The following is a 195,007-nucleotide window of genomic DNA, read 5'->3' as shown; positions in this document are numbered from 1 at the left end:
GGAACGAATTCTTCGGGTTGTGCTTCGACAACACCTTCGTGATCGCCGCCGTCAACGTCGTCTTCCCGTGATCAATGTGTCCGATCGTTCCCACATTCACATGCGGCTTCGACCGGTCAAACTTCTCCTTCGCCATCTCGTCCCCTCTCGCTCGTTCTGCTGAACTCGGTTATTCCTTAGGACTGGGTCGTCACAGCCCACACTTTTTTTACAACGGCCGCTTATTTACCTTGATTCCGGCCGATAATCTCGTCACTGACCGACCGGGGAGCTTCCTCGTACCGGGCGAAGTGCATCGAGTAATTTGCCCGCCCCTGGGTTGAAGAACGCATATGCGTCGCATATCCAAACATCTCGCTCAGCGGAACGTTCGCCTTGATGACCTGCGATCCGGCGCGGTGCTCCATGCCTTCGATGCGTCCGCGGCGCGAATTCAGATCGCCAATGATCGTTCCCATGAACTCTTCCGGCACGACAACTTCCACTGACATCACCGGCTCGAGCAATACGGGATTAGCCTTGCGAGCAGCCTCCTTGAAGGCCATCGATCCGGCAATCTTAAACGCCATTTCGTTGGAGTCGACATCGTGATAGCTACCGTCAAACAACGTCGCCTTTACGTCAACAACTTCGTATCCGGCAAGCACGCCGCCCTGGAGCGCCTCGCGAATTCCCTGCTCCGTCGGCTTGATATATTCCTTCGGAACCACGCCGCCCTTGATATCGTTGACGAACTCGAATCCCTTGCCCGGCTCGTTTGGCTCCAGGCGAATCTTGACGTGCCCGTAGTTACCCGAACCACCCGTCTGGCGAATGTATTTTCCTTCCGCCTCGGATGCCTTGCGAATCGTTTCGCGATAGGCGACCTGCGGCTTACCGACGTTAGCCTCCACCTTGTATTCGCGCATCATACGATCCACGATGATCTCAAGGTGCAACTCGCCCATACCGCTGATAATCGTCTGCCCCGAATCCCGGTCTGTATGAACCCGGAAGGTGGGATCTTCCTGCGCGAGCTTCGCCAGCGCCATACCCATCTTTTCCTGGTCGGTCTTGGTCTTCGGCTCTACCGCGACATCAATAACCGGCTCTGGGAAGGTGATCGATTCGAGTACGATCGGCGCCTTATCGGTGCAGATCGTGTCACCCGTGACCATATTCTTCAGGCCGACGCAGGCGCAGATGTCACCCGCCAGAATCTCCGTGATCTCTTCCCGCTTATTCGCGTGCATCTTCAGCAGACGACCGATGCGCTCGGTCTTTCCGGTGCGCGGATTTAATACCGAATCGCCCGTCTTTAACTGGCCGGAGTAGACGCGGATAAAGATCAACTGACCCACGAACGGGTCCGTCATAATCTTGAAGCCCAGCGCGCAGAACGGTTCGCTATCGTCCGAGTGACGCACAATCACTTCTTCCATGTTGCTGGGATTGTGTCCCTGCATAGGAGGAATGTCGAGCGGGCTAGGCAGATAGTCGACAACCGCATCGAGCAGCGTCTGCACACCCTTGTTCTTAAAGGACGAGCCACAAAGCACCGGAAACAGCTTCATGCCGATCGTCGCCCTGCGGAGCGCAGCCTTCAGCTCCTCGGCCGTCGGCGTTTCTCCCTCGAGAAACTTGTGCAGCATCTCGTCGTCATTCTCTGCGACAGACTCGACCAGCTGCATACGGAAGGCCTCAGCCTTCTTCAGAAGTGAATCCGGAATAGGCTCGATATCGTACTTCGCGCCCATCGTCTCGTCGTGCCAGAGAATCGCCTTCATCTCCAACAGATCAACAACGCCCTTGAAGCCGGCCTCCTGACCAATCGGAATCTGAATCGCAACCGGGCGAGCGCTCAGGCGCTTGCGGATGGTGTCGACAGCATGCTCAAAGTCGGCGCCCATCTTGTCCATCTTGTTAATGAAGCAGATGCGGGGCACGCCGTACTTATCGGCCTGACGCCAGACAGTCTCCGACTGCGGCTCTACGCCGTGAACAGCATCAAAGCAGGCAACCGCGCCGTCCAGCACACGCAGGGAGCGCTCCACCTCGGCGGTGAAGTCAACGTGGCCAGGAGTGTCGATGATATTGATGCGAATGTCGCGCCAGGTGCAGGTAGTTGCGGCAGAGGTAATGGTGATGCCGCGCTCCTGCTCCTGCTCCATCCAATCCATCGTCGCCGTACCCTCGTGCACCTCTCCAATACGGTGCGTAATGCCCGTATAAAAGAGAATGCGCTCGGTCGTCGTCGTCTTTCCGGCGTCGATGTGCGCCATGATTCCGATATTCCGGCAACGATTTAACGGTACTTGACGAGCCACTTGTATCTCTCACTCTTGCAGGTCCACGCCTGCGGTTTGCTTGCAGATTTCATTCAGCCCGTCCACTGCCAGACAGGCGCTTCATTCAGACCAGGCCGGCCGCTAGACCAGCCCGGGGAATTACCAGCGATAGTGCGCGAAGGCCTTGTTTGCTTCGGCCATGCGATGAACATCTTCCTTCTTCTTCATCGCCGCGCCACGGCCATTGGCGGCATCGAGCAACTCATTGCTGAGCTTTTCGATCATGCCCTTCTCGCCGCGAGCCCGGCCGTAGTTCACCAGCCAGCGAATCGCGAGTGAAGTGCGGCGATCGGGATTCACCTCGATCGGCACCTGATAGTTAGCGCCGCCCACACGCCGCGTCTTAACCTCCAGCAGCGGCTTGCAGTTTTCCACGGCCTTCTTGAAGAGCTTCAGCGCTTCGTCCCCACCGCGCTGCTCCAGATTCGTCATCGCGGTATAGAAGATGGTCTGCGCCGTCGACTTCTTTCCGCCCCACATCATGGAGTTGACGAACTTCGTCACCAGCGTCGAGTTATAAACGGGGTCAGCTGCAACCTCGCGCTTCGCGATATGTCCTTTTCTCGGCATAGTTCCTTAACCTTTTATTCCGGCGAGCCTACTTCGCTCCGCCCTTTGCGCGCTTGGCGCCATACTTGGAACGGCTCTGCTTGCGGTTGGCAACGCCCACAGAATCCAGCGTGCCGCGAACCACGTGATAGCGAACGCCCGGGAGATCCTTCACACGGCCGCCGCGGATCAGCACAATCGAGTGCTCCTGCAGGTTGTGGCCGATGCCGGGAATGTACGTCGTGACTTCAATGCCGTTCGTCAGGCGAACACGCGCCACCTTACGCAGTGCCGAGTTCGGCTTCTTGGGCGTCTGGGTATACACGCGCGTGCAAACCCCGCGCCGCTGCGGCGAACCCTGCAGCGCCGGACTGGCCGTCTTATACCGCGGTGCGGTACGGCCCTTTCTGACAAGCTGACTAAATGTAGGCAAACCTGACTCCTTACGCCTTCTACAGCAAATCCTGAATTCAACCGACGCGATTTCGCAGACCGGCAACATTGTGCGAGGCAGCGGCCAGATGCAGCCCGCTGTAGCTCGCGCAAAGCCCCATTATTCTGCTTCGCGTCTGCCCTGCTTCCCTACCAGACGAGACCCACGACGGTGACCGCGCGTCTCCATGGCAATTCCGCCCTCAGATTTCCTGAGAGCCTGCCCGTAGAGCCAGCTCCGTTTCGTGTTTCCGGCCCGCATAGCCTTCCCAGGTGGAAGGTGTCGCAGGCACCGATGCGATATGCCGCAGTATCTATCCGGCCAGCGCCTAGCCCGAAAACTCCCGGGAAACGGCCGACCTCTGCGGATCAATTGCGGCGCCTGCCTAAGCACACTACTGCAGGCGCTTATTCGCGGAACCTTTTTACAATAGCAAGAGCAGTGGCCAGCGTCAATCGAAACAGGCCTGATTTTGGCAAATTTGGCCAAAAATATCTTGCTATTCCTCCGTCATGCCTATGGGACAGCTTTTCACCCTCGAGCCAGCGAAGCCCAAAGTGCTAGCATCCCTGCCATGAAGTTTGCGAATCCCCTCGCCCGCTGCTGGGTCGGTGTTCTATCTCCTTTCCTTCTTCTGTTCCCGGTTTCGCTTCCCGCACAGGCTGCAGACTCGGCCGACGGCCCACGGAGAGCCGACGCGGAAATCGGCGCGCTGGTTGGCCAACTGGAAAGGGTCCGGAATTTTCATCAGGCAGCGATCTCTCCCGATGGGGGAAAGATTGCCTGGGTAGTCGATGCTCCGGCGGGAGGAGTGAAGATTCAACTCGCCAATGCAGACAATCCCTCCTCCGCCCGCAGGATCACCGCGGCGACGAAATCCGGCATCTGCAATGAGGGCGACATCGCCTGGTCGCCGGATGGGAAGCAGTTTGCCTTCCTCTCCAACTGCAACAGCCCAGGCCAGTTCCAAATCTTTGTCGATAGCACCAGCCCAGGCCAGACTCCGCGCCAGATTGGGCAGTTGCATGGCGCCGTCCAGGGACTCCAATGGTCGCCCGATGGCAAACAACTAGGGTTCCTCTACGTGGAAGGAGCGACCCGCCAGGCCGGACCGCTCGACGCCATGAATCTTCCCTCAGGAGTTATTGGAGAAGATGGCCTTGAGATTCAACGAGTTGCGGCGATAGTAGACGCCACGGGGCAGCAGCGATTCCTGACGCCCGCAAACCTTTACATCTACGAATTTGCATGGTCGCCGGATTCGAATCAGCTCGCATATGTGGCCGCTGCGCCGCCGGGCGAGAACAACTGGTGGGTTGCGCAACTCTATGTACAGGGAATCGCCCAAATAAACGAGTCAACAAACGCGAGCCCAACTGGAGCGGGGCCAACTGGAGCGGGGTCAGCCAGCGGGACCGCTGAGATGCCCCACTCCATTCTTGACCCAAATCAGGCGGAGTCTCCCCTCCACGGCCTTCAGATTGCGGTCCCGCGATGGTCACCCGACGGCAAATACATTGCATGGATCGGCGGGTTGATGAGTGATATGGGCTCCACCGGTGGCGACATCTACCTGATGCCCTCAAGCGGAGGAGTCCCGCGAAAGCTCGCTCTTCCGGGACATGCCAACGCCTCTGCCTCCTGGATCTCCTGGAAGGATCAGGAGACTCTCGGCATTTCGCTGATCGAGGGCGGGCAGAGCGCCTTTGCTTATTTGCAAGGCGTCACGGGACAGGACGTCACCCGGCAGCAGGGCCAGGCCACTGGCATCCAGTTTCGCCTTGCCGGGACTGCGGAGGATGGCCTCCTTGAAGGCAGCCAGTCCTTTGCGCGCACTGGCGAAGCAGCCCAGATCCGCAGCTCATGGACACAGCCGCCGGAAGTATTTCTCGGCAGGTTCGGAGGCGAATTCCGCCAGATCACCCATGTCAATGACGGTCTCAAGCCGAGTTGGGGCAAGGCCGAGTCCATCACCTGGACCAGCGACGCGCCCACGGGAAGATTTGAGGTTCAGGGTTGGCTGCTGTACCCCGCCAACTATGATCCGGCAAAGAAATATCCCATGATCGTCTCGGTGCATGGGGGACCGGCTGCGGCCAGCCTGCCGCATTGGCCCGGTCTTGGTTTCAACGCCAGTATCTTTTCCGCTCGCGGCTACTTCGTTTTCTTCCCGAACCCGCGCGGCAGCTTTGGACAGGGCGAAGCCTTCACCATGGCCAATCGCAAGGACTTCGGCTATGGAGACCTGCACGATATCCTCTCCGGGGTAGACGCAATTCTTGCGCGCTATCCGGTCGACGGCGCACGCATCGGCATCACCGGCTGGAGCTATGGAGGCTTCATGACCATGTTTGCCGTCACCCAGACCCAGCGCTTCCGCGCCGCGGTCGCTGGAGCCGGCATCTCCGACTGGCAGAGCTACTACGGCGAAAACTCCATCGACCAGTGGATGCTCCCCTACTTTGGCGCCTCCGTTTATAACGATCCCGCCGTCTATGCCAGGAGCTCCGCAATCACCTTCATTCGCCAGGCAAGAACGCCTACCCTGGTGGTCGTCGGCGACCGTGACGGTGAGTGCCCCGCCCCGCAGTCCTTCGAATTCTGGCACGCGCTGCGAGCACAGAATGTGCCCACACAGCTGGTTGTTTATCCTAACGAGGGCCACCGCTTCGTCTCCCCGGAACACCGCCGGGATGTGCTGGAACGGGCAATCGAGTGGTTCGATCGCTACATGCCGGCGCAACCCTAGGACCAGAAATCGGACTGCGCCTGTGGCAAATGCGCGCCGCGGCGTGCGATCTGCATTTGCCGAAGCCTCCCCCACCTTTTACACTCAATCTCTGAGCATTCACTTGGGCCGGTCTTCGCTCCTGCGGGGACCATTCGGGTTCTCGCTACTTTTGCGGTATGACCGCCGGTTGCAGCATGGCTGCTCTGGCGGGGAGGTTTCATGCGTCGTTTTTTGATCCTGATTTGTCTGTTGTTTCTCGCTCTGCCTGCAGGCATCAACCTCGTGGGCTGCAGCACCAATAAGAATGCGCAGTTCTGCAACGGCCTCGGTTATGGCCCCAAGCGGACCGCCGTAGCGACGATCAACCTCGACCCCAAGGTCACAGGGATCTCCCTTGCGTATGGGCAAACCGCGCAGCTTGCCACGCCCACGGCCTTTAGCTGCTCCCCCGCGGAACCGGTCTCAGTCAGCCTCTTTGAATATGGCAGCACAAATCTCAAGCTGGTGGACGTCTCCCCCACTGGCGCGGTGTGCGGCGGCACCTGGAACCGTGATAGCCCGGGCGGAATCACGAACTTCACCATCTGCACTCCGCCAGCAGGTGGGTACACGCTGGACCCCAAGGATCCTAACTATGTTGGCGGTGGTGTAGCTTACCTGACGGCCAGCGCGGGCGGGGCTACCAGCAATACTGTTGCCGTATATGTGCATCCGCCGGTCTCCAGTATCTCTATCCCGACGCAGACCGCTTGCGTCTCCCAGAACCACACGCTGCCCGATCCGCTCAGCAAGGGCACGGTCGTCAAGGATCAGTCCGGCAATGTCATCGATCCCAAGTTCGTCGGCAACCTGACCTTTTCTGCAGTGAACCCGTCCATCGTTTCCATAGACACGACCGGCGTGGCCACTGCGCAGAGCCCTGGATCCACCGCGATTACGGCTACCCTTTCGCAGACCTCCAGTGCAGCGGGATATTTCTTTACCTGCCCTCCGGCTAGCATCACGCTGACCTATGCCGATGGCTCCACCAGCAAGACTGTGCAGCAGGGTTCTCCGCAGCCTCTTACGGCCGTCGTCAAGGACGTGAATAACGTCACCCTGACTGGCGTCGCGCTGCAATATACCTCGACACTTCCGACACAGGTAGCGGTCGACAGCAATGGTGTGGTGAACTCCATCTTCCCGGGCAGCGCGGCGGTAACTGCGATATGCCAACCCGGAGCCTGCAACCCCTCCCCGATTAATGAGATCGGCGTGCTGGGCAACGGCAAGCCCATTGTCAGCAACTCGGTCCAGGTAACGGCTCCGGGATTGAGCAGCAATTACCTTTGGATCAGCAGCACGGCTACGCAGAGTTTCGTTCCCGTCGATCTCACCACTGGAACGGTTGGCGCACCGATCAAGCTCCCGTATTTCCCGAACTCCATGGTGCTGAACCAATCGGGCAGCAGCCTTTACTTCGGCAGCTACCGCGAGCTGATGATCTACTCCACGCCTCTGAATGTGCTTACCAAGGAAGACATCAGCGTGCCGGGAGTCGTCCTGGCCGTAGCTCCGGACAACTCCGAGGTGGTCATCAACGACCAGTTGCGCCAGGTAATCTACCTCTACAATCCCTCCACCGGCAGCTACACCAGCTTTGGAGGAGTCGCAATCTCAGCCGCCTACACTCCGGACAGCAAGACCGTCTACATTGCCGGTTCTCAGAATCTTTACGTGCATAGCGCGTTTACCGGCTGGAGCACGTATGACATCTCGGGCAATGAGTCCCTCAGCAGCGCATGCATGTCGGGAAATAATCTCAACAGCGTCTATACGCCGCCCAGCATGCCATCCTCGCCCTACAATCCATTCTGCGGCCCCGGCCTGGCTGTCACCATACCCAGCGTTGGAGCCTTCATCAGCGGATCGCAGACGACAGCTCACGCATTCTGCCCGGACAACTCCAGCAATCCGTACTACCCCACCGCAGCAAGCGTCGCAGCCGCCACGGATAAGGTTGGCTCCACCAATGACGGCCAGCACATCATTGGCGCAACCGCCAATCCACCGCAGCTCTCGGATATCAGCGTGACCATTCCTACGGGTGCATGCCCCGCAAACAACGGGCTCACAATTCCCACGACGCTGAACCAGGCGGCGATCCCGGGCATCTCTCCCACCGCCATCCACCAGGTAGTGACCGATCCCAACTCGTCGATGGCCTTCATCACCTACAGCACCGCATCCCAAACACCCGGCGGCCTGCTGCCCTACTATCAGGTTCCCTCGCCTGGAACATTGGGGCCGCTGGGGAGCATTCCTCTCGTGGGCAATGCGACCGCCCCGCTTGTCGGTATCTTCAGTCCAGATAACAGCCTGTTCTTTACCGGCACATCGGGCGACAACCTGGTCCACTACATCGACACGAAGACGTTAACCGATATCAAGCAGATCGATCCCAAGCTGCTCGACGGGAACGGCAAGCCGGTACCCGCGGAGTTCCTCGCCGTGAGACCTCGAGCCACAACGTAAGATCGAGAGTTTCGAAACCGCTACAGTTACAGAAAAAGCCCGCCGAAATGGCGGGCTTTTTCTTGTGCTCCTATCCACGATTCTCCCTATCCTCGATCCGCGGGGAGAGTTGCTTTCGGCATCTTTTCGGTGCCTTGGCTCGGTCGCCGTGCGATGGAACAGCCCAGCAGTTGGGCCACGCACAATCCTGCCGCGAATTCTCTCCACAGATTCACATCCCTGTAATCCACCGGAGAGGCCCGTCCTGCAATCAGCAGTGCCCGGCAAAATGGTAAAGTCAAGGGATGATCAAGGGAATTACCATCGTGCGCCCCGCCAGCACACATGCCAGCTTTGACCGGCTGGCCAGCTTCTTTTCGTTGCTGGGCTTTGAGCCCGGCAAGGGCTGGGAAAATGACTCGAGCCGAAGCGCTCCGTTTCTTGCCCCGATCGGCAATCTGGAGTTTGTAGATGGGACGCTTCCCGCGACTGCGGAGATCCTCATCGAAGTTACCAGCATCGATTCGGTCCACGCCCTTGCAGCCAAATGGCTCGCGCAGGCCGGGGATGACGAAGGCTCCCGCATCACGCCAGTTACGGCAACACACTGGAAATCGCGCATGTTTACCGTGGAACCGGTTCCCGGCGTGCCTTTTGCCTTCTGGGAATGGGAGGACGTGCTGCACGGCAAGCCGGTGGCAGTCGAAGGCGATCTATCGGCAGCAGGCATGCGTTTCGCGATCGTCGTGGCTCGCTGGAACGCGGTTATCACGGATCGCCTGCTTCAGGGCGCACTCGATGGCCTCCTCCGCAGCGGAGCGCAGAAAACCGACATAGAGATCGTTCGCGTACCCGGCGCCTGGGAGATTCCCTCGGCCGCCCGTGCGCTTGCAGAGGCGAAGCAGACCGATGCCGTCATCACCCTTGGCTGCCTGATTCGCGGAGAAACTGCGCACTATGAGGCCATCTACAATGAAGTTTCTCGCGGAATCGGCCAATCGCAGCAGGAAACCGGTATCCCCCACGCCTTTGGTGTGCTCACTTGCGAAACGCTGGAGCAGGCCCTGAACCGGGCCGGAATCAAGGCCGGCAACAAGGGCTTTGAAGCCGCCATGGCCGCCATCGAGATGGTCTCGCTGCATCGCAAACTGGCAGCAAAGGCAGGCCAATGACCACTACTGGCTCCCGACGCAAATCCCGCGAACTCGCCATGCAGATGCTCTTCCAGGCGGACATCGGCAAACAGACGCCCGATGAGGTCCGCGAGACCTTCTGGCAGGCGCGCGAAGAGATTGAGAGCGATACTCGCGGCTTTGCGGAAGACATCTTCCGCGTGGCCTCCTCGCGAGAGGAGGAGATCGACCAGCTCATCGAAAGCCACTCCGCAAACTGGCGCCTGGCTCGCATGCCTGCGGTCGATCGCAACGTGCTGCGTAGCGCCGTGGCGGAGATGCTCGGATTCCCAGGAACACCCGCCCCCATCATCATCAACGAGGCACTGGAGATCGCGCGCCGCTATTCTGCACCCGAATCCATCCAGTTCCTCAACGGAGTGCTCGATGCCATTGCCCGTGACCGGCTGAAGTCGTAGACTCAGCCGAATCGCTTCCGGCGGGCAATTTCGCTCCACAGCGGGATTACGCTCAAAATTACCGGAGCCGCGGGGATCTATGTCCTTTGAGAACCTCCAACTTGAGCTGCAACCACCTCTGGCAATCGTCACCCTCAACCGTCCGCGCGTGCTCAACGCTCTCAACCGGCAGACCCTCGATGAACTCGAAGCCGCGTTTCGGGAGCTCACCAGCGATGACACAATTCGCGTCATCCTGCTCACGGGTGCGGGAGAGAAGGCCTTTGCCGCCGGTGCGGATATTTCAGAGCTGGCCAATCTCTTGGCGGAAGAAGGTCAGTGGCTTGCGGCCCGCGGCCACGCGATACTCAATCAAATAGAGCATTGCGGGAAACCCGTCATAGCCTGCGTCAACGGGTTTGCGCTGGGCGGTGGATGCGAACTCGCGATGGCCTGCAGCCTGCGGCTGGCCGCCGATACGGCGCACCTGGGACAGCCGGAACTGAAGCTTGGCCTCATCCCGGGCTACGGCGGTACGCAAAGGCTTCCTCGCCTGGTGGGCAAGGGAGCGGCGCTTAAGATACTGCTCACTGGCGCAACCGTTTCCGCAAACGAGGCTCTCCGCATCGGTCTGATCGACGAAGTTGTTCCTGCGGCGGAGCTGCTGCCGCGCGGCAGGGCACTCGCCAATACCATGGCCCAGATGGCTCCTCTGGCAGTCCGCGCATGCCTCGACGTCGTGCATCGTGGATACGATCTACCGCTCGACGAGGCGCTCGCGATTGAAGCCTCGGGGTTCGGCTACTGCTGCGGAACCGAAGACAAAGCGGAAGGAACCAGGGCATTTCTGGAAAAACGCGCACCAGTATGGAAGGGGCTATAACGCCTCCTGCGCAGCGCATCGTGCAAGCAGGCTCTTCCCTTGATATGCTTGCTCTCGTGTTCCCGATACGATTTACCCTGTCTCCTTGGCCCTGCCGCGTTTCCCCTGCCCGTGCAACGATTCTGGCGTGTCTGCTGTCGCTGACGATAGCCGGATGCTCGAAAACCGGAGGGCATGTCTCCGTCCCGTCTCTGACCCAACCGGAATCGCCGGAAGCGGTGCAGGCGCGTGCCGCACGGGACACGGCCCGCCAGGAACTGGATCAGATTCCCCCGCCTTCCAAGAGCCTTTACCTCGCGGTGCGCAGCCAGGAAGGCTGGACCAATCCGTTTTTGACGGTGGATAAGGACATCCTGACGCTACGGATCATCCTGCCCGATGCCAACCCCAGCCCCATGGGCCAGGGCGGGCTGTTACGCCCCTCCAGCGCCCGCAAACAGACGGTACAGATTCGCCTTACAGAGTTGCCCAAGGCTCTCACAGCCCTGCCTCCCGAGGCGTGGCCCTATGGACGCGTGATCGCGGTCGCGGAAGCCCCCACAACGGACAAGGCCGTGCGCCCGGAGATTCGACGCAAGATGGAAGCGACCATCCAGGTGCTCAATGATCTCGGAATCGTGGTCGATGAGTGGTCCGGACCCGGCGGCGGATTTCTGCGGTAAAACGCCTCGAATCAGGCCGCTTGCCTCAACCGGCCTGATTGCGAGGGCCACTGGCGGGCCCTCGCAATGCGCTCTCAATACCCATCCACCGCAACGTTATGAAGCGGTTCTCCCTTGATATATCGCGCCACCTGCTCGCCAGCAAGCCGCATCGGCCGCTCGAGAAATCGAGGACTGGCTCCGCCAATATGGGGAGTGAGCAACAGGTTGGGAGCCTTCCATAACGGATGCCCCAGCGGAAGCGGCTCGGGATCGGTCACATCCACGGCAGCGCGAATCTTCCCGGCATTCAGCGCCGCAACCAGCGCATCGGTCACCACCACCGGGCCGCGGGCCGCGTTTACCAGCAATGCACCCTGCTTCATCAGCGCAAGCTCTTCGCTGCCAATCAGACCAGTCGTCTCCTGGGTCAGCGGCACAATCAGCACCACCACGTCGGCGGAGGGCAAAAGCTCGCGCAGGCGGGAGACAGGTTCCACCCCTTCGCGGCCATGACGCGCTACCCGCACGATCTCCACCTCGAAGGGCTGGAGACGCGCTTCAATCGACCGCCCAATGGAGCCGTAGCCCACAATCATCACTCTCATGCCGGCAAGCTCCTCCTCCTGCACCGGCGGATAGAAGGCCTGCTGGAGCTGGTGGATCTGATGAAAATGCTGATCTGCCTCGCTTCGACGTCTCCAGTCTCCGGAGCGCTGGATGTCGTCATAAAACGGAAGATACTTCAGCATCGCCAGGATTGCCGTCACTGCCCACTCCGACGTTGGCACATTGTGAGCGCCCTGCGCGTCGCAGAGCGTAATGCCTGGAGGCAGCATCTTCAAAAGCACGTCCACACCAGCCCACATCGCCTGCACGACCTTGACTCCGACGAGCTGCGGATACATGGCCTTTACTTCTTTAGGAAAGAGAGGAGGAATCCAGAAGTCCACGTGCGTTCCAGCTTCGGGTACTGGCGGAAGGCGCACAATCTCCGCCTCACTCGGGAAAAACTTCAACCACTGAGAATCGAATACCTCAGGCACACCAACGCGAACCATGGTTCTCTCCCCAAAATAAAGAATGCTTTCTTCTGACGATACTAATTCCTGCTGGAACTACACTGCAGCAATTCCGGCGGACTTCTGTTGGCGCATCTCGTAGGCGCTCCTGATAGAAGAGCCCCAAGCAGGATTTGCAAGGCCCGAACTGTACAATGAAGATAGTGAGAATCTTTTTTCCCTTCCCGCTGCTCCCCTTTGCACTTCTTGTTCTTGCCTCGGTATCGCCGGCAAATGCCTGGGCTCAATCCGAGACTGAAGTGGTCGCATTGACCCTACCCGACGAACCCACGCCGCAAGCATCTTCCTCCCAAACGCCGCAAAGCGAAGCCGAGAAGCGGCAGCGGGAGCGCGAACAGTCGGAAAAGGACGTGAAGGCAGCGGTGCACCAGAGACTTCTTGGTGTGATCCCAAACTACAACACCTATAACGGAGAGAACGCCGCTCCACTGAGCGCAGGACAAAAGTATCGGCTGGCATTCAAGAGTTCGGTAAACCCGTTTCAATTCGTGGTCGCTGGTCTGTCAGCCGGCTTCGCCCAGGCCACCGATGATTTTGATGGATATGGCCAGGGAACCGAAGGTTACGCCAAACGCTACGGTGCTGCTTACGCGGACAGCTTCGACGGCACCATCATCGGAAACGCGGTCTTTCCTGCGCTCCTCCATCAGGACCCGCGCTACTTCCGCCTCGGCAAGGGCAGCGCGATGAAGAGGGTACTGTACTCGATTGAAACTACCGTGAGATGCAAGAGCGACAGCGGCAAATGGCAGGCGAACTACTCGAATGTGCTGGGAAACCTTGTCGCGGGAGGCATCTCGAATCTCTACTATCCCTCTGCGGACCGCGGTTTCGGGCTCACCGTCGAGCGCGCACTCGTTGTAACGGCAGAGGGCAGCCTGGGCTCTCTCTTCGTGGAGTTCATGCCAGACATCCAAAATCGCTGGCGCAGGCACAAAGCCAGATCGACTGCGCAAGAATCAACGACACAACCCTGAGGCCTCCACTTTGATCTCCCGGCTGGAACAGCGATAATGGAACTTAACCCTTATTTCATTCCTGATTTCAACCTATGACATCGTTGACCGCGGGTGAGATACTTCGCACTTCTCAGTCCTGGTTCGACAGACTCTTGACGTCCGGAAGGCGAACGCTTCTCGTCCAGGGAGCCAAGACAGGACTCGCTGCCGGGCTCTGCTACTGGCTCTCGCTTCGATTCGGGCTGCATGAAGGCTATTGGTCCGCCATCAGCGCCATCATCGTTCTGCAGTCCAATGTCGGCTCCACGGTCACCGCATCGCGGGATCGCTTTATCGGGACAGCCATAGGAGCGGTGCTTGGCTTTCTCGCCTCCCCATGGCAACGGCACCCTGCAGCTTACGCTGTTACGATCCTGATCGCACTGCTCGCATGCGGCCTTCTGAACCTGAAGAACAGCTCCCGGCTCGCCGCCGTCACCATCACCATCGTCATGCTGGTAGAGCGCAACGGGTCGCATTGGACGATCGCTCTCAATCGCGTGATCGAGGTCATTATTGGAATTTTTGTAGCCCTCGCCGTATCGGTATTTGTGCTTCCCCGGCGAGCGCGACAGCACCTGCAAACGGGGCTGAAACGGGAATTCGAGGCGCAGGCCATATTGTTTGAAGCCACCCTTCGCGGGTTCGGCGGCACGCTGCCCGAAGATCTGCAACTCAAGAGAGAGACGGTCTCATCGCTACGGCTCTCGAACGAGCAACTGCTACGCGCCGCGCGCAATGAGCCTGCCAGCGGGCCGGCCTCTATCGAAGGACTCTCACTCCTCTCCGAGTTCGGACGATCCATCTTTGACGCGCTGCTCGCGCTCGAGGTCGCTGTACGAGAGAGCTGCCACGATCAATATGGAGCGCGGCTGGAGCCGGAACTGCACCATCTGATCCTTGGCATCAATCAAAGCTTCAAGCTGCTCGCGGAATGTGTTGGATTGTGGCGTTTCGATCTGCGCCGCACTGGCCTGGATCTGGAACGAGATGTCTTAGCTCTGCAGGCAAAGGTTCTTGAAATACGCCACACCAGCATCACTTTTCCATTGGATGAGGTATTGCGTGCGTACGCGGTACAACTGAACTTGAAGCACATCGCCCAGCTGCTGCGAGCAGCGCGGCATGATGCGCAGGATGCAACCGGCGGTCAGGACCGCTAGATTCTCCGCATGCGGGAGGTGTACGAAGGCACTACTTGACGAATTCCCGCAATGCCTCTAACCCTGATTCGATAGTTTCCAGCGGAACCGAAAAGCCGAAGCGCACATGTCCTTCGCCCTGACCTCCGAAGACGACGCCCGGAATGGTCGAGACATGCGCCTTCTCCAGCAGGATGCTCGCGGCTTTGTGGCTGTCCTTGTTGATCCTGGCGACAGACGGAAAAGCATAGAACGCACCCGCCGGAATGGGGCACTCCAAACCAAGTTGATTCAGGCCGCTCACCAGCAAATCGCGCCTGCTGCGATACTCTTCGCGCCTTGCGGCTAGCTGGCTTTCCGGAATTTGCAACGCCTCCAGCGCAGCCCACTGAGATGGAGTGGAAACTCCATTCGTCGAATAAAGCACCAACTTGCGCAGGCCGGTCATCAGGGGTTCAGTGGCCACTGCGTATCCCACCCTCCAGCCCGTCATGGCGTAGGTCTTGGAAAATGTAAAGGTCGAAATCGTCCTCTGCGCCATCCCAGGCAGCGATCCTATTGAAAAGTGCTCCCCGTCATACACCAGATCTTCATATGCCTCATCGGCAATCACGACCAGGTTGCGGCTGCGGGCAAAGGCCGCTACCTCCTCTGCCTCGGCGCGAGTGAAGACCACACCCGATGGATTCTGCGGTGTGTTGTAGTAAATGGCTCGCGTGTGTGGAGTGGAGAACTGCTCCAGTGTTGCTCTCAGCCCATTGCGCCGCGCTGTTGCCGTCGGAACCAGAAGCGCCCGCGCCTGCGCCAGCGTCACCATGTCGCGTATCGGCGTCCAGAACGGCGAGAAGACCAAAACATCATCTCCAGGATCCAGCACCGCCTGAAACGCGATATACAGCGCATGCGCGCCGCCGGTGGTCAGGATGACATTCTCCGCCTGCACATCCATGCCATTCCTGCTCCGCAACTTGAGCGCGAGCGCCTCACGCAGCGGGGCTACGCCAGAGGATGGCGCATACCTCGTCCGGTTCTCAACCAGCGCTCGGACCATTCCATATTTCACCAGCTCGGGAGTCTCAAAGAACGGCTCACCGCCGTGGAACGCATGGACGGTCTTACCCTGCTCCCGCAGTTCCATCACCTTGTTGCGCACAACGACAATTTCAGAGAAGCCTACTTCATCCAGCCGCTTTGCCAGTCGAATCGGTTCCTTGGGCATTTCGATCTCCGGCCCCAACGATAGAGACTCCCTGCCGGGAAATACAACTCCTAAACGCAACTCTGTCGATTGCGGCAAGGCTGCTCATGGGTGGTATCCTTGCCCGGATGCGCCGTGAAGTCCTGTGGTATCTGATTGCCGTTGCCTGGTGGGTGGACTCCGCTCTCGCCTGGCGCCATCACCATCAACGTCCGGCTGTCCTCGCCTTCATCTTTGCCTGCTGCTTCTTCATGGTCGGCTTTGCGTTGCGACGGAGGGCGCGCTTCTGCAGGTAATATCAGGTCTTCAGAACTCCGGTATAGATCGCCATGCCGGCCACGGCGTCTACGCCGATCGCATCCAGTGCATCGATCTCAGACTGTTCGCGAATGCCGCCCGCCGCAATCAACTGACGCTTCGTCTTCGCGCGCAACTCCACCGCGATGTCGTAAGGAAAGCCCTGCATCGTGCCTTCCTTATCGATGTGTGTATACAGGAAAGCGCCGCAATACGGCTCCAATGCGGAGATCGCATCGGCAGCCGTCAGTTCTACGCTCTCTGTCCATCCTTTCACTGCCACGCGGCCTTGCTTGGTGTCCACTCCGGCAACCACATGCTCCCCGCCGACTGCGTTTGCCAGGGATTCCGCAAAGTCCACATTCACCAGTGGAGCGTCCTCTGCCGAACCCGCGGATCGAAAGAGCGCCGACCCGACAATCACCCGTTTAGCCCCTGCTGCCAGCACGTTGCGCGCTTTATCGATGCTCGAGATGCCGCCACCCACCTGGCACGGCAACTCGTGAGCGATGCGTTCAATCAATGCCCGGTTCTCACCCTTTCGCATGGCCGCATCGAGATCGATGAGCTGCACCAGCGGATACGCGCGGAACCGCTCAATCCAATAACCGAAATCGTCGAACGCAAGCTTCAGCTTTTCGCCATGAACCAGTTGGACAATCCTGCCACCCATCAAATCGATTGAAGGAATCAGCATGGGAGCCTCACAGGAATCCCTTCCATCGCAAGCTCCTGCTTCAGCGCTCTCGCATCCGAAACTCCAAAGTGGAAGATGCTTGCGGCCAACGCAGCATGTGCCTTGCCTCTGCGGAATACGTCCGCGAAGTGTTGCGCCGTCCCCGCCCCGCCGGATGCAATCACGGGAATCTGAAGCGCCTCGCTGACACACGCCGTAAGCTCGCAGTCAAAGCCGGCCCGCGTGCCATCGGCATCCATCGAAGTCAGCAGTATTTCACCTGCACCGCGCTGTTCGGCCTCACGTGCCCAATCGAGCAGCTTGCGACCAGTCGATTTGCGGCCACCATGCACAAATACCTGCGCCTCGGTGACCGGGTCCGCGGCCGCGGGATCTCGACGCGCATCAATTGCCACGATCACAGCCTGCGCTCCAAAACTTCGTCCGATTTCGTCGATAAGCTCGGGCCGGGCCAAAGCCGCCGAGTTAATGCTTACCTTGTCCGCACCTGCGTCAAACACCGCCGCGGCGTCGTCCGCACTGCGAATGCCTCCGCCAACGGAAAACGGAATGAAAAGCTCTTTTGCCGTTCGCCGTACCGTCTCCAGCAAGGTGCCGCGTCCTTCATGCGTCGCGGTTATGTCGAGCAACACAATTTCGTCCGCACCTTCGCGTGCATGACGGGCGGCCAACGCAGCAGGATCACCCGCGTCGACCAGATCCACAAACTGCACGCCCTTGACGACGCGTCCGTCGCGGACGTCAAGGCATGCAATCACTCTCTTCGTCAGCATCTCTTCACAGCTCCACAAAGTTCTTTAAGATCCGCATTCCTGCGGTGCCGGACTTCTCAGGATGGAATTGCACGCCCATCACATTGTCCCGCTCTACTGCCCCGGTGAAGGGCTCTCCGTACTCTGTAACGGCCACGGTATCTTTTATGACAGGCGCCCGGTACGAATGCGTGTAGTAGACGAACTCTCCCTCATTTATCTGCGCCATCAACCGCGATCCCGGACGAACGCTGATCGAGTTCCATCCCACATGCGGAACCTTCGCACCGGCGGGAAAGCGTTCGCACATTCCGCTGAAGATGCCCAGGCCCTTGTCATCAGGAGCTTCGGTGCTGCCTTCAAAGAGCCACTGCAACCCGACGCAGATTCCGAGGAACGGAACTCCGCGCGCGATGCTGTCTCGCACGGCCTCACTCAGTCCCTGCTCCTGCAGCAGCCTGGTCGCTGCAAAATGCCCTACCCCCGGCAGGATGACCTTACTTGCCTTGCGCACCTCGTCGGGATCCGCCGTCACGGTTGCCCCAGCATGGAGCGCGCTCAGCGCCTTCATCACGGAGGTTAGATTCCCGGCTCTGTAATCGATCACTGCGATCATTGCAAAATCTCCCAACTCCTGAATCCACCAGGCACTAAAGCAGCCCCTTCGTGCTGGGAAGCATTTCGCCCAATTGCTTATCTCGCGAACATGCAGCCCGTAGGGCGCGAGCAAAGGCTTTGAACAAGGCTTCAATCTTGTGATGGCTGGAGCGGCCATACATCACCTTCACGTGGACATTGGCGCGTGCGCCACGAGCAAAACCCTCGAAGAAATCCTCGACAAGCTCGCTCTGCAGATCCCCGACAAGCCGGGCCTTGACCTTTGTCTTCACCGAGCAGGCGACCCGCCCGCTCAAATCAACGGCAGCAATGCCCAGCGTCTCATCCATAGGCATCAGAAAATATCCTGCGCGCAGGATTCCCTTCTTGTCACCGATGGCCTTGTCAAAGGCCTCACCGAGCGCGATCCCCACGTCTTCCACGGTATGGTGCTGATCCACGTCAAGGTCGCCATCACATTTCAGATCAAGGTCAAACGCGCCATGCCGCGTCATTAATTCCAGCATGTGATCAAAAAAACGGATGCCGGTCGCTACGTTGTACTTTCCCGAACCCTCTACCGTCAGTTGCAGGGAAATCTTCGTCTCGTTCGTCTTGCGTTCAATCGACGCAGTTCTCTTCGCCTGCTTCGCGGACTTTGCTGATGCTCGCGGTGCCATTCCTGATCCTCTCTCTTGCCGCAATCTCTTTGCTACTTCGACCACTGGATCTCTTCCAGGCTTGCACGAAAAGCGCCGATGGCCTGCCGCATCTGTTCTCGCGTTCCCACCGTCACACGCACACAGCCATCGCAGCCAGGATCCGCGGACCTGTCGCGCACGAGCACGCCTCGCCTATGCATTGCGGCCACAAAGTCCTTATGCTTCACTCCGATGCGAGTCAGCACGAAGTTGGCCTGGCTCGGCCACCAATGCACTCCCAGTTCATTCAGCCCGCGCTTGAACTCTTCCCGTGCTCCACAGACCTCTTCCACATACCACTCAAGATAGGCCGTGTCCTCCAAGGCAGGAGGTAAACACGCTAGAGCCACCGAGTTCACGCTATAGGGTGAAATCACCCTTCGGATCCACTGCATGTTCTCCCGCGTTCCCGCCAGCAGTCCCAACCGCAGACCCGCGAGGCCATACGCTTTTGAGAACGTTCTCGCCAGCATCAGATTTGGCACTGTACCGATTAAATCGGCAACCGTCTCACCAAAAAAGTGGAAGTAGGCTTCATCCACCAAAACAATGGCGTGCGGCGCTCTTGCAGCAATGGCAAGAATCTCTTCCCGCGACACCGTTGTTCCTGTAGGACTGTTCGGGTTGGCGATAGCAATTATTTTGGTTGATGGAGTAATCGCCGCAAGCAGCCGCTCTGCGGGGAATGCAAAATCCTCCCCTGCCTGCACAGTTACCGCCCGTCCATCCGTGCCAGAGGCATACACCTCATACATGGTGTACGTGGGAACAGGCAGCAACATCTCGTCTCCAGCGTCCATGTATGTCCCGCAGAGAACGTGAATTGCCTCGTCCACGCCGTTGGTCAACACTACCTGCTCCTGCTTCAGACCAAGATGAGTAGCGGCCGCGGCCTCTACCGTCTCGCGTTCGGGGTACTTCGTCAGGTCGCTGGCGGCAATCCGTTCCAGCAGCTTTAGAACCGCAGGCGAGCACGCAACCGTGTTTTCGTTGAAGTCCAGCCGCAAGGAGTCACGCCCACCAAGCGGCGGATGATACTCCTTCATAAGCCGTACCGCTCGCCGAGGTGACGGCCCGGTCATCGTTTCCCTATCAACCACGAACGCCTCGCGCGCGGATAGCTTCCGCATGCCCTTTCAGACCCTCCGCCTCTGCCAAGGCAATGGCAGCAGGTCCCAACTCGCGCAATCCGTCGCGCGTATACCGCTGAACGGTTATCACCTTGAGGAAATCCAGCACACTCAATCCTCCTCGAACTCGCGCCATCGTACCCGTTGGCAAAGTGTGATTTGGACCCGAAACGTAATCTCCCATCGGCTGCGGAGAATACCGTCCGACAAATACGGAGCCTGCATTCCGCACCCATTTCAAATCAGAGTCCGAATCGATAGTGAGATGTTCAGGAGCCAAACGGTTCGTGATCTCGCGGGCCACTTCAACCGTTGGCGCAAGCAGCACAAATCCATTCTTGCGCAAAGACTGACGCGCAATCGAATTCGCTTTCGCCCGCTTGCTCACTTCGTCAATTACATTTTTGGCAAGTGGGTCCGCAGTTGTTACAAATAGGGCGAGCGCCTCCGGGTCATGCTCGGCCTGGGCAACCATATCGGAGGCAATCGCGGCGGCATTCCCCTTTTCGCTGGTTACAACAATTTCTGTCGGGCCGGCCAACATATCGATGCTGCAATCGAAGGCCACCAGCTTCTTCGCGGCCGTCACATAAAGATTTCCCGGACCTACAATCTTGTCGACGCGAGGAAGGCTCTCGGTTCCGTAGGCAAGAGCAGCAACTGCCTGTGCTCCCCCAATCCGATAGAAGTGCTCCACGCCCAGCATCCATGCTGCTGCCAGCGTTTCCCGCGCAGGACGCGGAGAGACTACGACGATCCGCGACACGCCCGCTACCTGTGCCGGAATCACCGTCATCAAAAGCGTGGATGGAAGCGGATAGCGGCCGCTCGGCACGTAGCAGCCAGCCGCCTCCACCGCGCGAACCGTCTGCCCTGTCATCAGTCCGGAAGCGGGCGAAAAGCTCCAGTCAACCGGCATCTGCCGCTTTGCAAAGGCGCGGATGTTAGCCGCTGCAACCTCAAGCGCCTGTTTTAGTGCATCCGGGGTTTCCTCCCACCCCTTTTGCATCTCTTCCCGGGAGATTCGTAACTGTAACTGTTTCGAGGCTCCATCGAACTTCACCGCATAACGCCGCAGTGCGGCATCTCCACCGCTGCGAACATCGGCGACAATCTTGCGAACGGCGGGCAGCACCGATTCGCTCGCTGCCACCCGCCGACCTTCAAGTTCCTTCAGCAGCCGCTCAGCTCCGCGGCTGCCCACCTTGACCAGCTTCATAGTTCCTTCCGTTACAGCACAACTTTGTTCAGTGGGAACTCTACAATCCCGGTCGCGTTGGCAGCCTTCAGCCGGGGAATGACATCGCGCACGCTTCCCTCTTCGAGGATGGTGTTCACTGCCACCCAGTCGGGATTGCTTAGAGTGGAAATGGTTGGCGAATTCAACGCAGGAAGAATCGACAGTATCTGGGGAAGGTTCTTTGTCTCAACATTCAGCATCAGCCCAACCTGACCCTGCGCGGCAATAGCTCCGTTGAGCATCAGTGCGAGGCTATCGATCTTCTCCTTCTTCCACGGATCCTTGTACGCGCTGCGATTCGCGATCAGGCGCGTTTCGCTTTCCAGAACCGTATCAATAATGCGCAGTCGATTGGCCTTGAGCGAACTGCCAGTCTCCGTCACCTCTACGATCGCGTCTGCAAGGGTTGGCGGCTTTACTTCCGTCGCTCCCCAGCTGAACTCGACTCGAACGGGCACGCCCTTTGCCGCAAAGTATCGCTTGGTTACCTCTACAAGTTCCGTGGCGATGATCTTGTCGGCAAGATCCTCTGCTTTCTGATACGGCGAGTCTTCCGGCACCGCAAGCACCCAGCGCACCTTGCGGCGGCTCTGCTTGGCATAGGTGAGGCTGGTTACGCTCTGCACGTCGAGACCACTCTCCACCACCCAGTCAATGCCCGTAAGGCCCGCGTCAAGCGCACCGTGATCGACGTAGCGCGCCATCTCCTGCGCGCGGATCAACATGCATTCGATCTCAGAATCGTCGATGGAGGGAAAGTAGGAACGGCCGTTAGAGTAGATATTCCAGCCCGCTTGCTGGAAGAGTGCAATCGTCGCATCCTGCAGGCTGCCTTTGGGGATTCCCAGGCGAAGTTTGTTTGCCATTACGAATTCTCCTTTGCCGATGCTGCCGTGGATACTGCAAGCGGACGTGTGAAGCAACTCACGGTACCTTCGTGGCAAACCAACCCATCGCCCTCAACCTCTACCAGAAAGAGCAAGGTGTCCTGATCGCAATCCGTCGAGGCCTGGACCACACGCAGACGGTTGCCGCTGGTTTCGCCCTTCATCCACAGTTTCTGGCGCGTTCGGCTCCAGAAAGTTACATAGCCGGTCTCCAGCGTTTTGTTGTAGCTGGTCTCGTTCAGGAAGCCAACCATCAGTACTTCCTTCGTTTTCGCATCCTGCACGATTCCGGGGACGAGGCCATCCATCTTGCCGAAATCGATCTTCTCTTCGATATTGCTCATCGCACATCCTATTCTGGTTAGTTAGCTCACATGGTCTGCGCCGCGCATCGCCGGAGAAACAAAAAGCCCGCCGGCGTGGTTCGCGTCGGCGGGCTTTCTTTGATCCCTTGGTCTGGCTGGTTTTTACAAGCCAGAGGAGTCCGCCGACACGTTCGTCACGTGATGATGGTGGGCATGACGATGGTGTGTGCGGATCTGCATATCTATATAAAACCTAACTCTCCCACGGTTCGCTGTCAACTTTTTCTCTCGCGCCACCTGGAGGAACTAAACTGGAGGAAATTCCCATCCCCTACAGGAGCCGCATCCCGAAATGCATGAGCCTCCCCGCCACCTTCCGAGATTCGTATTTTCGCGAACCGTGTACGCCACCGCTCTGGCATTTGCTTTTCTGGCGCTTGCTTTTTTATCGCCTGCTGGGGAACAAGAACTCGCTGCGCAAAGCATCAACGATCAGCCCCCTGCGCGCATTGTCCGTCCACCCGCGCCGCAAGTAGACATTAACCGCGCCACAATTGCTCAGTTGACCCGTGTCCATGGCATCACGCCGAGCTACGCACAAAGAATCATCAACGGCCGCCCCTATGCCAACAAGGGCCAATTGAAGACGAAGGCCATCCTTCCTCCACAGGTGTATGACGCGGTGAAGGACCGTCTTATCGCGCACCATATCCACTGAGATTTTCGTGCAGGACTCGCCAAATCAGATGAGCTGCTTCGTAAGTGCGCCAAAATTCGATGGGTTGCGTACAATTGCCAGTTAACAATACAGGGATCTACACAGGATCCACAGAGACTGCAATTCTCGTGTGCTTCCAATTGCCATTGCGCGCGGGAGCAGTCGAGTCGTACCACCCGTAGCATGGAGCCTTCGATGAAGCCAGAATTCACCCGCCGCCAGTTTCTCCGGTCCTCCGCCGTTGCCGCCGCAGCCGCAACCACCATCGGCACACATGCAGTCCCGCTCGCGGCACAAACGCCAGTCGACCAGGGTGAAAGCGGCAAAGATCCGGTTCGCTTTGCGATCATCGGCGTCGGCATGCAGGGGTCCGGGCTCCTCACACACTCGGTTGCATTGCCGGGTACGCGATGCATTGCCGCCTGCGACCTTTATGATGAGCGCCATACCCTTGCCCGCGAGATTGCCGGCCCCGAGATCCGAACCACACGCCAATATCACGAATTGCTGGACGACAAGAACATCGAATGCCTGATCGTTGCGGTTCCAGATCACTGGCATAAGACACTCGTGGTGGACGCAGTCAAGGCCGGCAAGGATGTCTACTGCGAAAAGCCTATGTCGCATAGCATTGCCGATGGAGCATCCATGGTTGCTGCCGCGCATAGCTCCGGGCGCATCGTTCAGGTTGGTTCGCAGCGCGTCAGCTCGGCTCTTTTTGGCAAGGCTCGGGAACTCTTCAGCAGCGGAGCGATCGGCGATCTCATCTCCGTCGATCTCTCTCTGGGCGCAACAGCCCCAGCGGCGCGTGGGAGTATCCGCCTCCTCCCGGGCTCTCTTCCGCAAACCTCGATTGGGATACATGGCTGGGGAGCGCGCCGAAAAGGCCCTTTGATCCCGACATCTTTGCACGCTGGCGTTGCTGGCGGGAGTATGGCACAGGTGTCGCCGGAGATCTCATGGTGCATCTGCTCAGCGGCATGCAGTACATCACCGGCATCAATCAGATTCCCGATGAAGCCTCTGCCATGGGAGCCACCGCGCGCTGGAAGGATGGCCGCAATATGCCGGACCTGCACATGTCACTCTTCCGCTATGGAACGGTACTGGTGTCGGTACGGCTCACGCTCGGCACCGATACGCCGGAGACAACGCGCATCCTGGGATCGCGCGGGATCATCGAGATCGTCAATGGTGTTCTCACCTGCACGCCCCAGCGCGGCATCGACACCTCGCCCAGCTACTACACCAGCAGCTATCCGCTTGCCATGCGCAAGGCGTATGAGCAGCAGTGGCATGCCGAAAATGACACTATCCTGGCCGAAGCGCCACTCAACCTGGCCACAACGTATCACGGAGCGGCGCACGACGACGTTACGCCCCATCTCCGGAATTTCTTCTCCTCAGTAAGAAGCCGGAAGCCCGTAGTTGAGGATGCGCTTTTTGGACACCATGCGGCAGCAGCCTGCCACATGGCTAACCTCTCTTACTTCCATGGCAAGCCCATCTCCAAGGCCGAGGCGCTGAAAGGCATCCCGGCGTAAAAGCGCCCTAAACTCACTGTGCGCCGGAACGCAGCTTCCACACGATCTGGCGCAGCATCCCCAGCCACACCTCCGGATCCTGCGATCGCATATCCATGCGCCGAACCAGCCGCCGCACTCTTTCTTCAACATCGACGGGGACCGAGCCGCCTATATACCCGCTGCTGTCGAGCGCCTCCAGCAGCACGCCCGTCACCCGTTCCACTTCATCCACCGAGGCGTACTTCTCCAGTGCCTCAGTTTGTTCTGCCGCGATCCTGCACCCGCGCGCGATCTCATACAGACACACCGCAACCGCCTGCCCCAGGTTCATGGAGAGATGCTCCTGGCGAGTTGGAATATGCATCAACCAATGGCAGTGGCTGAGGTCTTTGCTGGAGAGTCCTGTCTTCTCCGATCCAAACAGCAGCGCAACCCGGCCCGAGCGCATCCGCTCACGAATGAGGGGAGCCCCTTCCTCCAGGTCACGCAGCGGATGCTGGAGTTCGCGCTTCCCTGCTGCGGTGGTGCCCACTACCAGAGTGCAATCGGCAACTGCCTCGGCTACACTCTTGAACTGCTCCGCCTCCGCCATTACCGCGGATGCGCCCACCGCCGAGCGCGCCTCGCGAAAGGACGGATCATAAGGGTTCACGACTCGCAGGCGCAGAAATCCGAAATTACTCATGGCACGTGCAGCCGCACCCATGTTCAATGGATTGCGCGTCGCCACCAGAACCACTAGAAGTTGATCGAATTCATCCAAGACAGACAAGATTCTACGACAGCGAGGAGTGATTAAGGCACCCATAAGGAGAACCCGGAACGAAAAGCCTGCATCATACGGATGGGCAAGTGCCAGAGATACTGGTTGGTCCCTGTCGTTGGCGGCCTATCTTCGCTCGCATTTCTATGTGAACTTAGGCTGCGCGATCTTACCTGCACAACCGCAACTACCAGAAAGAGGATGCTCATGCAGAAACAAGATAGGAACCATAAGAAAGCTACATCGCTATGTCTCGCCATCGCCTCGTTGTCACTGCTTATGCCCGTAGCCGCAAAAGCGGCGAATAACTCAAAAGAAGTGGAGCGGGTCAAGGAATCGGGCGTGGTGATGAAAGAACTGGTCAACGCCGACAACAGTATTCCGCTGGATATCCTGCGCAAAGCAGAGTGTGTCATCATCCTGCCGTCCGTCAAGAAAGCGGCATTCATCGTCGGTGGTTCCTATGGTCGAGGGGTAATGACCTGTCGTAGTGGAGCGAACTTTACAGGAAGATGGAGCGCTCCCAGCATGATGCAATCTATGGGCGGAAGCTTGGGATTCCAGATCGGCGGTCAGGCCACAGACTTTGTCATCCTCGTCATGAACGATAAAGGAGCGAAGGCGCTTCAGACTGGCAAGGTGAAGCTGGGCGGAGATGCCAGCATTGCTGCCGGCCCGGTCGGCCGTACTGCCGAAGCGTCCACCAATCTCGTCATGAATGCCGAGATGCTCTCCTACTCGCGCGCACAGGGTGTCTTCGCCGGTGTCTCGCTCTCGGGTTCATCGCTCGGTCCGGACGATGAAGCCAACGAGGCTCTCTATGGAAAGAAGGTAAGCGCCACCGATATCGTCGCGAGACATGCAGTGCCGACTCCAGCCTCTGCCCGGTTGCTGCTTGCAACCCTGACCGCAAAGGCTCCCCGCAATACCTCCGAAAGCAAGTAGATAACCGCTCAGCTACTCCGCGGAGCCACGGCCACTCGCCGGGCTCCGCATGCAGCGCCAGTCCCTACTGCCCAGATAGAGGCTCAGGCTTCCTTGCCAAGCTCCAACACAAAGTATTGTGTGTCCTCTGTGCCGGGATTCCGAACAGAGTGTTCTTCATTGGAGTGGACATAGGCCGCCGATCCGGGACCGATGACGGTGGTCTTGCCTTGAATGGTCAACTCCAGTGTTCCCTTTGAAAGAAGAAACATCTCTTCGTGGACATGGTGATGGTGCGGATGCGGAGAGCTTCCGGGGCCCAGCGTAGTCTCGTGCACCTCAATATGCGCTCCGGAATAGGTTTCTCCCTCAAGAATCTTGCGGAAGCTATTAGAGCCGCTCTTCCGAACGGGCAATGTATCAAAAGGAGCAATCGTTGTACCCAATTGCTGTTGTGCGAATGCAAGAGCCGAAGAGCCAGCCAGCAAAGGCACCAGTTGGCAGATGTTACGACGTGATAGAAGCAAGAGCTACCTCCCAATCGAAACAGTGACCGGCCCATTCTGAGCGGCGGGAAGCAGAGTGAATCTGCTTCCCGCCGCAACCGGTTTACGAATTATTCTTCCTTCACAGCTTGTAGGCGGAGCGAACCAGATCGTAGGTCAGCTGATGCGCAACCTGATGAGCTTCGTCTTCGTCCAGGCGGTGTTCTGCAACCAGACGTGCAAGATAGGCACAATCGATACGCCGCGCCACATCGTGCCGCCCGGGAATAGAGAGAAACGCCCGGGTGTCATCGTTGAAGCCCACCGTGTTATAAAAGCCCGCCGTCTCCGTGGTGTACTCACGGAAGCGCATCATGCCTTCAGGACTGTCATTGAACCACCACGGCGGCCCGAGACGCAGGCATGGATAGTGCCCCGCCAGCGGCGCGAGTTCGCGGCTGTAGGTGGATTCATCCAGGGTGAAGAGAATGATCGTGAGTCCAGCCTCGTTGCCGAAGCGGTTCAGCAACGGCCGGAGAGCATGAACATAGTCCATCGCTACGGGTATGTCTGCTCCTACGTCACGCCCATACCGCTCGTACAACTTTGTGTTGTGATTGCGGAAGCTTCCCGGATGGATCTGCATCACCAATCCGTCTTCGAGGCTCATGCGCGCCATTTCCGTGAGCATCTGCGCACGGAACAGCTCCTTTTCTTCAGCGGACGGCGCCCCGGCGAGCACTGTATGGAACAGCGCCGCTGCAGACGCGGAATCCAGATCCGCGGTTGCAGCCGTCGGGTGTCCGTGGTCCGTCGCCGTGCATCCCAACGCCTTGAAGTTCGCGCGAACCTGCTGCAATGCTTTCAAATAGCCTGGCCAGGTGGCGGTATCTTCGCCCGTCTGTTTCCCCAGTTTGGCAACGTTCTCGCGGAACCCTTCCATGTCCGGATCAATAACAGAGTCAGGACGAAGAGTGGGCAGGATTCTGGTCTTGAGATTCAGAGTGCGAATCTTCTTATGATACTCCAACAAGTCAAGAGCAGAATCCGTGGTGGTAATAACCTCGAGGTGAAACCGCTCGAGCAGGGCGCGGGGGCGGAATTCCGGGGTATTCAACTTCTCCGCGAGTGCATCGTAATAGGCATCGGCATTCTCAGAGGAGAGACGCTCCTTCATGCCGAACAATTCCTGGAAGGCATAGTCCATCCACAGACGCGTCGGTGTGCCCCGAAACAAATAATAATGTTTTGCGAAAATCCTCCACACATCTCTGGGATTGGCAGTGGAGTGTGCTCCCACACCGAGGTCATCGAGCGAGATACCCTGGCTGTAAAGCATGCGGAACACATAATGATCTGGCACAATAAAGAGCCGCGCCGGGTCCGGAAATGGCTCATCCTCTGCAAACCAGCGAGGATTGGTATGACCGTGAGGGCTGACGATCGGTAGATTGCGAATTTCGGCGTAGAGTCGGCGCGCAATACTCCGCGTGTCCGGATCTGACGGAAAGAGCCTGTCATTATTGAGAATTGTCATCCCGCCATCTCCTGCTGCTGGTTCCATAAGAGGGCGCTCAAATGCTGCGTCTGCACTGTTTCGAGCAAGCCAGCGTTTTGAGCAACTGTATGGCCCATTCCGATGCCTATGCCGGTATTCTTTGTCGCTTCCAACTTCACACTCCTGATTTTGGTTCCAATTACGTTACGTGGAAACCCGGCGGATGCACGCAGCATAAGCCGCATTCCATGCGCCCCTATCAGTTATTAAAACACCGGCTTGGCAGAGAGTGCTTCATCGAGTGTGATCCGGCGCTTTTGGCGATAGGCCATATTCGCCATATGCGCAGCAACAGCAGAGTTGTAACCGATTTCCATGGGCGCATTGGTCTTCTGGTTCCTTGAACGAATGCACTCCATCCAGTTCGCCATATGATCACGCCCTGGCGTCTGCCCTGTTATGTTGGTTCCATCCGGGCGATTCATCTTTTCCGGAAAATAGTTGATCCCGGAGGCGTATTTACCGGTAACCATATCCGTCGCACCGCTTATATGTTCGATCGTGCCGTCGGTGCCAAGGATGCGTTCTCCCAGCCCAAAGTGGCTGTTATTAAAGCTGGATTGCCACAGAATCACGGTCTCGGGATACTCCAGGGTTACTGCGATGGTGTCCGGGACTTCTCGCCCATCCTTCTCGGAGAAAACCCCACCGGCCATGGTTGCCGCCAGTGGCTCCTTCAGATCCAGCGCCGTCATGATCCATGCAATCTGGTGGACCATGTTCTCCGTCACGTTACCGCCGGAAAACTCCCAGAACAAACGCCAGTTGATGAACTTATTCGCATCGAACGTGGACTTTGGCCTGCCATACAGGAAAAGATCCCAGTTCACATGCTGCGGATTGCAGTCGCTGGGGATCGGCCTCACCCATTGCCCATGGCCATGCCGGGTATTGCGGCTCATCCACGATTCCACCATCGTGACCTTGCCCACGATCCCGTCCTGTACCCACTTTCTGGCATCCGCCAGGTCGCCATCGCTCTCGTGCTGCAAGCCGATTTGCACGACCTGCTTCGAGCTTTGCGCCGCCTTCCGGCACGCTACTGCTTCGGGGATGTCATAGGTCATCGTCTTTTCGCAATAGACGTCTTTCCCTGCGGAGAGCGCGTCCAGCATGCACAGCGCATGCTGGTTCAACGATGTTGCGACAATCACAGCATCGATATCCTTGCGTTCCAGCAGGCGGCGGTGATCGTCATAGACCTCGACGCCGGGGTAAAGTTTTTTTGCCTCGTCTCTGCGCCCGGAATAAAGATCAGCTACTGCGACACATTCCACATCCGGTTGACGGACAGCCTCTTTCAGGTCGTGCATGCCCCGATCCCCAGCACCGATCAGGCCAATTCGAATTCGGTTATTCGCGCCCAACGCGCGAGCTGAAGGATAAGCAGCAAACACAGCCGCACCCGCGGCCATATGCCCAACAAATTCTCGTCTGTTCATTCCACTCTCCCCTATCTGATATGGCTCACTGCGCTATGCGAGCATTCCTGCAGACTGCAGGGCTATCTTCATACCAGCCCAACTCTGCCGTGTGGATTCCTCGCCTGTACCGCCGCCATGCCAATGGGTCTCGAGACTAATCGCATGGTTATAGCCCATCTGCTTGAGCGCGCGAAACTGCCCCTTCCAATCAATTACGCCCTTGCCGACCGGCGCCCATTCATACCCACCACCGGGCTTCATCACCGTATCCTTGCAGTGACAGTGACCGATGCGATTCTTCGGCAGCAGATTCCAGCCATTCGGAAATGGAGTTTCCCCAAGTGCCGCCGCGTTCCCTGGATCCCAGTTCAACATCAGATGCGGCGAAGGAACGGCGGCCAAGACCTTCGCGGCTTCCGCGCCTGTCGCTGTATTGCAGGCCATCTCGTTTTCCAGAACAAAGATGAGCCCCTGCTTACCGCACTTCTCCGCCGCCTCCTGCAGCTTGGCGTTGATCGCCTTGCGATGAGGGGCTGGATCTTCCAGTCTCCAGAAGTCGAATCCCCTGATCCTGTCAGTCTGAAAGGCCTTGGCCGCTGCAATACTCTGCTCCAACACCTCATCCTGCCCCTTAAAGGTGACGTCCGGGCTGAACTTATCGTGCTTGGGACTGAACTTCGATTGCGGTGCATCCGGCCAGTCCGTCTTAAAGAGAGGGCTTCCAATATCGGTCACTCGCAATTCGTACTTTGCCAGGATGCGACGCGCTTCTGCAATTTCGTTGGCGTCCAACGCAAGGACATTCTTCTTCCACAGCCCCCGCAGTTCAACCCAGCTCATACCGAACTCCCGAGCAGCTATAGAGCACGCATGATCAAAATCCTGGGAGATTTCGTCCGTGATGACTGCTAAACGAAACTGCGACTTCAGGCGTTGAGCCTGAGATGCACCAGAGGCAGAATCCATAGCCCGCAAAGAAGCGGGTATCCCCGCGGCAGCAGCCGCAACGCCGGCACCGATGAGAAAATTACGGCGCGTAAAATCTGACATCTTAACTCTCCTCTGCAGCCCTGTCCGCTGCACTGTTTATGAATCGGGATACCCGCTCCCCATATACACGGCCGCGTAGCAACGCTTATAGCCAGGTCTCCGATGTTTTGAGAAACACTGGCTATAAGCAAATCGCCGCAACCTGTTAGAAGCTCAGCTTACCAGCCAGTTGAACCCCACGGTTTCCGCTGGCTCCGCCACTCGACCCTGTGATATGACCGAAGTCTGAGTTTGTGACGTTGCTGCTCGGATTGCCAAACTGCGGAGTATTCGTCAGGCTGAATGTCTCCGCGCGTAGCTCCAGATTGGCCCGCTCCGTCAGAGCAAAACGCCGGGCAGCCGAAGCATCAAGATTGAACATCCCTGGGCCTACAAATGCATTATTCCCGGTGTTTCCATAGGCCGCAGTCGTCGGCTGGCTGAATACAGAGGGATCAAACCACGCACTCGTCTTACCGATGCCCTTCAGTTTGCGGAAAGGTCCGTTAATGTTGGCTACCTGCGTATTGCTTGGCGCATTCAGGCTGGCGCTGCTGGCTGTGATCGTGAAGGGAGTTCCCGTCTCGAGAGAGAGAACACCACTCATCTGCCATCCTCCAGCTATAAAGCCAGCGACTCCGTGATTCAACCAACGCTTATTCTTTCCAAATGGAAAGTCATAGATGAAGCTCTGTACGAAGGTCTGCGTCCGGTCATTGCCGAGGCGTGAATAGTTGCGGGAGAAGTCAATATAGAACGCAGTGCCGCCGACTCCACTTCCAGAGGACGTAACATAACCAAGCGCCTTCTGGTAGGTATAAGAGGTGGTCGACGAAAGCCCGTTGTCATAATGATGATCTAGTTTTACCTGGAGAGAGTTGTAGTTTGAGCTAGCCCTTTTATATATGTAGTTGGTTGCCGCAGTCCTTCCAAATAACTTATATAGCGGCTCTCCTGCTACGCCAGCACCAGCCACAAATCCAGCGTTCATGTTGTAGCCTTGCGCCTGTCCTACCCCAACGTTGGCAACATACGCGACGTCGAGCACGAACTTATAAGGCAAGCTCCGCTGCACAGCAGCATTCCACGATTGGATATATGGCTCTTTCCAGTGACGTTCCACGACGTTGTACACCTGCGACGGCGGGTTGGTGATGATGCCATTCGCTGGAATCGTAGCAATTAACGGAGCAGGAAAACCCACAGACATCGAGGCCGGGGTGCCATCCGGCTTCAGCGCTTGTGTATAACTGCTCAACGACTGGAACGCATTGTTCTGCTTGAGCGGGAAGTTGACCGCGTAGTTGTTGAGATTGTCAGGGAAGGGTTCGTAGCTGATGCCATACCCTGCCCGCAGCACGGTCTGATCGTCCACGCGATAGGCGATACCGAAGCGCGGCGCAAAGTTGGTGTAGCGAGTATCGAGCCCCAGGTTCGCCGGATTCTTCCCGATACCTGCAATGATCAGAGAGTTTGTTGTTGGATCGTAGTTTGAGTAGTCACCCGAGTGGCGCGCCGTGGGAGGCACATAAAGTTCCCACCGAATCCCATAAGTCAGCGTCAACTTTGGGCTAGCCTGCCAAGTGTCCTGCGCGTAAGTGAAGAATTGGGACTCTCTCCAGGACGCATCCTTCACGCCCACGTCGCGACCTACCTGATTGGGAATATCTAACAAGAAGCTGGCAAAGTCATTCGCTATACCTGTTTTTGGACCACCCTTCAACGCTGTTTGACCATCGCTAAAGGTAAAGACGCCTCTCGGTCCGAATACCTGCCCCTGGAATAAGTCATCGCGGATACGGCGTATATCGACTCCAAGCTTCACGCTGTGGTTTGCCGCAACGATTGTCCAGTTATTGACGACGTCCATGTTGGTTTCGCCACGCACCCAGGGATACGAGCTACCTGTTCCAACGATGGGGTTGGAGTAGCCGTTGATGGTGATGTTGGCAAGCCCACTCGTAAAGTTATCTACGTTCACCCCGGGGATACCTACCGCTGCGGACGCTTTCGTCCCATAGTCGACAGGATTGGCAACGTTTTTATAGTGGTTCGCTCCCAGACGAATTTCCGTGAGTAGCTTCGGCGAGAAGAGGTGAGTGTAGTTAATCGCAGTGTTGTATGCGCTCTGCACTCCGTGCGCATTGGAACCTCCGTTGGCAGGACCGCCAGCCATGCCAAAGATCGAGCCCTGAACCTGATTCACCCTCTGATAGCTGTAGCGATAAGAAAGGTGGTCATTGCCGCGAAGGTTATCATCCGCCTTCACGTCGAAGGAGTTTGCCTCACGGGTGTAGTGCGTGACCCCGGTGTAGTTACTGGTAAGTCCGGCTCCAGGTACGTTTGGGAGCGGAATCAACGCCAGAATATTTTTGGCAATCGGGCTGATCCTGGAGGGGTCCATGACATTCGACTGCCCCTGGTAACTAAACTGCGTACGTTTCGTTGGATCGCCATTCCCGCTTGCCGGATCATAGACTGGGGTACCAGCCGTGAAGTTTCCATTTCGGAAGTCGGCAGTTGGAACAGTCAGCGTATTGAACTGCCCCTGGTGATCGGTGACGCGCAGGAAGTCGCCAAAGATAAACAGCTTGTTGCGGATGATCGGACCCCCGATATTTCCGCCAAAGTAGTTATATGTAGTTGCCGGATTTTTCCCCTTCTGGAAATAGCTTTCTGCTGCCAAAGCGCTAATACGGTTAAATTCATAGGCTGCGCCATGGAAGGTATTTGTGCCGGATTTAAGAATGACATCGGTCACCGCTCCACCGGCACGACCGAATTCAGCCTGGTAGTTACTAGTGGAAACGTTGGCCGTCTGAATCGCTTCGCTCGGCGGAATGATGACCTGCAACAAACCAGACCGCTCGTTATCGTCGATACCTTCAATTTCTGTATTGTTGGCCAGACGCGATTGGCCGTTCACTTCCGTCGAAAGCGAAGATGCCGCATTGAAGAAGGAGGAATGCGTAAAGTGAGGGCGAGTGGCGCCAGGTACCAGGGCAATCATCCCTTGAAAGTTACGATTGGTCCCTAACGGCAGGCTCTCTGTCTGCTGGGAATCGATATCGACACTAACATCCGCGCGGTCGGTCTTGAGCGCGGGTGGTTGTTCCGTCACGGTGACGCTCTCCGTCACCGAGCCAGGCATCAGGGTAAGGTCAATGCGAACTGTACTGTTCACCACGACACTTACACCCTCGTTCACCGCACGCTTAAAGCCTTTCTGCGTCGCGGAGACCTGATATGTCCCTGGCTGGATCGCCTCAAAGTCGTAGTTACCGCTGGCGTTTGTCTGGGAGGTCTTACTGATCCCAGTGCTCGTTTCGGTGATCGTCACTGTTGCGCCGGCGATCGCAGCGTTTGTCTGGTCGGTAACGGTGCCCAGAAGATTTGCATTTACGGCCTGCCCAAACGCGAGTCCGGCAGGAAGTAGCAAGGCAGCCGTCAATAGACGGAGAATGCCCTTCACAACTTGCGCCATACTTCCTCCAAAATGTTAAGCATTGCTTTATTCAACCGCTTTAATCGTGGCGCCCATTCTTATCGCTGCCATACAGAATTGTCAACTGATATTTGCTTATCTTAAGGACAAGAGGTTTAGCTCGACGCAAAGCATGTATCCGTTGCACAATCCAAAGTACCTTGCTAGAACCGGATGATTCCGGTCGAGCGCATGCGTCTATCCAGCAGCCCCATGCGTCTTGAATGGAACAGCCATCGGATTGAGGAACCATATTGAAGAAGGCCCCCAGTACGCCAAAGGCACCCATTAGTCAAAAGGCCCTCGCTGCCTATTTGCAACTCTCGCCCAGCACGGTCTCTCTTGTTCTGAACAATGCCCCGCTGGCCGCTGCTATACCGGAACAGACAAGACTCCGAGTACTTGAAGCGGCAAAGCGCTTTGACTACCGGCCTGATCTCTATGCGAAGTATCTCTACTCCAAGCGGAGCTATACGGTGGCCGTACTGCTTCCCGAAGTCGGGCAGGGATTTTCTGCCGCTATCCTTGGCGGAATCGATGACGCTCTCGTCCGCGAGAAATTCTTCTACTTCGTGGCCAACCATCACTCTGACGAAGAGTTGATTCGCGAGTATCCCCGTCAGCTAACGCAGCGCGGCGTAGAAGGATTCATCGTGATCAACACGCCGATCCATCACCCGCTTGGCCGCCCAACCGTCTCCATTGGAAATCAGCCACTCGTCGATGGCATGGCGAGGATCATGCTGGACAATCGTCGCGGAGGATGGCTTGCCGCGGAGCATCTGATCGAGTCAGGGCACAGACAAATTGCCGTCATCAAGGGGCATGCCTGGCGACCAGCAAGCAGCGAGCGATGGCGAGGGATTTCATCCGCCGCAAAATCGCGAGGTATCACGATCGATCCACGCCTCGTCAAGCAATTGCCGTCCAAAGGAAAAGCTCACGAACCATCGACCGCGGAGGAGGGTTATTTCTGCACGCGAGAGCTACTCAATAAGAAGGTGCACTTCACGGCTCTTATTGCGTTCAACGACTTTTCGGCGATAGGCGCTATTCGCGCCTTTCACGAAGCCGGCGTCCGAGTACCCCAGGATGTTTCCGTCGTTGGCTTTGACGATATCCAGGGAGCTGCCTATCAGATTCCGGGACTCACAACCCTGCGGCAGCCGCTGAGCCACATGGGAGAATTAGCGGGCTCGCGCCTGTTGAAGATGATCTCTGGTGAGGATACGGATGCGCCAGACATGATGGTCGAGCCTGAGCTCATCATTCGTGAATCCACTCGTCCGCTCGTCCCTCCAAGGGACCTGACAATACGGAAAATGATGAATTCTCACTCGTCACTTTAAGCAGGCGTGGGCGCAAACCAGCCTAACCCAGGCTGGTTTGTTTTCACGTGGCGCCACGCTCACCGCAGACTGGCAGGCGGAGGATTCACTTTCGATAATGCAGCGAACACTTCATCCGGCAGCTTCAATCCCGCCGCAGCAACGTTTTCTTCAAGGTGCGCCACGGAGGATGTCCCCGGAATTGGCAGCATCACCTTGGAGCGGCGCAGCAGCCACACCAACGCCACCTGCATCGGACTTGCATCCAGCATCACTGCCGCCTGCTCCAATGTTTCGTTTGCCTGCCGATTTTGCCCCAGAGGAGCCCAGGGAATGAATGCAATTCCATTCTGCTCACAGTGGTTCAACAGGTAGTCCCACTCCCGGTCAGCAAAGCTGTAGCGATTCTGCACCGAGACTATGGGCACAATCTTCCGCGCGCGCTCCAGATGCTCCACCGTCACATTCGACAGCGCCACATGGCGAATCTTTCCCTCCTCACGCAGTTTAGCCAGTGTCTCAATTGACGCCTCAAAAGATACCGCTGGATCGGGTACATGGAGTTGGTAGACCTCGATTCGCTCGAGGTGCAGCCTCTTGAGGCTTCCTGCCACAGCAGCTTTCAGATGCTCCGGGCTGGCATTGTGAACCCACTGTCCTGGCCCGACACGCTCCCATCCGCCCTTCGTAGCAATCACCAGGCCTGCCGGATACGGGGCCAGTGCCTCGGCAATCAGTTCTTCTGAAACGTAGGGCCCATAGGAATCCGCTGTGTCTATGAAATTGACGCCGAGCTCTACCACGCGCCGCAGCGTGGCCAATGCTGCATTGCGATCTGCCGGAGGCCCCCAAACACCTTTGCCCGTGATCCGCATGGCGCCGTATCCCAAGCGGTTCACGGTAAGATCTCCAAGTTGGATCGTCCCTGCGGCTGCAGCTGAGATGTGTTGTGCGATTTTGCTCATGCGTAAATCTCCTCGTCGTAAATTTCCTTATGAATAGGATGGCGGAAGAGCATGAAGGAGGGCAAATCTTCTTGCAACGTGCCTGCGTATAGATGAGGCAGAAGCGCCTCTCCAGCCAACAGCCGGGCAGATTCGACAATTGTGCGCCGCCTTCTAGAATGTTCTGAGGAGGCTATTATGCTCGCCAGCTTTTCTGTAGTTCCCATGGGTGTAGGAGAAGGGGTCAAAGAAATCATCGCCGAAGTCCTGGCTATTGTTGACAGCTCCGGCCTGTCCTACGAACTGGGCCCCATGCACACTGTCATTGAAGGCGAACCCGAACAGGTGCTTGACGTGATCCTGCGTTGCCATCGACGCGTGCTCGAGCTTGCTCCACGCGTGCTCACCAATATTACGATGGACGACAGAAAACACGCGATCGGACGCCTCCGCGGAAAAGTCAAAGAGGTGGAAGAGATCCTTGGAAAACCGCTCTCCCGCCCCTGAAGACGTACCGGTGCAGAGACACAGCACACTTCCGCGAAGCAGGCGGGACCAATACCGCCATGCAGTCAGAGAATCTGCTTGTGCTGCGAACCGACGAGCTTACCGCGCAAACATAATCTCCACAGGAATGCCTTCTACCGAGTTCGCAAACCGCAGCTTGAGTATTCCGTTTGCATAGCTGTATTGATCGTGAGCTTGCAACTTGCCGCCAATCTGTACACGTTTTGGCGCTCTGGGTGTAGAGATACTTACGACAGCATTCGTGTCTGCGATTCCATCTGCTGTGAATGTTAGCTTCCCTGCACTTCGCTGCTCATCGCGGACTCTGCAAGCAGCGGCAATTACTCGTGGCTTGGAGTCATGCTTGCTGGCATCCAGATCGATGAGCAGGCTGCGGACATTGGGACCTACCGTCACGCTTGTCAACACTGGCTGCTCGGCATCGAAGAGATTGATGAAGTGCCCGCGCATGATGTAAGGCTTGGCATTCGGTACGGATTCATCAAGCCCTGCAGCGATAACATAGGGGCCGCGACGAAGTATCAGGGCGCTCGATTCCTTCCACGGAAGATTTACTGCGGCTGCCGCCTGGCGCGCCAGTTGCCGCAGTGAGTCGCCACCATCCTGCGCTCGAGTGAAGGCCGCTGGCGAATGACGCTCCGACACAACTACACCGCGGCCGACCCGATGAAGCCCCGACGCATCCGGGTCAAGCCCCAGAGTCACAAAAAGATGCTGCCGCGGTGATTTATACGAGTTAGGCGATGAATTCCACCATTCACGAACTGCATTGTAAGGATCGTCATCCTCGTCGACTACGACGAGTGCGCCGCCTTCGCGCACCCATGTTGCCAATGCTGCATGAAATTCTGACGATGGAGGCTTCTGGCCCTCGTAAGTAAGAAACAGCAACTTATAGCGGGAAAGAAATCCTGGTGCATTCGCACTCTCAATCTGCACCGGCTCAACTGGTACTCCATATTTGACCAATGGCATTGCCAGCCCATAGAAGGAGCCTAGCTGCTTGTCGGATGGAGTCGGCGCTGCCCGCTCAAACATCATGGTGTCGGAGACCAGCACTCCCATCTTCTCAGTACCTGCACTCTCCCAGTGCACATTGGACTGCTTCATGTCTCCGAGTGCGCTGATGACACTCTGAAGCTCTGTCTCGTAGGATTTCGGGATGCCCACCTTTTCGGCTGCTTGTCCGTTTGCAACTCCAGCGGCACTCTTTGCCTGATGCTTCCCGTTAAAGATGCGTTCAGGCCACGGCATGATTTCGTAGTGCCACACTTCGGGCTGCATCAGGGATGCAGTGAGCGTGCTCTCCCAGTTGATTCGATAATCCTCCCAGTCATGATTGGGGTTGTCCTCGATCGGATCATTGAGATACCACACACGGCGTCCGGAAGCACGGACAAGATTCTGCATCGCGCCATATTCAAGAAAAGCTGTTTCAAAGGTGCGCTCTTTCAACTTTCCTTGATAGTAATTCGGCTCACGAGCCGTCCCCGTCCACACCTGCGCAATGTAGCCATCGGCGCCAACATTAATCAAAGAAGATTCAGGACTAACAATGGACCAACTGGCGTAGTTGATTAGAGAGTGAGTCGGCACATAACAGCGGATGGTGCGGTCATGTTCTTTCCCATAATTTTTGGCGAACGTAAAGACCTGCTCCAAAGCCCTGCGATAAAGAAAGTACTTCAGCTTGGAGGCACGATATTGCGCGTCCGGAGAAGAGTCGGGGGAGCGCCACTCTTCCTTGTAATAATCCTTCCACTCACGCTTGAAGTTCTCTTCCCAGCCGCCTCGCGCCCAGAACTCAGGCTCCTCCAGATATACGGCGTTGGCACCGGCATCTAGCGCCCGCTTGACCCCTACGGTCAAGTACCGGCCATAGCTCTCACCCGGCGAAATGTAAGGAACCGTGACGCCATGCTGAATCAGCTTTCCGTTGCTTTGCTTCTGTGCCTGATCCCAGTGATCCATCCCGTCGAACTTACCGTTCAAGTAGTCCTGATACTCTCCCCATGCAACACCCGTCATTACCTGAAGCTTATAACCGTGCTCTCGCCAGGTATTCAGATTGATTTCCAATGAGGGGCCGATTCCATAGACCATTACGACGTCGCTGTTCAGATTGGTGCGAGGTGACCAGGGAGCATGCGTCTGAAAGCTCAACCGCTCATCGTCGATTCTCTCCTTTGTCGCAGCCACATTCTGAGCAGTCGATATGTTTGCAAGTGCCAGGGACAACACCGCCAAGCCGAGTACAAGTTTCGTCGTCTTCAAACCAACCCTTCCTTTCGCTAGCCGATATCCCGGCATTATTGGCCACCTGCCGTCCGACAGGCACAGTTAGGAACACAGCGGACGCCTTTAGCCGCGAGGGGTCGCCGTCATGGAAAAGACCAGCCTTGCTCCTTCCACGATTGCTCGATGCGAAATGCTGCTTTCGACATGAGCCTTGCCGTTCACGCTAAGACGATTGCTGTAGACATTGCCGGGCCTGCTGTTGATAGCTTCGATAATTGTCTGCTTTCCATTGCGCAGATGGATTGTTGCACGATCGAACAGAGGTGCCCCTAGAATGTACTGCGGCTTCCCTGGACAAACAGGGTAGAAACCGAGAGCACTCAGAACGTACCAGGCTCCCATGGATCCGGTATCTTCGTCTCCCGGAAAGTTATCTGGAGTGTATAGCGTGTCGAGAACTCGCCGCACCCAATACTGCGTGCGATCTTTTCGCCCAGCGACGGCAAACAGGTAGAGCACGTGATGTACAGGCTGATTGCTATGTGCATACTGTCCGAAATCGACCGCTGCCATTTCAGACATTTCGTGAATTTCCGCCCCGTAAGCGCCCACATCAAAGCGTGGAGGAAGTCGCAGCATCTCTTCCAGGTATCCGACGAATGCTTCCTTTCCCCCCATGACCTCAATCAACCCGTTGGTATCGTGTGGTACGGAAAACCGATGCTGCCATGCGCTGCCCTCCACGTATGGACTTCCCCATGCAATCGGATTGAATGGCTCCAGCCATGCTCCATCAGAGTCTTTCCCACGCATGAACCGGGTCTTGGGGTCGAATACATTGCGCCAGTTTCGCGAGCGATTCTCGAACGTCGCTGCATCTGCCTCATGCCCCGCTGCCCGTGCAACCTGCGCAATGCAGAAGTCTCCATAAGCCGAATCCAATGTTTCAACTGTTGCTTGCGATATATGATCCGCAGGGATGTAACCTGACTTCAAATAGTATTCGACGCCGCGCCGCCCATAGCCCATATCCGGGTTCCCAGGCTGCAAGGCGTGTTTTTTTAATGCGAGATAAGCAGCCTCAATGTCATATCCAGCTATGCCCTTGGCGGCTGCGTCTCCAAACGCCGCGTCGATAAGGCTTCCCGTCATGCACGCACGATAGCCGGGGCAGGGAAATTGCGGCAACCAGCCGCCCTCCTTTGCAGCATTAACCCATGCCTGGAGGATATCTCCTAAGCGTCCGGGATTCAGGATCGACATCATGGGATACCATGCGCGATAGACATCCCAGTAGCCATGATCTGCATACATAACGCCAGGCACAACTTTGCCGGTATACGGGCTGTAATGTATGGGGTTTCCGGAAGCATCCGGCTCATGGAAGATACGGGGAAACAGAAAAGCTCGATAAAGGCCCGAGTAGAACACACGCCGTTGCGACTCGGTTCCACCTTCCACTCGAACGCAGCCTAACTCCTTCTCCCATGTATCGGCTGCCGAGTCGCGCAGATCCTCAAAGGTTCTGTCGCCCAGCTCGACTGTATAGTTCCGAAGAGCCTGCTCTGCGGATATGAAGGAGCTTGCGATCTTAAAATGCACAGGGCGCCCAGCCTCTGCCTGAAAGCGAATAATACCGACTCGCCGCTTGGGCAGAGCTTTCACGTCAAATTCTGTGATGGGTCGGTCGATCTTCAAGAGGTAGTGAGTCGCGAATCCCTCGGGCACGCCTCCGCTGTTGGCCCGCGTTAAGCCTGCAACAATACCGCTTGCTCGCTCCACTCGAATTTCAGCATCATCTCCAGGCAGGTCCATCATCAGACCGGCGGGGCCCGATTCTCTAAATGTCGCACGCAGGATTGCACCGCGTTCTGTAGGGACAAACTCTATTCGGCACCCATATCTTAGTAAGTCGAGGTGTAGAACATTGGGCTTGATGACGCGATTATCTACCCTATAGGAAGACGCGCGTGCCGCAGGTATTGCAGATGGGTCACCGCTGAAAGGTAGAAAGGTGGCATAACCATAATCGCTGAGCCATGGACTAAGTTGATGTGTGCATCGAATGCCCTCTACCCTGTTGTCCGAGGTTTGAAAGAACCACGGCTCGCCGACCGACTTCGACTGCAGCGTCCAATGCGCCATCCCGAACGGCATCGCCACAATGGGCAAAGTATTTCCCCTGGAGAACAACCTGCTCGAGTTTGTTCCCTGAAGGACATTCACCAGGTCTACGAGTTTTCCGGTTGAGGTTGGATTGCCCTTAGCGTACTTTTCTTCGCTGGTATTCCCGCCGTCTAACCTTACTCTTGCCGGTTCTGCGCTTGCCGAAAGAATATCTCCGGCTATCGCAACCGTAGCCGCTCCTTTGCCTGCAACCTTAAGAAAGTCACGCCTGCTGGTTGTCTTCGAGTGGGCTTCCACGAAATATTTCCTTCTTTCTCTGCTCGTTTGGCAGATACGACACCACATTCATGTTCAGTGAAGAGTTAATCCCCGACGTCCTCGAGAGCAATACAAAACACCGCGAGAGACCACAGCGACAGTGCTTTGCAAATGGCCGCTGTGCTGCTCACCTCAGATATAAAGGCAGCAGCACAGGAGGCCAATTACCAAACCACAGCCGTTGTGCACGGCATTTTAAAAAATGAACTTCAATGCGAATTGCACTGAACGAGGCGAGTTACCCTGCGGATTGCCGATCTCGCCGAAGTTGGAATCATCGACGTTGGTATCCGGTCCGCCGTGATAGCGCCTATTGGGGAAGCTGAACGCCGACGCACGGAACTCGAACAGCTTACTCTCCGTAACGTTGATGTTCTTCATCAGGCTAATATCATCCTGCATGCCCCAGTGTCCGCGGAGTTGTGAGATATACCGTGGTGTATCGCCATAAGTTCCATACCGTATGCCGTTCGGAAGCTGAATCTTAGGGGCACGACGGAAGGCTGCTGTGTTGAGATATTTAGAGTGCTGGCTAAATCTGTTGTATAGAGGGTTCTTAAGGTTGCTGTGCGGACCGTACCCTGGCGCCCAGCTAGCACGCGAATTGCTGCTTGCACCGGCCATCCAGTCAAGTCCACCACCTATCTGCATCGGGGTGCCGGAGTTAAACCGCTCGATACCGGATACCTTCCAGCCTCCTACAACTAAGTTCAAGGGGCGGGGAATGCTTCCTAAGAATCTAGCTCCTCTTCCGAAGGGAAGATCGTAGACGTAGCTCCAACTGAGAACGTGAGTCTGGTCGTCCCTGTCAATGGACTTCTCCGCTGCCAGGTTGTAGTTATTCTGTGCAGCGCCGTCGCCACGGTTTGCGTCCTCGCCGTCCGTGTTTCCAATCAACTTGGAGAACGTGTATGCAAAGAGTGTCTGAAATCCATTGTTGTATCGATGCTCAAAGCTGGTTTCCAGAGCACTCCATCGCGAATGTCCGCCTGCTGCGCCACCAGCATTGATGTTTACGTCTGTGTACTGCGGATAAGGGCGCAGCGCCTGATTGAACCGATAGTTACTCGGAATCCAGGACGGTACGATTCCCAGCGCTTGAACTGCTGGATCGGTAACTGACTTGGATAAGAGGTCGTTTCCATACTGATATAGATACTTAGGATCAAGCTGATTCACATTTGGCTTCTTGTAGAGCAGCTTGATTCCGGCATTGCCATGGTAGCTGGTGCGGAATACGGAGTTCTTTCCAACGCCCTGCTCTATGGTGAGGTCCCATGTGCCGAAGTATGGAGTACGGCCAGCCTTATGCTGATACCAGAACACTCCCTGGCCAATCAAGATGCCTGGATCGATGTGCGGTGGCCTTTGCGTAGCCAATTGGGACTGGTAGAAGGGCGTCAGGAATCCGCCCGACGAGGTAGTGTCCACAATGGTGCTCACACCTGTAGCGAGCTCGTTGCCAGGCGCCCAATAACGACCGGCAAAGCCCATGTTGCCGTTGTCCGCATTTCCATCTTCGCGAACGGGCTGATAGAAGATGCCGCCTCCGCCGCGGACAACAGTTGAAGGTGTTGCTTGATAGGCGAAGCCAACCCTCGGCCCCCACGCATTCAGCCTGGTCTCCCCAAAGTGGTCGATGCCGCTCCTCCCCGCACCATGACCTGCGAAGACGATCGCGCCCAACCTGCCTCCAGCAGCGGGATTGGGAACGGTTGGATCGAAGTTACTGTTGTTCCGGTGGCGCTCCCCCTTAGGTATGGGGAGATCGTATCGGAGACCGATGTTAAGGGTAAGCCTACGAGTTACTTTCCAATCGTCCTGCGCGAACCATGCATAATATGGTGCAGAGAAAGCCTGGTCGGCACCCCAGTTAAATCCGGAACTGCTGGAGAGACCTAGCAGGAATGCGGCATAGTTCGATCCCTGGTTGGTAGTAGAGAACGCACCGGTAGATCCAGGCAGAGATCCGGAGTAGTTATAGGAAGTATTCGAAGTGGCAGATCCACTAAAGCCGATCGTTCCATTGCAGGAGATGCAGTCTATCCTTCGATATAGCCAGTGATAATAGTTGAATCCCATTTTTACCGAGTGGTTGCCATGGCTCCAGATCAGGGTGTCGTACAAGCTCTCGGATCTCTGGCGCGAATCGGTTAGCACCTCGTTCCCCCACTGCACGAACTCGGTTCCATATTGACTCATTTGGCCATGCTGGATGCCCTGACGTGACGCGGTTCCCGGGAACTGGACGGAGTCCCGCAAGCTGTCCGTTACACTGGATAGCCCCGGACCACCCTCAAAAATGTGGCGCTGGTCGAGCCCGAAGGTGAAGTGATTGATCAGATGTTCGGTAAAGATATGGTCTTCATTGATTCGGTAATAGCGAATCAGGCTATCCGAACCAAAGCCGCTGCTGGGGACACCCGCGACCGGCCCGATCACGGGATAGGGCGGATTGAAAGATCGGCCGAAAGAGAATCCGACCCGGTCCTTCAGATCGATATTGTAGTCGCCTTTGATCGAGAAGACATTTGATTTGTTACGGGTTTGAGCAACGGCTCGATAGTTGTTATCTCTGTCATTGCTGGTAGCTAGTTCCGGAGCCGGAAGCAGGCTCTGTAACTTATTCACAATCTGGCTTGAGATCCTGTTAGGACAGATTACGTTGTAGACGCCATTACACTGCATCGGCTGACGTTTTGTGTCATCAGTGATGAGGTTCCCCTGTGCATTGAACGGATCGAAAAGAGGGATCATGTTGCCGTTGCGATCTTTGTAGTTTCGAAAGTCACCCGAGCGAATGGCCGCCGTGGGAACCGTCACCAGGTTTGTTGGTTGAGGGTTCACCCAGTAGGCGTATTCGTATGCGCTGAAGAAGAACAGCTTGTCCTTGATAATTGGGCCGCCCAGGCTGTAGCCAGGATTATTCTGACGTTTTGCGCCCTTCTTCCGGGGAACCCAGGAGCTGGTATTTGCGTCGAAGTACTCGTTACGGAAGAAGTCGAAGACAGTTCCATGAAATTGGTTGGTACCCGACTTCAGCCCAAAGTTGACAATGCCGTTGGACAGGCGGCCGAACTCAGCAGAATAAGAAGAACTCTGGACTTTGAACTCCTGAATGGCCTCTACGCTGACACCATTCATGCCTTCATCGTTACGACGCTGGCTCATGGATTCAGCGCCATCGAGGAGAATGCTGGTTCCCTGGATCAAGCCGCCAGCGATGCGCGTACTTCCGCCCGGCGTAGCGACACCTGGGGTGAGTGCGATGAACGAGTAGGTGCTGCGCGAACCGCCACCGATGCTGAGTGGAAGGTCCATGATCAGCTTGTTGTTCATCACCTTGCCGAGGTCCATGCCCTCGCCAGAGAGAAGCGGCGGCGCATCGTTGACAATAACGGTCTCCGCAGCCGAGCCAACTGTCATACCGACATTCAGCTGCACTACTGTGTTGATACTGACCACCACATCCGTGGATTTCCACGTGCGAAACCCAGGGCTCTCCACGGTTACCGAGTAGGAACCAACAGGTAGGAAGGATAGGCTATAGTCGCCTCCCGCTCCTGACTGGGTAGTCTGTATGCGGCCAGTGCCGTTGTCTTTCAGCGTGATGCTTGCATTTGCAATCGCCAGGCCGGAAGAATCCGTCACCGTCCCAGTGATGCCGCCACGATCGCCTTGAGCGTAGGCCATGACTCCTGTAAACAGGAGCAATATACACAGAACTTTATAAATTCCTTCTATTACTCTTTTTGGCACGATTTTACGCCTCCAGTTTAGAGCCCTCAGAAGCAGACCGGCGACACGTTACCCGATGAAGATTCTCACCCCTGCGGATGGATCCTCTTTTGCGCTGCTTTGCTAACCTTCAAAGCACGCACGGGACACACGATTTCTCCGTCGTCCACTTGGTGATTAGCGAGTACTGTCTTCGGAAAAATGCGGTTTGTATAGTGAAGTAACGGTAAACCGCACAGGGGTAGGCTACTTTGAAGTCAAAACTCAAGCAGGCCAATATGCTCAAGCTCAACCTTCTCTGCATTTTTTTGCGTAAACCTTAACCTTTTTACAGTAAAATCCGTTGAACTCAGAATGACGGTACTCTGGCAGCGCGTAATCCTGACAGCATGTGGGAAAATGCCGGTGGAAAGAGAGAAGCTCAGCCTAGTTGCTAGTGGCGAGGGAGAATCTGTCTGGATGGATTTGCTAATCTCGCTCACAATAGGGACTGGCGATTCCTGAAATTTGCCGCTACTCCGTGCACTTAATATTAGTTGGATGTAGCTGATAGTATGTCCTTCGCGCCCAGAAAAGCACTAAAGGCTTAAGATATCCATTCCAGCGGCGCCCTCAGTCATCGCGCGGTTACAGATAGCTATGCTTATGTCTCCCCCACATTCGAATACAGAAATCGGCGGAGTTGATACTCCTTTGACCGCAAAGGAGAAGCTTGAGTTGGTGGATCGGGTCGTCAACAGCCCAATTTTTTCCAGATCTCCAGCGATGCGGGCCTTCCTTCTATACATCACCAAACATGCCATTGCAGAAAGATCGGAGCGGATCAAGGAGCAGAGCATCGGGTCAGAAGTGCTGGGCCGCAGGCCAAATTACGATCCAGCTGAAGACAATATCGTACGCGTGCGTGCCCATGAACTCAGGCAGCGCCTCGAAAAGTACTTTGCCACCGACGGAATCGATGAGCCCTTTATCATTACAGTACCCAAGGGGAGCTACATCCCTGAGTTTCACGCGCGCGCAGCGGCAGATTCATTGGTGGCTCCAGCTCCGATCGCAGAACCCGCAACTCCGGCCGTAGAGGTCAAGGCTGCTGAGCCGAAGCCTGAAAGACGGCTCCCCAGGTGGCTCTGGGTAACCGCGCCCGTGCTCGCCATTGTCGCTATAGCTGCCATTGCCCTACTCAGCAGGTCGGCATCCCAAGCTAAGAGGGTGATAGATGGCCCGGTGCAGAACGCCGCAATTCAAGACTTCTGGGGACAATTCTTCGCACATCCGGAGGAAGATCTGCGTGTCGTAACCGCTGACACAGGTTTTGCCCTATGGCAGGACCTTAGCGGGAAGGATTTGAACCTTGGAGATTACTTAAGCCGCAAGTATCTGGAGCTGCCGGATGACAAGATACGTGAAGTGGCGGTTCGTCGTGCCACAAGTCCGGCGGACCTGGCCATTAGTCTGCAGCTGGCAGGCTTGGCACGGGATTTCGGTGGCCGCATCAACGAGCAGTACGCAAGAGACCTTGTCGCCCGAACCTTCCAAAAGGGCAACATCGTGGTTATCGGGAGCCACCGCTCCAATCCGTGGATCGAGATCTTCGAGCCGCACCTCAATTTTGTAGTCGAACGGGATGCCACCACCGGCGCTCCTTTCTTCCGCAACAAATCGCCTCTCCCTACGGAGGCGCCTACTTACATGATTCCTGCAATGCTGGACGCCAATGGAGCGGAGCAGAAGGAGATTGAAAGTTACGGAGTGGTGTCGCTGCTCAAGGGATGCAATGGCCATGATCTGGTCGTTCTTTTGGAGGGGCTAAATATGGAGGCAACCGAGGCCGCCGGCGAAGTTGTCACAAATCCGCAGCGTCTCGGCACGATGCTTCGCAGCATCGGCCACCAGCCCGGAAAGGCTGTCGCGCCATTTGAAGCACTCATTAAGTTGACATCCATGCCCGGAGGCTACGCTAACTCTCAGGTAATCGCCTACCGGGTGGGAACCAGTGCGTCGTGTGGTACCCGGTAGATCGCAGCCGCATGCGATCCGCAGCCACTGGAGCGGCGTTGCTGGATCACAACTTCTCTTGTGCTTCGACTACGGCCAGCGCCGCCAGGTTCACAATGTCCGATACGGAAGAATCTCTTTGAAGGACATGAACTGGCCGCGCAAGCCCCATCAAGATAGGCCCTAGGAGCTGTGCTCCGCCCATAGAAGCAAGCAGTTTGTAAGCGATGTTCGCAGCATCCAGGCTCGGAAAGATAAGGACATTCGCACCGCCGTGCAGCGTACTGAAGGGATATGTCTCTTCAATCCGCTCCGGCCGCACCGCAGTGTCTGCCTGCATTTCCCCATCGACCATAAGTTGCGGCGACCTGCTGCGGATAATCTCAACCGCTCGGCGCACTCGTTCGGAAGACTCATGGCGGCTGCTTCCAAAGTTGGAGAACGACAGCAGGGCAACCCGAGGCTCAACATCGAAGTGCCGTGCCGTTTCCGCTGCAGAAATTGCGATTTCGGCCAGATCCTCAGCAGAAGGTTCGATGTTCACGGTGCAATCCGCAAAAAAGTAAAGCTTGCCGCGAGGCGTGATGACCAGGTACAGTCCGGCTGCTCTTCGCACATCTTGCCGCAGAGGAACAATCTGTAACAATGGCCGTATCGTATCTGGATAATGCGTGGTTAGACCTGTAATCAGAGCGTCCGCGTCTCCGAGTTGCACCATGAGCGCGCCTAGAATATTGCGATTCTTGACCAGCCCTTCCGCTTCCGTTCGGGTGACCCCTTTACGCTCTCGCAATCGATACAGCTCGTCCATGTAAAGCGGAAGCCGCGGATGAGATTCAGCGTCGACAATCTCTACCGCCGCGAGGTCAAGGTGAAGCCCAGTTGCATACTCGCGAATCTTTTGCGCGTTTCCGAGAAGAACGGGCCTTGCAATCTCCGCGTCGATGAGCGCGCGGCAAGCACGCAGCACGGTCGGGCTCTCGCCCTCTGGAAACACGATGCGACAGGGCCTCACCCGCGCTTTTTGAATCAGAACTCTGGTGACGCCCGGATAGCCACCTAGACGCTCTTCCAGGTCTTGGCGATACTCCTCGAGGTCGAGCGTGACCTGCGCAACTCCCGACTGCATTGCGGCGGCAACTACGGCGCCCGCAACGCGAACCACTACCCGGGGATCGAAGGGCTTTGGAATGATGTAGTGCGGGCCAAACTTGACATCCTTCAACCCATAAATTCTGCATACGGATTCGGGAACATCCTGCTTCGCCAGGCTTGCCAGCGTGCGAGTTGCCGCAAGCATCATCTCTTCGTTGATTCCGGTTGCCCGGGCATCGAGGGCTCCGCGGAAGATTCCCGGGAAGCCAAGCACATTGTTTACTTGATTAGGAAAGTCCGATCTCCCCGTAGCAACAATGGCGTCAGGCCTTGCCGCAATCGCCGCGGTATAAGAGATCTCCGGATCGGGGTTTGCCAAGGCAAAGACCAGTGGTCTCGATGCCATTGGCCGCAGCATCTCCGCAGTTACACAATCCGCAGTCGAAAGGCCGACGAATACATCGGCATCTACCAGGGCTTCAGAAAGCGTGCGGAGATTTGTCTGCCGCACAAAGCGCGCCTTGTATGGATTGAGCCCCTCCTGACGCCCCTCATAGAGCACGCCCTTGGAGTCGCACATCAAGATATTCTCGCGGAGCGCACCGAGGCGGATGAAGTGCTCCGCACACGCAATCGCTCCTGCGCCCGCGCCGTTGACAACGATTCGTGCGTGGCTTATTTCCTTGCCCGCGACTTCGAGGCCATTCACCAGGGCTGCACCGGAGATGATCGCTGTTCCATGCTGATCATCGTGAAATACAGGAATCTTCAGGGTCTGGCGTAGCTCCTTCTCAATAATGAAGCACTCCGGAGCTTTGATGTCCTCCAGGTTGATCCCACCGAATGTCGGCTCCAGCATCTGGCAGGCGCGAATGACATCCTGAGGATCATTGGCAGCCAACTCAAGATCAAAGACATCGATATCCGCGAAACGCTTGAAGAGGATCGCCTTCCCCTCCATTACCGGCTTCCCTGCGGATGGCCCGATGTTTCCCAGCCCCAGGACAGCAGTTCCGTTCGTCACAACAGCAACCAGATTCGACTTCGCCGTGTACTTATATACGAGATCCGGCTCGCGATGAATTGCCAGGCAAGGAGCCGCCACCCCCGGAGTATATGCCAGACTCAGATCCCGCTGCGTCAGGCAGGGTTTTGTCGCAATGACTGATATTTTTCCGGGTGGGCGAGTCGAGTGGTACTCCAGTGCATCTTCATCGCGGACCATTGGGTTCGGCCTCCACGCTGGCATAGTCTTCTACCAGCGAGACTGACCAGTGTAGCGCAACCAAGGATTCATTCAGGATCGCATGCGAGAATCGATCATTTGCTGGCAAGCAATGAGTCACTTCACTGCGGAGGAGAAGCAGCGAAAGTCGCCTGAATAAACAACAAATCGGCGACCTCGAAGAAAGCCAATCAATGTAAGCCCGAGTTCACGGGCGAGCTTAACGGCCAGGCTGGAGGGAGCCGATACCGAGGCGAGTACCGGAATTCCCGCAGTCAGAACCTTCTGAATAATTTCAAAGCCTCCTCGTCCGCTGACCAGCATGACATATCGCGAAAGTGGCAAACGTCCTTCCAGAAGAGCCCAGCCGATAATCTTGTCGACAGCGTTGTGGCGGCCAATATCTTCCCGCAGGGCTAGGAGTTCTCCGTTGGCATCGAAGAGCGCAGCGGCGTGCAATCCTCCCGTTCTGCCAAAAACAGCCTGCTCTGATCGCAGCCGCTCCGGAAGCTGATAGAGGATTTCAGCATCGACGCGAAAGGCAGGATCCGGAGGCTGCAATCCGCGTACCCGTATGGCGTTGATGGATGCCTTGCCGCAAATGCCACAGCCCGAAGCTGCAAAGAAACGTCGCTGCATGTCGCTTGCGAGATGGGAGCCATCCTTCACCTCAACCTTGACTACGTTGCTCTTGCTGCCCGTCTCTGATGCAATCGCGCGCAGACCGGCGATCTGCTCTCTCGATTGGATAAGTCCTTCGGTCCATAGGAAGCCTGCTGCAAGTTCGAGATCGTGGCCAGGAGTCCGCATGGTGACAGTAAACGGAGTGCCCCCGATACGAATCTCAAGCGGTTCCTCCGCTGCAAGGTAGTCCTGAAGCGAGTGGGCAACTCCCTCTTGCCACTCGATTACCTGCGTCAGTTCGACACTTCTCGCTGGAGTACGCACCCGCATCCCTTCTGCAGCTTCCATTGACGTTGAGGCACCATGCAAAGCCTGTCAACAAAGAGAGCCGCTGTTGCTTCCGCTTCTCTGCCTGGAGTCCCTACTGCGATGGCTCCGGCGACACTTCAATTGCATCGATGAGTGCGTAGTTTATGACAGGTGTAAAGGAGAGTTCGATCTTCCCCTGTGCGGTCGCCTGGAGATTGTCAAAGGTTTTCACTATGGGGGCTAATCCAGCCTCGCCCACAAGGTCGAAATTCTTAAGCAAAGAAACGCCATTGCACCAGACGTCAAAGACCCTGCTACGAGGACCCATTGGTGAACTGCTCTGCTTGCCAAACCAGTGCTCTTGAAAGTAGAGCCGTACTCGATACTTCTCAAGAGGAACGACAGGCAGGATATAACGAAAATGGCCGATACGCTGGTAAGCATAGATACCGGTTCCATCGCTCTTGCCGAACTTTGAAACTCTGCCGCGCCGGCCACCGATGAAATAACGGTCCGAGTACCAGATATGGCCTTCGGGGTCTGTATAGGGTTTCGAGCTGGCAACGATGCGGATAGGCAGCATAGCCTCGGTTGGCGTGGGTATTATTTCTACGGCCTTTAGCAGAGAAATTTCGCTGATGTAGTCGAGGTGGATGCTGTCATCGTTCTCCGGATGCACACCTCGGAAGACCTTTGTTGTCGCGGTTCCATTTCCTTCAGCATCGTCCACAACATCGAGAGTGATACCGTCGCTCCCATTGAGGAAGAAGACAGCGCGATTCGTTGCCTCCGGTAAAGTCGAATTTTCCGCGAAGAGCAGGTGCACCTCATACGTCCCGGGATCGACGGGAAAGACGCAGTGAACCGTGCCGCGCACCCCGCCCAGAAAAATATATGGGTCTTCCGTGCCCATAATATTTTGAGCAGATTCGGCAATGCTGTCGCCCCCGATGCAGTAGTTTCCGGGTGCCCACGTGTTGCCGGAGTGATCGACGTAGGGCTCACGGCCATTTCCCAGCAAGGCGCGGACTGTCCTTCCAGAAACGCTTTTCGCTGCCCCCTTTGAACTTGCGATGCTCGCCCACTGCGCCCGCCGATGACCTGCCACCAACAACACAACGCCCGCGAGGACGATGGCAGCGAGTCCCACCAGTCCAGGAATCAGCCATCTGCTGCGGCGCGCTAACTCCTGCGGAACGGCTTGGTAGTCCGCATCGGCAAGAGGTACAGCCTCCACGCTATCTGTTGGCTGGGTGATCTCAAGAGCGTTACTGTTCTGATGGAGAAAAGATGGGGCATATTGTCCGGGAGGGATCAGGACACAAACTGGGCGTTCCGCTCCGGGCCCCTGATAGATCTCCTGAAGGCGCTTTCGCAACAGGTGAGCCGTCACGCGGACGATCGTATCCACTTGCGGATCGAAGTCACTGCGCCTGCCGAGCGCCTCGATAGCGACAGTATGTTCGGTAATCTGATCAGCCTTACCGTCGAAATGCTTCTGGCAGAGGAAGGCGAGCATGTGCGCCAGGTTGTGGGACCGCCCCAGGACGCCTGAGGTCAGGAGCCAGTTGACTTCCTCGCGTTCGAGATCGATTCCATTGAGAACCGTCGACATCGCTCATCAAACTCCAAATCGATGGATGAGCGATTCTACACGACTAGGCTAACGATGATCCTTATCTTTCTGCGAACCCCGAAATGAGTCCCTTCCCTGCACTCATGACCGGCTGCACGTTAAAGAACAAAGATTAACGAAGATTAACGTCACCACACGTCGCCCGCGAATCCGCGGAGAACCTTTGATTCTTCCGGACTTACGTGCGCCTTGCCCCATTCACAGTCCGGCTCGCATTTTTACGTGCAAATTCACATGACAATTCTTGAAAGGCATTGCTAGGTTCCTCGCGTTCCACCACGAGTCTAACTGCCACTCTGCATCTGGTGACTCCAGGTGTCAGACAGTGGTTTCCCACGATGGAAATCTGGAAGTACTTTGGGAGGAAATACGCATGAATAGCGGTAAAGTTAGCAAGCTGGCAAGCTTGATGCTCTTGGTAATTTTGCTGATCGTTGCAGCCACAGCAAACGCCCAGGACATCTTTGGTGTGATTTCGGGTAGCGTAACCGATTCCACAGGTGCTCTGGTTGTAGGGGCCAAGGTGACGATCAGAAACGAGGAGACCAAACAGGGTAGAGTCGTCCTAAGTAATAGCATCGGCTTTTACACGGCGCCGCAACTTGCGGTAGGGCGCTACAGTGTGACGGCGGAGAAGCAGGGATTCAAGACCTACACCGTCGCCGGCACGGACCTGAACGCTGGCGCGCATGCAACCGTGGACCTTTCTCTTCCAGTAGGGTCAACCAGCGAATCCGTGATCGTCTCGACAACCGGCGAAACGATCAACACAGCCAGCGCAGAGATCGCAAGGACGGTCGACTCGCAGCAGGTGCAAACGCTGGCGTTGAACGAGCGTAATTTTGTGCAACTGACAACGATCGTTCCCGGAGCGGCAACCGTATCCTTTGACCAGACCGCTATGACCACAGGCATGTCCACCACCGCTGCAGCCATCAATGGCATGCGCACCGATCAGAACCTCTTCACGGTGGACGGCGGTTACAACATGGACTCAGGTTCGAACTCCTCACAGTTGAACAATGTGGGCATCGACTTCGTCCAGGAAGTGACGGTGCAGACATCGAACTTCTCTGCTGAATATGGCCGTAACGCAGCCTCCTCTGTGAACGTGGTTACCAAGAGCGGTACCAACCAATTTCACGGCGGAGTATTCGAGTTCGTGCGCAACCAGATCTTCGATGCCGCCAATCCTGGGTCCAAGCTCAACATCACGCCGACCACGAAGCTTAATACTATTAAGCCGCCATTGCGGTACAACGACTTTGGATGGGATTTAGGCGGGCCAATCTGGCATGATAAGGTCTTCTTCTTCGTCGGAGAGGAGTGGAAACGGCTTCGCCTCGCAGCCACGGCGCAGAACCTGACCGTGCCAACGAGCAGGGAGCTCTCCGGCGATTTCAGCGATACCCCCGCAATCACTCTGGTCAAGCCTCCGAATGCACCTTTGGGTTGCACCATCGTCGCCAATGTCCTTAGTCCCGCCTGCATCACGGCAGATGGCAAGGCCATCGCGAATGTCTATACCCTTATGGAGAAGCAGGCGGCAGCCTTCAACGACACGCCGAGCGCCAACAACGCCACCTTCCAGCCGAACAACCCACAGAATTGGCGCGAGGACATCATCCGCATCGACTATCACCCCGCACCGAAGCACAGCATATACTTCCGCTATCTTCATGACGACCTGAAGCTGATCGACGCATTCGGCACCTTTACGCCGGGCGGTCTTCCCACCACACCAACCACTCGTATCCGGCCTGGATACAGCTTTCAGCTTGGCCACATCTGGATGACCTCGCCCAAGCTCATTAACGAGGCAAAGTTCAATGTCTCGTGGAATAAGCAACGCATTCCTCCGGAGGGTGACACGTGGAAGCGCTCGACCTACGCGTTTGCCTTTCCGTTGCCATTCCCGAACGCAGGCAGCTATCCGCAGGGCATTCCCCACGTAACGTTCACCGGAGTCTCCGGAGCTCCGATCACTGGACTGGCGCAGTTCTCGGGCCCTTACTTCTCGCTCCTGGCGCCGACAACCGACATCTCGCCATCCGACACGCTCACTGCACTTGTTGGCCAGCACACTCTCAAATTCGGTGTGCTCTTCGCGCGCAATCGCAAGGATCAGAACTCGCGGCCAAACTCTTATAACGGAGCAATCAACTTCCAGGCCGGCGGCAACCCGAACTCAACCGGCAATCCTGTCGCCGATGCCTTGATGGGGAACTTCCAAACCTTCTCGCAGCAATCAGCCGATCCTGTTGGCCATTTCCGCTTCAACAACCTCTCGCTCTTCGCAATGGACAACTGGAAGGTGACAACAAAGCTCAGTCTCGAACTCGGCCTGCGCTTTGAATACACAACGCCCACCTACACGCAGGGAAACAACATGGCGAACTTCGATCCCGCCGCGTACTCCGCCTCAACGGCACCTACATCCATCAGCAGCAAAAATGTTCCCAGCGGACCAAATCTGAACAACGGCTATGTAGTCGATGGCCTAGTGCGCCCAGGCAATGTTCCGTCCGATCAGTATCGCCGCGTTCCTGGTGCAACGAGCAGCTTCGTGAATGCAGTGCCCGCTACTGCACCCCGCGGCTTCTTCGATACTGAGGCCCTCTTCGGACCGCGCATCGGCGTTGCCTACACAGTGGATTCCAAAACTGTGCTTCGCGCTGGCTTTGGGTTGTTCTTTGACAAGCCGGAGGGCAACATCATCTTCGGTCAACCGGGTGTCGTTCCGTTTCTGCAGTCTGTCACATACCAGAACGGCAACCTCGCCAACCCCACTGGAGGCGGCTCAACCGTCCCAACAATCTTCGGGATGAGTGCCGTCGATCCGAAACTACGCGTAGCGCGGAACGGGCAATACAGCCTTAGCGTTCAGAACCAGGCGGCCTATGGACTTCTGTTCCAGCTCGCCTACGTCGGCAACGCGTCGCGCCACATGGTACGCCAGCCGAATATCAACGCGCCGTCTTTTGCTGAGGTAGCCGCGCACCCGGGATTGGCAGCCAATCAGATCCGCCAATACTTCGGATACACCGACATCACCCAGTACCGGAGTGACGGCACTTCGAATTACAACGCGCTGCAACTTTCCGCAGTCAAGCGCCGGGGCAATTTGATGCTGACGCTCAATTACACCTGGTCGAAGGCCCTGGCTACAAACTCAGTCTATACAGACAACGCGGAGCCAGAGTGTCCGTTCAGCTGTGTAACCGCCGATGGAAAAACTCTATCCTGGAGACAGTTCCTATACGGCACACCCACCTTCGACCGCAGAAACATCTTCACGGCAACCTACACCTACACACTTCCGGTATTCAAGAGCCGTCACGATGTGCTGGGGCAGGCATTAGGGGGATGGTCCATCAGCGGCATCACCCGCGCCCAAAGCGGCCAACCACTCACCATCTCGGCAACGCAGTCCATCGGTCCGAGCTCCACTCCGGGGAGCGCCGCCTACAGCAGGCGCGCCAACTTCAATCCCGGCGCACACATTCGCTCCGGCTACCAATGTCCTACCGGCAAGATCTGCTGGTTCAATCCGGCAAACTCCGGCTCGACAGCGGCTTTCGTACTCCCCTCCAATAGCGCCCCCGGGAACGCCCCGATCGGCAACGTCATCGGCCCAGCCTACTTCGGAACAGATCTCTCGCTACGCAAGACATTCGGCATGCCGCGGGAGATGGGTTTGCTGATCCAGGCCGATGCCTTCAACGTATTCAATCGAACAAACTGGGGAAATCCCGGAACCTCGGTCAACAGCGGACTCGGACTGATCACGAGTTCCAATCCGCCGAGGCAACTGCAGTTCGGAGCCAAGTTCAACTTCTGACGCGGCTCTCCTGGAAGGCGATGGGCCTCGTACCCATCGCCTTTCCGCTTTAGTCCTTACATCATGCGCCGTGCCTTGACTTCGATCGCCTTTTGACCTGCCGGTCTTGGTACAAAAATATCCTGCCACACCAGGCCGCATTGCCTCACCATCTGGATCGGGTATTCGAGGCGTCCCAGGTTCGCGTCGGCATTGTTCGTTCCGAAGGAGAACTTCGCTCCGGCAGCTTTGGCTGCGGAGATAAACGCCGCACTCGGAATTTTGTAACGATTGTTGATCTCAATTGCCACATCGTTCTTCACCGCCGCCGTAATCACCCGGTTCATCCGCTCGGGCGTCCAGAGCGCATCGTACTCTGCGGAGATCTGGTGCGGCAGAAAGGTGGCATTCGCGTAGATGTCGATTGGCTCATGCATCACTCCCTCAATGCGCTTCACATACATCTCCATGAACGCCTGCTTGTCGGTGAGGTCACCGGCTTCTTCCTTAATCCAGATACGCCTGCGCTTCCCGTTATCATCGGTGAAGGTCATCGCATCCGTGAAGACATAGTCGAAGCGGGCAGCAGACTCCGGCGAGACGAGCGTCATCCATTCCCGCCCTTCACCCTGCAGAGCCACATAGCATGGCTGCCCCTTCATGCTCGCGAGATAATCGCGCACGCTGTCGTCGCTATGCACAGGGAAACCTAAACCGCAGTTCACCGCGATGCCATAGTTGATGCCCAGGCGACGAGAGTTGGCGAGCGCCTGCTCGATCGTCAACCCTCCCTTCAAATGCACGTGATAATCCACCACCGGATAATTCTCCGTGCCGAGACGGATCACCTGGCGATAGAGTTCGTCTACTTCAGGCTGTTCCATGGAGATCTGCGCGATGTTGTCAGGCAGCGGACGAACCCGGATGCTCTTAAAGTAGGTCGTGCTGCCTGGGTCGTGGCCCTGCAGCGCAAACGTGCCGTGATGCAGGACGCGCTGAAAGTTCAGATCGGCGCGAAACGGTGACTCTGGCTCAACGTAGTCCACCACAAGCATGTCGTTCAGGCGAATCTGCACTTGCTTGCCGCGCACCAGTACGTGCAGACGAAACCATTCATTGTCGTTGACGAACTGCTTGTAGACGTTGCGCACGCCGTAGAGAGAGCCTGTCTTCTTTCGCTCGCTGTGCCCGCTGCCCTCTCGATCCGTGTTGCACAACTGCACTTCAAAACCAGCCGCAGGCCAGCCCGATGGCTGATACGCAGTGTGAAAGTAAACGCCGGAGTTCGCGCCGGGCCCTGACATCGCCTCTACGCTTAGCTCAAAGTTTTTGAAGTCGGCATGGCTCACGGGTCCCACATAGAACAGGTGAGACCGGCCGCCGCGAGCGACAATCCGCCCATCTGCGACGGTGAAGGTGTCCGCGTGTTCGTTGGCTTTCCACCCCGCAAGCGATTTGCCATCAAACAGCGGAATCCACCCTTCGGACTCATCCAGGAACGCAGAAGCAGCTACTGGTGCAGCCAACAGAATAGCCATCAAATCGCGGCGCGTAAGGATTGACAAGGAAGCCCCCAGGTAGAGTTGGAATCGGACCAGCCAGTATAGGTCAGCGCGCTCTTTTAGTTCAGCCTTCCTGCGCTGTGTGCAACGCCGCGTAAAAAAGAAGGGAGCCTGCCCCAATCGACGAAGCCGTCGAAGTGGCAGGCTCCCCTGTTGATCTAGCAGCCCTCTTTATTAGCAGGCCCTAAAACGTTAGCAGGCCCTAAAACGTGAACTTGGCCGCGAGTTGAATTCCGCGCGGGCCTCCCCCTCCGAGAAAGGGATTGCCGATACCCACATCGCCGGTCGCAGTAATTGCATAGGAACCGGAGCTGACCTGCCGGTTGCCATTCGCGGTAAAGCCGTTGGGTGCAGCATCCGCTATAAAGTTCGGCAACTGCGGAGCGGTAAAGTTGGGATGGTTCACCACGTTGAATATTTCTGCGCGCAACTGCAGGACCAAGCTCTTTGCCAGGTGGGTAGATTTATAAAGAGCCAGATCCCAGTTCGTGTAAGGCAGGCCACGCAGCGAATTGCGGCCCAGGTTTCCGAAGTGGCGAGTACCCGGCACGCAGTCCTGTTCCGTGCCCTGCGAATTCCCAGCTAGAGCGACGCTGGTGGCAGCACAGGGAATGGCGAACGAACTGAGATCGAGAAATTTTGCTGGATTGTGGGAATAGCGAACCCGCCCAACGACATCGGGCCGGTCGAAGCCCTCGCCACTGCCGCTGAAGTCGCCTTCAAAGTTGTAGTTCAGGTTGAAGGGCTGCCCCGTCTGCCTTGTCAACGTGCTGTCCAGGCCCCAGCCATTCTTCAAAGACGCGAACTCCCCTCCTGAATCGGGCAATGTATAGCTCAGAATCCAGGTCGTGCGGTTGCGGACGTCGAAGTTGGAGTTGCCATATTCGGCGCGTGTCCTTGTGCTGTCATTGGGCTGTGCAGCGTTGGGGATGAAGTCCTCACCGTCGCTGGCGGTATCGATGGAGTGCGACCACACATAGTTCAGGATCGAAGTAATGCCATGCCAGTTGCTAACGCGCAGGCTCGCCTGCAGGGCGTTGTAATTCGACGTGGCCTTCGTCTCTTCCTGATTCACATAGAAAGCGCCATAGGGATTGTTCGCGTAGACACGGCTTGCCGAGTTATAGGCCGGAATGCACCCCGGACCACCGGTGACCGCGCCGCCCGTGGCACAAGACCCCGAAATGGTATTTCCCATGGCGTCCTGGTAGGAATAGCTCGCGGTCTGCGCATATGCCAGATCTGTCTGCGTGATAACTGCCTGGCCCGGCTGATTGATGTCGCGGAAGTGCAGCAGATGGCGTCCAAGCGAGCCGACGTAGCCCACCTGGAACATGGCTTTAGGAGTAATCTGCTGCTCGATGTTCAGGTTGTAGTTCTGCATGTAAGGCGTGCTCAAATGGCGGTCCACGCCGAAGATGTCTCCGGCAGGGGCGCCTCCGGGGGTATTGAACACCGGCTGTCCCGCGACAATCGTGCCGCCCACTGCGCTGACCGAGTAAATGGGTGCCGGGCCAATCGGATTGTAAGCAGGACCGGGATCGAAGCTGCTGTTGAATGGCAGGTGAGCCAGGAAGATGTCCTGCGAAAACGAGTCAAAGAATACGCCGTAGCCGGTGCGTAGAACCGTCTTGCCGCCACCGGTGACGTCCCACGCAATGCTGACTCGCGGGCTGAAGTTCTTGTAGCTCGGCTCGTAAAGATTCTTGAGGCTGGGCGACCCCAGCATGCTGAGAGTTAGCGTGCCCCCCACCGGATCGAAGCTGGTGATGTTACTCATCAGGTTGTTCTTCTCGCCGATGACACCGTAGTAGTCCCAGCGCACCCCAAAGTTAACCGTTACATGGGGAGTTGCTCGATAGGCATCCTGCGCATAGAAGCCGTGACTATTCTGAAGACCGTGGCGCTTGGAGTAGCCCGACGCCTGGTTGCCGCCGCTCACATTGCCTGCCAGGAAATCATCCAGCGAAGCGAAGGTGAGCTTTCCGCGGAAGTCGGTATCCAAAACCTGCTGGATCGTCGTACGACGAAACTCATAGCCGAACTTCAGATCGTGCTTGCTGCGATTCCACGAGAAGTTATCGAATGCCTGCCAGTTCGAGTCCACGCGGGAACGCGGATCGGCTTTGCTGGCTCCCAATGAGGAGAAGCCTGCAACCACCATCACCGGCAGCCCGGCGTTCGCCGCCCCGGTGCCAGTATTCAATCCAATGGAACTGGGTGCAAACGATTTATCCTGCGGGAAAAATCCCTCGGCAAAGCGATTCCACCCCATGCGAACCTCGTTCACCTTATTGGGGGTAAGCACGGTGACATCGGAGATCGAAACAAGCTGCACGCGCGTGGGGGTAAATGTGTTGAAACCAGGCAGAACACCTCCGCCGGAGAGCGCCAGCGGAAAGCTCTGCGTGCTATCGCCAAAATAGTAGCGGCCGCTCAGCAGATTGGAATGCGGCAGGTTCTGATCAATTTTGGCGATGACGCTGTGAATATTGTTGCTCGACGGCGCCACAATGGCTCCGTTCGCATTCGGCTGGGGCCAGGGCGTGCGCTTCAGCAGCGCTTGGATCACCGGGTTCGTGGCAGTTGCAAGCCGGGCAGGATCCGGCACGGAAGCAACGCTGACGGTACCGACCCCTTCGCGTTGTCCCTCATAGTCGACAAAGAAGAATGTTTTGTTTGGAACAATAGGACCGCCGAGCGAGCCGCCGAACTGGTTGTTGCGGAAGGGCGCCTGCGTATTGCCCTTCTCATTGAAGTAGTTGCGCGCATCCAGCACGTTGTTGCGGAAGTACTCCAGCGCCGTTCCGTGGAACTGGTTGATGCCGCTCTTGGTAACAATATTGATGACCGCGCCAGCGCTGCGTCCATATTCCGGCTGAAAGTTCGACATGACATTCAGCTCCTGCACCGCGTCAACCGGCAGGATGGTGGCGGGTGTACCAAAAACGCCCGGCTGGTTCAGCGCGGATTCGTTGCGGAAGCCGTCGTTCATGTCCGTGCCGTCGAGCAGGAAGTTGTTCGCGCGGCCACGGGCGCCATTCATCGAAAAGCTGCCATAGGAGCCGGGCGAATCGCTGATCTCGTCGGGCGATCCGGAGACGCCTGGCGTGAGGTAGATGAGCTTGCCATAGTCACGGCCATTGATGGGAAGGTTCTTGATTTCCTTCGTCGTCAGCGTGGCTCCCAATGTATCCGAAACCGCTTCCACCTGCGGCAATGCATCCGCGGAGATCTCGACCGTCTCGCTCACTGCGCCCGGGTGAAGTGCGGCATCCACCCGCGACTGAGCAGCAACATTCACGCTGACGGACTTCGCGACAAAGGTAGCAAAGCCTTGTTGTTCAACAGTTACGTTGTAAGTGCCGTTGGGTAGCTCAGGAACGGAGTAGGTTCCATCGGAACTGGAGAGGACCTGTCGATCGATCCCGTTCTCGGAGCTATGTACCGTGACCTTCGCGCCTGGGACGGGCGCACCTGTGGTATCGGTCACCGTCCCTAGAATCGTGCCTCGAAATGTTTGCGCAGAAAGGCTCGCCACACACAGCAAGCTAAAGAGGATTGCACTCCATACCTTCGTCATATCTTCCTCAACTGGTCTCTCGAAATTGTTGGTCGAAGCAGCGCTGCTTCTGCTCCCTGGCTGGGCGGTCTTTTCTAACTCATTTTTGGAAATATGAGCCTGTAGCTGCCTGAACTCGACTACACCCGCAAAGAATGCGTTACAAGAGCTCTGAATGTCCACGGAAATGAGTGGCCGCACCGCAAGGCTATGATTCAGCCGTAGATATTCAATTTTAGGCGATATGGTCGCTTGAGTGAAAAAGAAGTCTCCCAATAAACTTCTTCTATGCGCCGGATAACTAAAATGATATGAGATTTCGGTGAATTCTGAGCCAACTGCTACCAGTATTCGATCGCAAGAATGCGAGATGGCCCCGGATGCCCTTCAATCACCTGGGTCTGCACAACGGCCTCCATATTCACCGTCTTCCAGTCGCGGGGCGCATTCTGAAAAAGCGCCTTGAGGAAGCCCGGATCGGACAGAACCTCGCCCGCTGCCTCGGTCCCTTCGCTGGAGAGCCCAGCGGCCAGCACCACCGGTTGATCCAGTGTGGTGTCGTGATATCTGGCAATTATGGCGAAATCGGATGACTGCGAGGAGGGGGGCTGCTTCAGCAATACCGACCAGTTCCTGGCCGCAGGATTCTTGTGATCCACGATATACATCGCATTATTGTCCATCCCGAATCCATACCGCAGAGACTGCGTCAGCCGCAGTGCCCAATCGTTATCCAGGGCCCCCACCAGCACTACCGGCCCCTCGCGCAGCTCTGGAAAGCTTGCTTTTGACGCTAAAAGCAGCCGAAAAGGCTTATGCCGGCCTTCCAGAACGCCTCCCACGCGGATCAGCGTGGCCACGTTCGCTGTCCCCAAACGACCTGACCGGCGAATAGAGTCATATACGGTTGCGGGGGAAGGCGAATTCTGGAGCGCCTGATCCACCGAATCCGGCGAGCCAACGCAGAGCGTCACAAGGGAGGGAGAACGGGAGATAGGGGACCAGAACTGGTCCGCCACCGACGGTCGAAACCAGAAATGCCATCCCAGGCCAAGCCCCACGGCTGCCACCACGAGAGCCGCGACAGCATAAGGCCAGAAGCGGGTTCGAGATACAGCCATCCCTCGCTTCGTGTCCGCTGCCTCCGGCATGAGGATCGCGGACGGAGCAGACGCGGATTCAGTTGGAGCAGGCGGAGCCTGGGCCGGACGGAAGTAGGGCACATAGGAACCGGGATTCAACCCGATCATCAACTCATTCTTGTGCTGAGGTTGTTGATAATACAGGGCAATTCGCTTCCGGACCTCCGCCGCGCTCAGGCGAACTACCGGATCCTGATTTGTGTCATAATCGGCAGCACGATGAAAGACCTCGATACCGAGAAGCCGTTCTTTCAGTGCGTCTTCCTGCCCCGCCAGTGTCTGCTCCACCACAAAACGAAGCAGGTTCGGGTAGCGTTTGCTGATCAGGAAATGCGAACTACTGAGCAACTTCTTTAACTGGTCGCGAACCTGCTGCCGTTCGACGTCAGTCGTGGGCCGCCATGCATCATTTTCATAATCCTCAGATGACATGGTGCTTATCTTCCTCTATGCAAGATGGTATCAATGGGCGTAACAAGGCACTTGATACGTGCATCAAGAACACATTTCCCTTCAGCGATTTTACGCCGCGAGGCCCCAATACGTCTCCGGGTACTGCTCCCGGACTACCGTAGCAATCTTGTGAGTTGTTTTTTCATGGGCCTATTGTTGGCGCCGGATTAAAAGAACCGAATGCTTGGGCATGCGACCCCCGGAACCACAATTGAAGGAGAACCAAGAAATGAATGCCAGATTCACCCCCGCTGGGGGCGTGCCTGATATGCAATCTTCAGGGACACCTATTTATAGGACCGCCCGCCAGTTTCACCTCAAAACGTACTCTTCCCTGCTCCTGGCAAGCCTCCTGTTGACGGTTTGCCTGAACGCACAAACGACGACGCAGGACTCCTCCTCGTCCCAGGATTCGTCATCCCAGAGTTCCTCCTCGTCCTCCTCCCTGCCGGATGAGCCTGTCGCCGCCAATTCCACTCAAGCCGCAGCCGCCCCGCAGCCCGCGAAGGAGCCCACTCCGGCGGAGATGGGCGCGATATACCGGGGACAGATCCTGATGCAGCCGCCGGATTCCCAACGATTGTTCGGACCTTGGAATAATGTGCGCAACGCGATGCAGCGCCATGGTTTTGGCATTTACGCGATTAGCCAGACGGTATTCATCTACAACACGCTCAGCGCGCCGGTGCCGTATAACCAGATCCACTACCCCGGCCAGCGCCCTTTTATCCAATCTTCGAGCTATCCCGGCCTGACGTATGACATGCGCGCGTTTGGGCTTAAGAACGCGCAGTTCGCGATGATCGCCGCCATTCAGAAGATGAGTTGGAACCCTGCCGGACCTGAGGCAGTGGGCTTTGGCGGAATCTCCTATTATCAGTCGGTCTGGAAGAACCGTCTGGAGTTCAAAGGCGGCTATCTCGACGAAGCCGATGAGTTTATCCAATTGAAGGTCGGGGGACTTGCCAACAACGGCGCGCTCGGCGTCTATGCCGTGCTGCCTTATGAAGTCGGTCTGGCAAACCTGCCCCAGCAAGCGCCGGCGTTTAATGTCCGGGCCAACCTGCCCCACCATTTTTACGCGAAGGTCGGCTTCCAGAGGAGCTTCTCCAACAAGGGCGGAGTCGGCGAGCAGGCAAGGGACAAGCTTCAGCTCCGTTTTGCGCCAAAAGGCGACGGGCTGCTCTCCATCTTTGAGGGCGATTATCAGCAATCGACCTATAAGAATCCGATGAAGACCTGGGTTCGTGCCGGCTTCATGTACAACACAACGAAATACACCAACTTTAAGACGGGCCGGACGGACACTACGAATTATGGAACGTATCTGATCGCTGACCGCCAGTTCACCCATACGAGCGCCACCAACGAGCGCCGGGGACTCTATGCTGGCTTCTCCGCGATGTATGTCCCGCCGTCGGTCAACAAGTACACGCAGTACTATGAATTTCGCCTGTACGACAACGGGCCTATCAGCAAGAGGCCGAGCGATTTTGCCTCTCTTGTCTTCTCGCACACAGACAATAGCGAGTTCTATACGCGCACTCAGGTGGCACAGGGGAAGAGAGTCTGGAATAGTGCCTGGTCGGCAACAGGGACATACACGACCAAGCTGTATCGTGGAGCGTACTGGGTCAATGCTCTCGGCTACACCCAGGGCCCTTCAATCACTCCGCGTACACGGAACGCTCTGGAGTACAACACGATGCTGATGCTGTTCTTTTAGGGGGGAACCCGGCGCGTCCATCCGTAACGATAGAAGTGCCGTTGCGTTTTATTGGCGATTTAGACACAACCCGCCCCAGCGACGGTTAAACAGGTGTATCGGGAGCACCCCCTGGCAAGGCCAGACCATGGCACGTAGCCTCGAGGCATAGAGCGCCCCGGTACACCGGCTCCAAGGAGAGCAAAACGATGGATGACACGGCACTCAACCAGCAGACCGACGAGGATTTAACTCCCGGCATACCCCAAGGTCGCGTGCGCTGGACCGTCTGCGCCATGCTGTTTGCCGCCACGTCGATCAACTACATGGATCGCCAGGTCATCTCGATCCTCAAGCCCACCCTGGAACACACCATCGGCATGACCGAGGTGGACTATGGCTACGTTGTAGATGCCTTTCAGATTGCGTATGCGCTCGGCCTCCTGGCTGCAGGACGGTTCGTCGATAAGGTCGGCACGCGCATCGGCTACATGATCATCATGGCCATCTGGAGTCTCTCGGCCATGGGTCATGCGCTGGCCAACTCTGTGCTCGAGTTCGGTATCGCGCGGTTCTTTCTTGGAATAGGCGAAGCCGGCAACTTTCCCGCAGCCATCAAGACTGTTGCCGAGTGGTTCCCGCGCAGTGAACGTTCCCTGGCGACGGGCATCTTCAACTCCGGTGCGAATCTTGGAGCGATTCTGGCTCCGGTCATTGTGCCCTGGGTGACCATACGCTATGGCTGGCATGCGGCCTTCCTGATCACCGGCTGCTTCAGCGCACTCTGGATTCTGTGGTGGTTTAAGACCTATCACAAGCCCGCCGATCATCCCACGCTGAGCGGCCATGAGTTGCGCTACATCTATAAAGAAGCAGCATCCGACATGGGCCCATCCGTGCCGTGGGGTAAATTGCTCGGCTACCGCCAGACCTGGGCATTTTCCGCCGCCAAGTTTCTAACAGATCCCATCTGGTGGTTCTACCTCTTCTGGATGCCCTCGTATTTCAGCGCCAAGTTTCACCTGGACCTTTCGCATATCGGGCTGCCGCTCATCATCATCTACAACGCCTCGGCTATTGGCAGTATCGGTGGAGGCTGGCTGCCTGCGCCCTTCCGCCGTCTTGGACTCTCGGTCTCGAACGCGCGGCTGTCGGCTATGTTCATTTGCGCCGCGGTGGTCGTCCCCATCTTTGCGGCCACCTATGTCAAATCGGAGTGGTCTGCTATCGCGCTGCTCAGTGTGGCTGCCGCCGCGCACCAGGGTTGGTCGGCCAATCTTCTCACCACAACATCGGATATGTTTCCGCGCAGTGCGGTGGGTTCGGTCACGGGTATCGGCAGCATGGCAGGATCGGCTGGCGGCGCTCTCTTTGCTACCTATGCAGGCCACATCCTGCAGCTCACACACAGCTATTCCAGCCTCTTTGCCATGGCGGCAGGGGCATACCTGCTGGCCCTGCTCATCATGGTCCTGCTCGCCCCCGGATTGAAGAAAGTGGTGTTCGCTCAATGAGCCTATGCAGGTACGGTTCGCGCGGCACTCCGGGCACGCCTGCATCCTCGCCAACCCGGAACTGGGGCTGTAGCCACATTCCACAAACATTAAAGGGATAGAAAGAATGATTCTGATTTTGATGGGTGTGAGCGGCATTGGCAAGACGACCATCGGCAAGCTGCTCTCCGCAAGTACCGGCTGGGCATTCGAAGACGCCGACGATTATCACTCGAAGGCGAACCGCGAGAAAATGGCCGCCGGTATCCCTCTTACGGATGCCGACCGCCTGCCCTGGCTCGCCACTCTGCACGATCGCATGGCGAAATATTTTGAAGAGGACAGGAGCGCCATCTTCGCCTGCTCGGCTCTCAAGAAGGCGTACCGCGAACGGCTCGTCGATGGCTTCGGAGCAAACGAGTACCGCCTGATCGATCTTTATGCACCCGCCGACGTGGTAAGAGAGCGGATCCAGTCACGCCATCATGCTTACATGAACCCCAAGCTGCTCGACAGCCAGATGGAGACGCTCGAAAAGCCTTCCTCAGCCTGGTCGATCTCTGTTGCCGGAAGTCCGGAACAGGCCGTCGACGAGATCCTTGCAAAGCTGCAGGCTTCTGGCCTGCTCACAAACAGAACGGAGAAAGAAATCATGAACCAGCTCTTTGACCTGACAGGCAAAATTGCAGTTGTAACTGGAGGCACCTCCGGAATCGGACGCGCCCTGAGTCTTGGCCTCGCCGAAGCGGGCGCCGATGTTGTCGCCACGGCGCGCCGTCAGCAACAGGTCGACGATACCGCAAAGGAGATCGAAGCACGCGGACGCAAAACTCTGCGCCTTACTTCGGATGTTTGCGACCGCGCCTCGCTCGAAAAATTACAGGCGGCCACGCTTGAAAAATTCGGCAAGGTCGACATCCTCATCAACTGCGCAGGAGTCATCAAGCGCACGCCCACGCTGACCGTTTCGGAAGAAGAGTGGAGCAATATTCTCAATACCAACCTTACCGGCACGCTGCACGCCTGCCAGGTCTTCGGCAAGCCTATGCTCGATCGCGGCTACGGACGCATCATCAACATCGCCTCGCTGAACAGCTTTGTTGCTCTCACCGAAGTGGCCGCCTATGCAGCCAGTAAAGCAGGTGTGGCCTCGCTCACCCGATCTCTGGCCGTCGAGTGGTCGAAGAAGGGCGTGACGGTGAATGCCATCGCTCCCGGCGTCTTCCGTACCGATCTGAACGCAGAACTCCTCGACAGCACGCCCCGCGGCCAGGAACTGCTGATGCGGACACCCATGGGCCGCTTCGGCAAAACCGTAGAGCTGATCGGCGCCGCCGTCTATCTTGCCTCTGAGGCCTCATCCTTCGTCACCGGTCAGGTTCTGGTTGTCGATGGCGGCTTTCTGGCCAGTGGCGTCAACCAGTAAACTCCCCTCTAACTATTTGGCTCCAACACATCAGGACACACAACAGACTTAAGAAAGGAAGAAGAACATGAATAGAAAGCTGAATGTCGGGTTCCTGGCGAGTGGAGCCATGGCAGCTCTCGGAACTGCGCTGTGTTTGGCAGTGCCCGCAGACGCGCAATCTTCATCGATAGCGCCCAAAACGATGCCGCGCGTCGGCACAATCGATCCGCGCTTCCAGTCATACAACATCGAGATGGTCGAAGTTACCGGCGGGCGCTTCTGGCGGCCGTATGCCAGCAAAGCAGAAGTGAAGCAGGGCGCGAACCAGCCCACCGGCATGGATCCCTCGCTCTATGAATACCGTCAGCCGATCAATCTCTACAATGCCCGCCTGCGCAAACTGGCCGCAGCACTGGGACCCGTCTATGTGCGCGTCAGCGGCACCTGGGCAAACACTACCTTCTTTCAGAACTCGGATGATCCGGCGCCAGCAACCCCGCCCGCGGGCTTCAAAGCCGTGCTCACCCGGCAGGAGTGGAAGGGCGTAGTCGATTTTGCCAATGCTGTGAATGCGAAGATCGTCACCTCGGTTGCGATCAGCCCAGGCACCCGCAACGCTGAAGGAGTGTGGACTCCGGACCAGGCGCAACAGGTCTTTGCCTATACCAAATCCGTTGGCGGCAGCATTGCCGCAGCCGAATTCATGAACGAGCCGACCATGCCGGAGATGGGCGGAGCACCGAAGGGTTATGATGCCGCAGCGTTTGGCCGCGATATCGTCGCATTTCGCGCCTTCGCAAAGCAGGACGCTCCCGGCATGCTGGTTCTTGGCCCTGGCGGAGTCGGCGAGGGATCGCCGATCCAGTCGACCTTCAAGAACATCATGAAGACCGAAGATATTCTCTCGGTGACCGGCCCGGCCTTCGATGGCTTTTCTTACCACACCTATGGCGCAGTTTCCAGCCGCTGCGCAAGCGCCGGCCTGTCGGCAACAACCACCGCCGAGGCGGCGCTCTCCGAGGAGTGGCTCTCGCGCGGGGATCAGAGCGAACAGTTTTACGGAGCTCTCCGCGACCGCTTTGAGCCGGGAAAGCCCATGTGGCTCACGGAAACTGCACAAGCTGCCTGCGGTGGCGACCGCTGGGCTTCAACCTTCCTGGATAGCTTCCGCTATCTCAACCAACTGGGTGACTTGGCCAAGCGCGGCGTCCAGGTGCACATGCACAACACGCTGGCCGCCAGCGACTACGGTCTGCTAGATGAGAAGACCTACGAGCCGCGCCCTAACTACTGGGCTGCTCTGCTGTGGAGCAAGTTCATGGGAGCCACGGTGCTCGATCCCGGAGCCTCTCCTGCGTCCAGCCTGCATCTCTACGCACAATGCCTGCCGAATCACCCTGGCGGCGTGACCCTTCTCGCCATCAATGCCGACGCGAAGGAAGCACACTCGATCAACGTTCCTGCGGCATCCGAGCGTTACACCCTCACCGCCAAGGAGTTGAGAACCCGGCAGGTAGAATTGAACGGAAGTGAGCTGAAGCTGGGCGCAGACGATGCTTTGCCTGAACTGAAGAGTGTTGCTACGCGCTCTGGTAAAGTTACGTTTGCACCTGCAAGCATTACATTTCTCACCTTGCCGCAGGCGCACAATGCGAGCTGCCAGCAGTAACGGGAGACGCAGTTTGAAGCGGCTGTCGCAAGCAGGCTTTTAAAAACATGTGGCGGAACGCCAAGACGTTCCGCCACCTTCCAATCACCTCGCCGTGCAAGAATCCCCACCTGCACAGCCTTTATTTGCAGTCATCATTCCTTAGGAAATTCTGGAGATTTTATGACGCCAGCATCATGCGATATCGGGTTGATCGGGCTCGCAGTTATGGGACAGAACCTTGTCCTGAACATGAACGATCATGGCTTTAAGGTTGCTGTATTTAACCGCACCGTGTCTAAGGTCGACGACTTCCTGGCCAACGAGGCAAAGGGGACCAACGTCGTCGGCGCGCACTCTATCGAGGAGCTGGCCGGCCTGCTCAAGCGGCCGCGCCGCGTCATGCTGATGGTTAAGGCAGGCGACACCGTCGATCAGATGATCGACCAGTTGCTGCCACACCTGGAAGCGGGCGACATCATCATCGACGGCGGCAACTCGCTCTATGCCGATTCCAGCCGCCGCACCAGGGATCTTGCCGCTAAAGGCATCCTGTTCATCGGCACCGGCGTCTCCGGCGGTGAGGAAGGCGCACGCCGCGGCCCCTCCATCATGCCCGGCGGCAATCCGGCCGCGTGGCCGCATGTGAAGGAGATCTTCCAGTCGATCGCCGCTAAGGTCGAGGATGGATCGCCCTGCTGCGACTGGGTAGGCGAGGATGGCGCCGGCCACTACGTCAAGATGGTGCACAACGGAATCGAATATGGCGATATGCAGTTGATCTGCGAAGCCTACGATCTGCTCCACCGTGGCCTGGGACTGACCGCCGACGAACTGCATGAGGTCTTTGACGAATGGAACAAGGGCGAGCTGGACAGCTACCTCATCGAAATCTCCAGCCAGATCTTTACCAACAAGGATGCAGACGGAAAGCCGCTCGTCGATAAGATTCTGGACACCGCCGGCCAGAAAGGCACCGGCAAGTGGACGGCAATCAGCGCGCTGGATATGGGGCAGCCGCTAACTTTGATCGGTGAGTCGGTCTTTGCGCGCTATCTGTCGGCGCTCAAAGAGGAGCGAGTCACGGCCTCGAAGATTCTTCAGGGACCGGAAGCGAAGGCCGTGTCCAGCAGCGATCGGACCGCATTCATCGAAGACGTCCGGCGGGCGCTCTATTGCTCCAAGATGATCTCCTACGCTCAGGGCTACATGCTGCTGCGTGCGGCAGCCAAACAAAATGGCTGGAATCTGAACATGGGCGGCATTGCGCTCATGTGGCGCGGCGGATGCATCATTCGCAGCCGCTTCCTGGGCAAGATCAAGGAGGCTTTCGACAAGAACCCCGCGCTCGAGAATCTGCTGCTCGACAGCTTCTTCTCCGGAGCTCTGAACCAGTACCAGGCATCGTGGCGCAAGGCGCTGGTTCATGCCATCGAGTTGGGCGTGCCCACCCCGGCGTTCTCTACCGCGCTGGCGTTCTTCGACGGCTTTAGAACCGAGCGGCTACCCGCCAACCTGCTGCAGGCACAGCGCGACTACTTCGGCGCACATACCTATGAGCGCACCGATCAACCGCGCGGCCAATTCTTCCACACCAATTGGACTGGCCACGGAGGCCGCGTATCGTCCTCAACCTATAACGCCTGATGAAGTGAGCTGCGCCAGTGCGGCCTCATCTCCGCGCTGAGCGCAGCTTCCGTCAACAACTCCACTCTTGTCTATATATTTGTCATCCTGAACCCAGCTCCTTCACCCTTCACTCTGTTTTGTCATCCTGAGCCCCACTCCTGTCATCCTTCACTCCCTCTTTGTCATCCTGAGCGAAGCGAAGGACCTGCTTTTCCCACCGGAGCAAAACGCTAGCTCCCGCAGCACCCGCCTCCTTCACTCCGTTTTGTCATCCTGCCCCACCCCGCACTCCGTTTTGTCATCCTGAGCCCTCTTGTCATCCTTCACTCCCTCTTGTCATCCTTCACTCCCTCTTGTCATCCTGAGCGAAGCGAAGGACCTGCTTCTCCATCCCCGCAGCGAAAGACCCGCTCCCGCAGACTCAATCCGGCTGTATAAGACACGCCATCTTGAAGCCTCCACATCTCCGCCAACATCTAAAATCACATCAATGAAGAATCTCGAAAACGAGACGCTGCTGGACAATCCAATCTGGAATTCCCTTGTCACAGGTCACGCTCCCATCGCCGTGGGCGCGGATGTGGGGCGCGGCCTTGCGCGCCGCTATCCCGCGGATATTGGCCCCCTCTCCGCATTTCGAGAGCCAACGCCAGAAGCCTATGCGGATCTCGCCGCTGTTGTGCCAGCAGGCGATGTCGCAGTTCTCTTTCTTGAGGATCCCGCCGAGATTCCCGCAGGCTGGCAGTCGCTTGCCGGAGGAGTGCTCGTTCAGATGGTCTGCCCTGCGGTTCCAGATCGGCGGCCTCTTGCCGACAGGATCGTCTCGCTGGGGCCGGCGGATTTTCCCGAGATGGTAGCACTCACTGCCGCCACAGAGCCGGGTCCATTCCGCGACCACACGGCCACGCTTGGAGGCTTCCTCGGAATCCGCGTCGATGGCCGCCTGGCTGCAATGGCCGGCCAGCGATTGTCACCCACTGGATTTGCGGAAGTGAGCGCCGTTTGCACACATCCTGACTTCCGCAGCCGCGGCTATGCTGAGGCGCTGGTCGCCACCGTTGCCCGCAACATCCATGCCGAGGGGCGCATACCGTTCCTGACCTCATACGAGGCCAATGCGGGAGCGATCCGCGTCTATCAACAGGTAGGCTTCGTCCTTCGCCGCACGTTCCACCTGGCCGTTCTCAAGCCACCCGCAGCCGGATGAAGCTGCTATCACAACGACGGGCAGTTTACGTCAAAGCCGCATCTTCGATTTCAGTCCGCTCCTCATCTGTCTGATGTTCCGCAGCCAGCTCACGTACGCGTAACGATTTCTCATACCACTGGAAGCGCGATACGTGCCCTCGCTTGACCCGGGCCACGTTCGGGCCGGCGGTGGAGTCTATTCCGGCTTCGTGTTCGATGAAGCCGGAGAAATGCCCGAAGGCGCCCCTTCTCGGCGGAAAATATCAGTACCTGTCATCGTCCTTGCCCGAGCCGCTCACATCGACGATCGGGCGGAAGCGATGCACCGGCGGAGGCATCACCGAGTCCTTGCCCTTGACGCTCTTCCAGATAATTTCATTCAGAGCATGCATCGGAGCGCGGTCCACTCCGGAGAAATCCATCCTGCTGCTTTGTTTGGCACCTGCAGAGTCTTTCGTGTTCTTCTCATTGGTGTCGACGAGCGGAGCGATTCGATTGAAGGGCTTCATCACCGGCATCGTTCCGAACGAAGCGAACAGCGGCATAGCCGCCGCATCGTACTGGCTCATCGGTGGCAGCCCAAGCAACAGCTCCATCGATCGCAGCATCGAGGACGTTGTGTACAGCGTGCTATCCACGATGCCGCGCTTCACATATGGGCTGAGAACAAGCCCTACCGTACGGCGCGCATCTATATGGTCCGCTCCATCCTGCGCGTCGTCTTCAATGATGAAGATCGCTGTATTCGGCCAGTAGCGGCTGTGCGTCACAGTATCGACGAGCTGCCCGATGGCATAGTCGTTATCCGCCACCATCGCCGTCGGGGTATTCCAGCCAGGTCGTGTCCCAACTGTATGGTCTTCCAGCATCCGCATCACAATCAGGTTTGGCAAGCGCTTTCCAGCGTCTGAGCTATCGTAGTTATTCGCCCACTCGTCAAACTCGCGAAGAAAAATCTTCACCTTCTCCCCATCCCGCACGGCGATGTCGCCCGCGAACTCCTTCGTGTAATGGCCATAGAGACCATCCATCCCTGGCGCGGGAGTCGCTTCCCATACCGATCCATTCTTGGCAGAGGTCGTCATCTCTTCATAGATGTGGTATGTCAGTCCCTTGCGCCGCGCCAGATCCCATATGAAGCCTCCGGAAGGAATCTCCGCGTGGGTAAGGTATTCACCTTTAGTGATCCCAGCATAGCGAGCCGGCCACTGCTTCTCATTAAAGTCCGTGGCATAGGCCGCGGTTGACCAGAAATGCCCATCCTGACTCACTTCGCCATCGCAGTAAAGATTGTCGAGAACGACATACTCCTTCGCCAGCGCATGCTGGTTCGGCGTGACCTTTTCTCCAAAGATCGCCAGCCGCGGATCACCGTTGCTACCCGGTATATCGCCGAAGACCTGGTCGTAGCTACGGTTCTCCTTGATGATGTAAATGATGTGCTTAATGGGACTCGGCTCCCCTACGCTCTGTGGAAGAATGCTCGGCTCCAGCGGCTTCTTTGTCTCCGCAAGCAACGAGTCCTTATACGGAGTGTTCTTCGCCACCTGCCGCGTCCAGCCCTGAAGCTTCTCCTTTAATCCGACGACCGAAAGCATCTCGATGCTGCCTGTCTGGACCGTGTGCACACTTCCTCTGCCTTGCGAAAAAATTCCCGACGCAAAAGGAGAAATGGATGAACCAGGGGCAGCCTCTGAGAAGGGAATATCTCTCTCTGTGAGGGGACTATGCGGCCCCAATGGATCTGGATGCCCCTCTTCTCCCTTGGTATTGCCGATGTACAGCGTGCCGTTATGATCTGCTAGCGCAAGCGCCGAAGGATACCATCCTGTAGGAATAAAACCGACGATAGTGCTGTGTGTTCGGTTATCGATGCTCGCCACAGCAATCGAATTGTTATCGGCGTTCGCGATGTACAGCAGATGATGTGTATTGTCGATTGCAAGTGCGTTCGGCGTCGAGCCTTCCGGAGCGAGCGGGGTCATTGTCGTCGAAAGGCGCTCCGTCACCTGTAGCGTATGCGTGTCGATCACCCACACCGTGTTGTCGTTGGAGCAGGCAATAAAAAGCCTTCCATCCGCGGAGAGTTTCAAATCATTTGGGTTCATCCCGACATGCAGTGTACGCAGAACCTTGTTGTTGTTCGTATCGATAATACTGATCGATTCGCTCGACCAGTTCGAGACAAAGAGCCGTCTCCCATCGGCGCTCAGAAGCACCTGGTAAGGCGATACCTCCACCGGAATGCGAGTAACAATCTTGTGTGTCTCCGCATCAAAAACCACAACATTGCTCGGATTTTCGCCGGTTCCCCTGTTGGCTGCATAGAGCCAATGTTTCCCCGGGAGATACGCAACGCCGGACCAGGAGACCTCCTTCGGATCGATTGTCTCAACCAATCTTCCCGTCGGCTCATTGCTCAGCAATCCATTCGCATAAGAGAACAAATAGATAGGCGCAACCGGATCGCTCTTGCTCTTGCTGCCGGAGGCATTCCCGCCAGAGACAAAGAGCGTATGACCATCCGAAGACCATGCCATTCCCAACCATGCTGAGGTCAGCTTGATGTGTTGCAGTTGCTTATGCGTTATGGCGTCGAAGACATCGAGTCCATGCGGTAAAAAGCCGGAGTTAAGAGAGACGACGATCTTTCCGTCGGGCGAGACGGTGAGATTCGTAATGAGGTCTCCGACTGTGGCAATGACCTTACCGGCCGGCGTGATGCGCCAACCGTTGGGAAGGTCGGCACCGTCCGCGAAGTGCCGCGGGAGCCGCATTGTCTGTTCGCCGAGCGGATGATCCTTCACAGAAGTAGAGGGTTCGGCTGTTTGCGCCAGGCTCGGACGGTTCGCGCCAATGGCCGACACCGCAAGGAGCGCGGCAGCTACACCGAGCGGGGAAATTCTGTGACGTATCGGCATTGGTGAAACTCTCCGTTCGCTCTCTTTACTCTCTGCGTGAGCTAAAAAGTTCAGTGTTTTATTGAAAGGCCACGTGCGCGGAGCGCCAGACTCAGCGCTCGACGCGCGTGGCCGGAGTTAGAAGGTTAGGTGCGCCTCAACCTGCACAGTACGTGGAGTGAAGTTCTGACGCGTGGCCGCCTGTGTGCTCAGAATGCGTCCGAAATTTGCGTTGTTGATATCAGTCACAGGATCGCCGAGTCCGGCACGGTTGAGGGCGTTGGCCGCGACGACACGCAGCGAAAAGCTGCGGGTCTCGCCAAAGCTGAATGCTTTCTGGAGTCCCATGTTCTCGTATGCATAACCGGGCCCCTGGATTCCCGGAAGAACCGAGGGGACGTTGCCTGTCGTCAGGGCCACCTTGTTGTTTGAGGTATATGGGACATGAGTGAACGCAGCCGGATTGAGATAGACCGGGCCCCGGTTGTGAACCGTATCGATGAAGCCCTTCTGGTTGAGTCGGACGGCCTGGCCTGTGAAGTTGGGCCGGGTGGTCGCGAAAATGCCGTTGCTTACGAAGCTGTCCGTGATGGTGAGGGTGTCGCCCGACTGGTAGATGCCATTGCCGGAGAGCTTCCAGCCACCAGCGATCCAGTCGAGCGGGCCGTGTACGTTCAGCAGCTTACCCTTCCCGATCGGCAAATCATAGATAGCCGTGAGCTTGAACATCTGCGGGACGTGGATGAAGGACGCCTCAGCCTTGGCGGCCTGCTTGTTGGACACATCCTGCAATCCGCCGTTGGTATTGGTCAGGGTCTTCGACCAGGAGTACGTTGCGAAGATGGAGAGTCCGGAGTTCACCCGCTTCGTAAGCGTCACCTGCATCGCATCGTAACGGGACCAGCCGGCGCCAGGATCAAACAAGGAGACACCGCCTCCCGCAAACTGCGGATAGGGCGCAAGAGCTTGGCGCACCGTCCCGGCGAAAGTCGGATAGGGCTTGGGAATCTCCGGGTGAATCTTGATGTTGTCCAACAACGCATCACCATAGGTTTGCAGAGCGCTGAGAGGGAGCTGGTTCATCTGCGTCAGCGCGGCCTGACGGATTCTGCGGGCCACGTTGCCAACGTAATTGATTTGGGCGATGACGCCTCGGCCCATGTCCACCTGGATTCCCATCGTATAGCTCGCGTAGGTCAGGGGCTTCGAGCCGGCTGGATTATTCACCGTGACACTCTGCAGGTTTAGCTGTGCCGGGTTGTAGTTCGGCAAGGACGTTGTAGGAGCCGGATACGGGTCACTGAGCTTCGCCACCGCCATGCCGGCGTACGGCTGCGGGTTGTGCGTTGCGTCAACCGCGATCGACGCAGAGTAGCCCGTAGTAGGCGGTAGTGTTTGGCCCTGGAAAGGCTCAGCGCTATAGACCGGCGCCTGAGAGTTGATGCCAAAGCCCCCGCGGAAGACGATTCGTGGATCAGGGTTGTACGCGAACCCGACGCGAGGAAGGAAGACCCGCCAGTCGGGATTCTCAAAGCTTTTCTTGCCAAGCTGGCTGGCGAAGACGAGGGCTCCCGGCAGACCGGCGGCTGCGGGGTTGGGAATGGTCAGGTCAACGCCACTCCATTGCCCATTGGTCTCGTATAGCTTGCCGATGAATTCCCAGCGAAGGCCGAGATTCAAGGTGAAGTTTCGGGCTGCCTTCCAGTCGTCCTGAAAGTAGACTCCGGCTTGGCGGCGGCGGTAGTGCTGCGTACCAGCGTATACGGTACTGGACAGGGAGTTCACCTGCCCGAGCAGCAGACTGGCGAATGAATTACCCGCGTAGCTGGCGGTCGAGGTACCGTCGTCGGTCATCGCGCTGCTGAATTGGTAGGTGCCCGGAGCATTGCCGTTGGTCCAGTTGCTCAGGTAGAAGCGGCCTTCAAAGCCCCCCTGCATCTGATGAGCTCCACGGCTAACGTACACCTGATCAATCACCATGAAGTCAGAGTTGGAGCGTAGTTGGCCCTGGTACGAGCCGGCAACACCCAGCGTCTTCGTTCCTCCGCCGAGAGAAGTGCTACCCGTAAAATCGAACGTGGGGAAGCCCATTCCGCTGAAGTTCGGTATACCGAGCTGAGAGGCCCAGTTCCGCTGATCCACGCTGTTGAACGAGATGGGAATGCGGAAGTAGCCGGCACCAACGTGGTTCGAGATCGTCGGAGAGAGCGTCCAGTAGTGGTTCACGCGAGTGATCTGCGTATGGAAGGCCTGATTGTAGGCCACGTCGAGGATGTTTTTGTCGCTGGGCAGAGACCAATATGTTCCGCCGTTAATATTGCTGCGCTGGTTGTCGTCGAACAGAATGGAGAGCCTCTGATTCGCCGTCAGAACCTGATCGAACTTGATCGTGTAGAACTTCTGCACTAGCAGCGGGAGCGTCTTGGCCAAGGTGGGAATGTTGCCCACAACCTGACTGCTCAGGTAATTCTTGGGCCAGTTCAGCTTCAGCAGGTTTGCTGCCACAGGATCGAAGCGGGACGGACTGATCTTGTTGCCAGGGAAGGGATCGCGGACGAAGCCATTGCCTGTGGACTTTAGCCCGGTTACCGTGTCAATCTGCCCAGTCTTGAGGATGCGAGTCGTTGCTGGGTCGTAGATCTGCCCGAAGACGACTGGGCGGCCCAGGATGTCCTGGGTGACGGTCGTGCCCGAGCGCGAGTCGAGGGTCAATGCCGGACTCAGCCACGCCGAGAAGTCCCCGCCCAGCATCGCCTGGGTGGGAAGAGTAGCATTCGCTCCGCCGTACCCAAGGTTCTTAATCTGGTCCCGCTCAAAGTCGAAGAAAAAGAAACTCTTGTTTCTGCCGCCGTATATTTTGGGAGTATACACGGGGCCGCCCACTGTGCCGCCGTAGGTCGTGAACCGGTCCTGCGCACGCTCGCGACCTGCCTGCTTTGCGGCGTAGCTGTTCGCATTCATGTCCTCGTTTTGCAGAATGGCGATAAGCGAGCCGTGGATCTGGTTGGTACCTGACTTGACGGCGAGGTTGGTCACTGCTGTACCGCCGCCGTTGTATTGCGCATTCATGACCCCAACCTGCAGGTTGAGCTCGCGAACGGCATCGACACTGATGCCCTCCTCGGCAGTGTCCATCGTGCCCAGCGGCACTCCTTCCAAATAGATCTCGTTCGACCTCGTCTGCCCACCGTTGATCGAACCGGTGAATGAGACCCCGGTCGCGCCGGGCAAGTTGTTATAGAGGAATTGAGAGACGTCGCGCTCACCATCTGAGGTAGCGATGAGCGGCCAGTCTTCCATCTCCTTCTTGCCGATGATGTAGTCAATCTGCGGTGAACCCGTTTCGAGAAGTTGCGCGTCACTCGACACTGTTACGGTGTCCGAGGTGGATGCAATGTCAAGGTTCAGGTTCACCGTGATCAGTTGCCCTACGTAAGAAGTGATGTCCTTGACGACCGCCTTGTTATAGCCCTCATGAGTGGCCGAGACATCATAGACGCCGGGAGGCAGCGAGGGGATGGTGTAGACTCCAGCCTCGGTGGCTTTAGCCGTGTAGATGACGCCGGTCTCATGGTTGGCCGCCACAACGTGCGCATTGCCCACACCGCTGCCGGATCGGTCCGTGACCATGCCGGTAAGCCCTGCATTCGAACCCTGCTGCGCAAACCCTGCCATATGGAAGATAACCAGCAGAAGAAGAGCAAGCAGGGAAACAAATCGTCCCCGCCTGTTTCTCAATTGTGGTGTTGGTGACGCTTCCCGAATAACCGAATGAGAGCTTCGAAGAAACCGCTTTACCGACAATACATCCTCCCCTGGAATTTCGCGTGTATAGAACCCGGCAATCGGGAGTGATCGCCGGTCTTGCTTGATTGAAGCTGAGTACCGAGACATCTTCGCCCGTAAAGCTGCCACCCGTGAGGTGGTTCACAGGAGGTTACATACGTAAAACCTTTGTAAGCAGGCTTTGTTAACGAAAAAGAAACAGTTCATCGTTTCGACATACTTCATTGCTATGGTTGGGGAGAGTTGGATTCATGCCATTTTTGGAACAGAGAGAAGAACTTCAGGATCTCCCATCGGCTACGATCTCCGATCCTCGCTGGGCGGCAGCAGAACGGATCATTGCGAGCCGAAACTTCGCGAAGTCAGGGCGATTGAGTGCGTTTCTTATCTACATCGTCCGAAGTACGATTGAGAATCGAACCGAAGAGATCACCGAACAGCAGATTGGAACTCATGTATTTGGACGGGCACCCGGCTACAACGCTGCGGAAGATAACATCGTGCGCACAACTGCCCGGCAGCTTCGCCAGCGCCTCGCTCTCTACTATCAGGAGGAAGGAACAACTGACGATCTCCGCATCGAGGTGCCCCGCGGAGGATATCTGCCGACCTTCGTCCAGACCCGCGAGTCCCACTCACAGGATTTGGAGATCGCCCCCCTGCGCCCTCCGTACCCGCTCTCTCAGGAGGGCACAGTCTCCCACAGCATCCCCTCCAGCGCTCTTTTCCCTGAAAAGAAGATCCGGCGAGCTTGGCTTTACTGCGCACTCATCATCATGGGAGCCGCGCTTGTCCTTGCTCTCCAGTCTCTTCTATCCTTCAGGCATCTCCACTCATCCGCCACCGATCCCCTATGGCGTGAGATGTTCTCCCCCGGACAGACCGTCCTCTTCGTCCCTGGCGACGCCGGCCTAAACATTTTCAACAATCAGGCTCACTCCACTCACGAGGTCCATCTCTCCGACTACATCGGCGGCAGATATCTTTACTCCCCTAAGGCACAGTCCCCGGAATTCGCCGGAGCCCCTCTCGCCAGCCGCCGTTATATCGCCATGACGGACCTGCAGCTTACAGACCGCCTTGCGGAGGTCCCTCGTTTTCGTCGCGAGAACTACCAGATCAAGTTTCCCCGCGGCCTCCGGCCCGAGGACTTTCGCAATGCAAACGTCATTCTCTCCGGAGCCCCGGTCTACAACCCATGGGATGAGCTGTTCGACGTCCGCCTGAACTTTCACGTTCACTATAGCGGCGAGGGGCAAAGCTCCATGTACATCGAAAACCGCAAGCCTCTCTCTGGGGAGCTCTCCGTTTACACCACCGACTCGCAAAAGGTTTTCGGCTACATCGCTGTTACGGACAACCTGGATAGCAATGGCAAGGTGCTTCTCATCGAGGGGACCTCTCAAGTCGGAGTCGAGGCGACCGTCGCCTTTCTCTTCAACGACACGAAGATGGCTCCCATCATCGCCAAGGCAAGAAGAAGCGATGGAAGCCTGTCCAACTTCGAGGTTCTGTTGAACGCGACCTCCTTCACCAACAGCGTCATCGGACAGACCGACGTCATCGCCACGCGCTTTGATTCGCGCCCGTAGCCACCCACTCACGGTCGTCCGAAAATCGATAGGCCAGCCCGCAATTGTCCTCGAAGAAAATTGATTGTAGAGGGGTTTCTGCTGGCAACAATGGAATCTGAATCCGTGACTTCCACCGGTAGGAGCAGTTTGCTGCCCGCGCGATATGGATACCCGGATGCTGGTTCAGTCTCCAGTTCCTCGTTTCACCGCAACGGCTCCGTTCCTTCGTTGAGGATGTCCAAGTATCGACGGTAGACGAAAAGGCGATGCCGCTCGCGGCCAGTGGTCTCTTCGAGGATGCCGAGGTCGATCATGTGGCCTAGCGACTTCGCAACCGTCGGAGCGGAGATACCAATCCGCTTCGCCGTCGATGGAATCGCGATGATTGGGTTTCGCTGCATGTGCTGGAACACGCGCAGTACGGAGGCGGCGGGCCTGCCGAGCGTCTCGATCTTTTTCTGATCGCGGTTGAAAAGATTCAGAATTTCGCGCGCCGCGTTGGCTGCCTGGTCGGCGGTGTCGCGCACGCCAGTCAGGAAGAAATCAAGCCAGGCTTCCCAATCGCCCTTGGTTCGTACGCGGTCGAGCAATTCATAGTACCCCGCACGATTGGTTTTGAAATAAAGGCTAAGGTAGAGGATCGGCTCCCGTAGCGCACTCTCTGCGCAAAGCAGGAACGTAATGAGCAGCCGCCCAAGCCGTCCGTTGCCGTCCAGAAACGGGTGAATTGTCTCAAATTGCACATGCACCAGGCCCGCTCGAATCAGCAAGGGCAAGCCCGTGTGCTCGTCATGCAGGAATAGCTCCAATTGGCTGAGGCACTCATTCAGAAGTTCCGGAGGAGGCGGTACGAAGACCGCATTCCCTGGGCGGCTGCCGCCAATCCAATTTTGGCTGCGGCGAAACTCGCCCGGCTGCTTGCCGCTGCCTCTTCCTTTGGAGAGCAGAATCTCGTGAATCTCCCGAATCAGCCTAAGACTCAACGGAAAGCCCGAACGCATTCGCTCCAGACCGTGATTCATGGCCGCGACATAGTTCGAGACCTCCTGCACATCCTCTACGGGCACTCCCGGCGCCTCATCGTTCTCGTAAAGCAGGAGATCAGAAAGCGAAGACTGCGTGCCTTCGATCTGAGAGGAGAGCACGGCCTCCTTGCGAACATATGTATAAAGGAGCAGCGATAGGTCGGGAAGGAGCGAGGCCAGACCGTCGAGCCGGCCGATGGCCTGATTGCCCTGTTCCAGCAGGATCTGAAACCGCGCCAGATCCACCGGCGGCACAGGCGGCAACGGTGGAGGCATGAAAGCTCGAACAGTCTCGCCCTCAAACTGCTTAACGATATAGCGGCCTGGTCGGGCGGACGGATCGGTCTCTGACACGGTATCCTTTCGTTGATTTTCGAGTAACGAAAGAATAGCCCATCATCCTTTTGCTGGCAAACGTGAAACTAAGACAACGGAAGAACAGGACGTTCTTTGTCGAAGTGGCTTAACTGATTTGTTTTGAATGAGAAAGAATGGTCGGGGAGAGAGGATTTGAACCTCCGACCCCCTGGTCCCGAACCAGGTGCTCTACCAGGCTGAGCCACTCCCCGAACCTTGTTGACAGGAACCCCAGACGAAGGCGCCCTGGTAGATGCCTTCTGCATGCCTGCGGGCTACACCTGAGTGTATCAGAAAGCCTCCACGTCTTACCGCCCGGCCAGCACCAATTCGGCTTCTCTCCCCCATCTCGGCGGAAAAGGCGGTACAAACATAGCGTGGCCACCTTGCCAGACATCCTCTATCCCAAACTTTTACGCACCTTCCAGCTCCACAACCCCATATGTATAGAGCCTCGCGCGCCCCCCTTCTCTCAACCCGCAGCCTTTCTGTGGATAGAATCTCCGTATGACGCCGCGTGAAGAACTCAACCTGGATGGGCTCCGCGTCATCGATGGCGCTATGGCAACGGAGCTGGAGCGCCGGGGCTGCGATCTGTCCAGCGGAATATGGTCGGCACGCGTGCTGGAAGACTCGCCCGCCTCTATTGAGGAGGTCCACCGCAGCTATCTTCAGGCCGGAGCCGACTGCCTGCTCACCGCCAGCTACCAAGTCTCCATTGAGGGATATGCCGAACAGGGGCTGCCACCCGAGGCAGCCGCAGCCGCCTTGCGCCGCTCCGTCTCCGTGGCGGAGTCCGCTCGCACCTGGTATCGATCCCTTTCTCCACGCCACGTCTGGATCGGCGCCTCTCTCGGTCCCTACGGAGCCATCCTCCACAATGGCGCAGAGTATCACGGCAACTACGCCATCTCCTTCGACCAGCTCGTCCAGTTCCATGCGCAGCGCATCGCGATCCTTGCCGGGACCAACGCCGATTTCCTCGCGTTTGAGACCATCCCATCCCTCGACGAAGCCGGAGCCATTCTTATCGCGCTCGAGAGTCATCCTGGTGTCGCCGCCTGGCTAAGCTTCACCTGCACGGACCAGGCCCACATCGCCCACGGTGAGCGGCTCAGCGACTGCGGCAGGCTGCTCGATGGACACCCCCAGGTTGTCGCCATTGGGATCAACTGCACCGCACCGGCCCTCATCCTTCCTCTCCTCGGAGAGCTGCGGCCAGCCACCAGGAAACCGATTGTGGTCTACCCCAACTCCGGCGAGATCTGGGATGCCAGCCATCGAGCGTGGCGGGGAAGCTCGGACCCTGGCGATTTTGCCGCCCAGGCAGCCGCCTGGTACGCTGCCGGGGCGCAAGCCGTCGGCGGCTGCTGCCGCACCACTCCAGAGCATATCCACCACATTCGTCAGACCTTGCCAGCCTCTCTCGGATAACACTTCCTCTGCCGCCTGCGTCTTACCGCGCACGAGCGCCAGCTGGCATGCGACAATAAACTTTTAACCATCATGAAACCTGATTCCTCAGCTTTGGTCCCTGAGTCCACCTCAGTGACCCCTGAACTTCTTGCCCAGCACGGCATCACGCCGGAGGAGTATCAGCGCATCCTCTCTGCACTGGGCCGCACCCCAAGCCTGACCGAACTCGGCATTTACAGCGTCATGTGGAGCGAGCATTGCTCCTACAAGTCCTCGCGGGTTCACCTCAAGCGGCTCCCCACCAGGAGCGACCGCGTTGTTCAGGGACCAGGGGAAAACGCCGGAATCATCGATGTCGGAGATGGCTGGGCCTGCGCCTTCAAGATTGAGTCGCACAACCATCCCTCCTATATCGAGCCGTTCCAGGGAGCGACCACCGGAGTCGGCGGCATCCTTCGCGACATCTTTACCATGGGCGCACGACCGCTGGCCGTGATGGATTCGCTCCGCTTCGGCCCACTCTCCCGCGAGAAGAACGACGACACTCCCGACGAACTCATCCGCAAGGATCACTCCATCGTCGAAGGAGTGGTCAGCGGTGTCGCCTCCTACGGCAATTGCTTCGGCGTGCCTAACCTCGGCGGCGAAACCAAGTTTGAAAGCTGCTACGCCGGCAATCCGCTGGTCAATGCCTTCGCTCTCGGCATGGTGCGGCGCGAGGAGATCTTCTACGGCAAGGCCAGCGGCATTGGCAATCCGGTCATCTACGTCGGCGCCAAGACAGGCCGCGACGGCATCCATGGCGCCACCATGGCCAGCGAAGAGTTCAAGGAAGGCTCGGAACAGAAGCGCCCGAATGTGCAGGTCGGCGATCCATTTATGGAGAAGCTGCTGCTGGAAGCCTGCCTTGAGGCCATGCAGACCGGCGCAATCGTCGGCATCCAGGATATGGGCGCTGCCGGCCTCACCTGCTCCACCTGCGAGATGGGCGCACGCGGAGGCGTCGGCGTCGACGTCGAGCTTGATCTTGTACCCCAGCGCGCCACCGGCATGACCGCCTATGAAATCATGCTGAGCGAGAGCCAGGAGCGCATGCTGCTGGTTGCTGAAAAGGGCCGCGAGCAGGAGGTTCTCAGCGTCTTTGAGAAGTGGGGACTCGATGGCGTGATTGTCGGCGAGGTGATTGGCGAGAATCGCCTTCGCATCCGCCATCACGGCGCTCTGGTTGCCGATATTCCGAACACCTCGCTCACCGACGATGCCCCGCTCTATCACCGCCCCGTCGGTACCTGGAAGGCTCCCGTTCCGCTCGATCCTCCAGCCTCGGTTCTCGCGGAGATCAACAAGCCCCGCGACTACGCAGCCGATCTGAAGACCCTGCTCGCCTCGGCCAACATCTGCTCCAAGCGCTGGGTGCATGAGCAGTACGACTCCATGGTGCAGACCAACACGGTGGAGGGTCCCGGGCAGGAAGCCGGAGTCATGCGCATCAAGGGAACCAGGCGCGCACTGGCCATGGCACTCGACGGCAACGGCCGCTGGGCATATCTGGATCCGCGGCTCGGCGCGATGCACGCAGTCGCCGAGAGTTCCCGCAAAGTGGCCTGCACAGGATCTGTGCCCGTCGCTGCTACAAACTGCCTGAACTTCGGAAACCCCGAGAAGCCGGAGATCATGGCGCAGCTCTCCGCCGCCATCGACGGCATCAGCGAAGCATGTATTGCGCTCGGTACGCCGATCACCGGCGGAAACGTGAGCCTCTATAACGAGACCCGCGGCGAAGGCATCTATCCCACGCCCGTGCTCGGAGTCGTTGGAATCATCGAGGACGTATCGAAGGCCATGCCGGCAGACTTTCTACAAGCTGGCGATGCGGTGCTGCTGCTCTCCGCGCCCGCTGCTCCCAAAACGAATCTGCTGCGCGAGTTCGGCTCCTCCGAGTACGCCAAGACCATCATCGGCGCGCTATGGGGAACTCCGCCGTCTCTCGATCTTACCCACGAAGCGGCACTCCAGAAGTGCCTCATCGCTCTGGCTGAAGAGAGTGTCCTCCACTCCGCCCGCGATATTTCCGAAGGTGGAATTGCCGTGGCCCTGGCTGAAGCATGCTTTGGAAAGAATGTGGGAGCCATGATCACGCTCACCGAACCCGGCGAGGCAACTCCGCTCTGCACTCTCTTCGAAGAGGGAGCGACCCGGGTCATCGTGACTTGCGCAACAAATGACGTAGAGAAGGTACGAGCAATCGCCGCCAAATCCGGCTGTGCCATAACTTCCCTTGGCGTAACCGCGGCTCGCAAACTGGAGATTCGCTGGAACGGCCAGGTTGCCGTGTCGGAAGCGGTCGCCGATCTCCGCCAGCTCTGGGCTGGCGCGCTCGAATCCATGCTGTACACAACGCCCAGGGAGCTGAAACTCCCGATGCAATGCTGAGGAGCTGATACCGACGATGATCGAGTCTGCCATCGACAAGTTCGCCGACGAGCAAGAGAATCCGTCGGATCTGCACTTCGATAAGCTGCGCGAAGAGTGCGGCGTTGTCGCCATCCATGGCCACCCGGACGCCGCCCGCCAGGCTTACCTCGCATTGTATGCACTGCAACATCGTGGGCAGGAGTCTGCGGGAATTGCCACCGCCGACTACACCAATCTCTCCAACATCAAGGGCATGGGACTTGTCGCCGAAATCTTCACGGAAGATGTGCTGGCCAAGCTTCCTGGTGAAATGGCCATCGGCCACACGCGCTACTCCACCACCGGCGATTCGGCTCTGCTGAATGCCCAGCCAATTCGCGTTGACTCCACCAAGGGCCTGATTGCCATCGCGCACAATGGCAACCTGGTGAATCTTGGAAAGGTCCGCACCCGCCTGGAGCGGGAGGGCGCCTTCTTCCAGACCACCAGCGACTCAGAAATTATCGTGCAGCTCATCGCGCACTCCGCGGAAGATACCCTCGTAGACGCAATTGCCGACTCCTTAAGGCAAGTGGATGGAGCCTTCTCCATCGTCATGATGACGCGCGACCGGATCTTCGCCGCCCGCGATCCGTATGGCTTCCGCCCGCTCTCCATGGGGCGCATCAGCAATCCTGAAGGCCCGGATACGATCGTCTTTGCCTCGGAGACCTGCGCGCTCGATCTGCTGCGTGCCCAGTATGAGCGCGAGGTCAAACCCGGCGAGCTCATCATGGTGACCCGCGATGGAATTACCTCGCGGCAATACTCCACCGGCACTCCGCAGGCCAGTTGCATCTTTGAGCACGTTTACTTCGCACGCCCGGATAGCCGCATCTTCGGCCGCTGGGTGCAGGACAGCCGCGAAGAGATGGGGCGTCAGCTCTCACGCGAATCCGGCGTACCTGCCGATCTCGTCGTCCCCGTCCCTGACTCCGGCGTCACCGCCGCCATTGGATACGCAGCCGAAAGCGGCATTCCCTTCCGCTTCGGGCTCATCCGTAATCACTATGTGGGGCGTACGTTCATTGAACCGGAGCAGCGCGTCCGCGACTTCGGCGTCAAGCTTAAGCTCAACCCGGTTCGCAATCTGCTCGAAGGCAAGCGCATCATCCTCGTCGATGACTCCATCATTCGCGGGACGACCAGCCGCAAGATCGTGCGCATGGTCCGCGCCGCGGGAGCAAAAGAGGTTCACCTGCGCATCAGTTGCCCTCCCACCATCTCGCCATGCTTCTATGGCGTGGACACGCCCAGCAAGAAGGACCTGATCGCTGCCAATAACACCGTTGAGGAGATTCGGCAGTTTATTGAGGCGGATTCCCTGGCCTACCTCTCGCTCGAAGGGCTGGAGCACGCCTGCAACGGCGGCGAAGGCAATCACTACTGCACGGCATGCTACACCGGCGTCTATCCCACGCAATGGGTCGATGTAGACGAGATTCAACCGGCGACAGCAGGAGCAGATCCAATTCCCGCAGGCCGCAAGTAATCCCGGTCCCGTGGTGGACTGAAGCCAGATCCACCACGCTTCCCTGACATAGAAGCGCTGCGGCTCACTTCCTTCCAACCCCGCTCGCTGCTCCCACTGCACAACCTTCGCTGCACCCTGCGCTTCCCATATAGTCGGGGAGAAACTACATGGCAACTACAAAGAAGCGGAGTTCTGCGAAGAGCACGAAGAAGAAGTCATCTACCGCCAAGAAGTCATCCACCGCGAAGAAAGCCTCCACCAAAAAGAAAGCTTCCACTACGAAGAAAGCTTCCACGAAAAAGAAAGCCTCTACCAGGAAGTATGGCCCTAAAGCCTCTGCCAGCGTCGAACGTGAGATGAAGGCCATGAAGCAAGGCAAGCTGAAGTCAGGCCGTAGCGGAAAGAAGGTGACAAGTCGCAAACAGGCTATCGCCATCGGCCTGTCGGAGGCGCGCCGCGCCGGGGCAAAGGTCCCCTCTAAAAAATCCAAATAGCGCCGCAGATGATTCAGGCGCCCACCTGGCGAGCGCCCTGAATCCTCCGAACAGCTCAGCTATTGCCGGAAGGCGTATTGGACGAACTGGTCGTCCCTGGTGCTGCGGGTTTTGCGCTACTCGCATCACTCGCGGCAGAAGAGGACGGCGTTGCCGCAGGGCTCGGAGAGGAAGTGTGTGATTCGTTCCTCGTCTTGCTGTGGTAGTCCGTCTCGTAAAAGCCCGATCCCTTGAAGCGTATAGCGGGAGCGGAGATGAGCCGCTCCACCTCGCCCTTGCATACCGGACAAACCTTCACATAGGGCGCACTGAAGGATTGAATCTTCTCGAATTGGTGACCGCAACTCTTGCAGCGGTATTCATAAAGCGGCAACGTGAAACTCCTGGCGACCAGATATTGGTCTACTTCTATTGTAGCCGGGCGCGCATTATGCGTCGCCCAGCCGTACAAAGCGCGCCTCTGTGATTGCGTCCACCGCCAGCAACGCATCCAGCAACGCCTGCGTTACCGGTCCATCCACCTGCACCACCGCAAGCGCGATCACCGGCTTGCCATCGGCAGATTTCTCGGAGCGGCCCAGAGCAAAGTTCGCGATATTCACCTTGTGCTCGCCCAGAATCGTTCCGATTCTTCCGATTACGCCGGGCACGTCGCGATTTCGCATATAGATCAGCGTGCCTTCGAGTGGGGCCTCAACATCGATGCCGTCGCAGGAAAGCAGGCGCGGATACTTGCCGTGCAGCACCGTGGCGCTCGCCTTCGATTCACCGCTCCGCGCATGCAATTCGATCGTCAACACCGAACCCGCGCCACCGGAGACAGCCTCTTCCTTCTCCTCGTGAATCCGGATGCCGCGCTCCTCCGCCACGCTCGCCGCATTAATGCGATTCACCGACTCGGAATGCCCCAGCACGCCCTTGATTGCGCTGTTGCGGACCAGCTCCGTCTTGGCATCCGCCAACCTGCCTGTATAGGTCAAGTGGATGCTCTCCAGGTTGCCGGCGACCGACTCGGCGAGGAACTGGCCCAGCCGCTCCGCCACGTTCATGTAAGGAGCAAGCTGCTGATACTCCTCGTGGGTGAGCGACGTCATGTTCACCGCGTTCTGCACCACACCAAACTTGAGATACTCCCGCACCTGCAGCGCGATCTGCACCCCGACCGCCTCCTGCGCCTCCGCCGTGGAACCGGCGACGTGCGGCGTCAGAATAACGTTGTCCAGCGCGAAGAAAGGCGAATCCTTCAGCGGTTCCTTCGTGAAGACATCCAGAGCTGCGCCTGCCACATGGCCGCTCTTCAGTGCCTCGGCCAGATCGGCTTCCACCACCAGCTCGCCGCGCGCGCAGTTGATGATCCGCACGCCCTTCTTCATCGTGGCCAGCGTCTTCTGATTGATAATGCCGGTTGTCTGCGGCGTCAGCCCGACATGGAGCGTCAGGTAGTCCACCTCGCGAAACATCTCTTCAGCCGTCGCCAGGCGGATTCCATTTTCCCGCGCAATCGCAGCCGACACGTAAGGATCGTGGCCGATGATCTCCATGCCAAACACGCGAGCCCGCCGCGCTACTTCCAGACCGATCCGGCCCAGCCCGAGAATGCCCAGCTTCTTGCCGCGAAGCTCCACGCCCTGCAACGACTTCTTTTCCCACTTGCCGGCGTGCATGCTCGAGTTCGCCTGCGGCAGCTTGCGTCCCAGCGCCAGCATCAGGCCAATCGTCAACTCCGCCACAGCAACCGCATTCGCGCCCGGAGTGTTCATCACAATGATGCCGCGCCGGGTGGCCGCTTCGGCATCGATATTGTCTACTCCCACGCCCGCGCGTCCAATCACGCGAAGCTTGGGTGCGGCTGCCATCAGCGCATCATCCACCTGCACCGCCGAACGAACAACCAGCGCATCGGCGTCGGCGATCTCCGCCGCCAGTCCGTTCTGAATCTGATCGTGAGTCACAACCTGCCAGCCAGCTTCAGCGGCGAACACGTCCACCGTTGCGGATGAAACCTTTTCCGCCAGAACAATCTTCATTTGTCTCCCTATGCTTTCTTAGCTGCGTCTGATGACCAAAACAAGAACCGCGGACGAACTGCCTGTTGCTGAAGCTGCGGACAGCTTTTCGCCGTCCGCAGCTTCAACCATGGCTACTTGCGCGAGGCGTACACCTTCTGCGCGGCAACAAGCGCCTTGCCAAATTCAAATCCCGGCAGTTTGAGAGGATCGACAGCCACCTGTTCCAATGCCCCGACGAGCGAGATGGTGTCCATGTAGTCGAAGAATCCGAGATGCGCAATGCGGAAGATCTTGCCCTTCATCTCGCCCTGTCCATTGGTGATGACCGCGGCAAAACGGCTCTTCAACTCCTTGATGATCGAGCCCGAATCGACGCCCTCCGGCGGCAGCACCGCGGTTACAGCCGCGGCTGGAGAGCTGGGGGCAAACAGCTTCAACCCCATCGCTTCCACTGCCGCGCGCGTCATCGCTGCGCATGTCTCCGCATTCTCCACCAGCAGGATGCGTCCCTTCTCCAGATCGCCGCCACCTTGCGCGGCAATCCAGTCAAACGACGCGCCCAGCGCGGCAATCAACGCCACCGCGGGAGTGTAGGCGGATTCGCCCTTCTGCGCGTTCTTCCGCTCCTTGCGCAGATCGAAGTAATAGCGCGGATTCCGCGAGGAGTCCATCGCCTTCCAGGCACGGTCGCTCACGCTCAGATACGACAGCCCCGGCGGAATCATCACTGCTTTTTGCGAGCCGCCAATCAGCACATCGACGCCCCAGGCATCCACATCGAAGTGCGTAGTGCCCAGCCCGGTGATAGCATCCACCACCAGCAGCGCCTCGCTCTTTGCGTCCTTCAGCAGCTCCGCGACGCCCTGCACCGGATGCCTCACGGCGGTAGAGGTCTCCGTCGCCTGCATGTATACGGCACGCGTATCGGGCTTCAGAGCCTTGCGAACCTCGTCCAGCGAAAAGGTCTCTCCATAAGGAGCCTTCACCACATCGACGACGCAGCCGAATGCCTTCGTCAGATCGCTCCAGCGCTCGCCAAACTTACCTGCGGAGAGCACCAGCACGCGATCGCCCGGCGACGTCAGATTGGAAACTGAGGCCTCCATTGCGCCCGTACCCGAGGCCGAAAGAAGCAGCACATCGTTCTTTGTCCCGACGAAAACCTTCAACTGTTCAAGCACCCTCTGATACAGGGTGCGAAACTCTGGCGTGCGATGGTGAATATCGGCCGCTGCCATAGCGAACTGTGCAGCAGGAAGCAGAGGGGTCGGACCAGGCGTAAACAGACGGGTCTTACGAATCATAGATGTCGTTTTCCTTTGATTCATTGTACTAAGAGCCAGTTCTGAACCCGGGATTCTATAATTAGAAGTTTGCGCCGGTACCCGGCGAAATTCGGGTCACGCGCAGCGTCAAGCATAAAAATTAAAGTGTTTCGACAGGAGATCTCCGGTGAGCCTCGCGGAAAGAGTCAAGAAAGATATGGTCGCCTCAATGAAGGCCCACGACGCAGAACGCACCTCCACCCTGCGCATGGTGATGACGGCACTCAAGAACAAGGAAATCGACAAGCGCAGCGAGCTCTCCGAGGCAGAAGAGATGCAGACCCTGACCACCATGGTCAAACAGCGTCATGATTCCATCGAGCAATTTACCAAGGGCAACCGCCCCGCGCTTGCTCAAAAGGAAGCAGCCGAGATCGTCGTCATTGAGGCCTACATGCCCAAGGTCGCCGGGGAGAGCGAGATTCGCGATACTGTCTCCGCCGTCATCGCCGAGCTCACTGCCTCTGGCGCAAAACCCGGCCCCCGTGAGATGGGAACCGTCATCAAATCCGTTCAGGCGAAGATCCAGGGCTCTGGACTCCGCGCCGATGGCCGCCAGGTAAGCGACATCGTCAAAGCCGAGCTCGCCAAATAATCAGCGCCCGCGAAAAACAAGAATTGGTGCGAGGCGCTGTATAGCGCCTCGGCCCAGCCCCGGCCTACTCCCGCTCAATCTTCACAAACACTCCATCCGGCAGTTCGCCTTCCACCAGATGCACGACGCCGCCCTTCACAAATCCGCGGATCGCCTTCACCGGAGGCTTGGCAGCCGATCTGCCCTCGGAGCCCAAGCGCACCACCGGGATTTGATATCCCGCTGCGCTCGCGCCCGTAGAGGCTCGCCCCTGCCCTCGTTCCGGTCCCTGCTCCGATCCCCGCTCCGATCTATGTTCCGCAGCAGGCGCAGCAGCGCTCGCAGGTTTGCCCATTCCCCGGTCCATCGCCAGATTCGCCAGCCGGTCCGCCTGCTTATTCTTGTCCCGCAGCACATGCTGAATCTGGAAGCTTTTGAGTCGCCCGATGCGGCGTTTCGCCTCTTCGTAAAGCGGCCGCAGCTCCGGACTATTTACGCGATACTGCCCTTTAATCTGCTTCACCATCAGCTCTGAGTCGGAGATTACCCGCAACCTCTCGTGTCCTGCGTCCAGCGCGAACTCGAGCGCCGCCAGCAGCCCCGAATACTCCGCGTAATTATTCGTCTTCCGGCCCAGGAACTCGCTCAGTTCTCCGACAACGGTGCCCTTCTCATCCTGCAGGTAGACCCCGAACCCCGCCGGTCCTGGATTGCCGCGCGAGCCTCCGTCGCAATACGCGATCGTCCAACCCGCCTGCTCACGCTTCTCCGCTTTGGGAGAGTCGAAATTCAATTGATCCATAATTCCAGTCTACCGAACCAAAATAGCGGTCGCGGTGCTACATTTGGAAACGTTACCGTTCAACTCGACGTGGGATAGGACGAATGATCACAAGAAGAACATTTCTCGGTGCTGTTTCCGCTGTTTCCGCCGCCGGACTGGCAAGCTCGCACGGCCTGGACAAACTCGCTTCCGCCGTAGCCCGCTCCTCCTCCGCCCCTGACCTGACCAAATACGTCAAGCTCGCAATCGGCACCGGGGGACATGGACACACGTATCCCGGCGCTACCGTGCCCTTCGGCATGGTGCAGCTCAGTCCGGATACGTTCAACGAGGGCTGGGACCACTGCTCCGGCTACCACTACTCGGACACCTCCATCATGGGATTCAGCCATACCCATCTGAGCGGCACCGGTGCCGCCGATCTGCTGGACTTTCTGCTCATGCCCGGCACTGGCCCGGTCAAAACCGTTCCGGGCAGCCTGGAGCATCCCGAGGAGGGCTACCGCTCCCGCTTCTCCCACGCCGACGAGATCGCCGAGCCCGGCTATTACTCCGTCCTGCTCAAGGACTACGGCATCCGCGCCGAACTCAGTGCCACCGAACGCGCCGGAATTCATAAGTACACCTTTCCCAAGAGCGACTCCAGCCACTTCATCCTTGACCTGACTCACCTGAATGGCGGCAACCCAAAGTCCATTCTCTGGTCGAATGTGAAGTTCGTTGGCAACGACACCATCACCGGCGGACGCAGCACCGCGCTCTGGGCCGCTGGACGCGAAATCTACTTCGCCATGAAGTTCTCCCGGCCCTTCGCCTCCTCTGAGATCGTGGCCGACGATCAAAAGCTCGATCCCTCAGTGCGCCAGAGCGACAGCAAATCGCTCAAGTGCCTCGTCCACTTCCAAACCGCAGAGGGCGAAGTCATCTACGTCAAGACGGGAATCTCCGGCGTGAGCGCGGAAGCCGCAATGAAGAACCTCGATGCCGAAATCCCCGGCTGGGACTTCGCCAAGGTCAAGGCCCAGGCCCACTCCGCCTGGCAGCAGGAACTCTCCGCCATCACGGTTGAGTCCGCCAGCCAGAAGCACAAGGAAATCTTCTATACCGGCCTCTATCACGCCCTCGTCTCCCCTACCCTCTTCGATGACGTCGATGGCCACTACCGCGGCATGGACGGCAAGGTCCATCAACTGGAGCCGGGTCTGCACAACTACAGCACCTTTTCCCTCTGGGATACTTACCGGGCGACCCATCCCCTCTACACCCTCGCACAGGGCAAGCGCGTCCCCGATCTGGTCAACTGCCTCATCCGCATGGCGGACGAAAGCCCGGCAGGCATGCCTGTCTGGCCGCTGCATGCCAGGGAGACCGCCTGCATGACCGGCTACCACTCCGTCGTGGTGATGGCTGAGGCCCACGCCAAGGGCTTCCGCGGGATTGAGTTTGACAAGGCCTATTCCCTGGTCAGAAAGCGCGCCCTGGAAGAGGACTACCAGGGCCTCGCAGCCTTCCGCAAAGAGGGCTACATCGCCTGCGACAAGGAGCCGGAATCAACCAGCAAGACGATGGACTACGCCTATGACAGTTGGGCCGCAGCCCATCTCGCCCGCGCCGCCGGAGCCCATGAGGACGCTGCGCAACTGCTGGCAGGCGCCGGGAATTACCGTAATCTCTACGACAAGACAACGACCTTCATCCGCCCCAAACTTGCCAATGGCGAGTGGGCCGAGCCCTTCAGCCCGATCGAGATCGGCCACTCGAAGCAGTGGCGCGATTACACGGAGTCGAATCCCTGGGTAACGACGTTCTCCGCGCAGCACGACCCCAAGGGCCTGGGCCAGTTGTTCGGCGGCCGCGAGGCTCTCGTTGCCAAGCTCGACGCGCTCTTCAGCGCCCCCTCGGACCTGCCGCCCGATGCGCCGCCCGATATCGCCGGCCTCGTCGGGCAATATGCGCACGGAAACGAGCCCGGCCATCATATCGCCTACCTCTATGCCTGCGCCGGCGCACCCTATAAGACCCAGGAGCGCGTCCGCAGCCTGCTCGAAACCATGTACGACAACCAGCCGGATGGATTGGCAGGAAACGAAGATTGCGGCCAGATGTCGGCCTGGTACATCATCAGCGCCCTCGGCTTTTACGCCGTCGATCCGGTCAGCGCCAACTACGTCTTCGGCTCGCCGCTTTTTGACCGTGCAGCTATCCGGCTGGCCAACGGCAAGGAGCTCGTCCTGGAGACAAAGCGCAAGTCCCCCGAGGACAAATACATCCAATCCGTAACCTTCAACGGGAAGCCCCACACCAAAGTCTGGTTCAGCCATGCCGACGTCGCCAATGGCGGAACCTTCGTCTTTACCATGGGCAGCGAACCCAACAAGGCCTTCGGTGCCGACGAGAGCGCCGCACCGCCCTCCATGACCGCATAACCCCTTCAAAATCGACCGAACCGGCAGTATCCACGACAGGCGGCCCTTCAAGAGCCGCCTGTTTCCTTTTGAATCCGCGAATTCCCGCTCACAAAACCCTGCCCTCCATCGTCTAAACCAGTGCCGCTGCCACCGGCAGCGCTGGATTTGGCAAGGATGGAGCGTGATGATGCCTGCTGACGCCCTGACCCTTCGTTCCCCTTCGAACTGTGCTTCGGGACAAAACTGGACATCCGCGCGGAGGGTACAATCCTCCTCAAGCATGGTGAAGGACGAACGGGCTCGAGCTAGTGAGATGGAACTGATTCGTGAAGCCCAACAGGGCTCGCGAGCAGCGTTCGACACGCTGGTGCGCCAATACGATGCCCAGGTGTTACGCCTTGCGCTGCATCTTACGGGCTCCGAACACGACGCCGAGGATATCCACCAGGAAGCTTTTCTCAAGGCCTATCGCTATCTGGGGAACTTCCGCTTTGAGTGCTCGTTTTATACCTGGCTCTACCGGATCGTCACCAATCTCTGCCTGGACCATCTTCGCCGCCGCAAATCCCGCCGCGAAGAGCAATCGATACTGGTGGATTCGTCCGGCGAGGAGATCGACCTGCTGAGCAATGTGTCCGACGAGCGTCCGGGAGCCAACCCCGCCCGCGAACTGGACCGCAAGCTCCTTGCCCAGAAAATCAAGGCGGCTTTGGACACACTAACCCCGCGCGAACGCATGGTTTTTGAGTTGAAGCACTACCAGGGCCTGAAGTTGAGGACCATCGGAGAGATGCTGCACACCACGGAAGAGACGGCGAAAAACACCCTCTTCCGTGCGACCAGAAAGTTAAGGACGCATCTGACGGAACTACGTTGAGCGGAAGTACGTTGAGGCCAAAGGAAACATCATGAAGTGCGAACTGGCACAAGAAAAAATAGCGCTTGCCGTCTACGGGGAACTGCCGGACGAAGCCAGCCCGGAACTCGATCGACATCTTGCCATCTGCGACGCCTGCCGCCGCGAACTGGAGGCCGTACAGGCACTCCATCAGGCCATGTACCTCTATCCCGTAACGGAGCCCTCCGCCAACCTGCTGGCGCGGACGCGGCTCCGGCTGGAAGACGCCCTCGATACTCTTCCCCGGCAGAGCTGGATGGTTCGCCTGGCACAGAACATGCTTGCCGGAGCAGGCCGTCTGCGTACTGCCCCCGTTGCCGCATCTGTCCTCCTGCTGCTCGGCATTGGCGGCGGAGCTTTTGGCGGATATCACCTGGCGGAGAAACGGGCGGCGGCCAACGCCGCCATTGTTGCCGCTTCCAATGAGGACTTAAGCTCCGCGCAGATTGCCAACGTCAGCAGCATCGTGCGCGAGCCCGATTCGGAGACAGTGGAGGTCAGCTACGACCGCGTCGTGCCCGTCAAGATGCGCGGCTCGCTCGACGACCCCTTTATCCGGAGTCTGCTGCTGGCCGCCGCGCAGGCCAATGGCGATAACGAGATCCGCAGCAATAGCGTCGGGCTGCTCGCCGCCGAGTGCCGCGCCGGCCACCAGTGCAACGGAGGCCCCGTTCGCGACGCCCTGATGGTCTCCGCTCGCTACGATCGCTCTCCGGCGGTACGCCGTAAAGCGCTTGCCGGGCTGGAGCCCTTCATCGCGGAAGACATGCGCGTACGCGATGCCGTCCTGGAGATACTGATGAGCGACGGTGACCCGGCGGTTCGCACCCAGGCCATCAGCGTTCTGCAACCGGTCGAGGCCGACAGCAGCGTGCGCCAGGTGCTCCACACGGTTGCGGTTGAGGACCAGAATCCACACATTCGTAATGCTTCGCAACAGGTGTTGAGCCAGTTGCCCGAAATACAATGACGCCGGCGAGGTCTGTACGTCCGGAAAACGTCAGAGGAAGAAATGCAGTCAGGAGTCGTGCGATGAATCCTTTCTTGACGCGAGTTTCGTTCGTCATTCTTGGTTCGTTCTGCCTTGGTTCTCTCAGTCTCGCAGCGCCCGCGGCCTATGCCGCCATGGGAGAAGGCCAATTTTTCCTGCCCATGCAGGATTCGCCTGCCTATCTGGCGCGCCCCTCGCAGGGCTACCTTGGCGTCGACATTCGCGACATCGACAGTGACCGCGCCGGTGCCCTCAAATTGAAGGAGGCCAAAGGCGCGGAAATCGTCACCGTCGACCACGACGCACCAGCCGGCAAATCCGGCCTCAGAGTCCACGACGTCATCCTCGAAATGAATGGCCAGGCCGTCGAAGGCGTCGAGCAGCTCCGCCGCTTGTTACGCGAAACTCCCTCCGGAAGAACCGTTACCTTCGTCGTCAGCCGCAACGGTGTGCTCACCAACGTGAGCGTACAGCTTGCCGATCGCGCCACCGTCGAGCAGGAGGCATGGAACAACCACATCAGCGTCCCGGAGCCGCCTCCCGCCATGGGCTTCAACTCCTCCACTGCAGGCTCGCCCCACGGCCTCATGGGAGGCTGGTCCCTCGGCAAGGGCAGCGCCCTCTACGTGGGAGCCATAATGGATCCCGTCGCCCCCCAGCTCGCCAACTACATCGGCGTACAGGAGGGGATGGGTCTGCTGGTCAAGAGCGTGGATAGCAAGAGCCCCGCCGCCACCGCCGGGCTGAAACAAAACGATGTCGTCCTGAAGATCAACCAGGACACGTTGAGCACCCGTGCCGACTGGGAGCGCGAACTGCGCGAGAACTACGGCAAGAGCGTCCAGCTCACCATCGTCCGCGACCGCAAGCAGCAGGTCCTGACCATGCAGGCCGGCTCCCCCAAGAACCAGAAAAAGAAGAGTGAGCTGGACTGGCCCGGCTTCGCACCCTCCAAAGCCGAGATCGATGCCCTCGTAGCCAGTGCGAAGCAGGAAATGCCCAACATAGATTCCAGGGCTCTGGCGGAAGAGGTCCGCAAATCCCTGAGTGGCGTGAACCCCGACGCCATCCGACAGCAGATGGAGGAGATGCGCCAGCAGATGCCCGAACTCTTCACTCCGCAGCAGATGGATCAGCTTCGCCGCGAAATGGACCGCCTGCGGCAGGAACTCCCCGCGCAGCCGATGGACTGAAGTCCATCCTGAGCTCTCTCCCGGCGCAATCCCAGCCGGATGCGCCAGATACCGCTTCGCCGCCGATCTCCTACCATTCGTCGCCTGCCCCTCGCAGTCTGCGTCCTGGCTGTGATTCAATACAATGAGATATGTCCGTTGCTCGCAAAAAGACCCTTTCCCGCAGCCTGAAGGGCGCCTGGCGCAAGACTCGCGAGCTGGCGCTGGTGGGTCACGCCCTGCTCTCGACCCGGCATGCCGTTATGGCGCAGATCGTTCCCATGCGCTTCTGCAACCTCTCCTGCGCCTACTGCAATGAGTACGATAAGGTCTCCGATCCGGTACCGGTCGACGAGATGCTGCGCCGCATCGACCACCTTGCGCGTCTCGGCACCAGCATCATCACCATCTCCGGCGGCGAGCCGCTGACGCATCCCGACCTCGATCAGATCATCGCCCGCATCCGCCACCACGGCCGCATGGCAGGAATGATCACCAACGGCTATCTGCTCAACCCCGAGCGCATCCAGCGCCTCAACCGCGCCGGGCTCGACCACATGCAGATCTCCATCGACAACGTGGAGCCGGACGAAATCTCCAAGAAGAGCCTCAAGGTCCTCGACAAAAAACTGCAGTTTCTGGCGGAGCACGCTGACTTCCACGTGAACATCAACTCCGTCGTCGGCGGCGGCATCAAGAACCCCCAGGATGCACTCACCGTCAGCCACCGCGCCCTTGAGCTAGGTTTTACCTCGACCATCGGCATCATTCACGACGGCAGTGGCCAGTTGAAGCCGCTCCAGGATGAAGAGCGCCGCGTCTATTTTGAAGTTCGCGGCCTCAAGAAGAAGAACTACTCCCGTTTCAACAAGTTCCAGCTCGCCATTGCCGACGGCAAGCCCAATGATTGGCGCTGCCGCGCCGGATCGCGCTACATCTATGTCTGCGAAGACGGCCTCGTCCACTACTGCTCCCAGCAGCGCGGCTGGCCTGGAATTCCGCTGGCGAAATACACCCGTCAGCACCTCAATCACGAGTTCCTGACAGAAAAATCGTGCTCGCCGAACTGCACCATCTCCTGCGTACACCAGATCTCCTACATCGATCACTGGCGTGCCCCGCAGCATACCCGCGTCAATCCCCCCTCTCAGCACGAGGAGAAGTCTCCGCTGGTCCAGATTCACTAAAGCAGCCGTAAATAGGAAAAGCCGCGATTCGCTCGCGGCTTCACTATTTGGATTACTTGAAATTCTGCGGGGAGCTACTTCTTCGTCGATGCCTTCACGACCCGGTTTTTCGCCGGAGCCGCTGGACTCTTGGTCTCCGCCAATGCCTTGTCGATCATCTCGTAGAGCTTGCTGCGGTCCACCACCTCGACAAACGGCACGCCATTCGTTTTGTTGGTTACCACCCAGATCGTCGGCGTGTGCTCGATGCCTATCCTTTGCCCGAGGGCGTAGTCGGCCTTGACCGCATCCGACAACTTCTTCTGCGGATCGACGACAAAGGGCAACTGGATCTGGTGCTGCGCGGCAAACTTCTCCGTGAACGACCTCAGATCTCCCGGAGTGTGGATCGAGGGCTGCGAGGCATAAACGGCTGCCCGATATTCATCGCCCGTCTTTTTGCCCTTGGTGTCGAACCAGCGGGCATTCACCGCCGCGTCAAAGCTCCACGCGTGAAAGGGCAGCGGGAAGTCGTGGATCAGCAGCGGAATCTTGTACTTCTCCGCCGCCTCCGTCAGCAACGGATAGGCGCGCGAGCAATCCGGACACTCCAGATCCTCGAACACGTAAAGCGCCACGCGTGCCCCGGCGGGCGGCCGGAGCGCCGACTTGTCCCCCACCGGCGTGGGGTTTGAAAACTGGGCAAAGCCCGTCGTGGCCAGCAGGAAGAACACGGCCATCACGGGCAGACTGACAAGGGCATAGCGACGTACTCGTGCAAACAAGGACATGATGATTAGACTCGCGTATCGCGAAATTGTATCCGGACGTGCGTTTGGCGGATCCCTTTCAGCCTATCGCAATCCTGCCCGTCTTGCCATGCGGCTTTCCCCGGGCGAACCTTCCGGAGGCTTTTCTCCCAAGGCGCAGCTTTCAGTTGAGCAGGGCTCGGGACTACCGAAAATCAGCCCCGGTCCTTCGCCGCCCCGCCCTTCTCATCCAGTTCGCGTGCCTCGCGCCGCTGTGCCATCCACCGCTTCCAGCGATAATCGGCATAGAACGAGCCCACTGTTACCAGGCCAAAGACGATTCCCAGCAGCAGCATCTATTCGCGGACCTTTTCCGCCAGGATTCCATCCTTGAGGAACATGTGCCGGATGCCGCGAATTGCCTGCCTCGTGCGCTCTTCGTTTTCAATCAGCGAAAAGCGAACATGTTCATCGCCGTACTCCCCGAACCCCACGCCGGGGCTGACGGCGACCTTGGCATCGGTCAGCAGCTTCTTGGAGAACTCCAGCGATTTCAGACCGAGGTACGGCTCGGGAATCTTACCCCACACAAACATGGTGGCCTTGGGTAGCGCCACCTGCCAGCCGGCCTTGTTCAGCCCTTGCACCAGCACGTCGCGCCGCGAACGATAGTTTTCGACGATCTCGCGCACACAATCCTGCGGACCCTCCAGGGCCAGAATTGAAGCCACCTGGATGGGCGTAAAGGTGCCGTAGTCGAAGTAACTCTTGATGCGCGAGAGCGCGTTGACCAGCGTCTTGCTCCCCACCATGAAGCCAACCCGCCATCCCGGCATGTTGTAGCTCTTGGAGAGCGTGAAGAACTCCACCGCTATCTCTTTCGCGCCCGGCACTTCCATGATCGAGGGAGCCCGGTAGCCATCGAAGACGAGATCCGCGTAAGCGAGATCATGCACCAGCCAGATCTTAAACTCGCGGCAAAGCTCCACCAGCCGCGTAAAGAACGGCAGATCGACACATTGCGTCGTCGGGTTGGAGGGGAAGTTGACGATCAGCAGCTTGGGCCGCGGCGTCATGCGCGGAATCGTGCTCTCCAACTCCGCGAGAAAATCCTCTGTATTGTGGACCGGGATGCTCAGCACATCCGCCCCGGCAATCACCGGGCCGTAGATGTGGATGGGGTAGCTGGGATTCGGCACCAGCACCGTGTCTCCGGTGTTCAGCATCGCCAGGCAAAGGTGCGCGATCCCTTCCTTGGAGCCGATGGTGACGATCGCCTCCGATTCCGGATCGATATCGACCGCGTAGCGCGTCTTGTACCAGTTGGAGATAGCCTTCCGCAGGCGGGGAATCCCCTTCGACAGCGAGTAGCGATGCGTCGTCTGACGGCGCGCCGCTTCAATCATTTTGTCGACGATGTGTTGCGGCGTGGCGCCATCGGGATTGCCCATGCCGAAGTCGATGATGTCTTCGCCTGCCTTGCGGGCATTGGCCTTCAGCTCACCCGTGATGTTGAAGACATAAGGGGGCAGCCGCTTGATTCTTGAAAACTCTTCCATGGAAATCCATCTTAGTCGCTGCGCCGGGGAAGAGTCTGCATTTTCCCGGGAAATGTATGGACCCGACGCGAATTTTCATCCTGCGCGCAACGGCTCCGCTCCTCCGCCACTAGCTTTGTCATCCTGAGCCGAAGCGGCTCTGCTAGCCACACTAGCTTGTCATCCTGAGCGAAGCGAAGGACCTGCTTCTTCATTCCCGCAACAGCTCTGATCCCCACACTAGCTTTGTCATCCTGAGCGAAGCGAAGGACCTGCTTCTTCATTTCAGCGGATTGTTTATCGCCCAAGGTAAACCTTGTACTGCGTATCAACGATGCCAAGGTTCCGCGCCAGCCCCAACTTGGCCTGGTTGTAGCGGTACAGGCTATCCACCAGTTGCGATTGCGCATTCGCGAGGGTGCTCTGCGCCTCCACCACCGGAAGATTGTCGTCAATGCCCGCCTGATAGCGATCCGTCACCTGTTCCAGCGTCTTTGTGGCGAGGCCGATATTGCTCTGCGCCACGCGCACCAGGTCCTGGGAAGACTGCACGTCCAGCAGACTGTCGCGAAGCTGCGCGTCGATCTTCGACCGCATATCCGCCAGTTGCGACATCGCGCTGCCCAGTTGTGCCTCCGCCACTGCCCGGTCTCCGCGCAGCTTGCCCTCCTCAAAGAGAGGAAGATTCAGCGACCCAACGGCGGCAAAGGTTCCGTGATACAGCCCACCCGTGATGCCCGTAACACCGTAATTTCCGCCGAAGCTGAGCGTCGGCAGCCGCTCATACCTGGCAGCGTTGCGATGGAGCTGCGCCGCCTTCACCTGCGACTGCATGGAGAGGTAGTCCTGCCGGCTGCGATACGCCTGCTGCTGTGCCTCTTCCACCGTGATGGTTGCCAAATCTTGGTAGGGAGCCGCGTCGCTCAGGGCAATCTTCTGCTCGGCAGGAAGCCCGATCTCGCGATTCAGCGCGATCTTGGCCTTTTCAAAGCTGTTCTCTGCTGCAATGACGGTCTGCTGCTGGCTCTGGTAGATCACTCGGGCGCGCAGCTCGTCCAGATTGGCGACCACTCCGGCCTTGTGTTGCTCCACTGCCTGGTTCAGCAGCACTTCATCGGTGCGCAACAGGGCCCGGGCATACTCCACCCGGGACGCCGCCGCGACGGCCTGGAGATAGGTCGTGCCTACCGCCAGAACCACCAGCCCGCGCGAGGATTGCGTGTCGAACCGCGCCGCCTCCTCATTGGCGCGGGCGGAGCGATAACTGGCGATCTGCGATGCGTCGAACAGGGTCTGCGAATAATTAGCCTGGGCGGATGTCACGTCCACAACCACCACCATAGGGATGGCGCCGGGCGAAAGGCTGTGGACCAGCCCGGGCCGGAAGCCCTGGGCGGCAAGATTGTACTGGTGAACCCCGGTACTCGCCTCGCCGGTGACCGTAGGCAGCATCGGCGCCAGCGCCTCAAGCTTTTGTGCGTGGGCAATTCCTTCATCCTGCTGCGTTAAGGTCAGTGCCAGATTCTTCTCCAACGCCATGCGGATCGCATCGTCGAGCGATATCGGCATCACATCCGGCCTGGCTGCCGTAGTGGTCACGCTGCCAAAGTAGGGATTCTGGGCCGAAGATTGGTTCTGGTTCTGTGCGGCTCCCAATGATGCTGCAAACAGAGCGGTTAACGCCAGGAACGCCGCACCTGCGACTCCCCCCAGGACTGTCATCCTGGTTCCGTTGGTAACCATGCATTTTTCGTTACTTTGCAAATCCAACCGTCTCCCTGTGCCCATTGTCTCAGCCGTTTAGATCGCAAAACTGGTTATATGGGTGCCAAAAATCGTTCTCCACCGAAGCACTGGTAAGCGAGGGGCGCTCTGGGCCACTTCTTTTCTCCCTGTAACCTCAACACGCTCTCAGTATTGTGTTGATTTGCTGTATACCAACTTGTGCAAATTTGGCAACAAATGACGAATAAAGTACATCGTACCAACCAAGCGCGGCCAAGTATGCAGCGCGCAGGAAGCGCAATTCTGGGACCCTGGGAATCCAACGGAGGCGTAACCGACCGCAGTGATCATAAAACACACAACCCGAGCTTTGCTGGTAACAAGCAGCTTCCGCCAGGGCCACGAGATACGCAAAATTTTGCGTAGTAACCGGCAGAGTGTGGCGCTGGAGGTGGCTCCATCCCAACGGATTCTGCTGGACTGCCTTCACAAAAACCGGTCCAACCTCCTTCTTGTCGACCAGAACAGCGTTCCTGATCTAACGGCGCTGGACGTCATCGCAATGGGGCAGCGTCAATCCCCCCCGATTCCGGTGATCCTGCTTGGGGCCAGGAGCGAAGACCAGGTGCTGCTGGCGCTGCAATCTGGTGCAATCGATGCTTTACGTGAATCCGAAATGCAGAGATTGCCGGTGGCGATGAAACATGCGCTCCACAAGAACCCGCTGGTTGAAAACCAGCCGGAAAGACTGGGGGGTAAAGGTCTTGAATCCCCTCGGCCGGTGGATGCCATGCGCGAGAGCCAGAAGATGGCGACCATCGGAAGACTGACCGCCTCCATTGCTCACGAGATCAACAACCCGCTGGAGTCGATCACCAATCTTCTCTTCCTCATGGCCGACGATCCCATGCTCTCCGGCAGTACGCGGAATTATCTGCAGATGGCGCAACACGAACTGGCACGCGTGACCCAGATCAGCACCCAGACGCTCAACTTCTATCGCGAAGCGCCTGCCCCGATCGCCACAGACCTCTCCCGCCTGCTCGATGAGGTACTCGTTCTGTATGCGCGGCGCATCGAGGAAAAGCATCTGGCCGTGATCAAAGAGTATGAGGTCATCGAGCCGGTTACCGTGCTCCCCGGTGAGATGCGGCAGGTATTTTCTAACCTGATTTCAAATGCCATTGAAGCCAGCAGCGCCGGTGGACAGCTCCGTCTGCGCATCCGCGCAACCCGCCATGTGGCCGACGGAGAAGTGCGCGGCATTCGCATCTCCGTTGCCGATAGCGGCAGCGGCATCCCGGCGCAGGTTCGCAACCGACTGGGAGAGCCCTTCTTTACCACCAAGGGGGAGCGCGGTACGGGCCTGGGATTGTGGGTCACGCAGTCCATCCTGCAGCGCTATGGCGGGAACCTGCAGCTTCACTCCAGCGTGTCGCCGAGGCAGCATGGCACCGTCTTTACCGTCTTTCTGCCAACCAATCTGCGGCCAACCATCCTGCCCAGCACGCGGGCGGCAGTTGCGCTGGAAGAGCCCGCAGCCGCGGTCGACGAAACCACCGCCGCGAGCGCCCCGAACTCCGGCGCAGCCTAGTCAACTCGCCGAATCCACTCCTGTGGAGGCCGTTCCCTGGAGGAAACGGCCTCCGCCGAAGTGACTCGCCACGCTATATCCAGGACCGCTACTCCTCCTCTTCATCCACGGGCTTCTTCGCCGTCGCCAGGATCTTATCCGCGACCAGCTGGGGCACGATGTCGTAGTGGTCCATCTCCATGCGGAAGCTGCCGCGGCCCTGGGTCATCGAGGTCAGCGCTGTTCCGTAGCTAAGCATCTCCGCCATGGGAACCTCGGCCTTGACTATGGTGCTGCTGCCCCGGCTGTCCATGCCCTGCACGCGGCCGCGCCGCCCGTTCAAATCGCCCATCAACGCCCCGGCAAACTCCTCCGGTGCTTCGATTTCTACCCGCATGATCGGCTCCAGCAATGCAGGTCTGGCCTGCTCCATGCACTTGCGAAACGCAATGCGACCCGCCATTTTGAAGGACATTTCGTTCGAATCTACTTCGTGATAGCTGCCGTCGAAGACCGTTACCTTGAAGTCGACCACCGGATATCCCGCCAGATAGCCGCGAGCCGCCGACTCGACAATGCCCTTCTCCACCGCAGGTACGAATTGCCGAGGGATCGCACCCCCGAAGATTTCGTTGGCAAACTCAAAGCCCGCTCCGCGTGGCAGTGGCTCCAGGCGAATCTTGCAGTCGCCAAACTGGCCGTGGCCTCCGGTCTGCTTCTTGTGGCGGCCCTGTGCCTCCACCTTGGCGCGCACCGTCTCCCGATACGGAATCTTGGGCGCCTTCAGCATCACCTCGGTGTGATATCGCTTGCGCAGCTTGGAGACGATTGATTCGATATGCGGCTGGCCTGCCCCGGCTACAAGAAACTCATTCGTCTGCGGATCGCGGAAGAAGCGGACCATCAGGTCTTCTTCCATCAGCTTGTGCAACGCCGGGGCCAGCTTATCTTCATCGGCCCGGCTCTTCGGCTCAATGGCATAGGTCATGGCCGGCTCCGGCATCTTCAGCGGTTCGATCAGGACATCGTGCCCCTTCTCGCCCAGGGTGTCGCCGGTGAGCGTGACGCGCAGCTTCGCAACGGCGCCCAGATCCCCGGCGTGCAGCTCGGCCACCTCGATCGCCTTGCGCCCCTGCATAATCGAGAGGTGCGCCAGCCGCTCCGGCTCCTTGCGCGTGTAGTTCAAAACGCTGGCTTCATTCTTCACCGTGCCGGAGTACACCTTGAAAAAGGTGATGCGGCCAGCGAAGGGATCCGTCATGGTCTTATACACATAGAGGGTCAGCGGCTCCTTGTCATCGACCCGGCGCAGCACGACCTCCGGCTGCGCATCGCTGCCGCCGCCACCGTTGGCCGCCACCGCCTGCAGCACAGACCGCGCCTCTACCGGCTCGCGCTCCACCGGCGAAGGGGCATATACCTTTAGAAAATCCAGCAGATGATCCGTGCCCACGTTGCGCAGCGCGCTGGCATAGAGAACCGGAAAGATGCGGTCTTCGCGGATCGCCTCATGCAGAGCCGTGATCAGATGCTGCTCCGGGATCGTGCCCTGGGCGAAAAACTCCTCCATCAGCTCATCCTTGCCCTCGGCCACCAGCTCCACCAGCGCCTCGTGCGCCTCTTTGGCGGCCACATTCAGCGGGCCGGGAATCTCCCCGATCTTGCCCCGGCCATCCCCGTCGGGTGTGTAGAAAAACGCATTCATCGTCACCAGGTCGATCACTCCGTGGAAGCCCTGCTGATCCACAATCGGCAACTGGATCGGCACCACCTGCCGCCCCCAGCGCTCCTGCATCGCCGCCAGCATCTCTTCGCGCGCCGTGCTGTTATCCGCCTTCGGATGGTCCATCTGGTTAATCACGATCATGCGCGGCAGCTTGAACTCATCGGCAAACTTCCACACACGGTCGGTCACCGTCTCCGGGCCGGACTGGGCATTGATCACCACCAGGGCAGACTCCACCGGCATCATCGCGGCACGGGCCTCATGGGTAAACATGTGGAAGCCCGGAGTATCGATAAAATTGAGCTTCACCCCGGCCCACTCCGCAAAGGCAACGGCATTGGCCATCGTGGTGCGGCGAGCCACTTCCTCTTCGTCATAGGCGGTAACAGCCGAACCATCCTCCACACGCCCCAGCTTGTCGGTCATTTTTGCGGCATGCAACAGAGCGGAAATCAAAGTGGTCTTTCCGCTGTGTGCATGCCCAACTACAGCTACGTTGCGGATCTCACTTCCCATGTAGGTTTTCATCGATACATCCTCCCTGGTTCCTGAAATTGCCAGTCATTGAATTGCCAAATCATTGAAATTCCGCGGATGGCGGCCGCAGGCAGGCCTGCCTGTGCGCGACGGGTGCGCGCGCACGAGGGATCGGCCTGCAAAGAGTTATCTGAGGAAATTGCTAGAGCTACGGGTGAGGCACAGGAATAGTTCTGTTGCGGCGGGCGCCGCCACACTGACATTACAGTCAGGTAAATGCCGAATCTGCCTTGCTCGCCCATCCAGGCACCAGCAAATGGCGCTTAAGGCCGTCGATTGCAGACGTTCCGCGGCCTTGCGTCTGTAGGAAACCTCGGATGCTATCACACCGATCCGTAAGCCTCAATGTGACAGCCAATACGACACCGGGAGCATGCGATTCTGCGTGTGGCGCCCACAACTTAGCGAGGATTGAGTTCCTTCCAGCCGGGCAGCCGTCCTCGCCCCGTGAAGAGCAGGGAGCGGGGCTTGCGCGTTTTTCCCCGGCGGCGGCTTACCGCCGTCCTTCGCGCCTCTGCGCCACCACCAGCCCGCGAGGCGTGGGCAGCAGCACCACCGAAACCAGCCCTTCAGCCTCCAGCTTCAGCGCGGCATCGCGGACAATCTTCAGGTGCGAGCTGGCGTCGTGCATCAGGATGATCCCCTGCGGATTGATTTGCGGCAGGAAGCGCTTCACCTCCTGCTCGCGGATCGGCATGTCGCTGTCGCTGAAGAACAGATCGATTGTGCCGTCGACCTTCATCTCCAGGCTGGACTCGTTGCGCAGTTCGATCCACTGCCCCAGCCCCGACGCGGCAATCTTCTCCCTGGCCTGGGCGAAGACCACCGGATCAAACTCGCAGCTGATAATCCGGCCAAAGCCGTTCTGCTTGAGGCCTTCGGCGATCCACAGCGTGCTCACGCCCAGGAAGGAGCCCGTCTCCACCACCAGTTCCGGCTTGGTCGTTGTCACCAGGGTCCGCAGAAACTCCAGCACCTCAACCTCGGCGGTCATGGAGTCGTACATGCTCCAGCGCTCCGGGTGAGGGCACTCGGGAGTCGCCCGGTGATACTCCGGCAGCAGTGCACCCTTGGCGCGCTCCGCCTGCCGCATCACCTTGTGTTCCTGCTTCAGCTTCTTCCCGAACAGCCCCATGTATGCCCTTCTTTCCGCATGATTCTTCTGTGTGCTTTGCCAGTCGATTATATGGAATGTCCGGCATTGGTCCGCCAACCCGCTAACGCGATGAAGATGGTCACCGCCTGCATCGCCACGATGAACCCTACACACGCCGGCCACCCGCCCAGACGCCAGAAGAAGCTCGGCACCACTCCGGCGGCCGTTCCGCCAACGTAGTAGCAGGAGAGATACAGCCCCGCCGCCGACACCCGCCCGCCCTCCGGCGCTGCTTCCCGCAGAAAGCTGGTTGCCGAGGCCTGCGAAATGAAGACGCCGGTCGAACAGAGAGCCAGCCCCGCAATCACCACAGGCAGCGACGGCACCAGCGTAATGGCCACCCCGACCATCGAGATTGCAACTGCCGTGACGATCCCTCTCCGCAGCCCGACCCGGGTAATGACGTAGCCGGCTGCCGGCGTCACAAACAGGCCCACCAGGTACACCACGAACAGATAACTGAGTGCCGCGGTAGAAAGCAGGAACGGCGGATCTGCCAGATAGAACGTGATGTAGGTGAAGACTCCGACCAGCGAGAACAGCACGTTGAACCCGACCGCGTACGTGGCCAGCAGCCGCGGATTCCTTAGGTGTTGCAGCATCGGCGCCAACTGCGACCGGAGCGAGGGCTCCTCCTCGATCACCACACGGCGCTCCCGCGGCAGCCATCGGGCTACCGCAACCGCGCCCAGCAGCGTCACTGCGCCCAGCACGACAAACGAGTACTTCCAGCCGAACCAGTCTGCGGTAAGGCCGGAAAGCATACGCCCGATGAAGCCGCCAAGCGCCGTGCCGCTGACGTACACGCTCATCACCAGCGCAACGTTCCTGCGATCCCACTCCTCCGTCACATACGCGATGGTGATTGCGAAGATGCCCGGAGCCAGCAGCCCCTGCATGAATCGCCAAAAGATGAACACGTTCAGGCTGGAAGCCGTTGCCGCCAGAAAGGTCGGCACCGCAACCGCAGCGATCGACGCAACGATGACCCGCTTGCGGCTCAGCCTCTCCGCGAAGATGCCAAACAGAGGTGCCGACATGGCCACGCCCAGCGTGGAGGCCGATACAGTGAGCCCCACGGCAGCCTTGCTCGCGTGGAAGATGCGCGAGAAGAGCGGCAGCAGCGGCTGGGTGGCATACAGATCCAGAAACGCACAGACGCCGCAAAGAAACACCGCCGCCACGCCCGTAAGCGGGCCCAGCCCCGGCGTGCTTTCCGCACTGGACGGCCGCTCCGGCTCGATATCTGGGGTTGTTGCGGAGGTCTCGGTCACTCTCCAGCATAAACGAGTGCGAGTGCTTCTTGCGGCAGCCGGAGGACTCCCGCTGCCCGTTCTCGAAGCTGTATCTCCAAAGCTGTATAACTGAAATTCACAGCATGGCGAAGCCCACCCTGAGAAGCGCTCCATGAAAGATGGGAAACGAAGCAACGGAGCCGCCGCGTTCCGCTCCCGCGACTTTCGCCGTTACCAGATGGCGCGCGTCATGGCCATTCTGGGAGCGGAGGCCCAGTCCGTCGCCGTCGCCTGGCAGGTTTACCAGATCACCCACCGTGCGCTGGACCTTGGCTACACCGGGCTGGCTCTCTTTCTCCCCGGCCTCCTGTTCATCCTGCCCGCCGGACACGCCGCCGACCGCTACGACCGGCGGGCGGTCATCCTCGTCTGCTACTCGCTGCAGGCCTTCTGCACCCTGGCTCTCTTCTGGTTTGCCTGGCAGCGGATGCACAACGTTCTCCTCATCTATGCAGTGCTCTTTCTTATCGGTACGGGAAGAGCCTTCAGCGGGCCGGCAAGTGCCGCGCTGGTGCCGCACCTGGTGCCGCCGGAGCACTTCATCAACGCCGTCGCCTGGGGCGCCACCATCTTTCAGATCGCCAACATCACCGGCCCGGCGCTCGGCGGCCTGATCTTCACTCTTCCCGTCCATGGCCGCTTCGGCGGAGCGGCGCTGGTCTTCCTCTTCACCCTCGGCACCCTGCTATGGTTTGTGGCGCTGGTCGCCTCGCTACACGTGCGGCCTGGCAGGATGGAGCACCGCGCCGTCTCCGCGGAAGTACTGCTTGCGGGCTTCCGCTACGTGGCCGGCAACAAGATCCTCCTGGGATCCATCTCGCTCGACCTCTTTGTGGTGCTGCTCGGCGGAGCCGTCGCCCTTATGCCCATCTATGCAAAAGAGATCCTGTTCACCGGGCCTACCGGATTGGGCATGCTGCGCGCCGCCCCTGCTGCCGGAGCACTGCTCGTCTCCCTGGTCGTCCTGTGGCGGCCTATCGAGCGCCGGGCAGGAGCGAAGATGTTCCTCTGTGTCGCCATCTACAGCGTGGCGACCATCGTCTTCGGACTGTCGCGCAGCCTCAGCCTCTCGCTCACGGCGCTGATGATCGTGGGAGCATCGGACATGATCAGCGTCGTCATCCGCTCCTCCCTACTGCAACTGGCCACTCCGCCCTCCATGCGGGGACGCGTCGGCGCGGTGAACTCGCTCTTCATCGGCGCCTCGAATGAGCTGGGAGAATTTGAGAGCGGCCTCACCGCTCACTGGTTCGGAACCGTGCCCGCCGTAGTCGTTGGCGGCGTCGGCTCTCTGCTGATCGCCGGCCTGTGGAGTTTCCTCTTCCCTTCGCTCCGCAGGACCGACGAGCTCACACCGGAGGCACTGATCTCCCGCAGCAGCGCAGAGGACGCTGCCTCCTGACCGCGCGGGTCCAACCGGCTGTAAAAATACGTCCATCACTTTCGTGCATAATCAGAGTTATGCCGCCTCTTTGGAAACCTGAAAGTTGGCCGCAGCGCCTTGCTGAACTGGAAGCCCGCTCGGGGGACCTGAAGGAAGCACCGCTGCGGCGGGATGTCCGTTCACTAGGAATGCTGCTGGGAGAAGTACTGCGCGAGCAGGCAGGTGCCGCTCTTTTTCAGGAAGAGGAGGAGGTCCGCCAGATCGCGATCCGGCGGCGCGAAGCGCAGAACCAGGACCGATGTGCCGAGGCGGCTTCGCTGCTGGACTCGGCGCTGGCGAAGGTGCACGCGCTCTCGGTGGACGAAGCCTACACGCTGACGCGGGCCTTTGCGTTCTACTTCGAGCTGATCAACCTGGCAGAGACGAATCATCGCAAGCGCCGCCGCACATCCCTGCAATTGACGGAGGAGGCGAATACGCAGCGCGGCTCCTTCCGCGGAACTCTGCGCGAGATGAAGCAGGTTGGCATTACCGCCGAGGAAGCGCTGGACTGGCTGAGCCGCATCCGGGTGGTCCCGGTCTTTACTGCGCATCCCACCGAGGTCGCGCGCCGTTCGGTCATGTTCAAGCGCCGCCGCATTGGGGAGTTCCTCGAACGTCTGGACCGGATTCCGGTGCCGGATGAAGAGCTGGAGCGGCTGCAGGATTCCATCACGGCGGAGATTACGGCGCTATGGCAGACCGACGAAGTGCGCAGCCGGCGACCCACCGTGTATGACGAAATCAAGATGGGGCTGGACTTCTACGACATCTCCATCTTTGCCACGCTGCCGGGCCTGTACCAGGAGATGGCCGACGCTCTGCACAGCGAATATGGCCTGGATCTCGATATTTCGCAGCTTCCGGTGCTGCTTTCGTTCGGCTCGTGGATTGGCGGCGACCGCGACGGCAATCCTTTTGTAAAGCCGCAGATTACACGGGATGCAATCCGGCTGGCGCGGGGCCATCTGCTGACGCACTACCAGCAGCAGATCCAGTTGACGATCGATCTGTTGACCAGTTCGGCGCAGCAGCTTCCGGTAAGCGACGAGTTGAGCAACCGGCTGGAGAGCTACGTTGCCCGCCTGCAGAGCGCGGAAAGCCAGGTGTTCAGCGAGCGGTACGAGTTTGAATACTACCGCCGTTACTTGATCTGCCTGCGGGCGCGACTGGAGCAGACCCTGGCGGAGCGCGAGACGGAGAGCTCTCCCTCGCAACTGCCGGTGACGGAATTCACCATCTCGCAGTCGAAGGAGTTGCCGCTGGGGGCGTTGCCTCCTTACGGCTCCGCGTCGGAGTTTCTTGACGATCTCCTGATCCTGCGCCGAAGCCTCGAAGAGAATCGCGGGCTGCGCCTGGCGCAAACCCTGGTGGATCCCCTGATCCTGCTGGTGCGAACCTTCGGCCTGCATCTGCACACCCTGGACATTCGGCAGCACGCCAACGTGCATCGCGCGGCGCTGCGCGAAACCTCCTTGTGGAGCGACAGTGCGAGCCACGATACGGCCATTCCGGTGCCGCTTACCCCGCAGACCGCCGATGTGCTGGATACCGTCCGCGCCATTGCGGAGATCAAGAAGGGCCGTACTCCGGAGGCGATTCGCAATTACATCATCAGCGGCGCCACCAGTGTGGAGGACATCCTCGCGGTGTTGTGGCTGGCGCGGCTTGGCGGGGTCACCGTCGAGGGCAGCGAGCGGGATCCCGGGCTGATGCCCGTCCCCCTCTTTGAGTCGATCGAGGATCTGCGCAACGCTCCGGCGATCTGCCGCACCCTGTGGAACCTGCCGGAGTACCGGCAACTGCTGGCATCGTGGGGCAATACGCAGGAGGTCATGCTCGGCTATTCGGATTCCAACAAAGATGGCGGCATGATCGCGAGCACGTGGGAGATATTTCGCGCGCACCGGGCGCTGCATGAGGTGGCGCGGGAGTGCGGCATAACGCTGCGCCTCTTCCATGGGCGCGGAGGCACGGTGGGACGCGGCGGCGGTCCGACGCACCGCTCGATCTACGCCCAGCCCATCGGGGGATTCGACGGCCAGATCCGCATCACCGAGCAGGGCGAGGTACTGAACTGGAAGTATGCCGACGTGGTGCTGGCCGAGCGCAACCTGGAGCTGATGATTGCCGCATCGCTGGATGCGCTGGCGCGGCCCAATGTGCGCGATCCCCAGGGGCACCAGACAGGCGTGCTGACGCTTGACTGGGAGGCTGCATTCGACGAGCTTTCAGCAACATCGTTCAAGCACTATCGCACATCGGTGGTCGAGGATCCCGAAGTGCTGCTGTACTTTGAGCAGGCTACCCCGGTGGCGGAGCTGGAACATGCCAAGATCGGCTCCCGCCCCGCACGGCGCAAAGGGGGAATCGAATTCTCCAACCTGCGTGCGATTCCCTGGGTCTTTGGGTGGACGCAGAGCCGCCTGCTGGTTCCCGCATGGTTCGGCGTGGGCTATGCGCTCGAAGAGTTCTGCCGCAGACCGGGCGGCCTGGAGCTGCTGCAGGAGATGGCGCAGGAGTTCCCCCTTTTCATCGATCTGATCCGCAACGTGGAGATGGCGGTGGCCAAGGCGGATATGGGCATCGCGAGGCTGTATGCGTCGCTGGCTCCGGATGAGGCGATGCGCGAACGGGTCTTCGCCAAGATGGAGGGAGAGTTCCAACGCACGCTGCGGATGCTGCTGGCAGTTACCAAGCAGACGAAGCTGCTGGAGACGAACCCCGTGCTGTCCCGGTCCATCAAGCTGCGCAATCCTTATGTGGACCCGATGCACCTGATCCAGGTTGATCTGCTGCGGCGCAAGCGCGCAGGAGACTCAACGGACGCGATCCATCGCGCGCTGGCAGGAACTATCAACGGAATCTCTGCCGGACTGCGGAATACCGGGTAGAGCGGAACGAATCTAACTAATACGAAGCGAACAGGGAATCTGTCCCCGGTCTGCTTTCTGCCACCCACTCTTCGCAAGGAGCGTGAAGAGTGGGTGGCCCAATCCCCATCCCCGTACTGGGGATCGTTATCCCGCAAGCGCCTACTGCACCTCTCCGATATAGACACCGAACGGCGGCAGTTGAATCGCCGAAAGAGATGCGGGATCACTAGAGCCGGGAGTCTTCATCAGAGTCTTCGCGGATTTGCCTCCCAGGCCGACACCGGTCAGGTTGATGGAGATCTTCTGCGCCGCAGCAGTAAAGTTGCAGGCGACGACGACGGCAGGTTTGCCGGGCGCCTGCCGCAGCCATGCAAGCACATTGTTGTCCGTGGTATTGAGCGCCACGTAGTTGCCATCGCGCAGCGAAGGCTGCGTGCGACGCAACGCAATCAGCTCCTTATACCAGTTGAGCAGCGAGTTGAAGTTGGGTATCTCGTCCTTGACGTTGACGGTTTTGTAGTCCGCCGGAATAGGGAGCCAGGGCGTGCCGGTTGTGAAGCCGGCGTTGGCGGAGTCGTCCCACTGCATGGGAGTGCGCTCGCCGTCGCGGCCCTTCTCCTTGGGCCAGCCGGTAATGCCGATGGGGTCTTTGACGTCTTCCTTGCGGGCCGGCGGGGTGGTCTTCATGCCGATCTCGTCTCCGTAATACATAAGCGGGACGCCGCGGGTGGTGAAGAGAACGGTGGAGAGGACGCGCTGGATGTCCTCATTGTGGACGCCGTCGCCATAGCGGGCATCCATGCGCGGGTTGTCGTGATTGTCAAAGACGATCATCGGCAGATTTCCGTTCAGGCCCGTCTGTGACTCGAGGATCTTCTGGCGGAAGGTCGCTACGTCCAGCTTGTTGATCATGCCGATCTGCGTATCCATCGGGAGCTGCAGTTCGTCGTTTTTGGGGCCGTACATCTTGGCCAGCTCGGCGATATTGGGCATATAGGTTTCGCCCACGAGCACGCGGTCACCGGGGAAGGTGTCGGTAACGGTGCGCAGGCCCATGAGAACCTCGTGCAGCTTGGGAAGGTTGTTGGTCCGGCTATGGACGAGCTGCGGATCGCCATACGCATTGAGGATGGGCTTGCCATCCTTATCCTTCACCACCTCCTCGTCGGTAAGATCGGGATCTTCAAACAAGGTATCCACGGCATCGAGGCGGAACCCGGCGACTCCGCGCCTGAGCCAGAAGCGGGCCGCGTCGAACATCGCCGTCTTGACCTTGGGATTGTTCCAGTTCAGGTCAGGCTGCTGAATATAGAACTTGTGGTAGTAGTACTGCCCGGTCTTGGGATCGAACTGCCAGGCAGAGTGGCCGAAGCCGGACTCCCAGTTATTGGGCGGCTGATTGGGCCCCTTGCCATCCTTCCAGACATACCAGTCGCGCTTGGGATTCGTCTTCGAGCTCTCCGACTGAAGGAACCACGGGTGTTTGTCGGAGGTATGGTTCATCACGAAGTCCATCAGGACATGGATATTGCGCTTCTTCGCCTCGGCGATAAGCTTGTCAAAATCCGCCATGGTGCCGTACCGGGGATCGATGGCCACGTAGTTGGAGATGTCGTAGCCAAAGTCCACCAGCGGCGAGGGATAGATAGGCGTAAGCCAGATGGCGTCGATGCCGAGTGTCTTCAGGTAGTCGAGCCTCTGGGTGATGCCTTTCAGATCTCCGCGGCCATCCCCATTCGTATCCTGATAGCTGATCGGGTAAATCTCATAAAAGACTGCGTGTTTCCACCACGGCTCCGCGGCGGTGGTGGCAGCCTGAACCGCAGGCGCCTTGCCGGACTTCTGCGCCTGGGACCAGGCCGGCTGTAGAGCCAGGCTGGAGAGGAGCAACACTAGAGTTGCGACGATACCTGTTCGTTTGCCTGCTGCGATCATGTTTGTCCTCGTAATGCTTGGGAGTGCTTGGATTCACGGTTGAACTTAATCCATCTCAGCCGGAAGGGGAAAAATATCACAACCGGGGATGGCTCGTGGGGCTGGGGCGCTAATGTCCGAAATCAAGTCCAAAGTGAGGCTCGGATCGTGTGCCGGTGATCTTTACGGGGAGGACAGTGCCCGCCCCGTCCTTGGCAAAGAAGGGGTCGACGGGCTTGAGCAGCAGGCTCTTCCATCCGGTGGTCATATGGGAAAGCCTGGCATCAAGACGCGCCTTTCCATGGAAGTCGAAATCATTTCCGTCGAGGCTGTAGACGCCATCCAGATTTACCTGCAAACCCGGAACGTTGTACTGCAGCGCATCCAGCATAAGCCGATCGTTCCGCAGGGTGAAGTTGCCCTTCATGCGCGAAAAGACGTCATCCGGATTGGGTTCCGCCGCTTCTTTCGGCTTTCCCTGTCCGCGCAGGCTTAAGGAATCAATCTTGTTCTGAGTTGCAGGATTGGTGAAGTGCGCCCTCTCGATGGAAAACCGGCCATGCAATCGCAGTTTCCGGTGCACAGGAATATCGCCGGAAGGCAGCTCCAGCGCGGTCGTAAGCTGCGCGGCTCCGGTCATCACCGGCGGATCGGTACGCACGCCCAGGCGCAGGAGGTCTTCGACGCGAGCCTTATCGACGATGACGTGGAGGTGGATATCGTGCCCGCTGCGATCCTCTGCACGCACGATGCGCCCTCTGGCGATCAGGTGCGAGTGCGCCAGGGTTGCATCCACGGGATCGAGCAGCGTGTCTCCATTGGTGCCATCCACAATCGCGTGAAACGTAGTCTGGAGCGGCACGGGATGCCCACTGATCGAGACGCTGAAATCCGGTGTCTCCGTCGAGCCGTCAACCGTGATCTGGTTGAGAGTGCCGGAGTATTGCCCCTGCGAAGAGAGCATGCCGCCGATGCCTTTGATGGTGCTCAGGTCTGCATGGCTGAATTCGTAACTGCCACGGACGTTTGAATCCCCGGGGCTGTCGGCGTTGAAGGGACCGAAGTAGCCGCTCGATGCGATATCTCCTACCGGCTTGGGGTTAACCAGCGTTGTCTGGAACTTCATAGGCTGGCCCTGCGCGATGGTGTGGAGGACGAGCTGGCTGATATCGAACTCGAGTGGCAGCTTGCCCGGATTGCTTGTTCCCAGCGTCAGATGGGCCTCCGTTATATCCATTTCATGGACGTAAATGGATATCTTCTCTTGCGCATGGGTGATCTCCGGCATCTTGCTTCTCTGATCTTTCGGCGGAAGATTGAGCTCCATTCCTTCCACTTGCACCAGTTCGACGTGCATGGGCGTGCGCAACAGCTCCTTCCACGAGGTATGAAAGGAAAAGCGCCGGATGGCGAAGAGCGGCTTCTCCCACGCAATCGCGCGGGGATAGAGCTTGAGGTTCGAGCCTTGTACCAGCAGGCCGTCTCGCACCTCGCCATGAAACTCCCCCAGCTCGACCTTGCTGTTGAAGCGGGCGGAGAGCGACTCGATTACCCTGGCACGAAGGATCGGTTCCGCGTGGCGCCTGAGAATAAGAACTCCCGTCACAGCCGCCGCAAGGAGCAGGACAAAGACAGCCAACAGCAGCCAGAGAAGGGGGTGACGTGTTTGGGCAGGAGCATTCATCTTCGGCGGCCGTTTGCGAGGTGCCTCCAGGGAAAGCTGCTGGTTTAGATGATCTGTGGACTGGTATTGTTGGATCGCGTATGTGGCATCCAGGGTACACAGCGAGACGCCTCGCGCCTTCGCGGCGCAGGATTGCACAAGATAGAATTGCCGAGCGGCGGGAACCATGGACGGGATAGACCAACACGATATAGACGAACGCGATATAGACGAACACGGCACCAGAACAAAGCTCGTCGTTGGCCTGGGCGAACTGCTCTGGGACATGCTGCCGGAGGGCAGGCAGCTTGGGGGAGCCCCGGCGAATTTTGCGGTGATGTCCGCGCGGCTGGGCAACCGCGCTGCCGTGTTGAGCCGCATCGGCCGCGATCCCCTCGGGCGGGATGCGATCGACACGTTGAAGAGCTTTCCCATTGATCTGAGCCACGTGCAGGTGGACGAACACCACCGCACGGGAACGGTCTCCGTCACGCTGACCAATGGCCAGCCCAGCTACGTAATCGAGCAGCCCGCGGCGTGGGACTTTCTGGAATTCTCGGCAGACTGGCAGCAGATAGCCTCGCGCACGGATGCGGTCTGCTTTGGAACGCTGGCGCAGCGGGGACGGGACTCGCAGCAGACGATTCAGGATTTTCTGGCGGCAACTTCGCCGGAGTGCGTGCGCGTCTTCGATGTAAATCTGCGCGAGCCGTTTTACTCGCCCGAGGTGGTGGAGGAATCCATGGAGTTCGCCACCATTCTGAAGATGAATGACGGCGAAGTGGCAGAGGTGCTGCGACTGCTGGATCTCGAGGACAATGCAGGCAACGATGGGGACGACTCCGGCGATGGCCTGGTGGGCGATGCATCGGGCGGCTCGCTCGCCTCGGATTACCTGACCGCGGCGGCAACTCTGCTGCTCTCCGAGTTTCCGCTGCAGTTGGTCTGCATCACGCGTGGCGCCCGGGGCAGCATACTTCGAACGCGCGAGGCGACGCACCTGCATCCCGGTTTAGCAACGACGGTCGCGGACACCATAGGCGCCGGAGATGCGTTTACAGCGGCGTTGACGCGTTACTACCTGGAAGGCGCGCCCTTGCCGGTACTGAATGAAGCGGGCAATCGCTGGGGTGCATGGGTAGCCTCGCAGCCCGGGGCCATGCCTCCGCTGAGCGAAGCAACCGCTGCCGCGCTGGAGGCGCAGATCGCGCGGGCTGCAGGCTAGGGCCGTTGCGCTCCGGAAGCGGCGCGGTGTATGTTCAGCCACATGACAGACATGGATAGCTTTGAGACGCGGCGCGAGTATGGTCAGTCGCGCCGCAAGCAGCTTCCCCGGCAGAGCCACGGACGCTGGGATCCGAAGCAGCGCCAGCACTCGGCGCTGAGCCTGCTGGAGCAGTCGATGCGCGGGCGGGTGCCTTCGCTGGTGACGCTGAAATACGAGCGGATGGCTGCCTCGCCATTCGGATTCTTTCGCGGTGCAGTGCCGATCATGGCAGCCGATCTTGCGCAACTGCCGGATACCGGCATCCTGACCCAGCTCTGCGGCGATGCGCATGTACGCAACCTGGGAGCTTACGCAGGGCCCGACGGGCGGCTGGTCTTCGACATCAACGATTTTGACGAAACGATCCGCGGCCCCTTTGAGTGGGACATCAAGCGGCTGGCGACCAGCCTGGTGTTGGCCGGGCGAGAGGCCGGCAACAAGAACCATGATTGCAGCGATGCCGTCTCCGCATTCATTCGCACCTACTGCAAAGCCGTGCGGGGATTCGCCAACATGCCGGTAATCGATCTGGCCCGCTACCAGGTGCACCGCCTGCAGCGCATCGCTCCGGTGTCGCAGGCACTGCTGAAGGCGGAGCGTTCCACGGCTCTGCACACGCTGGAGACGCTGACGGAACCAGCGAAGCCGAAGCGGAATGAATCGCCCCACCGCATCTTCAAGGAACAGAAGCCGCTGCTGACGCGGGTGAGGCCTTCTCAGGCACGAGCCGTACTGGCCTCGTTGAAGCTCTATGAAGAAAGCCTTCAGCCGGATCGGCGGCACTTTGTGCATCAATATCGTCCGCGCGATGTTGCTTTCAAGGTGGTGGGAACGGGCAGCGTCGGCACGCGAGACTACTGCGTTTATTTTGAAGGAAACGGCAGCGGCGATCCCCTGTTTCTGCAGATCAAGGAAGAGCTGCCCTCGGCGTATGAGCCCTATCTGAAGGAGACAGGGGTTGCCCGGCACCAGGGACGCCGGGTTGCGGAAGGGCAGCGAGCCATGCAGTTTCAATCCGATATCTTTCTCGGCTGGACCACCCTGGCGGATCGCGACTACGTGGTACGCCAGTTGAACGACCATAAAGCCTCCATCGCCGTGGAGGATTTGAAAGGCCAGGCGCTGGTGGAGTATGCAGAGATCTGCGGGGAGTTGCTGGCACGAGGTCACTCGCGCGCCGGGGAGCCACAGGTCCTGTCAGGCTACCTGGGAAACGGCCGGAGCTTTGAGAAAGCCATCATGGAGTTTGCCGAGGCATACGCGGACCAGACGGAGCGCGATCGGGAGGAGCTGTTGAAGTCGAAGCATGCGCCACGGGCTACTGCGAAGGCGAAGGCGACAGCGGAGAAATAGCCCCCTCACCAGCTAGAATAGAAGCATGCTTCAGCTTTCTGGCGCGGGGAAACGATTCGGCCCACGGCTGCTGTTTGAGAACGCCAACTGGCTGATTACGCCGGATGAGCGGACGGCGCTGGTGGGCGCGAACGGTACCGGCAAATCCACAATCATGAAGGTGCTGGCGGATCTCGATTCGCTGGACTACGGCAGCGTGCAGCGGACTCGCGGCATGACCATCGGCTATCTGCCGCAGGATGGACTGGCGCTCACCGGACGCACCGTCTTTGAAGAATGCCTGTCGGTATTTGATGAGCTGCGCGGCATCGAGCAGGAGCTGGAGGATCTGTCGGTTTCTCTGGCGGACCTGGAGCACGACAGCGCAGCCTATCACGCCGCCGCCGAGCGCTTCTCCATGCTGGAGTCGCGCTTCCGCGCGCACGACGGCTACGCGCTGGATGCCCAGGTAGGCTCAGTGCTGACGGGCCTGGGCTTCAGCAAGGAAGACTGGGCACGCCGGACAGAGGAGTTCTCCGGCGGATGGCAGATGCGCATCGCACTGGCCAAGCTGCTGCTGCAGAGGCCGAATCTGCTGCTGCTGGATGAGCCCACCAACCATCTCGACCTGGAATCGCGCAACTGGCTCGAAGGATATCTGCGAACCTATCCCAACGGCTTCATCCTCATCTCGCACGACCGCTACTTTCTGGATGTGACGGTAAACAAGATCGTAGAGATCTGGAATAAGGGGCTGCACTCCTACTCCGGCAACTACGAAAAGTACCTGACGCAGAAGGCCGAGCGGCGGGCAAAGCTGGAGGCGGCATACAAGAATCAGCGCGACCAGATTGAGCACCTTGAGGCCTTCATCAACCGCTTCCGCGCGCAGGCCACGAAGGCGAAGCAGGTGCAGAGCCGCATCAAGGAACTGGAGAAGATTGAGCGCATCGAGATTCCCGAGGAGGAGAAGGCGATCCACTTCACTTTTCCGCAGCCTCCGCCATCGGGGCGCACTGTGGTGGAAGTCTCAGCGCTGTCGAAGAACTACGATGCCAAGCAGGTATTGCACGACGTCAACTTCACCATCGACCGGGGCGACCGCATCGCACTGGTAGGCGCGAACGGCGCGGGCAAATCGACGCTGATCCGCCTGCTGACAGGGGTCGAGCCGCCGACAGCGGGAACGCTGAAGCTGGGGCACAACGTGCTGGCGGAGTATTTCGCGCAGGATCAGTACAAGGTGCTGGACCCTGAGGCGCGCATGCTGGACGACATCAGCCGGACGGCTCCAAAGGTCACCGAGACAGAACTGCGAAGCCTGCTGGGATGCTTCCTCTTCTCCGGAGACGATGTGTTCAAGCCGCTCGGCGTCCTGTCGGGCGGAGAGCGAAATCGCTATGCGCTGGCACGAATCCTGGTTAGTCCGGCGAACTTCCTGCTGCTGGATGAGCCGACGAATCACCTGGATCTTCGCGCCAAGGATGTACTGCTGGAGGCGGTCAACAGCTTTACGGGGACGGTGATCTTCGTCTCCCACGACCGCTATTTCATTGATGGTCTTGCGACGCGGGTCTTCGAGGTGGAGGGCGGTCACGTCCACGTGTATCCCGGCAACTATGAGGACTACCTCTACCGCAAGGAGAGCGGTGCTGCGCTGGTGGGCGCACTGCCTTCCTCCACGCATGCGAGCGGCAATGCGAAGCCTGCCCCCGCCGCAGTGGCCGAGCCTGAGACTGCAGAGAAGGAAAAGAGCAAACGCCTGAACCCTATCAAGCTGAAGCAGATGCAGGAGCGATACGCATGGATCGAAGAGGAGATTCCGCGCGTGGAAGCTTCGATTGCCGATACCGAGCAGGCGCTGGGCGTGTTTGTGAGCATGGAAGAGACGCAGCGGTTGACCAGGGAGCTTGAAGACCTGCGCGCACGCAACGAGGCACTCACCGCAGAGTGGGAAGAGCTGATGGTGGTGCTGGAAGAGCAATCGACGGCGTAATCCTCTCGCTCTCGACGGGTGAGTTACGGCACGCCCAACGCGGCCTGAACGCGCCCTACGCAATTGTCCGGCGCCGCAGCTAAGCCATCACGACTTCCTTCGGCTTGCGCACCGTCTCATACGCCGCGTAGACACCTTCAAACACCGCATCCCAGGATGCGCTCAAGGCCTGCGTCCGCGCATCGCGACGCATCTGCGCATACTTCTCCGGATCGCACAGGACGCTGGCCACTGCTGCGGAAAACTCCTCGTCCGAGGCAATCAGCCCGGACTTGCCATCCTGAACGATGTAGCGCGGGCCGCCATCCGGCGTCACAATTGCGGGAACGCCCGAGGCCAGCGCCTCCAGCACAACGTTTCCGAACGTGTCGGTGTGGGAGGGAAATACGAAGAGATCCATGTTCGCGTAAGCCTGCGCCAGCGCTGCGCCGCGCAATACGCCGGTAAACTCGGCATTCGGCAGGTTCTCGCGGAGCCAGCCCTCCTCCGCTCCCTGCCCCACAATCAAGAACCGGAAGCGCGTCAGCCCCTGCTTCAGCAGATCTGCCCGCAACGTGGCCAGCAGGGCGACGTTCTTCTCCACGGAAAGGCGGCCCACATAGCCCAGCACTACCTCCTCATCGATTGCTTGCCGGCTGCGGCTCTGGGGAGAAAACAGATTCGTGTCCACGCCACGCTGCATCAGGTAGCAGGACCGATGTGTGGCCTTTTCCAGCAGATCGCAGAGCTCGCGATTGGGCGCGAAGAGGATCCGCGCCAGGCGGTAGAAACGAGCAGCAGCAGCCAGCGTCACCGCTTCGATGGTCTTCGCGGTTCTCTCAGCGCTTTCCTGCGGCAGCAGCCGCAGAAACCACCCCGAACGCCGCGCCGCGTATTCGTGCACATTGGTGTGCCACGAGGCCACCAGAGGCACATCGAGATGATGCGCCAGCGCAGCCCCAAGCATGCCCACCTCGCTCGGCCCGGTGATGTGCAGAATGTCCGGACGAAAGCCCCGAAGCGTGCGAATGATGTCCGGCAAGTGGCGCACGAATGCAGGATCGAAGCGAAGATCCTTATCCAGGGCAAAGGACAGAAAACCCCGCGGCAGCTCCAGGGTGGAAACCTGACCATCCTCAAAGAAGGGCTGCGCCCGGTCCCCCGCACGCACGCAAAGGAAGGGAAGATCCCTGCGTTTGGCAAAGGCTTCAAACTGGCGGCTGGTATGCGCTACCCCGTTGATCTCGTGAAAGGAGTCGGGGAAATAGGCCACCCGCGGCTGATCGATTTCCATATCAAAAGTTTAGCCGTGCGTGCCATCCCCGTACAGGCGCTTTCCCTGGTTCCGCCGCCAGTCCGCAGATCTTCGCCTCCCGCTGCCTCGAAACGATCGCACACCGGTTCTCTCTAGAACGCTTCCTGTTCGCCAAGCGCAAAGCGCAGTTGCCGTGACTCCGCCCAGGCGAGACGAAGACTGCTGCTCACCGGCTTGCTGCCCATCATCCTCACCGCTTCCAGCGCATAGCGCATCGCCCAGGGAGCTTTGTCGTTGTTCCACAGCTCGCACAGCGGCCGAATCACTCCATTCCGGTCCGGATGATAAACACGTTCATCCCATCTCCGCGAACCCTGTGGAAAGTCCGGGTAGTGACGGATCGCGTCCAGTGTCGATTGCAGAATGCGGTGCTTCCAGGGCTCGGCATATTGGGGCATAAAGAGCACGTGGCTCCGGCCCTCGTAGCGCACCTCGTGCACAAATTCGGTAAAGCTGGTCGCCTGCGAAAGATTGATGTTGGCATTGGGCTCAACCCCGTGCCGGTCGCCGCCGGAGATGAGCAGCTTGTTCCACCGCTTCGCCATCCGTTTTACCGAGCGATTCTCTTCCCAGTTCCGCAGCCCATTCAACTCCAGCGCATGCATGAACTCGCCATTCCGCCGCATGAACTCTTCGACGCGAACGGCGTGCTTCTCTTCGCCGATCAGGTATAGATCCCACAGGGGATGATTGAAGATCACCAGCACATTCGGCAGGGCATGCAGCTCCGCCAGCAACTCCGTCAGCCGGTCATCGTTGGGCTTCGCGGTGAACTCCTCGAAGATCTTCATCCACTCCGCCCCCGACTCGCTGGGCAGGTTGTGAATCCCGAGATGGAAGGCCTGATCCGAGCCAAACGGGGCCGTCCACTCCACCGATACCGGAATGTGGCGCGCGCTGGCTACCGTGCGCAGCAGCATCGGCGCGTTGATCGTGTCGTGATCCGTAATGGAAACCAGCGGCGCAAGATTCAGGTTTTGAATCTGACGTCCTTCCAGCTCAAATGCCAGGCGCGGGGTCAACGGAGGCGTCCAATAGCTGCGCGCATAGTCGAGAGGAAGCTTTTGTTTTTCCCGGCAATAGCGCTCGCTGCGCGCCAGCACGGGACGAATCCAGGGGTACTGGTTGCCGAGGTTGGCGAGAAAATCCAGCGTTTCCTTCGATTGGTTGGTATGGCTATGGAGAGAAACACCAGAGACGAAACCACGCGCGGCCTGATTATCGTCCCAAAGATACGAAATCTTCGATTCGAGCATCTAAGTGTCCTCCTTGCATCCCAATTCCGATGGCAGTATCAACGCGATGCCATGAACACCGGATTACGGACACAAGAAAGGAACTTCAATTCCGACGCGAACATAGAAAGATACCGGGAAGACCAAAATCGTTCGCTTCAGCAATGCAAAATATTTACCGCTTCTTCATACACGCACTCATCCACAGTGCGCTTTACATGCTCGTCTTAGTAATCTCAGGACCAAGAAATTCTTCTTCAGTCCAGCCGGAGAGCACCTCTTCCTCCGCGCTTTGCCGGGCGCGCAACGCCTCCGGCTCCAGATGATTCCGCGTCAGGCCCTCTTTCAATATGGCGAATGCGTCTTCCGGCGTATCGACCATCTGAAAGAGTTCACGATCCTTCGGCGAGATCGCGCCCTTGTCCACCAGAACATCCAGATTCAACACCTGGTTCCAATAGGACGAGCCGTAGATCACCACCGTCATCTTCTTGGCCAGCTTGTTGGTCTGCGACAGCGTCAGCAGCTCAAACATCTCGTCCAGCGTGCCGAAGCCGCCGGGGAAGACCACCAGCGCCTTGCTCATGTAGGCAAACCAATACTTACGCATGAAGAAGTAATGGAATTCGAAGTTCAGCGATGGAGTGATGTAAGGATTCGGCTCCTGCTCAAATGGCAGACGAATATTTAACCCGATTGTCTTTCCGCCTGCCTCGTATGCCCCGCGATTGGCCGCTTCCATAATGCCGGGGCCGCCGCCGGAGGTCACCACAAAGCGCCGGCGGCGATAGTTCAAGGACATCGACCACTTGGTCAGCATGTAAGCGAGACGGCGCGCATCTTCGTAGTAGCGGGCCATCTCTACCGCAGCCTCGGCCCGGCGTAAACTCAGCTCGGTTGCCGTTCCCTGCTCCAGTTCTGGAAGCCGCGCCGGCTGCTCCTCCGATGGCGCGGCCTGTGCTGACCCGGTATTCTCCAGCACTTCGAGCGTGTGATTCGCCTCATCCATTCCGCGAAAACGTGCCGACCCGAAGAAAACCACGGTGTCCTGGATGCGCTCGCGGCGAAAACGCGCCAGCGGTTCCGAGTACTCCGACAGGATGCGGATGATGCGGCCATCCGGCCCATTCAGGAAGTTGGGATTCTCATAGGCCAGCGGCGCTTTGGCAAGATGCGGCGGATCAGGAATGTTTATGCTCATGGCTCACTTTATTCGAAGTTACGATTCACGATATTGAATCGCGTCGGAGAGAGCAATCCATAGATTGAGAAGCCCGATGCCCGAGACAATTCCTCGAACGACACCCAGCGTCGCCACATGCGCCATTTGCGGGAAATAATTCAGAAAGTGATTGTCCTGCCAGAGATGCGTCCACGGCAGCAGCAGGACCAGAACCCCGATGTAGAGGCGGATCACCACGCGCAGGAACAACTCAACCCGCTTGAGCCAAAGCACTTTGCCGGCATGGGGATCCCGCACCGGATTGCGGTCAGGATCGGCCGAGCCGTGAGATGCGTTCGGGGGAAGCAGGTTCGGCGAATGCGACATTTTCAATCTATGCTACCGCGTTCTAAAGTACGCGCGGGGCAATACCTTAAGCCAACGTTACCACAGTGTAACTACATCGCCCGCGCCGGAGGTCGGCTGGCCGGAACACGGCTCCTCCTCGCAGGAGAAGCCGCGTCTATCCGTTTCAGGCCATAACGTTGGTGGAGCGCTTCGGGCGCCGGTTTGCCTGCAGAATCTTCTTCCGCAGCCGCAGGTACTTCGGTGTCACTTCCACTAGCTCATCTTCGGCGATAAATTCAATCGCCTGCTCCAGATTCAGGGACTTGAACGGGACCAGGCGGATGGCCTCATCCGCGCTGGAAGCCCGCATATTCGTGAGCTTCTTCTCCCGCACCACGTTCACGTCCAGGTCGTTGTCGCGCGAGTGTTCGCCGACGATCATCCCCTCGTAAACATCCACTCCCGGCCCCAGGAAGAGCGTGCCCCGCTCCTGCAAGCCATTCAGCGAATAGGTTGTGGTCACGCCCGCGCGATCCGAGATCAGAGCCCCGGTGGGACGCTGCGGAATCTCTCCCTGATGTGGAATGTAACCATCGAAGATCGTGTTCATCACGATCGTGCCGCGCGTCTCGGTCAACATCTCGCTGCGCAGTCCGATCAATCCCCGGCTGGGCACGCGGAACTCCAGCCGCACGCGTCCATAGCCGTGATTGTGCATCTTCAGCATCTCGCCCTTGCGCGGCCCAAGCTTTTCAATCACCACTCCAACAAAGTTCTCTGGAACATCGATCGTCAGCCGCTCCACGGGCTCCATCGTCTTGCCATCTACCTGGCGAGTCACGATCTCGGGCCTGCCCACCATCAACTCAAAGCTCTCGCGGCGCATCATCTCGATCAGGATGGCGAGCTGCAACTCGCCGCGTCCCAGCACCTTGAAGCTGTCCGGGCTGCCCGTATCCTCAACGCGAATCGAAACGTTGGTCAGCAGCTCCTTTTCCAGCCGCTCCCGCAGATTGCGCGACGTGACATACTGGCCCTCCCGCCCCGCGAAGGGCGAGTTGTTCACGGAGAACTGCATCGCAATCGTTGGCTCGTCGATCACGATCAGCGGCAGCGGCGCCGGCTTGTCGATTCCGGTGATGGTCTCGCCAATCGTGATCCCTTCCACGCCGGCCACGGCGACGATGTCGCCAATCTCGGTTTCGGTAATATCCACGCGCTTGAGGCCCATATACGAGAAGAGCTTGGTGATCTTTGTCTTCTGCAGCGAGTGGTCGCGCTTGGAGATGTATACCTCGTCGCCGGTATGCAGAGTACCGTTGAACACGCGGCACACCGCCAGGCGGCCCAGGTAATCCGAGTAGTCCAGGTTGGTCACCAGGATCTGCATATCGCCATTCGGGTCGCCGGTTGCCTGCGGAATGGTCGAGAGGATCGCCTCAAACAAAGGCTGCAGGTCGGTGCCTGGTTCGGTCATCGAGAGACTCGCCGTTCCTGCCTTGGCGTTGGTGTACAGCACCGGAAAATCCAGCTGGTCTTCTCCCGCATCCAGATCGATGAACAGGTCATAGACCTCGTTCAGGACCTCCTGCGCGCGCGCGTCGGGGCGATCGATTTTGTTGATCACCAGGATGGGCTTCAGCTTGGCTTCGAGAGCCTTGGAGAGCACATAGCGCGTCTGCGGCAGCGGCCCCTCGGAGGCATCCACCAGCAGCATCACGCCGTCCACCATCTTCAGTGCGCGCTCCACTTCGCCGCCAAAGTCGGCGTGGCCCGGCGTGTCGATGATGTTGATCTTGGTATCGCGGAAGTGGATTGCCGTGTTCTTGGCGAGAATGGTGATGCCACGCTCACGCTCCAGATCATTCGAGTCCATGACCCGCTCGGCTATGGCTTCATTGGCGCGAAAAGTTCCGGCCTGCCTCAGCAATGCGTCCACGAGCGTTGTCTTACCGTGATCGACGTGGGCGATGATGGCGATATTGCGAATTGTCGTACTCACAGGCGCGGTTTTCCTATTCTTTTTGCAGTGCTTGCAGATTTGGATTGCTATCGGGCGGGAACAGCGGGCAGGACTGCGCAGCAGCCGTCCGCCGCAGTCGATGCTCCCAACCCCTGATTGGGCACAATACCTAGTCTATCAGCTTGTGCACCCCGGCAGCTCTACGGGCCCTTCTTCGCCTGCCGCCGGGCCGCTGAACCCTGTACGTCAGGCCCAGGCGCGAAGAGAGAGAAAAAGGTGTCCTCCCTGAATAGCAAGGCGCAGCGGGACGAGACCCGCGGCGCCCTGGGAACTACGCCAGCTCGTAGCCAGCGAAAAAGTAGCCAATCTCAAACGCCGCCGTATCAGCAGCATCCGAGCCGTGAATCGCGTTCTCTTCAATCGACCCTGCATATTGCTTGCGGATCGTGCCTTCCTCGGCATTTGCGGGATTCGTTGCGCCCATCAGCTTCCGCAGATCCGCGATCGCGTTGTCCTTCTCGAGCACCATCGGAAAGATCGGCCCGGAAGACATGAAGGTTGTTAACGAATCGAAGAACGGCCGCTGCGCATGCACGTGGTAGAAACCTTCGGCCTGCTGCTTGGAGATGGAAAGCCTCTTCACGGCGACGATCTTGAATCCTGCCTTTTCAATCTCCGCTAGAATCGCGCCGGTGTACCCCTTGCGGACGGCGTCCGGCTTGATGATGCTGAACGTGCGTTCTGACACTCAGTTTCTCCTGTAAACGTATAGTTGCGATCTCTTATGCGAATAAGTCGCTGCAATCCTTCAAGTGTACCTGTTTAGGCTCCTTTCCTGCGTTCCCGGGGGTTGCTGTCTGTTAAAGTTTGTGCCAATGACCTTTGGACGAAATCTGCTGCTGAGCCGCGGAGCCGGGGACAATCGCGCTGCTGCTTCCATCACCGGCGTCGTGGCTGCCCTGCTCCTTACGCTTGCGCCCGCCGCGCTCACCGGCCAGACTCCCACGGATTCGCCTTCGCGAAATACGCTCAAGGTCTTCGACGCTTCGCTGGTCGACACGGCGATCGATCCCTGCCAGAACTTCTATCGCTACGCCTGCAATGGCTGGTTAAAGAAGAATCCGCTGCCGAAGGACCAGACCACCTACGGCCGCTTCACTGAGCTGGCCGATATCAATCGCGAGAAGCTGCGCCTCATACTGGAGAGCACCTCCAGCGCCTCTTCCACCCGCACCCCCAACGAGCAGAAGATCGGCGACGAATATGCCACCTGCATGGACGTAGCGGCAGTCAACGCCAGGGGAACCGCGCCCTTCCAGCCCGAGCTGGACCGCATCGCGGCTCTCCGCGAGAAGCGGGATCTTCCCGTTCTGCTTGCCGAGTTGCATCGCCAGGGCGTGGACGCGTTCTTCGCCTCCGGCTCCAACCAGGACTTTGCCGACTCCACCCGCGTCATCGACTATTTTGTCGCCAGTGGATTGGGCCTGCCGGAGCGCGACTACTACACCCGCACCGACGCCAAGAGCGTGGAGCAGCGCAACCAGTACGTGCTGCATGTCGCCAACATGTTCCGACTGCTGGGCGAGCCGGCCGGCAAAGCCTCCCAGGATGCGCAGACCGTGATGGCGCTGGAGACGCGGCTGGCCAGGGCCTCGCTGACGGTCACTGAAGCGCGCGACCCGCAAAAACTCAATCACCCGATGAAGCTTGCGGCCTTTGAAGCCTCTGTGCCTGCCTTCGACTTCAACGCCTACCTTGCTGCGCTGCACGCGCCTCTACACAATCCCGAAACCGATGGCATCAACGTTACGGAGCCGAAATTCTTCACCGAGATGAACGCCCTCCTCAACGACACCGATCTGGCTGCCATCAAGACCTATCTCCGCTGGCACTTCATCCACGCCATCGCCGGTACCAGCACGCCGCAAAGCTTTGACGATGAGGACTTCAACTTCTACGCGCACACTCTGCGCGGGCAGGAGGAGCAGCAGCCCCGCTGGAAACGCTGCACCCGTCGCGTCGACAGCGAACTTGGCGAGGCACTCGGCCAGGTCTATGTAAGCCGCTACTTTCCAGCCTCCGAAAAGCAGCGCGCACTGGATATGACGGTTGCGATTGAAGCGGCCATGGGGCGGGACATCGACAACCTGGATTGGATGAGCGCTGCAACCAAACTGCGCGCCAGGGAAAAACTCCACACCGTCGTCAACAAAATCGGCTATCCGGACAAGTGGCGCGACTACTCCCGGCTGGAGATTGTTCGCGGCGATACGCTGGGCAACATGCTGAGGGCCCGCGAGTTCGAGAGCGACCGCGACCTCGCCAAGATTGGCAAACCCGTCGATCGGGCCGAATGGGGTATGACTCCCCCCACCGTCAACGCTTACTACAACCCGCAGATGAACGATGTGAACTTCCCCGCCGGATACCTGCAGCCGCCCTTCTTCAGCGCGCTGGAGGATGACGCCGCGAACTATGGCGACATGGGCTCCACCATCGGCCACGAGCTGACCCACGGCTTCGACGATGAAGGACGCCAGTTCGATGCCAGTGGAAACTTGACCGATTGGTGGACCGCACAGGACGGGAAGAAGTTCACCGAGCGCGCGACCTGTATGGTCCGGCAGTTCAACGGCTATGTGCCGGTGGACAACGTGCACATCAACGGCAAGCTCACGCTGGGAGAAAACCTCGCCGATCTCGGCGGCCTCTGGCTGGCCTACCTCGCCTGGACCGACGAAGCACAGAAAAACCATCTCGACATGGCAGCGAAACAGGACGGCTACACAGCGGAACAGCGCTTCTTTGTGGCCTATGCACAGCAGTGGTGCACGCAGACCCGTCCCGAAGCTCTGCGCACGCAACTGCAGACCGATCCCCACTCCCCCGACGAATATCGCACCAACGGCATCCTCGCCGACCTGCCGCAGTTCGCCAGGACCTTCCATTGCAGGAAAGGCCAGCCCATGGCCGCCGAAAAAACCTGCAGAGTCTGGTAATCCCCGCGCCTTGCTGTGGCTGCTGCCAGCATGGCGCTGCTGGCTTTGCCATCCTGAGCGCAGCAGCTCTGCCCCCCACGCCAGCCTTGTCATCGCCCACGCCAGCTTTGTCATCCTGAGCGAAGCGAAGGACCTGCTTCCCCCACACCAGCCTTGTCATCCTGAGCGCAGCGAAGGACCCGCTTCTTCATCTCCCGCCTCGTCCTCAGCAAAGCGCTCCCTGCTCGCCACACTGGCTTGTCATCCTGAGCGCGGGAGCTCTGTCTCCACATCGCATTTGTCATCCCCCACGCCAGCTTTGTCATCCTGAGCGAAGCGAAGGACCTGCTTCTTCATCTCCGCAGCGAAGGATCTGCTTCCCCCTCATCAATCCTCAACTGCTCTTCTGAGTACCATCCTTCGCTCAAATCCTCCCACGAGGGATTCACCTCTTCGATGAGTGCAATCTTTCTTGCCCGCAGCCACCCCTTCAATTTCTTTTCCATGGCGATGGAGTTCCGGACGTAATGGAAGTTTTCGTACCAGACAAGGCGGCTGCACCGATACTTCGCAGTGAAGTCCGACCCTCGTTTTTGCTTATGCTCGAATACTCTTTGTCGCAGGTTTCCAGTCATGCCGATATACAGTGTCCGGCTCCGGCTCGCCATAATGTATGTGCTATAAACGCGCTCGCCATGCATGAAGCGAGCTTACGGCTGACAAAGAGCGAGGCGCAAAGATTTTCGTGGGCAAGGGGAAGAAGCAGGTCCTTCGCTGCGCTCAGGATGACAAGGCTGGCGTGGGCGATGACAGAGCTGGTGGGGGGACAGAGTTGCTGCGCTTAGGACAAGCCAGTGGGGAGGAGCACGGAGCGCTTTGCTGAGGACGCGGCCGGAGATGAAGAAGCAGGTCCTTCGCTTCGCTCAGGATGACAAGGCTAGTGGGAGATGACAAGGCTAGTGTGGGGAACAGAGTTGCTGCGCTCAGGATGACAAAGCCTGTGGGGGAGCAGAGCCGCTGCGCTCAAGATGACAAGGCGGGCCTTTTAATCCGGATGCTGCGCTACGGGGAGACGCCAGCCGTTCCGAATGGCCAGCAGCCGCAGTGCGACGCATAGAAACCCGCCAACCGCTTCCGCTGGGGCGGACGGGAGGGAAAGCGCGTGGCCCAGCACAACCACAATCGAGCCAAGCAGGGCGGCAACCGCATAGAGTTCGGCGGTAAAAACGATGGGAACCTCTGCGACAAGCACGTCGCGTACGACTCCCCCGCCAACTCCGGTCATCACGCCCAGAAGGACGGCTCCTCCCGGGGCGACATGGAAGGCAAGCGCCTTACCGGCTCCGACAACCGCGAAAAGTCCCAGCCCGATTGCATCGAATAGCTGGACCGGACTCTTCAATTTTGTCGTGAGCGGGTACCAGAAAAATACAGCCAATCCTGCAAGGATCGACACGGTGATATATCGCCAGTCAGCGACCGAAGCCGGCGGGATCGCTCCGATCAACACATCGCGGGTGATGCCCCCTGCCGTGGCCGCAACGAAGGACAGTACGAGCACCCCAAAAAGATCGAGCTTGTGCTTGATGCCGGATACCGCTCCGCTAATCGCGAACGCGAAGGTACCTACCAGATCCAGCAGGTTCAGGAAATCACTCACCAGGATTTGATCGTTAACAATCATAGTAGCTACGAGGCCAGCCAGGCCTGGGCGGAAACCACCAGGGTCTGCACGCCTGTTTCCAGCGTTGGATGGATCACTGGGGCAAATCGCGGATTATGGTTGGTTGGAAGCTCGCCGAGCTTACCAGCGGCTTTGGCCTTCTCGTACACATTGGGATCCGTGCCGCCAACGAACCAGAATACAGCCGGTACGTGCCACGAGGATCCGAAGCATCCAAAGTCCTCGCTTGCAGTCGAGGGCTTGGTTTCCCGTATGCGGTCGTCTGCAAAATACTTATGGAAGGCTTCCACCACCCGATGAGTTGCCTGGTCATCGTTCCGAACGATTGCGTAGTGGTCGAGCGGCGTAATCTCCGGCGGCCTGGGAGCACCCGAAGCGGCGGCTTCCGCATTCACAATCCGCGTAATTGCGGCCAGAACACGCGTCCGAACACCTTCGTCAAATGTACGCACATTGAGCTTGATAACAGCCTCGTCAGGAATGACATTTTCCTTCGTCCCTGCCTGGAGCGAGCCGACTGTAACCACGACAGCTTCCGTCGCCGCGACCTCGCGGGAGACAATGGTCTGCAGTCGCAGGACGGTGGATGCCGCCATCACTACCGGATCGATACTGGCTTCCGGCATGGACCCGTGAGCGCCGCGCCCAAACATCCGAATCTGGAAGCTGTCGCCGGCAGAGGTCACCACGCCCGTGCGCCAGTAAAGCACGCCGGCAGTGGGGTTCATGACGTGCTGCCCCAGGATGACGTCGGGTTTGGGGAACCGCGTCAAGAGCCCGTCGGAGATCATCGCCTGCGCACCTTCGCCGGTTTCCTCCGCCGGTTGAAACACGGCCATCAGCGTACCGTGCCAGGCATTGCGAGACTGAGCCAGGAGTGTGGCCGCGCCAATCAGCCACGTCACATGCATGTCGTGTCCGCAGGCGTGCATCACAGGCACCGTCTTTCCTGTGCGATCGACAGCGGTAACCGTGCTCGCGTAGGGCAGGCCGGTGGCTTCCTGAACCGGCAGGGCGTCCATGTCGGCGCGCAGCATAATCGTAGGGCCGTCGCCGTTCTTCAACAGACCGACTACGCCGGTCTTCCCCACACCTGTTGTCACTTCAAAGCCCGCCTTGCGCAGGTGATCCGCCGCGATGCCCGCAGTCCTCACTTCCTGCATCGACAGTTCGGGGTGAGAATGAATGTCCTTGTAGATCGACTCAAGATCTGGAAGCAAAGCATCGAGATTTGCAAGCACCGGTCCGAAAGATTTTGTCACTTTCTGATCCATGACCATTCTCCTCTTCCGTGGCTGCCGAGCCACTCGCGTGCGTTCCATGACTCCAATCAGGACTTCGTTGCTAAGGCTGACAAAGCATTCGCAACTGCAATGCCTGGCCCCGCTCTTATGGTTCCGTGCTTATGGATCCCAGTAATTCCAGGCCCGCACCCAGTGGTCTCCGAAGGAAAGCGAAATCCACCAGGGTGCGGGCCCATTTTGTTTGCTGCTTCCGGCGTGGCTTAAGCTTTCCCGATCACCCGGGCCAGCGTCTCGCCGATCAAGGCCGGGGAAGCCACTACGTGGATTCCCGCTGCCTCCATCGCCTTCATCTTATCGGCTGCGGTGCCCTGCCCGCCGGAGATGATGGCGCCTGCGTGTCCCATGCGGCGTCCCGGAGGAGCCGTCTGGCCGGCGATAAAGCCGACTACCGGCTTCTTCACATGGGCCTTGATGTACTCCGCCGCAGCCTCCTCCGCCGTGCCGCCGATCTCGCCGATCATAATGATCGCTTCCGTATCGGGGTCCTCGTTCAACAGCTTCAGCGCGTCGGTATGATTCGTCCCGATGATCGGATCGCCGCCAATGCCAATTGCCGTCGATTGTCCGATGCCGCGCGTCGTCAGTTGATATACCGCTTCATAGGTCAGCGTGCCCGAGCGCGACACAATCCCCACCGTTCCCTGCTTGTGAATGCGTCCCGGCATAATGCCGACCTTCGCCTTGCCTGGCGAAATCACGCCCGGGCAGTTGGGTCCGATGAGTCGCGACTTCGAATTCTTGATCTTCGCCCACACCTTCACCATGTCGAGCGAGGGAATCCCCTCCGTGATGCAGACGATCAGCGGCAGACCTGCGTCTTCCGCCTCCAGAATCGCATCGGCGGCAAACGGCGGCGGCACAAAAATCACCGTCGCATTCGCGCCCGTTTCGGCCACGGCCTTCTGCACCGTATCGAATACCGGCCAGCCCTCATGCGTGGTTCCGCCCTTGCCGGGAGTGACGCCGCCAACCACCTTGGTACCATACTCCGCGCAACCCTTGGCGTGGAACGTTCCCTCTCTGCCCGTAATTCCCTGAACAATCAACCGTGTATTTTCGCTTACCAGTACAGACATTATTTGTCTCCCTTCGCCGCCGCAACGGCCAGCGCAGCCGCATCCTGCATCGTCTCGCCGACGAGGAAGTTCAGTCCCGACGCCTTCAGAATCTCGCGTCCCTGCTCCACGTTCGTGCCCTCAAGCCGCAAGACGATCGGCACGGTCACATTCAGCTTCTTTGCCGCAGCCACCACGCCCTGCGCCAGAGTGTCCACCCGCAGAATCCCGCCAAAAATGTTGATGAAGATCGCCTTCACATTCTTGTCCGAGAGCAGAATCTCGAACGCATGCTCGATCTGCTCCTGGTTGGCGCCGCCGCCTACATCCAGAAAATTCGCCGGGCTTCCGCCTGCGTACTGGATGATGTCCATCGTGGCCATCGCCAGGCCCGCGCCATTCACCATGCAGGCAATGTTGCCATCCAGCTTGATGTAGTTCAGCGCGTACTTCGACGCCTCCACCTCAAGCGGATCCTCTTCCGCCACATCCCGTAGTTCCTTCAGATCCTTGTGGCGGAACATCGCGTTATCGTCAAAATTGATCTTGCAATCCAGCGCGAACAGCTTGTCGTCCTTGGTGGTGATGAACGGATTGATCTCCAGCAGCGAAGCATCCGTGTCCACGTAAACCTTGTACAGCCCCTGCATGAACTGCACGGCCTGGTTGAGTTGCGTCGGCTTCAGCCCCAACGCAAAAGCCAGCTTGCGCGCCTGGTAGGGCTGGAATCCCACTGCGGGGTCGATGTACTCCTTCACGATCGCATCCGGATCCTTGGCTGCAACCTCTTCTATCTCCATGCCGCCGGCCTTCGATGCCATAAAGACCAGCTTGGCCGCCGCACGGTCGAGCACGATGCCGAGATACAGCTCGCGGTCGATGGCCGCCGTCTCTTCCACCAGCAGCCGCTGCACCTTCTGCCCCTGCGGTCCCGTCTGGTGCGTTACCAGTTGCATCCCCAGAATCTGCTTGGCGTAGCCCTCGGCCTCCTCCAGCGTTTTGGCCACCTTCACGCCGCCGCCTTTGCCTCGGCCTCCGGCGTGGATCTGCGCCTTCACTACGACACCGGTCGCGCCTTCGCTGAAGAGCTTCTTGGCCACATCCAACGCCTGTTCCAGCGTGTTGGCCACTTCACCCCGCGGAACGGCTACGCCGTGCTTCGCCAGGATGTCCTTTGCCTGATACTCGTGAATTTTCATAGCCTGCTTGAGAATTCCCCTCGCCGCATACCCTTGGGCACGCGTCTTCCTAAAACAGTGATGCTGCTCACAAACACCTTGAATAGTATCGGACGGCGTAACCCATCAGCAAACACAGCCCGCGCATTGGCTTCCCCCGCTCCGCTCCGCTACGATGGTGCCAGACCATGCCGAAACTGAGAGAGACGCTCAAGCACCTCGCGGAAAACTCCGCCACACTGACCCGCGATGAAGCGCGCGCGGCTCTCCATGAAATGCTCGCCGGCGATGCCAGCGATATCGAGATTGCCGCCCTGCTGACCCTGCTCAACACCCGCGGAGAAACCGTGGACGAGCTGACCGGCTTTGCCGAGGCGATGCGCTCCCTCAGCGTTCCCATCCCCCTCACCGACGCCGAGCGCGCGGAGCTTGTGGATACCTGCGGAACCGGCGGCGGCGACCGCAGCACCTTTAATGTCTCCACCGGAGCGGCTCTGGTGGCGGCCGCCGCGGGCGCAAAGATCGCCAAGCACGGCAATCGCAGCGTGACCTCGCAATGCGGCTCCGCCGATGTGCTGGAGACCCTCGGCGTCGCGATCGCTCTCTCTCCCGCGCAATCGGTGGAGTGCCTCCGCGCCACCGGCTTCATGTTCCTCTACTCCCCGGCGCTGCACCCGGCGATGAAGCGCGTCGCGCTCGTCCGCAAGGCGCTGGGCTTCCGCACCATCTTCAACCTTGCCGGTCCGCTCACCAACCCCGCTTACGCTCCGGTACAGGTCATGGGAGTTGCCCAGTACAAGCAGTTGCCGCTGGCTGCCGAAGCCATGGCCCGCCTCGGCGTACGCCATGCCTTCGTGGTTCGCGGCTCCGACGGACTCGATGAAATCACCGTCACCACCGACAGCACGCTCGCCGAGGTACGCGACGGCACCGTTGCCCTCTACCGCACCAAGCCCGAGGATGCTGGGCTCCAGACAGGCGCTTACAGCGAACTCACGGGCGGCGATGCAGCCGCGAACGCCGCCGTGCTGGAAAGAATCTTCCATGGCGAAAAGGGTCCCCGGCGCGACATCGTGCTCATCAACGCCGCCGCCGCACTGCTGGCCGCCGGACTGGCCGGGGATCTGGCCGAGGGAGTCCGCCTCTGCGCCCATGCCATTGATTCCGGCGCCGTCAACCGCACCCTCGAATCCATCCGGGCCTTCTCCCGCACCGTTCAGCCTTCGGCCTAAAAAGTGCCGGGCGGCCATTCCTAAGATGAATTGCCGGAGCGGATGAATTGCCGGAGAGGTGGAATTGCGGAAGTGGTTTGGAGTAGCCTGCTCTCACAAGAGGACTCCTTTACATGCGAAATGCCCTTAAAGCTGCTTTGCCAGTTGTGCTCCTTGCGCTCAACCTTCCACTGACAGCCCAGCAGATTCAGGTAAATAAGGACAACCGCACCATCGCCGTCTCCACCACGGACACCGCTACTGCCGACGCCGATACCGCCACCGTCCACATCGGATTCCAGATCTACGCCGCGGACGAGCAGGCCGCCTACGCCAGCGGCTCCCGGACCTCGAATGCGATTGCTCGCGCCCTGGAGGCCGCAGGGGTCAAGAAAGATGCCATCCAGAGCCAGTCGCAGAACATAAGCCACGTGCAGCCCTATGAGTTGCAGAACCTGACGCCCGACCAGAAAGCACAGCACCAGTTCACCGTGCAGCAAAGCTGGAGCGTGAAGACCTCCGCCCAGGCCGCCGCCTCCATCCTCGACACCGCCATCAAGGCCGGAGCCAACCAGAGCGGCGCCATCGACTGGTCCGTTGCCGATGCCGATGCGCTCGAATCCCAGGCCGCGGGCAAAGCCCTCAAGCGCGCGCAGGAGATCGCCGACCGCATGGCCAAGGGTCTCGGCGCCAGGCTCGGAACCCTGCTCTATGCCAGCAACCAGAACCCGGAAGCACCGCGCCCCATACCACTGATGCGCGGCATGGCGTCCTCCATGGCGATGAAAGCCGAGACGGTGGAGCCGCTCGCCATCAGTGCCCGCAAGGTTACCAGCTCGGCTACCGTCTACGCCGTCTTCGCGCTGGAGTAAGCCCGGCGTACACTGACCCTGATATTGAACCCGGATACTGGCACTGACTGACACGCACCATCTCACGCGAAGGAAACCGAATGTCCCCGGCACAAGAAACCACTCCTCCCAGCATCCTCGCTCCCCAGCCCACCCCGGAGGCCGAGGAGATTTACCTGCGCTGGATCGGCTTCCTCGATAACGAGTTTGGCCGCCACCACAAGCCGAACGTGCGCGCCGAGATTGTTCGCGAGCAGTTGCACCAGCTCTACTTCAGCCAGCCCGGAGGAGCCAAGCTCAACTTCACCCTGACCACCGAGTTGCCCACCAACGTACTGCAACTCTCCCTCGACCCGCGCAACGTCACGCTGCCCGAGGAGTACGACGAGACGCTCGATCACGCCAAATACGATCAGCGCAAGCCGCTCATCTGGTTCTGGCGGATGTTCGACCGCTCCCCCGTCGGCCTGAATCTATGGCTGGGTTTCCGCTTCCGCATTATGCTCGGACGCCACATCTTCCGCCACATCGGCAGCAACGTGCTCCTCTACCCCAACATCCATTTCACCTTCGGCTACAACCTGACGATCGAAGACGATTGCAGCATCCACACCAACGCCATTCTCGATGACCGCCAGGCCCTCACCCTCCAACGCGGAAGCAACATTTCGCCGGGGGCCACATATCCGGCTACGAAATAGGCTGTCTGGCGCATTGAGGCTGCTTCGGCGGCGATCGTGACGCTGGATTGCGCGGGGATTCTTCGGGTCGATCTGGCTCCTGTCCGGGGCGCGGTAGACTCCAGGGCACGGATTCCTGAACCCTCTGCGTGCTACCATCAGCTTTCCATGCCTGGCACACAATCAGGCGTACTCAAGTAATCAGGCGCAACCACGCAATGAATCAAGATCTCGTCATCAAGCTGTTTCAATTTGCCATCCTTCTCTTCGCCCTCAGCCTGCATGAGGCGTCGCATGCCTGGATGGCCTCGCGCCTGGGAGATCAGACCGCCCGCATGCTGGGACGGGTCACCCTCAATCCCGCCAAGCATATTGACCCAGTGGGGACCATCCTGATTCCGCTCTCCATGCTCTTCATGCCGGGATTTGGCCGCTTCCTCATCGGCTGGGCGAAACCCACGCCAGTCAATACCCGCAACTTCAAGAACCTGCGCCGCGACGACGTTTTGACCACCCTCGCCGGTCCCTGCAGCAACCTCCTCGCCGCCATCGTATGCTCGCTGGTGCTGATCTTGCTTGAGGCCACAAGCTCTGCCGGAAAGCTCTCCGTCATCGTCGCCGTCTTCACCGCCAACCACATTCCGGTACCCGTGGAGGGAACCCTGCCCGCGCTCTTTCCGCTGGCGCTTCTCCTGTACCTGGGCTTTATCGTCAATCTGCTATTGGCGATCTTCAACCTGCTGCCACTGCCCCCGCTCGATGGCAGCCACATCTTCCGCCACATGCTGCCCTATAATGCGCTCCGCGTGTATGACTCGCTGGGCCTGATCAGCCTTATCCTCATCCTGTTCGTCGGAGGAAGGGTCGTGGGCCTGTTTATGAACCCCGCCGTCGATGCCCTCAACCGCGTCCTGCTCTCGCTCTGACTTCTCGTACAATGGAAGAAAGTTTCTTGTAGCGAAGGACATGGTGGCAAACTCTTCTTCCTCTCCTATCTCGGTCCCGCGCGTGCTCAGTGGCATGCGCCCAACCGGCAGGCTCCATCTGGGCAACTACATGGGGGCTCTCTATAACTGGGTCCGCCTGCAGAACGAGCTCCAGGCCTCCGGCAACCGTGCCTATGAGTGCTATTTCTTCATCGCCGACTGGCACGCGCTCACCACGGATTACGCCGACACCTCCAGCATTCAGCAGAACACGCTCGACGTGGCCCTCGACTTCCTCGCCGCCGGGCTCGATCCGGAGAAGTCCACCATCTTCGTGCAGAGCCACGTCCTGCAGCATGCGGAGTTGCATCTGCTGCTCTCGATGATCACCCCGCTGAGCTGGCTGGAGCGCGTCCCCACGTACAAGGATCAGCAGGAGCAGCTCAAGGAAAAGGATCTGGCCACCTACGGCTTCCTTGGCTATCCGCTGCTGATGTCCTCCGACATCCTCATCTACCAGCCGGATTTCGTGCCCGTCGGCCAGGACCAGATAGCCCACGTCGAGATCACCCGCGAAATCGCCCGCCGCTTCAACTCGATCTATGCCCCGCAAAGAAAGACGGTCGCGGCAGTCTCTTCGCGCGGAAGCGCGGTCGCGCTTGAAGAACCGGAACCCATCCTGCCCGAGCCCAAAGTCCTGCTGACTCCTTCGCCCAAACTGCCCGGCACCGATGGCCGCAAGATGTCCAAAAGCTACGGCAACACCATCGACCTGAACGACCCGGAACCGGTCATCCGCAAGAAGCTCAAAACGATGGTCACGGATCCGGCGCGCGTCCGCCGCAGCGATCCCGGCGACCCGGACAAATGCCCGGTGGGCGATCTCCACAAAGTCTTCTCCACTCCGGAGACCATGGCCAGGGTATACGCCGGTTGCCGCTCGGCAAGCATCGGCTGCATTGAGTGCAAAGGCTGGGTCGCCGACGCCATTGTGGCCGAGCTCGCCCCGATTCAGGAGCGACGGAAGCAATATGAGAACGATCCGCAACTGGTAAAGCAGATCCTCCGCGCCGGCGCCGAGCATGCCGCCGCGCGCGCCGAGCAGACCATGCAACAGGTGCGCGGAGCCATGAACCTGATGGCTCCCCATAAAGCAGGCGAATGACCGACACGCGACAGAACCAGGACGAGATTCTGCCCAACGATGCCAACTCGACACCGGAGTCGCAGCCGGAACAAGCTGCAGACCCGGTGGTCGACACCACGCCGTTGCCGGAAGCTGCATCTCCCGCGCCTCCGCCCGCTCTTACCGCGGAGCAGAAGACCGCTGCCCGGCATGCTGCCTCGGCTGCCTCCGCACAGGCCGCTGCCAAGGCCGACCCGGACCGTGCGTTCCCGTTCAACATCACCGTCGGCCGCGTCTACGACGGCCCCATGGATCTGCTGCTCGACCTCATCCGCAAGCAGGACATCGACATCTACGACATCCCCATCGCCAAAATCACGGCGCAGTTTCTGGGATACGTGGAAAACCTGAAGCAGACGGACGTGGACGCCGCAGGCGAGTTCATCTACACCGCCGCCCTGCTGATCCACATCAAGAGCAAGATGCTGCTCCCACGAACACCCGACGAGATTGCCGAAGGGGTGGAAGAGGATCCCCGCCGCGAACTGGTGGAGCGCCTGCTCGAACACGAGCGCTTCAAAAACGCCGCCCAGATGCTCGCCCAGAAGCAGCAGATCGAGGAAGCCACCTGGACCAATCCCGGCATGCGCGAGTTCCGCAACGATGCCGCCGCCGAACCGGAGATTGCCGCCGATACCGTCGATCTGGTCCGCGTCTTCCGCGAGATCCTGGAACGTGCCCGCAATCGCCCGGTCCTCGATGTTCGGGAAGATTCGGTCACAGTCGGTCAGATGATCCGCTACGTGGGCCGCAGGCTGGTCATGGAAGACAAGCCCATCGCCCTCCATCGCCTGCTCCAGAACACCCGGTCCGAGCGCGCCCTCATCTGTATGTTTCTGGCGCTGCTGGAGCTGGTGCGCCTGCAGGCGATTCTTCTCCGGCAGGACGGCAACTTCCGCGAGGTCTTCATCAAGAAGCACCCCATGTTCGACACCACGATGAATGAAACGCTCTCGAACGCCCAGGACGACTGGCAATAGGCCGGGCTTTGCGATCCCGGTCTGTCATCCTGAGCACACCCAAACTTGTCATCCTGAGCCACAAACTTGTCATCCTGTTGACCTGCTTCTTAATCCCCCACACAAACTTGTCATCCTGAGCACCCAAACTTGTCATCCTGAGCGAAGCGAAGGACCTGCTTCTTCATCCCCAAAGCGAAGGATCTGCTGCCCCCTTGCCACGGTTCTTCGGTAGTATCAAAGAGACACGTCAGAAGACACGCAGAGAGGCCAGCACAGAAGAGCGCACTCCCTGTCTTACCCGGCGTCGCTACTTTATCCAGCTATTTACCTATGAGTCTGAAAGCCAAGATCGAAGCAGTTGTCTACGCCGCCGAAGAGCCGGTTACACTGGCCCAGCTCGCAGCATTGTTCGCCGAAGAGGCGCTGGAGTGGAACCGCGAGCACCAGGCTCCAGCCGAGCCGCCCTCGGACAACGCTGCTCCCGCCGCCGAGCAGGTCACCCTCTCCGCCAGCCTGGATCCGGCAACCGATCCTGCTGTTTCGGCGCCTGCCGTTTCTGCAGAAGATACGCCCGTGGCCGAAGCTATCCCCGAGGCCGAGGCTGCTGCCGAACCGCCTGCGGCCTCTGAGCCATCTTCAGAGCCGCCCTCCGAAGCCGCCGCATCCCCGGAGGCAGACGCCAAGCGCCTCGCCCGCCAACGCGACCGCGAAGTCCGCGAGACCCTCCGCCTCCTGCTCGATGAGCTGATAGAGGAGTATGACCGGAGCGACCGCGGAATCGAGATCCGCGAGATCGCCGGTGGCTACCGCGTCGGCACCAAGCCGGAGTATCACGACAGCGTCCGCGCCTTCGTCAAGAGCCTCAAGCCGCCCATGAAGCTCTCCCTGCAGGCCCTGGAGACGCTCGCCGTCATTGCCTACAAGCAGCCCGTCACCGCGCCCGAGGTCAGCGAGATTCGTGGCGTTGATTCCGCCGGAGTCCTGGGCAGCCTGATCAGCCGCAAACTGATCACCACCGCCGGGCGCAAGCAGGTCATCGGCCGCCCCATCCTCTACAAAACCACCAAGGAATTTCTGCTGCGCTTCGGTCTCAAGGACGTCAACGAGCTGCCCAGCATCGAGGAATTCGAAAAGATGGCCGGAGAGCTGGCCGACTCCGAACTGGCCGAAGAGCCGGAAACGCCGGTCACGGAGGAGCTGCCCTTTGCCGAAGCCGCAACCTCGGAGGCCTCCGCCGCAGAAGGCGAGAAGCAGGCAGTCGAGGCCGTGGAAGTCCAACCTCACGAAGGCGAGTTCCAGACGGAAGCACCAGCCGAGCCGGTAGACGAGTCTGCCAGCGAGGCCGCTCCTTCCCCGGAAGAAGCATCTCACGCTGCGGAGCAGAACCCGATCGACGCGAACCCGGACGATGAGCCTCAAGCACCCGAAGCCGATGCCCAAGCCGATAACCAGGTCGATAGCCAGGCCGATAACCGCGCCAATGCCCAGGCATCTGCTGATCCGAAACCCGAGCCAGCCCCTCCCGTAACTGTCCCGGCGAAAGAAGAGGATTGATGGAGACCAAACCGGACCAGATCGACGAGAACCGCCAACGGCCCCGCCACGAAGAGCGGCTGCAGAAGATCCTGGCCGCTGCCGGGATTGCCTCCCGCCGCAAGTCAGAGGAACTGATCACCAGCGGGCGCGTGCGCGTCAACGGGCAGATCGTCACCGAACTCGGCAGCAAGGCCGACCCCGACCAGGACCACATCCGCGTCGACGGCAAACTCCTCCAGGGCTCGGAAAAGCATCGTTACTACATGCTCAACAAGCCCAAGGGGTTCGTCACCACCGTCTCCGATCCGGAGAACCGCCCCACGATCATGAAGTTCTTTGAGCGGGCCGGTGCGCGTGTCTATCCCGTCGGACGCCTCGACTACCAGAGCGAAGGCCTCCTCCTCGTCACCAACGATGGTGAGCTGGCCAACCGGCTTACCAAGGCATCCTCCAAGGTCGAGAAGACTTATCTTGTGAAAATCAGCGGCAAACCCAGCGAGAGCGAACTCAACCAGTTGCGCGGCGGCATCATGATCGATCGCGGCAGAAAGGACTCGCATGAGGGCCGCGTCCTTACCCAGCCCGCTTCCATCCGGCTCGTCCGGGATGCCGAGAACCCCTGGTACGAGGTTATTCTCACCGAGGGCCGTAACCGCCAGATTCGCAAACTCTTTGAGGAGATCGGCCACTTCGTCGAAAAGATCCGCCGAGTGGGCTACGGCCCGCTGGTCCTTGACGTTCCTCCGGGCGAGATTCGCGAACTGAGCGAAGACGAAGTTCTCTCCCTGCAAAGGGCATCAGTTGGCGTGCGCACCAAACGAGCTGCGCCGCTGAAGATCCCGAAGCTGCTCTCTGCATCTAAGCGAACAGGCACCCGCCCCGCCACTCGACCGGCAGGTCGACCAACCGCTAGAAAGAAAGCCCCATCCCGCCAGCGCTAATATGGTGCGGGGAAAAGGAATGCGAGTGGAGTGGCAGCAAGTATGGGTGCCCGGTCCCGGCTGGTCCTGCAGACAGCCGGCAACTGACCACCGTTAACCAGGATGGAGACGATCATGGAAAAAGCAACATTTGGTGCCGGGTGCTTCTGGGGAGTAGAAGCCTCATTTGCAAGCATTCCCGGCGTCATCGAGACGGCTGTGGGCTACGAAGGCGGCCAGCTCGAAAATCCCAGCTACAAGGACGTCTGCACGAATCAAACCGGGCATGCCGAGGCCGTCGAGGTCACCTTCAATCCCGACAAGGTGAGCTATGAGGCGCTCCTCGACGCTTTCTTCGCCATGCACGACCCCACCCAGCTCAATCGCCAGGGCCCGGATTGGGGCACGCAATACCGCAGCGTCGTCTTCTTCCACTCTCCCCAGCAGGAAGCTGCGGCAAAAGCCAGGATTGCAGCTCTGAATGCCTCCGGGAAGTACCCGAAGCCCGTTGTTACCCAGGTCGTGCCGGCGCAGACCTTCTGGCGCGCTGAGGAGTATCACCAGAAGTATCTGGAAAAACGCGGCGCTGTCACCTGCCACATCTAGAGCCGAATCCTCGTAAGATCGGATCCCCAGGGGCAACATCTATCCCTGGGGATCCCTGGATCTTCCAGTCCTTGCGCCCCTCAAGAATCTAGGCTGGTTTAAGAATCTAGGCTGGTTAAGCGGCCGAAGGTCCCGCTCCGGCAACCGGCTTCCGAAGACCTCGTGCCGCTGATCTCGCAGAGCCATCGTCCAGCCACAGGCTCACAACCCAGTACAGCACCACCGCCAGATAAGCGACCGCCGCGCTCGCCTGCATCCATTGCCGCAGAAAGGCCGCATGCTCGCCATGCGGATTCGCTGCACTGCCGCCCCAGAGCTGCATCGCCTGCAGCGACAGGAAGATCAGAGCATAAAATGCCAGCCCGCTACTGATGGCGAATATATGGCTGCGCCATGGCAGATGCGTCTTGCCGCGCGTCCAGATCAGCGCCACCAGCGCCAGCAGCGACAGGATGGCCACCGCCAGGTTTCCCTTGGCGAAGATGCTCCAGACGAGCATCCGCTGCATCGGACCGGCCAGAACCGCCAGCGCCACCGAGAGCGCCACAGCTACCGCGCTCCACGCCGCCACCCGGGCCAGCGGAACCTCAGTTCCCTTGAAGGCAAGCCGCAGCAACTCGCCCAGCACCAGCGCCCGCAGGATCACGTCGCCAATTTCGAATCCCCAGAAGAGCCACATGTATGTGCCCGGTTGCAGGGTGTGAGTAAACGGCATCTGAGGAGTCGCCGTCCGCACGATGTAAAAGATAATCAGCGCGGTGAATAGCGGAAAGCGCGCCACCCGTCCGCGCACCAGCAGAACCATCACCAACAGCAGGTGTCCCACTAACCCTGCCATCCACACAGAGCTTTGCAGATTTTGTATGAGCATTCCCCTCAGTCTAGCGGAATCCTCCAGCAGAATCTTAAGAAGATGAGAGGTTTAGCAAATTCCCGGTCGCGTCAGCAGCGGAACAGGAGGAAAATGCAGGGCAGGCTGTGCGGGGAGATGCAGGCATAGTATCCTGATGTAGCGCGCCCGTAGCTCAGCTGGATAGAGTGAACGCCTCCGAAGCGTTAGGTCGCAAGTTCGAATCTTGCCGGGCGCACCATATTCATTCTCCTTCCCTTCGCTTTATTCCTTCCCAGCTCCCTTTGACAAACCGGCGCCGCGGGTTTTTGATGGATGCACTTCGTCGAAATCTGCTCCAAACACGTTCAAGGAGTACTCCGCATGATGGAACTGACACGACGCCATACGATTGCGATGCTTGGCGGACTCTTGCTCGCACTGGGAACCACGCACATTTACGCTCAACAGGCCAAGAAGCCGCTCAGCCCGCCCGCCCAGGCCTCCGTCGTACTCAAGGGCAAAACCATCACCATCGACTACAGCGCACCGTCGATGCGCGGCAGAAAGATCGCGGGTGAGCTGGTTCCCTACAACAAGGTATGGCGCACAGGCGCGAATGCCGCCACCACGCTCAAAACCCCCATTAACCTCAAGATCGGGACGCTCTCCGTTCCCGCTGGCACCTACACCATCTACTCGCTGCCCACGGCGAACGATTGCACGCTCATCATCAACAAGCAGACCGGCCAGTGGGGCACCGAGTATGACGAGAGCAAAGACCTGGGCCGCGTCGGCATGACAGCGATCACGCTGCCCGATCCTGTAGAGACCTTCGTCATCAAATTTGATCCGGTTCAAAAGGACGCGACTGAACTGCACCTGGTCTGGGAGAACACCGATCTCTCCGTCCCTGTCGTGGCCGAGTAGTCCTCGACGCGCAGCCAGCAAGCCCGCGATGGCTCTTCTTCGCGAAGAGCCGCGCCGGGCTTGCAGGCCGGCGCATCGGCCCGGCCTGTTTATTGCCTTGCTTCCCTCTCCGCGCGAATCTCTTCCATGACCGACTGAATCAGCTCCTTCGCGCCCTTGATCTCGCCCAAAACCGTCTCCAGATCAAGCGCCGGCTTGGACGGGTTGCGGCCCGAAGTGCAGTACACTCCATGCTGCCCAATCAGGATCAGCGCGTCCGTCAGCATGTCCAGCGACACGGCCAGGCGGCCCCGCGCAGCACCCATCATGAACTCGTGCTTCTCCAACTCTTCCCGCCGCTCGTCAAACACTGTCATGCCGGCCTCCTATGAAATTTCCAGTCTCATGTATTTCGTATCTATCACTGATACATATCAATTCAAGGCTGAGACAAATCAATCGCCACTCCTGGGCGATCACAAGAAAAGACGCGACCACCATCCCGGTAATCGCGCCTTTTGTTATCTTGCAGTGTCCTGTCGTGCCAACGCTGACCCGTTTTACTCCGCCTTTGGCTTCCAGCGCAGCACAGGCTTTCTTGCCGCAGCCACTTCATCCAGGCGGCGAATCCGCGTTGTGTGCGGAGCCGTCAGAATCAGCTCCGGATTCTCCTCTGCCTCGCGGGCAATCTGCTGCATCGCGTCGATGAAGAGGTCCAGTTCCTCCACCGATTCGCTCTCCGTCGGCTCGATCATCATTGCCCCGGAGACGATATGCGGAAACGAAACGGTGTATGGATGGAAGCCATAATCGATCAGCCTCTTCGCGATATCGCCCGTCTTAACGCCCTTCGCTGTCTGGCGGCGGTCGCTGAAGACCACCTCATGCAGCGTCGGTGTCTTAAAAGGCAGTTCGTAGGAATCTTCGAGGTTCTTGCGAATATAGTTCGCATTCAGCACGGCGTCTTCGGTCGTCTGCCGCAACCCATCGGGGCCATTGGCCAGGATGTACGCCAGCGCCCGCACAAACATGCCGAAGTTGCCATAGAACATGCGGACACGGCCCACCGACTGCGGCCTGTCGTAGTTCAAGCGCAGGCTGCCATCCGGCGCCGTCTCCACCACCGGAGTCGGCAGAAACGGCTCAAGAATCTTTTTGCAGGCCACTGGCCCGGACCCTGGACCACCACCCCCGTGCGGGGTGGAGAAGGTCTTGTGCAGATTCAGATGCATCACGTCCACGCCGAAATCGCCAGGGCGCGTCTTGCCCACCAGCGCGTTCATGTTCGCGCCGTCCATGTAGAGCAGCGCGCCCTTCGCATGCAGAATCTCCGCAACCTTGTGGATCTCGCTCTCAAACACGCCGATGGTGCTCGGATTGGTCAGCATCAGGGCAGCGGTATCTTCGTCCACCAGCTTTTCCAGTTCGGCCAGATCCACCATGCCAAGCGAATTCGACTTCAGATTCTGCACCTCGTAACCGCATTGCGCGGCGGTCGCTGGATTGGTGCCGTGCGCCGAATCCGGAATGAGAATCTTCTTGCGCGGATTGCCCTTCGACTCGTGATAGGCGCGCACCAGCAAGATACCGGTGAACTCGCCATGTGCGCCGGCAGCGGGCTGTAGCGTAATCGCATCCATCCCGGTGATCTCCAGCAGGCTCTCCTGCAACTGCTGGATCACCTGCAGAGCGCCCTGCGACAGCGACTCCGGCTGGTAGGGATGCGCCTCCGCGATGCCCTCGACGCGAGAGACAAATTCGTTCACTCGGGGGTTGTACTTCATGGTGCAACTGCCCAGCGGATACATGCCCAGATCGATGGCGTAGTTCCAGGTAGAAAGCCGCGTGAAGTGGCGAATGATCTCGATCTCGCTCAGCTCCGGCAGACAGCCTGCATCTTTCCGCACCGCTCCGCCCAGAACAGCCGCCGCGTCTACCTCCGGTACATCGAGCGGCGGCAGCTTGTACCCCTTCTTGCCGGGCGAGGACTTCTCAAACACCAGAGCCTCGTTCTGGCTCAGGTGCGAGGAGACCTTCTTCCGCGTGCCTTCAAATTTGCTGCCTGCACCTGCTGCCTGTTGCGCGTCTTGAATCGTCGTTGCCATCTCGTGTATGCCTCAGTGCGCTTGCGCGCGGAATGTGGATCTTCTCCGCATCCCTGTTATCTCTTCGTTACTCGTCCGTTCCCTTATGCGCGGCTCGCCGCTTCCACCTGCGCGCTGACCACCGCCGCGGCGCGATCGATCTCTTCGCGCTTGCTCAGCTCCGTGGCGCACCATAGCGTGGCGTTGCCCAGCTCGGGATACCACTTCTTCAGCGACAGCCCGCCAATGATCTTCTGCTCCAGCAGGCGCGCGTTCAGCTCGTCCACCGCTTCATCGGTCTGCAGCACGAATTCGTGGAAGCGCGGCGTGCCCGCAAACAGCAGCTTCGCTCCCGGTGCGCCGCTCAATGCCTCGGCCGCATAGTGCGCCTTCGCCAGGTTCTGCAACGCCAGCTCGCGAATCCCTTCCTTGCCGTACACCGTCAGGAAGATCGTGGCCATCAGCGCCACCAGTGCCTGATTGGTGCAGATATTCGAGGTCGCCTTCTCCCGCCGGATATGCTGCTCGCGCGTGGAGAGCGTCAGTACAAAGCCGCGACGGCCTTCGCTGTCCCTGGTTTCGCCGCACAACCGCCCCGGCATCTGCCTCACATACTTTTCTTTGGTGGCGATCACGCCGCAGTAAGGGCCGCCATAGCTGAGCGCCACGCCAAACGACTGCGCTTCCATGGAAACAATATCGGCCTCTGCAGGCGGGCGCAGAATGCCCAGCGAAACCGCCTCCGCAATCGAAACAATCAGCAGCGCGCCCTTGCTGTGCACCAGCTCTGCTATCGCGGGAATATCCTCGACTACGCCAAAGAAGTTCGGCGACTGCACCACCACGCAGGCCGTCTCTTCAGTCAGGTTCTCTGCGAGCTGGCGCATATCGATGCGGCCATCTTCGCCGTAGCCGACGCGTGTAGCCGGAAGCCCCTGGTGCTGCGCATAGGTGTGCATCACCTCGCGGTATTCCGGGTGGACCGTCGCCGCCGCCAGCACCTTGCTGCGACCGGTGATGCGAGCCGCCATCATCATCGCCTCGCCCGCACCGGTCGAGCCATCGTACATGGACGCGTTGGCGATATCCATCCCCGTCAATTCGCAGATCATCGTCTGGAATTCGAAGATTGCCTGCAGCGTGCCCTGCGTGATTTCAGCCTGGTAGGGCGTATACGAGGTGAGAAACTCACCCCGCTGCACCAGCGAGTCGATAATTACCGGGCGATAGTGCCGGTACGCACCTGCACCCAGAAAGCTGGCATATCCGTTGGCCGACTCGGCCCCCAGCGCCTTGAAGTGTTCGACTATCTCTGACTCGGCCATCTGCCGCGGAATGTTCAGATCGCGGTCCAGGCGATACTCTGCCGGGATCGTCGAAAAAAGGTCGTTGATCGATGCCGCGCCAATCTGGCGCAACATCGCTTCCCGTTCCGCAGGAGATTTCGGTAAATAACGCATCGTGTTTCCTTCTTAATGCTTCAGACTATGGCGCTCAGCGAACCCGCAAGTCCTCTGCCAGCCAATCCCTTTGCCGGCTCGCTGACCGCCTTCTTACCTTGCTCTTTAGTGTCCCGTCTCTTCGGTCACAAACTTCTCGTAATCCGCCGCGGCCAGCAACCCATCCGCCTCAGCGGGATTCGACAACTTCACCTGGATAATCCAGGATCCGTGGGCATCCGTGTTGAGCTTTTCCGGAGCCTTCACCAGTTCCTCATTCACCGCCGTCACGGTACCGCTCACCGGGGAGTAGAGATCGGATACAGCCTTCACCGACTCGACGCTCCCGAAAACCTTGCCTGCCTCAACCGAGGCGCCGACCTTGGGCATGTCCACAAAAACGATGTCGCCCAGCGAACTCTGGGCGTAATCGGTAATTCCGATTTTTCCGGTTTCTACCTCAATCCATTCATGTTCCTTGGTATAGCGGTACGTCGCGGGATATGCCATCGAATCTCTGTCTCCTTAACCTCTTGGGTGTGCACTGCGGTCTGGTGTTGAGCAGGCCGGGAATTCCTCTCCCCAGCATCCCGGTATTGCGCGTATCTCCAGTCTATGCCTGCTTTTTGGGTCGGCGGTAAAACGGCGTCGGAACCACCTTCGCTTTCACCATATTGTTGCGCACCTGCACCAGAACTTCGGTGTCCAGAGCGGAGAACGCAAGCGGCACATAGGCGAGAGCAATGTTCTTCTTAAGGAAGGGTGCAGGCGAACCGCTGGTGATCGAGCCAATCTCCTTGCCCTCCAGGGAAAACACAGCATAGCCGTCACGGCCGATTCCCCGCTCGATCATCTCCAGCCCCACCAGCTTACGCCTGGGGCCGCCCTCGGCCTTTTTCTTCGCCAGGGCATCCGAACCCACAAAGGGGCCCTTCTCCAGCTTACAGAAGCGGTCAAGCCCCGCCTCGAAGACGTCGATCGTATCGCTGATCTCGTGCCCGTAGAGCGCCATGGCGGACTCCAGCCGCAGCGTGTTGCGCGCCCCAAGCCCGCATGGCAGGATGCCGAACTCCTTGCCCGCCTCCAGCACCTCGCCCCAGACCCGGGCGCTGGTCGCCTCATCGGAGGGCACATAGATCTCGAAGCCATCCTCGCCCGTGTACCCGGTGCGCGCGATCAGCGTGTTGGGGAGGCCGCAAACCTCTCCCCATGTGAACCAATAGTTCTTGATGGCCGACAGATCCGTCTTGGTCAGCTTGGCCAGAGTCTCCGCCGCGCGCGGTCCCTGGATGGCAAGCTGGGTGTACATGTCGCTGTAGTCGCTGATGTGCGCGCCCTGGAACCGGCCCACCTGCGAACGCACCCATTGCACGTCCTTCTCCCGCGTGCCGGCGTTGATCACCAGCAGGTAGTCGTTGTCGCTCAATTTGTGCACGATCAGGTCATCCACAAAGGTTCCCTGCGGATACAGCATCGCGGAGTAGTGCGCCTGCCCCACGGCCAGCTTCGAAGCATCATTCATCGAGATGTGCTGCACCGCGGCCAGCGAACCCGGGCCGCGAAACTGAATATCCCCCATGTGGCTCACGTCAAAGAGACCGACCCCGGTGCGCACCGCCATGTGTTCCGCCACCAGGCCGGAGTATTCGACGGGCATATCCCACCCGCCAAAATCGACCATCTTCGCGCCAAGCTGGCGATGTACGGGGTTAAGTGCAGTCTTGCGCAATACAGGCGTGGGAGCGGCTGGAGTAGACAAAGCAGACCTCGAAATGGGCATAGAGAGCCTTCTTAACGTTAGCACCGCAATTTTTCTGGGGTCAATCCGCCGTCAGCCCGACATTCTCCCGCTCCCCGGACATTTCCCAGAAAGCCCTTGAGCAACCTTCGTGCCGGGGACTAGCATGGTTGGCCATGAGTGCAGAACAGGCAGCAAACCCAACGGAAATCAGGTCAGACGGCAAAGAAGCAATCGCTTTGCTGAAGAAACAACTTGTAGCTCTTGAAGAAATTGCCGAAGGCTTTTTCGGCGAGGTTCAGGACAAGGAAAGAGAGTGGACCTTCCTTTCGGAAGCACTCGTCTCAAAAATCTTTGGGCCCGACAGCCCGCAACTGGAGAAGCTCGTCAAAACCCGCAGCCTGGGAACCGCCGATGTTCAGGTGCGTTTCGGTGGGCCGGAGCACGAACGGCTCCAGCAGAACTTCGAAGAGCGCAGCCGTAAGCGCCGGACCGTGATCAAGGAGTTCATCGAGGAACTCAAGATCAGAGCCCACCTCGAAGAGAAGGAATAGCGCCCCGGCGACTCCGGCTGCCAGGGACAGGAAGTTCAGCTCATACCGCGGGCGTCTGGACTCGATTTTTCACCAGGCGCCCTGCCGGGGAGAGCTGTTTCCCAATATGCAGACACGAACACTCCGCCGCAGCCCCTTCGCACTCTGCCGCAAACCATCCCGCGAACTCTCCCGACCCTCTTAATGCCCGTTATTTTCCCAATGGCACATGATTATGGCGCATGATCGGCCGCCGGGGAGAACGGCGCGCAACCTCGACAAATCCTGCCTTCTGAAAGGCTCCGGCAAGCCCCGTCCAGACGAATGCGTCCGGCAGATCGGCGTCCAGCTCTTGCGGATAGCCCTCCACAATCGCCGCTCCCTGAGAGTGGGCAAACTCCGCAGCAGCCTGCAACAGCAATACGCTCAAGCCTTTACGGCGGAAGCCCTTTGCTACAAATAAACACGAGATGGACCATACTCTCTGCTCATCGACCGGACGCAGCACCCGCGAGCGCGCCAACGCGACATAGTGCTCTCGCGGCGCCACGGCACACCAGCCCACCGGGCGGCCCTCGCTTAAAGCCAATACACCGGGCACCGCGCCCGACTCCACCAGGCTGCGCAACGAGTCGCGATTCGCCTCACCCTTCTGCCGATTGAATTCGGCGCGGCTCAGCCTCCAGGTCATGCACCAGCAGCCACCGCACGCGCCCCGGCTGCCGAACAGCGATTCCACGTCCTTCCAGCGCTCCGGCGTTGCCGGCACAAACTCCAGCGAGGATTCTTTCGCCTGCAATCTTCCCCCTCAAACCACTACGGATTCCTGGTATTCCCCAAAGACGCTGCGCAGCGCCGTGGCCACCTCGCCGACCGTGGCATAGCTCTCCACCGCTTCCAGAATCACCGGCATCAGGTTCGCCCCCGAACGCGCCCGATCCACCACCGCCGCCAGCGCCGTGGCATGCTTCGCAGGATCGCGCCGCGCCCGCAATGCACGAACCCGCTCCACTTGCCTGCGCTCCAGGTCCTCGGCAATGCGCTGGATAGGAATCGCCGCCTCATTCTCCGTCGCAAAGCGGTTGACGCCCACCACCACGGCCTCGCCGCTATCCACACGACGCTGGTATGCATAGGCCGCGTCCTGAATCTCCTGCTGCACCCATCCCCGCTCGATCGCCCGCAGCATTCCGCCCATGGCCGCAATCCGGTCCAGATATCCGCGTACCTTCTGCTCCAACTGGCTGGTCAGCGACTCCACATAGTACGACCCCGCAACGGGATCGACCGTCTGCGCCACACCAGACTCCGATGCCAGGATCTGCTGCGTGCGCAGACCGATTCGCGCCGCCTCTTCGGTAGGAAGCGCCAGCGCCTCGTCGTAGCCGTTCGTGTGCAGAGACTGTGTGCCTCCGAGCACCGCACTCAGAGCCTGGATCGCCGTGCGGACAATGTTGTTCTCCGGCTGCTGCGCGGTCAGCGTCGATCCCGCCGTCTGCGTATGAAACCGCAACATCCACGACCGGGGATTCTTTGCTCCGAAGTGGTCCCGCATCAGGTGCGCCCACACCCGCCGCGCACAGCGGAACTTCGCAATCTCCTCAAAAAAATCATTGTGCGCATTGAAGAAGAAGCTCACCCGCCCGGCAAAGTCATCCACGCCCAGGCCCGCGTCCATAGCCGCCTGCACGTAGGTCATGCCGTTGGCCAGGGTAAAGGCGACCTCCTGCGCGGCCGTCGATCCTGCCTCGCGCATGTGGTAGCCGGAGACGGAGATCGTGTTCCACTCCGGCACCTGTTCCTTCGCCCAGGCGAACATATCCGTCACCAGCCGCATGCCATGGCGAATGGGATAGATATATGTTCCCCGCGCGATGTATTCCTTCAGGATGTCATTCTGTACCGTGCCGGAGAGTTTGCGCGTCTCCGACCCCGCCCGTCGCGCCGTCGCCACGTAGAGCGCCAGCAGAATCGACGCAGTGGCATTGATCGTCATCGAAGTCGAAATGCTGTCCAGCGGAATGCCGGCGAAGAGCCGCTCCATATCTTCGAGCGAGTCAATCGCCACCCCGACCTTGCCCACCTCGCCCAGCGCCATCGGGTCGTCGGAGTCGTAGCCGATCTGGGTCGGCAGATCGAAGGCTACCGAGAGGCCCGCGGTCCCGTTGGCCAGCAGAAACTTGTAGCGCGCGTTGCTCTCCTCCGCGTCGCCCATGCCGGCGTATTGCCGCATCGTCCAGAGCCGCCCGCGATACATTGTCGGCTGGATGCCGCGCGTAAAGGGAAACTCCCCCGGAAACCCAAGATCCCGCTCCGCATCGAAGCCTGCGGCCGCAAGCTCCGCCTGGGTATAGACCGTCTTCTCGCCCGCACCATTCCCCGCGGCTCCGCTCATTGCCGCTCCTCTCGGGCCTGCGTTTCGCCCCGGACTTCCTTTTGCTCCCGGCTCCGATCTGCCAGGAACCTCAATTGTTGTCATCCTGAGCGCAGCGAAGGATCTGCTTGCGTTCGCTCCGGGCTCAGATCTGCCAAAGAAACGGTTGCCCCGCCCCCCTGCAGCGTCATCGTACGCCAAGGCCGGGCGAATCAACTCCGCCGCTTCTTCTCTTTCCTGCGTGCGATGTAGAACGAGCTCAGCGCGAAGTAGCCAAACACCAGCGTCATCGCCACATCCAGCACAAACTTCTCGTGATCCGGCCCCGCCTTGTATTGCGCCCGGTAAACAAAGATTCCCCGGGCAAAGTAGAACGCGAATAACCCAAAGAAGACACCCGTAACCTCGGACCACAGCACGCTGGAGACGTGAGCGAAAGGCCCCCAGATCGCCTTACCGAACCGCTTCGCGCCCTCTCCCACGCCGCGCGCCTGGGCCACGACCACCGGAGCCTGCTGGCGTACGGTGCGCGTCGCCGTTTCGGCGCTCTGCCGGACCTTCTCCGCAGCCTCGCGAGATGCCGTCTCCACTCGGGAGGGCGGCGGCGGCGGCGCTGCGGGCTGGACGGCGGGCGCTAAGGGCTGGGCGGGTGCTGCTGGCTGGGCGGGTGTGGCCGAGGGCGGCGCAGCCTGCTGCTTCGCGGCAGCCTCCTGCGACGATTGGGCATGCGCATCCACACGCTCCTTCACGACGCGAGTGGCGACTCTGACCCCTATCCCCAACATCCGGCCAAACGAACTCGGTTCCACAAGAAAAGTTTAGCAGCGACCCGGCTTTCGGATTGCCCCGCTCCGACATCAGAAGTAAGGTAAGGGAATCCGCACAGACTGTCTTGAGGCATTTTTCACGACAGCCACCGAGTGGCGATCCGCTGCGCAGGCGGTGGATCGGCAGCAAAACAACACGCAAAACGTCCAAACAAGGATGTCAAACCAGGGTGTCAAAAAGGGGGCGACCTTGAACCAACGACTGCAAAGCCTGATTCAACAACTGGGCGAAGCCATACACGAATCGGTCGCCGAATCTCCGCAGATCGCGGGGGTAGTACAGGACATACGCAAGCAGGGATTCGACGTTCTGCTGATGCTGGAAGCGACCATCGGGCTCAACGAGGTAGAAGAAGAGCCTGCCGGCGCGACTGGCGACGAGAGGGGCGAGCCCTTCTCCCCGCAGGATGTCAGCTTTCTCCGGTCCCTGCGCATTGCGGTGGAAGATGGAGCAGGAGAATAACCGCAGGCTCTGGAGTTAACCAGAGCCACCGTATTGTGTTAGGATCGCTCGTCCACCGGAGCACACTGTAGTGTGTGTGCCCTCAACCCAAGGAGATTCCGGCAGCGCGGGCCGATCAGGAAGCGCGCACCAAGGGTACGGAACGATGATGAAAGACACGCTGGGAGTATTGCTGGCAGGTGGGGCGGGGGAGAGGCTCTTCCCCCTCACAAGAGATCGCGCAAAACCTGCGGTGCCGTTCGGTGGCACGTACCGCATCATCGACATCACCCTCTCCAACTGCATCAATTCCGAACTGCGCCGCGTCTACATCCTTACCCAGTACAAGGCGCTCTCCCTGAACCGCCACATCCGCGAGGGTTGGACCGGCATTGTCGCGCAGGATCTTGGCGAATTCATTGAGATCCTCCCACCCATGCAGCGCGTCAGCGCCAACTGGTACATGGGAACCGCCGACGCCGTCTATCAGAACATCTACTCCATCGGCGCCGAGCAGCCAAAATACGTGCTCATCCTCTCCGGTGACCACATCTACAAAATGCACTATGGCAAGATGCTGCAGCAGCATAAGGACTCAGGCGCCGACGTCACCCTGGCCACGCTGCAGATCGATCCCTCCGAGGTCTCCCGCTTCGGCGTCGTGGAAGTGGCCCGCAATGGTGACGTCACCGGCTTCCATGAGAAGCCCAAGGAGACAAGCGTCCGCTCCGCCTTCCACCCCGATAAGGTTGACGCCTCCATGGGCATCTACATCTTCAACACCGATGTCCTGCTGCCGGCCTTGATGAAGGACGCCGAAGACCCCTCCTCGAAGCACGACTTCGGGCATAACATCCTGCCCGCCATCCTCGGCAAGTACAAGCTGATGGCCTACAACTTCGTCGACGAAAATCGCCAGGATGCGCTCTACTGGCGCGACGTGGGAACGCTCGACGCCTACTACGACGCCAACATGGATGTCGCCGCCGTCTCCCCCATATTCAACCTCTATGACCATGCCTGGCCCATGCGCACACGGCAGCGGCAGTATCCCCCGGCAAAGTTCGTCTTCGGCGAACCGGGCCGCTCCGGCATGGCCATCAATTCGGTCATCTCCGCCGGTTGCGTCATCTCCGGCGCCGTGGTGCGCAACAGCGTCCTTTCGCAGGATGTGCGCGTCAACTCCTACGCCGAGATCGACTCCAGCATCATCTTCACCCACGTCAACATAGGACGTCACTGCCGCATCCGGAACGCGATCATCGACCGCGATGTCCATCTGCCGGAAGGCACGGTGATCGGCTATGACCACAACGAAGACAAGCGGACCCATTTCGTCACCCCATCGGGATTGACGGTCGTCACTCGCGATTACTCTCTTTATGAGAATCCCGTCGCCGCGGATTTCCTCCGGCAGGGATAAAGCCTCCGCGGCTCTCGATGGCTCTGGACGATCTCTTCTCAAGCAAGCGGCCTGGAGGATTCCTCCAGGCCGCATCATCGCCGCGCAGTTCTTGCGGTCAAGGCCGCGATCCTTGTCATCCTGGCAAAGCGAAGGATCTGTTATTGCCCGCCGCACAGCTACGATTTATCGCGTCTTTCTTGCAGAAAAAGGACGAGATGGCCCTCGGCCACCTCGTCCTTTGTGCATCGGTGTGGAAGAGTGTTCCTACCGCCCGGACAATGCCCCGATCATGTCTACTGCATCCATGATCACGCGCGTCCGGCGGTCATACACCACGGCATATCCATCCACGTAGCCGCGCTCGCAATAAGCGGGAACCGGAGGAAGCTGCTGCACGAGAACCATGGGCATCGGCTGAAAGCGCTTCTGCCAGCCGGGAGGCAGCGTTCCGGTGCGGTAATACTTCTTGCGCAGGCCTGGGGGCAGGTCCCGCGGCCCGCTATAGTACTGCTGCAGCATCCCGTAATCCGAGTCGCGGAAGTAGCGCCCGCCACCGTGACCGTGACCATTGCCATGCTCCCCTTGCCCCTGGCCCTCGGAATTCCCACGACCATTTCCATGACCATTCCCGTGGTCATAGCCCTGATCATTGCCTTCACTATTTCCGTGGCCATTGCCCCCACCATTGCCGTGGCCATTGCCATGTTGGGCCATAGCCACTGGTCCCATAAGAAAGCCGGGCACAAAAGCGATAAGTAGCAGTACCAAAAACAATCTCTGTTTCATTCTTCTCCTTGGCGGCAGCTACGAGCCGTAGTCCGTTTCGCAACAACAACTTTGTTAGATGCGCCTCTACTGGATGCGCCCTAATGTATACCCGAGAATACCTCTCCAGTTGCTTCTGTCTGCACCCGAACGACAATTACAGAATTCTGAAGCGGGAGCGGCGGTCCGCGCCATGCCCCGATTTGGTGAGTCTCCCCAAAGGCTCGAGGCAACCCCAGAATACCCCGGACCATCCTTCCTCGCTTCGGTACACTGAGCCAGAGACGGAAGACCATACATGCCAATCACTCTGACAGAGAACGATGTGCTGCTCATTGTCGATGTGCAGAACGACTTCTGTGAGGGAGGCGCGCTTGCCGTTCCCCGGGGAGAAGAGGTTGTCGACCTCATCAACCGTATCGCGCCTCTCTTTCGTCACGCGGTTGTCACCCAGGACTGGCACCCCGAAGGTCACCTCTCCTTTGCCTCCAGCCATCCCGGCAAGGCTGCCTACCAGACCATCCAGGCTCCCTATGGAGAGCAGATCCTCTGGCCAGATCATTGCGTGCAGGGCAGTTACGGAGCGGAGTTCCACGCAAAGCTTGCGGTGCCCTCTGCCGCGATGATCCTGCGCAAGGGGTTTCACCGCGCCATCGACTCCTATTCCGCCTTCCGGGAGAACGACCGGCAGACGCACACCGGGCTCTCCCACTACCTTGCAGAGCATGGCCTGGAGCGCGTTTTTCTCGCCGGTTTGGCCTACGATTACTGTGTTCGCTTTTCCGCTCTGGATGCCAGACACGCGGGATTTGAAGCCGTTGTCATCGAGGACGCCTGCCGTGCCATCGGCCTCCCCGGCTCGGTCGAGGCCACCCGGCGCGATTTCGCCAGCCAGGGAATCCACTCGATCGCCAGCCGGGACTTACGGAATTTGATCCTCTGACGGTTGCAATTGGATGCGGCAGGAGAGACTTTTTCCGGATTTGAAATTTCGGAGATTTTTTCCGCAACTACGACAAATGCCTTGGGTTATTTTTTGTAAGTCACCCAAGGAGGGGACGCACGATGAAACCAGGACTCGCTGTAAAACCAGGATTAATGATTGCTATTTTGGCACTGTCGTCCTTCGCGCTGGCACAGCACGGGCGTGGCGGCGGAGCGTCGATGGGCGGCGGAGGAGGGATGGGCGCCTCCGGAGAACGCGGAGCTGGCGTGGGTGCCAGTGCGAGCGGAGGAATGGATGCCGGGACTGGCCGGGCTGGTTCAGCCAACGCCGGACGCACGGAGATGGGCCGTACGCCGTCGGAGATCCTTTCCAACAACACGAAGCTCTCCAGCAATCTCGATAAGTTGCTGCCACAGGGAACGACCGCGCAGCAGGCCTGCTCCGGGTTTAAGAACGTAGGCCAGTGCGCCGCGGCCATTCATGTTTCGCACAACCTTGATATCCCGTTCGCCGATCTCAAGTCGAAGGTTACCGGCTCAAACTCCGTCTCCCTCGGCAGTGCGATCAAGGATCTCAAACCCAACGTGGACGTCAAACCCGAATTGAAGAAGGCGAAGCACCAGGCTGAGCAGGATGTAAATAGCAACTCATAAAGCCGATGGCACGCTTGTCATCCGGAGCGCCGCGAAGGATCTGCTGTGCCCTCGCGCCGCATTCCGACTCTGGTTTCCCCCGCTGAAACGGGCTGGCCTATGCCGGCCCGTTTCCTGCCTGCCGGGATGGCTCTTTCCTCGTAAAGCAGGTTGGCCGCGACGAGTTGCTCATTGCCCGACTTGGCAAGGGGTGCACCGCGGCGGAGTAAAGCAGGTCCTTCGCTTCGCTCAGGATGACAAAAAAGAAGAGGGGTTCAGGATGAAAAAGAAGAGGGGCTCAGGATGACAAAAAAGAGTGTGCTTAGGATGACAAGTACGGGCGAGACTCATCAGGGCGGACTGAGTCCCCAACCCTGTCATCCGGAACCTCTGCGTTGTCATCCCTGAGCCCCCTTGCGTTGTCATCCCTGAGCCCCCTTGCGTTGTCATCCTGAGCACTTCCACTTTGTCATCCCGCGAGTACGCTTTTTTATTGTCATCCTGAGCGAAGCGAAGGACCTGCTTTACCACCCCACCCTTGTCCCACGGCACCACAGTCGTCCCCTACGCACACACATCCGAGCGAAGCGAAGCTCCCCCCGAAATCAACTTAATCCTTTTACTGAAGTGCCGCTCCTGGGAATTTGCTGCATAATCTTCTCTGTCTGGAACCGCGGAGACATTTCTGCCGTATCTGGCAGTATGCGCACGACGGGCTCAATGACGTGGAATGCATTTGGGATCCAGTTACCCAATGGCCCTGTGCTCGCCCACTCGCAGAAGCGCCCCGCTCTGAATCGCGTCGAGCCGTTTGTCGCCGGCTACGAATCCGGGCGCGCAGACAAAGCCAGCGGTTCCCGCCAGATCGTCCTTCGGGAGAGTCTTTACCCAGGCCGACTGTCCACGTCAGCAATCACAGCGGCGGGGAGCGCGGTCGGAGAGCGGCATGCGGGCGAGAGATTCGAGGAACGGCGTTTGGAACCAGATTGGAATGTCGTTGTAGGGCGTTGCCTCGGTGGAGACTCGATGGCCTGGACCGAACTGGTCCGCGCACATCATCGCCGCGTCTACAGCCTTTGCTATCGATTCACCGGCTGCCCCCAGGACTCCGAAGACCTGACCCAGGACGTATTTCTCAAGATCTACGCCAATCTCCACACTTTTGACGGTACCCGCGGCAGCTTCCAGGTCTGGATCGCCACCCTCACCCGCAATCTTCTCGTCGATCACTTCCGGCGCAGCCGCCAGCAGCGGGCCACCGATTCCATTGACGCCGGCTGGGACGACCCCGAGCAGACGCACGTCGCCGAGCGGCTCACCGACTCACGTCCAAGCCCACACGAAAATGCAGCCGCGCAGGAGCTGCAGAAAATGGTGCAACAGGCGTTAACCCAGATCTCCCCGGAGCTGCGGGAGGCCGTCATTCTGCGCGACCTTCAGGACCTTGACTATAAGGAAATTGCCCAGGTACTTCATATTCCGGAAGGCACAGTGAAATCACGCATCAGCCGCGGACGTGCGGAACTAGCACGCTTGCTGGAACGTAATAAGAAACAGGTGGTTTGAGATGTCCGACCGTACTCCATTCGAATCGAATCCGCGCAAGCTCCGGTGTGAGGAGTGGGAAGCCCTGCTAGCTGACGCGCTCGATGGCGCTTTGACCACCCGCGATCAAGCCAGTTTTGAGCGGCATGCCGCCGAGTGCCCGCTGTGCGTCACCATGCTGGCAGAGGCGCAAAAGGGCCAGCAGTGGCTCCAGTTCCTCCACCCCGAGCCGCCCATCCCTGCGGACCTGCTGCAGCGCATTCTTGTCAAAACTGCGGGCACAGCCGCGTTAGGCGCGGACCCGGCAACTTCGCCTGCCCTGCCGCTTCCGGCAGCAGTGCACCACCGCACTCCGGCATGGCAGCGCTTCTCGCTCCCGGCAGGCGTGCGCCGTTATATCGAGCCGCGCATGATGATGACCGCGGCGATGGCTTTCTTCTCGATTGCCATGACCCTGAACCTGGCAGGTGTCCGTTTGACCGCTCTGCGGGGACAGGACCTGCGCCCCTCGGCAATGTTCTCCAACCTGGAGCGCCAGTTCTACACCGCCAAGGCTCCTGTGGTCCGTTATTACGAGAATCTCCGCGTCGTCTACGAGGTCGAGTCCAGGATGCGCGAATTGCGCCGGACCACCGAGAGCGACGAGACCAAGACTCCACCGCAGACGGAGCAGCAGAAGGCTCCGGCGGCGAATGAAAACGGAGGCAGCGCCCGCAAGAACGGCGGGAAGTCAGAGACTCCGCGTACCGTCACCCCCCCTGCCAGCTTTGCCGGTCGGCCCATCGAAGCCCGCCTGCAGGACTTACCGGAGGGCCACAACCGGCTCTATACCCATGAAGTGCAGCAAAACAGTTTGTTCCCCCCAAGAGCAGACCAGGCAGAAAGGAGCTTGGCATGAACTGCGCAAACCATCCTGAAACACCTGTAGAAGCTTACTGCCAGTTGTGTGGCAAGGCCCTGTGTTCGCAGTGTGTGCATTCCATCAGCGGCATTGTTGCCTGCGAGTCGTGCATCGCAGCCCGGTTAGGTGTTGCCGGCAACGCGAAAGAGAGCGCAGGCAAAGCTCCCTATCCGGCGACCGGCCCTTTGCCGCCAGCCTATAACGGCGACGCGAAACCTATGCTGGCCGGCTTCCTGGGATTCATTCCGGGCGTGGGAGCGATGTACAACGGTCAGTTCGTCAAAGCGCTGGTCCACGTGTTGATCTTCGCCATTCTGATCTCCATTTCCAATCAGAACGGAATCTTCGGCTTGTTCATCGCCGCCTGGGTCTTTTACCAGATATTCGACGCCTACCAGACCGCCAAGGCGCGGCGCGATGGCCTGCCGCTGCCCGATCCCTTCGGACTGAACGACCTCGGCGCCCGGCTTGGCTTGCATCCGGCGCAAGCAGCCATTCCCGTTCCGCCGGCCACTTATGCTCCAGTTCCTCCGGCTAGTTATACCCCGCCAGCCACTGCTCCCGGCGATGCCGGATATCCTCAGGCAACGGCGCAGAGCCCCTACGACTCCGCGGCTTACCAGGTAGCCGGGTATGCTCCGCCGCCACCGCAAACGCCTTACGAGGCGTATCCTCCGCCGATCCCTCCGGTTCTGCCGCCGCGCAGGCCCGAGCCGGTCGGCGCCATTGTCCTCATCGGCCTGGGGGTCCTGTTCCTGCTTAGCTCCCTTGGCATCTTCAGCATGCACTGGATCGGTCACGGCTGGCCTATTTTCCTCATCGCCCTGGGCGGCTGGCTCATCTACCGGAGAACTCGTGACGTACCAGATGGAGGCACAAAATGAACCGCTATGCCATCCTCTGCCGTCTCACCGGACCCGCATTGCTGCTGCTGACGGGCGTTCTGGCCCTGCTTGCACAGGCGCATATTCTCCCCTGGCATAAGAGCTGGCCGCTGTACCTTATCACCCTGGGCGTGCTCAAGCTGCTGCAGCGTTCGGCGCTCTGCGAGATCGAGCCGGGGGACTACCCTGGCTACCCTGGAACAACACCGCCTCCGCAGCCGCCTGCCAGTACCTCGAGCACGACCTCGATTGTCCCGTCCTCTGGCTCACAGTCCGATGCCAGTGAATGGAGGCCATGATGGCAACCCTTCCTCCTCCCTACTCTCCGCAGGATGCGCGCCGCCGCGCTCGCGAAGCCTGGCGCTCGCAGGCAGCCGCGCAACGCGCCGCCATTCGCGCCCAGCGCAATTACTGGCGCGCCATGCAACGGCCCTCCATCGCCGGCCCTGTTGTTCTGATCGTGATCGGCATCGTCGCCCTGCTGCTGGCTACCGGCAAGATCGATGGCCCGACCTTCTGGATGGCCTATCACCGCTGGTGGCCGCTGCTCTTCATTCTGGTGGGATCGATTCTGCTGGGGGAGTGGTTCCTCGACCGCAATCGGCCGCATCCCGTTCGCCGCTCCGCCGGTGGAGTTGTCTTCCTTCTCATTCTTGCCGCGCTCGCTGGAGGCGCGACCTGGGCGCATTGGAACTGGGGCCCCCTGCATGACGAGTTCTCCGGCCAGGATGGCGAATTTTTCCACTTCATGGGCGCGGAGCACGCGAACGATACCCAACTGGATCTCGATATTCCCGCATCGCCCCAGGTGCAGGTGCAGAATCCGCGCGGCGATATCACCATAACCCCATCCGCCGATGCCCGCCTGCATGTCCGCTCGCACGAGACGGCCTATACCAACTCCGAGGACGACGCACGGCGCTTTCTCCAGTCGCTGGCTCCAAAGGTAACTGTCTCTGGTACAAATGTGGTCGTGCACGTGGATGGCAACGCAAATGGCAAGTCCGACGTCACCCTCGAACTGCCTCCTGCCGCATCGGCTGACGTCAACGCCGGGCACGGAGACATCAACATCGAAGGGCTGAAGGGGAGCGTCAACGTAGCCTCGGGACACGGCGACATCAAGTTCGAGAGCCTGGGAGGAACCGCGCATGCCCGCGTGAGCCGGGGCAACTTCTCCGCGCACGATGTTCGCGGCGATCTCTCCGTCGATGGGCGCATGGAAGACGTCACGCTGTCGGAGATCCGCGGCAAGGTGCTGCTGGATGGCGACTTCTTCGGTTCTACGCACCTCGAACGCATCGAGGCGCCGCTGCACTTCCACTCCAGCCGTACCGACTTTGAGGCCGCCCGCATAGCCGGCGATATGACGATGGACTCCAGCGACCTGCATCTGCAGCAGGCACAAGGGCCCATCAAGATCGTGACCCGCTCCAAGTCCATCGACTGCAGCCAGGTCTTTGGCGACATCCACATCGAGAATTCCAATGACGATGTCAACGTCACTCCCGGAGCACCGCTGGGGAATATCTGGATCAATAACCGCAACGGCTCCATCAACCTGGGACTGCCGCCGGGTGCCGGTTTTTCGATCGACGGCCACGCCAACAATGGGGAAATCTCTACCGATTTTCCGCTGAACCAGACCGGCAGCAACTCCTCCCACTCCCTTACCGGCGAAGTTGGAAAGGGCGGACCGCGGATTACCTTAATGTCGAGTCAGGGTGATATTCACCTGAAGAAGGGTGATCTGATTCCAGGGCTGCCGCCGATTCCGCCGCTGCCGCCTATGCCTTCGGCGAACAGCTTGCCCGTCTTTCCCAAGATGCCCAAGGCTCCCACGCCACCCGGCCCAATCCGGCACCTGCGGCAACCGCCCGGCGTCAGCGAGCAGCCAGCCGTTCAGTAATCAAGGCCTCCGCGAGGGCGACAACCTCGTCCAGCGGCAGGTTGGTTGAGTCGATGACCACTGCATCGGCAGCAGGGCGGAGAGGAGACTGGACACGAGTCCGGTCCCTCTCATCCCGCTGCTGAATCTCGCGCAGCACAGCCGCCTGCTGCGTCTCACCGGAAGGGCCAAGCTGCTGATACCGCCGCTCTCCACGGGCCTCGGGTGAGGCATCCAGAAAAATCTTTACATCCGCCCCGGGAAAGACCTCGGTTCCGATATCGCGGCCTTCCATGACTACGCCGCCCATCTCCCCCAGCTTTCGTTGCATGGCCACCATCCAGTGGCGGACCGCGGGGTGAACGCTCACGCGCGAGGCAGCCTCGGTAACGTCCTTCTGCCGGATGCGCTCGGTCACGTCTCGGCCATCCAGAAAGACTCGATTGCCACCAGCCCCGGACTGCAGGCGGATCGTGGTGCTCCCGGTCAACCGTTCGAGCTCCGCCGATTGATCGACTGGAATGCCCTTCTCCAGCGCCGCCAGGGCAAACGCCCGATACATCGCGCCCGTCTCCAGATTGAGAAGTCCGAACCGGCTGGCAAGCCGCGCCGCCAGAGTGCTCTTTCCCGCTCCCGCCGGACCGTCAATCGCAACAATTAAGTGCTTGCCTGTCATTCAGTTCGCTTCTTCCTTGGGGGATAATCTCCGGGACCGCGCTTCTTCGTGCCAAATCCTCCGGGCCTTCCTCCCGCAGTCTTACCACCTGGAGTTCTGCCGCCCGGCCTTGGTTTAAAGCCAGCCTTGCCGCCGGACTTCCCGGCTGGTGGCCGCGCTCCAAAGGTCCGTGGCCGACGCTCACCCTCCCCGCCAGCCGGGCGCCTACGCTCGAAGCCGCCTTCCGGTCTCGATCCGCCGCTTTCAGGTCCCGTTCCAAAGCTCCTTGGCCGTGCCGGACGCTCCCTGCCCTCTGCCCATGGCTTTGTGTAAGAAGGCCGTGCCGCACCGCCGCCCTCGCGCCGTGGAGCAAACTTGCCCCCACCCGGCTTGGCGTACGGACGCGATGCTCCTGCGCCACGGCTGGGCCCTGTTCCCGGCCTTGCCCCGGGCTTGGCGCCGAACCTTGTTCCGGGTCTTGTTCCGCCAGCCGGAGGACGCGAGCCGCGCGAGCCAAAGGATGTCTTCGGACCGCCACTCCGCGACGGTCCCCTGCCCGAGGCTCCCGCAAATCCCCCTTCACGCCGCGCTGGACGCTCCTCGCGCCCATCTCCAGCGCCGGTGCGAGGAACCCAGCGGCCCTTCTTCGCGCTTCCTGCTCCTTCACCTGCGACGGCGCCCGGCGTGCGGCGAGGTCCAAACTTGCCGCCTGCACTCTTCGGATAGCTGGGACGATCCCCTGCCGGACGACCGGCGCTCCCAAAACTGGGGCGACCGCCCGGGCGACTGCTGGGACGACCGCCTGGGCGATCCATACCCGGACCACGGCCCGCCGGAGCGAAGCGCCTCTTCTCTCCCGGCTCCGCGCTCTTGCTAAAGGTACGTCCTCCCGGAGAACCTCCTGGCCTGCCCGTCGCGCGCGGTCCCGAGGGTCTTGCGCCGAAACCGCCAGCTGCGGGTGGCCGCGAGCCAAACGATGGTCGCGCACTACCAGGTCTTGCAGCACCAAACGATGGTCTTGCACCGCCAGGTCTTGCATTACCGGGTCTTGCACTACCAGGTCTTGCATTACCGGGTCTTGCACTACCAGGTCTTGCACCGCCAAACGATGGTCTTGCACTGCTGGGCCTTGCACCGCTGAATCTACTACTACCGGGTCTTGCACCGAAGGACGGACGACGGCCTTCCGCCGGAGCCCCACCCTCTTGCTGCCGCGGAGCGAACTTGCCTGCTGGCCTTCCTGCTGGCCTGGAGAAGCCTCCCTCACGCGGCGTCCACTGCTTCCGCTCTCCCTCTGCACCCGCGCGCCGTGGCGCTCCTGCGCCTTCCCGACGCGGCATACCGCCCGGCGCACGTCCAGGTCCACGTCCCGATCCTGGTCCAGATCCCGGCCCACGCCGAGCCGCGAATTTCTCCCCCTCCGGCCTGCTGCCGCGAGATTCCTCCCGGGCCGTGTCGCCCATGGAAGAACGTCGCGCCCCTGGCGGCGGAGGCACACTCGAATCCCGCTTCCAGCGCAGCGGATCGGGTCCTGTGACCGGGCGCCGGGTATAGATCCGGATTCTCGATCCTGCCTCACCCGAAGCCGCACCTTCCACCGCAGGCTGCGGCGCAGGCTCCTCAGCCGCTACCGGCTCCTCAAACTCCGGCAGAGTCCCTTCCACATAGAGCAGTGGCTGTGCATCGAGCGAGTACGTCGCCAGTTGCCGCGTCGCGCTCAGGCCGCGGATCACCTCGCGGACCTTGCTGCGTGAGGCCAGCGGCGACAAAAAGACCTCCGCCTCCTCGCTGGTGGCCGCCACCGACGACTGCAAATAGCGCGCCAGCAGCACCGAGAGAGCGGTGACCAGCGAAGTAGCCGTGCCGCCCGCCAATGCCTTTTGGTGGCGCGTCTTCAAAGCCTCCCAGGTGGCAGGTTCGCCGCTCGCGCCGGGCAGCAGGATCACGCGCATTCCGCTCCACAACTCATTCAGGGCGCGCAGCACGGCTGCCTCTGTCAGCTCCTTGCCCAGTGCCTCGCGAATCTCGATCGCCGTCTGGACGCCGGTGCGCTCAATCGTCTTCCACACCTCCAGCACCAGCGGAGAAACCCGCCCCGTGCCCGTGGTTGCCGGATCGTGCTTCCAGTCCCTGTCGCCGCGCAAGGCGAAGACGTAGGGCAAAAACTCCGGTGTTACCAGGAAGTCGGGCTGCTCCCCCACCATACCCAGCAGGTTCAGAGCAATTACGTCGCCTGCGTCTATCAGCCGGGCCAGCAGTTCCGTAGCCGCCTCAATCGCCTCCCGCGGGGGAGTGGCGTTCGGCGTGCCAAGGCATGCCTCCACAAAGGAGGGTGCCGGAGCCGGCAATTGCATCTTCCGCGGCAGAAACAGGCAGATGCCCGTCTCCTGCAGCCATTCCCGTGCGGCCTCGAGCGTAAGGAGAGCCTCGCCGTTTTGTCGCCAGCGTTCAGCGCGTGTTGCCTGGAGTTGCTCTCGTGTCAATGGGGTTCTCTCTTGCCGCGCGCCGGAGTTCTTTGGAAAAATGGCCGACTTCAGGCCGATCAGATCCTCTGAAAGGCGCGCTGGATGTCTTTCCAAGCATACCTTAATGCGATGGGCCGCCCATGCGGGCAGCTCGTCGGATGCTCCGTTTTGGCCAGCTCCGCCAGCAGCCATTCCATCCGCGTGGTATCGAGCGCCGTGTTCACCTTGATTGCCGCGTGGCAGGCAATCGAGGCGGCGATCCGTGTGCGCATCGTCTCCAGATTCTCCCGTTGCGTCTCGCGCTGGCTCTGCTCCAGCACCTCCACCAGCATCCGTTCGAGTTGATTGCCTTCCAGACCAATCGGCGCCGCCTTGATGGCGATGGTGCGTGGCCCAAAGGGTTCCGCCTCAAATCCATTGCGCTCCAGCTCCTGCGCAATTGCCGCAAACACTACCATCTGCTGAGGTAGCAGATCCACCAGCATGGGCATCAACAGGCGCTGGCGCTGCACCCGCTCCACCTGCCGCTCGCGCAGAACCTTCTCAAACAGAACCCGTTCATGCGCCACATGCTGGTCGATGATCCACAGGCCCTCATCGTTGACTGCCAGGATGAACGACTCGCGCAACTGCCCCAGCGGCTTCAGCGAAGCCAGCGCGTTTAGCGTGCCCGGCGCCCCATCGCCGACTGCTGCCTCGTTCGCATCGACGGATGCCTGGGCATCGCAATCATGCGTCTCGGGCAAGGCCGAAGCAATGGCCGCAACGCTCTCCCGCAGCAGACCCGTCCCTTGCGGCAGGCCATCCCCTGGCTGCGCGCCATCCCCCTGCGGCAGGCCAAGGGCGAATGGCAACCTCCCCGTCTCCGGCCTGTGCTCCGGGGGCCGCAGCTCGAAGCCGGCAGCATCCTCCGCCACAATGCCCTCCGACTCGGCAACCATCGTCTGCGCTTCATCCCCGCCCGGCAGAGGAGAGACATCCTGCAACAACGCGGAAGAGATCGCCGACGACGCATGCGGGCTGGCCGTAAGCGCCTGCAGGAAGCTCGCCGCGGGGCGCGCCTTGATCAACCCATTCCGCAGGCTGTCGCGCACAAAGTCATGGACGAAGCTGGACTGCCGGAAGCGCACCTCCGTCTTGGCCGGATGCACATTCACATCCACCTCTTCCGGCGGCATCTCCAGGAACATCAGCACTACGGGAAAGGAGGTCGGCGGCAGGATGTTCCGGTAGGCCTCGCTCACCGCGTGCAGGATCAGGCGATCGCGCACCAGCCTGCGGTTGACGAAGACATAGATCGAGTTGCGGTTCAGCTTTTGCAGCTCGGGCTTTGACAGAAAACCGCTGAGGCGCAGAAAACCCGGCTCAGGACGCTGATAGTCCGCATCGCGCTTCCACGGCGGCGGCTCCGGCAGCCCCGCGTGCGCCAGGCTCATCTCTGCCGCTACCGGCAGAAGCTGCTCGACCAGCTCTCCTCCGAAGATCTGATACATCCGCTCCTGCGGCTTGCGCACCGGCGGGGCCACCAGCAGCGCATGCGTCGCTGTATGCAGCTCAAAATGCTTGTCAGGATGCGCCAGCGCGTAATTTGTAACCAGCGCAGTTATATGAGAAAGCTCCGTCGTCTCCGACTTGAGGAATTTGCGCCGCGCCGGAGTATTGAAGAAGAGATCGCGCACGGCAATCGTCGTTCCGCCAGCAACCGCAGCCTCATCGACGCGCACGATCTTTCCACCCATGATTTCAACATGAGTGCCGGTCGCTTCTTCCTCTGTCCGGGTATCGAGCTGCAGCCGCGAGATAGAGGCGATGGAAGGCAGCGCCTCGCCGCGAAACCCCAGCGTCGCAATGGAAAGCAGATCGTCGCTGGAGCGAATCTTTGAGGTCGCGTGGCGCTCGAAGGCCAGCAGAGCATCGTCGCGCAACATGCCGCAGCCATTGTCGGCCATGCGGATCAGTTTGCGTCCCCCGCCCTCCACCTCCAGGCGGATGCGCGTCGCCCCGGCATCGAGCGCGTTCTCCAGCAACTCCTTTACCACAGATGCCGGACGGTCCACTACCTCGCCAGCGGCAATCTGGTTGGCGACCTGATCGGAGAGTATGCGGATGCGGCCCATTTCAACCCCACGTTAACAGGAACCGCGCGCGGCTCAAAGCCAGCCGGACCTTGTGCTCAAAAAAACAAAGCGGCCAGCATACGATGCTCCGTATCTGCTGACCGCTTCCTGACCCGCTCTTCGACCACTCTTACTGATTCAGCAATCGAGCTAGCGCGACCGCACCGGCCTGCCCCTCTTGACCGGCATCTTTGACTTCACAACGCCCTTCGTCGCCCTTGGCGCAGGCAACTCCGTCTGCGTAGCAGCCAGTTCCTTCGCTCGCACCTGGTCTGCCAGGTAATCTCCCAGCACATGCAGACGCAGGAAGTTTGTGGAACCCGATCGGGTGCGTGTTCCGGCCACGATTCCGATCACTTCCCGGGGGCGAACGAATCCGCCTTCCTGAAGCAACTGCTCCGCCGTGTCCACCATCTGGTCGGTAGTGGTCAGCTTGGCGCACTTGATGGGATGAACGCCCCAGAGCAGCGCCATGCGGTTGATCGTCACATCGACGCTGGACAGGGCGTAAATCGTGGTGCGCGGGCGGTACTTCGAAAGCTGCCGCGCCGTCGTGCCGGTCTCCGTGAAGACCGCGATTGCGCTCAGGTCGAGATCGTCTGCCGCGTGCGCCATCGATTCGCAAATCGTCTCGCTGATGGACAGCCGGACGCGGTGCGTACGATCGCGATCGCGGGCCGGAGTCTCGCGCATCGCCAATTCCGTCTCGCTCACAATCTTCGCCATCATGCGGATAGCTTCAATCGGATATTTGCCCATCGCCGTCTCGCCGGAAAGCATAACCGCGTCGCTTCCGTCATAGATAGCATTGGCTACGTCGCTTGCCTCGGCTCGCGTTGGCCGCGGATTCTCGATCATCGACTCCAGCATCTGCGTCGCCGTGATGACCGGCTTGCGATAGTCCGCCGCACGGCGGATTACATGCTTCTGGATCGCTGGAACCTTCTCCGGCGGAACCTCCACGCCGAGATCGCCGCGGGCTACCATGACTCCGTCGGCGGCTTCCAGAATGCTCTCCAGGTGCTCAATGGCCTGCGGCTTTTCGAGCTTCGCAATCACCCAGGTCTCCGAGCCCAGCGCCGCAATTCTGTGCTTCACCAGCTTCACGTCTTCCGCAGTGCGGACGAAGGAAACGGCAATCGCATCGACACCGCTCTTCAGCGCGAATTCCAGATCGATCTCATCCTTCTCCGTCAGGGAAGGCACACGGACCGCGACGCCGGGAAGATTGATTCCCTTGTTCTCGCCGAGCATGCCGCCGTTGATCACTTCGCAGACGACATCGGTATCCTGAACCTCGCGCACGCGCAGCTCAATCAGGCCATCGGAAAGCAGAATGCGGGAGCCCTGCTCTACGTTTTCCGCCAGCGTCTTGAAGGTGGTGCCGATGACATCGGCGGTTCCAAGAATGTCGCCCGGCGTGATGCGGAGCATCTGCCCAGTTCGTAACTGCACGGGGATCTTGTTCTTCAGCCGCCCGGTCCGGATCTTGGGGCCCTGCAGATCGGCCATAATGCAGATCCGCTTCCCCTCCTGCTCGGATACTTTACGGATCATCTCGATCAGTTCCAGCTTCTCCGCGTTGGCTCCGTGGGAGAAGTTCAGGCGCGCGACATCAAGACCCGCACGCACCAGCTCACGGAACATCGCTTCGCTATTCGAAGCTGGACCAAGTGTTGCAACTATCTTGGCTCTTCGTTGACCCTGACTCATGTTCAGGCTCGAATCGGCAAGGACAAAATTCATCAATCCCCCAAACCACTGCTTGTTTTCGCTTATTTCTTTTCTATTCTACTAGAGCGGGAAGCTTATGCCGTTGGCGGTCGATCAGGTGTCACCGCAATTTCATCTGCTCCGCCACCTGTGGGTAAGGCCGGAGTCGCGGGAAGCGGCGCAATCCGCGCGTTGAACTCGCCGCCAAACAGCACTGCGACCGAGGTGATATACAGCCACACGAGCGTCGCAACCGCCGCGCCCAGCGAGCCATAGACTACCGAATAATCAGCAAAACGAGTCACATACCAGCCGAATAGCAGCGTAGTAACAAACCACAGAACAGTGGAGAGCAGTGCCCCCGGAAGAACCCATTTCCAGCTATGCGGGTGCGGGGTACCAAAGTGGTAGATCACCGTAAGCACGCTGACGCAGGTGGCCATGGCAATCGTCCATCGCACCACCATCCAAAAAATCAGCACATAGCTTCGAAGCCCAAAGTTGGCATTGGCGATCATCCACAGCTCGATCTGGTGTCCGAAGATCACGACCAGCGTTGCGGACGCCATCGGCACCAGGCAGCTGGGAATCAGCAGAAGCGCCAGAATGTGCTGCTTCCAAAAATTCCACGCATTCCGCTTGATGCGGTAGGCGCGCCGAAAGCCCTCCATCAGCGAGAGCATTACGCCCATTCCGCCAAACATGCTGATGAAGACCGCGGTAAAGAGTACCTGAATCGACCGCTGGTGCTGATATTGCAGATAGGCTTGCGCCAGATCCATGACCTCGCGCGGCAGAATCTCATCCAGCGCCCCACGAACTTCACCGCGCAGCGAGTAGCTTCCGGGCGCCACGGCCAGCACAGCCGTCAACACCAGCAGCGCAGGAAAAACACCCAGAATCGCCGAATACGCAGCCGCCTTCGCCGTACCGAGGACGTCGTGTTCGAACGACTTGATTGTCGCTTCCCGCAACTGTCGTAAGATGCGCAGCATACATGGGAAGATTATCTGAATGCCGAGTGCTCAACCAGAGCCTCGCGACACCAGTAACCTGAACCGCAAACGCTTGCCCAGGGCAACCGGAGCGGAATAGCATCGTCTATCGAGAAAACCTATGTTTAAAAAGCCCTTCGCCGCCCTCATCTTCGCCCTCGCGATGCTCGCGTTTCTGAATCCAGAGCTTGTAGTGGCTGCTCCTAAAAAAGCAGACGCCAGGAAGACCACCGCTGTTTCACAGGGGGCGGCTGTTGCGCCTCCCAATGCGCAACTTGCGGATCCGAAGCTGAACCAGCGCGTCGAAAAGCTGCTGCAGCAGATGACGCTCGAAGAGAAGGTCGGGCAGCTTGTGCAGTACTCCGCCGGCGCAGCCACCGGCCCCGGAACCGGCCGCGGCGGTTACGAAGAGGGCATCGCCAGGGGACAGATTGGCTCGCTGCTTAACGCCGTTGGGGCGGACAAGACGAACGCCTATCAGCACATCGCCGTTGAAAAATCCCGTCTCCACATCCCCCTCATCTTCGGCTATGACGTCATCCACGGCCACCGCACAACCTTTCCTGTTCCCCTGGCGCTCGCTGCCAGCTTCGATCCCCATGCGGCCGAGATCGTAGCCCGCACCAGCGCGGTGGAAGCCCGCGCCGACGGTGTGCAGTGGGTCTTCTCCCCCATGGTCGATATCGCCCGCGATGCCCGCTGGGGACGAATCACAGAGAGCGCAGGCGAAGATCCTTACCTGGGCAGCGCCATTGCCCGCGCCTGGATTCGCGGCTATCAGCAGGGCGACCTGAGCAATCCGCAGTCTGTCGCAGCCTGCGTCAAGCATTTCGCGGCCTACGGTGCAGCCATCGCCGGGCGTGACTACAACGCGGTCGATATGTCCGAGGTCACTCTGCGGCAGGTCTACCTTGAGCCCTACCGCGCCGCGGTGGAGGCTGGCGCGGCCACGCTGATGAGCTCCTTCAACTCCATCAACGGTGTTCCCGCAACCGCCAATCCTTTCACGCTGACGCAGATTCTTCGCAAGGAGTGGAAGTTCGATGGCTTTGTGGTCAGCGACTGGGGAGCCGTCAGCGAGTTGCTGAATCATGACATCGCACCGAACGGCGCCGCTGCCGCGCAGAAGGCGCTCACCGCCGGGGTGGACATGGACATGGAAGGCGGCCTCTACGGGACGCACCTCGTCTCCTTGGTGCGCTCCGGCGAACTCAAGGAATCCGTCGTGGACGAGGCAGTGCGCCGCATCCTGCGCGTGAAGTTCGCCCTCGGCCTCTTTGAGCATCCTTACGCGGAAAAGAGTGCCCCCTACGTCGCCACTCCGGAGAAGCGGGAGATCACCCGCAAGATTGCTGAAGAGACGCTTGTCCTGCTGAAGAACGAACCGTTGCAGGGAACCGGCCGCTTGCTTCCTCTCAAGCCATCGGCACACGCAATCGCCCTCATCGGCCCCATGGCCGACGCCAAAGGCGAGATGCTCGGCTCCTGGGCAGGTTCCGGAAATCCTGACGATGCTATTACCCTGCGGCAGGCCCTCGAACAGCGCCTCGGCTCCGGCAAGGTGCTCTATGCCAAGGGAACCGAGTTGAAGAGCGAGAGCACGGAGGGATTTGAAGCCGCCATTGCCGCCGCAAAGCAGGCGGATCTGGTGCTGATGGCGCTCGGCGAAGAGGCAAACGATACCGGGGAGGCAGCCTCCCGCATGAACCTGGGATTGACCGGGAACCAGCAGCAGCTCCTCGAAGCCGTTGCCGCCACTGGCAAACCCATTGTCCTGGTGCTCTTCAACGGCCGTCCGCTCGCGCTGCCGTGGGCCGCAAAGAACATTCCCGCGATTCTTGAGGCGTGGTATCCCGGCATCGAGGCTGGCAATGCTGTCGCCAACGTTCTGCTGGGCGAAGTGAATCCCAGCGGCAAGTTGCCCGCCAGCTTCCCCTACAGCGTCGGGCAGGAGCCTCTCTCCTACTCGCAATTCCCCACCGGGCGGCCGATCGTGGACCCGGATGGAGTGGCCGACGTCTCGGATCGCGGAAAGTACGGCTCCCGCTACATCGACGGCCCGAACGATCCCATTTATCCCTTCGGATGGGGTCTCTCATACACCCAGTTCTCCTACTCCCCGCTCACCCTCAACAACGCGCAGGTGCCGCTCGCCGCGATCAACGCCGACCGCAAGCCTGCCAGCGGCCCCATCAAGGTAGGAGTCTTCGTCAAGAACACCGGCACCGTCCCTGGCACGGAAGTGGTGCAGCTCTATATCCACAACACCTCGGCCAGCCTTGAACAGCCGGTTCGCGAGCTGAAGGGCTTTGAGCGCGTCACCCTCGCTCCCGGTGAGCAGAAGCATGTCGAGTTCACGCTCGGCTTCGAGGAACTGGCCTTCTACAACGCCAACCTCGAACGCGTGGTTGAGCCGACCAAATATCGCATCGTCGTCGGAGGCAGCTCCAAAGCGATCGAACACACGGAAGTGGAGATCACGAAATAGGCAGACGGCGTCAACGGCGGCTTTACCCAGGGTGACGAGGCTTCAGATCCTTCGCTTCGCTCAGGATGACAAGTCTGGGGTTGCCATCCTGAACTCACTTGTCATCCTGAAAAACCTCTTGTCATCCTGAGCGAAGCGAAGGATCTCGAGACGGACGAAGCGAAGGATCCAGCAGCCAAGACCTAGCAGTTAGCCTTGCCAGCAGCCGTCGAACACGGAGCCGGCTGCCGGGAGGCATGGCGCAACGCCGGCTTCCACTTCGTAAGGAAGCTGCTCACGCTCGCCACATCCATCCGGCGCATCGCTTCAAACTCGCCATTTCGCTGGCTGTAGAGCAGCTTTCCGTTCCCATCCAGAATGGCCAGCGCGGGCACACCCTTCTCCAGCGGAATGCCGTACTGCTTCGCCACGTCAAGGTTGCGGTCGTAGCGGCCGATGTTCACATCCACCAGCACGTAGTTGGCGGCAAGAATCGCCGCATTCCCAGGGTCGTGCAGATACAGGTCCAGCACCATGCAGTCCCCGCACCAGTTCCCGCCAAAATCCAGCAGGACATTCTTGTGCTGGCGCGCCGCCACGGATAGCGCCTGCCGAATATCGGCCTTGGCATCTGCGGATTCGGAGTAGATCTGCGGAGCGGCAAGCGCAGGCAACGAACTCACCAGCACCAGCAGGCCAGCAATGGCGGAAGTGACCCGGGAAGCTGAGAACATCGGCATAATTCTCCCCACACAGCAAGGTCTATTCAGTGTTACACAGGCCGTTACCCGCAGTGAAGCAGGGCCACGACTCCCGAACATCTTCATTTCGATCCCGCCGATAACCCCAACAGCCGCGGCAAATGCGGCAGCGTCTTTTCCTGTCGAGGCTCTAGACTGGTCGAGGCTCTAGACTGGATTGCGCATGCTCTTCCGCCCGTCCATCTTCCTCGCGGCACTCTACACGCTGCTGCCGTTCCTGACGGCGGCGTTTTTCCCTCGAAGGCTCGCCGCCGCAGTCGACGCGCTCCCGGCAAGGGTGCGGCTGCTGAGCCCGGCCCTTTTGTGCCTGCCGTATCTGCTGGTAGCGTGTTCCTCCGGAGTCTTCCGCTGGCGATGGCTGGCCGTGTACGCGCTGCTGCCTGTGGCGGTGTCCGCACTGATGAGCGAGGCCAGGCGCGCCGATCCTGGGCAGCGGGGCAACTGGCGCGACTTTCTGGTTCTCGCTGCGCTTGGCCTGGCGGTCGATCTGCGCTGGTTCGAGACGGCATGGCCGGCCCATCTCACGGTCTTTAACAAGATCCTGCTGCTCGATGCCGGTGTGTATGGGTTTCTGCTGATCCGGCAGCTCGACGGCGTGGGATTTGATCTTCGCCTGCGCCTGCGCGACCTTGGCATAGGATTCCGCGAGTTCGCCCTCTACACACCCATCGCAATTGCCCTTGGACTTAGCATCGGCTTTCTCCACCTGCATGGGTCCTGGCCGTGGCTGCCAAAGATCGCAGGCGCATTTCTCTTCACATTCTTCTTTATCGCCGTTCCAGAGGAGCTGTTCTTTCGGGGATGGTTGCAAAACCTGCTCGAACGGCGCTTCGGGCGCTATCCCGCGCTGCTGGTCACGGCGGCTCTGTTTGGGCTGGCGCACTTCAACAAGCGGGCCTTGCACTTCAACTGGCGCTATGTGTTGCTGGCCACGATCGCAGGCATCTTCTACGGCCGTGCGTGGCGTCAGGAGCGCCGCGTGGGGGCCTCCGCCATCACCCATGCTTGCGTGGACACCGTATGGTCCTTCTGGCTTCGCTGATGGTAGCTGGGCGGGTGATAGGTTAAATATCCCAGCCCCACGCGCATATTGTGGTCCACCGGCCCTGGAACCGTGACCGAGATGCAGATGCCGCAGATGGCATGCGCCAGGGCGAGCGTGTACACGTTCCGGTACTCAAGGAAAAGCAGGCATGCGACGACGCCCCAGAAGAGGGTGACCGGCGTCAGCACCGGATTCGGAAGATGCGCCAGCGCGAAGAGGCCCGCAGCCGCAACCACCGCCGCCGCCCTTCTGCCGTGTAGCAGACGAAGCAACCGCAGCAGGAAGAAATCCAGCAGGAGAAGTTGTTGGAAAAATGCCCAGATCGCATAGGCCCAGTAGCGCTGAAGAAAGAGCGCAGGGTGGCCCGGAAGGTGCAGGGTGCCAAACCAGACAGCCAGCAAAACAGCGGTCGCCGCCAGCAGGAGGGCTACGCCAACCACCCACAAGGAACGCAGAGGACCATGGATCCGCAGCCCCATCTCGCTCCAGCCATCGAAAGAGATCGCGGTAGCCAACAGTACCCAGGCCAGTGCGAGCAACGATAACTGCGTTTGCAGGGGTCGCGGAGTCCAGATTGCGAGCAGGATCAGCCCATAGCCAATCGAGAGCTCCACCAGATCGCGCCATCTGCGTCCTGCAAAGGTCTGGCTCTCTGCCTGCCGGGGTAACAAATTCTCCGCCTGCGTCCAGTCCATGTCCGCCACCCCCGAAAAATCGAGGACTTCTCTCCCTTGGACGCCGCTCTTGCTGAATTCCGCTCTCTCGCGAGAAAAATCTTTCTGCTGCGAGACGGTTTTCTACCGCCTCGCGACCGCTGATACGCCAACGCGAGGCATGGAATGCAAGAAGGGACGAGTGACTTGGGTGCTCCCAGCATTCGCTTGACATGCAACCTATTGGTTGCCTATTATGACCCTTGCCATATGCCAGCCAGCATGGACAACGTCTTTCGGGCACTCGCCGATCCGGTCCGGAGAAGCCTCCTTGACCGGCTCTATGCGGAGAACGGGCAGACCCTGGGCCAGCTCTCGAAAGACCTCGCCATGACCCGGCAGGCGGTCACCAAGCATCTGGCCATCCTGCAAGCGGCGAATCTCGTCTCGACCGTATGGCACGGACGCGAAAAGCTGCACTACCTCAATCCCGTTCCGATACACGAGGTCTACGAGCGCTGGATTGGGAAATTTGAGCCCAGGCGCCTGCGCGCCCTGCATGCCCTCAAGACATCCCTGGAAGGAGATCAGCATGAGTAAAGCAACCTTCGTATACGTCGCCTACATTGCCACCACGCCGCAAAAGGTCTTTGACGCGCTCATCGATAGCGAAGCCACCCGCCAATACTGGTGGAATCACAGAAACGCCTCCGACTGGAAGACTGGATCGGAGTGGCAGCATCAGGATTACGACGATGCCACCAAGGTCGATATTGTGGGGAAGGTCGTCGAGAGCACCCCTCCGCAGCGCCTCGTGGTTACGTGGGCCAACCCCGGCGATGCCGGAGACCCGGAGAAGCACTCCCGCGTCACCTACCAGATTGAGCCCTACATGGACATCGTCCGCCTCACCGTCACGCATGAGGACCTCGAGCCCGGCTCGGAGATGCTGGACGGCATCAGCCGTGGATGGCCTGCCGTGCTCTCCAGCCTCAAGACCTTTCTGGAGACCGGTCAGCCCCTCTCCATCTCCACCAAACGAACGGAGCGGCCGCCACAGTAGGCGAAAACCACCTCTTCCCGGGGACTACTCCGGCGTCAGCAGAGCCACCCGTTGGTCGGTGATTTCCAAGGTGGCGCTGGAGGTTCCCAGCACCTCGCCATCGGCCTGCACCTCGATGGGCGAGGCATACCGGTATCCCGGCAGCGGCCGGAAGACGGCGCGCACAAAATCTCCGCTGATGACAGCCGCGTTTCCTCGCATGCCTGCCGGCGACCCTGCAGATTCGGTCGAGCGTAAAACCATGGCGTGGAAGGAAGCTCGTGCCAGTGCCGCGCGCGACGCCCCCGGCACCGCAAAGATGCGGATCGATCCGCGATCCAGGCCGCCGCCCGGCCGCCACCGGTTCAGTGCACCGACGCGAACACCAATGGCCTCGCAGCACGCGCGCACCTCTACCCGGCCATGCTCGTCGGTCGTCTCCATCTCGAAGGGCGCGATGCGGCCGCGAAGCAGCAGATCGATGCCCGCGACGTAATACGCAGCCGGTCCAATGGTGTGCTTGCCCCAGGCCGTTGAAGCTCCCAGCAGCGAGGCATGCATGCCCAGGCCAGCCGCAAACAGGAAGTACCAGCTTCGCGGCTCTTCGCCTTCGAAGCCGCAGGTAATCCTGCCAAGGGGCACACAGCGTTGCCGCGAACGCAGCAGCGCCTGCACTGCTTTTACCGCATCGAGCGGTATGCCCAGATTTTGCGCCAGGATATTGCCTGTTCCAAAGGGAACGATGCCGATGGGGATAGAGGTTCCCACGGCGCCCTGCACTGCATCGAAGATCGTGCCATCGCCGCCGCATACGATGACCGCGTCGAACTCCGCTCCGATGGCCTGCACCAGAGCACCCGCCCCATGTTCGTCAGGCGTCTCGCGAGTCACCACATGCACGCCCGCGTTGCGAAAGGCGTCCTGCACGCGCAGCAGATCGCGCTTGCGGTTGGCACGCTGTCCGATGAGCGGATTGATCAGCAGGAGAACTCGATGCATCATCTGCGGCAGAGGCCCGAACGAGCAGAATACAGCCTGCACCGCCGTTGCGACATGAATGACGGAACAAAGAGTTCCCTGTCGCTTACAAATTCGATACCGCCGCTATCCAAGGCCGAAACAAAGAAGCAGACTATCCGCAACCGTCACGGTGCCCAGGCTGGAGACGGACCACCGCAGACACACAGCCGCACCGCAGGGATGGAGCACTCCATGGTGGGGGTCAAACTTCCTGCGGACGCCGCGGCTGGCGTATGCGGGCATCCTTCAGAAAATCCCGCATGCGCCCGGCTTCGGCCCTTTGCTCACGCACAAGCCTGCGCTGGCGCATCTTATGATCCTCGCTCAGCAGAGTGGGAATCATCTGCTCATCCCTTGCCGCGCCAAGTTCCAGTTCGAGAACCCTGGCAAGAATAATCTGACCAAATCGTGCACTGACTTCAAGAGGTTCACGAGTCATACTCTCACTTCCGAAGCTGAAAACTCGAACAGCAGCGCCGATCATAGCGGCGTGCACCCTCTGCCGCCAGAGTACGAAATGCTAAAACCAGCCGATCTTTGGTCATCGCAATCCGCGGTCCCGACGTAACAAAAACGGCGGAGCCTGTGGGCTCCGCCGTGAGTTACTGCTTGTTTCCTGTGGATGCGATCGGTTATTCGGCAGCCAGTTCCTCGGCTTCGCCTTCCTGCCGCATCATCTCCAGTTCGCGCTCGGCTTCTTCGTGTGCGGCATTCACTTCCTGCTGCACCTTGGCAGCCGCCTCCTCGAGTTCCGGCGAGAGCTGGATGTTGCGGTAGTACTCCATGCCGGTTCCGGCAGGGATCAGACGGCCCACAATCACGTTCTCCTTCAGGCCGCGCAGATTGTCCACCGCGCCATTGATCGACGCTTCGGTAAGAACTCGCGTCGTCTCCTGGAACGATGCCGCGGAGATGAACGAGTCCGTCGAGAGCGAGGCCTTGGTGATGCCCAGCAGCAGCGGACGTCCGATCGCTGGACGGCCACCCTTGGCGATGACCCGTTCGTTCTCCTCGCGGAAGCGGAACTTGTCGATCTGCTGCTCCAGCAGGAAGCTGGTGTCGCCGACTTCTTCGATCTTCACCCAGCGAAGCATCTGCCGCACGATGGTCTCGATGTGCTTATCCGAGATCGTCACGCCCTGCAGACGGTAGACTTCCTGGATCTCGTTCACCAGGTAAGACTGCAGTTCCTTCTCACCGAGTACGGCAAGAATGTCGTGCGGATTGAGCGGTCCGTCCATCAGCGCCTCACCGGCGTGCAGGCGTTCTCCCTCCTGCACGTTGATGTGGATGCCGCGCGGCACGGAGTACTCCTTCTCCTCGCCGTTATCCGCGGTCACATAGATCTTGCGCTGTCCCTTGGACACATCGCCGAACTTCACCACACCATCGATCTCGCTGATGATGGCCGTCTCGCGCGGCTTGCGGGCTTCGAACAACTCCACAACGCGCGGCAGACCGCCGGTGATGTCCTTGGTGCGGGTGGTCTCGCGAGGAATCTTCGCGATGATGTCTCCAGGGAAGACTTCGTCGCCATCCTGCATCATCAGGTGGGCTCTGCTGGGCATCAGGTAACGCTTGCTGCCCTTTGCTCCCTTGATAACGATGGTTGGCTGGCGCTTCTCGTCGGCAGACTCCGCAACCACCAGCCGCGATAGACCGGTGACTTCGTCGACTTCCTCGTTCAGCGTGATGCCTTCCAGCAGATCCTTGAACTGGACCGTACCGCCAATCTCCGTGAGGATGGCGAAGGTGTAAGGATCCCACTCGACCAATGCCTGACCGATGGTGACCTTGGCTCCATCCTCAACCTTCAGCTTGGCGCCGTACACAACCTGGTAGCGTTCCTTTTCGCGGCCACGATCGTCAACCACGGCGATCGAACCGGAACGATTCATCGCAACCAGGTCTCCCGAACGCGAGCGGATCGAAACCATGTTGATGAACCGCACCGAGCCATTATTCTTGGCGTCGAGTCGCGACTGCTCCGAAACACGCGATGCCGTACCACCGATATGGAAGGTACGCATCGTGAGCTGCGTTCCAGGCTCGCCAATCGACTGTGCGGCGATAACACCGACAGCCTCGCCAAGCTCCACCAGCCTGCCCGATGCCAGGTTGCGGCCATAGCAGAGAATGCAGACGCCACGCTTGGATTCGCAGGTCAGCACCGAGCGGATCTTCACCCTCTCGATACCGGCTGCCTGAATCGCCGACGCCAGATCCTCGGTAATTTCCTGGTTCACCTCGCAGATGACCGAGCCTTCAAAGTCCTTCAGGCGCTCGAGTGAGACGCGGCCCACAATGCGGTCGCGCAGCGGCTCGATGATTTCGCCCGACTCGACGATCGGGGTCACGTAAATCCCCTCGACCGTACCGCAATCGTGCTCGCTGACGATCACGTCCTGCGCCACGTCCACTAGCCGGCGGGTCAGGTAGCCGGAATCGGCAGTCTTCAGAGCGGTATCCGCAAGGCCCTTACGCGCGCCGTGCGTCGAGATGAAGTACTCCAGAACCGTAAGACCTTCGCGGAAGTTCGCCTTGATCGGTGTCTCGATGATTTCGCCGGAAGGACGCGCCATCAGTCCGCGCATACCCGAAAGCTGGCGAATCTGCTGCTTCGATCCACGAGCGCCAGAGTCGGCCATGATGTAAATCGGGTTCATGGTGCCGGCCTTGTCGGCGTTCTTCATGTTGTTGAACATCTCATCGGCAACCTTTTCCGTTACCGCCGACCAGATCTGGATAACCTTGTTGTTGCGCTCGCCATTGGTGATCGCACCGTCAAGATATTGCCGCTGAATGCCGACCGCCTGCTTCTCGGCTTCGCGCACCACCGGTCCCTTCGAGTCCGGAATCACCATGTCGTCAAGGCCGACCGACAGGCCCGAACGCGTCGCGTACTGGAAGCCCAGTTCCTTGATGCGGTCCAGCATCTTCACCGTGATTTCCAGGCCAAGGTTCAGATAGCAGTAGTTCACCAGCTGACCAATGCCCTTCTTCTTCAGCAGGCCGTTTACATACGGCATGCCCTCCGGCAAAGCATCGTTCAGAATCGCGCGGCCCACCGTCGTCGAGATGTACTGCTTCTCATACGGAACCGGCTCGGTGTGCGTCAGGTCCTGATCGTCATAAGCGGTCGTCATGTCGAGCACGTTCCCCGTGTACCGCAGGCGAATCGGCGACAGCGTCTCCACTTCCTTCGCGTTCAGAGCCATCAACACTTCTTCCGTGTTGGCGAAGACTCGTCCCTCGCCCTTGCCGCCAACCTTGGCCTTGGTCAGATAGTAGAGACCGAGAACCATGTCCTGCGTCGGTACCGTAATCGGCTGACCCGATGCCGGAGACAGGATGTTGTGCGAGGCCAGCATCAGAACGCTGGCTTCCACCTGCGCCTCAGGCGACAGCGGAATGTGCACGGCCATCTGATCGCCGTCGAAGTCTGCGTTGAACGCGGTGCAGACCAGCGGGTGAATCTTGATTGCCTTGCCTTCCACCAGCACCGGCTCAAACGCCTGGATGCCAAGACGGTGCAGCGTTGGCGCGCGGTTCAGCAGCACCGGGTGATCCTTGATGACCTCTTCCAGGATGTCCCACACAATGGGCTCCTGAAGCTCGACCATCTCCTTGGCCTGCTTGATGGTAGTGCAATGCCCTGTCTGCTCCAGCCGGTGATAGATAAACGGCTTGAAGAGTTCGAGCGCCATCTTCTTCGGCAGACCGCACTGGTGCAGCTTCAGCTCCGGACCAACCACGATCACCGAACGGCCCGAATAGTCCACGCGCTTGCCCAGCAGGTTCTGACGGAAGCGGCCCTGCTTGCCCTTGAGCGTATCCGACAGCGACTTGAGCGGACGATTGTTCGCACCGCGCAGCACGCGGCCACGACGGCCGTTGTCGAACAGTGCGTCTACGGCCTCCTGCAGCATGCGCTTTTCGTTGCGCACAATCACCTCGGGCGCATGCAGATCCATGAGCTTCTTGAGGCGGTTGTTGCGGTTGATCACGCGACGGTAGAGATCGTTCAGATCCGACGTGGCGAAGCGTCCGCCATCGAGCGGCACCAGGGGGCGCAGCTCCGGCGGAATCACCGGGATTACGTCGAGAATCATCCACTGCGGCTTGTTGCCGGACTTGCGGAACGCCTCAACCACTTTCAGGCGCTTGGCATACTTCAGCCGCTTCTGCAGCGACGATTCCTGCTTCATCTTCTCGCGCAGCTCGATCGACAACTCGTCGATGCTCACCCGCTTGAGCAGTTCCTTGATCGCCTCCGCACCCATCATGCCCTTGAAGCCGGTGGGGCGGTACTGCTGGTCGAGCTCGCGGAAGCGCGCCTCGTCCTTGATGATCTCGCGTTCCTTCACCGGCGCGTCACCCGGATCGACCACCACGTAGCTCTCGAAATAGAGCACGCTCTCCAGATCACGCAGAGAGATATCGAGCAGATGGCCAATACGCGATGGCAGGCCCTTGAAGAACCAGACGTGCGAGCAGGGCGAAGCCAGCTCGATGTGGCCCAGGCGTTCGCGGCGAACCTTGGACAGCGTAACTTCCACGCCGCACTTGTCGCAGATCACGCCGCGGTGCTTCATCCGCTTGTACTTGCCGCAAAGGCATTCCCAGTCGGTGACTGGGCCAAAGATGCGGGCGCAGAAGAGTCCATCGCGCTCCGGCTTGAAGGTTCGGTAGTTGATTGTCTCGGGCTTCGTGACTTCGCCGTGAGACCAGCTGCGGATCTTTTCTGGCGAAGCAAGACTGATGCGAATTGCGTCGAAGTCCGTGATCGGGCTGGTGAGTTCAAATGGGCTGGAACGGTACAAGACGACCCTCCTTGGCACCTTGCTCCGCTTGGGCTCTTCCCAGCGGAGTTGTGGCCTGCTGCGTTCCCGGGGAAATGTTTTTAGGCTCCTGTCCTTCCCGGGAGAGCCGTTTGGCTCTTATGGGACAGGTCCCTGTCTTCCTCAATCTGGGCGGTACATCCGCCGGAGCCGCGATCCACGCAGCTCCGGCCTCGATTTAATCGGCTGCCGCTACGGCAGGCACCGCCTGCTTCTTCGTATCCGCCTGCTTGATCAGTTCCACATCCAGGCAGAGCGACTGCAGCTCGCGAATCAATACGTTGAACGACTCCGGCACACCCGGCTCGATCGCTGCCTCACCCTTGACGATGGCCTCGTAAATCTTGGTGCGGCCATACACGTCATCGGACTTGGCTGTCAGCAGCTCCTGCAGGATGTAAGCAGCGCCATAAGCTTCGAGCGCCCACACTTCCATCTCGCCAAAACGCTGGCCACCGAACTGCGCCTTGCCGCCCAGCGGCTGCTGGGTAATCAGCGAGTACGGTCCAATCGAACGAGCGTGAATCTTGTCATCGACCAGGTGCGAGAGCTTCAGCATGTAGATGTAGCCCACCGTCCCCGGTTCTTCAAACGGTTCGCCGGTCATGCCGTCGAACAGATTCGTCTTGCCCGAGCTGGGCAGCTCCGCCGCAGCCAGCAGAGCCTTGATTTCGCTCTCCTGCGCTCCGTCGAACACCGCCGTTCCAAACCAGATGCCGCGCTTCATGCCGGCAGCTACGCGCAACAGCATCTCGTCATTCAGCTCCAGCAGCTGATGCAGGGTTGCCGTGTTCGCAAAGCGCTCCGTGATGTAAGCACGAATCTCGTTGGCCTCGCGGTTCTGCTCCACAAGCTCGGCCACCTTCTGGCCCAGTTGATGCGCAGCCCAGCCCAGATGCGTTTCGAGAACCTGTCCCACGTTCATACGCGAAGGAACGCCCAGCGGATTGAGCACAATTTCCACCGGTGTGCCATCGGGCAGATACGGCATATCCTCCTCGGGAAGAATGCGCGCGATGACGCCCTTGTTCCCGTGGCGGCCGGCCATCTTATCGCCAACCGACAGCTTGCGCTTCATGGCGATGTACACCTTCACCAGCTTGATGACGCCCGGTGCCAGCTCATCGCCCTTCTGCAGCTTGCCGATCTTTTCGTTGGTGATCTTGCGCAGCACATCGATCTGGCGAGAGGTCATCTCCTCGATCTCGTCGATCTGCTCGTTCACCCGCGGATCCTTGTCGGCATAGCGAATGCGCTTCAGGTTCTTGGTCGAGATGCGCTCGATCGTGTCACGATCCAACACCGCGTCCTTCACAATCAGGCGCTTGTTGGTGCGCTCGTCGTGCAGATCGGCAAGCACCACCTTGTTGCCAAGGATCGCTTCCAACCGCTTCAGCCGCTCGTCGGTGAGAATACGAATCTCATCGGCAAGGTTCTTCTCCAGCTTGGCTACCTGCTCGCCCTCGATCAGCTTGGCGCGCTCGTCCTTCTCCTGCCCCTTGCGGGAGAAGATGCGGACGTCCACCACCGTACCTTCAATACCCGGAGGGCACGTCAGCGAGGCATCGCGAACATCCCCGGCCTTTTCTCCGAAGATCGCGCGCAACAGCTTCTCTTCCGGCGTCAACTGGGTTTCGCCCTTCGGCGTCACCTTGCCCACCAGGATGTCGTTGTGCTTGATCTTGGCTCCGATGCGGATGACGCCGCTCTCGTCCAGATCGCGCAAAGCCGACTCGGAAACGTTGGGAATGTCGCGCGTGATCTCTTCCGGCCCCAGCTTGGTATCGCGAGCTTCGATCTCGAACTCTTCGATGTGCACCGAGGTGTAGTAATCCTCGCGCACCAGCTTCTCCGAGATCAGGATCGCGTCCTCGAAGTTATAGCCGCGCCATGGCATGAAGGCCACCAGGACATTTCGTCCCAGCGCCAGCTCACCCTGCTCCGTGCAAGGGCCATCGGCAATCACCTGTCCCGTCACCACCCGGTCGCCATGACGCACAATCGGCTTCTGGTTGATGCACGTATTCTGGTTCGACCGCTTGAACTTGGTCAGCTGATAAATGTCCGAACCGACCTCGCGCGAAAGCTGCGTGGGATGATGTTCCCCTTCCACGCGGATGATGATGCGCTCGGAATCAACCGAGTCCACCACACCGTTGCGGCGGGCCAGAATCACAGCGCCGGAATCGCGCGCCGTCACACCTTCCATCCCCGTACCTACCAGCGGAGCCTCCGCAACCAGCAGCGGCACCGACTGGCGCTGCATGTTCGCGCCCATCAATGCACGGTTGGCATCGTCATGCTCCAGGAAAGGCACTAGCGATGCCGCGACGGAGACCACCTGCTTTGGACTCACGTCGATGTAGTCGACCTCCGCGCGATTCACCAGCACAAAGTTTTCTGCACGGCGGGCATTCACCAGTTCTTCGGTAAAGTTGCCCTCCTCATCCAGTGCGATGTTAGCCTGCGCGATGGTGTGACGATCCTCTTCCCACGCCGAGAGATAGAACGAGAAGGGCTCGAAGTCGATCGTCCGCTTCTTGTCCTTCTGCAACTGCACGTTCAGCTTCAACGCCTCGGCCTTCTCCAGATGGTCGCCTACGCGCAGTCCGCTTTCGCCTGCGTTGGTCACCTGAACGTAGTCCAGAATGCGTCCATCCCTGACCTTGCGATAGGGAGACTCGATGAATCCGTATTCGTTGATCCGGGCAAAGCACGAAAGCGAGCTGATCAGGCCGATGTTCGGGCCTTCGGGCGTCTCGATCGGGCAGATGCGTCCGTAGTGCGTCGGGTGAACGTCGCGCACCTCAAAGCCCGCGCGCTCGCGGCTCAGGCCGCCCGGCCCAAGTGCGGAGAGGCGCCGCTTGTGCGTAATCTCCGACAACGGATTGGTCTGATCCATGAACTGCGACAACTGCGAAGATCCGAAGAATTCGCGGATCGCCGCCATCACCGGCTTGGCGTTGATCAGGTCGTGCGGCATCGCCGTCGACATCTCCTGATACACGCTCATCTTCTCCTTGATCGCACGCTCCATGCGCACCAGGCCAATGCGGAACTGGTTCTCCATGAGCTCGCCCACCGCGCGCACGCGGCGGTTGCCAAGGTGATCGATGTCGTCCACCATGCCGATGTTCTTGCGCAGCTTGAGCAGGTAGCGGATTGTCGAGTAGAAATCCTCCGGCGTCAGCGTGCGACGATCCAGCGGAGTCTCTTCCTGATTCTCGTACAGCTTGATGTTGAACTTCAGACGGCCCACGCGGGAGAAGTCGTACTTGCGCGGGTCAAAGAACATGCCCTCGAACAGCGCAGTCGCCGTATCCAGCGTCGGCGGATCGCCCGGACGCAGCTTGCGGTAGATCTCGATCAGCGCCTCTTCCGGCTTGCGGACCGAGTCGCGGCGCAGCGTGTTGCTGATGATGTTGCCTACGTCGTCGCGCTCGGGGAAGAACACCTCGATAGCGGTTACGCCGCTCTCGGTGATCTTGTGCAGACGCTCCGCGTTCAGCTCCACGTTAGCCTCAACCAGCACCTCGCCCGTCGTCTGGTCCACAACATCGGCGGCAGTCATCGCGCCGTCCAGCTCGGCTTCTTCCACTTCCAGCTGAGTGATCTTGGCCGCGTGCAATGCCTTCAGAATGGAAGGCGTCACCTTGCGTCCGGAGTGGGCGATCTCCTCACCCTTCACCATCACAGCGTGTGCGGGCTTTGCTCCCAGCAGGTGCGTCGGCTTGGCCGTCTCGCTGATCGTCCAGTGCAGTTTGCCATCGGCAACGGCAATCGTATCGACGGTGTAAAAGGTCTTGAGAATCTCCTCGTCGGAACGCAGGCCGAGCGCCCGCAGAAAGATCGTCCCCAGGAACTTGCGCTTGCGATCGATGCGCACATACAGCGTGTTCTTCTGGTCGTATTCAAACTCCACCCATGACCCGCGATAAGGAATAATCTTGCCGAGGAAATAGGTGCGGTTGTTCGCCGTCTCAAAGAACACACCGGGCGAGCGATGCAACTGCGATACGATCACGCGCTCCGTGCCGTTGACGATGAAGGTGCCATTCTGCGTCATCAGCGGAATATCGCCGAAGAATACTTCCTGCTCCTTGATGTCGCGGATCGACTTGTTCCCCGTCTCCGGATCCTTGTCGTAAATCGTCAGGCGCACCGTGACCTTCAGCGGCGCTGAATACGTCATGCCCCGCTCTTCGCACTCCGCCTGGTCATACTTCAACTGCAGGCCAACAGGATCGCCGCACTTGTTGCAGAAGTCAGGCGTGTTCTTGTTGTAGGTTCCGCACTTCTGGCACAGCACATCGCCGGAGTGAAACGGATCGGTAATCACCATCGCTCCGCAATTCACGCAGGCAGTGCGTAGGTGATGCAGCCCCTTCAAGTGGCCGCATTTGCACTCCCAGTTGCCGATCGAGTAATCCACAAAATCAAGCTGCGAGATGTTGCGGAAATCGGCGATCGGAAAAACCGAGGTAAAGACAGACTGCAAACCGTTGTCTTCGCGCTCCGAAGGCAGCTTGTCCATCTGCAAAAATCGTTCGTAGGAGCGGCGCTGAACTTCAATCAGGTTAGGGATCTGTATCGATGTTGGAATCTTGGAAAAATCAAGACGGCTACGAATGGCGCGGTGCTCGTTCGGCATGCTTCACTCCTGAAACTCGTGTCCCCGAGGCTCCGGCACTGTACACCGGAGAAAGACCTGCCGTCCGAGTCAAAGCGGCAAATCTGGTAGAGCACTTCGCTCACATGTTCGATCCGCCTCGTTCGGACCGTACACGGCGTTCTGCTGAAAATCAGGCAAATTACAAAAACTACGGCTGGACCGAAAGTCCGGACAACCTGCAATGTGCGGTCCGACGTCAGACCGAATAGGATTTCCACGCGTGTCCCATGTATTATCCGGACACGCAAGCTACTTAGGCGGGCAACAACGGCATCACAAGCTAAGACCGCAGCAGGAATCCATGCGGATAGGGGAAGAAACTCGGACGAAAACGCCAAAACGCTCGCAGAGACAGGAAGCCCCTCGAGCGTCACAACCGAATTGTGCACTTGGCAAAAACAGAATGTCCGATTCCCGCCGGTTCCAAACTAGCGTGTGTGTCGCCTCACAGCAGATTGTTCAGCACCCCTGCAAATCCGCCGCCCGCTTTGCAGAGATGTCGGCAACAATAGGCCGAGAACACTTGCGCAATCCAACCCGTTAGACTCCGCGATCCGCACACCCATTCCCCGCCAGGCGTGAAAATTACGGAACCATTTCGCGTCTTTCTGGTTCAAGAAATTTAGATCAAAAAACTTACAGTCCAAGACAAGACGCACCATGACAAGCATAGCGCGTCTTGCTTTGGCATGCAACTTGCCTACTTGACTTCGATGGTCGCGACACCTTCGAATTTCTTCTTGATCGTCTCGGCCTCTTCCTTGGACGCGTTCTCCTTCAAGGGCTTCGGAGCACCGTCCACCAGGTCCTTCGCTTCCTTCAGGCCAAGGGCGGTCACTTCCCGTACCGCCTTGATGGTGTTGATCTTATTCGCACCCTGATCCTTCAGGATCACGGTAAACTCAGTCTGCTCTTCCACCGGAGCCGCTGCTGCCGCTCCGCCGCCAGCCACCATGACCGGCGCTGCTGCCGCTGCCGACACACCGAGACGCTCTTCGAGCTTCTTCACAAGGGCAGCCGCATCCAGCAGGCTAAGCCCAACGATCTGATCTTCCAACTGCTGTAGATCCGCCATTATTCTCTCCACTTGAATCAAATCTAAATTTTTCTACTGCTGCCGACTCACCCAGGAGCGAGCCGGTTGCCGCGGTGGCCAAGGTTTCCGATGTGTCCAGACCCGACACCCCTTGCCGATTGCAGCGAAACCCATCTATCAAACCCAGGACGGAGGCTTGCAAGCCCGTCCCAATACAAAATCCCTAGGAAGCCGCCGGCTCTCCCGCAAATTTGCCCTTCTCGACGCCCTGATTGATCACCACTGCAAGGTCGCGGCCCGTGGCATTGATCACGGTAGCCAGACGCTGCGCCGGCGAGTTCAACAGGAAGAGCAGCTTGGCATAGATCTCTTCCTTGCCTGGCATCGTGGCCAGCTCGGCGATCTGCGCGACCGAGAGCACCTTGCCATCGATAATGCCCAGCTTGAAGGTGAATTCAGCGTTGTCCTTGACCCACGCCGAGAGAGCCTTCGCCAGCGCTACCGGGTCACCGCTGGTATAGGCCACAGAGGAAACGCCCTTCAACCCCTGCAGAGCCGCCTCTACACCGGTGCCCTGCGAAGCGCGAGCGGCCAGCTTGTTCTTCAATACGCGATAGCGGCCACCGGCATCCCGAACGGCCTTACGCAGCTGGAAATCCTGAGATACGGTCAGTTTTGCGAAGGTGCCGACGATTGCCGTCGTAGAGCCCTGCAGCTCCTTCGACAGCTTGTCGATCTGCTCCGCCTTCTTTGCTTTGGTTAATGCCATTGTTCTCGAATCCTTGCTGGCCGTCGTACGCAGCCCCTGGTCACTTTGCCAGAAAGCCCACCGCACCCGGCCGGAAACCTGATCTTAAAAATCTGAACCGGAAAGCCCAGCCTAAGCCTTGGCTGCCGTATCCGCGACTGCGCCATCGAGCATGATGCCGGGGCCCATCGTCGAGCTCAGCGTAATGCCCTTGATATATTTACCCTTCGCTGCCGAGGGCTTGGCGCGGACCACACTCGAAATGACCGTCGTCGCGTTGTCGATCAGCTTCTCGGGCGAAAAAGAGATCTTGCCCACCGGCACGTGCACCAGCGCGGTCTTATCGGTACGGAACTCAACCTTACCGGCCTTGATTTCCTTGATCGCCGAAGCTACGTCGTTGGTCACCGTTCCGGTCTTCGGATTCGGCATCAGGCCACGCGGTCCGAGTACTTTGCCCAGACGTCCAACCGACTTCATCATGTCCGGCGTCGCGATCAGCGCATCGAAATCCGTCCAGCCCTCTTTTTGAATCTTCTCGACCAGATCTTCTCCGCCAACGATGTCGGCGCCAGCCGCTTCGGCATCCTTCAGGCGATCGCCGGAAGCGATGACAGCAACCTTCTTGGTCTTGCCCAGGCCGTGCGGCAGAACCACCGTGCCGCGAACCATCTGGTCCGCATGGCGCGGGTCTACGCCGAGGCGAAGCGTAAGATCGACCGTCTCGTCGAACTTCGCATACTTGATCTTCTGCAGGAGGGAAACCGCTTCGGGAAGCGGGTAGGGCCGCGCCTCGACCTGCGCGCGCGCCTTCTCGATATTCTTGCTTGCTTTCTTTGCCATGGTTCCTCGTCTCCCACCGCACGGCACACTCCCTGCCGAACCGTGGTGCTGGCTGAATCCGGATCGTCCGGTTCGCCTGGTGACGGCCTGCGGTCGAAACCACAGGCACAGCCTAGTATTATGCGGTAAAGCTGGCGCAATTGCAACCGGGAGACCCGATCTCTTACGCCGATACTTTGCCGAAGCACGGGTCTACGCCGTGACTTCAATCCCCATCGAACGCGCCGTACCCTTGATGCTCTTGATTGCCGTCTCAACCGAGGCAGCATTCAGATCCGGCATCTTCTGCGTCGCAATTTCGCGCACCTGGGCTTCCGTCACCTTGCCCACCTTGTCCTTGTTCGGCGTGCCGGAACCCTTGGCCAGCCCGGCAGCCTTCTTCAGCAACACTGCCGCTGGAGGCGTCTTGGTGACAAAGGTGAACGTGCGATCGGTGTAGACGGTGATGACCACCGGAATCGTCAGGCCTTCCATCTCCTTGTTCTGCGTGCGCGCGTTGAACTGCTTGCAGAACTCCATGATGTTGACCTGCGCCTGGCCGAGTGCGGGACCGACTGGCGGCGCGGGTGTTGCCTTGCCTGCCATGATCTGCAACTTGACGTATGTTTGAACTTTCTTCGGAGCCATCTCGTGAAAACCTTCCTCAGCTTTAAGCTTCCGGCTGCCAACCCCCAGCTTCCTGCCGCCTGCATCGTCCGCGCCGGATCCGACCCACGTCCGCGAACACAACAAAACGCCAGGAACTACGCGTCAATAGCCGTTCAACAACCTTTTCTATCTTGAGCCGTTCAACAACCTTTTCTATCTTGAGCCGTTAAACAACTTTTTCTACCTTGCCAAACTCAAGCTCGACCGGTGTGGAGCGACCAAAAATCGTAACCATCACCTTGACCGTCTCGCGATCCTCATTCACTTCATCCACGATCCCGTTGAAGTTCGCAAAGGGACCCTCGGTGATGCGCACCGATTCGTTCTTCTCGAACTTGATCTTGAGCCGCGGCTTTTCCTTCGACGTATCCGTGCGGAAGAGAATCGAGCTGACCTCTTCCTCACTCAGCGCTACCGGCTTGTCTCCTGTTCCCAGAAAACCCGTTACCCGCGGCGTGTTCTTGACGATGTGCCACAGGTCGTTGTCGAGATCCATCTCAACCAGCACATATCCGGGGAGGAAGACCCGCTCCACCGTGCGCTTCTTGCCGTTGATGACTTCCGTCACCGATTCCAGCGGGATCATCACCCGGCCGATCTTATTCTGCAGGCCGAACGCCTGCACGCGGCCCTCGAGAGACTCGCGCACCTTGCGCTCAAACCCCGAGTAGGCGTGGATGATGTACCACTTGAAATTCTCGTTCGCGGGTGGTCCCAACTGTTCCGGACCGGCCGCTTTGCCTACTGTGCCTTCAGTTTCTTCCGCCATCCATTCCTCTTTCGCAACGCCCGCCGCACTCCCGTTACCGGTATACCCGGACCAGCAGTTCCGCAGAGCTATCCATCAGCCTGCATCGACTGCCTGTTCCATGGTCGGAGCGGATCGCCCTACTGGGCGCCACCCAACGAGCGCAACACAGCCTGCACCGTGCGGCCAAGCACTTGGTCGACCACATAGAAATAAGCCGCGAACGCGAAGACCGTCACGATCACCACTGTCGTCGTGGCCCGCACCTCTGCCTTCGCTGGCGTCACTACCTTGCGCATCTCGCCGCGCACATCTTTCAGAAAATCGACGGTTCTGGCGTACAGGCCGGTGAGCTGATTCTGTTTCCCGCCTTCCGGTACCGCGATTTCCTTCGCCATTTTCTTCCCTTTTTCTAAAACGGGCATCGTAGCCCTCTCCCGCGGCCACTGTTCCACACAGCTTCCGCTACCCTTGCGTCTTGCGCTCGGCAGAATTTCTCAATACTGGCAGGGGCGCTCGGATTCGAACCGAGGAGTCCGGTTTTGGAGACCGGCAGTTTAGCCGCTGAGCTTACGCCCCTGTGTCGGGATAGGCGACAAGTGTAGCAGAGATCCGGCCACGGGTTCCGTTGGCCTCTGCTCCCCGATCCCTACGTCCGCTTACTTCGTTTCCTTGTGGTCGGTGTGCTTGCGGCAGCGGTTGCAGAACTTCGAGAACTCCAGGCGGCCAGTGGTCGTCTTTTTATTCTTCGTCGTCGAGTAGTTCCGCTCCTTGCATACCCCACACTGCAATGTCACAATTTCGCGCATCTCTGATTATCCTAACTGATCCGGAGAGCTCTTGGCCTTCCTTCGGATCGCTCCGGGCGCCTTCCAGCACCCGGAGACGTACCTGAAATATTTCCGTTTACTTAATAATCTCGGCGATGGTACCGGCGCCGACCGTGCGTCCGCCTTCGCGGATAGCAAAGCGCAGACCCTTCTCCATGGCCACCGGGGTATGCAGCTCAATCTCCAGCTGCACATTGTCGCCCGGCATCACCATCTCCGTGCCTTCCGGAAGCTTCGCCGTGCCCGTCACATCCGTCGTGCGGAAGTAGAACTGAGGACGATAGCCATTGAAGAATGGAGTATGACGTCCACCCTCTTCTTTCGACAGCACGTACACTTCGCCCTTGAACTTGGTGTGCGGCGTAATCGAACCCGGCTTGGCCAGAACCATGCCGCGCTCCACGTCTTCCTTCGCAATACCGCGCAGTAGAAGTCCCGCGTTGTCGCCCGCCATGCCCTCGTCCAGCTGCTTCTTGAACATCTCGACGCCCGTCACTACCGTCTTGCGCGTCTCGCGGAAGCCCACAATCTCCGCTTCCTCGCCCACCTTCACCTTGCCACGCTCGATGCGGCCCGTCACCACCGTGCCACGACCCGAGATCGAGAAAATATCCTCAATCGGCATCAGGAAC

The 195,007-nt window shown here is 59.2% G+C and carries 149 protein-coding genes and 3 tRNA genes; 64 read left to right on the top strand and 88 right to left on the bottom strand.

The window, feature by feature from the left end:
* Window positions 1-221: 221 nt before the first annotated feature.
* The 3 genes from fusA (VM554_15090) to rpsL all read right to left on the bottom strand — a co-directional run bounded on the left by fusA (VM554_15090) (window position 222) and on the right by rpsL (window position 3,309).
* On the bottom strand, window positions 222-2,306 hold the full coding sequence (gene fusA, locus VM554_15090) for an elongation factor G (GenBank protein ID HVJ09701.1): 2,085 nt from the start codon (window positions 2,304-2,306) through the stop codon (window positions 222-224).
* Window positions 2,307-2,426: 120 nt separating this feature from the next.
* Window positions 2,427-2,897 (bottom strand): 30S ribosomal protein S7, encoded by a 471-nt coding sequence (gene rpsG, locus VM554_15085; protein ID HVJ09700.1) that lies wholly within the window; start codon window positions 2,895-2,897, stop codon window positions 2,427-2,429.
* 28 nt (window positions 2,898-2,925) lie between these two features.
* Complete coding sequence (gene rpsL, locus VM554_15080; GenBank protein ID HVJ09699.1) at window positions 2,926-3,309, bottom strand: 30S ribosomal protein S12; 384 nt, start codon at window positions 3,307-3,309, stop codon at window positions 2,926-2,928.
* 574 nt (window positions 3,310-3,883) lie between these two features.
* Here rpsL and VM554_15075 point away from each other — a divergent pair.
* From VM554_15075 to VM554_15050, 6 genes are all read left to right on the top strand, one after another.
* Window positions 3,884-6,058 (top strand): S9 family peptidase, encoded by a 2,175-nt coding sequence (locus tag VM554_15075; protein HVJ09698.1) that lies wholly within the window; start codon window positions 3,884-3,886, stop codon window positions 6,056-6,058.
* A 201-nt stretch (window positions 6,059-6,259) separates the two neighbouring features.
* Entirely contained in the window at window positions 6,260-8,554 is a 2,295-nt protein-coding gene (locus tag VM554_15070; protein HVJ09697.1) for a hypothetical protein, read from the top strand.
* Between the two features lie 284 nt (window positions 8,555-8,838).
* Window positions 8,839-9,705 (top strand): 6,7-dimethyl-8-ribityllumazine synthase, encoded by an 867-nt coding sequence (gene ribH / locus VM554_15065; GenBank protein ID HVJ09696.1) that lies wholly within the window; start codon window positions 8,839-8,841, stop codon window positions 9,703-9,705.
* On the top strand, window positions 9,702-10,124 hold the full coding sequence (nusB, locus tag VM554_15060; GenBank protein ID HVJ09695.1) for a transcription antitermination factor NusB: 423 nt from the start codon (window positions 9,702-9,704) through the stop codon (window positions 10,122-10,124). Before ribH ends, nusB begins: the two co-directional genes overlap by 4 nt.
* 79 nt (window positions 10,125-10,203) lie before the next feature.
* Window positions 10,204-10,986, top strand: a complete 783-nt coding sequence (locus VM554_15055) for an enoyl-CoA hydratase-related protein (protein HVJ09694.1) — start codon at window positions 10,204-10,206, stop codon at window positions 10,984-10,986.
* A 44-nt stretch (window positions 10,987-11,030) separates the two neighbouring features.
* A complete protein-coding gene (locus VM554_15050) occupies window positions 11,031-11,648 on the top strand; it encodes a hypothetical protein (GenBank protein HVJ09693.1) in 618 nt (205 codons plus the stop codon).
* A 74-nt stretch (window positions 11,649-11,722) separates the two neighbouring features.
* On the opposite strand, the gene VM554_15045 is transcribed toward VM554_15050, so the two are convergent.
* Window positions 11,723-12,688: a 2-hydroxyacid dehydrogenase gene (locus VM554_15045; protein ID HVJ09692.1), complete on the bottom strand. Its 966-nt coding sequence runs from the start codon at window positions 12,686-12,688 to the stop codon at window positions 11,723-11,725.
* 155 nt (window positions 12,689-12,843) lie between these two features.
* Here VM554_15045 and VM554_15040 point away from each other — a divergent pair, with 155 nt between their 5' ends.
* Together VM554_15040 and VM554_15035 are read left to right on the top strand one after the other, a co-directional pair.
* Complete coding sequence (locus VM554_15040) at window positions 12,844-13,686, top strand: hypothetical protein (protein HVJ09691.1); 843 nt, start codon at window positions 12,844-12,846, stop codon at window positions 13,684-13,686.
* 74 nt (window positions 13,687-13,760) lie between these two features.
* Window positions 13,761-14,870, top strand: a complete 1,110-nt coding sequence (locus tag VM554_15035; GenBank protein HVJ09690.1) for an FUSC family protein — start codon at window positions 13,761-13,763, stop codon at window positions 14,868-14,870.
* A gap of 31 nt (window positions 14,871-14,901) precedes the next feature.
* Here VM554_15035 and VM554_15030 read toward each other — a convergent pair whose 3' ends face one another.
* The 9 genes from VM554_15030 to hisI form a co-directional block, all read right to left on the bottom strand.
* Window positions 14,902-16,068 carry an aminotransferase class I/II-fold pyridoxal phosphate-dependent enzyme gene (locus VM554_15030; GenBank protein ID HVJ09689.1) on the bottom strand — a complete coding sequence of 389 codons (1,167 nt, stop codon included), beginning with the start codon at window positions 16,066-16,068 and terminating at the stop codon, window positions 14,902-14,904.
* 277 nt (window positions 16,069-16,345) lie between these two features.
* The gene (locus VM554_15025) at window positions 16,346-17,041 is read right to left on the bottom strand and encodes a HisA/HisF-related TIM barrel protein (GenBank protein ID HVJ09688.1); all 696 of its coding nucleotides are present in this window, start codon (window positions 17,039-17,041) and stop codon (window positions 16,346-16,348) included.
* Window positions 17,035-17,814 (bottom strand): imidazole glycerol phosphate synthase subunit HisF, encoded by a 780-nt coding sequence (gene hisF / locus VM554_15020; GenBank protein ID HVJ09687.1) that lies wholly within the window; start codon window positions 17,812-17,814, stop codon window positions 17,035-17,037. Before hisF ends, VM554_15025 begins: the two co-directional genes overlap by 7 nt.
* A gap of 4 nt (window positions 17,815-17,818) precedes the next feature.
* Window positions 17,819-18,409: an imidazole glycerol phosphate synthase subunit HisH gene (gene hisH / locus VM554_15015; protein ID HVJ09686.1), complete on the bottom strand. Its 591-nt coding sequence runs from the start codon at window positions 18,407-18,409 to the stop codon at window positions 17,819-17,821.
* 34 nt (window positions 18,410-18,443) lie between these two features.
* Complete coding sequence (gene hisB / locus VM554_15010) at window positions 18,444-19,070, bottom strand: imidazoleglycerol-phosphate dehydratase HisB (GenBank protein ID HVJ09685.1); 627 nt, start codon at window positions 19,068-19,070, stop codon at window positions 18,444-18,446.
* A gap of 32 nt (window positions 19,071-19,102) precedes the next feature.
* The gene (hisC, locus tag VM554_15005) at window positions 19,103-20,221 is read right to left on the bottom strand and encodes a histidinol-phosphate transaminase (GenBank protein ID HVJ09684.1); all 1,119 of its coding nucleotides are present in this window, start codon (window positions 20,219-20,221) and stop codon (window positions 19,103-19,105) included.
* Window positions 20,184-21,440 (bottom strand): histidinol dehydrogenase, encoded by a 1,257-nt coding sequence (gene hisD, locus VM554_15000; GenBank protein ID HVJ09683.1) that lies wholly within the window; start codon window positions 21,438-21,440, stop codon window positions 20,184-20,186. Before hisD ends, hisC begins: the two co-directional genes overlap by 38 nt.
* Before the next feature lie 11 nt (window positions 21,441-21,451).
* Window positions 21,452-22,327, bottom strand: coding sequence for an ATP phosphoribosyltransferase (gene hisG / locus VM554_14995; GenBank protein HVJ09682.1), 876 nt, complete (start codon window positions 22,325-22,327; stop codon window positions 21,452-21,454).
* On the bottom strand, window positions 22,327-22,692 hold the full coding sequence (gene hisI / locus VM554_14990) for a phosphoribosyl-AMP cyclohydrolase (protein HVJ09681.1): 366 nt from the start codon (window positions 22,690-22,692) through the stop codon (window positions 22,327-22,329). The genes hisG and hisI overlap by 1 nt, the downstream gene beginning before the upstream one ends.
* A 313-nt stretch (window positions 22,693-23,005) precedes the next feature.
* Between hisI and VM554_14985 the strand changes: the two genes are divergently transcribed.
* On the top strand, window positions 23,006-23,371 hold the full coding sequence (locus VM554_14985) for a helix-hairpin-helix domain-containing protein (GenBank protein HVJ09680.1): 366 nt from the start codon (window positions 23,006-23,008) through the stop codon (window positions 23,369-23,371).
* An 81-nt stretch (window positions 23,372-23,452) separates the two neighbouring features.
* Here VM554_14985 and VM554_14980 read toward each other — a convergent pair whose 3' ends face one another.
* Window positions 23,453-24,217, bottom strand: a complete 765-nt coding sequence (locus VM554_14980) for a hypothetical protein (protein ID HVJ09679.1) — start codon at window positions 24,215-24,217, stop codon at window positions 23,453-23,455.
* Window positions 24,218-24,330: 113 nt separating this feature from the next.
* Between VM554_14980 and VM554_14975 the strand changes: the two genes are divergently transcribed.
* On the top strand, window positions 24,331-24,915 hold the full coding sequence (locus VM554_14975; protein ID HVJ09678.1) for a hypothetical protein: 585 nt from the start codon (window positions 24,331-24,333) through the stop codon (window positions 24,913-24,915).
* A gap of 13 nt (window positions 24,916-24,928) precedes the next feature.
* Here the strand turns inward: VM554_14975 and VM554_14970 are convergent, their stop codons facing one another.
* Entirely contained in the window at window positions 24,929-25,669 is a 741-nt protein-coding gene (locus VM554_14970; protein ID HVJ09677.1) for an RNA methyltransferase, read from the bottom strand.
* 198 nt (window positions 25,670-25,867) lie between these two features.
* Between VM554_14970 and VM554_14965 the strand changes: the two genes are divergently transcribed.
* Window positions 25,868-26,605: a lipid-binding SYLF domain-containing protein gene (locus VM554_14965; GenBank protein ID HVJ09676.1), complete on the top strand. Its 738-nt coding sequence runs from the start codon at window positions 25,868-25,870 to the stop codon at window positions 26,603-26,605.
* 83 nt (window positions 26,606-26,688) lie between these two features.
* Here VM554_14965 and VM554_14960 read toward each other — a convergent pair whose 3' ends face one another.
* The 6 genes from VM554_14960 to VM554_14935 all read right to left on the bottom strand — a co-directional run bounded on the left by VM554_14960 (window position 26,689) and on the right by VM554_14935 (window position 34,564).
* Window positions 26,689-27,111 carry a cupin domain-containing protein gene (locus VM554_14960; GenBank protein ID HVJ09675.1) on the bottom strand — a complete coding sequence of 141 codons (423 nt, stop codon included), beginning with the start codon at window positions 27,109-27,111 and terminating at the stop codon, window positions 26,689-26,691.
* 100 nt (window positions 27,112-27,211) lie between these two features.
* Complete coding sequence (gene uxaC, locus VM554_14955; GenBank protein ID HVJ09674.1) at window positions 27,212-28,606, bottom strand: glucuronate isomerase; 1,395 nt, start codon at window positions 28,604-28,606, stop codon at window positions 27,212-27,214.
* Window positions 28,603-28,740: a hypothetical protein gene (locus VM554_14950; protein HVJ09673.1), complete on the bottom strand. Its 138-nt coding sequence runs from the start codon at window positions 28,738-28,740 to the stop codon at window positions 28,603-28,605. The genes uxaC and VM554_14950 overlap by 4 nt, the downstream gene beginning before the upstream one ends.
* 93 nt (window positions 28,741-28,833) lie before the next feature.
* Window positions 28,834-30,069, bottom strand: a complete 1,236-nt coding sequence (locus VM554_14945) for a Gfo/Idh/MocA family oxidoreductase (GenBank protein ID HVJ09672.1) — start codon at window positions 30,067-30,069, stop codon at window positions 28,834-28,836.
* A 33-nt stretch (window positions 30,070-30,102) separates the two neighbouring features.
* Window positions 30,103-31,101 (bottom strand): sugar phosphate isomerase/epimerase family protein, encoded by a 999-nt coding sequence (locus VM554_14940; GenBank protein ID HVJ09671.1) that lies wholly within the window; start codon window positions 31,099-31,101, stop codon window positions 30,103-30,105.
* Window positions 31,102-31,246: 145 nt separating this feature from the next.
* A complete protein-coding gene (locus VM554_14935) occupies window positions 31,247-34,564 on the bottom strand; it encodes a TonB-dependent receptor (protein ID HVJ09670.1) in 3,318 nt (1,105 codons plus the stop codon).
* Window positions 34,565-34,818: 254 nt separating this feature from the next.
* On the opposite strand from VM554_14935, the gene VM554_14930 reads away from it, so the two are divergent.
* On the top strand, window positions 34,819-35,913 hold the full coding sequence (locus VM554_14930) for a LacI family DNA-binding transcriptional regulator (GenBank protein HVJ09669.1): 1,095 nt from the start codon (window positions 34,819-34,821) through the stop codon (window positions 35,911-35,913).
* A 59-nt stretch (window positions 35,914-35,972) separates the two neighbouring features.
* Here the strand turns inward: VM554_14930 and VM554_14925 are convergent, their stop codons facing one another.
* Window positions 35,973-36,857, bottom strand: a complete 885-nt coding sequence (locus VM554_14925) for an aldo/keto reductase (protein ID HVJ09668.1) — start codon at window positions 36,855-36,857, stop codon at window positions 35,973-35,975.
* A gap of 177 nt (window positions 36,858-37,034) precedes the next feature.
* Between VM554_14925 and VM554_14920 the strand changes: the two genes are divergently transcribed.
* A complete protein-coding gene (locus VM554_14920; GenBank protein HVJ09667.1) occupies window positions 37,035-37,343 on the top strand; it encodes an MTH1187 family thiamine-binding protein in 309 nt (102 codons plus the stop codon).
* Between the two features lie 99 nt (window positions 37,344-37,442).
* Here the strand turns inward: VM554_14920 and VM554_14915 are convergent, their stop codons facing one another.
* From VM554_14915 to VM554_14905, 3 genes are all read right to left on the bottom strand, one after another.
* Complete coding sequence (locus VM554_14915; GenBank protein ID HVJ09666.1) at window positions 37,443-39,638, bottom strand: hypothetical protein; 2,196 nt, start codon at window positions 39,636-39,638, stop codon at window positions 37,443-37,445.
* Window positions 39,639-39,725: 87 nt separating this feature from the next.
* Window positions 39,726-42,026 (bottom strand): GH92 family glycosyl hydrolase, encoded by a 2,301-nt coding sequence (locus VM554_14910; protein ID HVJ09665.1) that lies wholly within the window; start codon window positions 42,024-42,026, stop codon window positions 39,726-39,728.
* A 216-nt stretch (window positions 42,027-42,242) separates the two neighbouring features.
* Entirely contained in the window at window positions 42,243-45,740 is a 3,498-nt protein-coding gene (locus tag VM554_14905; protein ID HVJ09664.1) for a carboxypeptidase regulatory-like domain-containing protein, read from the bottom strand.
* Window positions 45,741-46,478: 738 nt separating this feature from the next.
* On the opposite strand from VM554_14905, the gene VM554_14900 reads away from it, so the two are divergent.
* On the top strand, window positions 46,479-47,801 hold the full coding sequence (locus tag VM554_14900; GenBank protein HVJ09663.1) for a hypothetical protein: 1,323 nt from the start codon (window positions 46,479-46,481) through the stop codon (window positions 47,799-47,801).
* 46 nt (window positions 47,802-47,847) lie between these two features.
* Here VM554_14900 and VM554_14895 read toward each other — a convergent pair whose 3' ends face one another.
* From VM554_14895 to VM554_14885, 3 genes are all read right to left on the bottom strand, one after another.
* Window positions 47,848-50,100 (bottom strand): NADP-dependent malic enzyme, encoded by a 2,253-nt coding sequence (locus VM554_14895; protein HVJ09662.1) that lies wholly within the window; start codon window positions 50,098-50,100, stop codon window positions 47,848-47,850.
* Between the two features lie 117 nt (window positions 50,101-50,217).
* Window positions 50,218-51,072, bottom strand: a complete 855-nt coding sequence (gene fdhD, locus VM554_14890; protein ID HVJ09661.1) for a formate dehydrogenase accessory sulfurtransferase FdhD — start codon at window positions 51,070-51,072, stop codon at window positions 50,218-50,220.
* A gap of 73 nt (window positions 51,073-51,145) precedes the next feature.
* Window positions 51,146-52,648: a malectin domain-containing carbohydrate-binding protein gene (locus tag VM554_14885; protein HVJ09660.1), complete on the bottom strand. Its 1,503-nt coding sequence runs from the start codon at window positions 52,646-52,648 to the stop codon at window positions 51,146-51,148.
* Between the two features lie 394 nt (window positions 52,649-53,042).
* On the opposite strand from VM554_14885, the gene VM554_14880 reads away from it, so the two are divergent.
* Window positions 53,043-56,510: a carboxypeptidase regulatory-like domain-containing protein gene (locus VM554_14880; protein HVJ09659.1), complete on the top strand. Its 3,468-nt coding sequence runs from the start codon at window positions 53,043-53,045 to the stop codon at window positions 56,508-56,510.
* 56 nt (window positions 56,511-56,566) lie between these two features.
* Here the strand turns inward: VM554_14880 and VM554_14875 are convergent, their stop codons facing one another.
* The 3 genes from VM554_14875 to VM554_14865 all read right to left on the bottom strand — a co-directional run bounded on the left by VM554_14875 (window position 56,567) and on the right by VM554_14865 (window position 63,187).
* Complete coding sequence (locus VM554_14875; protein ID HVJ09658.1) at window positions 56,567-58,027, bottom strand: DUF1080 domain-containing protein; 1,461 nt, start codon at window positions 58,025-58,027, stop codon at window positions 56,567-56,569.
* A gap of 226 nt (window positions 58,028-58,253) precedes the next feature.
* Entirely contained in the window at window positions 58,254-61,634 is a 3,381-nt protein-coding gene (locus VM554_14870) for a TonB-dependent receptor (protein ID HVJ09657.1), read from the bottom strand.
* Window positions 61,635-61,954: 320 nt separating this feature from the next.
* A complete protein-coding gene (locus VM554_14865) occupies window positions 61,955-63,187 on the bottom strand; it encodes a hypothetical protein (protein ID HVJ09656.1) in 1,233 nt (410 codons plus the stop codon).
* Between the two features lie 250 nt (window positions 63,188-63,437).
* Between VM554_14865 and VM554_14860 the strand changes: the two genes are divergently transcribed.
* From VM554_14860 to VM554_14835, 6 genes are all read left to right on the top strand, one after another.
* On the top strand, window positions 63,438-64,934 hold the full coding sequence (locus VM554_14860; protein HVJ09655.1) for a carbohydrate porin: 1,497 nt from the start codon (window positions 63,438-63,440) through the stop codon (window positions 64,932-64,934).
* 188 nt (window positions 64,935-65,122) lie between these two features.
* Window positions 65,123-66,427 (top strand): MFS transporter, encoded by a 1,305-nt coding sequence (locus VM554_14855; protein ID HVJ09654.1) that lies wholly within the window; start codon window positions 65,123-65,125, stop codon window positions 66,425-66,427.
* A 106-nt stretch (window positions 66,428-66,533) separates the two neighbouring features.
* On the top strand, window positions 66,534-67,832 hold the full coding sequence (locus VM554_14850) for a glucose 1-dehydrogenase (protein ID HVJ09653.1): 1,299 nt from the start codon (window positions 66,534-66,536) through the stop codon (window positions 67,830-67,832).
* A gap of 67 nt (window positions 67,833-67,899) precedes the next feature.
* Window positions 67,900-69,483, top strand: a complete 1,584-nt coding sequence (locus VM554_14845) for a hypothetical protein (GenBank protein ID HVJ09652.1) — start codon at window positions 67,900-67,902, stop codon at window positions 69,481-69,483.
* Between the two features lie 162 nt (window positions 69,484-69,645).
* A complete protein-coding gene (gene gnd, locus VM554_14840) occupies window positions 69,646-71,109 on the top strand; it encodes a decarboxylating NADP(+)-dependent phosphogluconate dehydrogenase (GenBank protein ID HVJ09651.1) in 1,464 nt (487 codons plus the stop codon).
* Between the two features lie 472 nt (window positions 71,110-71,581).
* Window positions 71,582-72,298, top strand: a complete 717-nt coding sequence (locus VM554_14835) for a GNAT family N-acetyltransferase (protein ID HVJ09650.1) — start codon at window positions 71,582-71,584, stop codon at window positions 72,296-72,298.
* A 244-nt stretch (window positions 72,299-72,542) separates the two neighbouring features.
* Here VM554_14835 and VM554_14830 read toward each other — a convergent pair whose 3' ends face one another.
* Window positions 72,543-75,200, bottom strand: coding sequence for an alkaline phosphatase family protein (locus VM554_14830; GenBank protein HVJ09649.1), 2,658 nt, complete (start codon window positions 75,198-75,200; stop codon window positions 72,543-72,545).
* Window positions 75,201-75,317: 117 nt separating this feature from the next.
* The gene (locus tag VM554_14825) at window positions 75,318-78,854 is read right to left on the bottom strand and encodes a TonB-dependent receptor (GenBank protein HVJ09648.1); all 3,537 of its coding nucleotides are present in this window, start codon (window positions 78,852-78,854) and stop codon (window positions 75,318-75,320) included.
* A gap of 362 nt (window positions 78,855-79,216) precedes the next feature.
* On the opposite strand from VM554_14825, the gene VM554_14820 reads away from it, so the two are divergent.
* Window positions 79,217-80,557 (top strand): hypothetical protein, encoded by a 1,341-nt coding sequence (locus tag VM554_14820; protein ID HVJ09647.1) that lies wholly within the window; start codon window positions 79,217-79,219, stop codon window positions 80,555-80,557.
* Window positions 80,558-80,742: 185 nt separating this feature from the next.
* Here VM554_14820 and VM554_14815 read toward each other — a convergent pair whose 3' ends face one another.
* Window positions 80,743-81,918, bottom strand: a complete 1,176-nt coding sequence (locus tag VM554_14815; protein ID HVJ09646.1) for a Fic family protein — start codon at window positions 81,916-81,918, stop codon at window positions 80,743-80,745.
* A 138-nt stretch (window positions 81,919-82,056) separates the two neighbouring features.
* Window positions 82,057-82,133 (bottom strand) — tRNA-Pro (locus VM554_14810).
* A gap of 295 nt (window positions 82,134-82,428) precedes the next feature.
* Here VM554_14810 and mmuM point away from each other — a divergent pair.
* The 4 genes from mmuM to VM554_14790 all read left to right on the top strand — a co-directional run bounded on the left by mmuM (window position 82,429) and on the right by VM554_14790 (window position 87,759).
* Complete coding sequence (mmuM, locus tag VM554_14805) at window positions 82,429-83,355, top strand: homocysteine S-methyltransferase (GenBank protein HVJ09645.1); 927 nt, start codon at window positions 82,429-82,431, stop codon at window positions 83,353-83,355.
* Window positions 83,356-83,469: 114 nt separating this feature from the next.
* Window positions 83,470-85,770: a phosphoribosylformylglycinamidine synthase subunit PurL gene (gene purL, locus VM554_14800; protein HVJ09644.1), complete on the top strand. Its 2,301-nt coding sequence runs from the start codon at window positions 83,470-83,472 to the stop codon at window positions 85,768-85,770.
* A gap of 16 nt (window positions 85,771-85,786) precedes the next feature.
* Window positions 85,787-87,283 (top strand): amidophosphoribosyltransferase, encoded by a 1,497-nt coding sequence (gene purF, locus VM554_14795; protein ID HVJ09643.1) that lies wholly within the window; start codon window positions 85,787-85,789, stop codon window positions 87,281-87,283.
* 149 nt (window positions 87,284-87,432) lie between these two features.
* Window positions 87,433-87,759 carry a DUF6496 domain-containing protein gene (locus VM554_14790; GenBank protein ID HVJ09642.1) on the top strand — a complete coding sequence of 109 codons (327 nt, stop codon included), beginning with the start codon at window positions 87,433-87,435 and terminating at the stop codon, window positions 87,757-87,759.
* 55 nt (window positions 87,760-87,814) lie between these two features.
* On the opposite strand, the gene VM554_14785 is transcribed toward VM554_14790, so the two are convergent.
* The 3 genes from VM554_14785 to VM554_14775 form a co-directional block, all read right to left on the bottom strand.
* A complete protein-coding gene (locus tag VM554_14785) occupies window positions 87,815-88,132 on the bottom strand; it encodes a zinc ribbon domain-containing protein (protein ID HVJ09641.1) in 318 nt (105 codons plus the stop codon).
* Window positions 88,133-88,187: 55 nt separating this feature from the next.
* A complete protein-coding gene (gene serA / locus VM554_14780) occupies window positions 88,188-89,786 on the bottom strand; it encodes a phosphoglycerate dehydrogenase (protein ID HVJ09640.1) in 1,599 nt (532 codons plus the stop codon).
* Between the two features lie 113 nt (window positions 89,787-89,899).
* Window positions 89,900-91,072: an alanine--glyoxylate aminotransferase family protein gene (locus VM554_14775; protein ID HVJ09639.1), complete on the bottom strand. Its 1,173-nt coding sequence runs from the start codon at window positions 91,070-91,072 to the stop codon at window positions 89,900-89,902.
* Between the two features lie 148 nt (window positions 91,073-91,220).
* Between VM554_14775 and VM554_14770 the strand changes: the two genes are divergently transcribed.
* A complete protein-coding gene (locus tag VM554_14770; GenBank protein ID HVJ09638.1) occupies window positions 91,221-91,688 on the top strand; it encodes a GatB/YqeY domain-containing protein in 468 nt (155 codons plus the stop codon).
* A gap of 64 nt (window positions 91,689-91,752) precedes the next feature.
* On the opposite strand, the gene VM554_14765 is transcribed toward VM554_14770, so the two are convergent.
* Window positions 91,753-92,469 carry a ribonuclease HI family protein gene (locus VM554_14765; GenBank protein HVJ09637.1) on the bottom strand — a complete coding sequence of 239 codons (717 nt, stop codon included), beginning with the start codon at window positions 92,467-92,469 and terminating at the stop codon, window positions 91,753-91,755.
* A gap of 83 nt (window positions 92,470-92,552) precedes the next feature.
* Between VM554_14765 and VM554_14760 the strand changes: the two genes are divergently transcribed.
* The 5 genes from VM554_14760 (at window position 92,553) to VM554_14740 (ending at window position 99,107) form a co-directional block, all read left to right on the top strand.
* Entirely contained in the window at window positions 92,553-94,877 is a 2,325-nt protein-coding gene (locus VM554_14760; protein HVJ09636.1) for a GH92 family glycosyl hydrolase, read from the top strand.
* A gap of 295 nt (window positions 94,878-95,172) precedes the next feature.
* Complete coding sequence (locus VM554_14755; protein HVJ09635.1) at window positions 95,173-95,736, top strand: sigma-70 family RNA polymerase sigma factor; 564 nt, start codon at window positions 95,173-95,175, stop codon at window positions 95,734-95,736.
* A gap of 31 nt (window positions 95,737-95,767) precedes the next feature.
* The gene (locus VM554_14750) at window positions 95,768-96,727 is read left to right on the top strand and encodes a HEAT repeat domain-containing protein (GenBank protein ID HVJ09634.1); all 960 of its coding nucleotides are present in this window, start codon (window positions 95,768-95,770) and stop codon (window positions 96,725-96,727) included.
* 62 nt (window positions 96,728-96,789) lie between these two features.
* A complete protein-coding gene (locus VM554_14745; GenBank protein ID HVJ09633.1) occupies window positions 96,790-97,941 on the top strand; it encodes a PDZ domain-containing protein in 1,152 nt (383 codons plus the stop codon).
* A gap of 131 nt (window positions 97,942-98,072) precedes the next feature.
* A complete protein-coding gene (locus VM554_14740) occupies window positions 98,073-99,107 on the top strand; it encodes a radical SAM protein (protein HVJ09632.1) in 1,035 nt (344 codons plus the stop codon).
* Window positions 99,108-99,181: 74 nt separating this feature from the next.
* Here VM554_14740 and VM554_14735 read toward each other — a convergent pair whose 3' ends face one another.
* The 4 genes from VM554_14735 to VM554_14720 form a co-directional block, all read right to left on the bottom strand.
* Window positions 99,182-99,877, bottom strand: coding sequence for a thioredoxin domain-containing protein (locus VM554_14735; GenBank protein ID HVJ09631.1), 696 nt, complete (start codon window positions 99,875-99,877; stop codon window positions 99,182-99,184).
* A 173-nt stretch (window positions 99,878-100,050) separates the two neighbouring features.
* Window positions 100,051-100,191 carry a hypothetical protein gene (locus VM554_14730; protein ID HVJ09630.1) on the bottom strand — a complete coding sequence of 47 codons (141 nt, stop codon included), beginning with the start codon at window positions 100,189-100,191 and terminating at the stop codon, window positions 100,051-100,053.
* Window positions 100,192-101,394 carry an alanine transaminase gene (gene alaC, locus VM554_14725; GenBank protein ID HVJ09629.1) on the bottom strand — a complete coding sequence of 401 codons (1,203 nt, stop codon included), beginning with the start codon at window positions 101,392-101,394 and terminating at the stop codon, window positions 100,192-100,194.
* 276 nt (window positions 101,395-101,670) lie between these two features.
* On the bottom strand, window positions 101,671-103,116 hold the full coding sequence (locus VM554_14720) for a TolC family protein (protein HVJ09628.1): 1,446 nt from the start codon (window positions 103,114-103,116) through the stop codon (window positions 101,671-101,673).
* A 400-nt stretch (window positions 103,117-103,516) separates the two neighbouring features.
* Between VM554_14720 and VM554_14715 the strand changes: the two genes are divergently transcribed.
* Window positions 103,517-104,692, top strand: coding sequence for a HAMP domain-containing sensor histidine kinase (locus tag VM554_14715; protein HVJ09627.1), 1,176 nt, complete (start codon window positions 103,517-103,519; stop codon window positions 104,690-104,692).
* A gap of 88 nt (window positions 104,693-104,780) precedes the next feature.
* On the opposite strand, the gene fusA (VM554_14710) is transcribed toward VM554_14715, so the two are convergent.
* The 3 genes from fusA (VM554_14710) to VM554_14700 all read right to left on the bottom strand — a co-directional run bounded on the left by fusA (VM554_14710) (window position 104,781) and on the right by VM554_14700 (window position 109,364).
* Window positions 104,781-106,925: an elongation factor G gene (gene fusA / locus VM554_14710; GenBank protein HVJ09626.1), complete on the bottom strand. Its 2,145-nt coding sequence runs from the start codon at window positions 106,923-106,925 to the stop codon at window positions 104,781-104,783.
* Between the two features lie 502 nt (window positions 106,926-107,427).
* Window positions 107,428-108,069, bottom strand: a complete 642-nt coding sequence (locus VM554_14705; GenBank protein ID HVJ09625.1) for a class I SAM-dependent methyltransferase — start codon at window positions 108,067-108,069, stop codon at window positions 107,428-107,430.
* A gap of 47 nt (window positions 108,070-108,116) precedes the next feature.
* Window positions 108,117-109,364, bottom strand: coding sequence for an MFS transporter (locus tag VM554_14700; GenBank protein HVJ09624.1), 1,248 nt, complete (start codon window positions 109,362-109,364; stop codon window positions 108,117-108,119).
* Between the two features lie 133 nt (window positions 109,365-109,497).
* On the opposite strand from VM554_14700, the gene VM554_14695 reads away from it, so the two are divergent.
* Both VM554_14695 and ppc read left to right on the top strand, forming a co-directional pair.
* Complete coding sequence (locus tag VM554_14695; protein ID HVJ09623.1) at window positions 109,498-110,787, top strand: MFS transporter; 1,290 nt, start codon at window positions 109,498-109,500, stop codon at window positions 110,785-110,787.
* 59 nt (window positions 110,788-110,846) lie between these two features.
* Window positions 110,847-113,702, top strand: coding sequence for a phosphoenolpyruvate carboxylase (ppc, locus tag VM554_14690; GenBank protein ID HVJ09622.1), 2,856 nt, complete (start codon window positions 110,847-110,849; stop codon window positions 113,700-113,702).
* Between the two features lie 141 nt (window positions 113,703-113,843).
* Here the strand turns inward: ppc and VM554_14685 are convergent, their stop codons facing one another.
* Window positions 113,844-115,619 (bottom strand): alpha-glucosidase, encoded by a 1,776-nt coding sequence (locus VM554_14685; GenBank protein ID HVJ09621.1) that lies wholly within the window; start codon window positions 115,617-115,619, stop codon window positions 113,844-113,846.
* A 109-nt stretch (window positions 115,620-115,728) separates the two neighbouring features.
* Window positions 115,729-117,282 carry a hypothetical protein gene (locus VM554_14680; GenBank protein HVJ09620.1) on the bottom strand — a complete coding sequence of 518 codons (1,554 nt, stop codon included), beginning with the start codon at window positions 117,280-117,282 and terminating at the stop codon, window positions 115,729-115,731.
* Between the two features lie 166 nt (window positions 117,283-117,448).
* Between VM554_14680 and VM554_14675 the strand changes: the two genes are divergently transcribed.
* Genes VM554_14675 through VM554_14665 form a run of 3 tightly spaced genes read left to right on the top strand, consistent with a single transcriptional unit; the run spans window position 117,449 to window position 121,856 of the window.
* The gene (locus VM554_14675) at window positions 117,449-118,486 is read left to right on the top strand and encodes a carbohydrate kinase (GenBank protein HVJ09619.1); all 1,038 of its coding nucleotides are present in this window, start codon (window positions 117,449-117,451) and stop codon (window positions 118,484-118,486) included.
* 42 nt (window positions 118,487-118,528) lie between these two features.
* On the top strand, window positions 118,529-119,881 hold the full coding sequence (locus tag VM554_14670) for a DUF2252 domain-containing protein (GenBank protein HVJ09618.1): 1,353 nt from the start codon (window positions 118,529-118,531) through the stop codon (window positions 119,879-119,881).
* 25 nt (window positions 119,882-119,906) lie between these two features.
* Complete coding sequence (locus VM554_14665) at window positions 119,907-121,856, top strand: ABC-F family ATP-binding cassette domain-containing protein (GenBank protein ID HVJ09617.1); 1,950 nt, start codon at window positions 119,907-119,909, stop codon at window positions 121,854-121,856.
* Between the two features lie 79 nt (window positions 121,857-121,935).
* Here the strand turns inward: VM554_14665 and VM554_14660 are convergent, their stop codons facing one another.
* From VM554_14660 to ndk, 6 genes are all read right to left on the bottom strand, one after another.
* Entirely contained in the window at window positions 121,936-123,129 is a 1,194-nt protein-coding gene (locus VM554_14660) for a glycosyltransferase (protein HVJ09616.1), read from the bottom strand.
* Window positions 123,130-123,242: 113 nt separating this feature from the next.
* Window positions 123,243-124,406, bottom strand: coding sequence for a hypothetical protein (locus VM554_14655; protein HVJ09615.1), 1,164 nt, complete (start codon window positions 124,404-124,406; stop codon window positions 123,243-123,245).
* 193 nt (window positions 124,407-124,599) lie between these two features.
* A complete protein-coding gene (locus tag VM554_14650) occupies window positions 124,600-125,586 on the bottom strand; it encodes a TIGR00730 family Rossman fold protein (protein HVJ09614.1) in 987 nt (328 codons plus the stop codon).
* A gap of 18 nt (window positions 125,587-125,604) precedes the next feature.
* The gene (locus tag VM554_14645; protein HVJ09613.1) at window positions 125,605-125,934 is read right to left on the bottom strand and encodes a hypothetical protein; all 330 of its coding nucleotides are present in this window, start codon (window positions 125,932-125,934) and stop codon (window positions 125,605-125,607) included.
* Between the two features lie 145 nt (window positions 125,935-126,079).
* A complete protein-coding gene (gene typA / locus VM554_14640; GenBank protein HVJ09612.1) occupies window positions 126,080-127,897 on the bottom strand; it encodes a translational GTPase TypA in 1,818 nt (605 codons plus the stop codon).
* Window positions 127,898-128,189: 292 nt separating this feature from the next.
* Window positions 128,190-128,606 carry a nucleoside-diphosphate kinase gene (gene ndk, locus VM554_14635; protein HVJ09611.1) on the bottom strand — a complete coding sequence of 139 codons (417 nt, stop codon included), beginning with the start codon at window positions 128,604-128,606 and terminating at the stop codon, window positions 128,190-128,192.
* A gap of 127 nt (window positions 128,607-128,733) precedes the next feature.
* Here ndk and VM554_14630 point away from each other — a divergent pair, with 127 nt between their 5' ends.
* Window positions 128,734-130,857 (top strand): M13 family metallopeptidase, encoded by a 2,124-nt coding sequence (locus tag VM554_14630; protein HVJ09610.1) that lies wholly within the window; start codon window positions 128,734-128,736, stop codon window positions 130,855-130,857.
* A gap of 1,024 nt (window positions 130,858-131,881) precedes the next feature.
* On the opposite strand, the gene VM554_14625 is transcribed toward VM554_14630, so the two are convergent.
* From VM554_14625 to sucC, 4 genes are all read right to left on the bottom strand, one after another.
* The gene (locus VM554_14625) at window positions 131,882-132,520 is read right to left on the bottom strand and encodes a TRIC cation channel family protein (protein ID HVJ09609.1); all 639 of its coding nucleotides are present in this window, start codon (window positions 132,518-132,520) and stop codon (window positions 131,882-131,884) included.
* Window positions 132,521-132,525: 5 nt separating this feature from the next.
* Window positions 132,526-133,794 (bottom strand): M20 family metallopeptidase, encoded by a 1,269-nt coding sequence (locus VM554_14620; protein HVJ09608.1) that lies wholly within the window; start codon window positions 133,792-133,794, stop codon window positions 132,526-132,528.
* 230 nt (window positions 133,795-134,024) lie between these two features.
* Window positions 134,025-134,900: a succinate--CoA ligase subunit alpha gene (gene sucD, locus VM554_14615; protein HVJ09607.1), complete on the bottom strand. Its 876-nt coding sequence runs from the start codon at window positions 134,898-134,900 to the stop codon at window positions 134,025-134,027.
* Entirely contained in the window at window positions 134,900-136,078 is a 1,179-nt protein-coding gene (gene sucC, locus VM554_14610) for an ADP-forming succinate--CoA ligase subunit beta (protein HVJ09606.1), read from the bottom strand. The genes sucD and sucC overlap by 1 nt, the downstream gene beginning before the upstream one ends.
* Window positions 136,079-136,245: 167 nt before the next feature.
* On the opposite strand from sucC, the gene trpD reads away from it, so the two are divergent.
* The 9 genes from trpD to msrA all read left to right on the top strand — a co-directional run bounded on the left by trpD (window position 136,246) and on the right by msrA (window position 144,935).
* Window positions 136,246-137,289, top strand: a complete 1,044-nt coding sequence (gene trpD / locus VM554_14605; protein HVJ09605.1) for an anthranilate phosphoribosyltransferase — start codon at window positions 136,246-136,248, stop codon at window positions 137,287-137,289.
* 113 nt (window positions 137,290-137,402) lie between these two features.
* Complete coding sequence (locus VM554_14600) at window positions 137,403-138,140, top strand: SIMPL domain-containing protein (GenBank protein ID HVJ09604.1); 738 nt, start codon at window positions 137,403-137,405, stop codon at window positions 138,138-138,140.
* 80 nt (window positions 138,141-138,220) lie between these two features.
* The gene (locus VM554_14595) at window positions 138,221-138,820 is read left to right on the top strand and encodes a hypothetical protein (protein HVJ09603.1); all 600 of its coding nucleotides are present in this window, start codon (window positions 138,221-138,223) and stop codon (window positions 138,818-138,820) included.
* Window positions 138,821-139,017: 197 nt separating this feature from the next.
* Entirely contained in the window at window positions 139,018-139,725 is a 708-nt protein-coding gene (locus tag VM554_14590; protein ID HVJ09602.1) for a site-2 protease family protein, read from the top strand.
* 40 nt (window positions 139,726-139,765) lie between these two features.
* Window positions 139,766-140,890: a tryptophan--tRNA ligase gene (gene trpS / locus VM554_14585; GenBank protein HVJ09601.1), complete on the top strand. Its 1,125-nt coding sequence runs from the start codon at window positions 139,766-139,768 to the stop codon at window positions 140,888-140,890.
* Entirely contained in the window at window positions 140,887-141,891 is a 1,005-nt protein-coding gene (locus VM554_14580) for a segregation/condensation protein A (GenBank protein ID HVJ09600.1), read from the top strand. The genes trpS and VM554_14580 overlap by 4 nt, the downstream gene beginning before the upstream one ends.
* A 312-nt stretch (window positions 141,892-142,203) precedes the next feature.
* Window positions 142,204-143,427 (top strand): SMC-Scp complex subunit ScpB, encoded by a 1,224-nt coding sequence (scpB, locus tag VM554_14575; GenBank protein HVJ09599.1) that lies wholly within the window; start codon window positions 142,204-142,206, stop codon window positions 143,425-143,427.
* Window positions 143,427-144,350, top strand: coding sequence for a pseudouridine synthase (locus tag VM554_14570; GenBank protein HVJ09598.1), 924 nt, complete (start codon window positions 143,427-143,429; stop codon window positions 144,348-144,350). Before scpB ends, VM554_14570 begins: the two co-directional genes overlap by 1 nt.
* A 114-nt stretch (window positions 144,351-144,464) precedes the next feature.
* Window positions 144,465-144,935 carry a peptide-methionine (S)-S-oxide reductase MsrA gene (gene msrA, locus VM554_14565; protein HVJ09597.1) on the top strand — a complete coding sequence of 157 codons (471 nt, stop codon included), beginning with the start codon at window positions 144,465-144,467 and terminating at the stop codon, window positions 144,933-144,935.
* Between the two features lie 115 nt (window positions 144,936-145,050).
* Here msrA and VM554_14560 read toward each other — a convergent pair whose 3' ends face one another.
* Window positions 145,051-145,806: a hypothetical protein gene (locus VM554_14560; GenBank protein ID HVJ09596.1), complete on the bottom strand. Its 756-nt coding sequence runs from the start codon at window positions 145,804-145,806 to the stop codon at window positions 145,051-145,053.
* A gap of 143 nt (window positions 145,807-145,949) precedes the next feature.
* Between VM554_14560 and VM554_14555 the strand changes: the two genes are divergently transcribed.
* Window positions 145,950-146,026 (top strand) — tRNA-Arg (locus VM554_14555).
* 122 nt (window positions 146,027-146,148) lie between these two features.
* Entirely contained in the window at window positions 146,149-146,694 is a 546-nt protein-coding gene (locus VM554_14550; protein HVJ09595.1) for a DUF2911 domain-containing protein, read from the top strand.
* A gap of 89 nt (window positions 146,695-146,783) precedes the next feature.
* Here VM554_14550 and VM554_14545 read toward each other — a convergent pair whose 3' ends face one another.
* The 5 genes from VM554_14545 to gcvT form a co-directional block, all read right to left on the bottom strand.
* Window positions 146,784-147,050 carry a hypothetical protein gene (locus VM554_14545; GenBank protein HVJ09594.1) on the bottom strand — a complete coding sequence of 89 codons (267 nt, stop codon included), beginning with the start codon at window positions 147,048-147,050 and terminating at the stop codon, window positions 146,784-146,786.
* Between the two features lie 183 nt (window positions 147,051-147,233).
* Window positions 147,234-148,778: an aminomethyl-transferring glycine dehydrogenase subunit GcvPB gene (gene gcvPB / locus VM554_14540; GenBank protein ID HVJ09593.1), complete on the bottom strand. Its 1,545-nt coding sequence runs from the start codon at window positions 148,776-148,778 to the stop codon at window positions 147,234-147,236.
* A gap of 83 nt (window positions 148,779-148,861) precedes the next feature.
* Window positions 148,862-150,217 carry an aminomethyl-transferring glycine dehydrogenase subunit GcvPA gene (gene gcvPA / locus VM554_14535; protein ID HVJ09592.1) on the bottom strand — a complete coding sequence of 452 codons (1,356 nt, stop codon included), beginning with the start codon at window positions 150,215-150,217 and terminating at the stop codon, window positions 148,862-148,864.
* Between the two features lie 105 nt (window positions 150,218-150,322).
* Entirely contained in the window at window positions 150,323-150,706 is a 384-nt protein-coding gene (gcvH, locus tag VM554_14530) for a glycine cleavage system protein GcvH (GenBank protein ID HVJ09591.1), read from the bottom strand.
* Between the two features lie 103 nt (window positions 150,707-150,809).
* On the bottom strand, window positions 150,810-151,976 hold the full coding sequence (gene gcvT / locus VM554_14525) for a glycine cleavage system aminomethyltransferase GcvT (protein ID HVJ09590.1): 1,167 nt from the start codon (window positions 151,974-151,976) through the stop codon (window positions 150,810-150,812).
* Between the two features lie 134 nt (window positions 151,977-152,110).
* Here gcvT and VM554_14520 point away from each other — a divergent pair, with 134 nt between their 5' ends.
* The gene (locus VM554_14520) at window positions 152,111-152,488 is read left to right on the top strand and encodes a hypothetical protein (protein ID HVJ09589.1); all 378 of its coding nucleotides are present in this window, start codon (window positions 152,111-152,113) and stop codon (window positions 152,486-152,488) included.
* 190 nt (window positions 152,489-152,678) lie between these two features.
* On the opposite strand, the gene VM554_14515 is transcribed toward VM554_14520, so the two are convergent.
* The 3 genes from VM554_14515 to VM554_14505 all read right to left on the bottom strand — a co-directional run bounded on the left by VM554_14515 (window position 152,679) and on the right by VM554_14505 (window position 155,626).
* A complete protein-coding gene (locus tag VM554_14515) occupies window positions 152,679-153,266 on the bottom strand; it encodes a GNAT family N-acetyltransferase (GenBank protein HVJ09588.1) in 588 nt (195 codons plus the stop codon).
* A 9-nt stretch (window positions 153,267-153,275) separates the two neighbouring features.
* On the bottom strand, window positions 153,276-154,862 hold the full coding sequence (locus VM554_14510; protein HVJ09587.1) for a methylmalonyl-CoA mutase family protein: 1,587 nt from the start codon (window positions 154,860-154,862) through the stop codon (window positions 153,276-153,278).
* Between the two features lie 191 nt (window positions 154,863-155,053).
* The gene (locus tag VM554_14505) at window positions 155,054-155,626 is read right to left on the bottom strand and encodes a hypothetical protein (GenBank protein ID HVJ09586.1); all 573 of its coding nucleotides are present in this window, start codon (window positions 155,624-155,626) and stop codon (window positions 155,054-155,056) included.
* Between the two features lie 232 nt (window positions 155,627-155,858).
* Between VM554_14505 and VM554_14500 the strand changes: the two genes are divergently transcribed.
* Both VM554_14500 and glgC read left to right on the top strand, forming a co-directional pair.
* Complete coding sequence (locus VM554_14500) at window positions 155,859-156,131, top strand: hypothetical protein (GenBank protein ID HVJ09585.1); 273 nt, start codon at window positions 155,859-155,861, stop codon at window positions 156,129-156,131.
* A 145-nt stretch (window positions 156,132-156,276) separates the two neighbouring features.
* Window positions 156,277-157,533, top strand: coding sequence for a glucose-1-phosphate adenylyltransferase (glgC, locus tag VM554_14495; protein ID HVJ09584.1), 1,257 nt, complete (start codon window positions 156,277-156,279; stop codon window positions 157,531-157,533).
* 246 nt (window positions 157,534-157,779) lie between these two features.
* Here glgC and VM554_14490 read toward each other — a convergent pair whose 3' ends face one another.
* Window positions 157,780-158,301, bottom strand: coding sequence for a hypothetical protein (locus tag VM554_14490; GenBank protein HVJ09583.1), 522 nt, complete (start codon window positions 158,299-158,301; stop codon window positions 157,780-157,782).
* Window positions 158,302-158,578: 277 nt separating this feature from the next.
* Here VM554_14490 and pncA point away from each other — a divergent pair, with 277 nt between their 5' ends.
* From pncA to VM554_14455, 7 genes are all read left to right on the top strand, one after another.
* A complete protein-coding gene (gene pncA / locus VM554_14485) occupies window positions 158,579-159,223 on the top strand; it encodes a bifunctional nicotinamidase/pyrazinamidase (protein HVJ09582.1) in 645 nt (214 codons plus the stop codon).
* Window positions 159,224-159,345: 122 nt separating this feature from the next.
* The gene (locus VM554_14480; protein HVJ09581.1) at window positions 159,346-159,879 is read left to right on the top strand and encodes a hypothetical protein; all 534 of its coding nucleotides are present in this window, start codon (window positions 159,346-159,348) and stop codon (window positions 159,877-159,879) included.
* A gap of 699 nt (window positions 159,880-160,578) precedes the next feature.
* Window positions 160,579-161,424 carry an RNA polymerase sigma factor gene (locus VM554_14475; protein ID HVJ09580.1) on the top strand — a complete coding sequence of 282 codons (846 nt, stop codon included), beginning with the start codon at window positions 160,579-160,581 and terminating at the stop codon, window positions 161,422-161,424.
* Window position 161,425: 1 nt separating this feature from the next.
* Window positions 161,426-162,301 (top strand): anti-sigma factor, encoded by an 876-nt coding sequence (locus VM554_14470; GenBank protein ID HVJ09579.1) that lies wholly within the window; start codon window positions 161,426-161,428, stop codon window positions 162,299-162,301.
* Window positions 162,298-163,188, top strand: coding sequence for a DUF5668 domain-containing protein (locus tag VM554_14465; protein HVJ09578.1), 891 nt, complete (start codon window positions 162,298-162,300; stop codon window positions 163,186-163,188). Before VM554_14470 ends, VM554_14465 begins: the two co-directional genes overlap by 4 nt.
* Complete coding sequence (locus tag VM554_14460) at window positions 163,185-163,487, top strand: hypothetical protein (protein HVJ09577.1); 303 nt, start codon at window positions 163,185-163,187, stop codon at window positions 163,485-163,487. Before VM554_14465 ends, VM554_14460 begins: the two co-directional genes overlap by 4 nt.
* On the top strand, window positions 163,484-165,097 hold the full coding sequence (locus tag VM554_14455; GenBank protein ID HVJ09576.1) for a DUF4097 family beta strand repeat-containing protein: 1,614 nt from the start codon (window positions 163,484-163,486) through the stop codon (window positions 165,095-165,097). Before VM554_14460 ends, VM554_14455 begins: the two co-directional genes overlap by 4 nt.
* On the opposite strand, the gene cmk is transcribed toward VM554_14455, so the two are convergent.
* From cmk to VM554_14430, 5 genes are all read right to left on the bottom strand, one after another.
* Window positions 165,072-165,752, bottom strand: a complete 681-nt coding sequence (gene cmk / locus VM554_14450) for a (d)CMP kinase (GenBank protein ID HVJ09575.1) — start codon at window positions 165,750-165,752, stop codon at window positions 165,072-165,074. The two genes, VM554_14455 and cmk, sit on opposite strands and share 26 nt — an antisense overlap.
* Window positions 165,749-168,214, bottom strand: a complete 2,466-nt coding sequence (locus tag VM554_14445) for a hypothetical protein (GenBank protein ID HVJ09574.1) — start codon at window positions 168,212-168,214, stop codon at window positions 165,749-165,751. The genes cmk and VM554_14445 overlap by 4 nt, the downstream gene beginning before the upstream one ends.
* A 59-nt stretch (window positions 168,215-168,273) precedes the next feature.
* Entirely contained in the window at window positions 168,274-170,313 is a 2,040-nt protein-coding gene (mutL, locus tag VM554_14440; GenBank protein HVJ09573.1) for a DNA mismatch repair endonuclease MutL, read from the bottom strand.
* Window positions 170,314-170,463: 150 nt separating this feature from the next.
* The gene (gene pyk, locus VM554_14435) at window positions 170,464-172,059 is read right to left on the bottom strand and encodes a pyruvate kinase (protein ID HVJ09572.1); all 1,596 of its coding nucleotides are present in this window, start codon (window positions 172,057-172,059) and stop codon (window positions 170,464-170,466) included.
* Between the two features lie 62 nt (window positions 172,060-172,121).
* Entirely contained in the window at window positions 172,122-173,021 is a 900-nt protein-coding gene (locus VM554_14430) for a YihY/virulence factor BrkB family protein (protein HVJ09571.1), read from the bottom strand.
* A gap of 121 nt (window positions 173,022-173,142) precedes the next feature.
* Between VM554_14430 and VM554_14425 the strand changes: the two genes are divergently transcribed.
* Window positions 173,143-175,509 carry a glycoside hydrolase family 3 N-terminal domain-containing protein gene (locus VM554_14425; GenBank protein HVJ09570.1) on the top strand — a complete coding sequence of 789 codons (2,367 nt, stop codon included), beginning with the start codon at window positions 173,143-173,145 and terminating at the stop codon, window positions 175,507-175,509.
* A 182-nt stretch (window positions 175,510-175,691) separates the two neighbouring features.
* Here VM554_14425 and VM554_14420 read toward each other — a convergent pair whose 3' ends face one another.
* Window positions 175,692-176,228 carry a thioredoxin family protein gene (locus VM554_14420; GenBank protein ID HVJ09569.1) on the bottom strand — a complete coding sequence of 179 codons (537 nt, stop codon included), beginning with the start codon at window positions 176,226-176,228 and terminating at the stop codon, window positions 175,692-175,694.
* 184 nt (window positions 176,229-176,412) lie between these two features.
* On the opposite strand from VM554_14420, the gene VM554_14415 reads away from it, so the two are divergent.
* Window positions 176,413-177,291, top strand: a complete 879-nt coding sequence (locus VM554_14415) for a CPBP family intramembrane glutamic endopeptidase (protein HVJ09568.1) — start codon at window positions 176,413-176,415, stop codon at window positions 177,289-177,291.
* Here VM554_14415 and VM554_14410 read toward each other — a convergent pair.
* Window positions 177,216-177,989 (bottom strand): CPBP family intramembrane glutamic endopeptidase, encoded by a 774-nt coding sequence (locus VM554_14410; GenBank protein ID HVJ09567.1) that lies wholly within the window; start codon window positions 177,987-177,989, stop codon window positions 177,216-177,218. The two genes, VM554_14415 and VM554_14410, sit on opposite strands and share 76 nt — an antisense overlap.
* 228 nt (window positions 177,990-178,217) lie before the next feature.
* Between VM554_14410 and VM554_14405 the strand changes: the two genes are divergently transcribed.
* Window positions 178,218-178,547 carry a helix-turn-helix domain-containing protein gene (locus tag VM554_14405; protein ID HVJ09566.1) on the top strand — a complete coding sequence of 110 codons (330 nt, stop codon included), beginning with the start codon at window positions 178,218-178,220 and terminating at the stop codon, window positions 178,545-178,547.
* Window positions 178,540-179,010 (top strand): SRPBCC family protein, encoded by a 471-nt coding sequence (locus VM554_14400; protein ID HVJ09565.1) that lies wholly within the window; start codon window positions 178,540-178,542, stop codon window positions 179,008-179,010. The genes VM554_14405 and VM554_14400 overlap by 8 nt, the downstream gene beginning before the upstream one ends.
* A 24-nt stretch (window positions 179,011-179,034) precedes the next feature.
* Here VM554_14400 and VM554_14395 read toward each other — a convergent pair whose 3' ends face one another.
* The 13 genes from VM554_14395 to VM554_14335 all read right to left on the bottom strand — a co-directional run.
* On the bottom strand, window positions 179,035-179,991 hold the full coding sequence (locus VM554_14395) for a diacylglycerol kinase family protein (protein ID HVJ09564.1): 957 nt from the start codon (window positions 179,989-179,991) through the stop codon (window positions 179,035-179,037).
* A 220-nt stretch (window positions 179,992-180,211) separates the two neighbouring features.
* Complete coding sequence (locus VM554_14390) at window positions 180,212-180,448, bottom strand: hypothetical protein (GenBank protein ID HVJ09563.1); 237 nt, start codon at window positions 180,446-180,448, stop codon at window positions 180,212-180,214.
* 193 nt (window positions 180,449-180,641) lie between these two features.
* Entirely contained in the window at window positions 180,642-184,832 is a 4,191-nt protein-coding gene (gene rpoC, locus VM554_14385; GenBank protein HVJ09562.1) for a DNA-directed RNA polymerase subunit beta', read from the bottom strand.
* A 196-nt stretch (window positions 184,833-185,028) separates the two neighbouring features.
* Window positions 185,029-189,501 carry a DNA-directed RNA polymerase subunit beta gene (gene rpoB / locus VM554_14380; GenBank protein HVJ09561.1) on the bottom strand — a complete coding sequence of 1,491 codons (4,473 nt, stop codon included), beginning with the start codon at window positions 189,499-189,501 and terminating at the stop codon, window positions 185,029-185,031.
* 721 nt (window positions 189,502-190,222) lie between these two features.
* Window positions 190,223-190,597 carry a 50S ribosomal protein L7/L12 gene (gene rplL, locus VM554_14375; protein ID HVJ09560.1) on the bottom strand — a complete coding sequence of 125 codons (375 nt, stop codon included), beginning with the start codon at window positions 190,595-190,597 and terminating at the stop codon, window positions 190,223-190,225.
* A gap of 184 nt (window positions 190,598-190,781) precedes the next feature.
* Window positions 190,782-191,327, bottom strand: coding sequence for a 50S ribosomal protein L10 (gene rplJ / locus VM554_14370; GenBank protein HVJ09559.1), 546 nt, complete (start codon window positions 191,325-191,327; stop codon window positions 190,782-190,784).
* Between the two features lie 111 nt (window positions 191,328-191,438).
* Window positions 191,439-192,149, bottom strand: a complete 711-nt coding sequence (gene rplA / locus VM554_14365; protein HVJ09558.1) for a 50S ribosomal protein L1 — start codon at window positions 192,147-192,149, stop codon at window positions 191,439-191,441.
* A gap of 192 nt (window positions 192,150-192,341) precedes the next feature.
* Complete coding sequence (rplK, locus tag VM554_14360; GenBank protein HVJ09557.1) at window positions 192,342-192,776, bottom strand: 50S ribosomal protein L11; 435 nt, start codon at window positions 192,774-192,776, stop codon at window positions 192,342-192,344.
* A gap of 187 nt (window positions 192,777-192,963) precedes the next feature.
* Window positions 192,964-193,566, bottom strand: a complete 603-nt coding sequence (nusG, locus tag VM554_14355) for a transcription termination/antitermination protein NusG (protein HVJ09556.1) — start codon at window positions 193,564-193,566, stop codon at window positions 192,964-192,966.
* 119 nt (window positions 193,567-193,685) lie between these two features.
* The gene (gene secE / locus VM554_14350; protein ID HVJ09555.1) at window positions 193,686-193,943 is read right to left on the bottom strand and encodes a preprotein translocase subunit SecE; all 258 of its coding nucleotides are present in this window, start codon (window positions 193,941-193,943) and stop codon (window positions 193,686-193,688) included.
* 106 nt (window positions 193,944-194,049) lie between these two features.
* Window positions 194,050-194,125, bottom strand: a tRNA-Trp gene (locus VM554_14345).
* A 79-nt stretch (window positions 194,126-194,204) separates the two neighbouring features.
* Window positions 194,205-194,354 (bottom strand): 50S ribosomal protein L33, encoded by a 150-nt coding sequence (gene rpmG / locus VM554_14340; protein ID HVJ09554.1) that lies wholly within the window; start codon window positions 194,352-194,354, stop codon window positions 194,205-194,207.
* 97 nt (window positions 194,355-194,451) lie between these two features.
* Window positions 194,452-195,007: EF-Tu/IF-2/RF-3 family GTPase (locus VM554_14335; protein HVJ09553.1), on the bottom strand; the 556-nt coding region annotated here is incomplete at its 5' end.

The organism is Acidisarcina sp. (assembly GCA_035539175.1).
Classification (GTDB): domain Bacteria; phylum Acidobacteriota; class Terriglobia; order Terriglobales; family Acidobacteriaceae; genus JANXZS01.
Note: the sequence above shows the minus strand (reverse complement) of the source record. Positions and strands in the feature narration are given on the sequence as shown.

Bases quoted from the DNA above. Each gene is read 5' to 3' on its own strand.
- rpsG (HVJ09700.1), bottom strand. From the start codon at position 2,897: ATGCCGAGAAAAGGACATATCGCGAAGCGCGAGGTTGCAGCTGACCCC.
- VM554_15075 (HVJ09698.1), top strand. From the start codon at position 3,884: ATGAAGTTTGCGAATCCCCTCGCCCGCTGCTGGGTCGGTGTTCTATCT.
- VM554_15070 (HVJ09697.1), top strand. From the start codon at position 6,260: ATGCGTCGTTTTTTGATCCTGATTTGTCTGTTGTTTCTCGCTCTGCCT.
- ribH (HVJ09696.1), top strand. From the start codon at position 8,839: ATGATCAAGGGAATTACCATCGTGCGCCCCGCCAGCACACATGCCAGC.
- nusB (HVJ09695.1), top strand. From the start codon at position 9,702: ATGACCACTACTGGCTCCCGACGCAAATCCCGCGAACTCGCCATGCAG.
- VM554_15055 (HVJ09694.1), top strand. From the start codon at position 10,204: ATGTCCTTTGAGAACCTCCAACTTGAGCTGCAACCACCTCTGGCAATC.
- VM554_15050 (HVJ09693.1), top strand. From the start codon at position 11,031: ATGCTTGCTCTCGTGTTCCCGATACGATTTACCCTGTCTCCTTGGCCC.
- VM554_15045 (HVJ09692.1), bottom strand. From the start codon at position 12,688: ATGGTTCGCGTTGGTGTGCCTGAGGTATTCGATTCTCAGTGGTTGAAG.
- VM554_15040 (HVJ09691.1), top strand. From the start codon at position 12,844: ATGAAGATAGTGAGAATCTTTTTTCCCTTCCCGCTGCTCCCCTTTGCA.
- VM554_15035 (HVJ09690.1), top strand. From the start codon at position 13,761: ATGACATCGTTGACCGCGGGTGAGATACTTCGCACTTCTCAGTCCTGG.
- VM554_15030 (HVJ09689.1), bottom strand. From the start codon at position 16,068: ATGCCCAAGGAACCGATTCGACTGGCAAAGCGGCTGGATGAAGTAGGC.
- VM554_15025 (HVJ09688.1), bottom strand. From the start codon at position 17,041: ATGCTGATTCCTTCAATCGATTTGATGGGTGGCAGGATTGTCCAACTG.
- hisF (HVJ09687.1), bottom strand. From the start codon at position 17,814: ATGCTGACGAAGAGAGTGATTGCATGCCTTGACGTCCGCGACGGACGC.
- hisH (HVJ09686.1), bottom strand. From the start codon at position 18,409: ATGATCGCAGTGATCGATTACAGAGCCGGGAATCTAACCTCCGTGATG.
- hisB (HVJ09685.1), bottom strand. From the start codon at position 19,070: ATGGCACCGCGAGCATCAGCAAAGTCCGCGAAGCAGGCGAAGAGAACT.
- hisC (HVJ09684.1), bottom strand. From the start codon at position 20,221: ATGCGGAAGCTATCCGCGCGCGAGGCGTTCGTGGTTGATAGGGAAACG.
- hisD (HVJ09683.1), bottom strand. From the start codon at position 21,440: ATGAAGCTGGTCAAGGTGGGCAGCCGCGGAGCTGAGCGGCTGCTGAAG.
- hisG (HVJ09682.1), bottom strand. From the start codon at position 22,327: ATGGCAAACAAACTTCGCCTGGGAATCCCCAAAGGCAGCCTGCAGGAT.
- hisI (HVJ09681.1), bottom strand. From the start codon at position 22,692: ATGAGCAATATCGAAGAGAAGATCGATTTCGGCAAGATGGATGGCCTC.
- VM554_14985 (HVJ09680.1), top strand. From the start codon at position 23,006: ATGCATGAGCCTCCCCGCCACCTTCCGAGATTCGTATTTTCGCGAACC.
- VM554_14975 (HVJ09678.1), top strand. From the start codon at position 24,331: ATGGTGCATCTGCTCAGCGGCATGCAGTACATCACCGGCATCAATCAG.
- VM554_14965 (HVJ09676.1), top strand. From the start codon at position 25,868: ATGCAGAAACAAGATAGGAACCATAAGAAAGCTACATCGCTATGTCTC.
- uxaC (HVJ09674.1), bottom strand. From the start codon at position 28,606: ATGACAATTCTCAATAATGACAGGCTCTTTCCGTCAGATCCGGACACG.
- VM554_14945 (HVJ09672.1), bottom strand. From the start codon at position 30,069: ATGAACAGACGAGAATTTGTTGGGCATATGGCCGCGGGTGCGGCTGTG.
- VM554_14940 (HVJ09671.1), bottom strand. From the start codon at position 31,101: ATGTCAGATTTTACGCGCCGTAATTTTCTCATCGGTGCCGGCGTTGCG.
- VM554_14935 (HVJ09670.1), bottom strand. From the start codon at position 34,564: ATGGCGCAAGTTGTGAAGGGCATTCTCCGTCTATTGACGGCTGCCTTG.
- VM554_14925 (HVJ09668.1), bottom strand. From the start codon at position 36,857: ATGAGCAAAATCGCACAACACATCTCAGCTGCAGCCGCAGGGACGATC.
- VM554_14920 (HVJ09667.1), top strand. From the start codon at position 37,035: ATGCTCGCCAGCTTTTCTGTAGTTCCCATGGGTGTAGGAGAAGGGGTC.
- VM554_14905 (HVJ09664.1), bottom strand. From the start codon at position 45,740: ATGGCCTACGCTCAAGGCGATCGTGGCGGCATCACTGGGACGGTGACG.
- VM554_14895 (HVJ09662.1), bottom strand. From the start codon at position 50,100: ATGGTCCGCGATGAAGATGCACTGGAGTACCACTCGACTCGCCCACCC.
- fdhD (HVJ09661.1), bottom strand. From the start codon at position 51,072: ATGGAAGCTGCAGAAGGGATGCGGGTGCGTACTCCAGCGAGAAGTGTC.
- VM554_14885 (HVJ09660.1), bottom strand. From the start codon at position 52,648: ATGTCGACGGTTCTCAATGGAATCGATCTCGAACGCGAGGAAGTCAAC.
- VM554_14880 (HVJ09659.1), top strand. From the start codon at position 53,043: ATGAATAGCGGTAAAGTTAGCAAGCTGGCAAGCTTGATGCTCTTGGTA.
- VM554_14875 (HVJ09658.1), bottom strand. From the start codon at position 58,027: ATGGCTATTCTGTTGGCTGCACCAGTAGCTGCTTCTGCGTTCCTGGAT.
- VM554_14870 (HVJ09657.1), bottom strand. From the start codon at position 61,634: ATGACGAAGGTATGGAGTGCAATCCTCTTTAGCTTGCTGTGTGTGGCG.
- VM554_14865 (HVJ09656.1), bottom strand. From the start codon at position 63,187: ATGTCATCTGAGGATTATGAAAATGATGCATGGCGGCCCACGACTGAC.
- VM554_14860 (HVJ09655.1), top strand. From the start codon at position 63,438: ATGAATGCCAGATTCACCCCCGCTGGGGGCGTGCCTGATATGCAATCT.
- VM554_14855 (HVJ09654.1), top strand. From the start codon at position 65,123: ATGGATGACACGGCACTCAACCAGCAGACCGACGAGGATTTAACTCCC.
- VM554_14850 (HVJ09653.1), top strand. From the start codon at position 66,534: ATGATTCTGATTTTGATGGGTGTGAGCGGCATTGGCAAGACGACCATC.
- VM554_14845 (HVJ09652.1), top strand. From the start codon at position 67,900: ATGAATAGAAAGCTGAATGTCGGGTTCCTGGCGAGTGGAGCCATGGCA.
- gnd (HVJ09651.1), top strand. From the start codon at position 69,646: ATGACGCCAGCATCATGCGATATCGGGTTGATCGGGCTCGCAGTTATG.
- VM554_14835 (HVJ09650.1), top strand. From the start codon at position 71,582: ATGAAGAATCTCGAAAACGAGACGCTGCTGGACAATCCAATCTGGAAT.
- VM554_14830 (HVJ09649.1), bottom strand. From the start codon at position 75,200: ATGCCGATACGTCACAGAATTTCCCCGCTCGGTGTAGCTGCCGCGCTC.
- VM554_14825 (HVJ09648.1), bottom strand. From the start codon at position 78,854: ATGGCAGGGTTTGCGCAGCAGGGTTCGAATGCAGGGCTTACCGGCATG.
- VM554_14820 (HVJ09647.1), top strand. From the start codon at position 79,217: ATGCCATTTTTGGAACAGAGAGAAGAACTTCAGGATCTCCCATCGGCT.
- mmuM (HVJ09645.1), top strand. From the start codon at position 82,429: ATGACGCCGCGTGAAGAACTCAACCTGGATGGGCTCCGCGTCATCGAT.
- purF (HVJ09643.1), top strand. From the start codon at position 85,787: ATGATCGAGTCTGCCATCGACAAGTTCGCCGACGAGCAAGAGAATCCG.
- VM554_14790 (HVJ09642.1), top strand. From the start codon at position 87,433: ATGGCAACTACAAAGAAGCGGAGTTCTGCGAAGAGCACGAAGAAGAAG.
- serA (HVJ09640.1), bottom strand. From the start codon at position 89,786: ATGAAGATTGTTCTGGCGGAAAAGGTTTCATCCGCAACGGTGGACGTG.
- VM554_14775 (HVJ09639.1), bottom strand. From the start codon at position 91,072: ATGATTCGTAAGACCCGTCTGTTTACGCCTGGTCCGACCCCTCTGCTT.
- VM554_14765 (HVJ09637.1), bottom strand. From the start codon at position 92,469: ATGGATCAATTGAATTTCGACTCTCCCAAAGCGGAGAAGCGTGAGCAG.
- VM554_14760 (HVJ09636.1), top strand. From the start codon at position 92,553: ATGATCACAAGAAGAACATTTCTCGGTGCTGTTTCCGCTGTTTCCGCC.
- VM554_14755 (HVJ09635.1), top strand. From the start codon at position 95,173: ATGGAACTGATTCGTGAAGCCCAACAGGGCTCGCGAGCAGCGTTCGAC.
- VM554_14750 (HVJ09634.1), top strand. From the start codon at position 95,768: ATGAAGTGCGAACTGGCACAAGAAAAAATAGCGCTTGCCGTCTACGGG.
- VM554_14745 (HVJ09633.1), top strand. From the start codon at position 96,790: ATGAATCCTTTCTTGACGCGAGTTTCGTTCGTCATTCTTGGTTCGTTC.
- VM554_14740 (HVJ09632.1), top strand. From the start codon at position 98,073: ATGTCCGTTGCTCGCAAAAAGACCCTTTCCCGCAGCCTGAAGGGCGCC.
- VM554_14735 (HVJ09631.1), bottom strand. From the start codon at position 99,877: ATGTCCTTGTTTGCACGAGTACGTCGCTATGCCCTTGTCAGTCTGCCC.
- VM554_14730 (HVJ09630.1), bottom strand. From the start codon at position 100,191: ATGCTGCTGCTGGGAATCGTCTTTGGCCTGGTAACAGTGGGCTCGTTC.
- alaC (HVJ09629.1), bottom strand. From the start codon at position 101,394: ATGGAAGAGTTTTCAAGAATCAAGCGGCTGCCCCCTTATGTCTTCAAC.
- VM554_14720 (HVJ09628.1), bottom strand. From the start codon at position 103,116: ATGGTTACCAACGGAACCAGGATGACAGTCCTGGGGGGAGTCGCAGGT.
- fusA (HVJ09626.1), bottom strand. From the start codon at position 106,925: ATGAAAACCTACATGGGAAGTGAGATCCGCAACGTAGCTGTAGTTGGG.
- VM554_14705 (HVJ09625.1), bottom strand. From the start codon at position 108,069: ATGGGGCTGTTCGGGAAGAAGCTGAAGCAGGAACACAAGGTGATGCGG.
- VM554_14695 (HVJ09623.1), top strand. From the start codon at position 109,498: ATGAAAGATGGGAAACGAAGCAACGGAGCCGCCGCGTTCCGCTCCCGC.
- ppc (HVJ09622.1), top strand. From the start codon at position 110,847: ATGCCGCCTCTTTGGAAACCTGAAAGTTGGCCGCAGCGCCTTGCTGAA.
- VM554_14685 (HVJ09621.1), bottom strand. From the start codon at position 115,619: ATGATCGCAGCAGGCAAACGAACAGGTATCGTCGCAACTCTAGTGTTG.
- VM554_14680 (HVJ09620.1), bottom strand. From the start codon at position 117,282: ATGAATGCTCCTGCCCAAACACGTCACCCCCTTCTCTGGCTGCTGTTG.
- VM554_14675 (HVJ09619.1), top strand. From the start codon at position 117,449: ATGGACGGGATAGACCAACACGATATAGACGAACGCGATATAGACGAA.
- VM554_14670 (HVJ09618.1), top strand. From the start codon at position 118,529: ATGACAGACATGGATAGCTTTGAGACGCGGCGCGAGTATGGTCAGTCG.
- VM554_14665 (HVJ09617.1), top strand. From the start codon at position 119,907: ATGCTTCAGCTTTCTGGCGCGGGGAAACGATTCGGCCCACGGCTGCTG.
- VM554_14660 (HVJ09616.1), bottom strand. From the start codon at position 123,129: ATGGAAATCGATCAGCCGCGGGTGGCCTATTTCCCCGACTCCTTTCAC.
- VM554_14655 (HVJ09615.1), bottom strand. From the start codon at position 124,406: ATGCTCGAATCGAAGATTTCGTATCTTTGGGACGATAATCAGGCCGCG.
- VM554_14650 (HVJ09614.1), bottom strand. From the start codon at position 125,586: ATGAGCATAAACATTCCTGATCCGCCGCATCTTGCCAAAGCGCCGCTG.
- VM554_14645 (HVJ09613.1), bottom strand. From the start codon at position 125,934: ATGTCGCATTCGCCGAACCTGCTTCCCCCGAACGCATCTCACGGCTCG.
- VM554_14630 (HVJ09610.1), top strand. From the start codon at position 128,734: ATGACCTTTGGACGAAATCTGCTGCTGAGCCGCGGAGCCGGGGACAAT.
- VM554_14625 (HVJ09609.1), bottom strand. From the start codon at position 132,520: ATGATTGTTAACGATCAAATCCTGGTGAGTGATTTCCTGAACCTGCTG.
- VM554_14620 (HVJ09608.1), bottom strand. From the start codon at position 133,794: ATGGATCAGAAAGTGACAAAATCTTTCGGACCGGTGCTTGCAAATCTC.
- sucD (HVJ09607.1), bottom strand. From the start codon at position 134,900: ATGTCTGTACTGGTAAGCGAAAATACACGGTTGATTGTTCAGGGAATT.
- sucC (HVJ09606.1), bottom strand. From the start codon at position 136,078: ATGAAAATTCACGAGTATCAGGCAAAGGACATCCTGGCGAAGCACGGC.
- trpD (HVJ09605.1), top strand. From the start codon at position 136,246: ATGCCGAAACTGAGAGAGACGCTCAAGCACCTCGCGGAAAACTCCGCC.
- VM554_14600 (HVJ09604.1), top strand. From the start codon at position 137,403: ATGCGAAATGCCCTTAAAGCTGCTTTGCCAGTTGTGCTCCTTGCGCTC.
- VM554_14595 (HVJ09603.1), top strand. From the start codon at position 138,221: ATGTCCCCGGCACAAGAAACCACTCCTCCCAGCATCCTCGCTCCCCAG.
- VM554_14590 (HVJ09602.1), top strand. From the start codon at position 139,018: ATGAATCAAGATCTCGTCATCAAGCTGTTTCAATTTGCCATCCTTCTC.
- trpS (HVJ09601.1), top strand. From the start codon at position 139,766: ATGGTGGCAAACTCTTCTTCCTCTCCTATCTCGGTCCCGCGCGTGCTC.
- VM554_14580 (HVJ09600.1), top strand. From the start codon at position 140,887: ATGACCGACACGCGACAGAACCAGGACGAGATTCTGCCCAACGATGCC.
- scpB (HVJ09599.1), top strand. From the start codon at position 142,204: ATGAGTCTGAAAGCCAAGATCGAAGCAGTTGTCTACGCCGCCGAAGAG.
- VM554_14570 (HVJ09598.1), top strand. From the start codon at position 143,427: ATGGAGACCAAACCGGACCAGATCGACGAGAACCGCCAACGGCCCCGC.
- msrA (HVJ09597.1), top strand. From the start codon at position 144,465: ATGGAAAAAGCAACATTTGGTGCCGGGTGCTTCTGGGGAGTAGAAGCC.
- VM554_14560 (HVJ09596.1), bottom strand. From the start codon at position 145,806: ATGCTCATACAAAATCTGCAAAGCTCTGTGTGGATGGCAGGGTTAGTG.
- VM554_14550 (HVJ09595.1), top strand. From the start codon at position 146,149: ATGATGGAACTGACACGACGCCATACGATTGCGATGCTTGGCGGACTC.
- VM554_14545 (HVJ09594.1), bottom strand. From the start codon at position 147,050: ATGACAGTGTTTGACGAGCGGCGGGAAGAGTTGGAGAAGCACGAGTTC.
- gcvPB (HVJ09593.1), bottom strand. From the start codon at position 148,778: ATGGCAACGACGATTCAAGACGCGCAACAGGCAGCAGGTGCAGGCAGC.
- gcvPA (HVJ09592.1), bottom strand. From the start codon at position 150,217: ATGCGTTATTTACCGAAATCTCCTGCGGAACGGGAAGCGATGTTGCGC.
- gcvH (HVJ09591.1), bottom strand. From the start codon at position 150,706: ATGGCATATCCCGCGACGTACCGCTATACCAAGGAACATGAATGGATT.
- gcvT (HVJ09590.1), bottom strand. From the start codon at position 151,976: ATGCCCATTTCGAGGTCTGCTTTGTCTACTCCAGCCGCTCCCACGCCT.
- VM554_14520 (HVJ09589.1), top strand. From the start codon at position 152,111: ATGAGTGCAGAACAGGCAGCAAACCCAACGGAAATCAGGTCAGACGGC.
- VM554_14510 (HVJ09587.1), bottom strand. From the start codon at position 154,862: ATGAGCGGAGCCGCGGGGAATGGTGCGGGCGAGAAGACGGTCTATACC.
- VM554_14505 (HVJ09586.1), bottom strand. From the start codon at position 155,626: ATGTTGGGGATAGGGGTCAGAGTCGCCACTCGCGTCGTGAAGGAGCGT.
- glgC (HVJ09584.1), top strand. From the start codon at position 156,277: ATGATGAAAGACACGCTGGGAGTATTGCTGGCAGGTGGGGCGGGGGAG.
- VM554_14490 (HVJ09583.1), bottom strand. From the start codon at position 158,301: ATGAAACAGAGATTGTTTTTGGTACTGCTACTTATCGCTTTTGTGCCC.
- pncA (HVJ09582.1), top strand. From the start codon at position 158,579: ATGCCAATCACTCTGACAGAGAACGATGTGCTGCTCATTGTCGATGTG.
- VM554_14480 (HVJ09581.1), top strand. From the start codon at position 159,346: ATGAAACCAGGACTCGCTGTAAAACCAGGATTAATGATTGCTATTTTG.
- VM554_14475 (HVJ09580.1), top strand. From the start codon at position 160,579: ATGACGTGGAATGCATTTGGGATCCAGTTACCCAATGGCCCTGTGCTC.
- VM554_14470 (HVJ09579.1), top strand. From the start codon at position 161,426: ATGTCCGACCGTACTCCATTCGAATCGAATCCGCGCAAGCTCCGGTGT.
- VM554_14465 (HVJ09578.1), top strand. From the start codon at position 162,298: ATGAACTGCGCAAACCATCCTGAAACACCTGTAGAAGCTTACTGCCAG.
- VM554_14460 (HVJ09577.1), top strand. From the start codon at position 163,185: ATGAACCGCTATGCCATCCTCTGCCGTCTCACCGGACCCGCATTGCTG.
- VM554_14455 (HVJ09576.1), top strand. From the start codon at position 163,484: ATGATGGCAACCCTTCCTCCTCCCTACTCTCCGCAGGATGCGCGCCGC.
- cmk (HVJ09575.1), bottom strand. From the start codon at position 165,752: ATGACAGGCAAGCACTTAATTGTTGCGATTGACGGTCCGGCGGGAGCG.
- mutL (HVJ09573.1), bottom strand. From the start codon at position 170,313: ATGGGCCGCATCCGCATACTCTCCGATCAGGTCGCCAACCAGATTGCC.
- pyk (HVJ09572.1), bottom strand. From the start codon at position 172,059: ATGAATTTTGTCCTTGCCGATTCGAGCCTGAACATGAGTCAGGGTCAA.
- VM554_14430 (HVJ09571.1), bottom strand. From the start codon at position 173,021: ATGCTGCGCATCTTACGACAGTTGCGGGAAGCGACAATCAAGTCGTTC.
- VM554_14425 (HVJ09570.1), top strand. From the start codon at position 173,143: ATGTTTAAAAAGCCCTTCGCCGCCCTCATCTTCGCCCTCGCGATGCTC.
- VM554_14420 (HVJ09569.1), bottom strand. From the start codon at position 176,228: ATGCCGATGTTCTCAGCTTCCCGGGTCACTTCCGCCATTGCTGGCCTG.
- VM554_14415 (HVJ09568.1), top strand. From the start codon at position 176,413: ATGCTCTTCCGCCCGTCCATCTTCCTCGCGGCACTCTACACGCTGCTG.
- VM554_14410 (HVJ09567.1), bottom strand. From the start codon at position 177,989: ATGGACTGGACGCAGGCGGAGAATTTGTTACCCCGGCAGGCAGAGAGC.
- VM554_14405 (HVJ09566.1), top strand. From the start codon at position 178,218: ATGCCAGCCAGCATGGACAACGTCTTTCGGGCACTCGCCGATCCGGTC.
- VM554_14400 (HVJ09565.1), top strand. From the start codon at position 178,540: ATGAGTAAAGCAACCTTCGTATACGTCGCCTACATTGCCACCACGCCG.
- VM554_14395 (HVJ09564.1), bottom strand. From the start codon at position 179,991: ATGATGCATCGAGTTCTCCTGCTGATCAATCCGCTCATCGGACAGCGT.
- VM554_14390 (HVJ09563.1), bottom strand. From the start codon at position 180,448: ATGACTCGTGAACCTCTTGAAGTCAGTGCACGATTTGGTCAGATTATT.
- rpoB (HVJ09561.1), bottom strand. From the start codon at position 189,501: ATGCCGAACGAGCACCGCGCCATTCGTAGCCGTCTTGATTTTTCCAAG.
- rplL (HVJ09560.1), bottom strand. From the start codon at position 190,597: ATGGCGGATCTACAGCAGTTGGAAGATCAGATCGTTGGGCTTAGCCTG.
- rplJ (HVJ09559.1), bottom strand. From the start codon at position 191,327: ATGGCATTAACCAAAGCAAAGAAGGCGGAGCAGATCGACAAGCTGTCG.
- rplA (HVJ09558.1), bottom strand. From the start codon at position 192,149: ATGGCAAAGAAAGCAAGCAAGAATATCGAGAAGGCGCGCGCGCAGGTC.
- rplK (HVJ09557.1), bottom strand. From the start codon at position 192,776: ATGGCTCCGAAGAAAGTTCAAACATACGTCAAGTTGCAGATCATGGCA.
- nusG (HVJ09556.1), bottom strand. From the start codon at position 193,566: ATGGCGGAAGAAACTGAAGGCACAGTAGGCAAAGCGGCCGGTCCGGAA.
- secE (HVJ09555.1), bottom strand. From the start codon at position 193,943: ATGGCGAAGGAAATCGCGGTACCGGAAGGCGGGAAACAGAATCAGCTC.
- rpmG (HVJ09554.1), bottom strand. From the start codon at position 194,354: ATGCGCGAAATTGTGACATTGCAGTGTGGGGTATGCAAGGAGCGGAAC.